This is a genomic window from Pseudomonas sp. ZT5P21, assembly GCF_054897785.1.
In genome coordinates, this window is the sequence record NZ_CM142705.1 from 5043082 (window position 1) to 5273767 (window position 230686).

The window sequence follows — 230686 nt, forward strand, 5'->3', positions numbered from 1 at the left end:
CACAGACTGGCGGCATCGATCGTCACGTTGGGCCGGGATTCGTAAATGATCCCGATCACGCCCAGCGGCACGCGCATCTTGCCGACCTGAATCCCCGACGGACGGAAGCTCATGTCGCGAATGGCGCCGACCGGGTCCGGCAACGCTGCAACCTGACGCAGACCGACGATCATGCCGTCAATGCGCTCAGAGGTCAGTGCGAGGCGTTCGAGCAGTGCAGGCTCAAGACCATTGGCGCGGCCAGCGGCCAAATCCAGTTCATTGGCAGCTGCCAGCTCGGCGCGAGCGGCGTCCAGCGCATTGGCTGCAGCCTGCAAGGCGCGGTTTTTCTGCGCGGTGCTGGCACGGCCGATGAAGCGAGAAGCTTCGCGGGCTGCGCGACCCAAACGGGTCATGTAATCAAGAACGGACTCAGTCATCGTCTGCTGTGGTCTTGGTAAAGAGGAAAGCGGCAGATTATAGCTGTCACGTCCCTCGACTAACAGCGGTGACGGGCGGATGGTCGAAATGGAGGGCAATTTGCCGACGTTCAGCCGTGATTAAGCTGCAAATTGTTATCATCACGACTCAATCAGCTTTGATAAATGCCGTTCATCATGTCCAACCTGACTGTTCGTGCGACCGCTGCGGGCCCGCCCACCGGGCTACCGGACGCGTTTTTCGACCGGGATGCGCAAACGCTGGCCCGGGATTTACTCACTAAAGTCATCCGTCATCGAGTTGGTGAGCTGTGGCTCAGCGCCCGAATCATTGAGACCGAAGCCTATTACTTTGAAGAAAAAGGCAGCCATGCCTCTCTTGGCTACACAGAAAAGCGCAAGGCTTTGTTTCTTGATGGTGGCCATATCTATATGTATTACGCCCGTGGCGGCGATTCCCTGAACTTCAGCGCTCAAGGTCCGGGCAATGCGGTACTGATCAAATCCGGCTATCCATGGGTTGATGAACTCAGCGGGCCAGCGAGCCTGGCACAGATGCTGTTGAATAACCCGGATGCCCGGGGCCGGCCTCGCCCGCCTCAAAAACTTTGCGCCGGGCAAACACTACTGTGCAAGGCGCTGGGCCTGAAGGTGCCGGTCTGGGACGCCAAGCGCTTCGATCACGAGGTATTGCTCGTGGAAGATGTGGGCCCGGCGCCTGGCCATATCATTCAAACCACGCGGCTAGGTATCCCCCATGGGCGCGATGAGCATTTGATGTACCGCTTTGTCGATGCGGCTTACGCGCCGTTTTGCACACGGAACCCGCTGCGGAGGGGGCAGGTCGAAGGGCGGGATTATTTTTTGCTGACATAAGGTTGATTCAACGCGAATCAACTGTGGGAGCGGGCTTGCTCGCGAAAGCGGAGTGTCAGGCGACATCCACTTCGACTGTCAGTCCGCTTTCGCGAGCAAGCCCGCTCCCACAAGGGGACTGCGGTGTTTTATAGAATGTGTTCGTCCCTGGCGGCGATTATAAAAATTCAATGGAGTTGTTTTTATGGGCCCATGGCTCGATAGCGTGACCGGATGGCTGGCGGCGAATCCGCAGTGGCTGGCCGCGGCAGTATTCGTTGTGGCCTTCGTGGAATGCCTGGCGATTGCCGGACTGATCGTACCCGGCACGGTGTTGCTGTTTGCGGTTGCGGTGCTGGCCGGTAGCGGTGCGCTGTCGTTGAGCGAAACATTGCTGCTGGGATTCGTCGCCGGCGTGCTGGGCGATATCGTTTCCTACTTTGTGGGGCGACATTTCCATCAGAACATCCGGCGTCTGCCCGGCCTGCGCCATCACCCGGAATGGATCGCCAGCGCCGAGGCTTACTTCCAGCGCTATGGCATTGCCAGCCTGCTGGTCGGACGGTTCATCGGGCCATTGCGGCCGATGCTGCCGATGGTCGCCGGGATGTTCGACATGCCCTTCCCGCGTTTCGTCGCTGTCAGCCTCCTGGCCACAGCCGGTTGGAGCGTCGCGTATCTGCTGCCCGGCTGGGCCACCGGAGCGGCGATTCGCTTGCCGTTGCCGGAAGGTTTCTGGCCTGAGGCCGGGATCGTCGCCGGCAGTATCGCACTGATGGTGGGCTTGAGCGTGACCAGCAGCCTGCGCCGCCATCGCAAAGCGACAATACTGATCGCCAGCATGAGTTTTCTGATCCTGGGGGGCCTGTTTATCGGTTACCCCCACCTGACCGCGCTCGATCAGGGCGTGATGACGCTGGTGCAGGAACACCGCAGCTTGACGCTCGATGAAATCGCCGTCACCTTCACGCTGATCGGCGAATTTCGCAACATGCTGCTGTTCAGCGCCCTGCTGACCGGCTTGCTGCTGCTTACCCGGCAATGGCGACAGGCGATTTTCGCGGGTAGCACCCTACTCTTCACCGCACTCGGCAACACGTTCACAAAACAGTTTTTCGCCCGCGTGCGCCCGGAAGTGTTAAGTGATCCACTGGTGACTTACAGCATGCCAAGCGGCCACGCGTCCGGCTCCTTCGCGCTGTTTCTGACCCTCGCCGTTCTTGCCGGCCGTGGACAACCGCCGCGGATGCGACTGACCTGGCTGCTGCTGGGTTGCCTGCCGGCGCTGGCGATTGCGTTGTCACGCGTGTACCTGGGCGCGCATTGGCCAACGGATGTGCTGGCCGGCGCCATGCTGGCGGCGTGTGTCTGTGCGGCGAGCCTGGGGTTGATTCAACGTCAGACACCGCTCAACGCCATGCCACCCAAGATCTGGTGGCTGGTGTTGCCAGCGCTGGTGGCACTGTTCAGCTTCTTTGCGTTGCGGCATTTGCCGCTCGCGATGGTGAGATACGCCTATTAGTCAGTGGAAGATCGCAGCCTGCGATCTTTTAGCGCGCATCAGGCAAACAACTCACCCTGCAACTCATCCAACAATGCCTGGATCGCATCCAGTCGCTGCTGCGGATCATCGAGTTGCAGCAGGTCGATCTTGTCCAATTCGGCGAACGGCAACAGGTACGCCAGCTGATTGGCCAGTGATTGTTGACCGGTGGCCTCGGTGCCCATGTTCAACGCTTCGACCATCGGGTGCTCGGCCAGGGCCTTGAGCAGTGCGACGAGGTCGGCGTCTTCGTCCTGCAACGGTTGCTCGGGCTCGTCTTCCAGCCACTCGATTTCGGCGACGGTCAACTGATCGCGCTGGACTTCGGTGCGCAGCACGTGAAAACGCCGTCCGCCCTGAACCCGAATGCCCAGCAGGCCGTTGTCCTGCTGCTTGAAATCAGTGATCAGCGCTTCACAGCCGACCAGCGCATAGCCCGCCGGCGCGATGCCGACTTCTTCGCCCTCGAGGATGCACACCACGCCGAAGCCGCCACCTTGTTTCATGCAGCGGCTGATCATGTCCAGGTAACGCGCCTCGAAAATCTGCAAGTCGAGGATGCAGCCAGGAAACAGCACCGTGTTCAGCGGGAAAAGCGGCAAGCTCATAGACATTTCCTTACACCACCATCGACACTGCCAACGGCAGGAATACCGCCGTGGCCACACCCATCAGACTCATTGCCAGCGCCGCGAAGGCGCCGCATTCTTCACTTTCCTGCATGGCCACCGCCGTGCCGACCGCATGGGCGGTCATGCCCAGCGCCATGCCGCGCGCCTCGGGGCTGTGGACGCCGAGCCGATTCAGCAGGCTCGGCCCAAAGATCGCCCCGATCACGCCGGTGATCAACACAAACACCGCCGCCAGCGCCGCGACGCCACCGATCTGTTCGGCCACCAGCATGGCAATCGGCGACGTCACCGACTTCGGCGCCATAGTCATCAGGATCATGTGTTCGGCACCGAACGACCAGCCCAGCAGCACGCCCATGCCGGTGGCGACCACTCCGCCTATCACCAGCGTAGTAAAAATCGGCCAGAACAACTGCCGGATCCGCCGCAGATTGAGGTAAAGCGGCACGGCCAGCGCGACCGTTGCAGGGCCGAGCAAAATACTGAGGATCTCGGTGCTTTTGCGGTACTCGGCGTACGTCAGGCCGCAGCCCACCAATACGCCAATCACCAACAACATGGAGACCAGCACTGGCTGCAGAAAGATCCAGCGGGTTTTCTCGAACGCCGCCAATACAAGCTGATAAGCGCCGAGGGTGATGCCGATGCCGAACAACGGATGATGAATCACCGACGCCCAGGCGCCTTGCCAGTCGAAGATCATTGCGAGTCCTCGCGGTACGCATGGCGCTTGATCATGCGCTGCATCAGCACCCCGGCGAAGGCCATGGATAACAACAGCGACAACACCAGCGCGCCAACGATGGCCCAGAAATCCGCGGCAATGTCCTTGGCGTAAACCATCACGCCCACCGCCGGCGGCACCAGCAGCAACGGCAGGTAACGCAGCAGGCTGCTGGCCGCCAGGTTCAGCGGTTCGCCCACCTGGCCACGGCCGATCAGGTACACCAGCAGAAGCAACAGGCCAATGATCGGCCCCGGCAGCACCGGCAAAAACAAATGGTTGATGGCTGTGCCCAGCAATTGGAACAACACCAGCCAGGTCAGGCCACGTAACAACATCCGTCCTCTCCCCTGAAAATTCGCGCCCGGCATTATAAGCACGCCAACGCTATGGGCCGGCATTCGCCGAAAGCATGGTCGGTTGACCGGAGCAATTTGCCATGTTGATCTAAAGTGGTAATTCGGGAGGTCAAATCCCCCCACCTCAAAACTATAAAACCGATGAACCGAAGGAGAGTCTCAATGCCCTATGTTTCCACTGCAGAGCTCAAAGATTATGTCGGCAAGGAACTGGGACGTTCCGAATGGCTTACCATCGATCAGGACCGCATCAACCTGTTCGCCGAAGCCACGGGGGACTATCAGTTCATCCACGTCGATCCGGTCAAAGCCGCGCAAACGCCATTTGGCAGCACCATTGCCCACGGTTTCCTGTCGCTGTCGCTGATCCCCAAACTGATGGAAGGCATTCTCGTTCTTCCTGAAGGCTTGAAGATGGTGGTCAACTACGGCCTCGACAGCGTGCGGTTCATTCAGCCGGTCAAGGTCGATTCGAAAGTGCGACTCAAGGTCGATCTGACCGAAGTCACCGAGAAGAAACCCGGCCAATGGCTGCTCAAAGTCACCGCCACGCTCGAGATTGAAGGTTCGGACAAACCGGCCTACATCGCCGAGCCGTTGTCACTCTGCTTCGTGTAAGCCCTCCCGGATGCGAAGCAGCTCATGCTGTTTCGCGACCTCTCTGTGTTTCTCTCTCTATATAAGGTCTTAGAGCTGCGGCATACTCGATCGCCTAATTGCCCGGATCCCGCTATGCGCCCACTTGCACTTCTCGCCTTGACCCTATTGCTCACCGCGTGCGGTGACGGCGAATCGCTGTTGCCCCCCGACGCCCGCCTGCCGGACGGTGGACGCTATCGTGGTGATCTGGTCAACGGATTGCTGCAAGGCCAGGGCCGCGTCGATTACCCGAACGGTAGCTGGTACGCCGGCAGTTTCGACAGGGGCCAATGGCATGGCCAGGGCGAATGGCACGGCAGCAACGGCGAAGTGTATCGCGGCAATTTCAATCTGGGGCTGTTCGACGGCCAAGGCACGCTGACCACCAGCGGTAGCCGCTACACCGGCGGCTTCAAGGCGGGCCGACGCGAAGGCGAAGGCACCCTCAAAGAAAACGGCATGTCCTACCGTGGCGAATTCAAGGCCGATCAGTATTCAGGGCTCGGTCGCCTGGAGCTCGATGACGGCAGTTCGTATCAAGGTCAGTTCGCCCATGGCAAGCCCAACGGCGAAGGCCAGCGCGGCGACGCCAGCGGCAATCAGTTCACCGGGCACTTCAAGGACGGTCAGCTGGAAGGCAACGGGACGTTCAACAGCGCTGATGGCGATATTTACGTCGGCGGTTTCAAGAACAACCAACTGCACGGCAAGGGCCGCTACGAGAATGCCGACGGCGATGTCTGGCTCGGTCAGTTCAAGGAAGGCTCACTGAACGGCAAGGGCGAGTTGATCGGCACCGACGGCAGCCACTACATCGGTCAGTTCAGCGACTGGCGCTTCACCGGCCAGGGCCGGTTGAACCTGCCCGACGGCAGCTTCTACATCGGCCAGTTCGACGGCGATAGTTATCAAGGCCACGGCACGCTGGTACTGACCGATGGCACCGTGCAGAGCGGCACATGGGTCAATGGCCAGCGAGTACGCGATGCCGATGGCAAGCTGCTGCCCGACAGCCTCGAACTCGGCTTGCTGGCCCAGGGGCGCTTGCTCGAAAACGCACTGGCCAATGTGCCGGCCTCGACCCCTGCGATCGAGCTGTACAGCCTGACCGTCGGCGGTGACGGCAAGCAAAGCGTGTTCCTGCGCGAATCCGACTACGTCAGCAACATGCTCACCAGCCGCTTCGGTGCGTTTGGCCAGATCCGCCTGGTAAACCATCGCGACCACCTCGTCGATCGGCCGATGGCCACCCGGGAAAGCCTGCGCCGTGCCGCGCTGACACTGGCCGAACGCAGCGGCCCGGAGGATTTGATCTTTATCTACCTGACCAGCCACGGCACCAGCGAACACGAACTCGTGCTCGACCAGCCGCGCATGGAACTGTCCGACCTGCCGGCCGACGAACTCTCTGCCGTGCTCGCGCCGCTGAAAAACCGCGACAAGATCGTCGTGATTTCGTCTTGCTACTCGGGTGGTTTCATCCCTGGCCTCAAGGACGAACGCACGTTGATCATGACGGCCTCGCGCGCCGATCGCGTGTCTTTCGGGTGCTCGGAAGAAGCCAATTTCACGTATTTCGGCGACGCGCTGTTCGCTCAGGCCCTGAACCAGACCGACGACCTGGAACAAGCCTTCAAGCTGGCCAAGGCCACCGTGGCCGAGCGGGAACTGGCAGACAGCTTCGAAGCCTCTGAACCGCAGATCTGGGCACCGAAAACCGTTCTCTCCCACTGGCAGCTTCTACGCAAACAGCAGGCACGAAAAGCGCTACAAAGTGTCTCCGTCAGCAGCAAGGATGCAAAGAACAACTAAGCTGAACAGTATCAAGGGGGAAACACTATGTACCTGACGCCTCAGCATGTATTGCTTGCCGGAGCTACCGGGTTAACCGGTGAACATTTGCTTGATCGCCTGCTCAACGAGCCTACGATTACGCGCGTATTGGCCCCCTCACGCCGGCCGCTGGCCGAGCATCCGCACCTGGAAAACCCGGTCGGTGACCCGGCGGTGTTTCTGCCGCAACTGAACGGTCGCGTCGACATCGCCTACTGCTGTCTCGGCACCACGATCAAACAGGCCGGCTCGGAAGCGGCATTCCGCGCGGTTGACCTGGACATGGTGGTGGCCTTCGCCAAACGCGCACGGGAAATGGGCGCGCGGCACTTGATCGTGATCAGCGCCCTGGGGGCCGATCGCAGATCCTCGATTTTCTACAACCGGGTCAAAGGCGAGATGGAATACGCATTGCGCGCGCAGGATTGGCCGCAGTTGACCATTTGTCGACCTTCGATTTTGCTGGGCGATCGTCTTGAACCGCGCTCAGCCGAGCAATTCGTCGGGCCGTTGTCCCGCTTGATCCCCGGCAAATACCGCGGCATAGAAGCCTGCCAACTGGCCCGGGCGATGTGGCGACTGGCGCTGGAGGAGCAGGATGGGTTGCGGATTGTTGAGTCGGATGAGTTGCGCAAACTCGGCAAATAACTCTGCGGCGTCTGGCAGGACGCCATCGCGAGCAAGCTCGCTCCCACATTGGATCTGTGTCGTTCACAGATCCAATGTGGGAGCGAGCTTGCTCGCGATAGAGTGCGAAGCGCTCTCTTACAACCCGCCGGTCGCTTGAAAACTCACGCCTATCACTGTAAGCACCGACAACGGCAACAATAGCGTGTCGAGCAACGCACTGGCCGGCAGATCAACACCAGGATAGCTCGGCGCCTGCGCACCAAAACGATCCATCGCGCAGCAACCACCGTTCAAGGCATACAAATCCAGCCGTGTCCCCGCGTACACCACCGGCGCGCCCGGCTTGGCGGCATCGAGCGTGCGCACCGTGGCGCAACCCGCCAGTTGCAACCCCAGCACGATCATCAACAGCTTATTCATCGCTGGTCAGATGGTGTTCGCCCCAACGCGGCAGCATGTCTTGTGGAATGTTCAGCAGGTTGAGAATCCGCGCCACGACGAAGTCGATCAGGTCATCGATGGTTTGCGGCTGATGATAGAAGCCCGGCGACGCTGGCAGGATTGTCACGCCCATGTTCGACAACTTGAGCATGTGCTCCAGATGAATGCTCGAATACGGCGCTTCGCGCGGCACCAGGATCAGCTGGCGACGCTCCTTCAGCGTGACATCGGCGGCCCGTTCGATCAGGTTGTTACAGGCACCGGTCGCGATAGCCGACAGCGTCCCGGTAGAACACGGCACCACCACCATCGCTGCCGGCGCGCCTGAGCCCGAGGCCACCGGCGACATCCAGTCTTCCTTGCCGTACACCCGAATCTGCCCGGCGGCAGCGCCGGTGTATTCGGTGAGGAAAGCCTGCATCATCTGGGTTTTCGGCGGCAACGTAACGTCAGTCTCGGTGGCCATCACCAGCTGCGCAGCCTTGGAAATCAGGAAGTGCACCTCGCGGTCTTCGCGGATCAGGCAGTCCAGCAGGCGCAAACCGTACTGGGCGCCCGAAGCGCCGGTCATCGCCAGCGTGATGCGTTCCGGACCGTTATTCATTGCAGCGCCTCGGCGAGTTTACCGTGCAGGCCGCCGAAGCCGCCGTTGCTCATGATCACCACGTGAGTACCGGGCTGCGCCTGACTCTTCACGCGTTCGATAATGCCTTCCAGGGAATCGCTGACAATCGACGGTACGGTGCACAACGCGGCAGTCGCGCCCAAGTCCCAGCCGAGGTTGGCCGGTGCGTACCAGATCACCTGATCGGCATCGACCACGCTTTCCGGCAAACCATCGCGGTGAGCGCCGAGTTTCATGGAGTTCGAACGTGGCTCGATGATGGCGATCAACGGCGCGTCGCCGATGCGTTTGCGCAAACCGTCGAGCGTCGTGGCGATGGCCGTCGGGTGATGGGCGAAATCGTCATAGATGGTGATGCCCCGCACTTCCGCGACTTTCTCCATCCGGCGTTTCACGCTTTTGAACGCTCTCAATGCAGCGATGCCCATGGACGGCACAACACCGACATGACGCGCGGCAGCCAAGGTGGCCAGGGCGTTGGCGACGTTGTGCAGACCGGTCATGTCCCACTCGACCACACCTTGCGTGACGCCTTCGAACATCACTTCGAATGTCGAACCGTCTTCGCTCAGCAGTTTGACCTGCCACTGGCCACCCGCGCCGGTGGTTTGCACTGGGGTCCAGCAGCCCATGTCGATCACGCGCTGCAGCGCCGGTTCGGTGGTCGGATGGATCACCAGGCCTTCACTTGGAATAGTCCGTACCAAATGGTGGAACTGCCGCTCGATGGCGGGCAGATCGGGGAAGATGTCAGCGTGATCGAATTCCAGGTTGTTCAGGATCGCCGTGCGCGGGCGGTAATGAACGAACTTGGAGCGCTTGTCGAAGAATGCACTGTCGTATTCGTCGGCTTCGATCACGAAGAACGGCGTGCCGCCCAGTCGCGCCGACACCGAGAAATTCTGTGGCACCCCGCCGATCAGGAAACCGGGGCTCATGCCCGCATGCTCCAGCACCCAGGCGAGCATGCTGCTGGTGGTGGTTTTGCCGTGCGTACCAGCGACGGCCAGCACCCAGCGACCTTGCAGCACGTGGTCCGCCAGCCATTGCGGGCCGGAAACGTACGGCAGGCCTTTGTTCAGCACATATTCAACGGCCGGGTTACCACGCGACATGGCGTTGCCGATCACCACCAGATCCGGGGCCGGATCGAGTTGCGCCGGGTCGTAGCCTTGGGTCAGCTGAATGCCCTGAGCCTCAAGCTGAGTGCTCATCGGCGGATAGACGTTGGCATCGGAGCCGGTCACGTGATGGCCCAGCTCTTTGGCCAGAACCGCCATCGAACCCATGAAAGTGCCGCAGATACCAAGAATATGAATGTGCATAGTCGACCTCGTAAAACATGGCCGCAGGTTAGCGTAGGGAAGGGAAAATCGCACCTTGTGTTTCGGACTTGAGGACCCCTTCGCGAGCAAGCCCGCTCCCACATTGGGCTCTCCAGTGATCACAAATCCGTGAACACCGGCGATCCAATGTGGGAGCGGGCTTGCTCGCGAAGGGCTGCGACACGGTTTATCGGGCGATCCCGTGTTTACGCAATTTTCGATAAAGAGTGTTACGGCTGACGCCCAGTTGCTCCGCCGTGTGGGTCATGTGCCAACGGGTTTGCTCCAGCGCATTCAGCAAAGCCAGTCGCTCGGCATCATCCAGGGGATGCTCGCAAGGCTGTTCAACGGCAACAACCACCGGCATCGGTCGCGTCTGACGAATCATCGCCGGTAAATCCTCCAGCCCTACCCGCCCGCCGTCGCACAAAGCCGCCAGCGTACGCAGCACATTACGCAACTGCCGCACATTCCCGGGCCAGGCAAAACCCAACAACGCCTGGCGTGCCGGCTCATCAATCAGCACCGTCTCCCCGCCCGCCTCTTGCTCCAGCAAAAAGTCGAGCAAGCGGGATTTGTCACTGCGCTCGCGTAACGCTGGCAGTGCGATCTCAAGACCGTTGAGCCGATAGTACAAATCCTCGCGAAAACTGCCGTCCTGCACCCGCTCCAGCAAGTTACGGTGCGTCGCGCTGATGATCCGAACGTTGACCGACTCCGGCTCGCCCCCGATCGGCACCACTTGCCGATCCTCAAGCACTCTTAACAGCCGGGTCTGCAACGCCAGCGGCATGTCGCCGATTTCATCAAGGAACAAGGTCCCGCCATCCGCCTGCTGCAACTTGCCGCGCATGCCGTCCTTGCGCGCACCGGTGAAGCTGCCGCCGCGATAACCAAACAGTTCACTCTCGATCAGGCTTTCGGGGATGGCCGCGCAATTGAGCGCGACGAAGGCTTTTTCTGCCCGCTGGCTGGCCTGATGCACCGCTTTGGCGAAAGCCTCTTTGCCGGACCCGGTTTCACCGTTGATCAACAGCGGCACGTCCCGTTCGAAGACGCGCAGGGCCTTGCGGAAATCTTCCTGCAGCCCTGCGTCGCCAAGACAAATGCCCGACAAGCGCGTCGGCTCGGCAATCACTGGAGCTGTCGCCACAGGCATCGGAATACTACGCGGCCGGCCACGCAACACAGCAAACAGGCTTCGCCCGTCACGGGTGCGCAGCGGCCAACTGGCGCTGGCATTTACACTCGCGCGGCCCAGCAACTCATCCAGCGAGCAGTCGAAAAACGCTTCGACCGGTTGGCCCAGCAGTCCGCCGCGAACATGCCCCAGCAGGTTGAGCGCACTCTGGTTGACGGCACAGATCCGCCCTTCCCCGTCGAACGCTAGCATCCCTTCGCTGAACAGCCCGACGGATTCGGCCTGCAGGTGAAAACGCAGCAACCACTGATTGTCGAAATAACGCAGGAAATAGCAGCTCTCGATCATCTTCGCCGACAGATTGACCAGGGCCATGGTGTGGAACTGGCTTTGCCGCGAGACTTCGTGACGCGCCGAGGACACGTCGAGCACCGCCAGCAGTTCGCCATGTGGGTCGAACACCGGACTCGCTGAGCAGGTCAGCCCGGTGTGGCGGCCGCGAAAGTGTTCGTCTTGGTGAATGGTCAGCGACTGACGTTCGACCAGGCAAGTGCCGATACCGTTGGTGCCTTCGCAGGCTTCGCTCCAGTCGGCACCGAGCCAGAGGCCGGCGCGCTCGAAAATCTTGCGCTCGGCGGGCGCGGTCACGCAGTTGAGGATCACCCCGCGCGCATCGGTCAGCAGCACCGCATGGCCGGCGCCGGAAAGCTGCTGATGCAGGCTGCTCATTTCAGTGCCGGCGATGCGCAGCACTTGCTGCAGGCGCTCGCGGCTTTCGAGGACCCGGCCATGTTCCAACACCGTCGGCGCCATGGTCAGGGCCGGGTCGAGGTGATAGTCCTCAAGACAACGCAGCCAGGAACGGGCAATGGACGGATCGCTACCGGGACCGTGCAGGTGGGATTTGCCCTGGGTCACGGTCAGCACTTGCTGGGCATGGCGACTTAAATGGTTGTCGTGCATTTCTTATTATTCTCCCCGGGGCTCGGCGACCCTTGCTTCAGGTGACGCCCAGCATCCTCCAGCCATCGGCGCATTGCAACGCTTGCAAGACTGCCCAGTCACAGGCCGTACCACTAACGGTACAAAGTGTCACGACAGCTGTACCGAAACCGTCACAGGCGCCGTCCGCCCGTCCGACAAAAATCGCGCAAGGCCTTGATTTACCTGACCTGCAAGGCAGTGGCCCGACCTTTGCTCTACGCTTATATCAAGCGCACATGCGCTCTCCCTTATAAGCACAAAAGCCAAGGAGAAATCACCATGCGTTACGCTCACCCCGGTACTGAAGGCGCTATCGTTTCGTTCAAGAGCAAATACGGTAACTACATCGGCGGCGAATTCGTCGCGCCTGTCAAAGGTCAGTACTTCACCAATACCTCGCCAGTGAATGGCCAACCGATTGCCGAATTCCCACGCTCCACGGCCGAAGACATCGACAAGGCCCTGGACGCTGCCCACGCCGCTGCCGATGCCTGGGGCGCCACGTCCGCTCAGGCTCGCTCGCTGGTGCTGCTGAAAATCGCCGACCGCATCGAGCAGAACCTGGAACTGCTGGCAATCACCGAATCCTGGGACAACGGCAAAGCTGTTCGCGAAACCCTCAACGCCGACATTCCGTTGGCTGCTGACCACTTCCGCTACTTTGCCGGTTGCATCCGCGCGCAGGAAGGCAGCGCTGCCGAGATCGATGGCAACACCGTGGCCTATCACATCCATGAACCCCTGGGCGTGGTCGGGCAGATCATTCCGTGGAACTTCCCGATCCTGATGGCCGCGTGGAAACTCGCCCCGGCCCTGGCCGCCGGTAACTGCGTGGTGCTCAAACCTGCCGAGCAAACCCCGCTGGGCGTTACCGTGCTGATGGAGCTGATCGGCGACCTGCTGCCACCGGGCGTGCTGAACGTGGTGCAAGGCTTCGGCAAAGAAGCCGGTGAAGCCCTGGCCACCAGCAAACGCATCGCCAAAATCGCCTTCACCGGCTCGACCCCGGTCGGCTCGCACATCATGAAATGCGCCGCCGAAAACATCATTCCGTCCACCGTGGAGCTGGGTGGCAAGTCACCGAACATCTTCTTCGCCGACATCATGCAAGCCGAAGAAACCTTCATCGAAAAAGCCGCCGAAGGCCTGGTGCTGGCGTTCTTCAACCAGGGCGAAGTCTGCACCTGCCCTTCCCGCGCATTGGTGCAAGAGTCGATCTACGACGATTTCATGAAAGTGGTGATGAAAAAAGTCCTGCAAATCAAACGTGGCGACCCACTGGACACCGACACCATGGTCGGCGCCCAGGCGTCCGAGCAGCAATTCGACAAAATCCTTTCGTATCTGGAAATCGCCAAGGGCGAAGGTGCCGAACTGCTGACCGGCGGCAAGATAGAAAAACTCGAGGGCAGCCTCGCGACTGGTTATTACATCCAGCCGACCCTGCTCAAGGGCACCAACAAAATGCGCGTGTTCCAGGAAGAAATCTTTGGCCCGGTGGTGAGCATCACTACCTTCAAGGATGAAGCCGAAGCCCTCGCCATCGCCAACGACACCGAGTTTGGCCTGGGTGCCGGCCTCTGGACCCGCGACATCAACCGCGCCTACCGCATGGGCCGCGCCATCAAGGCCGGTCGCGTGTGGACCAACTGCTACCACCTGTACCCGGCGCATGCCGCGTTCGGCGGGTACAAAAAGTCTGGCGTCGGTCGTGAAACCCACAAAATGATGCTCGATCATTATCAGCAGACCAAAAACCTGCTGGTGAGCTACGACATCAATCCGTTGGGGTTCTTCTAACCCGGCGCGATTCCGCGTAACGGTTATCGCGAGCAAGCTCGGCTCCTACAAGATTGCGTCGTACCTGTAGGAGCATGGCTTGCCAGCGAAGGCGTCCTCAAACACACCGCAGATCATCGCCCTGCCGCTCTGGCACGGGCTTTGCGTGTTCGCTTCAAAGAAAACGCCGTTCCCGAAAGTCCAACAGATCAAACAATAAAAAAGACAGCGAGGACTTATGACTTCTTCCACACAGCTCAAACCCACACTCGGTACCCTGCATTTATGGGGCATTGCCGTCGGCCTGGTGATTTCCGGCGAATACTTTGGCTGGAGTTACGGCTGGGGCACCGCAGGAACCCTGGGCTTTCTCGTCACCGCGCTGATGGTGGCGACGATGTACACCTGCTTCATCTTCAGCTTCACTGAATTGACCACCGCCATTCCCCACGCTGGCGGGCCGTTTGCCTACAGCCGTCGGGCCTTCGGCGAGAAAGGCGGACTGATCGCCGGCATCGCCACCCTGATCGAATTCGTCTTCGCGCCACCGGCGATTGCCATGGCCATCGGCGCTTACCTGAACGTTCAGTACCCGGAGCTTGATCCCAAGATCGCAGCCGTTGGCGCCTATTTCGTGTTCATGACCCTGAATATCCTGGGCGTCAGCATTGCTGCGACTTTCGAACTGGTGGTCACCGTGCTGGCCGTCGCCGAGCTGCTGGTGTTCATGGGCGTGGTCGCGCCGGGGTTCAGTTTCAGTAACTTCGCACTTAATGGCTGGTCGGGTTCCAACGAATTCACCCTCGCATCGATCCCCGGCATCTTTGCGGCGATCCCTTTTGCGATCTGGTTTTTCCTCGCCATTGAAGGCGCGGCGATGGCGGCTGAAGAAGCCAAGGACCCGAAACGCACGATTCCCAGGGCGTACGTCAGCGGCATTCTGACGTTGGTGTTCCTCGCAATCGGCGTGATGGTGATGGCGGGCGGCGTGGGCGACTGGCGCCAGCTGTCGAACATCAACGACCCGCTGCCTCAGGCGATGAAAGCCGTGGTCGGCAGCAATTCGACCTGGATGCACATGCTGGTCTGGATCGGCCTGTTCGGGCTGGTAGCGAGTTTCCACGGGATCATTCTCGGCTACTCGCGTCAGTTCTTCGCCCTGGCCCGGGCTGGTTACCTGCCGCGGTCGCTGGCCAAACTGTCGCGCTTCCAGACCCCGCACCGCGCCATTCTGGCCGGCGGCGTGATCGGCATCGCGGCGATCTACAGCGACGGCCTGGTCAACCTGCAAGGCATGACGCTGACGGCAGCGATGATCACCATGTCGGTATTCGGTGCCATCGTGATGTACATCATCAGTATGCTGAGCCTGTTCAAACTGCGTAAAACCGAGCCGAACCTGGAACGCACCTTCCGCGCGCCGGGTTACCCCATCGTGCCGGGAATCGCACTGTTTCTGGCGGTGGTGTGCCTGGTGGCGATGGCGTGGTTCAACCCGCTGATCGGCTGTGTATTCCTTGGCTTCATGGCGGCCGGTTATTTGTATTTCCAACTGACCGCCAAACAGCGCTTCGAAGCGCCAGCGGATGCGCTGCTGGAAGGCGTGTGAGTTATAACAGTGCACGCGGCCCCCTGTAGGAGCCGAGCTTGCTCGCGAAGGTGGCGGCACATTCAAAACTTTTATTGCATGACGCACCGCTTTCGCGAGCAAGCTCGGCTTTTACAGGGTTAGGCGGTGCTGTTGAGTGATTGACTGAATCAGGAGGACACCGTGGCCACATTTGCCCATTCCATCGGCGCCCAGACCTACCGCTTCGCCAGCCTCAAAGAGGTCATGGCCAAGGCCAGTCCAGCGCGTTCCGGGGACTTTCTGGCGGGCGTCGCCGCCCTCAACGATGGCGAGCGCGTGGCCGCGCAAATGACCCTGGCTGATATCCCGCTGACTCATTTCCTGCAGGAAGTGCTGATTCCCTATGAGGCCGATGAAGTTACCCGACTGATCATCGACACTCACGACAACCAAGCCTTCGCCGTGGTCAGCCATCTCACGGTCGGCGGCTTCCGCGACTGGCTGCTCAGCGATGCCGCCGACGAACAGAGCCTGCGCGCCCTCGCCCCCGGACTGACGCCGGAAATGGCCGCGGCCGTGTCGAAAATCATGCGCGTGCAGGACCTGGTGCTGGTCGCGCAGAAAATCCGCGTGGTCACGCACTTTCGCGGCACCATGGGCCTGCGTGGACGCTTATCCACACGCCTTCAGCCCAACCATCCCACCGACGAACCGGCGGGCATTGCCGCGAGCATTCTCGACGGTCTGTTGTACGGCAACGGCGACGCGATGATCGGCATCAACCCGGCCACCGACAGCATTGCCTCGATTTGCGCGATGCTGGAAATGCTCGATGCGATCATCCAGCGCTACGAAATTCCTACACAAGCCTGCGTGTTAACCCACGTCACCACGTCCATCGAAGCGATCAATCGCGGCGTTCCGCTGGACCTCGTGTTCCAGTCGATCGCCGGCACCGAAGCGGCCAATGCCAGCTTCGGCATCAATCTCAACGTTTTGCGGGAAGGTTACGACGCCGGTTTGAGCCTGAATCGCGGCACGCTGGGGCAAAATCTGATGTATTTCGAAACCGGTCAGGGCAGCGCCCTGTCGGCCAACGCCCACCATGGCCTCGATCAACAGACCTGCGAAACCCGCGCCTACGCGGTTGCGCGACATTTCAAACCGTTCCTGGTGAACACAGTCGTAGGATTCATCGGCCCGGAGTACCTCTACAACGGGAAACAGATCATCCGTGCCGGTCTGGAAGACCATTTCTGCGGCAAATTACTGGGCGTGCCGATGGGCTGCGACATCTGTTACACCAACCACGCCGAAGCCGATCAGGACGACATGGACACCCTGCTAACCCTGCTGGGCGTGGCCGGAATCAACTTCATCATGGGCATCCCCGGTTCCGACGACATCATGCTCAATTATCAGACCACCTCGTTCCACGACGCGCTCTATGCCCGACAAACATTGGGCCTAAAGCCGGCGCCGGAGTTCGAGCAGTGGCTGGCAAAAACGGGCATCTTCACCCAGGCAGACGGCAAGATTCATTTCGGCGACAGCCTGCCGCCAGCCTTCCGCCAAGCGATGGGGCAACTGGGATGACTGTCGAGATGGATAGACCGTCTGTTGATTCAGACAATCCATTGCTGGAACTGCGACGCCTGACCCCGGCGCGAATTGCTCTGGGCCGCACCGGCACCAGCATGCCCACCCGAGCGCAGCTGGACTTCCAGTACGCCCACGCCCAGGCACGCGACGCGGTGCACCTGCCCTTCGACCCTGCCGGGCTCAGCGCGCAATTGGCCGAACGCGGGCGCCAAAGTTTGCTGCTGCACAGCGCCGCTACGAACCGGGACAGCTATTTGCAGCGCCCCGATCTGGGGCGCAAGTTGAGCGACGCGTCGGCGCAAACCCTGCGCGACTACGCCTCGACCCATCCGGGTGGCGTCGATCTGGCGATTGTCGTCGCCGATGGCTTGTCAGCACTGGCTGTGCATCGCCACACCGCGCCCTTCCTTGCGCGCATGGAAGAGCGGATCGAGGCCGAAGGCTGGTCCGTTTCACCGGTGATTCTGGTCAAACAAGGCCGGGTCGCGGTGGCCGATGAAATCGGTGAGCGGCTGGGCGCAAAAATGGTGGTCATCCTCATCGGCGAACGCCCTGGCCTCAGCTCACCAGACAGCCTGGGATTGTATTTCACCTACAATCCAAAGGTCGGCCTGACGGATGCTTACCGCAACTGCATCTCCAATGTGCGACTGGAAGGCTTGAGTTATGGCATGGCGGTACACCGCCTGCTGTATCTGATGCGTGAAGCCTGTCGGCGGCAGTTGTCGGGGGTTAACCTGAAGGACGAAGCGCAGCTTCAGACGCTGGAGTCGGACGCAGGTGCGGAAATGAACGGTAATTTCCTACTGAATTCGTCGCATGCCTGAACCGTTTCCGCATTGCGTTTATGCCCGGATTTCAGGCAGGATCGAAACACGGCTGCCCGAGTGAGAACCGTTCGCCGTCAGAGCACGTGAAGACAGCCACTTGAAGACGAGACCTATCGATGCGGATTATTCAAGCGACCCTCGAACATCTGGACCTGCTGACCCCGTTGTTCGTCAAATATCGCGAGTTTTATGGTTCCCTGCCGTATCCGGACTCGTCCCGGGCGTTCCTCGAGAAGCGCCTGCGTCGCAAGGAGTCGGTGATCTACCTGGCCCTGGCCGATGACGACAACAACAAACTGATGGGTTTCTGTCAGTTGTACCCAAGCTTTTCGTCGCTTTCACTTAAACGCGTGTGGATCCTCAACGACATCTACGTCGCCGAAGACGCCCGTCGCCAGTTGGTGGCCGACAACCTGATCCGCACCGCGAAAAAAATGGCTAAGGAAACCAATGCCGTGCGCATGCGCGTTTCCACCAGCAGCAATAACGAAGTCGCGCAGAAAACCTACGAATCCATCGGGTTCAAGGAAGACACCGAGTTCAAAAACTACGTGCTGCCGATCAGCGACGGACTCTGACGCCGCTACGCTGTGGCGAGCTCCTGTGGCGAGGGAGCTTGTCGGATCGCCGCACCGTCCCGCTCGGCTGCGCAGCAGTCGTAGAATCGGCCAATCTAATTCGCCTGACCTACCGCGAACTCAGGCGTTGGGAGTGCTTCGCCCTCCAGCGGGAGCAAGCTCCCTCGCCACAACGAATCGCGTAGTGGGCCAACTCTCGCGACATCCCCCGCTACAAACTCGACGCGCTTTTCACTATTCAGCCCGTATAATGCCGACCTTTCCGCTTGTAAGAAAAACTACACTCATCTGTAGCCTTAAGCGAATTCATCCGCGCAGGCCTGCTGAGTCCGGCCGTCACCACAGGTGCCCCCATGGATTTCAACCCGCTCGACCTTATCCTGCATCTCGATGTTTACCTCGACTTGCTGGTGAACAACTACGGGCCATGGATCTACGCCATTCTGTTTCTGGTGATCTTCTGCGAAACCGGCCTGGTGGTGATGCCTTTCCTGCCGGGTGATTCCTTGCTGTTTATCGCGGGTGCCGTGGCGGCGGGTGGCGGCATGGACCCCGTGTTGCTGGGTGGCCTGCTGATGCTGGCGGCGATTCTCGGTGACAGCACCAACTACATCATCGGACGAACAGCGGGTGAGCGTCTGTTCAGCAACCCGAACTCGAAAATCTTCCGTCGCGATTACCTGCAACAAACCCACGATTTCTACGACAAACACGGTGGCAAGACCGTGACTCTGGCGCGTTTTCTGCCGATCATCCGCACCTTTGCACCGTTCGTCGCCGGCGTGGCGAAAATGCCTTATCCGCGTTTCTTTGCCTTCAGCGTCCTCGGCACCATCCTCTGGGTGGGCGGCCTGGTGACCCTCGGTTACTTCTTCGGCAACGTACCGTTCATCAAGAAAAACCTGTCGCTGCTGGTGGTGGGCATCATCCTGCTGTCGCTGGTGCCGATGATCATTGGTGTGGTGCGCAGCCGCTTCGGTAGCTCTGCGTCCAAAGCCGAACCACGCTGAGCGATGTGGTCGCTCAGCGCCTGGCGGCGCCGGCGCATCCTGGCCAGACATCCGATTGCCAACGATATGTGGCAGCGGGTCCGTCATCACCTTAGTTTTCTCGACGGCATCAGCGCGGCTGAAGACCAGTGGCTGCGCGAAGCCAGTGTGCTGTTTCTCGAAGACAAACACCTGACCGCCCTGCCCGGCGTCGAACTCCATCAGGAACAACGCTTGCTGCTCGCCGCCCAGGCGCAATTACCCTTGCTGAACCTGGGCGATCTGAACTGGTATCAGGGTTTTCACGAAATCGTCCTCTATCCCGACGACTTCCTCAGCCCGCAGCGACATCGTGACGCCAGTGGCGTCGAGCACGAGTGGGACGGCGAACACAGCGGTGAGGCCTGGCAGCAAGGTCCGATCATCCTCGCCTGGCCCGGCGTGATGGCCAGCGGCGGCTGGGAAGGCTACAACCTGGTCATCCATGAACTCGCACACAAGCTGGACATGCTCAATGGCGACGCCAACGGCCTGCCGCCGCTGCACGCCGACATGCGCGTCAGCGACTGGGCCAGGGTCATGCAAGAGGCCTACGACGACCTCGACCGGCAACTGGAACGCAACCCGGAGGCCGAAACCGCTCTCGACCCCTACGCCGCGGAAAACCCCGCGGAGTTTTTTGCGGTCACCAGCGAATACTTCTTCAGCGCACCGGATTTGCTGCATGAGGCGTATCCTCAGGTCTATGAGCAACTGAAGCTGTTTTACCGTCAGGACCCACTTGAAAGGCTGAAGCAACTTCAAACTCATAACCCGGTCTATCAAGCACACGACTAAGGTCTCTACGACCCTTGGTACGTGGCATCATCGGCGGAATATGCCTATAATCGCCGCCACTTTTTGGTCAATCCGGCCAAGTGTTTTTGGTCAACTAACGGGGGCACCGCCCAATGAGCTACAGCAAGATTCCGGCTGGCAAAGACCTGCCGAACGACATCTACGTCGCGATCGAGATTCCGGCCAACCACGCGCCGATCAAATACGAAATCGACAAAGACAGCGATTGCCTGTTCGTTGACCGTTTCATGGCCACCCCGATGTTCTACCCGGCCAACTACGGTTTCATCCCGAACACCCTGGCTGACGACGGTGATCCCCTCGACGTGCTGGTCGTGACCCCTTACCCGGTTGCCCCAGGCTCCGTGATCCGCGCACGCCCGGTCGGCATCCTGAACATGACCGACGACGGCGGCGGCGATGCCAAAGTCATCGCAGTCCCACACGACAAGCTTTCCCAGCTGTACGTCGATGTGAAGGAATACACCGATCTGCCACCGCTGCTGCTGGAACAGATCAAGCACTTCTTCGAAAACTACAAAGACCTCGAAAAAGGCAAATGGGTGAAGATCGAAGGTTGGGGCGACGCAGAAGCTGCCCGCGCCGAGATCATGAAGTCGGTTGCTGCTTATAAAGGCTGATCGTCGCTCCTCACGCACGGCTTTAACAGAGAACCCCGGTTGATCCGGGGTTTTTTGTGCGCGTTCGACTGTCGGTGCAAACAGCACGTTTAACTGGCGGACGCAGCGGTTTTTTCTTGTTTAATTCTTACCAAAGACGTCTTACATCAGGACTTAAATTTCACGCCATATTTGAACGTTTTGTTGAATCAAAGCCTTATGCCGCGCGGCTAGACTCGTGTTTATGAAAAAGAACGAAACCTGCGGTCCACGATTCAGAATGCTCCTGAAAGAGGTCCAAATCACGACAACGAGATTTGCCGAATTCCTGGGCATTTCCGACCCTCAAACTGTCCATAACTGGTATAGCCGCGGCGTGCCCGACTACCGCATGGAAGATGTCGCCAGAAGACTGTCCGTGAACAGCGAATGGCTGAAAACCGGCGAAGGACCGAAAGACGCCAGGGACTTACGTCTGATCGACGAATCCGGCAACGCTTTCGACGCCCAGTCGATCCGCGGCACCTATCGGGTCATCGAGCCAGTCGATATCGAGCTGCCCTTTTACAAGGAAACGGCAATTACCCCCGGTTCCGACAAAACCCATGTCATCAAAGACCCCAGCGAATCGATCCGACTGCCGCGCAGCGATCTCGACTCCCTGGAAATCAACCACGCCGATGCCATCTGTGCCCGCATGGTCGGCAACAGCATGGCCGAAAAAATTGAAGACGGCTCCATCGTCGCCATCGACCGTGGGCTCACGCAAATTGTCGACGGAGAGATTTACGCTATCGAACATGACGGCATGTTGCGCATCAAATACCTGAGCCGGGTACCGGGTAACGCGATTCGCATGCGCAGCCATAACAGCGCCGAATACCCGGATGAGGTCTTCAGGCCTCCGCAGATTGAAGAGGAAAACATAAGAGTACTGGGGTGGGTGTTCTGGTGGTCGACCCTGAAAAAACGCAGGCCGCCGGTGCCGTTCTTGTAACACTTTGACGGGTATGTCCACTCCACCAGGCGTACACATTCCCTGTGGGTGCGGGCTTACCCGCGAAGGCGGCAAAACATTCACCCTCAATACCAAGGTCGGTCACCTTGCCCCAAACTTACCGACAGCTCTATCTCAAACACCAAACTGGGAATTCCCAAAAAAAATCAGTATGCTGCGCCCCACATTTGCGCATCACCCCGCCCCGCGGCTCTGATCGCACCGACAAGGCAGATGATTTTCTGACCAAGTCCCACAGCCGGACGCAAGATCCGGGTGTACGTTTTGAAGGCTGGCGCGGTTTACCAAAAATGAACCAAGCCAGTCCCCGAGAAGCCGGCCACAAGCCGGCTTTTTAATGTCTGCGTTTTGACTCAAGGCGCCCTTCATGCAATTGGGCAGCGACCTGCTGCCCAATTTAATAATCTCAATACTGCTGAGACTATTTCCCTCACGGATAACTAAACCCCTTAACCAACGTCAACTCCCCCACCGCCCGCATCGGCACCAGAAAAGTCTCCATCTTCTCGTTCGGCGTCCCTTCCTCGGTTATTACCGTCACCTGCGCTGTGGTCAGTGGCTGAACCGCATCCTCCTGTCCCTCCTCATCACTCCGGTACCCGCCCCCGAAGTAGTTCACATACACCAGATACTGCCCTTTGATCGGCGCCGGCATGGCGAAGATTTCCGGGCCATATCCAGTGGTCACGTCAACATCCAGCGCAGCGCCATTGGGCACCACACGGTCGCCGTACCAGATGTGTGCGCCATCAGGGGTAATCAGGTGTAAATCCAGATCCGTACCATCGCTGTCCCAGGCCAACAACACCCGTAATTTCGCTGGGGTGGCGCCGCCGCTGGCATTGAGGAACTGTGTGCGATGGCGCTGTTGGCCATCGGGGCTGCGCACTTCAACGCTGTTGCTGCCGTTGGGAAACGAGAACGGTCGATCAAAGCGGCCCGCGGGATCGACCTTCAGCGGCATGCTGACGCCGTTGACGATCAGCAGCCCCGGTTCAGCGGGCTTGGGCGTGGCGTTGATCTGGCCGGTGATGCGTGCGGTGTTGGCTTGGCCGACCGGTGTGTTCACCGACGAAGCCGGGTAGTTGACGGTCTGGCGGAAGTTTTCACCTTCGCCCTCGACCGCACCCGTGCGCCAGCCACCGACGGGGGTGTCGAGTTTGACGGTGCTTTCAGCAGCAGAAGCCGTCGGCAACACGCTAATTAAACAAAGGAACAGGAAGACCTGTGGATAACGGAGTTTCATGGCCTATTCCAGCAAGAGATGGCGGGCGAGCCCTTCGATGTAGGTTTCATCCTGGCCGTTGGGGTGTGCTTCGAAGGCCAGGTGCAGGTATTCGTGGGTCAGGTCGAGGCGATCTTGCAGCGACTGCACACCGCGCACGTAGATGCGCTGGCGTTCGCGGTCGACAAAAGGACGGCCGAAAGCCAGGCGGCAGACGGCGAAGGTGCTGACTTCGTTGTAGCCGGTTTCGCTTTCGAGGCGTTGGCGCCAGCCGCGACGTTGGGTTTGCAGCCAGTCTTGGGCGGCGGGAAGCGCTTCGCAGGAAGCGACGGGGTTGTCCCAGCGGCTGAGGCTAGCGCGCGGGTAGGCGTGCAGCAGGATGGCGTCGTAGCGTTGGCCGGCATTGGCTTGTTCGACGGCTTGCTGCCAGGAGAGTTTGTCCGGGCCGGGCTGGTCGGAGTGGTAGGTGACGGCGCTACCGGCCAACACCAGATCGCTGGTCCACGCGGCGATGTTGCGCGACCCGGCAGTGGCCGGGCGTGGAGCGACGCGTTGGCGGCTGCTGCTGTCGTCGATGCTCAGGCAATCGCCGTTGCGGGTGGCGTTTTGCAGCAGGTAAGTACGGATGGCGACGGCCAGGGCTTTGGCGGCTTCAGCAGGTTCGGATTTGGCTTCGCGCTGGAGGACGCGGGCGACGTATTCTTCGCGGTCCAGGCGGGCGACAAGCTTGTCGTTGATCAAAAACAGTTCGCCGTCGCTGTGAATATCCAGTTGGTTGCCGGAAACGAATTCAACGCGAAAGTCGCCCTGCAAGGGCCCGGAAGTAACAACACGATCCCCCGCCAATACGCGACCAATCGGATACCGTGAAAACAGCCCCACTTCGACACAGCGTCCCGCATCCAAGGGCCAATCAACCGGCAACACCGAAGATAACGCCTGACCGTAATTGCGCAAAACCATCTGACTGGTCCCGCGCCCACCCGCCCAGATCGGCGCTCCATCCGCCATCCAACCGGCAAACCCACCCTGACGCGACGATGGATCCTGATCCCCCAACCAGCTCCAGGTTTTCACCCGCAACCGGCCACCGAACTCGCCCACGACATTACCGTCAGCCGCATTCAACACGACATCCAATAACACCCGCCGAGCCTGTTCCTGCGCCGGCATCACGGCCAACATCCCCAGCAACTCAGCCACTGGAACTCGCGTGGATGGCTGCAATGAAGGCAAGTCAAGCAACCACTGCGGCGCCTTCCGCGCTTGCCAATATGTTCGCCAATCTGCGTCCGCAATGCCCAACCGCGCAGGTTCAAAATACAACCCGCAGGACTTCACCAACGCCTGATCACGCTCAATCCTGCCGCCCGCCGTGCAGCAATACACTTCTTCTTTCGATTGTCCGCGACATTCGTAAACCGGTTCCTGAGCACCGGTATCCACCAGCCAGCCATAAACAAATAATTTCCAAAGACTGCCCAACGGCGCCTGCAAATCAGCCGGCATTGGCTCGCGCGAAATCACCTGAGTGCGGCTCAACGAAAGCAGTTCACCTTTAAAGCCCAGACGCAGCGGCTCGTCCTGCGCTGTCGCCAGCGCGGGAATCAACCACAGCAGCCACCAGAGCAAACGCCGGGTCATGTCAGTTGACCGTGACCTGACCAAGTGCCGGTTTCTGTTCCTGCGCCTGATGCTGTGGCGCGTAGACCTGAGTGAAACGCACCGGCGGCAGGTTGAACTGGCCCTTCTGCGAAAAGCGCACCAGATGACGCAAGCGCAATTCGCCGCTCAAGGCATCCACCGGTATTGCGTAAGCCATCTGACCCGGTTCGAAGCGCGCCTTCTCCAGCGCCGTCGGTTCAGTGCCGGCCTTGCCCATCAACTTGATGCCCCAGGTGGTGCGCTCGACATCCGCTCCCGGCGGCAGCGGCACTTCGATCATCCCGTAACGCAGCGGCTTCGCGGCTTTGCTGGTGATGATCACTTCGTCCAGATACAGACTGTCGCTGGACAACGGCTTGGTGCCGACCGCTTCGACTTTGAACGTGAAGGCTTCGTCGCCCGGCACCAATCGCGACAGGCGACGGGTAATGGTCACCGTCATCGGCTCAACGGGCGGTTGCCGAGTCTGAAAGCTCAACGCTGCCCGCAACGGACGCTCTTGTGTCCCGGTCAGCGACAAGACCGCGGGCACTGGCGCAGCACCCTGCCACGTCCAATACACCTCACCGGTAACACCCTGTTGTTTCTTCCAGCCTTCGCCCGGTGCCAGCGCGATGGTCGGCGAGCCCAGCTCAATGCTGCGTTGCAACCAGGTCAGTGCCAATGCGCGTTCCAGCGTCGATTGTTGTGGCAGCAACCGTTGCAACAACGCTTGCGCGTGAGCCTGATCGAAGGCTTGCAGCGACAGGTTCAACGCTTCGGCAAATGGCTGCGAGCTGACGGCCAGACGTTGCTGCGCATCCGGCAATTGACGATTGAAGGCGTCCGGCAAAACCACTTTGGACTGACGCGCCAGCGATGCCGTCAACGCACGCGCCGCCGCCAACCCCAGCGCCGAATCCGGATTGCTCATGACAATACTGTCCTCGCCATCCTCCATCAGGTTCGCGGCATTGCCTTCGCCCGCTTGCGCCAGGTCATCCATCAAACCGCTGAGCAGCGTGTTCACCGGCAATTGCATCTGTTTGGCAAACGACAGGATCAACGCCCGCTGCAACAACGGCGTGTTTTTAGCCTGCTTCAAATAAACGTCCAGGACTCGCTGCCAATGCTCCGGCGGCAGGTTCAGATCCAGCGCTTTGCTGGCGTGCCAGTCGGCGTAGTAAGCGTACGCGGTGAGGAACGCGTCCGGCTCACCGTCCATGCCCCACCAGGTGAAGCTCGCCGACGGCCCGGCCATTTGCACCAGTCGCAGACGGCTGTTCTGCATGATCAGCCGCAAGCGATCGCGGATCTGCGGATTCGACGACAAGGTTGGATACGCAATGCTCAACGGCAGCAAACGACTGGCCGTTTGCTCGACGCCGCCGTACGGATAGCTCAGCAAATCATCGAGCGCCGAACGGAACAGCGCTTGCGGACTGTCATCCAGACGCAGGCGAATATCGGTTGCGTCAACCGGCAGGGTCAGCGGTGTATCGCCGCTGGCCACGTCCAGACTCTGGCTTTGCGTGACCTGCCAGCCTTCGCCGGTCGCCTTCAGGCTGACAGCCAAGGCATCTGCGGTTTTGCCGTCCTGTACCAGCTCGGCGGTCCACTCGCCCGTGGCCAAAGCAAACCCCGGCAATGCGATGTAGTTGATGCCGTTGTTCAGCGTCACCGGCACGCGTTGCTCGGCGCCACCGTAATGGATCACCAGCTCAGCCTTGACCGGCATTTCGGCCTGACTGAAGGCGAACACACCGAGATCCGGTTTGTCGCCCGTGCGGAATTTCGTCGGGCCGCTCCACTTCAGGTACAGCGGTTTTTCCGAGCGCACGAACTGCTTCTTCTGCCCGACCTGACCGTCATCGGCAATGGCTCGCGCGGTGATGCGCCAGCGGGTCAGCGAGTCCGGCATTTTGAACGTGAAGCGGGTTTTGCCATGGGCGTCGGTGATCAATTCCGGCTGCCACGCGGCAGTGTCGACGTCTTCGCGACGCGGCCGCTCAAGTACTTTCACGCCGCGTTCGCTGCGGTTGGCTTTGCCCGGCGCGCCAGGGCTGCCCGGCAATGCGACGTCGTAGCTGATGAACGACAAACTGGCGCTGGTGCGCACGTTGTTGCGGCGCGGGTGATAGAAGAACTGGTCGATGGTCGGCGCGACTTCCGGTTGCAGCGCGTAGACCATTTCGTCGACCACGCTGACCGTCAAGTGTGCCGGAATCGGCTTGCCGGCAAACTGGGTGGTGAGGTCGACGGATACGGTATCGCCCGGCTGATACGCCTCTTTGTCCGTGGCGATGACCACGTCGATCTGCGGCGCAATCACCTTGATCCCGGCGTTCTGGAAGCTGTATTGACCGCCCTTGGTGTACAGCACGGAGAAGGTCAGGTTCGGCGCGAAATTGTCCTTCACCGGGATGCGTGCGCGGTATTGAGTGTCGCTGAGTTTTTCTATCTTCAGCCAGTCGCCGCCCTTGGACAGCAGCGCCGTGGTTTCAACCTTGTCGCGCTCCAATGACAACAAGGCATCGCTGACAGGCTCCGGGAAAGTGATCAGCGCGAGGGCTTCATCACCGGCCTTGTACTCGGGTTTATCAAGGACGATTTCCACGGTGCCGGGCACGGCTTTGATGCCATCGCCGGTGACCGAATGCCCGGTAGCGCCAATGACTCGGCCATGCTCATCCTTCAACGTCAGGTTGTAGGTGCCTGGACGGTCGAAGGCCAATGTAAAACCTTTATCGCTCGCAGCCAGTTTGCCTTCGCCAGCGGACTGATCTTCCAGACGCACCCAGTGGTAGCCGCTCGGCGTGACCGCTTTGCTCTGCTCGCTGCCACCCTCGTTCAGATAGCTGAATGCAACCTTGTCACCCACCGCACTGAACCGTTGCGGCGCGCTCAGGCGGAAACTGGCCGCGCCCCGGTCGATGAGGATTTCCTTGGTGGTCTTGACCCGATACGCCGCGCCATCGCTGGCAAAAACGGTGAGCATGTAACGGCTCGGTTTCTCGGCGGCGGGCAGATCCAGGGTCGCGTTGCCCTTGGAATCGGTGGTCAGTTCGGTGCTGGTCAGTTCCACCGGGAATTGCCCGAGGTATTGCAGTTCGTTGTCGACCATCGACAGTTGCTGGGCGCGCAGGCTCAGGGTCAACTTGGCATCGGCCACCGGTTTACCGTCCGGGTACAGCAGCACCAGGCTGCCTCTTACCGGTTCGCCGGTGCGGTAATCCTGCTTGGCCAGATTCAGCGAGATTTCGAAGTGCGGCTTGATGTATTCGGCAACGCGGAAGGCGCTGCTGTAGACCTGATCCCTGTAGCTGAAGCGCAATTCATAACCGCCCGCCACCGCGTTGTCGGGCAACTGGAAACGGCCTTGAGTACCGGCCTTGGAATCGAGTTTCAACGCCAGCGATTGCAGCGCCGTGCCGGTGGCATCGAGCACCGTCACGTTGACGTCAGCGGCCGTGGGCAATACCGAATCACGCGCATTCTTGAACTCACGACCAACAATTTTCAGCGACACCCAATCCCCCGGTCGATACAGCGGCCGGTCGGTGAAGGCATAGAGTTTGGTGTCGTAGATTTCGCTGTCGTAATAGAAGTTTTCGGAGACAAATACCCCGCCCTCTTCGTCCTCGCCGATCACGAACGAACGCTCGGGGCTGACGTGTTTCAGGCGCAGCAAACCATCGGCATCGGTGGCGCCGCTGCTCATCACGCCTAGGCCATCGGTCCACAGCACATTGACCTTCGGCACTGAACTGCCTTCGTGTTTGCGTGCGGCCCAGACCACCAGTTCATCACCGGCAATCTTGCTCACGGCCACGGTGTTGGAGACAAAAACCATAGTGGTCGCGCGATACTTGCCGACCAATGCTTCCACCAGGTACAGACCGGGTTTCAGGTTGCCCAGCGGGATGTACACATTGCCCGGCGCGACAGTGACGAACTCGCTGGAAGAACCGGCGAGGTTTACACCTGTAGGCGGCTGGATCGGTTTGGCTTGCCACAGCGGGTAGCGGAATTGACTGACCACCGGCAGGCCAGGAATCAGTGCGAATTGCGGCTGTGCGTCGTAAGGCGTTGGCGCAGCAATCGCAGCGCCCATTTTCAGTTCCGGCACTTCCTCGGTGACTTGTTTACGCGACTCGTAGGAAAACGCTCGCTGCATCACGCGACGGGATTTTCGGTACCAGTTGTCCCACAGGTACGCGAGGGTGTTCGACAAACCTTCGCCCTTGAACTGGCCGTTGCTGACCACGCGGTGCAGGTTCTTCTGGCGCTTGAGGAAATCCAGCGGTTTTTCGATGCGGTACACGCGAATGTCCGCGCCGCCGTAAGGCTCCATGCGGAACCGCCGATAGTCGCGGCCCGGTGCTTCAAGACGGACCATCGCCTGTTCGTCGCTGGCAAAACTGCTGTCGGCCAGCAGGAAAAAACTTTCACCGGCCACCGGCGTGTAGCCGCTCGGTTCGACGGTGTCTTCGGCATTCACCGCCGCACAAGGCAGTACCAATACCAACAGTAGAGACAAAAAGCGCAGCATGCGGGCACCGGTCATTGGGAGAGAAAGTTCAGTCGATAGACGCCGATGAAGTTGGGGTTGGCTGCGTCGGGTATCCATCGGGTGTCCTTCCATGTCATGAGTTGTTGCAGGCTCGCGGAGCGCATGCCGTTATCAGTGGGGGTCGTGGTGCCGGTGTGATAGGCGATGTAGCGGCCCATCCAGATCATCAGGTGCTGGTCGTCGCCCTGATCGAAAAACATCAAGTCGCCAGGCCGGGCTTGCGTCAGGTCGCGGCCAACCAGATGGCTGTTGAACTGAATCAGTTTGATCGCGTTGACGTACGGCCCGACCTTGCCGCCGCCCTGTTGCCATTGCTGGGCGAGGCCGCGCTGGGCCTCGCTCAGTTGCAGTTCCGGCGGCAGGTAGCGGTTGGACAGGCCATTGCTGCGCAGCCATTTGTCATCATGGACTTTCAGCGCTTCGTTGGCGGCGAAACGCACGAGCCCGGCGCAGTCCTGCTGATACCAGCGCGGGCTCGGGCCTTGGGTCAGTTGCTCCTGGGCGATGCGCACGAACCAGGCGCGGAACACCTGGGATTGCTGCGGATCGAGCGGCGCGGCGTCGCTGGCAAAGGCGCGACTGCCCAGCAACATCACCAGCAAAACGAGGCCTCGGATAAGTGCGGTCACAGCGCTTTCCATTCCAGCGGCAGCCACTGCCAATGACCGTCGGGCTCGCTGCCTTCGGGCAGGGTCAGCGCGTATTTGCCGTAGTTGCCGAGCTTGCGCAGTTTCGGAATCAGGTAGGTCTGCGCGGCGTTGTAGAACACTGGCTCCATGTCCTGCGGCAGGCTGTCGAGGGTTTCCTGTTGCATCAGTTGCGCCATGGAGTCCGGGCCGAAGTAAACCGGCATCAGCAGGTCTTTCGGCACCACGTCGGCCATCGGCGGGAAACGTTTGTCGAGGGTGCCGAGGGCTTTGTCCACGAGCTTGTCGTCGAGGGAAAACAGCAGCGTCGAACCGTGGCGGGCCAGGCTGACTTTCATGAACGCCTTGCCGGTGATCGCGTCCGGGTTCTCGGCGTCCTTGGCTTTGTAAGGGCCGAAGTTGGAGCTGACCTGACGCTGCCACTGGTGATTATCACCTTCCTGTTTCTCGATCACCGGGAAGGCATGCTCTTCAACGTTACCTTCATGAGCGCCGACCATCGAGCCGAACAGATTACCCAGATCACCATCGAGTCTGGCGCTGTCATTGTCGTTCAGACTGGCCACCAGCAGCGGCGTGTACAGCCGCGAATCGGCGTACCAGCATAGGCCGGCGGCACCGGCCATGTGTTCGGTCAGCGACTGGGCCACGGTTTCTTCGGCACCGAGTTTCACCAGCAACGGCTTCTGTTGTTCGGCGGCGAGCGGCAGTGCTACGCAAGCACTCGCGCCCATCGGCATGGCTTGCCAGATCGGTTTGAAATCGAAGTCCGGCTGGTTCTCCAGTTCGTCCATGGCGAGGAAGCTGTGCCAGCCCTTGTCGTCCATATCGAAGCGCAGGCCGGCGAAGTTCGGGATAAAACGCTGGTAACCCATGGCCAGGACGCTGGAATTGACCGACAGGCGTTGTTTCACTTCCGGCGCGCGGGCTGGCAGGCCGAAGGCTTCGGGAAAAAGTTTCTGGCCGCTGAGCAACGCTTCCAACGCTTGGGTCGAGACCATTCCGCGCTCGTCGGTCGGACCGTGGCCGATGTCGTACAGTTTCGAAGGATTCGACAGCACCACCAGCTTGTCGCCATGGGACGCGAACACCAGCGATTTGCTGTTGTTGTAGGTGATCTGATACAGCGGCACCGCATCACCGGCGACCTTGATTTCACCCAGCTGGGTCAGCTGCGAATCATCCAGCGCCACTTTGGCCAGCGGCTCCAGCACCTTGACCAGACCACCGCGATCCATCACCAGCAGGAAATCCTTGAGCCGCCCATCCGCCCCGCGCCAAAGCGCCACGTCTGCCGGTTGATCGAAAAGCTGCTCGATCAGGCTGTCCTGCAATTTCAGATCATGTTCGTAAATGATCCGCCGCAGACTGCCAATCAATCCGAGGCGATCGGCATGGGTTTCGTAATAGAAGACGAAATCTTCGGTCAGGGTGTCCTTGAGGAACGGCACCGCGAGCAAGTCCTTGGGCAATTGGCGCAGGGAATGGGTTTCGAGCAGGCCGTCCGGCCGGCTCATGCCGAGCTTGTCGCTGGCCAACTCCGCCGGTGGCGCCTTGGGTTTGTGCATGAACCAGCCCAACCCGCCCGCCACGCCAGCCACCAAGACCAGCCCGACCAGCAGCAACGGCCAACGCTGGGAAGGTTTGGCAGCAGGTGCGTCGGCGGCCGGGGATACAGTGTTATCGCTCATGTTCACAAAGCCCAATTCATCCGTGGTGCGGGATGCTTAATAGTTGAAAGTCTTGACCAGCAGCAGGTCACCGATCGCGCGCAAGGGCACGATGAAGGTCTCGCGTTTTTCGTCGACGGTGTTTTCGTTGAGCACCAGGTTGATCTGCGAGGTGATCACCTCGTTCTGGTTGCTGGTCTCCTCGAAGTTATAGCCGCCGCTGCCGAAGTTGCCCCAATAGTTCACGTAAACCAGATAGGTGCCATGCAGCGGCGCGGTCATGGTGAACATTTCCGGACCGGGACCGTCGACGCCGTCCGGGTCCAGGCCGCCGCCGTTGCTCATCGCCGGGCGAGCCCAGAACGCGTGTTGACCGTCGGGCGTAATGATGTGCAAGTCGAGTTCGGCTTTCGGGTCGTCCCAACCCAGCACCACGCGAATGCGCGCCGGGGTGCGCAGGTTGTTGGCTTCATAGAACTGAACGCGCTTGAGCGACTGACCTTCGGCACTGCGCACTTCGACGCTGTTGGAACCGGCGCCGAAGGCATACGGCCGGGCGAAACGTCCCTGGTCGTCGGCGTACAGGTTCAGGGGATTGCCGTTGACCGCCAGCGTGTGCGGCCCGCGTTGAGTACCGATGTCCTTGAGCTGGCCTTCGATCATCGTGCGATTGCGTTGCACGCCCCGGTCGATGGGCGGAGTGGGATAGGCGACTCGAGGGTGTTCACTGCGATCCAGCAGGCCGTTGTAGCGCCAGCCGCCCACCGGTTCCGACAGCTCGGCCGTTGGATCGGCCCAGGCAGCGGTCGCGCAGACCCACCCCAACAGCACTGGAAGAAATGAACGCATGTGACGCCTCCTGCCATGCATAACGAAACCTTGCGCCCGATCCTCGGCGCGTTACAGATCCAAAAACTGCGTTTCGTCAGAAAGACCCGTGACTGATGGGTCGTAGAAGGTGCGAAGGTTAGCCATTTGGTGGGTTTTTAACAATCGGATACATCTTAAGTTGCGGGGGAAATCGCGCTGATTGTTGGCCGTGAGCCGAATAGCGGCCTTATTCGGCTCACCAAATGAGCCGAATAATCCTCGTCACTGCAGTAATGCTGTCACCTGAGAAAGCAGTTCGCGGAATGGTCCTGCGAATGTACCCGGCACCCTTGTGGGAGCGGGCTTGCTCGCGAAGGCCGCGTGTCAGGTACATATCCATTTCCGGGGTAACGGCAGATATTGGTTCCGCCCTTACGGCGGGTTACTTGGAAAAACGGAATGCCGCCCAGCGCCAAGTAACCAAGCGCCCGCGCCCCTGACGTACGGTGCCTCGCTAAGGCTCGGCATTCCGACGGGGCAGATCAAGATCAACAGCAGTATCAAAAGCCAAAGCAAGATCAACGGCCAAAGCCAGAGCGGCGTTGAACCTGTGGGAGCCTGCTCGCGAAAAGCCTCCAGACACCGCGTACATTCAGACAGCAATCGTTATCGTTGAAGTCCTTCGCGAGCAAGCTCGCTCCTACAGTGGGAATGCGCACGATCAAAGAGACAGGCCGGCCGGTAGGCCGCCTCGCGGTGCTGTTGCGGTACCCGCCCCCTCGAGAGGCCGAGTGGAGGTTCTGCGCAGTGGGCTAACCCGGCATGGATGCCGGGTTAGCCGCGCACGGCCAGGGATGGCCGATCGCGGCGGGCCCACGGAGCAGGACCGGAGCGAGGGCATGCCGAGCACTAGCGAGGCACCGAACGAAAGGGGCAAAAGCGCTTGGTTACTTGGCGCTCTTCCAAGTGACCCGCCGTAAGGGCGGAACCAATAGCCGCCGTTACCGACGAAACGGATATGACACCAATCAAATGAACACCCACCCCAAGCGAACAGCGCAGGCTGCGTTTCCCCCTCATGATCAGGGCTACCCAATGGCCCCTGATTTGCCCATACCCCCCATGTCTGCTAGTGTCGCGCCGGTTTAACGTCAACCGGAAACTGCCGCCATGGCCCGCAAAAAAGCTGCACTGGATTTCGAACAATCCCTCGCTGACCTGCAAACGCTGGTGGAGCGACTGGAGAACGGCGAATTGTCGCTGGAAGACTCGCTGACGGCTTTCGAGCAAGGCATCGGTCTGACCCGCGATTGCCAGGCAGCGCTGGCCCACGCCGAGCAGAAGGTTCAAGTGCTGCTCGAGCGTGATGGCGAGTTGGCCGAGGAACCCTTCGACGCGGATCAGCCAGAATGATTGCAGCGTATTCGGCGACCAGCCAGGCCCGTGTCAATGCGGCACTGGATACCTTGTTCAACGCCCCAAGCCCTGAACTGGCGCGTCTGTACGAAGCCATGCGCTACAGCGTGATGAATGGTGGCAAACGCGTGCGCCCTCTCCTGGCCTACGCGGCGTGCGAAGCGCTGGGCGGCAAGGCTGAGCAAGCCAACGGCGCGGCCTGCGCAGTGGAGCTGATCCACGCTTATTCGCTGGTTCACGACGATCTGCCGGCCATGGACGACGACGACCTGCGTCGCGGCCAGCCGACCACCCACAAGAAATTCGATGAAGCCTGCGCGATCCTGGCCGGCGACGGCTTGCAAAGCCTGGCCTTCAGCGCCCTGCTCGACCCGCGCCTGAGTTCGTCCGAAGCTGAAATCCGTCTGCAGATGGTCAGCGCGTTGGCGCTGGCGGCAGGCCCGGCCGGCATGGTCGGCGGTCAAGCCATCGACCTCGGCTCAGTAGGTTTGAAGCTTGATCAGAAAGCCCTCGAATACATGCATCGGCACAAGACCGGCGCGCTGATCGAGGTCAGTGTCAAACTCGGCGCCCTCGCCAGCGGCCGCGCCGAAAAGGACGAGTTGAAGTCCTTGCAGACTTACGCACAGGCCATCGGCCTGGCATTCCAGGTCCAGGACGACATTCTCGACGTCGAAAGTGATACCGAAACCCTCGGCAAGCGCCAGGGCGCCGACATCGCTCGCGACAAGCCGACCTACCCGGCCCTGCTTGGCCTCGATACCGCCAAGGCCTACGCCCTGGAGCTGCGCGACCAGGCGCTGCACGCGTTGCGACCGTTTGACGCGGCCGCCGAGCCGTTGCGCGATCTGGCCCGCTATATCGTCGATCGCCGCAGCTGACGGCGTATCTGCCAAAAAGGACCAACGCGTGGGCAGGGGGCGATGCATCAGGTAAACTGCCGCATCTTTTATACCTATAACGATTCGCCTGATGCCCACGACGTTTCATGAGATTCCCCGCAAGCGCCCGACCACGCCCCTGCTCGACCGTGCCAACACGCCGGACGGCCTGCGCCGGTTAGGCGAAGCCGAGCTCGAAACCCTGGCCGATGAGTTGCGCCTGGAATTGCTCTACACGGTCGGCCAGACCGGCGGGCATTTCGGTGCCGGCCTGGGCGTCATCGAGCTGACCATCGCGTTGCATTACGTCTTCGACACCCCGGACGACCGGCTGGTGTGGGACGTGGGTCATCAGGCCTATCCGCACAAGATCCTCACCGGCCGTCGCGAGCGCATGGGCACGCTGCGTCAGAAGGACGGTGTCGCGGCCTTCCCGCGTCGTTCCGAGAGCGAGTACGACACTTTCGGCGTCGGCCACTCCAGCACCTCGATCAGCGCAGCGCTGGGCATGGCCATTGCCGCCCGCCTGCAGAACAGCGATCGCAAGGCGATTGCCGTGATCGGCGACGGCGCACTGACCGCCGGCATGGCTTTCGAGGCGCTGAACCATGCGCCTGAAGTAAACGCCAACATGCTGGTGATCTTGAACGACAACGACATGTCGATCTCGCGCAACGTCGGTGGCTTGTCGAATTATCTGGCGAAAATCCTTTCCAGCCGCACCTACGCAAGCATGCGTGAGGGCAGCAAAAAGGTCCTGTCGCGCCTGCCCGGCGCTTGGGAAATCGCCCGCCGCACCGAAGAATACGCCAAAGGCATGCTGGTCCCCGGCACGCTGTTTGAAGAGCTGGGCTGGAACTACATCGGTCCGATCGATGGCCACGACCTGCCTACCCTGATTGCCACCTTGCGCAACATGCGCGATCTGAACGGTCCGCAATTCCTGCACGTCGTTACCAAGAAAGGCAAAGGCTTCGCGCCGGCGGAAGTTGACCCGATTGGTTACCACGCAATCACCAAACTCGAACCCGTCGATGCACCGGCCGCTGCGCCGAAAAAGGCCGGCGGGCCGAAGTATTCCGGCGTGTTCGGCGAATGGCTGTGCGACATGGCTGCTGCTGACCCGCGCCTGGTCGGGATCACTCCGGCGATGAAAGAAGGCTCAGACCTGGTGGCGTTCAGCGAGCGTTTCCCGCTGCGTTATTTCGACGTGGCAATTGCCGAGCAACACGCCGTCACCTTTGCGGCTGGTATGGCCTGCGAAGGCGCGAAACCGGTGGTGGCGATCTATTCGACGTTCCTGCAACGCGGCTACGATCAGCTTGTTCACGATGTGGCGGTGCAAAACCTCGACGTCTTGTTCGCCATCGACCGTGCCGGTCTGGTAGGCGAAGACGGCCCGACGCACGCGGGCAGCTTCGACCTGTCGTTCCTGCGCTGCATCCCCGGCATGCTGGTGATGACCCCGAGCGACGAGAACGAACTGCGCAAAATGCTCACCACCGGCCACCTGTACAACGGCCCGGCGGCGGTGCGTTACCCACGCGGCAATGGCCCGAACGCGACCATCGAGAAAGACCTGCAACCGATTGAAATCGGCAAAGGCGTGATTCGCCGTCAGGGCAGCAAAGTCGCCCTGCTGGTGTTCGGTGTGCAATTGGCCGAGGCGCTGAAAGTCGCCGAGACGCTGGATGCCACCGTGGTCGACATGCGTTTCGTCAAACCGCTTGATGAGGAACTGGTTCGCGAAATTGCCGGTAGCCATGAGTTGCTGGTGACCATCGAAGAGAACGCGATCATGGGCGGTGCCGGTGGCGCCGTCAGCGAATTCCTCGCCCGGGAAAACATCCTCAAGTCGATGCTGCATCTCGGCTTGCCGGACAGCTATGTCGAGCACGCCAAGCCTGCGCAGATGCTGGCCGAGTGTGGGTTGGACGAGGTCGGGATCGAAGCTTCAATTCGTGAACGCCTGCAACTTCTGAATATCTCAATGTAGCCTGTGGGAGCGAGCTTGCTCGCGATGGCGTGTGTCAGTCGAATTCAATGTCGACTGACACACCGCCATCGCGAGCAAGCTCGCTCCCACAGTGATTTGTGTACCTCTCAAAATATCGTTCGCTTCAAAGCGCCAATGGACTGCCCGTGAATTTCTCGCGCTTCGCCCTGCCCCTCTTCCTTCTGCCCACCGCCAACACCTTCGCCGACACCTTCGAACGCGACCAGGCCCTGAAGCTGCCCGACATGCTGATCAGCGCCAACCGCCAGGTTGAAGCGCGAAACGACAGCAGCGCCGCCAACACCGTGTTCACCCGCGAAGACATTGACCGCCTGCAACCAAGCAGCGTCACCGACTTGCTGCGTCGTGTGCCGGGCGTACAAGTCGGGCAAACCGGCGGGCGCGGTAGCCTGCCGGGGATTTACATTCGAGGCACCAAGTCGGCGCAGAGCCTGGTACTGGTGGACGGCCAACGCATCGGCAACTCGACTTCCGGCGACAGCAATCTGCAACACATCAACATCGAACAGGTCGAGCGCGTGGAAGTCCTGCGCGGCTCCCGTTCGGTGATTTACGGCAGCGATGCGATTGGCGGGGTGATCCAGATTTTCACCCGTCGTGGCGCAGAACAAGGCCTGCAAGCGCGTCTACACGCGGGTTTCGGCAGCAAGCAGACCTGGGAGCGCAGCCTGGGCGTGTCCGGGGGCGATGAGCAAACCCGCTTCAACCTCGGCGCCAGCCTCGATGAAACCGCCGGGATCAATCGCACCCACGCGTCGTACCCAAGCGATGGCGATCGCGACGAGTATCGCAACAAGTCGTTGAGTCTGAGCCTGAGTCACGCCCTCACCGATGACATCGAAATCGGCGCCAACCTGCTGGATAACCGTGGCAAAAGCGCGTTCGACAACCCGTTCGGCCGCTTCGATACCACCACCTTCGAATCGGTCCAGCAACAGCCTTACAACGCGTTCACGGTGAGCAGTCTTAGCAGTTACGTCGATGCGCGCATCAACGACCTGTGGAAAACCCGCGTCGAATTCGGCCACAGTGAAAACCGCGAGAAGTCCTTCGATAAGCTCAGCGACGAACGCAGCGTGTTCAACACCTACCGCGACTCGGTGAACTGGCAGAACGACCTGGCGCTCGACGCACGCAACAGCCTGATCCTCGGCGGTGACTGGTACGAAGACCGCATCAACAGCAGCACCGCGTTCGACGAGGACAGCCGCTGGAACCGCGCGGCGTTTATCCAGCATCGCTATCAGGCGGACAGTTTCTCCACGGAACTGGGCCTGCGCCGCGACCAGAATCAGCAGTTCGGCAGTCAGAACAGCTGGAGCGGTACGTTCACCCTGCCGTTGGACCCGGACAACGATGTACTGCTGACCTATAGCGAAGGCTTTCGTGCTCCGACGTTCAATGACTTGTATTACCCGGATTTCAGCAACCCGGACCTCAAGCCTGAAACGTCGAAAAGCTATGAGCTGCAATGGCGCAGTCAACTGACCGATACCAGCCGTCTCGAAGCCTCGCTGTATCGCACAGATCTCAAAGACGCGATTATCTTCGGCAGCAACGACCGCCCGCGGAACGTCGCCTCGGCACGGATCAATGGGTTTGAAGCGGCATTGAAGCAGGAACTGTTCGGCTGGCAGGGCAATTTTGGCGTGGCGATCATCGACCCGCGCGATCGCGACAGCGGCCACACCTTGGCGCGTCGAGCACGGCGGACCTTGAGCCTGGATCTGGATCGGCAGTTCGATCGACTGGGTCTCGGCGCCAGTTGGCAAGCGGTGAGCAGCAGTTATGACGATGAGAACAATCAGCAGCCGTTAGGCGGGTATGCGCTGCTGGGATTGCGCAGCAGTTGGGCGCTGAATCGTGAGATCAAGCTTGAGCTGAAGGTCGATAACCTCCTGGACAAAGGTTACAGCAGGGCGTTGTACAGTCATGACGGCAGTCAGTTCGGGTATCGCGAAGAAGGTCGGGCGTGGATGTTTGGGGTGACCTGGACGCCGGAGATTTGATCCGAGGTTTGCGGTGTTTGAGCTGGCCCCATCGCGAGCAAGCTCGCTCCCACATTGGATCTTTGGGCGACACAAATACCCTGTGGGAGCGAGCTTGCTCGCGATGGCCGCACCTCGGTCTCAACGGTCGGGCGCAATCAATTGGCAAAGCTTGGCCGTCGCCTCGATCATCTGCCCACTCGCCCGCTCCAGCCCCTTGTCCGTCACCAACCGCAATTGCCCCCGCGCCACGGCCGTTACTTGCGGCCAGGCCTTCCACGCATCGAGTTGCGCCTGATCACCGGCCAGAATCACCTCGGGATTGCGCTGTAAAACCGCCTCGACGCTGACCTGCGGCGCGGGCAGCGTCAGATCTGCAAACACATTGCGCGCACCGCACACCTCAAGCGCATCGCTGATGATTTGCCCGCCGCCGACGGTGTACAGCGGTCGATCCCAGACCTGATAAAACACCCGCAACGGTTCGTCCCGTCGATAACGTTGGCGCAGTGAAACCAGGCGCTCACGCAAGTCGGCGGCCAGGGAAATGCCACGGTCGGGCCGGCCAAGCCGCGTGGCGATCGCCTCGATCTGCACGGTCAGTTGTTCAAGGTTGTGGGGGTCGGCGACGTAGGTGGGAATGTTCAATCGCTTGAGCTGTTCGCGCTGGGCCGGACCGACACTGCCGGGCCAGAGCAGCAGCAAATCAGGTTTAAGACTGAGCAGACGCTCCATGTCCAATTGACCGTAACGGCCAACGGAAGGCAGGCCTTCGAGTTCGGCAGGACGATCGCCAGCATCGAGCACACCGACCAGAAGATCAGCCGAACCCAGTTCAACCATGATTTCAGAAAGCGACGGCGCGAGACTGACGACGCGCTCGACAGCAGAGGCCACGCCGCTGACGGCCAGCAGCAAAACCGCCAGGCCGATGCGGCGCATCAACCGAGTTGACGCGGGATACGGTAGAGGTAGAACAGCACCGTTGTCGACAGCGCCAACAGCACCAACGGCACCGCTTCGAGTCCGACGAACACCGCCAGAGCGCCGATCCAGGCGGGCAGGCCGGCCACGAGAAACGCTGCACGGCGCTTTGCGGCGAGGGTGATCCAGGCGGCAGGCTCTTCAGGGGTATCGAGCGCTTTCTGGGTGGCGATCAGCGCGTGTTTGTAGCCACCGAAAAACTTCAGGCTGACAAACATCGAAGCCACACCGGCGATGAACATCGGCATCGCCAACACCGGCAGAAGCACCTCGTTCTGGCCGAATACGCCATTGATCACGAACAGCGGCAACAAGGCCAACGCCAGGTATTGCCACCAGTTGACGGACAGTCGCCGCCGCACTTGACCGCGCGTCACGCCCGGTCTACCTCGCCCTGGTGCTCGTTGCCCATCATGTGGTCGAGCTTGCTGGCCTTGGTGGCCAGATAGAGTTTGTTGTGCGGATTGTGGCCGGTGTGCAGTGGCACGCGCTCGGCAACCACGATGCCCATGTCGGTCAGGGCTTTTACCTTGCGCGGATTGTTGGTCATCAGACGCAGGGATTTCACGCCCAGGTGCTCCAGCATCGGCAGGCACATGGCGTAGTCGCGCTGATCGGCAGCGAAGCCCAGACGCTCGTTGGCTTCGACGGTGTCGGCGCCGCCGTCCTGCAATTCATAGGCGCGGATCTTGTTCAGCAGGCCAATGCCACGGCCTTCCTGACGCAAGTACAGCAACACGCCACGGCCTTCGCGGGCGATGGCCTGCAACGCGGCTTCGAGCTGCGAACCGCAGTCGCAGCGCTGGCTGAACAAGGCATCGCCGGTTAGGCATTCGGAGTGCAAGCGGCCGAGTACCGGGGCACCGTCGTCGAACTCACCCAAGCTCAGCACGACGTGCTCGCGCCCGTTTTCTTCATCGAGAAAGCCGTGCATGGTGAATTGCGCAAAAGGCGTTGGCAGCTTGGAAGCGGCGACAAAAACGACAGGCACCGGTGTGCTCCTGATCAATAAGTACTGGAGATTCGCAGACGCGGCATTGTAACAGCACGTTCCTGGAGACGCTTAGGCTGAATTATCGGGCATAACGATCTAAAAGATTGATCTCGGCCGTGCGTTCAACCCTGTGGGAGCCAACCGCAAGAGTTGGATCAGTTCCGCCACTCAGGCGAAGATCCATACCAGCCCCTGCATCGCTAACCACGCGAACACGCCGGCCAATACGTCGTCGAGCATGATCCCGACACCCCCGTGCACATGCCGGTCAATCCAGTGAATCGGCCAGGGCTTGAGAATGTCGAAGAATCGGAACACCACGAAACCCGCGAGCAACCAGTACCAGCCTTCCGGAACCAGCCACAGGGTGATCCACATCCCGACCATTTCGTCCCAGACGATGCCTTCGTGATCGTGCACCCGCAAATCGTCGGCCACTTTACCGCAGAGCCAGAAGCCGAACAGCATGGTGATGCCCAGCATCAGCCAGTAACCCCAGTCGGGTAGCATCTGCCACAGCGGAATAAAGGGCAGCGCAACCAGCGAACCCCAAGTGCCTGGTGCCTTTGGCAAGGTGCCCGAACCGAAGCCGAACGCCAGAAAATGCCATGGATTGCGCCAGACTGATGGCGGTACGAATTCCGCGGGGACCTGTTTGGGATGATCTGTCACGGTGTCTCCCGAAAATGTTGATAGCCCCGTGTTTGTGGGGTGATGTCTTGTCCGGCGGCATCCAGTAGCACGACACCCCGCCCCGTCACCACACGCCCGACCACATGAATCGGCCAGCCATCTGCAACCATCCTCGGCCACTCGACGGGCGGCAAGGTGAAGGCCAGCACATAATCGTCACCGCCGCTCAGGGCTGCGTTTTCGGCGTCGCGTTGACCGAGCAAGGCCACTAAAGCCTTCGACAGCGGCAGTCGGTCCCGTTCAACTTGAATGCCGACCTTCGACGCGAGCGCAAGGTGCCCACAGTCGGCGAGTAGGCCGTCAGAGATGTCCAGCGCCGATGTGGCTTTGCCACGCAATGCCTGACCCAACGCGAGTTGCGGCTGTGGCGACCAGTAGTGCGCCAGCAGCGGATCGGCGACGGCCGCTTCAGCCGTGCGCTGACCGAGCACCAACGGCAACGCACCGGCGGCGTTACCCAGCTCACCTCCGACACACAGCAGGTCGCCTGGCTGCGCGCCGCTACGGGTCAACGCCAAACCACTTGGCACACGCCCGAACACAGTCATGGTCAGGCTCAACGGCCCACGGGTGGTATCGCCGCCCACCAGCGCCACGCCACAGCCCTGCGCCATGAGATTCAAACCACGGGAGAAACTGTCCAGCCAATCGGCGGTCGCCGTCGGCAAGGTCAGGGCAAGGGTAAAGGCAACGGGGGTGGCGCCCATGGCAGCCAGGTCACTGACCGCCACGGCCAGCGAGCGCTGACCGAGCAGAAACGGGTCGCAAGGGTCTGCGAAATGCACACCGGCAACCAGTGTGTCGGTGGAAATCGCTAACTGCTCCCCGGCGGGAACAGCCAGCAAGGCGCAGTCATCGCCGATCCCCAGGGCAACGCCTTCGCCGCCCTGCGCGCAAGACGCGGCGGCGAAGAAATTGCGGATCAGCTCAAACTCACCCATCGGGCAACTGTTCAAGCGCCGATCAGCGCTTGAACGCCTTCACTTCAGCTTCACGCAGACGCGGGGCCAGCTTGTCGAGTACACCGTTGACGAACTTGTGGCCGTCGGTGGAACCGAAGACTTTTGCCAGCTCGATACCTTCGTTGATCACAACGCGGTACGGCACGTCGACGCGCTCCAGCAGTTCCCAGGTGGACAGGCGCAATACCGCCAGTTCAACCGGGTCCAACTCTTCGATGGTCAGGTCCAGGCAAGGCTTGAGCGCCGCGTCGATCTTGTCCTTCTGCGCGGGAACCCCATGCAGGATTTCACGGAAGTAGGCGCCGTCGACATCGCTGAAATCGTTATCGACCCGGAACTGCGCTTCGATCTCGTTCAGCGATTGCTTGGCCATGTGCCACTGGTACAGCGCTTGAGTTGCGAGCTGACGAGCTTCGCGACGCTTGACGCTTTTCGATGGCTTGCCGGCATCCGCAGGCTTTGGATCGCGCGGGTTGAAACGATCGCTATCGTCGCTAATCACTTGGCCTCCAACTGCGCCAGCAGGCTGACCATTTCCAGAGCGGACAGGGCAGCTTCGGCACCTTTGTTACCGGCCTTGGTGCCGGAACGTTCGATGGCTTGCTCGATGGAATCAACGGTCAGCACACCGAAGGCAACCGGTACGCCGAATTCCATGGACACCTGAGCCAGGCCCTTGGTGCATTCGCCCGCCACGTATTCGAAGTGCGGAGTACCGCCACGAATGACCGCGCCCAGAGCGATGATTGCAGCGAACTCGCCCTTCTGAGCGACTTTCTGCGCAACCAGCGGGATTTCGAAGGCGCCAGGCGCACGGATGATGGTGATGTCGCTTTCGCTCACGCCATGGCGAACCAGGGCATCAACTGCACCGCTGACCAGGCTTTCAACGACGAAGCTGTTGAAACGGCCCACTACCAGAGCGTAGCGGCCTTTAGGGGCGATGAAGGTACCTTCGATGGTCTTCAGGGTCATTCGTTAGTTCTCTTAAAGAGCCGGGACGCGTCTTCTACGGGTCCCTCGGTGATATTTGAACCGCGAATACAGGGCCGGAAACAACCAGCCATTATTCGGAGGGCACGTATTCTACAACTTCCAGATCGAAACCGGATATCGCATTAAATTTCATCGGCGCACTCATGAGGCGCATTTTGCGCACGCCCAGGTCCCGAAGGATCTGCGAACCGGCACCGACGATGCTGTAGGTGGTCGGTTTTTTCGCGGGTGTGTGGTCGGCGGTTTCGCGGATATGCGCAAGCAACACGTCGCCATCGAGCGGGTGACCGAGCAACAGCACCACGCCACTGCCGGCCTCGGCAACCGCGGCCATGGCGGCACGCAGGCTCCAGCGGCCAGGCTGCTTGACCATCAACAGGTCGCGCAGCGGGTCCATGTTATGTACGCGAACCAGGGTCGGTTCTTCGGCGCACACGGTGCCCAAGGTCAGGGCCATGTGCACGTCGCCTTCCACGGAATCACGATAGGTCACCAGGTTGAATTGGCCCAGTTCGCTGTCCAGCGGCTGCTCGGCAATCCGCTGAACGGTACGTTCGTGGATCATCCGGTAGTGAATCAGGTCGGCGATGGTGCCGATCTTGATGTTGTGCTCGGCAGCAAAGGCTTCCAGTTCAGCGCGACGAGACATGGTGCCGTCGTCGTTCATCACTTCGCAGATCACGCCGCTCGGCTCGAAACCGGCCATGCGCGCGAGGTCGCAGGCGGCTTCCGTGTGGCCAGCGCGGGCCAGGGTGCCGCCGGCCTGGGCCATCAGCGGGAAGATGTGGCCGGGGCTGACGATGTCTTCAGCCTTGGCGTCTTTCGCGGCGGCGGCCTGCACGGTGCGCGCACGGTCGGCGGCGGAAATGCCAGTGGTCACGCCGGTCGCGGCTTCGATGGACACGGTGAACTTGGTGCCGAAACCGGAACCGTTGCGGGGCGCCATCAACGGCAGCTTCAGCAGTTCGCAGCGCTCGCGGCTCATCGGCATGCAGATCAGGCCGCGAGCGTGCTTGGCCATGAAGTTGATGTGTTCGGCCTGGCAGCACTCGGCGGCCATGATCAGGTCGCCTTCGTTCTCGCGGTCTTCGTCATCCATGAGGATGACCATCTTGCCTTGGCGGATGTCTTCAACCAGTTCTTCGATGCTATTGAGCGCCACAAGGCACCCCCTTGGGTCAGGATTTGAGGTAGCCATTGGCGGCCAGAAAGCTTTCGGTGATGGTGCTGCCGGTTGTTGACTCAGCGGCCTTGTCGCCCAGCAACAGGCGCTCCAGATAACGCGCCAGCAGGTCGACTTCCAGATTCACCCGGCGACCCGGCTGATACGACGCCATGATGGTTTCGCTCAGGGTATGCGGAATGATCGTCAGCAGGAACTCAGCACCGTCCACCGCGTTCACCGTCAGGCTGGTGCCGTCGACGGTGATCGAGCCTTTATGGGCGATGTACTTGGCCAGTTCTTTCGGTGCACGGATGCGAAATTCCACGGCACGCGCATTCTCGGTGCGGGCGACCACTTCGCCCACGCCATCGACGTGGCCGCTGACCAGATGCCCGCCGAGGCGAGTGGTCGGAGTCAGGGCTTTTTCCAGGTTGACCGGGCTGCCGCTTTTCAAGTCGTTCATCGCGGTGCAGTCGAGGGTTTCGCGACTGACGTCCGCGGCAAAGCCGTTGCCTGGCAGCTCAACGGCAGTCAGGCACACGCCGTTGACCGCAATGCTGTCGCCCAGTTTGACGTCGCTCAAATCGAGCTTGCCGGTTTCTACGTGTACCCGCACATCGCCGCCTTTTGGGGTCAATGCACGAATGCTGCCGATGGATTCGATGATGCCGGTAAACATGGAGTCCTCCTCGAGAACAGGGCCGTCGCGTGGCGCAGGCCGGGAATTATACGCTCGCGGTTGGCGCAGGAATGGCGATGACTCGCCAGTCATCGCCAACCGCGCGGATTTCGGTGATTTTGAGCTCGGGAGCGTCTTTCATCTGCGCCAGCGGCCAGTCCAGTAAAGGTCGGGCCGAGGAACCGAGGAACTTGCCGGCGATGAAGATCTGGAACTCGTCCACCAGCCCTTGCTGGGCAAAGGCACCCGCCAGACGCGGACCCGCTTCAACCAGCACTTCGTTGACCCCGCGATTGGCCAGTTCGACCAGCAACTTGCGCAGGTCGACCAAGCCATCATCGCCGGCCACGATCAGGCATTCCGGGCCATTGGCGTATTGCTCTTCGATCGCCATACAGGTGGCAACCAGCGCCGGGCCGGCCTTGAAGAACGGCGCATCCAACGGCACGCGCAGACGACCGTCGATTAAAACGCGCAACGGCGGACGGCTCATCGCCAAAGCGGTTTGCTCGGCATCCAGCCCCAACTCATCGGCACGTACGGTCAAACGGGCGTTGTCCGCCAGCACCGTGTCGGCGCCGGTCAGTACCACGCTGGCCTGGGCGCGCAGGCGTTGTACCGCCGAACGAGCCGCCGGGCCGGTGATCCATTGGCTTTCGCCGCTTTCCATTGCCGTGCGACCGTCGAGGCTCATGGCCAACTTGACCCGCACGAACGGCAAGCCGTGTTCCATGCGTTTGAGGAAGCCTTGGTTGAGCTTGCGCGCCTCGCCTTCCAGCACGCCGCTTTCGATAGCGATGCCGGCCTGAGCCAGACGTTGCATGCCTCGACCGGCAACCGACGGATTCGGGTCCTGCATCGCCGCGACCACGCGGGCGACACCGGCGGTCACCAGCGCATCGGCGCAGGGCGGCGTGCGGCCGTGGTGGCTGCACGGTTCGAGGGTCACGTAAGCGGTGGCGCCGCGGGCCTTGTCACCAGCGGCGCGCAGGGCGTGGACTTCGGCGTGGGGTTCGCCGGTGCGCACATGCCAGCCTTCGCCGACGATCTGCCCGTCACGCACGATCACGCAGCCAACCCGTGGGTTGGGGTGTGTTGAGTAATGACCTTTGCGCGCCAGTTCCAGCGCGCGGGCCATGTAATGGGCGTCGAGGATGGCCTGTTCCGGGGAAGTCGTCATTCTTTCACCGGCTCACGGGCCAGGCGATCGATCTCTTCGCGGAACTCGTTGAGGTCCTGGAAGCGCCGATACACCGAGGCGAAGCGAATGTAGGCGACTTCGTCGAGCTTTTGCAGCTCGGCCATCACCAGTTCACCGACCACGAGGGACTTGACCTCACGCTCGCCGGTGGCGCGCAGCTTGTGTTTGATGTGCACTAACGACGATTCGAGGCGCTCGACACTCACCGGGCGCTTCTCCAGCGCACGCTGCATGCCGGCGCGGAGTTTTTCTTCGTCGAACGGCTGGCGGCTGCCGTCGGTTTTGATCAGGCGCGGCAACACCAGTTCAGCGGTTTCGAACGTCGTGAAACGCTCGCCGCAGGCCAGGCATTCGCGCCGGCGGCGCACCTGTTCGCCCTCGGCGACCAGACGCGAGTCGATGACCTTGGTGTCGTTGGCACCGCAGAAGGGACAGTGCATGGTGGCAGGCAACAAAAAAAGGGAGGGCCATGGTAGCGCATCCCCGTGGCAAGACAAGCCATAGGGTTTGCGGTATACAGACTGGCTATATAGACCGATCCATGGATTTCACCTTGCTGGAGCCGCCAATGTCCCTAAGACCGCTCGTATTGCTCAGCCTTTTCAGCCTACTGGTGGCGTGCAGCAGCGATGCGCCCAAGCCCCAGCCGCCGACGCCAGGGCCCGCTCCGCAGGCGGCGCAGAAGAAAGCCAAAGAGTCCGCCAACCTCGGCCCGCTGCCCGCTTATCAGCGTGAATTGAGTGGCACCCTGCAAGGCGTGCCGGCCGGCGCCGAAGTCGAACTGGCCCTGCTGGTGATCGATGACAAGGATCGCCCGCAACAATTGCTCGCCAGTTCCAGCCTGATCGGCACCAATCAGATTCTGCCGTTTCACCTGCGCTTCAACCCGGAATCCTTCCCGGCCGGCGCCCGCGTGGAACTGCGGGGCCGCGCCAGTCAGTCCGGCCAGCTGATTTTGCATCTGCCGTCGCAAGTCATTACGCAACCGACGACTCAGGCAATGGGTCAGCTGCAATTCGTCAAAGCGCCATGATGGCACCGCTCGACCTGCAACAGGCGCTGGGTGAATTGCTCGGTGATGCGCAGCTTGTCCCTGTCGAATTGCCCGATACCGAGCTGAAACTCTGGCTGATCGACGGCGACAACATGGATCGCGCGTTCAGCCCGGAAGAAACGCGACGGATTCTGCATGAGCCGCCGTACTGGAGCTTTTGCTGGGCCAGTGGACTCGCGGTGGCACGCTATCTTGCCGAGTTCCCTGAGTGGGTCAAAGGCAAACGGGTGCTGGATTTCGGTGCCGGTTCCGGGGTGGCGGGGATTGCCGCCGTGAAGGCCGGGGCGCAGGAAGTTGTGGCCTGTGACCTCGACCCGCTGGCGATCGCCGCGTGTCGGGCAAATGCCGCACTCAATGAAGTGGAAATGAACTACTCGACGGACTTTTTTGCCGAGGCGGATCGCTTTGATCTGATTCTGGTGGCCGACGTGTTGTATGACCAGGCGAATCTGCCGTTGCTCGATGGATTCCTCAGTCGCGGGCGCGAAGCGCTGGTGGCGGATTCGCGGGTGAGGGATTTTCGTCATCCGCTTTATCAGCGCATCGAGATGCTGGAAGCGATGACCCTGCCGGATCTGGCCGAGCCCGAAGAGTTTCGGCATGTGAGCCTCTACCACGCGCGCCGAACCTAAAAGCTTCGCGAGCAAGCCCGCTCCCACAGGGTTTACTGTTGTTCGCAAAGATTGCATTCACAGAAGTTCCTTGTGGGAGCGGGCTTGCTCGCGAAGGCGTCCTGTCAGGCAACGCACCTCTCAACGGCCACTCCGCTTCCGGCCACCCCCCACCAAGCCGTATAGTTGCCCCATCCACGCTTTCACGAGATCCCCCATGAGTCAGGAAACGCCGTACATCTTCGACGCCACGACCGCCGATTTCGACCAGTCGGTGATCGAGAATTCTTTCCACAAACCGGTGCTGGTGGATTTCTGGGCCGAATGGTGTGCGCCCTGCAAAGTGCTGATGCCGATGCTGCAGACCATCGCCGAGAGCTATCAGGGTGAATTGCTGCTGGCCAAGGTCAACTGCGATCTCGAACAGGACATCGTCGCCCGCTTCGGCATTCGCAGCCTGCCGACCGTGGTGTTGTTCAAGGATGGCCAGCCGGTGGACGGTTTTGCCGGTGCACAACCGGAGTCCGCCGTGCGCGCGATGCTGGAGCCTCACGTGCAAATGCCACCACCGGCAGCGGCCGATCCGTTCGAACAGGCTCAGGCGCTGTTCGACGAAAGCCGTTTCGCAGACGCCGAAGCCGTGCTCACCGTGTTGCTGGGCGAAGACAACACCAACGCCAAAGCGCTGATTCTCTACGCCCGTTGCCTGACTGAACGCGGCGAACTGGGTGAAGCGCAAACCGTGCTCGACGCGGTGAAAAGCGATGAATACAAAGCCGCGCTGGCCGGCGCGAAAGCGCAGATCCAGTTTCTCGGCCAGGCCAAGGACTTGCCGGATGCCGCCGACCTGAAGGCGCGTCTGGCGAAGAATCCGCAGGACGATGAAGCGGTGTATCAACTGGCGATCCAGCAGTTGGCGCGCCAGCAGTACGAGGCGGCGCTGGATGCGTTGCTCAAGTTGTTCATCCGCAACCGCAGCTACAGCGAAGGCCTGCCACATAAGACCTTGCTGCAAGTGTTCGAACTGCTGGGCAATGATCACCCGCTGGTGACCACCTATCGTCGCAAGTTGTTTGCTGCGCTGTATTGACCGCGACCTTGTAGGAGCACGGCTTGCCGGCGAAGGCGTCCTTGAGATCGACTTCGCCGGCAAGCCGTGCTCCTACAGTTTAAGGTCGACCCAGCTGTAGAGCGGCGTATCCCCGCCGCTCGACACTTTGACCTCTGCGCTATGTCGCAAGCGCACCAACAAACGTTTGCCCGACGCCGCGCTGCCGGTCAGTCCTTCCAGTTGCTCAAGCAAATCCGGCCCGCTCAATTGCCTGGCCTTGCGCAGCAAATCCTTTGCGATCTGCCACTGCGCATCGTCCTGATTCACCGATTTGGTCACCGCCGCGCCGGCTTCGGGCTTGACCACCTGCAACTGCGCGCCGAGCCGTGCCCAGTCACCGTCGTCCATCTCCAGGGTCAAATCCACCGGCCAGTCGCCGATGCTTCCGCGTATTCGCAACATAAGTCTGCTCCTGCACATTTCTGACTCACATGCTCCCATGGGACTTGTGCAACGCCAAGCAGGCGGTCAAACTCTCGGCACTTACGTTATAAGATTACATAACAATCCTTTCACTTTACTTCCGGAGATCCGCCATGCGTCGTCTGCTGCTCGCTTTGCCGTTTGCCCTGTTGCCGCTGGTTGTCGCCCACGCCGCTGAAGAACATGACCATGGGCACGGCAGCCTAGGCGCTCACGAACATGGCGTCGCTCGCCTGAATGCAGCGCTGGACGGTCAGACCCTAGAGCTGGAGCTGGAAAGCCCGGCGATGAACCTGGTGGGTTTCGAACACGGCGCCACTACCGACGCCGACAAAGCCAAAGTCGCTGCCGTCCGTGCACAGCTGGAAAAACCGCTGACCCTGTTCAACCTGCCGAAAGCCGCTGGTTGTGTGGTGGCGGCCCAAGAACTGGAAAGCCCGCTGTTTGGTGACAAACCGGATGACGATGATGTTCACGATGCCAAGGACGAGCATCACCATGATCACAGCGAAATCCACGCTCATTACCAGTTCACCTGCACAGCCCCGGGTGCGCTGAAAACCCTGGATCTGGCGAATCTGTTCAACACCTTCCCGGCGACCCAGAAAATTCAGGTACAACTGATCAGCCCGAGCGGGCAACAAGGGGTTGAAGTGACGGCCAAGGCGGCTGCCCTTAAATTCTGATCGACCGAAGATCCAATGTGGGAACGGGCTTGCTCGCTCCCACAGGGTTCACCACCTTTCTAACCGGTTTCACATGACCCAAGCACTCATCGAACTGTCCGACCTGGGCTTCAGCTGGCCCGGTCACCCGCCGCTGCTGGACATCCCGGCGTTTCGTCTGGAACCGGGTGAAACCCTGTTCCTCAAAGGCCCGAGCGGAAGCGGCAAGACCACCCTGCTCGGCCTGCTCGGTGGTGTGCAAAAGCCCGATCGCGGCAGCATTCGCCTGCTCGGCCAGGAACTGACCGAACTCGGCGCCGGCGCGCGTGATCGTTTCCGGGTCGATCACACTGGCTACATCTTCCAGCAGTTCAACCTGCTGCCGTTTCTCTCGGTGCGCGAGAACGTCGAATTGCCCTGCCACTTCTCCAGACTGCGCGCCGAACGGGCAATCCAGCGCCACGGCAGCGTCGATCAAGCCGCTGCCACCTTGCTCGCTCACTTGGGCCTGAAGGATGACAGTATCCTCAGCCGCCGCGCCGATTCGCTGTCCATCGGTCAGCAACAACGGGTGGCCGCCGCGCGCGCCTTGATCGGTCAGCCGGAACTGGTGATCGCCGACGAACCGACCTCGGCCCTGGATTACGACGCTCGCGAAAACTTCATTCGCCTGCTGTTCGCCGAATGCCGCGAAGCCGGGTCGAGCCTGTTGTTTGTCAGCCATGACCAGAGCCTCGCGCCGCTGTTCGATCGTCACCTGTCGCTGGCCGATCTCAATCGCGCCGCCACGTCTGCAGAGGTCTGAGATGTATTTGTTTCGTCTAGCCATGGCCAGCCTGGCTAACCGCCGCTTCACCGCGATCCTCACTGCATTCGCCATCGCCCTGTCGGTCTGCCTGCTACTGGCCGTGGAGCGAGTGCGCACCGAAGCCAAGGCCAGTTTCGCCAGCACCATCAGCGGCACTGACCTGATCGTCGGCGCGCGTTCGGGATCGGTGAACCTGTTGCTGTACTCGGTGTTTCGCATCGGCAACGCCACCAACAACATTCGTTGGGACAGTTTCGAGCATTTCGCCAACAACCCGAAAGTGAAGTGGGCGATCCCGATGTCGCTCGGCGATTCTCATCGCGGTTATCGGGTGATGGGCACCACCGAGGCATACTTCGAGCATTACCAGTATGGGCGGCAACAACACCTGGAGTTGTCCGATGGTCGCGCCTTCGCCACCGATCCATTTGAAGTGGTGCTGGGCGCCGAAGTCGCCGATGCACTGCACTACAAACTCGGCGACAAGCTGGTGCTGGCCCACGGCGTGGCGGTGATCAGCCTGGTCAAACACGACGACAAACCGTTCACCGTCGTCGGCATTCTCAAACGCACCGGCACCCCGGTGGACCGCACGCTGCACATCAGCCTTGGCGGTATGGAAGCGATCCACGTCGATTGGCACAACGGCGTGCCGGCACGCGGCAACGGTCGCATCAGCGCCGATCAAGCGCGCAACATGGACCTGACGCCACAAGCGATCACCGCGTTCATGCTCGGTCTCAACAGCAAGATTTCAACCTTTGCCTTGCAACGTGAGATCAACGAATTCCGCGGCGAACCGATGCTGGCGATCCTGCCGGGCGTCGCGCTGCAAGAGCTGTGGAGTTTGATGAGTACGGCGGAAAAAGCGCTGTTTGTGGTTTCGCTGTTCGTGGTGCTGACCGGGTTGATCGGCATGCTCACGGCGATTCTCACCAGCCTGAATGAACGCCGGCGCGAGATGGCGATTCTGCGCTCGGTGGGCGCTCGTCCGTGGCACATCGCAACGTTGCTGGTGCTGGAGGCGTTCGCGCTGGCGTTGTCGGGGGTGATTGCCGGCGTGGTGCTGCTTTACGTGTGCATCGCTGCCGCTCAGGGTTATGTGCAGGCCAATTACGGTTTATATCTGCCGCTGGCCTGGCCCAGTGAATATGAATGGACGCTGCTCGGTGGCATTCTGATCGCCGCGCTGCTGATGGGCAGCGTGCCGGCCTGGCGCGCGTATCGCCAATCTCTGGCCGACGGTTTGTCGATCCGACTATGAGGACGTTAATGATGCCCCGCGCTCTGCTTGCGCTGTTGATGCTGGTTGCCCTGCCGCTGTGGGCGGCCGAGCCGAAAGAGCTGACCTGGTCGGAAATGATCCCGCCGGACGCCATGCCGGAAGTGCCGAACATGACACCACTGCACGACATGTCGCAAATGAGCAGCACGTTGTCTGCGGAGTCGGCACCCGCGGCCAAACAGGACATGCCGAACGCGCCAGTGGTGAAAAACCTCGACGGTCAGAACATTCGCCTGCCGGGCTACATCGTACCCCTGGAAGTGAGCGAAGAAGGTCGCACTACGGAGTTTCTGCTGGTGCCGTATTTCGGCGCCTGCATCCATGTGCCGCCACCGCCGTCGAACCAGATCGTGCATGTAAAAAGCGAAGTCGGCGTGAAGCTGGATGAGTTGTATCAGCCGTACTGGATCGAGGGTGCATTGCAGGTCAAGGCGTCGACCAGCGAATTGGCGGATGCGGGGTATCAGATGGAGGCGGACAAGATTTATGTGTATGAACTGCCGGAGTGAATCCGATAGTTGTGTGTTGTTTGGCCGACAGCTATCGCGAGCAAGCTCGCTCCCACATTGGATCTGCACATCGACACAAATCCCCTGTGGGAGCGAGCTTGCTCGCGATGGGGTCCTCAAAGGTTCCGCAAAAAACCGCCCCATCACTGTTTCATTGAGCTGAGTCAAAAGACCGGACCAGACGGCTCCGTACCATTGGACATCAAACATTTTTAACGTCCTTTGGAGCCCCCATGCACAAGTCATTGCTCAGCGCTTCGCTGTTTGCCCTCGCGCTCGCAGCCCCTCTCGCCAATGCGCACGAAGCCGGCGACATCCTCGTTCGTGCCGGTGCAATCACCGTCAACCCGAAAGCCGACAGCTCCAGCGTCAAGGTCGATCAAGGCCCGCTGAAAGGCGCCGATCTGGGTGGCAAAGCCACCATGAGCAGTGACACGCAACTGGGTCTGAACTTCGCTTACATGATCGACAGCCACTGGGGGATCGAGTTGCTCGCCGCCTCGCCATTCGAGCACGACGTGAAGCTCAAAGGCACCGCCCTGGGCGCGGCCAACGGCAAGCTCGGCACCCTGAAACATCTGCCGCCAACCCTGAGCGTGGTGTACTACCCACTGGATGCGAAATCCGTGTTCCAGCCCTATGTCGGCGCCGGTATCAACTACACCTGGATTTACGACGAACACGTCGGCAGCGAAGCCCAGGCCAACGGCTTCAGCAACTTCAAGGCAGATAGCTCGTGGGGCATGGCGTTTCAGGTCGGTGCCGACTACATGATCACCGACAACATCCTGCTCAACGCCCAAGTGCGCTACATCGACATCGATACCACCGCGACCGTTGAAAACAACGCCGTTGCACCGGGCACTCGGGCCAAGGTCGACGTGGATGTTGATCCGTTCATCTACATGGTGGGTCTGGGTTACAAGTTCTAAATATCGTTCACGTGGTGGGAACGAGCTGCAAAAAAAGGCGCCTTCAAAAAAGGCGCCTTTTCTATTACCGCGAAAAACTCAGCGGCCCAACAACCGTGCCAGGCCGACACTCATCGGCGTCTGCTTCGGGCGCGCAAAACGCTCCAGCAACCGCTGGTTGTTCGCTCGTGAATGGCGGATATCACCGGAGCGCGCCGGACCATAAGTCACGAGCGGCAATTCACCGACCACCACTTTCAGCGCTTCAAGCATTTGCCTGAGGCTGGTGGCCTGGTTCCAGCCAACATTGACTGCGCCGTCTTCAACCTGCGGTTTCTCGATGGCTTGCACCAGCACCTCGACCAGATCCTCGACGTACACAAAATCCCGCGTCTGCTCGCCGTCGCCGAACACGGTGATCGGCAGGCCGTTCTGCGCCCGCTCGCTGAAAATGCTGATCACCCCGGAGTACGGCGAGGATGGATCCTGGCGTGGGCCAAAGATGTTGAAGAAACGGAAAATCACCGGTTCCAGCCCATGCTGGCGACGGTAGAAATCGAAGTAATATTCGCTGGCCAACTTGTCTGAAGCGTACGGTGTCAACGGTGCCTTGGGCGTGTCTTCATTGATCGACTCGCCTTCACCATTGTTGCCGTAGACCGCCGCGCTGGACGCAAACAGCACGCGCTTGACGCCGGTCTCGCGCATGGCTTCGCAAACATTCAGCGAGCCGATGAAATTGCTCTGGTGCGTCCTCACCGGATCGTCCACCGAGGCCTGCACCGAAGCCACCGCTGCCAGATGCGCAACCGCACTGCAACCTGCCATCGCCTTGGCGACCAGCGCCGCATCGGCGACGTCGCCGACCATCAGCTCGACGCCAGGGTTATCCAGCGGCAGGTTGCTGCGCTTGCCAGTGGAAAGGTCATCGAGTATCCGCACCGAGTAGCCCTTGGCGAGCAAGGCGTCGGTCAGGTGCGAGCCGATGAAACCGGCACCGCCGGTGATTAATACAGGGCCGTCAGCCATGGCGATAGAACCTGTCCAGCAAGGCCGGGAGTGCCGCACGCCAGGCGCGGGGCTTGATCCCGAAGGTGTGAAGGATTTTTTTGCAGGCCAGCACCGCGTGTTGTGGCTCTTCGGCAGCGTCCGGTCGCGCGGCGTGCGCCTGGGCGGTCGGCGCTTCGATGGCCAGTTCGTGAAGGCTGCGTGCTTCGGTGAGGATCGCCTGCCCCAGCGCCAGCGGCGTGGTCGCCTCGTGGCCGGCGTAGTGGTAGGTGCCCCACAGCGGCGCCGCGCAATCGAGTTGCTTGAGCACGGAAATGATCACCCGAGCCGCGTCGTCCACCGGTGTCGGATTGCCCCGACGGTCGTCGGCCATCAACAGTTCTTCCGGTTTCTCGGCACGGGACAGGAAACGCCCAAGGGTGCCGTCGGGGCTGTCATCGAGCAGCCAGCCGAACCGCAGCAACACATGTTGCGGGCAGGTCGCGCGCACGCTTTGCTCGATCCGCCACAAGGCCTGACCGCGCAGGCCCAAAGGCACCGGCTCGTCTTTTTCGCTGTAGGCCGTCGCCCGGGAGCCGTCGAATACGCGATAGCTCGAGGGTTGCAGCAGAACGATGTTGTGGTGCTGGCACAGTTCGGCCAGGCGCTCTACGGCGCGCTCCTGCCCGGCCAGACGTTGCTCGCTGACCGTCTCCGCCTGGAACCAGTCGAAGTAGTAGGCGAGGTTGATCAGCGCGTCCGGGCGCGTGTCGTCGAGCAGTTGCGTCAGGCTCGCGGCATCCCAGCCGTCTTGCGGTGGGCGGGGGGCGAGGAAGCCGATGTCTTCCTCCGCACCGAGGCGAATCAGCGCCTGCCCAAGGGCATTTCCCCCGCCCAATAACATAAGGCGCATTCGCATAGAGTCAGCAGGCCCAGTCTGATTGGAACAATGGCTTAATCGACATCGCTCGCGGCGATGCCGTCGATAGATGCCGGAATCGTTGCATTTTGCGGGTTTAGTGTGCAACCGTCATCCGTAAAGTGTAGATCCCGGGTATTTGTGGTGCTGCAAATGGCCCCATCGCGAACAAGCTCGCTCCCACATTGGATTTGTGTGCGCCGCAAATCCCCTGTGGGAGCGAGCTTACTCGCGATGGAGCCCTCAGCATCGGCGAAGGTTTTGAGCGGTACTTGCATCTTCCCCACCCCGCCCGCATAAATTGCTTCATGAACCTGCCCATCCCCGCAGACAGTGCCCTGAACGGCTTTCACCCCGCCGTCAGCGCCTGGTTCAGCAACACCTTTGCGACGGTTACCGCCGCCCAGGCCCGGGCGTGGCCGCTGATCCGTCAGCACCGTTCGACGTTGGTCGCCGCGCCCACCGGCTCCGGCAAGACCCTCACCGCGTTTCTCGCCGTCATCGACGATCTGGTTCATCGTGGGTTGGAAACCGCAGGCGGTTTACCTGACGAAACGCTGGTGGTCTACGTCTCGCCGCTCAAAGCCTTGTCCAACGACATCCAGATCAACCTGCAAAACCCGCTGGCCGGCATCACGGAACAGTTACGTGCGATGGGTTTGCCCGAGCTGCAGATCAATACCGCTGTACGCACCGGCGACACGCCACAAAAAGACCGCTCGGCAATGCGCAAAACCGCACCGCACATTCTGGTCACCACCCCGGAATCCCTTTACGTGCTGCTCGGCTCCGACTCCGGCCGGCAAATGCTCAACACCACGCGCACGGTAATCGTCGACGAAATCCACGCCATCGCCGCCAGCAAACGCGGCAGTCATTTGGCCCTGAGCCTGGAACGTTTGCAGGCGTTGTGCACAGCACCGTTGATGCGCATCGGCCTGTCCGCCACACAAAAACCGATTGAAGCGGTTTCACGCTTTTTGGTGGGACGTGACCGCGAATGCGAAATCATCGACATCGGTCACGCCCGTCCCCGGGATCTGGGCATCGAAGTACCACTGGTGCCGCTGTCGGCGGTGATGGCCAACGACGTTTGGGAACTGGTCTACGATCGCCTCGCCGTCCTTGCTCGGGAACACCGCACCACACTGATTTTCGTCAACACCCGGCGTTTGGCCGAACGCCTGAGCCGGCATTTGAGCGAGCGCCTCGGCAAGGAAGCGGTCGCCGCCCACCACGGCAGCCTGGCCAAGGAGTTCCGACTCGACGCCGAACAGCGGCTCAAGCGCGGCGACCTGCAAGTGCTGATCGCCACGGCGTCGCTGGAACTGGGGATCGACATTGGCGATGTCGACCTGGTCTGCCAGATCGCTTCGCCGCGCTCGATTGCCGGTTTTCTGCAACGGGTCGGCCGCTCGGGCCACCAGGTCGGCGGCATGCCGAAGGGCCGCTTGTTCGCCACCACCCGCGACGATCTGATCGAATGCACCGCCCTGCTCGACTGCGTGCGCCGCGGTGAACTCGACACGCTGCAGATCCCTGAAGCCCCGCTGGACGTGCTGGCCCAACAGATCATCGCCGAGGTCAGTTGCCAGGAATGGCAAGAGCAAGCGCTGCTGGGGATGTTCCGCAAAGCCTCGCCCTACGCCAACCTCGACGAAAAACATTATCAGGCACTGCTGCAGATGCTCGCCGAAGGCTACCACGGGCGTCAGGGCATCCGCGGCGCGTACCTTCACCGCGACGCCGTGACTCGCACGTTGCGCGGTCGCCGGGGCAGTAAACTGACCGCCGTGACCAGCGGCGGCACCATCCCCGACAACGCTGACTACAGCGTGCTGCTGGAACCGCAAGGGCTGAACATCGGCAGCGTCAACGAAGACTTCGCCGTGGAAAGCATCGCTGGCGATATCTTTCAGTTGGGCAATACCTCGTACCGAATCCTGCGGGTGGACACCGGCAAGGTCCGGGTCGAGGACGCTCACGGCCAGCCGCCGACCATCCCGTTCTGGCTCGGTGAAGCACCGGGGCGCAGTGCAGAACTGTCCTTCGCCGTAGCGCGTCTGCAAGCCCGACTCGACGACCTGCTTGGCGCCACGCCCGGCAACTTGCAGCCCGCCCTCGACTGGCTGACCGACACCCTCGATCTGAACCTCGCCAGCGCCGAACAACTGGTGGATTACCTCGCCCGGGCACGCCTGACATTAGGCGCTCTACCCTCGCAGGACACGCTGCTGATGGAGCGTTTTTTCGACGAGTCAGGCGGCACACAACTGATCATCCACACGCCGTTCGGCAGCCGTATCAATCGCGCGTGGGGCCTGGCCTTGCGCAAGCGATTCTGCCGCACCTTCAATTTCGAATTACAGGCCGCCGCCAGCGAGGACGCCATCGTCCTGTCGCTGTCCACCAGCCACAGCTTCGATCTCGATGACGTCTGGCGCTACCTGCACAGCAACAGCGCCGAGCACCTGCTGATTCAAGCGGTGCTCGATGCACCGCTGTTTGGCGTGCGCTGGCGCTGGAATGCCGGGGTCGCGCTGGCGCTGCCGCGTTACACCGGCGGTCGCAAAGTCGCGCCGCAGATTCAACGGATGAAAAGCGAAGACCTGATCGCCAGCGTGTTTCCCGACCAGATCGCCTGCGTGGAAAACCTCGCTGGCGAACGCGAGATTCCCGAGCACCCACTGGTGGAACAGACCCTCGACGACTGTCTCCACGAAGCCATGGATTGCGAAGGTTGGCTGGCGTTGCTGCGGCGCATGGAAAGCGGCGACGTTCGCCTGATCAGCCGCGACCTGCCGGCGCCCTCGCCGTTGGCCGCCGAAATTCTCAGCGCCCGGCCTTACACCTTTCTCGACGACGCGCCACTCGAAGAGCGCCGCACCCAAGCCGTGCTCAACCGTCGCTGGACCGATCCGCAATCCACCGACGACCTCGGTGCGCTGGATACTGAAGCGATTCAAGCGGTGCGCGATGAGGCCTGGCCGACGCCGACCGGCATTGATGAAATGCATGAGGCACTGATGAGTCTCTCGTGCATCAGCGATGCCGAGGCGCAGGCCAGTCCGCAGTGGCTCGACTGGCTGAAAGCACTTGCCGAAGGCGGTCGCGCCAGTCGCTTGCAGGTCGATGCAGAGCGATCACTGTGGCTGGCGCTTGAACGACTGACTTGCCTGCGGGCTATTTATCCACAGGGGAAATTGTTGCCACCGCTGGTGGCGCTGCCGGGATTCGACGAAGTGTGGGAGCCTGACGAGGCGGTGCTGGAAGTCATCCGCGCGCGGCTCAGCGCTTTTGGTCCGTTGCCGCTGAGCGCGATTGCCGAACCTCTGGGATTACCTCTGACACAAATCACCCAGGCGCTGGCGCAACTCGAAGGCGAAGGTTATGTGTTGCGCGGACAATTCACTCCCGACGCCGATCAGCAGGAATGGTGCGAACGGCATCTGCTGGCGCGGATTCATCGCTACACGGTCAAGCGCCTGCGGCGGGAAATCGAGCCGGTGGCGTTGCAGGATTTCATGCGTTTTCTGTTCGACTGGCAGCATCTTTCTGCGGCGACTCAGGGCCAGGGCAGCGCCGTGTTGCCGGCGATTGTCGGTCAACTCGAAGGCTACCCCGCCGCGGCCTCCGCCTGGGACAGCGACATTCTGCCGATGCGAATCAAAGGTTATTCGGCCAGTTGGCTGGATGACCTGTGCCGCAGCGGCAAACTGGTCTGGACGCGCCTGACTGCGCGCAACAAAAGCGCCAGCACCGCGTTGCGCAGCACGCCCATTGTGTTGCTGCCGCGCAGTCAGGTCGGGTTGTGGAGCGCACTGACCGAGCAGACACCGGTCAGCGAACTGACGCCGAAAACGCAAAAGGCTTACGAAGCCCTCAGCCAGCACGGTGCGTTGTTTTTCGATGAGTTGATTCATGAGGCTCATCTGCTGCGCGCGGAGCTGGAAATTGCCTTGCAGGAACTGGTCGGCGCCGGACTGGTGAACGCTGACAGCTTTGCCGGTTTGCGGGCGTTGATCACGCCGGCGAGTAAACGCCAGGCCCGCAGCAGTCGACGCGGACGAGGAGCGTTTATCGGCGGCATGGACGATGCCGGGCGCTGGGCCTTGCTCCGACGCGGGCCACCCGCGCCGGGGGTGGATAACAAACGTCCGGCACCGACGCCGAACGGGACTCTGGAACACATCGCGATGACACTGCTTCGGCGCTACGGCGTGGTGTTCTGGCGCCTGCTGGAGCGCGAAGCGGATTGGTTGCCGAGCTGGCGCGAATTGCTGCGCACGTTCCATCGGCTGGAGGCGCGAGGCGAGATTCGCGGTGGGCGGTTTGTCAGTGGTCTCGCCGGTGAGCAATTTGCCTTGCCTGAGGCGATTCCGTTGCTGCGGGAAGTGCGGCGACGGGCACATGACGGGAGTCTGATCGCCGTGTGCGGGGTTGATCCGTTGAACCTGGCGGGCACGCTATTACCCGGCGCGAAAGTACCGGCGCTGGCGAGTAATCGATTGGTGTATCGCGATGGCTTGCCGGTCGCTGCCGAGATCGCCGGCAAGCCGGTGTTCTGGGTGGAATCGACGATCGAAATACAACATAAACTGACCCGGCATTGATGGTGTCTGGGCCGGCTTCTTCGCGAGCAAGCCCGCTCCCACAGTAGATCCCAGTCGTGCACAAATGCTGTGTTCGCTGAAGATTTACTGTGGGTGCTGGCTTGCTCGCGAAGAGGCCATCACTGCCGATAAAAATCATTGAGCACTCGACTGATCCGGCAGCAACACCGACGAATGCTCCTGCTGCGCCCCGTCATCCACCCGCTCATCCACCCCCCGCTTCGGTAGCAAAACCTGCTGTGGATAAGTCTGCGCGAAATGCACACACGGGCTGTTATCCACAAGCTTTTTCAAGCGCTGGTTGAATGCCCGACTCACCGCATACTGCCCACCCGATACGGTGCGGAACTGCGCCGTCAACACCACCCCATTGAGGTCCATTTTGTCGACGCCGAATACGTCCAGTGGCCCTTGCAGGTTGTACTTGAGAAACGCGTCGTCACGGATAGAATCTCCCGCCTCACGAATCAACTCGATGGCCTTGTCCACGTCGGTGTCATAGGTGAACTGCACCGAGAAGAACGCATACGCGAATTGGCGCGACTGGTTGGTAACGGCCTTGATCTGGCCGAACGGCACCGAGTGCACAAACCCCTTGCCGTCGCGCAGGCGCAACGTACGGATGGTCAGGCCTTCGACGGTGCCGGCATGCCCGGAGTCGAGCACCACCCAGTCGCCGATCGACAGCGTGTCCTCAATGATAATGAACAGGCCGGTGATCACGTCCTGCACCAGTTGCTGCGAGCCAAAACCGATGGCCAGACCGACCACACCTGCACCGGCCAGCAATGGCGCGACGTTGATCCCGAGGTTGGCCATAGTGGTGATCGCGCATATCACCACGAGGATGATTTTGATCGCGTTGCGCAACAGCGGCAGGATGGTTTTGACCCGCGTACTGGGCTGCGTCGTGCGTTTATTGATCGGCGGTTTCAAAGCTTCCTGAATCGCCGTGTCGAGCACCACCCACAGCAACCAGGTCACCAGAAAGATCAAGCCCATGCTACTCAGCGACTCACTGATCGCCCGGCCCACTGAGTTGCGCTCGGCGAACTCGAACAGCGACACGCCCCAGATCCGCCCTAGAATTTCGATAAACGCCACAGCCGTGACGATTCGCAACAGCGCGTGCAGCAAACTGAGAAACCGTTCCTTGTAAGCACTGCTTCGCCGGTTCGCGTTGGCTTTCAGGGATCTGAACAGGTGCTGGAAAATCGTGCTGAGGAACACCGTGGCGATCAGCAGAATGGTCGTAAACAAAGCGCAGCGCAGGGCTTTCTGATTGTCCTCGCCGACGCCGATCAGGTTGATCGCCGAGACCATCACCATCAGCAGAATCGGCCAGTACCAGAGCCCGGAAAAGATCCGCAGGGATTCCTGCAACGAAGGCTGTTTCAAGCGCTGCGCCAGCGGCCGGTTGCGGATCAGGTGCGCCACCGGACGCCTCAGGCGAATCACCAGTAGTCCAAAAATGATCGAAGCAAACAGACCGGTAAATACCGCGATGCTGCTGGTAATGTTGCCGCCCAGTTGCCGGGCGATCTGCGGGCTGGTCAGTGCGTCGCTGAGCGCCGCGAGGAAACCGATCAGAAACAGCGGCTTGGGGCAGTAATCACGGATGATCTGCACCGCGCGGCGCTTGTGGCCGGTGTTGAACATGACGATCACGCACAAGAATATCGAGGTGGAGAAAATACCGCTGCTGGTGGCGTAGGCGAAACACAGGGCCAATGCACGGCCCACCGAGTTCGGCAGAAAATGGCTAACGTATAAAGTCAGTGGCAGGCAGATCAACGCTGGAATCGTGTACGGCAGCAGGTAGCCAAGCAGGTCTTGATTGCGTTGTCGCTTTCGAAAAAAACGCCCTTCACTCAACCGTTTATCCAGCAGTCCGCCGAGCACCGTGAGCAAGGCAAAAACACCGAGCCAGACGGCGGACAACAACAGAAAATCGCCGACCACACTCATGGGTGAACGAGACGAGGGCTGATTCACCAGTTTGTCGACTTCATCCGCTGCCCGATCCGCCCGCAGGCGCCAGGCGTCGACCAGGTTTTCGTCGAGGTCGAGTTTGTCCTGCACGTCGTCGATGCTTGAGCTGATCGCCCCGAGCAGGCCGCCCTGGACCAGTGGTTCAGGTTTTGCCTGTTCCGCGGCTGCGGCAGGAACACCCGGCAGCGTGGCAGCTTCCAGCTCGTTGCTGCCTGAAATCAGCAACACCCCCAGCAGTATCGCGGTCTTGAACTTGAGCAAAACGGGAAGCTCCTTGAAAAGGGTCTGTAAGGAACTGATTGGCAAACGCCCGGCAAGTTCGGTTTTCACCGCGAGATAACAGGTGACACAGTTCGCATTCGGGTGCGGGCTTGCTCGCGAAGGCGGTATTTCAGACAAATCGATGTTGAATGTGCCGTCGCTTTCGCGAGCAAGCCCGCTCCCACATTAGTCAGCGGTGTTCTTTTGAGCGTGTGCCGTCCGTAGTCCCGTGGAAACTTTCTCGCTTGCCCCGCAGTCATCAAAAGACGGGTGCAACCGAGGACCAGCAGACAGGAGGCGACATGGCGGCGATTCACATTGGTATTTCAGGCTGGCGCTACACACCCTGGCGGGGGGATTTCTACCCGAAGGGGCTGACCCAGAGACGCGAATTGCAATTCGCGTCCCGGGCGGTCAACAGCATCGAAATCAATGGATCGTTTTACGCCCTGCAACGGCCCGAACGTTACACCGAGTGGTACGCCGAAACCCCGGCGGACTTCATCTTCAGCCTCAAAGCCCCACGGTTCATCACCCACATCAAACGACTGCGAGATATCCACACTCCCCTGGCAAATTTCTTTGCCTCCGGGGTCCTGGAGCTCAAAGAAAAACTCGGCCCGATCCTCTGGCAATTTCCGCCGAACTTCAAATTCGACGTCGAGCTGTTCGAAAACTTCCTCGAACAATTGCCCCGGAACACCCAGCAGGCCGCCGCCCTCGCCCGCCAGCATGACTCGCACCTACACGGGCACGCCAGCGTGAAGGCGTACAAGAAAAAGCCCTTGCGTCATGCCGTCGAGATCAGGAACGAAACCTTTATCGACCCGGCGTTTGTCCGCCTGCTAAAACGCTACAACGTCGCTCTGGTCATCGCCGACACCGCCGGCAAATGGCCGTACCGCGAAGACCTCACCAGCGACTTCGTCTACTTGCGCCTGCACGGTGCCGAAGAACTCTATGCCAGCGGTTACACCCCCGAAGCGCTGGACCGCTGGGGCGACCGGATCGAAGCCTGGAACCATGGCCGGCAACCGCCAGACCCGCAACTGATCGCACCGCGGCAAAAGCCCAAGGCGCTTAAATCCCGCGAAGTGTTCTGCTATTTCGACAACGACATCAAGGTTCGCGCGCCCTACGATGCGCGCCGCTTGCTTGAGCATTTCCATCTCGACAAAGACCTCACCACGGCACCCGGCGAGCCTGCTGCCGAAGGAGTGCTCGCATGAATGGGCCCGAGCCGCTGCGCGCCACCGATGATCAGCCACATACCATGATCGCCGTGCGCCGCTTCACCGTGCTGACGGTCAATACGCACAAAGGGTTTACCGCGCTCAATCGGCGTTTCATCCTGCCTGAACTGCGTGAAGCGGTGCGCAGCGTGTCCGCCGATGTGGTGTTTTTGCAGGAAGTCCACGGCACGCACGAGCATCATCCCAGCCGCTACAGCAACTGGCCGGCGATTCCACAGTACGAATTCCTCGCCGACACGCTGTGGCCGCAATTCGCCTACGGGCGCAACGCGGTCTACCCGGCGGGCGACCACGGCAATGCGCTGCTGTCGAAATTCCAGATCATTCGTCACGACAACCTCGACGTGTCCATCAGTGGCCACGAGAACCGCGGCATCCTGCATTGCGTGTTGCGCCTGCCCGGCGACGGCCCGGAAGTGCACGCGATCTGCGTCCATCTGGGGTTGCGCGAAACCCATCGCAATGAACAGCTGAAGCTGCTCGCCCAGCGTCTCGAAGAATTGCCGAGCGATGCGCCGGTGATTGTCGCTGGCGACTTCAACGACTGGCGCCAGCGCGCCGATGCGCTGCTCAAGCCCTGTGGTTTGCGCGAGGTCTTCGCCGAACACCACGGCAAACCGGCGCGCAGTTTTCCGGCACGAATGCCAGCCTTGCGCCTGGACCGCATCTACGTGCGCAACCTCAAGGCCAGCCGACCGAAAGTTCTGGCGGCACGACCCTGGTCACACCTTTCCGACCACGCACCGCTATCGGTGGAGATCGAACTATGAGCAGCGCACCGATGGAAAAAACCACCGTGGAACATGTACCCACCAACCCACCGATTCGTGAGCCCGGCGTGGCCGACGCTGAATACGGTTGGCAGGGCAACAACCTGGTGGAATTGCTGGAAAATGGCGAAGAGTATTTCCCGCGGGTATTCGACGCCATGCGCCAGGCCAAGACTGAAATCCTTCTGGAAACGTTCATTGTGTTCGAGGACAAGGTCGGCAATGAGCTGCAGCAAGTGCTGATCGATGCGGCGCGACGGGGCGTGCGTGTTACCGCCAGCTTCGACGGGTTTGGCTGTGGCGAGTTGGGCACCGAGTATCTCTCAGCGTTGAGCGAGGCCGGCGTGCGCCTGCAAATTTTTGACCCGGCACCGAAGCGGCTGGGCATCCGCACCAACTGGTTCCGACGCCTGCACCGCAAGATCGTGGTGGTCGACGGCACGATTGCGTTCGTCGGAGGGATCAACTTTTCCGCCGACCATCTGGCTGACTTCGGCCCTGAGGCCAAGCAGGATTACTCGGTTGAAGTGCAAGGCCCGGCGGTGGCCGACATTCATCATTTCGCGCTGCTGCAAAGCGGTCGCCCGGCCCGCGCGAAATACTGGTGGCAACGCCGCCGGCAGCGGCGCTCGGAACTGGCCTTCAGCGACCACGATGGCCAGGTTCGTCTGGTGTACCGCGACAACGGTGATCACAAGACCGACATCGAAGAGGTTTATCGACAAGTACTGCGCAGTGCCCAGCGCCGCGTGGTCATCGCCAATGCCTACTTCTTCCCGGGCTATCGCCTGCTGCGCGAGATTCGCAACGCCGCTCGCCGTGGTGTCGATGTACGGCTGATTCTGCAAGGGCAGCCGGACATGATGGTGGCCAAACTGGCGGCGCGCATGACCTATGACTACCTGCTCAAGGCCGGCGTGCAGATTCACGAATATTGCGAGCGCCCGCTGCACGGCAAAGTCGCGCTGGTGGACGAAGACTGGAGCACCGTCGGTTCGAGCAACCTCGACCCGCTAAGCCTGTCGATGAACCTGGAAGCCAACGTGCTGATCCGAGATCGCGCCTTCAACCGCGATTTGTTCGAACGCCTCGAAATGCTGAGCAACAACCATTGCAAAGCCATGTCTGCGGACAAATCCCCCCGCGGACGGGTTTGGCACATGACTGTCGGTTTTCTGGTGTTTCACTTCCTGCGACATTTCCCGGCCTGGGCCGGCTGGCTACCGGCGCACAAGCCGCGCCTGAAACCCTTCACCCATCCTGCGGGGAGCGATCATGATGAGCCGCGCTGAAATCCATTCGGCGCCTCACGCCGACAACCCGACACCCGCCTCGATAAAAAGAACACGCTGGAGTCGCTGGAAAAAACCGCTGACGATGCTGTTTTTCTTCGCGCTAATCGTCCTGTTCACGATGCTCGCCCAGCGCATCGAATGGAACGAGGTGTTCGACACCCTCGCCAATTTCAAAGTGCGCACGCTGATCATTGCATCCGGGCTGACGATGGTGAGTTTTCTGGTGTACGCCTGCTTCGATCTGATCGGCCGCACCTACATTCGTCAGGACCTGACCTGGAAGCAGATCCTGCCGGTGGGCATCATCAGCTACGCATTCAACCTCAACCTCAGCGCTTGGGTAGGCGGCGTCGCCATGCGCTATCGCCTTTATTCACGACTAGGGGTGAGCAAAAGCAACATCGCGAAAATCCTCGGCCTGAGCCTGGCGACGAACTGGTTCGGGTACATGGTGATTGCCGGTGCTGTGTTCAGCAGCGGTCTGGTGCGCATGCCGCCGGGATGGAAACTCAGCAGTGGCGCGTTGCAGGGTGTGGGGATTTTGTTGTTGCTGGTCAGCGCAGGATACCTGGCGGCGTGCCGGTTTTCCGCACGACGAGAGTGGTCGATTCGTGGCGTGGAAATCAACCTGCCTTCCTTGCGCATGGCGATGTTGCAATTGGCACTGGGGGCGCTGAACTGGTCGTTGATGGCCGCGGTGATTTTTACCTTGTTGCCGAGCAAACTGGATTATCCACTGGTGCTGGGGGTGCTGCTGATCAGTGCGATCGCCGGGGTCATCACGCACATTCCGGCGGGACTTGGTGTGCTGGAAGCGGTGTTTGTGGCGTTGTTGCAGCATGAGGCATCGCGAGGCAGTCTGGTGGCCGGGTTGCTGGCGTATCGGGCGATTTACTTCATCTTGCCGTTGTTGATTACCTTGGTGATGTATTTGATCGTCGAAGCGAAAGCCAAGTCGCTGCGGATCTCGAAAAAACCCAAGTGATAGCTGCACTTGTGGCGAGGGAGCAAGCTCCCTCGCCACAGATCATTTGGATTGAATGATGCTCAACCGCTCACCCACCACCATTTCGGTAATCCAGTCCACCAGAATCGAGGTGTACGCCTGTTGCGAAACCGGCTCGCTCAACGCGTGATCGGCGCCGTCGATAATCCGGTGGGTCAGCGAATGTGTCTGCTGGCATGCGGCGCGGTAGCTCATGATCGTCGCGTGTGGCACGTATTCGTCGGACTCAGACTCGACCAACAGCACATCGCCGGTAAATTGCGAACAGGCATGCAGCGCACGATTGGTGTCGGCGCGAACCAGCGTACGGCGGTAATCACGCAAATCCATCTTGTCCAGATCGCGTTTGGGCGTATGCCATTGCTCGTCGCGATACAGCGCCGGCACTCGCAGCGCCAGCCAGCGTACGGGTCGCAATGACGTCAGGATCGACGCCAGGTAACCGCCATAACTGGTACCGACCACGGCAATCGCCGAAGTATCCAGGGCCGGATGCGCGAGTAATCGGTCGTACGCTGCCAGCAGGTCGCGCAGGTTGTCTTCGCGGGTGACCCGCGTGAGAGAAATGCCGGTGCCGCCAGTGTGCCCGCGCAAATCGAACGTCAGGCAAACGCAGCCCAGACCCGCGATGCCTTTGGCACGCTCAAGGTCGCGCTCCTGACTGCCACCCCAGCCGTGCACGAAGAGCACACCGGGGACCTTCGACTTGGGGCTGAGAAACGTCCCGCTCATCTGTTCATCGTCGATGTCGATCTGAATGGTTTCGCTTCTAGCCGTCATAGGGTTGGACCGTTACGTACTTGAGAAGAAATTCACTGTTTTGCGCCGGCCCGCGGTACACCTCGATGGCGTCCGTCGGCAGTGCCTGATCGATGTAGGTTTCCACCGAAGACACGCGGATTGCGCGTATACCCGGGTCGTTGACGAAACTCTGCAACGCCGCCACTTCCGCGCTGCTGGCGCCACCCATGCGCCAGGATTGCTCAAGCACGCCACTGCGCGGCTGGCCTTCACTGTCCAGGCCTTGCGCAATGTCGTAGTTGCGCCGCGACGCGTAGAAACCGGGATAGGCCTCGTCCGCCGCGTTGTCGAACACCTGTGCTTGCCGGATCGCCAATCGCACATCATCCGGCAGGTCCAGTCCGAGCAGATCGTCGTAGCCACCCTGCACCACGAGCAGGTTCGACCCTCCATAAACTTGCTCGCCCTGACCGTCATTGGTCAAGTATTGATCACCGCAGTAGCTCAGCACTTTATCGCCGATGAAGCTTTGGCCGACGCTGTGGGTCACCACGTCGGTCAGGTCCTGTTCCAGCACCACGCCTTCGGTGAACAGCACGTCGGCGTCGTCTCTGGCGAGAACGGCATCGAACTGGTCGAGGCTTTGGATGACTTCCTGACCGCGCCCGGCGCACGCATGAATCGGTTTTAATCGAATCGGGCCGCTGTAGAGCAAATGCTCCGCCGCAGGACGCGCATCAGTAAGGGAAAACACGCTGAGGCCATCAAGCACCACGCTGCGCACCCGTTCGGAGAACAACGGCGACCACCCCTGGGGTGCATGGGCATTTTTGTTGCGCAGGCCGTGGCTGATGGCTTTGGTGCAGATGAAGTCATAGTCGACGTAGCCGCCCCATAAATCGTCCGGCCCTCTAACACCCAACTGTTGTGCGGCAGCGGCGCCGACCAGGGTTTGGGTCGGTAAAAGATAAAGGTCACGACCGCTGTGATGGTCGGGGTCGTAACTGCCGCCGTATTTGAGACCGAGGATATGCGCCAGCCAACGGGCCAGCGCGCGATTGGTTTCGACTTCGTGCTGTGGTGCATCGGGCCGCACCGAATGGGCGACCACCAGTTTCTTGCGGTTTGTCGGGGTCATGCGTCCCCCTTCAATCGGCTGAATGTAGTGGAACGGGTGCAGAGATCAGGCCAAGCGGGACTGGAGTGAAACGTTTCCAAAATCAGCCAGTTGCGGCGGGCGCGATGGCACTAAGCCTGTTTTATTCTGCACGACGATTCTTTCAACTCCGGCATTTTGCAAGATCACAGCCTTGCGCACGTCCTCTGTGGGAGCGAGCTTGCTCGCGATAGCGGCGTGTCAGTCATATCAATCTTAACTGTCCTACCGCCATCGCGAGCAAGCTCGCTCCCACAGGGATTTCGGGTGTTGCGCCTACCGGGTTCCGGCAGTCGGCGTCACTCCAAACCGCGCCCGATAATCACTCGGCGCCAACCCGGTTATCTTCTTGAACGTCGCGCGAAAGGCGCTCGGGTCCTGATAGCCCACGGTCCAGGCAATGTGATCGATAGTGCCGTTGGTGAACTCAAGCATTTCACGGGCTTTGCCGACCCGCAGGTGCTGGCAGTACTCGGTGGGTTTCAACCCGGTCGCCGCTCGGAATCGCCGCAGAAAGGTGCGCTCTTCCAGCCCTGCCCGTTCAGCCATCGCCGTCAAAGACACATCAGTCGCCCCGGTGCCTTGCAGCCAATGCTGAACCTTGAGAATCGAGGCGTCGCCATGGCTGAGAATCGGTGAAAAATTACTGCCGCATTCGCTCGCGCTGTCGCTGTGTTCGACTACCAGAAAACGCGCCGTGCCGGTGGCGATGCTCGGCCCCAGCAGCCGGTCCACCAGACGCAACCCCAGCTCGGACCAGGCCATCAACCCGGCGGTGGTAATCAGGTCGCCGTCGTCGACAATCGGTGTATCGGCCTTGAGTTTGATCGCCGGGTAACGCTCGACGAAGGCCTTGGCCGAGGTCCAGTGGGTAGTGGCGCTACGGCCGTCGAGCAGGCCGCTTTCGGCCAATAGAATCGAGCCCACGCAAACGCCGCCGAGAGTCGCTCCTTGTGCGTGTTGTTGACGAATCCAGCTCAGCAAGCCTTGCGGCGCCTGGCCTTCGGAAAAACCGCCAATCGACGGCGGGATCAACACCGCCACCAGCGCAACGTCTGTGGCGGGATGGCTGTCGTAGACGCGCCTGGGCGGCTGATCGCCATCGACTTGCCAATGGCTGACCCGCAGCAGCGGCAACTGCGCAGCCTGATACTCGGCGGCAATCCGGTTCGCCACCTCGAACAAGTCCGTCAGCCCGTGCACCGCCGCCATCTGCGCGCCCGGATAAATCAGCACGCCCAGCTCGGCGATTGCCCTTTGTGCGTCCATTGTCAGTTTTCCCCCTTCTATTGTCGGTGCGGCCAATCCTCGGACGGCCTGCCAGACCCGATACTTCATTCCACACCAACACACACTTCGAGGAAACAGCCATGGCCAAGCAAGCACTCATCGTAGTCGATATCCAAAACGACTACTTCCCTCAAGGAAAATGGCCGCTGGTCGGGGCCGACGCGGCTGCGGACAACGCCGTACGCCTGATCAAGACTTTTCGTGATGCTGGTGATTCAGTGGTGCACATCCGCCACGAATTCACTTCCGACGAAGCGCCTTTTTTCACCCCGGGCTCCGAAGGCGCGAAGCTGCACCCCAAAGTCCTCAACCGCGCCGATGAACCGGTGGTGCTCAAGCACTTCGTCAACTCGTTCCGCGAAACCGAACTGAAGTCGATCCTCGACGAGCAAGGCATCCAGGAACTGGTCGTGGTCGGTAGCATGAGCCACATGTGCGTTGATGGCATCACCCGCGCCGCCAATGACCTCGGTTACACCGTCACCGTGATCCACGACGCCTGTGCCTCCCGTGATCTGGAGTTCAACGGCCTCACCGTTCCGGCCGCCCACGTTCACGCGGCCTTCATGTCGGCCCTGGGTTTTGCGTACGCCAGTGTAGTATCGACCGACGAGTTCCTCGCCAACTAAAAGAGTACCTGTGGGAGCGGGCTTGCTCGCGAACGCGGTAGGTCAGTCAGCATTGATGCCGACTGATTAACCGATTTCGCGAGCAAGCCCGCTCCCACAATTTCGTCCTGCAAAAAATCTCACGCGTGAGCTATTGAGGGTCGCAGGAATTGCCTGTAGTGTTTCTCACGCGTGAGTTTTTTCACAACGAGGCCAGCATCATGAACAGCAGCTCTCCATCAGATCCGCCTTCCGGGTCTGTGACCGATTCAGCGAGCCGCAAGGGAGAGCGCTCGAAACCGACCGCGAAAAAACCGTCGAGCTTCTACATGAAGCAAATGCGCGCGGGGCTGGGTGCCGCTGGTTATGTGAAACACGAGACTTGGGTGCTTCCCGAAAATCGAAGCCTGCTCAAGCAGATGGAGAAACAGCTACGCCAACCGATTCTGGCTGGCTCATTCATGTCGGAGAATTACATGAGCGCAGGTAATAACTGGAACATCGATCGCCTCTACAGCGCCCTTCAAGCCCTGGACGAAGTGGCCTCGAACGACATCAACCTCTCCCTGATTCAAGGCTCCGAGTCCAGCATCAAGCTGGAAATGAACGACTTCGGTGGCTTGCCGATTTACATCGCGGTGGTGGGCGATCAGATCATCGTCGATACCGTACTGGTCGACGTCGAGTCGATCAAAGACGTGCCGGGGTTCAATGACGCTGTGCTGCGCAGCCGGGAGCTGTTCCCGCTGTCGTCGATCGGCATTGAGTCCATGCCTAACGGGCAGATTGTTTACAACATGTTCGGCGCACTGAGCTCCGACTCCAGCCTGACGAACATCGTGACAGAGGTTAAAACCCTCGTCGACAACGTCCAGCGCGCCAGCGAAGCCTTCGAACGTTTCTTCAACTAATTCTTCGGGAATATCCAATGACTCAGTCCGTCTGGAGCAAACTGTTCACCGCGCTGCGTGGCGGTGCCAACGAAGTCGGCGAATCAATCGCCGACCAACAGGCCCTGCGCATCCTCGACCAGGAAATCCGCGATGCCGACAGCGCACTGGCCAACGCCAAGCGTGAGCTGGTCACCATCATGGCCAAGCACAAACTATCGGCCGATCGCGTCAGCGAATACAACGCCAAGATCAAGGACCTGGAATCAAAGGCCATGGCCGCAATCCAGGCCAACCGTGAAGACCTGGCGCTGGAAGTGGCCGAAGCCATTTCGACCCTGACCAACGAACTGGATGTCGAGCAAAAGCAGGCCGCCGAATTCGGCGGTTACGCGGAGAACATGCGCAAAGACATCAGCAAGGCCGAAAGCCGCATCAAAAGCCTGCGCCAGCAAGTGGACATGGCCAAGGCACGTGACAGCGTACAGAAAGCCCAGGTCAGCGCGTCCATCGCCAGTGGCGGTGCCAATGGCAAACTGGAAACGGCGGTCGGTACGTTGAACCGTTTGCAGGCCAAGCAGCAGCAACGCGCCGCTGAACTGGAAGCTCACGATCAACTGGCCGATGCGTCGACCGGCACCGACCTGGAGCGCAAGCTTCGCGAAGCGGGCATCACGCCGGATACCGGCAGCGCCAACGCGATTCTTGAGCGTCTGAAGAAAAAAGCCGAGTAATTGAGCCACCCTACGCAACCTGTGGGAGCGGGCTTGCTCGCGATAGCGGAGTGTCAGGCGATTGTTACGCCTGACACTCCGCTATCGCGAGCAAGCCCGCTCCCACTAATGGATATGCGCTGCGGTTTTCATCGATAAGAGGTCACGGATGGATGCCCTGAAGGGTTTCAAGACAATCGCCGGCCTGGCCATTTTCATGGTGGCGCTGCAACTGCTCAATGTCGCGACCGGCTACAGCCTTATGGGTTTTGGCCTGATGCCAAGAACGCTCTACGGGCTGGGCGGCATCGTCACTTCGCCCTTTTTGCACGCGTCCTTTGCGCACCTGAGCGCCAACCTGATTCCGTTTTTGATTCTGGGTACGCTGGTCCTGATCGACGGGGTCAAACGGTTCATCGCCGTCAGCGCGATCATTGTTCTGCTGGGCGGCTCGCTGGTCTGGCTTTTCGGGTTTTCAGGCGTACACATCGGCGCCAGCGGCTGGATTTTCGGACTGTGGGCGTACCTGCTGTCCCGCGCCTGGCTCCACAGGAGCTGGGGCAACCTGATCATCGCCAGCATCGTGGCGCTGCTGTATGGCGGCCTGGTCTTTGGCTTTCTTCCACGTCAGGGTGTTTCCTTCGAAGGGCATCTGTTTGGCGCGTTCGCCGGATTTATTGCAGCCAAGGTACTTTTATCTACGCCGCGCAGCAGGTTTAATGCCGCCCGGTAGCCACATTTCGAAGATGCAGACGCCGGGGCGATTACGCCGCCAGGAATGAGCCAACACGGAGTCAGGGACGAAATGTCGATTTTCCTTTTACTGCGCATGTACGCCTCGTCCCTCTTCCACCGGTTCGGCTGGGCAGGACTGGTCATTGCGTTGACCGTCCACCTGACCACGGCCTGGATCGGCCTGGTTCTCCTGGGCGAACAACACCTCACCGCCGCCGCCACGTTTATCTATTTCTATCTCACCACCACGCTCACCGTCGGCTATGGCGATCTGTTGCCCCAGTCATCAGCGGGGCGAATTTTCGTGGCCACCTGGATCATGCTCGGGGGCATTGCACTGCTGACGGCAGCCATCGGAAAAACCACCAGCAGTGTCATCGACACATGGAGAAAAGGCATGAAGGGCAAAGGCGACTACACCGGCAAGGTCGGCCACACGGTGCTCATTGGCTGGGAAGGCGCGTCCAGCGAGCGGGTCATCGAACTGTTGCTTCAGGATGAAACCTCCAACGACAACCTGATCGTGATTTGCGATTGCACCCTGGAAGAAAACCCAATGCCGGGCAAAGCTTCCTTTATCAAGGGAGAAAGTCTTTCCTCTGTGGCATTACTACTGCGCGCTGGCATCCCCGGTGCCGAGCGCGTGCTGGTGCGAACCCATTCGGACGATCTGACCCTGGCCACCGTGCTGGCGGTCAATCAACTGAAGCCGGTCGGGCATGTGGTCGCTCACTTCAATGACAGTGAAATCGCCACGCTCGCCAGCGCCTACGCGCCCAGCCTGGAATGCACATCGAGTATGGCCATCGAAATGCTAGTGCGCGCGTCCCAGGACCCGGGGTCGTCCGTGGTCATCAATGAATTGCTGTGCGTGGGCCAGGGCTCGACGCAATACTTGATGAAACTGCCCGAGACTTTTCAGGCGACTTTCGGCGATCTGTATGCGCAGATGAAAGAACGTCACAACGCCACGCTCATCGGTTACCGCGCCAAGGGCGCCCGGCAACCTTCGATCAACCCGCTCAGCGCCACGCGCATTGAGGGCGGCGAGCTCTTCTACATCGCCTCCACTCGCCTCAAGGAAATCTCCAATGGGATGGTTTAAGCAGTTGATGGGGCTTGAGGCCCCGAAAGCGAATTCAGAATCGAAATGGACCGCCGACGAAACCCTGCCCGCCACCGGCCCGCTGGGCCTGGCATCGGGCAAGGGCGTAATCTTCGACACCACCCTGAAATTACTGCTCGACGAAAAAACCGCGGTGATCATTCCCGGTTCCCAGCAAATCTGGAGCAACGGCACCGTTGACCTCGGGCAATCGACCTGGCTGTCGCGTTATTACATGAATGACGAAGATTACTGGCTGCAAGTGCACACCACCGGCAACATCGCCGGGCAGGTCGAGTCGGTGATCCTGTTCAACTACCTCAGTTACGTCACCATCAGCAGTGAAGCGGAGCTACGTCGACTCGCCGGCCCGCAAAGTCTCATCGGTCTGCCGACCTATTCCCACAACGGCGTCGAATACACCCGCGAATGGGGCACCGAGGATGGTCAGACCGAACTGGTAGCGTTGAGCGAACAGCTGAAAAATCCGGATGCATCCTACATTATCGAACACCGTTCGATGCTATACGCCCGCGAAACCGGCCTGACCGATCGCCGTGAGTTCCTGCTGTTCTCCGTCGAAGAAGATGCCGAAGGCACCATCAGCCTGAGCACGTCGCTGGGCATTTCGCTGTACACCACCGACCTCAACACTTTTTAAACAAGGCAGAAGTCCATGCTCGAAGCGCTTTCCATCTCCCTGAACAAAGCCGCCGTGTTCGGCTTCGTTGCGTACATCCTCGGCGCCGCCGTGCTGTTCGCGCTGTTCCAGTTCATCTACACCCGAATCACCCCGCACAAAGAGTTCGAACTGATCCGGTCAGGCAACGTAGCCGCCGCGATCGCCCTCGGCGGTGCCTTGATTGGTTTCGCGATTCCGGCGAGCAATGTGATTGCCTACTCGATCAGCCTGCTCGACTTTGTCGTCTGGTCGCTGATCGCAGCCGTCGTGCAACTGCTGGCATTTTTGGTGACCAGCCTGGTCTTGAAAGGCACTTCGGAACGGATCAAGAAAGGTGAAATCGCAGCGGGTGTCTATGTCGCGGCCGTGGCCATCAGCGTCGGCATGTTGAACGCCGCCTGCATGACCCCTTCCCCGAACTGATCGCGCACGGAGCTCCCGATGAAACGAAGCAAGTACGTTCAGCTGTCACTGGCAGCATCGGTCGCGATGGCGATATCAGGCTGCGGACCGACAGAAAAAACCTACCCGATACAGAAGAAATTCAACTTCCAGTCGGTTCAGCAATGTGCCGATGAAAAACTCCCGGTGGACATCTGCTCTGACGCCTACATGAGCGCCATGACCGAGCATCGTCGCATTGCGCCGGTGTACGACAACCAGGCCGATTGTGACGCCGATTTCGTCGCTGACTGGTGCCAGCAGGATTCCGCCGGAAAATTCATCCCGAAGCTGGGTGGCTTCGAACTGAGCGCCGACGGCGAGGTGACGCAATCTCAGGTGGACGCGGCCAAGGCTCAATTGCCCCCGTCGGAAGCGAACAGTGGTGGCTCCGGGTTTTCTGGCACCAGCCTGCTGGCCGGGTTACTGATCGGCAACATGCTGAGCAACAACCGCAGCAGCTATTACTCGCAACCGGTGTATCGCTACCGTGATGACCGCGGCGGTTATTCTTCCTCGACGCTCAGCCAGCGGATTGCCAAGGGCTCGACCTTCACCAAGTCCAATCAGGCGCGATATGGCAGCAGCAACTACGCCGACTCGATTCGTTCCGCCAGCAAGCCAGTGTCGGTGGCCTCGTCCACTTCCCGTGGCGGTTTTGGCAGCAAGGCCAGCGCCCGCAGTGGCTGGGGCGGCGGCGGATCGAGCAGTTAAGGAAACCGGGCCATGAAAAAGATTCTCTGCGCAGAACGTCATGACTGGAAACAGACCGCCGACAGCCTCGGCTTTCTGTTTCACACCATCGACGACGAGCCCTATTGGGACGAGAGCGCGTACTACCAGTTCACGCTCAAGCAGATCGAAAACGATCTCGAAGACCCGACCACCGAGATTCATGAGATGTGCATGGACCTTGTGGCCCGGGTGGTTCAGAGCGAAGAGCTGCTGGAACGCCTGAGCATTCCCGCGCCGTTCTACGACATGATCCGGACGTCATGGCTCGAAGGCCACCCGCACTTGTACGGGCGCATGGACTTTTCCTACAACGGCAGCGGCCCGGCCAAACTGCTGGAGCTCAACTACGACACGCCGACCAGCTTGTATGAAGCGGCAGCGTTTCAGTGGGGCTGGCTGGAGCAATGCATCGAACGCGGTTTGTTGCCCAAACAGGCCGACCAGTTCAACAGCATCGACACCAAACTGCATCAGGCCTTCGCCCAGTTACAGCTCAAACAACCCTTCTATTTCGCCTCGATGAAAAATTCTGTCGAGGACAAGGGCACCACCGATTACCTGCGTCTGATCGCAGAGAAGGTCGGCATTGAATCCCGCCACATCGATCTCGAAGACATTGGCCTCACCAGTGACGGACGCTTCGTCGATCTTGAAGATCGCTGGATTCCTCACCTGTTCAAGCTGCATGCCTGGGAGTTCATTTTCCACGAGCCCTTCGGCGCAGCGATTGCCCAGAGTGACACGCAGTTTTTCGAACCGGCCTGGAAGTCCATCATTTCCAACAAAGGCATCCTGCCGCTCCTGTGGGAGTTCAACAAAGGTCACCCAAATCTGCTCGCCGCTCACCTGGATACCGATCCGAGTAAAACGGTGCCCAAAGGCTGGGTCCGCAAGCCATTTTTCTCGCGGGAAGGCGCCAACATCGAACTGCAAACCGCCGAGGGTCTGATCGTGAAAGAGGACGGTCCCTACACGGATGCGCCGTTTATCCTTCAGGAATTCGCACCGCTGCCGCAGTTTGGTGACAGCTACACGTTGATCGGCTCCTGGGTGATCGGCGATCAAGCGGCGGGGATTGGTGTGCGGGAAGACAACAGCCTGATCACCAAGGACTCGAGCCGGTTCTTGCCACATCTGATACTCGACTGAACCATTCATCGTTCATAAAAAAGCTCGGTGCCGTGCATCGGGCTTTAGGGGTGAAACAGGTGTAAACCTGTTCCAGGACCAGACGACCACAAGACTTACGGCCGAAAAGCCGGATAATGGCGGCCAAATCGTCTAGCCCGTTATTCTGGTAATCCCCCATGGAAATCAAGGTCAACTTTCTCGACAACCTTCGGCTTGAAGCCAAGTTCGATGACTTCACGGTGGTTGCCGATCAACCTATCCGCTATAAGGGCGATGGCTCGGCACCGGGTCCGTTCGACTATTTCCTCGCTTCGTCGGCGTTGTGTGCGGCTTACTTCGTAAAGTTGTACTGCAACACGCGCAACATCCCCACGGACAACATCCGCCTCTCGCAAAACAATATTGTTGACCCGGAAAACCGTTACAACCAGATTTTCAAGATCCAGGTCGAGTTGCCAGCGGACATCTCCGACAAGGACCGCCAGGGCATCCTGCGCTCCATCGACCGTTGCACCGTGAAAAAAGTGGTGCAGGCCGGGCCCGAGTTTGTGATCGAAGAGGTGGAAAACCTCGACGCCGATGCCCAAGCGTTATTGATGCCTGGTTCTAATTCAGAGGCAGGCACTTACATCGCCGGCAAGGATCTGCCGCTGGAGCAAACCATCGCCAATATGTCGGGCATTTTGGCGGACCTGGGCATGAAGATTGAAATCGCTTCGTGGCGCAATATCGTGCCCAATGTGTGGTCGCTGCATATCCGCGATGCGCACTCGCCGATGTGTTTCACCAACGGCAAGGGCGCGACCAAAGAAGGCGCGCTGGCGTCGGCGTTGGGCGAGTTTATCGAGCGACTCAACTGCAACTTCTTCTACAACGACCAGTTCTGGGGCGAAGACATCGCCAACGCCGCATTTGTGCACTACCCGGACGAGCGCTGGTTCAAACCTGGCCGTAAAGATGCACTGCCAGCTGAAATTCTCGACGAGTACTGCCTGAAGATTTACAACCGCGACGGCGAGCTGCGTGGCTCCCATCTGATCGATACCAACTCGGGCAATGAAGAGCGCGGCATCTGTTCGCTGCCGTACGTGCGACAGTCGGATGGCGAGGTGGTGTATTTCCCGTCGAACCTGATTGAAAACCTGTTTCTGAGCAACGGCATGAGTGCCGGTAACACGCTGGCCGAGGCCCAAGTGCAGTGCCTGTCGGAAATCTTCGAGCGCGCGGTCAAACGCGAAATCATCGAAGGTGAATTTGCACTGCCGGATGTGCCGGCCAATGTGCTGGCGAAGTACCCCGGGATACTGGCCGGCATTCAGGCGCTGGAAGAGCAAGGCTTCCCCGTGTTGGTGAAGGATGCGTCCCTGGGGGGTGAATTCCCGGTGATGTGCGTGACGCTGATGAACCCGCGTACCGGCGGTGTGTTCGCCTCGTTCGGCGCGCACCCGAGCCTGGAAGTGGCGCTGGAACGCAGCCTGACCGAACTGCTCCAGGGCCGCAGCTTCGAAGGCCTCAACGACTTGCCGCAGCCGACGTTTGAAGGTCATGCGGTGACCGAGCCGAACAACTTCGTCGAGCACTTTATCGACTCCAGCGGCGTGGTTTCGTGGCGTTTCTTCAGCGCCCAGTCGGATTACGATTTCGTGGAATGGGACTTTTCCGGCCAAGGTGAAAACTCGAACACCGAGGAAGCCGAGACCTTGTTCGGCATTCTCAAAGGCATGGGCAAGGAAGTCTACATGGCGGTCTACGAGCATATCGGCGCGACGGCCTGCCGCATCCTGGTGCCGGACTATTCGGAAATTTATCCGGTAGACGATCTGATCTGGGATAACACCAACAAAGCGCTGTTCTTCCGCGAAGACATCCTGAACCTGCATCGCCTGGACAAAGACGAACTGCAAGCGCTGGTTGAGCGTCTGGTGGAAAGTGAGCTGGACGACTACACCGACATCACCACCTTGATCGGCATCGAATTTGACGACAATACCGCCTGGGGTCAGTTAACGATTTTGGAGTTGAAGCTGCTGATTTATCTCGCCTTGCAGCAATTTGAAGAGGCGAAAGAGGCGGTGGAAATGTTCCTGCAGTACAACGACAACACGGTTGAGCGTGGCTTGTTCTACCAGGCCGTCAATGTGGTGTTGGAGATGAAACTGGACGAAGACCTTGAACTGGAAGACTACGAGGCCAACTTCCGCCGGATGTTTGGCAACGAACGGATGGACGCAGCGATCGGATCGGTAGACGCCAGCGTGCGGTTCCATGGCTTGACACCGACAAGCATGAAACTGGAGGGGCTCGATAGGCACCTGCGCCTGATCGACAGCTACAAGAAATTGCACACGGCGCGGGGCGGCGTAACCACTTCCCCCCGTTAACCGCAAGCCGGCGCCTACAAAATGGTGCGCAAAAGAAAACCCCCGACCAGTCAAGAGGACTGATCGGGGGTTTCGAGGCTGCACCCTAAATAGGTTCAAGCCGTATCTCTAGAACGGGATATCGTCATCAAAACTGTCGAAATCCGGAGCCGGCTGCGGAGCCGCCTGCTGTGGAGCCGGGCGCGACTGTTGCGGAGCCGATTGTTGCGGCGCCGGGCGCGGAGCCTGCTGGCGTGGAGCCGGAGCGGACTGCTGGTAGTTGTTGCCCCCGCCTTGTTGGTCGCCCTGTTGTGGACGGCCGCCTAACAGCTGCATGGTGCCTTGCATGTCGACCACGATTTCGGTGGTGTAACGCTTGATACCGTCTTTTTCCCACTCGCGGGTCTGCAGCTTGCCTTCGATGTAGACCTGCGAACCTTTACGCAGGTACTCGCCGGCGATTTCGGCCACTTTGCCGAACATCGACACACGGTGCCATTCAGTCTTTTCGACTTTCTGACCGGTTTGTTTGTCGGTCCACTGTTCGCTGGTCGCCAGACTCAGGTTGGTCACGGCGTTACCGTTAGGCAAGTAGCGAACTTCGGGATCCTGGCCGCAAGTGCCGACCAATATGACTTTGTTAACCCCACGGGCCATAACGTTCTCCTAGGCTACGCACGCCGCCCCGGCCGGGTTGTTCACCAGGCGCTCAAGGGTGGTGCGATCCAATAGTTCGGTGTCCAATTTTATGTAAATCGCCGCTTCATCCGCGACGATCACTGCATCTGTTACCCCTACGACGGCCTTCAGGCGCTCGACCAGACCCGCTTCACGGATCGCCTCGGGCGACAACGGCAAGCGCAGGCTCGTCACGTAAGGTGGTTCGCGCATGGTAACAGCAAAGGCCAGCCAGAGGGCAGCCAGGCCGGCGCATCCAAGGAACACAACCGACAAACCGCCGTGCTGGAACAGCCAGCCGCCAAGAATCCCGCCCAGTGCCGATCCGAGGAACTGGCTGGTGGAATAAACCCCCATCGCCGTGCCCTTGCCGCCGGCCGGTGAAACCTTGCTGATCAGCGATGGCAAGGAAGCTTCCAGCAAGTTGAACGCGGTAAAGAACACCACTGTCCCGATCACCAGAGCCCGCAAGCTATCGCCGAACTGCCAGAAGAATAGCTCAGTGAGCATCAGCGTCAGCACCGCGCCCAATAAAACTCGTTTCATTTTGCGTTTCTTCTCGCCGTAGATAATGAACGGGATCATGGCGAAGAAGGAGATCAGCAGCGCGGTCAGGTAGACCCACCAGTGCTGCTCTTTGGGCAACTCGGCTTTTTCAACCAGGACCAGCGGCAATGCAACGAAGCTCGACATCAACATCGCGTGCAACACAAAAATGCCCAAGTCAAGGCGCAGCAGATCCGGGTGCTTGAGCGTCGGCATCAGCGCCTGACGCGCAACGCCGGACTCGCGGTGCTGCAACGGCCCGGAGGAGCGCGGCACCATGAACATCACAATCACAATGCCGAACAGCGCCATGCCGCCCGTGGCGAGAAACAATCCGGACAGGCCAAAAGCGCGGGTCAGCAACGGCCCTACAACCATGGCGACAGCAAACGACAGACCAATCGTCATGCCGATCATGGCCATGGCTTTGGTCCGATGCTGTTCGCGGGTAAGGTCTGACAACAATGCCATGACCGCTGCGGAAATAGCCCCCGCGCCTTGGAGGATTCGTCCGGCGATAACGCCCCAGATCGAATCGGCATTGGCCGCCAGAACGCTGCCGAGGGCGAACACGATCAGCCCCAGATAAATCACCGGACGGCGCCCGATGCGGTCGGAAATGAAACCGAAAGGAATCTGAAAAATCGCCTGGGTCAGGCCATAAGCGCCAATCGCCAGCCCGATGAGGGCCGGGGTTGCTCCTGCCAGATCCATCCCATAGGTCGCCAATACCGGCAACACCATGAACATGCCAAGCATACGGAAGGCGAACACCAGGGCCAGACCGCTTGCTGCGCGGGTCTCACTGCCACTCATGCGTTCGCTGTGGGGATCGTGCATGGAAAAACCTCATGTGAACCGGCGGCGATTCTACCAGTCCCATCGATTGACAGGGTATATCGCGACGCTTTGACGCGCTCCGCTGACAGACTCTTCATGTACGACAGTCACCCGCTCGTTTGATAGTGTGCATCCATCCAGTATTTGGCCGTATACTCCTACGTTTTCGACGCCCGCCAAGCGAGGCCACTTTGGACAAGATCCTGATTCGTGGGGCCCGAACCCACAACCTGAAGAACATCGACCTGACCCTGCCACGGGACAAACTGATCGTCATCACCGGCCTGTCCGGATCCGGCAAATCGTCCCTGGCATTTGACACGTTGTACGCCGAAGGCCAGCGCCGCTATGTCGAATCGCTGTCGGCCTATGCCCGGCAGTTTTTGTCGATGATGGAAAAACCTGACGTCGACACCATCGAAGGTTTGTCGCCGGCCATTTCCATCGAGCAGAAGTCGACTTCGCACAATCCGCGTTCGACCGTCGGCACCATCACCGAAATCTACGACTACCTGCGTCTGCTGTATGCACGCGTGGGTATTCCGCGTTGCCCGGATCACGACATTCCGCTGGAAGCGCAGACAGTCAGCCAGATGGTTGATCTGGTCCTCGCGCAACCGGAGGGCAGCAAACTGATGTTGCTGGCGCCCGTGATTCGCGAGCGTAAAGGTGAACACCTTTCGGTCTTCGAGGAATTGCGTGCCCAGGGCTTTGTGCGGGCCCGGGTCAACGGCAGGATCTGCGAACTGGATGAGCTGCCGAAGCTGGATAAGCAAAAGAAGCACTCGATTGATGTAATCGTCGACCGCTTCAAGGTTCGCGCCGATTTGCAGCAGCGTCTGGCCGAGTCGTTCGAGACCGCGCTGAAACTGGCCGACGGCATTGCGCTGGTGGCGCCGATGGACGACGAGCCAGGCGAAGAAATCATCTTCTCTGCGCGTTTCGCCTGCCCGATTTGCGGCCACGCTATCAGCGAGCTGGAACCCAAGCTGTTCTCCTTCAACAACCCGGCCGGCGCCTGCCCGACGTGCGACGGTCTGGGCGTGAAGCAGTTCTTCGACATCAAGCGACTGGTCAATGGCGAACTGACCCTGGCCGAGGGCGCGATTCGTGGCTGGGACAGGCGCAACGTCTATTACTTCCAGATGCTCGGTTCGCTGGCGTCGCACTACAAGTTCAGCCTCGAAGTGCCGTTCAACGAACTGCCGACCGATCAGCAGAAATTCATCCTGCACGGCAGCGGTTCGCAGAACGTCGACTTCAAATACCTGAACGACCGTGGCGACATCGTCAAACGTTCGCACCCGTTCGAAGGCATCGTGCCGAACCTGGAACGTCGCTACCGCGAAACCGAGTCGGCTTCTGTCCGTGAAGAACTGGCCAAGTTCCTCAGCACCCAGCCCTGCCCGGATTGCCGTGGCACACGCCTGCGTCGCGAGGCGCGGCATGTCTGGGTGGGCGAAAAAACGCTGCCCGCGGTTACCAATCTGCCAATTGGCGATGCGTGCGAATACTTCGGCGTTCTGAAGTTGACTGGACGCCGCGGCGAAATTGCCGACAAGATTCTCAAGGAAATTCGTTTACGCCTGCAGTTCCTGGTCAACGTCGGCCTCGACTATCTGTCGCTGGATCGCAGTGCCGACACGTTGTCCGGTGGCGAGGCTCAGCGGATTCGTCTGGCCAGTCAGATCGGTGCCGGACTGGTTGGCGTTCTGTACATCCTCGATGAACCGTCAATTGGTCTGCACCAGCGCGACAACGATCGGTTGCTTGGCACGCTCAAACATCTACGAGATATCGGCAACACGGTGATCGTGGTCGAGCACGATGAAGATGCGATTCGTCTGGCTGACTATGTGGTGGATATCGGCCCGGGGGCTGGCGTGCATGGCGGCCATATCGTCGCCGAAGGCACACCGGCCGAGGTCATGGCTCACCCTGACTCGTTGACCGGCAAATATTTGTCGGGTCGGGTGAAGATCGCCGTACCGGCCAAACGCACACCGCGTAACAAGAAGTTGTCGCTGTCCCTGAAGGGTGCTCGCGGCAACAACTTGCGCAATGTCGATCTGGACATTCCGATTGGTCTGCTGACATGTGTCACGGGCGTGTCCGGTTCGGGCAAGTCGACGCTGATCAACAACACACTGTTTCCTTTAAGCGCTACGGCACTCAACGGTGCAACGACGCTGGAAGCGGCAGCCCACGACAGCATCAAAGGGCTGGAGCATCTAGACAAAGTCGTCGACATTGACCAGAGCCCGATCGGCCGTACGCCTCGCTCCAACCCGGCGACGTACACCGGGCTGTTCACGCCAATTCGCGAGCTGTTCGCCGGCGTGCCGGAATCTCGTTCGCGCGGTTACGGACCGGGGCGTTTCTCCTTCAATGTGAAGGGCGGACGCTGCGAGGCCTGTCAGGGAGACGGCTTGATCAAGGTTGAAATGCACTTTCTGCCGGACATCTATGTTCCGTGCGATGTCTGCAAGAGCAAACGCTACAATCGCGAAACGCTGGAGATCAAGTACAAGGGCAAGAGCATCCATGAAACCCTTGAGATGACCATCGAGGAGGCTCGGGTGTTCTTCGATGCGGTCCCTGCTTTGGCGCGAAAGCTTCAGACGTTGATGGATGTCGGCCTGTCGTACATCAAGCTGGGGCAATCGGCGACCACGCTGTCCGGTGGCGAAGCGCAACGGGTGAAGCTGTCCCGCGAGCTGTCCAAGCGTGATACCGGCAAGACGTTGTACATCCTCGATGAGCCGACGACTGGTTTGCACTTCGCGGATATCCAGCAACTGCTCGACGTGCTGCACCGACTGCGCGACCACGGCAACACCGTGGTGGTGATCGAGCACAACCTGGACGTGATCAAGACGGCCGATTGGTTGGTGGATCTCGGGCCCGAAGGTGGTTCCAAAGGCGGACAGATTATTGCGGTCGGTACGCCTGAAGAAGTCTGCGAGATGAAGCAGTCTCACACCGGTTTCTACCTCAAGCCATTGCTGGCTCGCGACAAGGCCTGAATCAGGCCCATGAAAAAGCCCCTGTCACTTTGTTGGTGACAGGGGCTTTTTTGTACATGGAAAATCAGAACTGCGATTGCAGGTAATTCTCCAGACCGATCAACTTGATCAGACCCAACTGCTTCTCCAGCCAGTAGGTGTGATCTTCTTCGGTGTCGTTCAGTTGAATGCGCAGGATCTCGCGGCTGACGTAGTCCTTGTGCTGCTCACAGAGTTCGATGCCCTTGCAGAGTGCAGCGCGGACTTTGTATTCCAGGCGCAGGTCGGCAGCGAGCATATCCGGTACCGTGGTGCCGACATCCAGATCATCCGGACGCATGCGCGGCGTGCCTTCGAGCATCAGGATACGGCGCATCAGGGCGTCAGCGTGCTGCGCCTCTTCTTCCATTTCGTGGTTGATACGTTCGTAGAGCTCGGTGAAACCCCAGTCCTCATACATCCGCGAATGGATGAAATATTGATCACGCGCCGCCAGTTCGCCGGTCAGCAACGTGTTGAGGTAATCGATTACGTCTGGGTGGCCTTGCATCGCCCTACATCTCCCTGCTTCAAAGTCAGTAGTTTGAACCACAGCGACTGTTTGGTCACTTTGTTTGCGCGACAAAAGCGAAGATATTCTGAGAAAAGAGGTTTAAATAGCGCAAAAACCGCCCAAATGAGGGCGGTTCTGCTTCTCGTTTAGACTTCGTTAAGCTGTACGTTGAGCGCCTTGGCGATCGCTTCTCCATACGCCGGATCGGCCTTGAAGAAATGCTGCAATTGCCGATCAACCACATCGCTTGAAACGCCAGTCATCGCCCCGGCAATGTTGTTGACCAACAGCACCTTCTGCTCATCACTCATGAGTCGAAACAGCGCACCGGCATGACTGTAGTAGTCGGTGTCTTCGCGATGATCGTAACGATCAGCCGCGCCGCTCAACGCAAGAGCAGGCTCAGCATAACGAGGCGCTTGTTTCGGCGACTCGACATAGCTGTTGGGCTCGTAGTTTGGTGCTGCACCGCCATTGCTGCCAAACGCCATGGAGCCGTCACGCTGGTAGCTGTTGACCGGGCTACGAGGCGCGTTTACCGGCAGTTGCTGGTGATTGGTGCCTACACGGTAGCGGTGCGCATCTGCGTAAGCGAACACGCGACCTTGCAGCATGCGGTCCGGTGACAGACCGACACCCGGCACCATGTTGCTCGGACCAAACGCCGCCTGCTCGACTTCAGCGAAGTAGTTCAGCGGATTGCGGTTGAGCTCCAGCTCGCCTACTTCAATCAATGGAAACTCTTTCTGCGACCAGGTTTTGGTCACGTCGAAAGGGTTCTCGTAGTGCGCCGCAGCCTGGGCCTCGGTCATGATCTGAATGCACACTCGCCATTTCGGGAAATCACCGCGCTCAATTGCGCCGAACAAGTCGCGTTGTGCGTAATCCGGATCGGTACCGGCCAGCCGTGCAGCGTCTGCCGGCGAGAGATTCTTGATCCCTTGCTGGGTCTTGTAGTGCCACTTCACCCAGTGACGCTCACCGCTGGCGTTGATCAGGCTGTAGGTGTGGCTGCCGAAGCCGTGCATGTGACGGTAGCCGTCAGGGATGCCACGGTCCGAAAACAGGATGGTGACCTGGTGCAGCGCCTCAGGCGAGTGCGACCAGAGGTCCCACATCATTTGCGCGCTTTTCAAGTTGCTTTGCGGCAGGCGTTTTTGGGTGTGAATAAAGTCCGGGAATTTGAGCGGATCGCGAATAAAGAACACCGGGGTGTTGTTGCCGACGATATCCCAGTTGCCTTCCTCGGTGTAGAACTTCAGGGCGAAGCCACGTGGATCGCGCTCGGTGTCGGCCGAACCGCGCTCACCGCCCACAGTGGAAAAGCGCAGGAAAGTTGGAGTTTGCTTGCCGACGGATTCAAACAGTTTGGCGCTGGTGTACTCGGTGATGTCACTCGTTACGGTGAACGTACCATAAGCACCCGAACCTTTGGCGTGCACACGGCGCTCCGGGATGTTTTCACGGTTGAAATGGGCAAGCTTCTCGATCAGGTGAAAGTCGTCGAGGAGCAATGGGCCACGAGGGCCGGCGGAGCGGGAATTCTGGTTGTCGGCGACAGGAGCGCCACTGGCGGTGGTGAGTGTTTTATTTTGGCTCATGCAATCTCTTCCTCTGTCGGTCTGCCGGCTAATCGGCTGAGAGTGAGTATTGATCACACAGGTTACACCTACTAATTCATTAACCTGCAAGCGCCGATAGAAAAATACTAACGAGGAGTCATGCGAGCAAAACTTTTCAATCGCCCACAAAAAACCGGGCACCAGGCCCGGTTTTCCGTTTCAGACTGACGTCTTACTCAGCGGATACAGCTTCACCGCCGACAGGACGATCAACCAACTCGACGTACGCCATAGGCGCGTTGTCGCCAGTGCGGAAACCGCACTTGAGGATGCGCAGGTAGCCACCCTCACGGGTAGCGTAGCGCTTGCCCAGGTCGTTGAAGAGCTTACCAACGATAGCTTTCGAACGAGTACGGTCGAAAGCCAGACGGCGGTTAGCCAGGCTGTCTGTCTTGGCCAAAGTGATCAGCGGCTCAGCAACGCGACGCAGTTCTTTAGCTTTTGGCAGTGTAGTTTTGATCAGCTCGTGCTCGAACAGCGACACCGCCATGTTTTGAAACATGGCCTTGCGGTGTGAGCTGGTGCGGCTCAGGTGACGACCACTTTTACGATGACGCATGGTTCATTCCTTACCAAACACAACGTTCGGTGATTACGACGATCAGGCAGTCGCCTTGTCGTCCTTCTTAAGACTTGCAGGCGGCCAGTTGTCGAGGCGCATGCCGAGGGACAGACCGCGGGAGGCCAGAACGTCCTTGATTTCAGTCAAGGATTTCTTGCCAAGGTTCGGAGTCTTCAACAGCTCTACTTCGGTACGCTGAATCAGGTCACCGATGTAGTAGATGTTTTCCGCCTTAAGGCAGTTAGCCGAACGTACAGTCAGTTCCAGATCGTCAACCGGGCGAAGCAGGATCGGATCGATCTCGTCTTCCTGCTCGACAACCACTGGCTCACTGTCACCTTTGAGGTCGACGAACGCAGCCAACTGCTGTTGCAGAATGGTTGCAGCGCGGCGGATAGCCTCTTCAGGATCCAGGGTACCGTTGGTTTCCAGATCAATAACCAGCTTGTCCAGGTTAGTACGCTGCTCGACACGGGCGTTTTCCACCACGTATGCGATACGGCGAACCGGGCTGAACGAAGAGTCAAGCTGCAAGCGACCGATGCTGCGGCTTTCGTCTTCATCGCTCTGACGCGAGTCTGCCGGTTCATAACCACGACCACGAGCTACGGTGAGCTTCATGTTCAGGGCGCCGTTAGACGCCAGGTTAGCGATTACGTGATCGGGGTTAACGATCTCGACATCATGATCCAGCTGAATATCGGCAGCGGTAACCACCCCCGAACCCTTCTTCGACAAGGTCAGCGTAACTTCGTCACGACCGTGCAGCTTGATAGCCAGACCTTTAAGGTTCAACAGGATTTCAATTACGTCTTCCTGTACGCCTTCGATGGCGCTGTACTCATGGAGTACACCGTCAATCTCGGCCTCGACTACTGCACAGCCGGGCATTGAGGACAACAGGATGCGGCGCAGCGCGTTGCCCAGGGTGTGGCCGAAACCACGCTCGAGAGGCTCGAGAGTGATCTTGGCGCGGGTTGGACTGACAACCTGCACATCAATATGGCGCGGTGTCAGGAACTCATTTACCGAAATCTGCATGGATGCACCTATTTTCTAGCCCTTACTTGGAGTAGAGCTCGACAATCAGGCTTTCGTTGATGTCGGCGGACAGATCACTGCGAGCTGGAACGTTCTTGAAAACGCCCGACTTCTTCTCAGTGTCTACTTCTACCCATTCTACGCGGCCACGTTGGGCACACAGATCGAGAGCTTGGACAATGCGAAGTTGGTTCTTTGCTTTCTCGCGAATCGCGACTACGTCACCAGCACGAACCTGGTAAGACGGCACGTTTACGGTCTGACCGTTAACGCTGACGGATTTGTGCGATACCAGCTGACGGGATTCGGCACGAGTAGAGCCAAAACCCATACGGTATACAACGTTGTCCAGACGGCATTCGAGCAGTTGCAGCAGGTTTTCACCCGTTGCACCTTTCTTGCCGGCAGCTTCTTTGTAGTAGCCGCTGAACTGACGCTCGAGAACGCCGTAGATACGACGGACCTTCTGCTTTTCACGCAGTTGGGTGCCGTAATCGGACTGGCGACCGCGGCGTTGGCCGTGGATACCAGGTGCTGCTTCAATGTTGCACTTCGATTCGATCGCGCGCACGCCGCTCTTCAGAAAGAGATCGGTGCCTTCGCGACGAGCGAGTTTGCATTTTGGACCAATGTAACGAGCCATTCTTTACAATCTCCTGGATTACACGCGGCGCTTCTTCGGCGGACGGCACCCGTTGTGCGGGATTGGCGTCACGTCGGTGATGCTGGCGATCTTGTAGCCACAGCCGTTCAAAGCGCGGACTGCAGATTCACGACCTGGGCCTGGACCTTTGACGTTAACGTCGAGGTTTTTCAGACCGTATTCCAGCGCAGCTTGACCAGCACGTTCAGCAGCTACTTGAGCAGCAAACGGGGTGGACTTGCGGGAACCGCGGAAACCCGAACCACCGGAGGTAGCCCAGGAAAGAGCGTTGCCTTGACGGTCGGTGATGGTCACGATTGTGTTGTTAAAAGAAGCGTGGATGTGGGCGATGCCATCAACCACTGTCTTTTTAACTTTTTTACGAGGACGAGCAGCAGGTTTAGCCATGATTAATTTCCTGTCGATTCGCTGGGGCGATTACTTGCGGATCGGCTTACGCGGACCTTTACGGGTACGCGCGTTAGTCTTGGTACGCTGACCGCGCACTGGAAGACCACGACGATGACGCAGACCGCGATAGCAACCGAGGTCCATCAAACGCTTGATTTTCATGTTGATTTCGCGACGCAGGTCACCTTCAGTGGTGAACTTCGCCACTTCGCCACGCAGCTGTTCAATCTGCTCGTCGCTCAGATCCTTGATCTTTGCGGCTGGGTTTACCCCAGTCACTGCACAGATCTTCTGTGCAGTAGTGCGACCAACACCATAGATGTAGGTCAGCGAGATAACAGTATGCTTGTTATCTGGAATGTTAACGCCTGCAATACGGGCCATTCAGTGGGACTCCAATTGACAGCTACCTACGCCCCGGAAGCCAAGAAATAGGGCGCGAGATAATATCGCTGTAATAACAAATAATCAACCCGGTAGCGCACTAGCTACCGGGCTTGAAGCACAATCACACTCAGCCTTGGCGCTGTTTGTGACGCGGTTCCGCGCTGCAAATTACTCGAACAACACCTTCGCGGCGAATAATCTTGCAGTTACGGCACAGCTTTTTCACCGATGCACGAACTTTCATCACCAACTCCTCGAACCTTATGGGTACTCAGCGCAACATGCCGCTGCCGTAACCCTTCAGGTTGGCTTTCTTCATCAGGGATTCGTACTGGTGCGAAACGAGGTGCGATTGTACTTGGGACATGAAGTCCATCACAACCACGACGACGATCAGCAACGAGGTCCCGCCAAGGTAGAACGGAACGTTTGCTGCAACCACCAGAAACTGGGGCAACAGGCACACGGCCGTCATATATAGAGCACCGAACAGGGTCAAACGAGTCAGAACGCCATCAATGTAGCGCGCAGACTGCTCACCTGGACGGATGCCCGGAATAAAGGCACCGGACTTCTTCAGGTTTTCCGCTACGTCTTTCGGATTGAACATCAACGCCGTATAGAAGAAGCAGAAGAAAATAATCCCTGCACTAAACAGCAGAATATTCAACGGCTGACCAGGAGCGATCGACTGCGAGATGTCCTGCAACCAGCCCATACCCTCGGACTGACCAAACCAGGTACCCAACGAAGCCGGAAACAGCAAGATGCTGCTCGCGAAAATGGCCGGAATAACACCCGCCATGTTCACTTTCAACGGCAAGTGGCTGGTCTGCGCAGCAAAGACCTTGCGGCCCTGCTGACGCTTGGCGTAATGCACAGCAATACGACGCTGGCCACGCTCAATGAACACCACAAAACCGATAATCGCTACTGCCAACAAACCGATGGCAACCAAGGCGAATATGTTGATATCACCCTGACGCGCAGACTCGAAAGACTGCCCGATCGCCCTCGGAAGACCGGCGACGATACCTGCGAAAATCAACATCGAGATACCGTTGCCAACACCACGCTCAGTAATCTGCTCACCCAACCACATCATGAACATCGCACCAGCCACAAAAGTGGATACCGCGACGAAATGGAAGCCAAAGTCACCAGTGAACGAAACGCCCTGCCCCGCCAGACCAATGGACATGCCAATTGCCTGAACGAGAGCGAGGACGACAGTGCCGTAGCGGGTGTACTGGGCAATCTTGCGACGCCCAGCTTCACCTTCCTTCTTCAACTGCTCCAGCTGCGGGCTGACGGCGGTCATCAGCTGCATGATGATCGATGCCGAGATGTACGGCATGATCCCCAGTGCAAAGATGCTCATCCGTTCCAGCGCGCCGCCGGAAAACATGTTGAACAAGCTAAGAATGGTCCCCTCATTCTGTCGAAACAGGTCCGCGAGTCGGTCCGGGTTGATACCTGGAACCGGGATGTGTGCGCCTATTCGGTAGACGATAATCGCCAGGAACAGAAAACGCAGACGAGCCCAAAGTTCAGACATACCGCCTTTGCCGAGCGCAGAGAGAGCACCTTGCTTAGCCATTTATTCCTCGAACTTGCCGCCAGCTGCTTCGATAGCCGCACGCGCACCTTTGGTGGCGCCGATTCCCTTTCCGATGGTAACAGCGCGAGTCACTTCGCCGGACAGCATGATTTTCACACGCTGTACGTTGACGTTGATCACGTTGGCATCTTTCAGGGACTGCACGGTGACGATGTCGCCTTCCACTTTAGCCAGTTCGGACAAACGCACTTCTGCGCGATCCATGGCTTTCAGGGAAACGAAACCGAACTTCGGCAGGCGACGATGCAGCGGCTGTTGGCCGCCTTCAAAGCCTGGAGCAATGGTGCCACCGGAGCGGGAGGACTGACCTTTGTGGCCACGGCCACCGGTCTTGCCCAAACCACTACCGATACCACGGCCCGGACGATGCTTTTCGCGACGGGAACCCGGCGCTGGACTCAGATCATTGAGTTTCATCGATTAACCCTCGACACGCAGCATGTAGTAAGCCTTGTTGATCATCCCGCGATTCTCGGGAGTATCAAGTACTTCTACAGTGTGACCGATGCGACGCAGACCCAGACCCTTAACGCACAGTTTGTGGTTAGGGATGCGGCCGGTCATGCTTTTGATCAGCGTAACTTTAACGGTAGCCATGATCAGAAGATCTCCTTGACGCTTTTGCCACGCTTGGCGGCAATGGATTCAGGAGACTGCATAGCTTTCAAACCTTTGAAAGTGGCGTGAACCACGTTTACCGGGTTAGTCGAGCCGTAGCACTTGGCCAGAACGTTCTGAACACCAGCAACTTCGAGGACAGCACGCATAGCGCCGCCAGCGATGATACCGGTACCTTCAGAAGCAGGCTGCATGTACACCTTCGAAGCGCCGTGAGCGGACTTCATTGCGTACTGCAGAGTGGTGCCGTTCAGATCAACTTGGATCATGTTGCGGCGAGCAGCTTCCATTGCCTTCTGGATCGCAGCAGGCACTTCACGCGACTTGCCACGGCCGAAGCCAACACGCCCTTTACCATCACCCACCACGGTCAACGCGGTGAAAGTGAAGATACGGCCGCCTTTAACGGTTTTGGCTACGCGGTTAACTTGAACCAGCTTCTCGATGTAGCCTTCGTCGCGCTTTTGGTCGTTATTTGACATAACTTAGAACTCCAGCCCAGCTTCACGAGCAGCATCAGCCAGCGCTTTAACGCGGCCGTGGTACTTGAAGCCAGAGCGGTCGAAAGCCACTTGCGAGACGCCAGCGGCCTTAGCACGCGTAGCGACCAGCTGGCCAACCTTAGTGGCCGCGTCGATGTTGCCAGTGGCGCCATCACGCAGTTCTTTATCCAAAGTCGAGGCAGATGCCAGAACTTTGTTGCCGTCGGCCGAAATGACCTGGGCGTAGATGTGCTGCGACGAGCGGAACACGCAGAGACGCACGACTTCGAGTTCGTGCATTTTCAGGCGTGCTTTGCGAGCGCGACGCAGTCGAGTAACTTTTTTGTCGGTCATTTGCTATGCCCTACTTCTTCTTGGCTTCTTTACGACGGACGACTTCGTCCGCGTAGCGCACACCTTTGCCTTTGTACGGCTCTGGTGGACGGAAGTCGCGGATCTCGGCGGCCACTTGACCTACCAGCTGCTTGTCGATGCCCTTGATCAGGATATCGGTCTGGCTAGGAGTCTCAGCGGTGATGCCTTCCGGCAGTTCATAATCCACTGGGTGCGAGAAGCCAAGAGCCAGGTTCAGCACTGTGCCTTTTGCTTGCGCTTTGTAACCAACACCGACCAGCTGGAGCTTGCGCTCGAAGCCTTGGCTTACGCCTTGGACCATGTTGTTTACCAACGCACGAGTGGTACCAGCCATTGCGCGAGTTTGTTGATCGCCATTGCGAGCAGCGAAACGCAGCTCACCAGCTTCTTCAACAATCTCAACGGACGAATGGATGTTCAGTTCAAGAGTGCCCTTGGCACCCTTCACCGAAAGCTGTTGGCCTGCGAATTTGACTTCGACACCGGCTGGCAGCTTAACGGGGTTCTTAGCGACGCGTGACATGCTTATCCCCCCTTAGAACACAGTGCAAAGAACTTCGCCGCCGACACCGGCAGCGCGCGCAGCACGATCCGTCATCACACCTTTGTTGGTGGAGACGATAGACACACCGAGACCGCCACGAACTTTTGGCAGATCATCGACGGACTTGTACTGACGCAGGCCTGGACGGCTAACGCGCTTCACTTCCTCGATGACCGGACGGCCTTCGAAGTACTTCAGCTCGATGGACAGCAGTGGTTTGATTTCGCTGCTGATCTGATAACCCGCAATGTAACCTTCGTCCTTCAGGACTTTGGCAACAGCTACCTTCAAAGTAGAAGATGGCATGCTTACGACGGACTTTTCAGCCATCTGGGCATTACGGATACGAGTTAGCATGTCCGCTAACGGGTCCTGCATACTCATGGGCTAGACGCTCCTAATACAAAAAAATTAGCCTTGCGGCTATTACGTGTCGCCGAGCACATCCATGCGAAAAAAGCACGGGCTCAGGCGAGCCGGGTATTCTAGACACACCCCACAAATGAATCAAGCCCCAAAAGGGGCTTGATTCATGTTCAAGGTCACCGGTGGTCAGGATCTTGCGATCCCGCACACCGAGACTTTGACAGTGCTTACCAGCTGGCTTTAACCAGACCAGGTACGTCACCACGCATTGCAGCTTCACGCAGTTTGTTACGGCCGAGGCCGAACTTGCGGTAAACGCCGTGTGGACGACCGGTCAGGCGGCAGCGGTTACGCATGCGCGAAGCGCTTGCGTCACGTGGCTGCTTCTGCAGAGCTACTGTAGCTTCCCAACGCGCTTCTGGACTTGCGTTCAGATCAACGATGATAGCTTTCAGTGCTGCACGCTTTTTGGCGTACTTGGCAACCGTGAGCTGACGCTTCAGCTCGCGGTTTTTCATGCTCATCTTGGCCATTTTCCTACTCCAATCAGTTGCGGAACGGGAATTTGAAAGCACGCAACAGGGCGCGACCTTCATCATCGTTCTTGGCAGTGGTGGTCAGGGTAATGTCCAGACCGCGGAGAGCATCGATCTTGTCGTAGTCGATTTCCGGGAAGATGATCTGCTCTTTAACGCCCATGCTGTAGTTACCACGACCATCGAAGGACTTGGCATTCAGGCCGCGGAAGTCGCGGACCCGAGGCAGGGAGATCGACAGCAGACGATCCAGGAATTCGTACATACGCTCACGGCGCAGGGTCACTTTGACGCCGATCGGCCAACCTTCACGGACTTTAAAGCCAGCGATGGATTTCCGAGCGTAGGTCACAACGACTTTCTGGCCGGTGATCTTTTCCAGGTCAGCAACAGCGTGCTCGATGACTTTTTTGTCGCCGATCGCTTCGCCCAGACCCATGTTCAGGGTGATTTTGGTAACGCGCGGAACTTCCATCACGTTCGAAAGCTTAAGTTCTTCCTTAAGTTTCGGAGCGATTTCCTTCCGGTAAATCTCTTTTAGTCGTGCCATGGTCTCATCTACCTAGCAGTGTTCAAGCATCAACCGCTTTTTGGGTCGACTTGAAGACACGAATTTTCTTGCCGTCTTCTACTTTGAAACCAACGCGGTCAGCCTTGTTGGTTTCGCCGTTGAAAATGGCGACGTTAGAAGCATCCAGTGGAGCTTCTTTTTCGACGATACCGCCCTGCACGCCCGACATCGGGTTAGGCTTGGTATGACGCTTAACCAGGTTCAGACCACCAATAACCAAACGGTTATTAGCGAGAACCTTAAGCACCTTACCGCGCTTACCTTTGTCTTTGCCGGCGATCACGATGATCTCGTCGTCACGACGAATCTTTTGCATGTCGGATCTCCTTACAGCACTTCTGGGGCGAGCGAGACGATCTTCATGAACTTCTCAGTACGAAGTTCACGGGTCACTGGCCCAAAGATACGGGTGCCGATCGGCTCTTGCTTGTTGTTCAGAAGAACAGCAGCGTTGCCATCAAAGCGGATAATGGAGCCATCAGCACGACGTACGCCGTGACGAGTGCGGACTACAACAGCAGTCATCACTTGGCCTTTTTTCACTTTACCGCGAGGAATCGCTTCCTTGACGGTAACTTTGATGATGTCACCGATACCAGCGTAACGACGATGGGAGCCACCCAGCACCTTGATGCACATAACGCGGCGAGCGCCGCTGTTATCGGCCACATCGAGCATGGATTGAGTCTGAATCATATAATTTCTCCGACCCCTAGTCCTTAGACTTCCACAGCGCGTTCGAGAACATCAACCAGCGCCCAAGACTTGGTCTTGGCCAAAGGACGAGTTTCACGAATAGTGACTTTGTCGCCGATGTGGCACTGATTGGTTTCGTCGTGCGCGTGCAGCTTAGTCGAACGCTTAACGTATTTACCGTAGATCGGGTGCTTTACGCGACGCTCGATCAGAACGGTGATGGTCTTGTCCATTTTGTCGCTGACAACACGGCCAGTCAGCGTACGGACGGTTTTTTCGGCTTCAGCCATGATTACTTACCTGCCTGCTGTTTGAGCACAGTCTTCACGCGAGCGATGTCACGCTTAACTTGCCGGAGCAGGTGAGACTGCCCCAACTGGCCAGTTGCTTTCTGCATACGCAGATTGAACTGGTCGCGCAGCAGGCCGAGCAGTTGCTCGTTAAGCTGCGGCGCGTCTTTTTCACGAAGTTCATTCGCTTTCATCACATCACCGTCCGTTTAACAAAAGCGGTGGCGAGCGGCAGCTTTGCAGCAGCCAAGGCAAAAGCCTCACGCGCCAGCTCTTCAGTTACACCCTCGATTTCATACAGGACTTTGCCTGGCTGAATCTGGGCAACCCAATACTCCACGTTACCCTTACCTTTACCCATACGAACTTCGAGGGGCTTTTTGGAGATAGGCTTGTCCGGGAATACACGGATCCAGATCTTGCCGCCACGTTTAACGTGACGGGTCAGTGCACGACGCGCTGACTCGATCTGACGAGCGGTGAGACGACCACGAGCTACAGACTTCAGCGCGTATTCGCCGAAGCTGACTTTGCTACCGCGCAATGCCAGGCCACGGTTGTGACCAGTCATTTGCTTGCGGAACTTCGTACGCTTTGGTTGCAACATTTGGCGTACCCCTTACTTAGCAGCTTTTTTACGAGGCGCTGGTGCTTGTGGTTTCAGCTCTTCTTGGCGACCACCGATTACTTCGCCTTTGAAGATCCAAACCTTTACACCGATCACACCATAAGTGGTGTGAGCTTCGTAGTTGGCATAGTCGATGTCGGCACGCAGGGTGTGCAGTGGCACACGACCTTCGCGATACCATTCAGTACGTGCGATTTCAGCACCGCCGAGACGACCGCTCACTTGGATTTTGATGCCCTTGGCACCAATGCGCATGGCGTTCTGTACAGCGCGCTTCATAGCGCGACGGAACATTACGCGACGCTCCAGCTGCTGAGCTACGCTCTGCGCAACCAACATACCGTCGAGTTCCGGCTTGCGGATTTCTTCGATATTGATGTGCACAGGCACACCCATTTGCTTGGTCAGGTCCTGACGCAGTTTCTCAACATCTTCACCTTTCTTCCCGATAACGATACCTGGACGAGCGGTGTGGATGGTGATACGTGCTGTTTGAGCCGGACGATGGATATCGATACGGCTTACGGACGCGCTTTTTAGTTTGTCTTGGAGATACTCACGCACCTTCAGATCAGCGAACAAATAGTCCGCATAAGTCCGACCGTCTGCGTACCAGACGGAGGTGTGCTCCTTGACGATTCCCAGGCGAATGCCAATGGGATGTACTTTCTGACCCATCTCTTCGACTCCGTTACTTGTCAGCAACCTTGACAGTGATATGGCAAGACCGCTTGACGATGCGATCAGCACGGCCTTTGGCACGTGGCATGATTCGCTTCAGCGAACGCCCTTCGTTGACGAAAACGGTGCTGACTTTAAGGTCATCAACGTCTGCGCCTTCGTTATGCTCGGCGTTGGCTACGGCCGACTCCAGCACTTTCTTCATGATCTCGGCGGCTTTCTTACTGCTGAAAGCCAACAGGTTGAGCGCTTCGCCCACCTTCTTCCCGCGGATCTGGTCGGCGACCAAGCGGGCTTTCTGGGCGGAGATTCGAGCGCCCGACAACTTAGCGGCTACTTCCATCGTTCCTTACCCCTTAACGCTTGGCTTTCTTGTCTGCCACGTGCCCACGATATGTGCGGGTACCGGCAAACTCGCCTAGTTTGTGGCCGACCATGTCTTCGTTCACGAGAACTGGAACATGTTGACGACCGTTATGGACTGCAATGGTCAGACCGACCATTTGTGGCAGGATCATCGAACGACGCGACCAGGTTTTAACTGGTTTGCGATCGTTCTTTTCCGCCGCCACTTCGATCTTCTTCAGTAGGTGAAGATCAATAAAAGGACCTTTTTTCAGAGAACGTGGCACTGTCGTATCCCTCTATTTACTTGCGACGACGGACGATCATTTTGTCGGTACGCTTATTACCACGAGTCTTCGCGCCCTTAGTCGGGAAGCCCCATGGCGATACCGGATGACGACCACCAGAGGTACGACCTTCACCACCACCATGTGGGTGGTCAACCGGGTTCATGGCAACACCACGAACGGTTGGGCGAACGCCACGCCAGCGTTTGGCACCAGCTTTACCCAGCGAACGCAGGCTATGCTCGGAGTTCGAGACTTCACCCAGGGTCGCGCGGCATTCAGCCAGCACTTTACGCATCTCACCAGAACGCAGACGCAGGGTCACGTAGACACCTTCACGAGCGATCAACTGAGCCGAAGCACCAGCGGAACGAGCGATTTGCGCGCCTTTACCTGGCTTCAATTCGATGCCGTGTACGGTGCTACCAACTGGAATGTTACGCAGTTGTAGAGCGTTGCCCGGCTTGATCGGCGCCAAAGCACCTGCGATCAGCTGGTCGCCAGCACTCACGCCTTTAGGCGCGATGATGTAGCGACGCTCGCCATCTGCGTACAGCAGCAGAGCGATGTGAGCAGTACGGTTTGGATCGTATTCGATACGCTCGACAGTGGCAGAGATGCCATCTTTGTCGTTGCGACGGAAATCGACCAGACGATAATGCTGCTTATGGCCACCACCGATGTGACGAGTGGTAATGCGACCATTGTTGTTACGACCACCAGTCTTCGATTTTTTCTCGAGCAGCGGTGCGTGAGGAGCGCCTTTATGCAGCTCCTGGTTGACCACCTTGACCACAAAACGGCGGCCAGGGGAAGTCGGTTTGCATTTAACGATTGCCATGATGCACCCCTTCCTTACTCAGCACTGCTGCTGAAATCGAGATCTTGGCCTGGCTGAAGGGAGATAACTGCCTTCTTCCAGTCATTACGCTTGCCCAGACCGCGAGCAGTGCGCTTGCTCTTACCCAGAACATTCAGGGTAGTAACACGCTCTACTTTCACGCTGAACAGGCTTTCGACGGCCTTCTTGATTTCCAGCTTGGTTGCATCAGTTGCAACCTTGAAAACGAACTGGCCTTTCTTGTCAGCCAGAACCGTAGCCTTCTCGGAAACGTGCGGGCCAAGCAGAACTTTAAATACGCGTTCCTGGTTCATCCCAGCAGCTCCTCGAATTTCTTCACGGCCGACACGGTGATCAACACCTTGTCGTATGCGATCAGACTGACTGGATCAGAACCTTGCACGTCACGTACATCAACGTGTGGCAGGTTGCGAGCAGCCAGGTACAGGTTCTGATCAACGACTTCAGACACGATCAAGACGTCAGTCAGGCCCATGCCGGTCAGTTTGTTCAGCAGATCTTTGGTCTTCGGTGCATCAACAGCGAAGTCCTGAACCACAACCAGACGATCAGTACGCACCAGCTCAGCAAGGATGGAACGCATTGCTGCGCGATACATCTTCTTGTTCAGCTTCTGGGTGTGATCCTGAGGACGAGCTGCGAAAGTGGTACCGCCGCCACGCCAGATTGGGCTACGGATAGTACCGGCACGAGCACGGCCAGTACCTTTCTGACGCCATGGGCGCTTACCGCCACCACGAACGTCGGAACGGGTCTTTTGCTGCTTGCTACCTTGACGGCCGCCGGCCATGTAGGCCACGACTGCTTGGTGAACCAGCGTCTCGTTGAATTCGCCGCCAAATGTCAGTTCGGAAACTTCGATCGCTTGAGCGTCATTTACATTTAATTGCATGTCAGCTTCCCCTTAACCGCGAGCCTTGGCTGCTGGACGTACAACCAAGTTGCCGCCAGTAGCGCCAGGAACAGCGCCCTTGACCAACAACAGATTGCGTTCAGCGTCCACGCGCACTACTTCGAGGGACTGCACGGTCACGCGCTCAGCGCCCATATGACCGGACATTTTTTTGCCCTTGAATACACGACCAGGAGTCTGGCACTGGCCGATAGAGCCTGGAACGCGGTGGGACACGGAGTTACCGTGGGTATTATCTTGCCCGCGGAAGTTCCAACGCTTGATCGTACCCTGGAAGCCTTTACCCTTGGACTGACCGGTTACATCAACCAGTTGACCAGCAGCGAAGATTTCAGCGTTGATCAGATCGCCGGCCTGGTACTCGCCTTCTTCAAGGCGGAATTCCATTACGGTACGACCAGCGGCAACGTTCGCTTTAGCGAAGTGGCCAGCCTGAGCAGCTGTAACACGCGAAGCACGACGCTCGCCTACAGTGACTTGCACTGCACGATAGCCATCGGTCTCTTCAGTTTTGAACTGGGTGACGCGATTCGGCTCGATCTCAATGACCGTGACCGGAATGGAGACACCTTCTTCGGTGAAAATACGGGTCATACCGCATTTACGACCGACTACACCAATAGTCATGTTGTAAACCTCATGAGTGTACGGGGCTTTCACCCGCTATGGCCGCCCATTTCAGAGCGTTACACGACTAAGACCGAGTCTTAGCCGAGGCTGATCTGCACTTCCACACCGGCCGCAAGATCAAGCTTCATAAGAGCATCAACGGTTTTATCCGTTGGCTGGACGATGTCCAGAACGCGCTTATGAGTACGGATCTCGTACTGGTCACGCGCGTCTTTGTTGACGTGCGGGGAGACCAGAACGGTGAACCGCTCTTTACGGGTAGGCAGTGGAATTGGACCACGCACTTGAGCACCAGTACGTTTCGCGGTTTCCACGATTTCCTGGGTGGATTGGTCGATCAGGCGATGGTCAAAAGCCTTCAACCTGATACGGATTTGCTGATTTTGCATTGGATTTCAGACTCCGGCTGCTATTCCCACCGAGCGCAATACGCCCGTTAAAAGGAGGCGCAATTCTATAGACGCCCCAGATAGGTGTCAACCCAATAAAAAAGCCCCCGCTAGGCGGGGGCTTTTTCAAGTCATCGCTAATTAAGCGATGATTTTGGCTACGACGCCAGCGCCGACGGTACGACCGCCTTCACGAATAGCGAAACGCAGACCATCTTCCATTGCGATGGTTTTGATCAGGGTGACAACCATTTTGATGTTGTCGCCTGGCATTACCATTTCAACGCCTTCCGGCAGTTCGCAGTTACCGGTCACGTCAGTGGTCCGGAAGTAGAACTGTGGACGGTAGCCTTTGAAGAACGGAGTGTGACGACCGCCTTCTTCTTTGCTCAACACGTACACTTCAGCTTCGAAGGTAGTGTGCGGCTTAACCGAACCTGGCTTGACCAGAACCTGGCCACGCTCAACGTCGTCACGCTTGGTGCCACGCAGCAGCACGCCGCAGTTCTCGCCAGCACGACCTTCGTCGAGCAGCTTACGGAACATTTCAACACCGGTGCAGGTGGTGACAGTAGTGTCACGCAGACCAACGATTTCCAGTGGATCCTGAACCTTGACGATACCGCGCTCGATACGGCCAGTTACAACAGTACCGCGACCGGAGATCGAGAATACGTCTTCGATTGGCATCAGGAACGGCTTGTCGATAACACGGACCGGATCCGGGATGTAGCTGTCCAGAGTCTCAACCAGTTTACGAACGGCAGTGGTGCCCATTTCGTTGTCGTCTTGGCCGTTCAGAGCCATCAGAGCCGAACCGATGATGATCGGAGTGTCGTCACCCGGGAAGTCGTAAGTGCTCAGCAGATCGCGCACTTCCATCTCAACCAGTTCCAGCAACTCAGCGTCGTCAACCATGTCAGCCTTGTTCAGGAAGACAACGATGTACGGAACGCCAACCTGACGGGACAGCAGGATGTGCTCACGGGTTTGTGGCATCGGACCATCAGCGGCCGAGCAAACCAGGATAGCGCCATCCATCTGAGCAGCACCGGTGATCATGTTCTTCACATAGTCAGCGTGACCTGGGCAGTCAACGTGAGCGTAGTGACGGATCAGCGAGTTGTATTCAACGTGCGCGGTGTTGATGGTGATACCACGAGCTTTCTCTTCCGGAGCGCTGTCGATCTTGTCGAAAGCAACAACGGCCGAACCGAAAACTTCGGAGCAGACGCGAGTCAGAGCAGCGGTCAGCGTGGTTTTACCGTGGTCGACGTGACCGATGGTGCCAACGTTGACGTGCGGGAGGGTACGGTCAAATTTTTCTTTAGCCACGACAATTAACTCCTAGCCTAAAGGGGCTGAATCAGCCTTGTTTTTTGGTAACGGTTTCGACGATGTGCGACGGAGCCGTATTGTATTTTTTGAATTCCATAGAGTAGCTTGCGCGACCTTGGGACATGGAGCGAACGTCGGTTGCGTAACCGAACATCTCACCCAACGGAACCTCGGCGCGAATCACTTTGCCGGAAACCGTATCTTCCATACCCAGGATCATGCCGCGACGACGGTTAAGGTCGCCCATCACGTCACCCATATAGTCTTCAGGTGTAACAACTTCTACCGCCATGATCGGCTCAAGCAACTCACCACCGCCCTTCTGGGCCAGTTGCTTGGTCGCCATGGAGGCAGCCACCTTAAACGCCATCTCGTTGGAGTCGACGTCGTGGTAGGAACCATCAAACACGGTAGCCTTCAGGCCGATCAGCGGATAGCCGGCAACGACGCCGTTCTTCATCTGCTCTTCGATACCCTTCTGGATAGCCGGGATGTATTCCTTAGGAACCACACCACCCACTACTTCGTTCACGAATTGCAGACCTTCCTGACCTTCGTCAGCAGGAGCAAAACGGATCCAGCAATGGCCGAACTGACCACGACCGCCGGATTGACGAACGAACTTACCTTCGATTTCACAGTTCTTCGTGATGCGCTCACGATAGGAAACCTGAGGCTTACCGATGTTGGCTTCGACGTTGAACTCACGGCGCATCCGGTCAACCAGGATGTCCAGGTGCAACTCGCCCATGCCGGAGATGATCGTTTGACCAGTCTCTTCATCAGTCTTGACGCGGAAAGACGGGTCTTCCTGAGCAAGCTTGCCCAGAGCGATACCCATTTTTTCCTGGTCGTCCTTGGTCTTAGGCTCTACGGCAACCGAAATAACCGGCTCCGGGAAGTCCATGCGAACCAGGATGATTGGCTTGTCAGCGTTGCACAAAGTCTCACCAGTGGTGACGTCCTTCATGCCGATCAAGGCCGCGATGTCACCAGCGCGTACTTCCTTGATTTCTTCACGGGCGTTTGCGTGCATTTGCACCATACGACCCACGCGCTCTTTCTTGCCTTTAACCGAGTTGATCACGCCGTCGCCGGAGGCCAACACGCCCGAGTAAACCCGAACAAAGGTCAAGGTACCCACGAATGGGTCCGTAGCGATCTTGAACGCCAGAGCCGAGAACGGCTCGCTGTCGTCCGCGTGACGCTCCATTTCCTTGGTCTCGTCATCCGGGTCAGTACCCTTGATGGCAGGAATGTCGGTAGGAGCAGGCAGGTAGTCGATAACGGCGTCGAGAACCAGGGGAACACCCTTGTTCTTGAAGGAAGAACCGCAAACAGCCAGGACGATCTCACCAGCGATAGTACGCTGACGCAGAGCAGCCTTGATTTCCGCGTTGGTGAGCTCTTCACCTTCGAGGTACTTGTTCATCAGCTCTTCGCTGGCTTCGGCCGCAGCTTCAATCATATTGCTGCGCCACTCGTCAGCCAGTTCCTGCAACTCAGCAGGGATAGGCTCGCGACGTGGAGTCATGCCTTTGTCAGCATCGTTCCAGTAAACAGCTTCCATTGCCATCAGATCGATCTGACCCTGGAAGTTGTCTTCGGAACCGATAGCCAACTGGATTGGCACCGGGGTGTGACCCAGACGCTGTTTGATCTGACCGATCACGCGCAGGAAGTTCGCACCAGCACGGTCCATCTTGTTTACGTAAACAAGACGTGGAACGCCGTATTTGTTGGCTTGACGCCATACGGTTTCCGACTGAGGCTCAACACCCGAAGTGCCGCAGAACACAACAACCGCGCCGTCGAGAACACGCAGGGAACGCTCAACTTCAATAGTGAAGTCAACGTGGCCCGGGGTGTCGATGACGTTGAAGCGGTATTGGTCCTTGTGCTGCTTCTCGGAACCCTGCCAGAAGGCGGTAATGGCAGCAGAAGTAATGGTAATACCACGCTCCTGCTCCTGAACCATCCAGTCTGTGGTCGCGGCGCCGTCATGCACCTCGCCCATTTTGTGACTTTTGCCAGTGTAAAAAAGGACGCGCTCGGTGGTGGTGGTTTTACCAGCATCCACGTGAGCAACGATACCAATGTTACGGTAGCGATTAATCGGTGTTGTACGAGCCATAAAGCCCTCGCAAAATTAGTGACGCTAAAATTAGAAGCGGTAGTGCGAGAAAGCCTTGTTGGCCTCAGCCATACGGTGCACGTCTTCACGCTTCTTAACTGCAGCACCTTTACCTTCAGCGGCGTCCAACAGTTCGCCAGCCAAACGCAGGGCCATAGACTTCTCGCCGCGCTTGCGGGCGAAGTCTACCAACCAGCGCATTGCCAGAGCGTTACGACGGGACGGACGAACTTCGACCGGAACCTGGTAAGTAGCACCGCCTACACGGCGCGACTTTACTTCGACCAGCGGAGCGATGGCGTCGAGAGCTTTCTCGAAGATTTCCAGGGGGTCGCTGTTCTTGCGTTCTTTAACCTTTTCCAGCGCGCCATAAACGATACGCTCGGCAACGGCTTTCTTGCCGCTTTCCATCACGTGGTTCATGAACTTGGCCAGGATCTGGCTGCCGTATTTTGGATCGTCAAGCACTTCGCGCTTGGCTGCTACGCGTCTTCTTGGCATGGATAAGCCCTCAAACGGTCTTCAGGTTCGCTCGGAATCGGTGCCCTTTCGGGACGCCTCCGACCTTACTCTTATCGACTCAGAAAAATAGATGATTCAGTTTTTACAAAAAGCCGCTACTACTTAGGCTTCTTGGTACCGTACTTCGAACGACCCTGGTTACGACCTTTAACGCCGGAAGTATCCAAAGAACCGCGAACGGTGTGGTAACGAACACCTGGCAAGTCTTTTACACGGCCGCCACGGATCAGTACGACGCTGTGCTCTTGCAGGTTGTGGCCTTCACCGCCGATGTACGAGGAAACCTCGAAACCGTTGGTCAGACGCACACGGCATACTTTACGCAGTGCCGAGTTAGGTTTTTTCGGCGTGGTGGTATACACACGGGTGCATACGCCACGACGTTGCGGGCAGTTCTGCAGCGCAGGCACGTCGGATTTCTCGACGATACGCTTACGCGGCTGACGTACCAGCTGGTTGATAGTTGCCATCTACTAGCTCCACTGTTGTCTTGCGACGCTATTGTCTTGCAAGAAAAGCAAAATGGCAGGAACGAATTCCCGCCAAATTTAGGGGTACAAGAGTCTAAAGAGGATCTTGTCCCCAGTCAAGGAAAGGCCCCGACCTTCCCGCTCATCCAACCTCGACAAATTGTCTCGATTCGATGAACGGAACGATCGGGGCCTTACGCTCATTTATCGCAGAACTCAGTTACCGCTAGAGTTCAGCGCTTCGGTCAGTGCAGCTTCCACTTCACTGGCGCTTACGCGCAACGGTTTGTCAGCATCACGGCGGCGTTTACGCTCGCTGTGATATGCCAGACCGGTACCGGCCGGGATCAGACGACCCACGACTACGTTTTCTTTCAGGCCGCGCAGATAATCGCGCTTGCCGGTTACCGCCGCTTCGGTCAGCACGCGAGTGGTTTCCTGGAAGGAAGCCGCCGAGATGAACGATTCGGTGGACAACGACGCCTTGGTGATACCCAGCAATACGCGAGTGAACTTGGAAACGAATTTCTCGTCGCCAGCCAGACGCTCGTTCTCTACCAGAACGTGAGTCAATTCCATCTGGTCGCCCTTGATGAAACTGGAATCGCCGGATTCAGCGATTTCAACTTTACGCAGCATCTGACGCAGGATGGTCTCGATGTGCTTGTCGTTGATCTTCACGCCTTGCAGACGGTAAACGTCCTGGATCTCGTTCACGATGTACTTGGCCAGCGCACTCACACCCAACAGACGCAGGATGTCGTGTGGATCGCTCGGGCCGTCGGAGATAACTTCGCCGCGGTTTACCTGTTCGCCTTCGAAGACGTTCAGGTGACGCCACTTCGGAATCAGCTCTTCGTACGGATCGCTACCGTCGTTCGGGGTAATAACCAGACGGCGCTTGCCTTTGGTCTCTTTACCGAACGCGATGGTGCCGCTGACTTCAGCCAAAATCGAGGCTTCTTTCGGACGACGGGCTTCGAACAAGTCGGCAACACGCGGCAGACCACCGGTGATGTCACGGGTTTTCGAAGTCTCTTGCGGAATACGAGCGATAACATCACCGATCGCGATTTTCGCACCGTCCGCTACACCGACCAAGGCGTTGGCTGGCAGGAAGTACTGAGCAATTACGTCGGTACCCGGCAGCAATAGATCCTTGCCGTTGTCATCAACCATCTTCACAGCAGGACGGATATCTTTACCGGCAGCTGGACGGTCTTTGGCGTCGAGTACTTCAATGTTGGTCATACCGGTCAATTCGTCAGTCTGACGCTTGATCGTGATGCCTTCTTCCATGCCCACGTAGGTCACGGTACCTTTCATTTCGGTAACGATTGGGTGAGTGTGCGGATCCCACTTGGCCACGATTGCGCCAGCGTCGACCTTGTCACCTTCTTTAACCGAAATCACAGCACCGTACGGCAGCTTGTAACGCTCGCGCTCACGACCGAAGTCATCAGCGATCGCCAGCTCACCGGAACGGGACACGGCAACCAGGCAGCCATCCACTCGCTCAACGTGCTTCAGGTTGTGCAGACGGACGGTACCGCCATTCTTCACCTGAACGCTGTCGGCTGCGGAGGTCCGGCTAGCCGCACCACCGATGTGGAACGTACGCATGGTCAGCTGGGTACCCGGCTCACCGATGGACTGGGCAGCAATAACGCCGACCGCTTCACCGATGTTCACCTGGTGACCACGAGCCAGGTCACGGCCGTAGCACTTGGCGCAGATGCCGTAGCGGGTTTCGCAGCTGATCGGCGAACGCACGATCACTTCGTCGATGCTGTTCAGCTCGATGAACTCGACCCACTTCTCGTCTACCAAGGTGCCGGCAGGAACGATAACTTCCTCGGTACCTGGCTTGAATACGTCACGAGCAATGACACGACCCAATACGCGCTCACCCAACGGCTCAACAACGTCACCGCCTTCAATGTGCGGAGTCATTACCAGGCCATGTTCGGTGCCGCAATCGATCTCGGTCACGACCAGATCCTGCGCCACGTCTACCAGACGACGAGTCAGGTAACCGGAGTTCGCGGTTTTCAACGCGGTATCCGCCAGACCTTTACGAGCACCGTGAGTGGAGATGAAGTACTGAAGTACGCTCAAACCTTCACGGAAGTTCGCAGTAATCGGCGTTTCGATGATGGAACCGTCCGGCTTGGCCATCAGGCCACGCATACCGGCGAGCTGACGGATCTGCGCAGCAGAACCCCGTGCGCCCGAGTCGGCCATCATGTACATCGAGTTGAAGGACTCTTGGTCGACTTCGACGCCATGACGATCGATGACTTTCTCTTTCGAGAGGTTGGCCATCATCGCCTTGGAAACTTCGTCGTTCGCCTTGGACCAAAGGTCGATCACTTTGTTGTACTTCTCGCCCTGGGTTACCAGGCCGGAGGCGTACTGACTTTCGATCTCTTTCACTTCGTCGGTAGCAGCACCGATGATGCGGGCTTTTTCATCCGGGATAACGAAGTCGTTAACACCGATGGAAACGCCGGAAATGGTCGAATAGGCAAAACCGGTGTACATCAACTGGTCAGCGAAGATCACGGTCTCTTTCAAACCAACCACGCGGTAGCACTGGTTGATCAGCTTGGAGATCGCCTTTTTCTTCATCGGCTGGTTGACGACGTCGTACGACAGGCCAGGTGGAACAACCTGGAACAACAGCGCACGGCCGACAGTGGTGTCGACGATACGGGTGTTCTTGACGCTGCCACCATCACGATCGTTGACAGTTTCGTTGATCCGCACTTTGACTTTAGCGTGCAGTGCGGCTTCGCCGGCACGGAACACACGGTCAACTTCCTGCAGATCCGCAAACACACGACCTTCGCCCTTGGCGTTGATCGCTTCACGAGTCATGTAGTACAGACCCAATACAACGTCCTGCGAAGGAACGATGATTGGCTCACCGTTGGCTGGCGACAGAATGTTGTTGGTCGACATCATCAACGCACGCGCTTCCAACTGGGCTTCCAGTGTCAGCGGTACGTGCACGGCCATTTGGTCGCCGTCGAAGTCGGCGTTGTACGCAGCACAGACCAGAGGGTGCAGCTGGATAGCCTTACCCTCGATCAGTACCGGTTCAAACGCCTGGATACCCAGACGGTGAAGGGTCGGTGCACGGTTGAGGAGAACCGGGTGTTCGCGAATCACTTCAGCGAGAACGTCCCAGACTTCCGGCAGCTCGCGCTCGACCATTTTCTTGGCAGCTTTGATGGTGGTCGCGAGACCACGCATTTCCAGCTTGCCGAAAATGAACGGTTTGAACAGCTCGAGAGCCATCTTCTTCGGCAGACCGCACTGGTGCAGACGCAGGGTCGGACCTACGGTAATTACCGAACGACCCGAGTAGTCAACACGCTTACCGAGCAAGTTCTGACGGAAACGACCCTGCTTACCCTTGATCATGTCAGCCAGGGATTTCAGAGGACGCTTGTTGGAACCAGTGATAGCGCGGCCACGACGACCGTTGTCGAGCAATGCATCGACAGCTTCCTGCAACATACGCTTTTCGTTGCGCACGATGATGTCCGGAGCGGACAGATCGAGCAGACGCTTCAAGCGGTTGTTACGGTTGATCACTCGACGATACAGATCGTTGAGGTCGGAAGTCGCGAAGCGACCGCCATCCAGCGGGACCAGTGGACGCAGATCTGGCGGAAGAACCGGCAGAACGGTCAGTACCATCCATTCTGGAAGGTTGCCGGAACCCTGGAAGGCTTCCATCAACTTCAGACGCTTGGACAGCTTCTTGATTTTAGTTTCGGAGTTGGTTTGCGGAATTTCTTCACGCAGACGGCCAATCTCGTGTTCCAGGTCGATAGCGTGCAGCAGTTCACGGACAGCTTCGGCACCCATGCGGGCATCGAAATCGTCGCCGAACTCTTCCAGCGCTTCGAAGTACTGCTCGTCGTTCAGCAGCTGACCTTTTTCAAGGGTGGTCATGCCCGGGTCGATAACGACATAGCTCTCGAAGTAGAGAACGCGTTCGATATCACGCAGGGTCATGTCCATCAGCAAGCCGATACGGGACGGCAGCGATTTCAGGAACCAGATGTGGGCAACTGGCGAGGCCAGTTCGATGTGCGCCATGCGCTCACGACGAACTTTAGCCAGCGCGACTTCAACGCCGCACTTCTCGCAGATGACGCCACGGTGCTTCAAGCGCTTGTACTTACCGCACAGGCACTCGTAATCCTTTACCGGGCCAAAGATCTTGGCGCAGAACAGGCCGTCACGCTCAGGTTTGAACGTACGGTAGTTGATGGTTTCCGGCTTTTTAACTTCACCGAACGACCACGAACGGATCATCTCAGGCGATGCCAATCCGATACGGATGGCGTCGAACTCTTCGACTTGACCCTGGTTTTTCAGCAAATTCAGTAGGTCTTTCAAGGCCTTTCCTCCTGGCGGAGCAGAGAGCGGGCAATCCTGCCCCGCTCTCGATTCGCGTCACGTGTTATTCGGTTTCCAGATCGATATCGATGCCGAGGGAACGAATTTCCTTGATCAACACGTTGAAGGACTCGGGCATGCCCGGCTCCATACGGTGATCGCCATCCACGATGTTTTTGTACATCTTGGTACGGCCGTTCACATCGTCCGACTTCACTGTGAGCATTTCTTGCAGAGTGTAAGCAGCACCGTATGCTTCCAGTGCCCAGACCTCCATCTCCCCGAAACGCTGACCACCGAACTGCGCCTTACCACCCAGCGGCTGCTGGGTAACCAGGCTGTACGAACCGGTAGAACGAGCGTGCATCTTGTCGTCTACCAAGTGGTTCAGCTTCAGCATGTACATGTAGCCAACAGTAACCGGGCGCTCGAACTTGTTGCCGGTACGGCCGTCGGTCAGCTGCATCTGGCCGCTTTCTGGCAGGTCCGCCAGTTTCAGCATGGCCTTGATTTCGCTTTCCTTGGCACCGTCGAACACTGGAGTGGCCATTGGAACGCCGCCACGCAGGTTCTTCGCCAGATCCAGGATTTCCTGGTCGGAGAAGCTATCCAGATCTTCGTTACGACCGCCGATCTCGTTGTAGATCTCGTGCAGGAACTTGCGAAGCTCGGCGACTTTGCGCTGCTCTTCGATCATCCGGTTGATCTTCTCGCCCAGACCTTTGGCCGCGAGGCCGAGGTGGGTTTCAAGGATCTGACCAACGTTCATACGCGAAGGTACGCCCAACGGGTTGAGGACGACGTCGACCGGGGTGCCATTGGCATCGTGCGGCATGTCTTCAACCGGCATGATCACGGAGACCACACCTTTGTTACCGTGACGACCGGCCATCTTGTCGCCCGGCTGGATGCGACGACGGATTGCCAGGTAAACCTTGACGATTTTCAGCACGCCTGGAGCCAGGTCATCGCCCTGCTGCAGTTTGCGCTTCTTGTCTTCGAACTTGTCGTCCAGCAGACGGCGGCGATCAACGATGTAGGCCTGAGCCTTCTCGAGCTGCTCGTTCAGAGCATCTTCAGCCATGCGCAGTTTGAACCACTGACCATGCTCAAGACCGTCGAGAACTTCGTCGGTGATTTCCTGACCTTTCTTCAGACCCGCGCCGCCTTCGGCTTTATGGCCGACCAGAGCGGAACGCAGACGTTCGAAAGTGGCGCCTTCAACGATACGGAACTCTTCGTTCAAATCCTTGCGGATCTCGTCGAGCTGGGTCTTCTCGATCGACAGCGCACGAGCATCACGCTCAACGCCGTCGCGGGTGAAGACCTGTACGTCGATGACAGTACCTTTGGTGCCGGTAGGCACGCGCAGGGAGGTGTCTTTAACGTCGCTGGCTTTTTCACCGAAGATCGCACGCAACAGTTTTTCTTCCGGAGTCAGCTGGGTCTCGCCTTTCGGAGTGACCTTGCCCACCAGAATGTCGCCTGCGCCAACTTCAGCACCTACGTAAACGATACCGGCTTCGTCCAGCTTGTTCAGTGCAGCTTCACCCACGTTCGGGATGTCTGCAGTGATTTCCTCTGGCCCAAGCTTGGTGTCACGCGCCACACAGGTCAGTTCCTGAATGTGGATCGTGGTGAAGCGATCTTCCTGAACCACACGCTCGGACAGGCAGATGGAGTCTTCGAAGTTGAAGCCGTTCCATGCCATGAACGCGATGCGCATGTTCTGACCCAGAGCCAGTTCACCCATGTCGGTGGACGGGCCGTCGGCCATGATGTCGCTACGCTGAACCCGATCACCTTTACGCACCAGCGGACGCTGGTTGATGCAGGTGTTCTGGTTGGAGCGGGTGTACTTGGTCAGGTTGTAGATGTCGACACCAGCTTCGCCGGTTTCAACTTCGTCATCAGCAACACGAACCACGATACGGCTGGCGTCGACGGAATCGATAACGCCACCACGACGAGCCACGACGCAAACGCCGGAGTCACGAGCTACGTTACGCTCCATGCCGGTACCTACCAGCGGCTTGTCAGCGCGCAGGGTGGGTACAGCTTGACGCTGCATGTTAGAACCCATCAACGCACGGTTGGCGTCATCGTGCTCGAGGAACGGGATCAACGACGCTGCAACCGAAACTACCTGCTTCGGCGATACGTCCATCAAGGTGACGTCTTCCGGCGCCTTGACGGTGAACTCGTTCAAGTGACGAACAGCTACCAGTTCGTCGATCAGAACTTTCTTGTCGTTCATCGTGGCCGAAGCCTGAGCGATCACATGATCAGCTTCTTCGATGGCGGACAGGAACACGATCTCGTCAGTAACCAGAGCGTCCTTCACCACACGGTACGGGCTCTCGAGGAAGCCGTACTGATTGGTGCGCGCATAAGCGGCCAGGGAGTTGATCAGACCAATGTTCGGACCTTCCGGCGTTTCGATCGGGCAAACACGACCGTAGTGCGTCGGGTGTACGTCACGAACTTCAAAGCCAGCACGCTCACGAGTCAAACCGCCAGGGCCGAGTGCAGACACACGACGTTTGTGGGTGATCTCGGACAGCGGGTTGTTCTGGTCCATGAACTGGGAAAGCTGGCTGGAACCGAAGAATTCTTTCACCGCCGCAGCCACTGGCTTGGCGTTGATCAGATCTTGCGGCATCAGGCCTTCGCTTTCGGCCATCGACAGACGCTCTTTGACCGCACGTTCAACACGCACCAGGCCAACGCGGAACTGGTTTTCAGCCATTTCGCCTACGCAGCGAACACGACGGTTACCCAGGTGGTCGATATCATCGACGATGCCTTTACCGTTACGGATGTCGACCAGAGTCTTCAGTACCGCGACGATGTCTTCCTTGCACAACACGCCCGAACCTTCGATCTCGGTACGACCGATACGACGGTTGAACTTCATCCGGCCGACCGCAGACAGGTCATAGCGCTCAGGGCTGAAGAACAGGTTGTTGAACAAAGTTTCGGCGGCGTCTTTGGTTGGCGGCTCGCCTGGACGCATCATGCGATAGATCTCGACCAGCGCTTCCAATTGGTTGCTGGTGGAGTCGATCTTCAACGTGTCAGAAACGAACGGACCGCAGTCGATGTCGTTGGTGTACAGAGTCTCGATGCGAACAACCTGGGACTTGGCGATTTTTGCCAGGATTTCGGTGTTCAGCTCGGTATTGCACTCTGCCAGGATTTCGCCGGTTGCCGGATGCACGATGACCTTGGCGGTAGTGCGACCCAGGACGTAGTCCAGAGGCACTTGCAGCTCTTTGATTCCGGCTTTTTCCAGCTGGTTGATATGGCGAGCAGTGATACGACGACCTTGCTCGACAATAACCTTGCCTTTGTCATCCAGGATATCCAGGACAGCAATTTCACCACGCAGGCGCTGAGGCACCAGTTCCAGGCTGAGGTTTTCACCCTGCACATGGAAGACGTTGGTGGTGTAGAACGCGTCGAGCACTTCTTCAGTGGTATAGCCGAGCGCACGCAGCAATACCGATGCAGGCAGCTTGCGACGACGGTCGATACGGACGAACACGCAGTCTTTCGGGTCGAACTCGAAGTCCAGCCACGAACCGCGGTAAGGAATGATGCGCGCGGAGTACAGCAGTTTGCCGGAGCTGTGCGTCTTGCCACGGTCGTGGTCGAAGAACACGCCCGGGGAACGGTGCAGCTGGGAAACGATTACACGCTCGGTACCGTTGATTACGAAGGTACCGTTCTCAGTCATCAGGGGGATTTCACCCATGTAGACTTCTTGCTCTTTGATGTCCTTGATCGCTTTGTTCGACGATTCTTTGTCGAAAATGATCAGGCGCACTTTTACCCGCAAAGGTACGGCGTAAGTTACACCGCGCAATACGCATTCTTTGACATCAAATGCCGGTTCGCCCAGGCGATAACCGACGTACTCCAGCGCAGCATTGCCGGAGTAGCTGATGATCGGGAAAACGGATTTGAAGGCCGCATGCAGGCCCACGTCGCGGAACTGATCTTTAGTCGCTCCCGCTTGCAAGAATTCACGATACGAATCCAGCTGGATGGCCAGGAGGTACGGCACATCCATGACGTCCGGCAACTTGCTAAAGTCCTTGCGGATACGTTTTTTCTCAGTATATGAGTAAGCCATCAGCGTTCCCCAGCTTGGTCACCTGCTTGTTTGGCCCCTCCCGACGGGAGCAGCCAGAAAATCGTGCAAACCCCATGGTTTGCGCCACCGCATCGGGTGGTTACAGCTCGTTACCAGCACCGACCCAGTCGGTTGCCAATAACGGAAAAAGGCCGGTGGCAAGAGCCACCAGCCATCAGCCTTTCGCTTTACGCTTGGGCTGGAGGTGCAAAGTCGATGCTTACTTCAGCTCGACTTTAGCGCCTGCTTCTTCCAGAGTGGCTTTTGCTTTGTCAGCTGCGTCTTTCGAAACAGCTTCCAGAACGATGCCAGGAGCGCCGTCAACTACTGCCTTGGCTTCTTTCAGGCCCAGACCGGTCAGTTCACGTACTGCCTTGATCACGTTAACTTTCTTCTCGCCAGCTTCGGTCAGCATGACGTTGAATTCAGTTTGTTCTTCAACAACGGCAGCAACAGCAGCTGGACCAGCGGAAGCAGCGGCAGCGGAAACGCCGAACTTCTCTTCCATGGCCTTGATCAGCTCAACGATTTCCAGAACGGATTTTTCGCCGATTGCTTCGATGATTTGGTCGTTAGTCAGAGACATGACTATAAATTCCTGTATTGGGGTGACAGCCTACGCGGCCATCGAAATAAACAATAAACGCTGAAAGGAGTCGCTCAGCCTTAGGCTGCGGCAGCTTCTTTCTGGTCGCGAAGGGCCGCCAGAGTACGAGCCAATTTGCTGGTTGCGCCTTGAATCACGCTCATCAGCTGAGAAATTGCTTCGTCACGGGTCGGCAGACTTGCCAGTACGTCGATCTGATTAGCTGCGAGGAACTTGCCCTCGAACGCAGCTGCCTTGATCTCGAACTTATCCTGACCTTTTGCGAATTCCTTGAAGATACGAGCAGCGGCGCCCGGATGTTCTTTGGAAAATGCAATCAAGGTCGGGCCAGTGAACACGTCGTTGAGCACGTCATATTGAGTGCCAGCAACGGCGCGCTTGAGCAGGGTGTTACGTACAACACGTACGTAAACGCCAGCTTCACGAGCCTCTTTACGGAGTCCGGTCATAGCGCCAACTGTCACGCCGCGGGCATCAGCCACAACAGCAGACAGGGCAACATTGGCAGCCTCGTTGACTTCAGCGACGATGGCCTTCTTGTCTTCGAGTTTAATTGCCACGGGTTTAACTCCTGCTTGTTACCGTTTCATCCAACCGAAGCCGGATGTCGTTTTGGTGTCTGATTCGGTAAGGAACCGGGAGCACCATCTGCGTAGGCTTGAGGTTTAAGACTTGCGTCGCCTACGGTCTTGGATAGCCCCCGCCAGGCAGGGACCCCAATCTTTCAATTGGCGCAATCGCTTGCGCCAACCTGTGTCTTACGCGTCGAGCGAGCTTTGGTCGATGACCAGACCTGGGCCCATGGTGGTGCTCAGGGTAACGCGCTTGACGTAAATGCCTTTCGAGGAAGCTGGTTTGATACGCTTCAGATCAGCGATCAGGGCTTCAACGTTTTCCTTCAGCTTGACGGCGTCGAAGCCGATCTTGCCAACGGAAGTGTGGATGATGCCGTTTTTGTCGGTGCGATAACGAACCTGACCAGCCTTGGCGTTTTTAACCGCGGTAGCTACGTCTGGAGTCACGGTGCCGACTTTAGGGTTAGGCATCAGACCACGTGGACCGAGGATCTGACCCAATTGACCTACAACGCGCATGGCATCCGGGGATGCGATAACTACGTCATAGTTCAAGTCACCGCCTTTCATTTCGGCAGCCAGGTCGTCCATGCCTACACGGTCAGCGCCGGCAGCCAGAGCGGCCTCAGCAGCTGGACCCTGGGTAAACACAGCTACGCGAACAGTCTTGCCAGTGCCGTGTGGCAGCACAGTAGCGCTACGAACGACCTGGTCGGATTTACGCGGGTCAACACCCAGGTTCACAGCAACGTCGAACGACTCGCTGAACTTTACAGTCGACAGCTCAGCCAGCAGAGCAGCAGCGTCTACAAAGTTGTAGGACTTGCCTGCTTCGATTTTGCCGGCGATAGCCTTTTGACGCTTGGTCAACTTAGCCATTACACACCCTCCACGTTAAGGCCCATGCTACGAGCAGAACCGGCGATGGTACGCACGGCTGCTTCCATATCAGCTGCAGTCAGATCCGCGTTTTTTACTTTCGCGATTTCTTCCAGCTGAGCACGAGTCACGGTGCCAACCTTAACGGTGTTCGGACGAGCGGAACCGCTAGTCAGACCGGCCGCCTTCTTCAGCAGAACCGAAGCAGGGGTGGATTTGGTTTCGAAAGTGAAGCTACGGTCGCTGTAGACAGTGATGATCACTGGAGTCGGCAGACCTGGCTCAATACCCTGAGTACGGGCGTTGAAAGCCTTGCAGAATTCCATGATGTTCACGCCGTGCTGACCCAGAGCAGGACCAACAGGTGGGCTTGGGTTAGCCTGAGCGGCCTTCACTTGCAGCTTGATGTAAGCGGTAATCTTCTTGGCCATGAGGCACTCCAATTACGGGTTCGAACGCCTCGAAAGGCTCCCCGGTTACTTGCGCGTTTATCCCAGTGACGACAAAACCCCACAGCCTAGGGCTGCGGGGTTGGGATGCTTGCTCAGCTAGACTTTTTCGACCTGGCTGAACTCTAGCTCTACCGGAGTAGAGCGACCGAAAATGAGCACTGCCACTTGGATCCGGCTCTTTTCGTAGTTAACTTCTTCAACCGTGCCGGTAAAATCGGCAAACGGTCCGTCGTTGACACGTACCGACTCGCCCGGCTCGAACAACGTCTTCGGCTTCGGCTTGTCGCTACCATCAGCAACACGACGCAGAATCGCTTCTGCCTCTTTATCTGTGATTGGCGCAGGTTTATCAGCGGTACCGCCGATGAAGCCCATCACCCGAGGAGTATCCTTGACCAAGTGCCAAGTACCCTCGTTCATATCCATCTGTACCAGCACATAACCTGGGAAGAACTTGCGCTCGCTTTTGCGTTTCTGGCCATTACGCATTTCAACCACTTCTTCAGTGGGAACCAGAATTTCGCCGAAGCCATCTTCCATGCCAGCCAGCTTTACGCGCTCTACCAACGAGCGCATGACATGCTTCTCGTAACCGGAGTAAGCATGCACAACGTACCAACGCTTAGCCACGGGACACCCTTAGCCGACAATCAAGGAAACAAGCCAGCCGAGCAGGGAATCAAGCCCCCACAACAGCAACGCCATAACCAGAACAACAGCCACAACAATCAACGTGGTCTGCGTGGTTTCTTGGCGAGTTGGCCATACGACTTTACGAATCTCGGTGCGAGCTTCCTTGACCAGTACAAAGAAAGACTTGCCCTTGACCGTCTGCAGGCCTACAAAGGCAGCTACAGCAGCAATAACAAGCAATGCTAGTACGCGGTACAGGATCGGCGAAGCAGAGTAATACTGATTGCCAACAACGCCAACGACCACCAAAGCGACTACTACTAGCCACTTGAGCAGATCGAAGCGAGAGCCTTGAGCTTCAGCTTTAGGAGTCATCTATGAAGATCCTGTGAAAAGAAAGCCAGACACACCAAGTGAATCTGGCAGGTCAGGAGGGAATCGAACCCCCAACCTACGGTTTTGGAGACCGTCGCTCTGCCAATTGAGCTACTGACCTAAAACAAAATCAGGCCGACCATTATGCCGGCCCGAAAAAGACATTACAACAATTTACTCGATGACTTTGGCTACGACACCAGCGCCGACGGTACGACCGCCTTCACGGATTGCAAAACGCAGACCATCTTCCATTGCGATGGTTTTGATCAGGGTAACGGTCATTTGAACGTTATCCCCAGGCATTACCATTTCAACACCTTCTGGCAGCTCGCAGTTACCAGTCACATCAGTTGTACGGAAGTAGAACTGTGGACGGTACCCCTTAAAGAATGGCGTATGACGACCACCCTCTTCCTTGCTCAGAACGTAAACCTCAGCAGTGAACTTGGTATGCGGCTTGACGGTGCCAGGCTTGACCAGAACCTGGCCACGCTCAACATCATCACGCTTGGTACCACGCAGCAGAACGCCGCAGTTCTCGCCCGCACGACCTTCGTCGAGCAGCTTGCGGAACATCTCAACACCAGTGCAAGTAGTTTTGACTGTGTCGCGAAGACCAACAATCTCAACCTCTTCCTGAATGCGGACGATGCCACGCTCAACACGACCAGTCACAACAGTACCGCGACCGGAGATCGAGAACACGTCCTCGATCGGCATCAGGAACGGCTTGTCGATAGCGCGCTCAGGCTGCGGAATGTAACTATCCAGAGTCTCAACCAACTTCTTGACGGCCGTAGTGCCCATCTCGTTGTCGTCTTGACCGTTCAACGCCATCAGCGCGGAACCTATGATGATCGGAGTGTCATCACCTGGGAAATCGTAAGTGCTCAGCAGATCGCGCACTTCCATCTCAACCAACTCCAGCAGCTCAGCGTCGTCAACCATGTCAGCCTTGTTCAGGAAGACCACGATGTACGGAACGCCAACCTGACGGGACAGCAGGATGTGCTCACGGGTTTGCGGCATCGGACCATCAGCGGCCGAGCAAACCAGAATCGCACCATCCATCTGAGCCGCACCGGTGATCATGTTTTTTACGTAGTCGGCGTGACCAGGGCAGTCAACGTGTGCGTAGTGACGCACGGCCGAATCGTATTCAACGTGAGCGGTGTTGATGGTGATACCACGTGCTTTTTCTTCAGGGGCGCTATCGATCTTGTCGAAGTCAACCTTTGCCGAACCGAAGACTTCGGAGCAGACACGGGTCAAAGCGGCAGTCAAAGTAGTTTTACCGTGGTCGACGTGACCAATGGTGCCAACGTTGACATGCGGCTTATTACGTTCGAACTTTTCCTTAGCCATCAAAATCACCCCTAGGAGAAGAATTGAGCAAGTCAAACTAGCCATTAAAACAAAGGCAGATATTTTCATATCTGCCTTGTTATATGGAGCTCTTGAGCGGATTTGAACCGCTGACCTCACCCTTACCAAGGGTGTGCTCTACCAACTGAGCTACAAGAGCGTAACACCGCGCATGACCTGCAAACTTGGAGCGGGTAGCGGGAATCGAACCCGCATCATCAGCTTGGAAGGCTGAGGTTCTACCACTAAACTATACCCGCGAGCTTGCAGCTCTCGCTAAAAATGGTGGAGGGGGAAGGATTCGAACCTTCGAAGTCGTAGACGTCAGATTTACAGTCTGATCCCTTTGGCCGCTCGGGAACCCCTCCTAAGCGAGCCGGCATTCTATATCATGCCAGCCTTCTGTCAAGCATTTTCTCATTAAAAACCTGAGGTTAGCTGCGTTGACCTCGCTTTGCACCGTTGACCCTTAAAGGCCTTCACTGCGAAGCGGGCGCCATTCTATGCAAACTATTCAGCGGGTGCAACCCCCTCGCACGGCATTATTTTATGTTTTAACTCATTGAATTCTCTGGAAAGGTTTTGCAGCTGCACATCATCCAGCCAGCGCCGGCTTTCTGGGGCCACGCGCACCCAGTAACCCGCAAACTCGGGAAGATCCTTTGGCAGGGACTGATATTTGATTTCCATGCCATTCAAGCGCCGCTCAACAGCCTGAGCAGCTTCTGGACGAACAAAACCACCCAAATACAAACAGCTATTGTCCGACTGAGCAGCTTTTCCTTTATCCCGGGATGCGTCAGTCCTCTCGCTTAGCAAGCGAATATCCTGCTGAGCCCCCCGATATAAACTCAAAGGAGTGACATCCTTCGCGCGCAGAGGAGCCTCTTGTTGGTGCCAGATGTAATAGAACACGTTGAGAACAAGCAGCAGCAGGAACAACCAACGCATATGAACCTCAGGACAAAGGGCATGCCATAGCCAAACCTACAAATACCAGATCTGGAACCACTCTGGCCTCAGGCACGATCTCGGAAACCAGCCCCGCATCCCCACCAGTGAGGAATACGGAAAAATCTGCCCCCCAGTAGCTACGCGCGAGCTCTAACTGGGTCAGAACAAACCCCCTGAGCATCAGCGAGCAACCCCGCTCAACCGCTTCGACGGTTGTCCGACCCGGGACGAGACTTTCCAGAGCGCGCTCGGCAGCGAGATCTCCATAACGAATTTTACGGGTATGGGTACGCAACTGATTCCGCATCAACGGCATACCCGGACAAATAAATCCTCCGAGATGCTCACCATCACCAGAGACGTAATCCGCAGTGACAGCAGTGCCGAAATCCAGCACCAGGCAAGCACGCGATGCCAAGTGGAATCCTCCTAGCATCGCCAGCCAGCGATCTAGCCCCAGGCGCTCGAACTCCTCGTAACCATTGCGAACCCCAGACATTTCGCGAGCAGGGGCCGCGCAAGCTACCGACACTTCAAAAGTCTCTGTCAACAGAGAAACCAACGCACCGGTTTCCTCGACCGTTCTGACACTGACCAACCGACAAAACTTGAGAGCAAGCCCCTTGAGCGCATTCAAACTCTCCAGCAAAGCGAGATTCGAATCGACGACCCCTTCACTGACCGTCTGGCGCGTATCCGTGCCAAGTACTCGCCACTTGATGAAACTGTTTCCGCAGTCGAGCTCAAGAATCATCACGCAACCTCAAGGTGAGCTCACCACCACTAAAGACTTTTTCCACACCACTCACCTTCAAGCGCAGAGCACCCTGAATATCAATACCCAGCACTTCGCCATCTATTTGGTTAACACCAGCGATCAACGACACCGCCCGTCCCTGCCATAGATGATTTTGCTCCCACTCAGCCTGGATAGCAGGAAATCCGTCAACCTGATGCCGACCCAAATATACCTGGAGCATCTGACCCAACCGCGCGACCAATTGATTGCGATCGAATGCCCGCCCCGACTCAAGCCGCATGGATGTCCACTGCTGGTCAACCTCATCGGTCATCTGCATATTCACATTAATTCCAACACCCAGCACCACGTGACACACGTCAGCAGGATCTCCGACCAACTCGAGCAATATTCCCGCGATTTTTTTCTGACCAACCAGAACATCGTTCGGCCACTTCAAGCCCGCTTCTGAAACACCCAGCCCTCTCAGGGTTTGCATGACGGCAAGCCCGACAACAAGGCTCAGGCCTTCCAGCTGGCGCATGCCACCATCAATACGCAGCACCAGACTGTAATAGATATTTTCCGCAAAAGGGCTCGCCCACTTACGCCCACGGCGCCCACGACCAGACGTCTGCCGCTCGGCGAGCACAAGAAATGGCGATTCTTGGCCACGATCAATTGCACGCAGCGCTTCAGCATTCGTGGAGTCAATTGAATCGAAAATCAGAATGGGCCAATCACAAGAAGGCGCCTGCTCTGCTATCGAGACAGAATCAAGCAGAGTCAACGGCGAAGCCAGTTGATAACCGCGCCCTCGCACTTTGTGGATGGACAAACCAAGTTCAGCTTCTAAAAGCTGAAGCTGTTTCCATACAGCGCTACGACTGACACCCAAAGCGGCGCCCAAGGCCTGACCTGAATGGAATCGGCCATCCGTAAGAAGCTTTAACAATGTCAGCATGCAAGTCTCGCCTCACAATGAGGCCCGCATGATAGCCACGCCTTGACCTGTTGCATAGAAACCGTACTGGGCAGGTTTTCCTGCGAGCAAAACAAAACCCCAACTGCTTTCGCAATTAGGGTTTCGGAATTTAATCTTGACGATGACCTACTCTCACATGGGGAAACCCCACACTACCATCGGCGATGCATCGTTTCACTGCTGAGTTCGGGATGGGATCAGGTGGTTCCAATGCTCTATGGTCGTCAAGAAATTCGGTAGCCAGGTCGTGGGCCTTTGCAGGTTCACGCTCCAGCGAATGGGTATGCGATAGTTTGGTGTTTTGCGAGTCTCTCGAACTTTCGGTTCGTGTCGTCTTCACACACCGCAATCTGGCCTCTTTCGAGTTCACAAATTGCTTGGGTGTTATATGGTCAAGCCTCACGGGCAATTAGTATTGGTTAGCTCAACGCCTCACAGCGCTTACACACCCAACCTATCAACGTCGTAGTCTTCGACGGCCCTTCAGGGGACTCAAGGTCCCAGTGAGATCTCATCTTGAGGCTAGTTTCCCGCTTAGATGCTTTCAGCGGTTATCTATTCCGAACATAGCTACCCGGCAATGCCACTGGCGTGACAACCGGAACACCAGAGGTTCGTCCACTCCGGTCCTCTCGTACTAGGAGCAGCCCCTCTCAAATCTCAAACGTCCACGGCAGATAGGGACCGAACTGTCTCACGACGTTCTAAACCCAGCTCGCGTACCACTTTAAATGGCGAACAGCCATACCCTTGGGACCGGCTTCAGCCCCAGGATGTGATGAGCCGACATCGAGGTGCCAAACACCGCCGTCGATATGAACTCTTGGGCGGTATCAGCCTGTTATCCCCGGAGTACCTTTTATCCGTTGAGCGATGGCCCTTCCATACAGAACCACCGGATCACTAAGACCTACTTTCGTACCTGCTCGACGTGTCTGTCTCGCAGTCAAGCGCGCTTTTGCCTTTATACTCTACGACCGATTTCCGACCGGTCTGAGCGCACCTTCGTACTCCTCCGTTACTCTTTAGGAGGAGACCGCCCCAGTCAAACTACCCACCATACACTGTCCTCGATCCGGATAACGGACCTGAGTTAGAACCTCAAAGTTGCCAGGGTGGTATTTCAAGGTTGGCTCCACGCGAACTGGCGTCCACGCTTCAAAGCCTCCCACCTATCCTACACAAGCAAATTCAAAGTCCAGTGCAAAGCTATAGTAAAGGTTCACGGGGTCTTTCCGTCTAGCCGCGGATACACTGCATCTTCACAGCGATTTCAATTTCACTGAGTCTCGGGTGGAGACAGCGCCGCCATCGTTACGCCATTCGTGCAGGTCGGAACTTACCCGACAAGGAATTTCGCTACCTTAGGACCGTTATAGTTACGGCCGCCGTTTACCGGGGCTTCGATCAAGAGCTTCGCGTTAGCTAACCCCATCAATTAACCTTCCGGCACCGGGCAGGCGTCACACCCTATACGTCCACTTTCGTGTTTGCAGAGTGCTGTGTTTTTAATAAACAGTCGCAGCGGCCTGGTATCTTCGACCGGCATGGGCTTACGCAGTAAATGCTTCACCCTCACCGGCGCACCTTCTCCCGAAGTTACGGTGCCATTTTGCCTAGTTCCTTCACCCGAGTTCTCTCAAGCGCCTTGGTATTCTCTACCCAACCACCTGTGTCGGTTTGGGGTACGGTTCCTGGTTACCTGAAGCTTAGAAGCTTTTCTTGGAAGCATGGCATCAACCACTTCGTCACCCAAAGGGTAACTCGTCATCAGCTCTCGGCCTTAGACCCCCGGATTTACCTAAGAGTCCAGCCTACCACCTTAAACTTGGACAACCAACGCCAAGCTGGCCTAGCCTTCTCCGTCCCTCCATCGCAATAACCAGAAGTACAGGAATATTAACCTGTTTTCCATCGACTACGCTTTTCAGCCTCGCCTTAGGGACCGACTAACCCTGCGTCGATTAACGTTGCGCAGGAAACCTTGGTCTTTCGGCGTGGGTGTTTTTCACACCCATTGTCGTTACTCATGTCAGCATTCGCACTTCTGATACCTCCAGCAAGCTTCTCAACTCACCTTCACAGGCTTACAGAACGCTCCTCTACCGCATCACCTAAGTGATACCCGTAGCTTCGGTGTATGGTTTGAGCCCCGTTACATCTTCCGCGCAGGCCGACTCGACTAGTGAGCTATTACGCTTTCTTTAAAGGGTGGCTGCTTCTAAGCCAACCTCCTAGCTGTCTAAGCCTTCCCACATCGTTTCCCACTTAACCATAACTTTGGGACCTTAGCTGACGGTCTGGGTTGTTTCCCTTTTCACGACGGACGTTAGCACCCGCCGTGTGTCTCCCATGCTCGGCACTTGTAGGTATTCGGAGTTTGCATCGGTTTGGTAAGTCGGGATGACCCCCTAGCCGAAACAGTGCTCTACCCCCTACAGTGATACATGAGGCGCTACCTAAATAGCTTTCGAGGAGAACCAGCTATCTCCGAGCTTGATTAGCCTTTCACTCCGATCCACAGGTCATCCGCTAACTTTTCAACGGTAGTCGGTTCGGTCCTCCAGTTAGTGTTACCCAACCTTCAACCTGCCCATGGATAGATCGCCCGGTTTCGGGTCTATTCCCAGCGACTAGACGCCCTATTAAGACTCGCTTTCGCTACGCCTCCCCTATTCGGTTAAGCTCGCCACTGAAAATAAGTCGCTGACCCATTATACAAAAGGTACGCAGTCACCCAACAAAGTGGGCTCCCACTGCTTGTACGCATACGGTTTCAGGATCTATTTCACTCCCCTCTCCGGGGTTCTTTTCGCCTTTCCCTCACGGTACTAGTTCACTATCGGTCAGTCAGTAGTATTTAGCCTTGGAGGATGGTCCCCCCATATTCAGACAAAGTTTCTCGTGCTCCGTCCTACTCGATTTCATGACCAAGAGATTTTCGCGTACAGGGCTATCACCCACTATGGCCGCACTTTCCAGAGCGTTCCGCTAATCTCAAAGCCACTTAAGGGCTAGTCCCCGTTCGCTCGCCACTACTAAGGGAATCTCGGTTGATTTCTTTTCCTCAGGGTACTTAGATGTTTCAGTTCCCCTGGTTCGCTTCTTAAGCCTATGTATTCAGCTTAAGATACCTAACTTGTGTTAGGTGGGTTCCCCCATTCAGACATCTCCGGATCAAAGTCTGTTTGCCGACTCCCCGAAGCTTTTCGCAGGCTACCACGTCTTTCATCGCCTCTGACTGCCAAGGCATCCACCGTATGCGCTTCTTCACTTGACCATATAACCCCAAGCAATCTGGTTATACTGTGAAGACGACATTCGCCGAAAATTCGCGATTAAACTCACAAATTTTACCTTAGCCTGATCCGTTACCAGTGAAAGTAACGTCCAGTCTATCTTTCTATCACATACCCAAATTTTTAAAGAACGATCTAGCCAAAGACTAGAAATCAACATTCACCATCATCACAATGGAATGCTCATTTCTAAGCTTTCAACAAACAGAAGCAGTAGTGGTGGAGCCAAACGGGATCGAACCGTTGACCTCCTGCGTGCAAGGCAGGCGCTCTCCCAGCTGAGCTATGGCCCCGTATTGCTACAGGTTCCCACACAAAAATTGGTGGGTCTGGGCAGATTCGAACTGCCGACCTCACCCTTATCAGGGGTGCGCTCTAACCAACTGAGCTACAGACCCAATTTCGGGCTGCTTCTTATCGTCTTCTTCAATGAATCAAGCAATTCGTGTGGGAACTTATGGAGCAGCTGATGTCGTCGATTAAGGAGGTGATCCAGCCGCAGGTTCCCCTACGGCTACCTTGTTACGACTTCACCCCAGTCATGAATCACACCGTGGTAACCGTCCTCCCGAAGGTTAGACTAGCTACTTCTGGTGCAACCCACTCCCATGGTGTGACGGGCGGTGTGTACAAGGCCCGGGAACGTATTCACCGCGACATTCTGATTCGCGATTACTAGCGATTCCGACTTCACGCAGTCGAGTTGCAGACTGCGATCCGGACTACGATCGGTTTTCTGGGATTAGCTCCACCTCGCGGCTTGGCAACCCTCTGTACCGACCATTGTAGCACGTGTGTAGCCCAGGCCGTAAGGGCCATGATGACTTGACGTCATCCCCACCTTCCTCCGGTTTGTCACCGGCAGTCTCCTTAGAGTGCCCACCATCACGTGCTGGTAACTAAGGACAAGGGTTGCGCTCGTTACGGGACTTAACCCAACATCTCACGACACGAGCTGACGACAGCCATGCAGCACCTGTCTCAATGTTCCCGAAGGCACCCATCCATCTCTGGAAAGTTCATTGGATGTCAAGGCCTGGTAAGGTTCTTCGCGTTGCTTCGAATTAAACCACATGCTCCACCGCTTGTGCGGGCCCCCGTCAATTCATTTGAGTTTTAACCTTGCGGCCGTACTCCCCAGGCGGTCAACTTAATGCGTTAGCTGCGCCACTAAGAGCTCAAGGCTCCCAACGGCTAGTTGACATCGTTTACGGCGTGGACTACCAGGGTATCTAATCCTGTTTGCTCCCCACGCTTTCGCACCTCAGTGTCAGTATTAGTCCAGGTGGTCGCCTTCGCCACTGGTGTTCCTTCCTATATCTACGCATTTCACCGCTACACAGGAAATTCCACCACCCTCTACCATACTCTAGCTCGTCAGTTTTGAATGCAGTTCCCAGGTTGAGCCCGGGGATTTCACATCCAACTTAACGAACCACCTACGCGCGCTTTACGCCCAGTAATTCCGATTAACGCTTGCACCCTCTGTATTACCGCGGCTGCTGGCACAGAGTTAGCCGGTGCTTATTCTGTCGGTAACGTCAAAACAGCAAAGTATTAATTTACTGCCCTTCCTCCCAACTTAAAGTGCTTTACAATCCGAAGACCTTCTTCACACACGCGGCATGGCTGGATCAGGCTTTCGCCCATTGTCCAATATTCCCCACTGCTGCCTCCCGTAGGAGTCTGGACCGTGTCTCAGTTCCAGTGTGACTGATCATCCTCTCAGACCAGTTACGGATCGTCGCCTTGGTGAGCCATTACCTCACCAACTAGCTAATCCGACCTAGGCTCATCTGATAGCGCAAGGCCCGAAGGTCCCCTGCTTTCTCCCGTAGGACGTATGCGGTATTAGCGTCCGTTTCCGAGCGTTATCCCCCACTACCAGGCAGATTCCTAGGCATTACTCACCCGTCCGCCGCTCTCAAGAGAAGCAAGCTTCTCTCTACCGCTCGACTTGCATGTGTTAGGCCTGCCGCCAGCGTTCAATCTGAGCCATGATCAAACTCTTCAGTTCAAACATCTTTGGGTTTTTAAGAAACCCTAAACTTGGCTCAGCAATCGTTGGTTACATCTTTGATTTCTCGCGGAGTAACTTGTGATGCTGATAATCTTGTTGACTATCAGTCTGACTCCACAAGCACCCACACGAATTGCTTGATTCAGTTGTTAAAGAGCGGTTGGTTAAGATCTTTCGTCTCAACCGAGGCGCGCATTCTACAGCGTCCTCTGTATCTGTCAAGCGGTTATTTTCAGAAGTTTTCAAAGTTTCCTTTGCAACTTCAACCACTTGCGCTTCCGATCTCTCGTTAGCGGGAGGCGAATTCTACAGCGTTGTTCGCTGCTGTCAACACCTCTTTTTCTCCGCTTTCGACCGAGGGGATCGAAACGTCAATAAGGCGAAAACACACTGCCTTACCAACTCCTTCTGGGCTTCGATGAGCTGAAGCAACTCGCTGCCGAAAACTGCGTAACTCTTTGTTTACCAAGGAGTTTTCCGTTTCGACTGCGCCGGAAGTGGGGCGAATTATAGACTTCCAGAATCTGCCGTCAACCCCTGATTTCAGCTTTATTCGGATTTAAGCGAAATACGCGCAAATGCCTTCTTTCCAGCCTGGCAAACATGGATCGCTCCCAGTACATATATAAAGGTGCGATCGACAACCTCACCATCTATACGAACACCGCCAGAATTCAGGAGATCACGCGCTACCGCCGAGTTCTTCACGAGACCAGCCTTATTAAGGACGGCAGCGATCGGCATATCTTCGGTAGCGGTCAGTTCGATTTCCGGCAAATCGTCAGGCAGCTCGCCTTCCTTCATGCGGTTACCTGCGGCACGATGAGCATTTGCCGCCGCCTCTTCACCATGGAAGCGCGCAACAATCTCTTCAGCCAGCTTGATCTTGATGTCACGCGGATTGGCCCCCGCCTCTACATCAGCACGGAACGCATTGATCTCGCCCATCGAACGGAAGCTGAGCAATTCGAAGTAGCGCCACATCAGCGCATCCGGAATGGAAACCAGCTTGCTGTACATCACACCCGGCGCTTCCTGAATGCCGACGTAGTTGCCCAATGACTTGGACATCTTCTTCACGCCATCCAGACCTTCGAGCAACGGCATGGTCAGAATGCACTGAGGATCCTGACCATAACCGCGCTGCAGCTCGCGCCCCATCAGCAAATTGAACTTCTGATCAGTACCGCCCAACTCGATATCCGCGCGCAAGGCTACCGAGTCGTAACCCTGAACCAGCGGATAGAGGAACTCGTGAATGGCAATTGGCTGATTGGTTGTGTAGCGCTTGTCGAAATCGTCACGCTCGAGCATGCGAGCAACGGTGTACTGCGATGTCAGGCGAATGAAGTCGGCCGGACCCATCTGATCCATCCAGGTGGAGTTGAACGCCACTTCGGTTTTCGCCGGATCAAGAATCTTGAACACTTGAGTTTTGTAGGTCTCGGCATTCTCGAGAACCTGCTCGCGGGTAAGCGGTGGACGCGTTGCGCTCTTGCCGCTCGGGTCGCCGATCATCCCGGTGAAGTCACCTATAAGGAAGATGACCTGATGCCCCAGCTCCTGAAACTGGCGCAGCTTATTAATAAGCACGGTGTGGCCCAGGTGCAAATCCGGCGCGGTCGGATCGAAGCCTGCCTTAATACGTAGCGGCTGGCCACGCTTGAGCTTTTCGATCAGCTCGGACTCGACCAACAGTTCTTCCGCACCACGTTTGATCAGCGCTAGCTGCTCTTCAACCGACTTCATAACAGACCCGCAAGGCTCGAATTTAAAGGAACCAACCATACAAGATCACGCGCCAAATACAAAATTTGGCCGGCGCAATGACGCCAATCCGCTGGCAGAGTAACCACGGACTTGCTTCAGAGATGATTTGGTTATATTTTATACAGTTATTTCATCTTCATCATGTCATTCATCTTTTCCAATTCATCTTTTTTCAAAGTCAAAATTACCTATGACCAAAGAATCGTCTAAAGCGCCACCGCTTTACCCGAAGACCCACCTGCTCGCAGCAAGCGGCATCGCCGCCCTTCTGAGCCTGGCGCTTCTGGTATTCCCTTCCAGTGATGTTGAAGCCAAAAAGACGACTCTGAGTCTTGAACTGGAAAGCCCTGCTGAACAACTGACACAAGATCAAGACGCCGCCGACACGGTTCAAGCCACAAATGAGCCGGCAACTTCCCCTTTCGCGCAGATCGAAAACAGCGCCGAAGAGCCGCAGGAAACTGCCCAGGCCGCACCAGCGCCGGTTGTCGAAGAAAAGAAGGGGCCTAATCACAGGGAAGTGACAGTCGCCAAAGGCGATACGCTCTCCACGCTGTTCGAGAAAGTCGGTCTTCCCGCCACTTCGGTGCATGAAGTACTGGCCAGCGACAAGCAGGCCAAGCAATTCAGCCAGCTCAAGCATGGCCAGAAACTCGAATTCGAATTGACCCCTGAAGGCCAATTGACCAATTTGCATAGCAAGGTCAGCGACCTCGAAAGCATCACCCTGACCAAGAATGACAAAGGCTATGTATTCAACAAAATCACTGCCAAGCCCACTGTGCGCTCTGCCTACGTTCATGGCGTGATCAACAGCTCACTGTCGCAGTCCGCCGCTCGCGCCGGACTGTCTCATAGTCTGACCATGGACATGGCCAGCGTGTTTGGCTACGACATCGACTTCGCCCAGGATATTCGCCAAGGTGACGAGTTCGACGTGATCTATGAACAGAAGGTCGTTAACGGCAAGGCCGTCGGCAACGGGCCGATCCTGTCAGCGCGCTTCACCAACCGCGGCAAGACCTACACTGCCGTGCGTTACATCAACAAACAAGGCAACAGCAGCTACTACACCGCTGACGGCAACAGCATGCGCAAGGCGTTTATCCGCACGCCGGTAGACTTCGCCCGCATCAGCTCGAAATTTTCCATGGGTCGCAAACACCCGATCCTGAACAAGATCCGCGCTCACAAAGGTGTCGACTACGCCGCTCCGCGCGGCACGCCAATCAAGGCGGCCGGTGACGGCAAAGTGCTGCTGGCCGGCCGTCGCGGCGGTTATGGCAACACCGTGATCATTCAGCACGGAAACACTTACCGTACGTTGTATGGCCACATGCAGGGATTTGCCAAGGGCGTCCAGACCGGTAGCTCTGTCAAGCAGGGTCAAGTGATTGGTTACATCGGCACAACCGGCCTGTCCACTGGCCCGCACCTGCACTACGAATTCCAGGTCAATGGCGTGCACGTCGATCCGTTGGGGCAAAAAGTCGCGATGGCTGATCCGATCTCCAAAGCAGAACGCGCTCGCTTCCTCGCGCAGAGTCAGCCGCTCATGGCGCGCATGGACCAAGAGAAAGCCACCCAACTGGCTTCAAGCAAGCGCTAAGCCATGACGCTCTATATAGGTGTGATGTCCGGGACCAGCCTCGATGGCCTGGACATCGCACTGGTCGAGTTGACTCCGGCGATCAAGCTGATCGCCACGCATTACATTCCCATGCCCGATTCCCTGCGCGCAGAGCTGCTTGGCTTGTGCGCCAGCGGGCCGGACGAGATTGCACGCTCAGCCATTGCCCAGCAGAACTGGGTGAAGCTGGCGGCCCAGGGCATTAACACTCTTCTTGCTCAACAAAACCTGAAACCCGAAGACATACGCGCGATTGGCAGCCACGGTCAGACCATTCGCCACGAACCGGCACGCGGCTTCACCGTGCAAATTGGCAACCCTGCCCTGCTGACCGAATTGACCGGCATCACCGTGGTCAGTGACTTTCGCAGCCGCGATGTAGCCGCCGGAGGCCAAGGCGCCCCACTGGTTCCCGCCTTCCATGAAGCCTTGTTTGAAGAGCAGGCTGGCAATCGTGCGGTGCTGAATGTTGGCGGATTCAGCAACCTCAGCCTGATCGAGCCCGGCAAACCCGTTGCGGGCTTCGACTGCGGCCCGGGGAACGTATTGCTGGACGCCTGGATTCATCAGCAACGGGGTGACAACTTTGATCGCGACGGCCAATGGGCTGCCAGCGGCAAGGTCGAACCCGTACTGCTGCAAGCGCTACTCGGCGATCCATTCTTCGTGACCAAAGGCCCGAAAAGTACCGGTCGCGAAGTGTTCAATCTGCATTGGCTAACACAGCATCTTTCAAAACTGCCGAGCTTCGCCGCCGCAAACGTGCAGGCAACGCTGCTGGAACTCACCGCGCTGACCATTACCGAATCACTGCAAAGCGCTCAATCGGAAACGCGGGAGTTGCTGGTCTGCGGTGGCGGCGCGCACAACGCCGCACTGATGAACCGCCTGGCCAGCCTGGTGCCTAACGCGAAAGTCAGCAGCACGGCCACCCACGGTGTTGACCCGGACTGGGTTGAAGCCATGGCTTTCGCGTGGCTGGCCCACTGCTGCCTCGAAGGCATCGCCGCCAACCGCCCAAGCGTCACAGGTGCCCGCGGCTTACGCGTACTTGGCGCCATCTACCCCGCCTGACTATCCCAACCGCACCCCAGACAGCAAAACGCCGCAGAGCCCTGAGGCCACGCGGCGTTTGATAATGCGGTAAAGCGATCAGATCGAGAACGAAGAGCCGCAGCCACACGTAGTGCTGGCGTTCGGATTCTTGATGACGAAGCGCGAACCTTCCAGACCTTCCTGATAATCCACCTCGGCGCCTGCCAGGTACTGGAAGCTCATCGGATCGACGACCAGACTCACGCCCTCGCGCTCGACGATGGTGTCGTCATCGGCCACTTCTTCATCGAAGGTAAAGCCGTACTGAAAACCTGAACAACCGCCGCCCGTAACAAATACGCGCAGCTTCAAGCGATCATTCCCCTCTTCATCGACCAGGCTCTTCACCTTGTGCGCGGCACCGTGGGTGAATTGCAAAGCCGTGGGGGTGAAGGATTCGACGCTCATGCTAACTATCTCCCGGCGTTACGCCGCCATAATGCGTGATGACGCGCATTATCCGCTTCTCCTAGAAAAGCGGTCAACTATTGTTACGGTATATCAATAAACCCGATTGCCGGCAGGAAATGCAAAAAAGGCCCGTTTGACGGGCCTTTTTGCTGAGCGGGATAAAACCTTACGGCAGCATGCCGGCGTGGGACAGACCCAGACGCTCATCCAGCCCAAACAGGATGTTCAGGTTCTGCACTGCCTGACCCGACGCACCTTTGACCAGGTTATCGATCACCGACAACACCACCACCAGATCACCGTCCTGCGGACGATGCACGGCGATACGGCAGACGTTGGCGCCGCGCACGCTGCGGGTTTCCGGGTGACTACCTGCCGGCATCACATCAACGAACGGTTCGTTGGCATAGCGTTTTTCAAACAGCGCCTGCAGATCCACCGAGCGATCCACGACCGTCGCGTAGAGCGTCGAGTGAATGCCGCGAATCATCGGGGTCAGGTGCGGAACGAAGGTCAGCCCGACGTCCTTGCCCGCTGCGCGACGCAGCCCCTGGCGAATTTCCGGCAAGTGACGGTGACCTTTGACGGCGTAGGCCTTCATGCTTTCCGACGTCTCGGAGTACAGCGAACCGACGGAAGCGCCACGACCGGCACCGCTGACGCCGGATTTGCAGTCAGCGATCAAGCGCGTGGTATCGGCCAGACCGGCTTCGAGCAATGGCAGGAAACCCAACTGTGTGGCGGTCGGGTAGCAACCTGGTACGGCGATCAGACGCGCTTGCTTGATCTGCTCGCGATTGACTTCCGGCAAGCCATAGACCGCTTCTTCCAGCAGCTGCGGCGCACCGTGTGGCTGACCGTACCACTTGGCCCACTCATCAGCGTCTTGCAGACGGAAGTCCGCCGACAGGTCGATGACCTTGGTCCCGGCCGCCAGCAGTTCACCGGCCAGCGCGTGGGCAACACCGTGAGGCGTGGCGAAGAACACCACGTCGCAGGCGCCCAGGGTTTTGATGTCCGGAACGCTGAACGCCAGGCCATCGTAATGACCGCGCAGGTTCGGGTACATATCAGCCACGGCCAGACCGGCCTCGGATCGGGAAGTGATCACGACCACTTCTGCCTGCGGATGCTGTGCCAACAGACGCAGCAGTTCGACACCGGTGTAACCCGTGCCGCCGACGATACCGACCTTGACCATAAACCTGCCCTCAACGAACCCACTGGAAAGCCGTCGATAATAGGGCCCGCATCGTCCTGCGACAACCGTCAAGGTGACGTGCGGACGCTCTAGCCTCTACTATCTGCGCTACCGTGAACCTGGGAATAACTAAAAATGCTTTATCTGTGGCTTAAAGCGCTTCACATCATCAGCATGGTCTGCTGGTTTGCCGGCCTGTTCTATCTGCCTCGCCTGTTCGTCTATCACGCCCAAAGCGAAGATACCGTCAGCAAGGAACGCTTCAGCCTCATGGAGCGCAAGCTGTATCGCGGCATCATGGGTCCGGCGATGATCGCCACGTTGATTTTCGGCATCGCCCTGATCGCGTTGAACCCCAGCATATTCAGTCAAGGTGCCTGGATTCATGCGAAGTTGACGCTGGTAGCGATTCTGATCGGCTACCACCACATGTGCGGGGCGCAGGTGAAACGTTTTGCCCGTGGCGAGAACACCCGCAGCCATGTCTTTTTTCGCTGGTTCAATGAAGTGCCGGTTCTGATATTGCTGGCTATCGTAATTCTGGTCGTTGTCCGGCCGTTCTAACTCCAGTAAACACAACTCACCGGGGTACTCCCAATGTCGCTGCCCGCTTTGCTCGAACAACGTTTGCGTTTGCCTGTCGTGGCGGCGCCGATGTTTCTGATTTCCAATCCACAATTGGTGCTCGCCTGCTGCCGTAATGGCGTGGTGGGCAGCTTCCCCGCGCTGAACCAGCGCGAGAGCAGCGGCTTCAAGGCCTGGCTGGAAGAAATCGAATCTGGCCTGGCGACACTGGACAACCCCGCGCCTTATGCCGTGAACCTGATCGTCCACAAGAGTAACCCGCGGCTGCAGGCGGACCTGGACATCTGCATCGAGCACAAGGTGCCGATCGTAATTACCAGCCTCGGTGCCGTGAAGGAACTGGTCGATGCCGTTCACAGTTATGGCGGCCTGGTGTTCCATGATGTAACCACTCGCCGCCACGCAGAGAAAGCAGCGGAGGCTGGCGTGGATGGCCTGATCGCCGTGGCCGCCGGCGCCGGTGGACACGCGGGGACCTGGAGCCCGTTCTCGTTGATTGCCGAGATCCGGCAGTTCTTCGACAAGACCTTGCTGCTGGCCGGTTGCCTGAACCACGGTCACGAGATTCTCGCGGCACAATTACTCGGTGCGGATCTGGCCTACTTCGGTACGCGATTTATCGGCACCACTGAAAGTCATGCACCTGACGCCTATAAAGAGATGCTACTGACTTCCAGAGCGGCGGACATCATCCATACTCCAGCGGTGTCGGGCGTGCCAGCGAGCTTTATGCGCCAAAGCCTGGAAGCTGCCGGTTTCGACATGGCGGCGTTGCAAGGCAAGGGCGAAGTCAATTTCGGGTCCAAGCTCAAGCCCTTGAGCGATGAAGCCAAGGCCTGGAAAACGGTGTGGTCCGCAGGCCAGGGTGTCGGGGAGATCGATGATTTACCGAGCGTGGATCAACTGGTCGCCCGGCTGGATGCTGAATACCGCAAGGCGCTGGAACTGGCTGCAGAGCTACCGAAACGCTGGCCGCGCTGACAGGAAAATTGGACCAGCCACCCTCGGCGGGCCTTACACTCCGGCTCGCAACACTCTATCTATTCAAACACTCGCGACAAGGATGCCTCGCAATGAGCGACAACCGTTTCAAGATCGTATTCGACGGCGCTCTGCTGCCGGGCGTTGACGTCACCACGGCGAAACTCAATCTCGCCGAATTGTTCAAAAGCGACGTGGCGGCCATTGAACGTTTGTTCAGTGGCCGGCCAGTTTCGCTTAAACGTGACCTGTCTCACACCGACGCCCGGATGTATCTCCAGGCGCTGAGCAAAACGGGTATCGATGCCCGGATCGAAAGCGAACCGTCCATTGAACTGAATATGTCCGACGTTCACGAGCCCTCCTCTGCACCTAACCAATGGGCGTCGTCAGACGCGCAATCACCTTATGCACCACCGCGCGCGCCAGTCGGCGAGGCGCTCCCGGAGTTCGGCACACTAAAGGCGTTCACCTTCGCAGGACGCATCGGCCGTTTGCGCTATCTGGCGTGGACGATGGCCTTGATGTTGGTGCTGATGGGCGCCTGCGGCGTGTTCATTTCCATCGGCTTGTCGCTCATTGCACTGACCTCGACGGTCGGCCTGGTGATCGGTGGGTTGGTTGGCACCGCCCTGTTCATCGCGTTCTTTGTCGTCAGCATTCAGATCTGCGTTCAACGCCTGCATGACCTGGGCTGGTCTGGCTGGTTGTATCTGTTGACTCTGGTGCCATTCGTGGGCGGGCTTTTCCCGATTTTACTGGCGGTACTGCCGGGTAATACCGCAGCCAACCAATACGGCGCACCACCACCGGCCAACACCACCGCCGTAAAAGTGCTTTGCGCGCTTTGGCTGGTATTTGTCACAGTTGTCTTCATAGGCGCACTCACCGGCGGAATCGGTGCGCTTCAAGATCAATACGAAAGCACCACCGAAAGCAGCTACGAAAGTGGTTCAGTCACGACCGATGAAGTCGAAGTCGAGCCCGCTGCAGAGCCTCAACAACTGCCGGATTCGACAGACGATGAAGCCGAAGAAGCCCCGGCCCCTGTAGACTCTGCGAAAGAATGAACAGCGCTCCCCGCCCGTGACAACTGCGTCGCCGGCGCGGAGCTGTTGCGATGGAGAACTGCATGACCCGTTACGCTCTGATCACCGGCGCTTCCAGCGGCATCGGCCTGGCGATGGCCGAAGCGCTGGCCCGCCGGGGCCGCAGCCTGATTCTGGTGGCCCGACAACGTGATCAGCTGGAAAGTATTGCGATTGAACTCACCCAACGGTTTGGCGTGGAAGTGTTGTTCCGCGCCTGCGACCTGGGCGAACCGCTGCGGCTGTCCGGGTTTCTGCTGGAATTGGAGGAAGGGGACCGGCAGATCGACTTGCTGGTGAACTGCGCCGGCATCGGCACCTGCGGCCCCTTCCTGGCGCAGGACTGGATGACCGAACAAGACCTGATTGAAGTGAATATCCTCGCACTCACTCGCCTGTGCCACGCTATCGGTAACAGCATGGCGTTGCAGGGTGGCGGGCAGATCTTGAATGTCGCGTCGGTCGCGGCGTTCCATCCCGGCCCCTGGATGAGCACGTACTACGCCAGCAAGGCTTATGTGCTGCACTTTTCCGAAGGGTTGCGCGTTGAGTTGAAGAAATGCGCGGTCAAGGTATCGGTGCTTTGCCCCGGTCCGACCCGGACAGCGTTTTTCCGCACCGCACAATTGGACACAGACAAGCTGGTCGACAGCAAATTGCTGATGAACCCCGAAGAAGTTGCGCTCTATACCGTGCGGGCGCTGGAGAAAAACCAGGCGATCATTATTCCCGGGCGGCGCAACCGCTGGTTCGCCTTCATGCCGCGGCTCGGCTCACGCTGGCTGAACCGGACAATCGCGGGCATGGTCAACAAGGCTTACTGCCCGCGCTGAACTGTCCTACAGTAAAACACTGGGCTGGTGCATCCTCCATGGGTACACTCTGGCCAGCCCAAACAACGGAGAAAACGCTGTGGATACTCTGTTCACCAAGATCATCAACCGGGAAATCCCGGCGAAGATCATTTACGAAGACGACCAGGTACTGGCCTTCCACGACATCATTCCACAGGCACCGGTGCACTTTCTGGTTATTCCGAAAAAGCCGATTCGAACCCTGAATGACCTCACCGAAGACGACAAAGCCTTGGCAGGACATATCCTGTTCACCGCCCAGCGCCTTGCACTGGAACAGGGCTGCGAGGAAGGTTTCCGTGTGGTCATGAACTGCAATCCACTGGGTGGGCAGACCGTCTATCACATTCATATGCATGTACTGGGTCAGCGCCAGATGCACTGGCCGCCGGGCTGATTCATACCCAGTCCTGTAGGAGCTGGCTTGCTGGCGATTGCTTGCCGAAGATCACCTCAACATCGCTAACCGCCAACGCCAGCAAGCCGGCTCCTACAGATCAAGCCTGCGTCGCAATGACCCAGCGCAAACCTTCCCCGGCCGATTGGGTTAAACTGGCCGCCGAGATTATTCCCGGAGGTCAGCATGACTACCCAACGTCACTACTCGCCGATTGACCGTCTTCTGCTGCAAGCCGATGCCGCGATGCGTACCCTGCTGCCTTTCAGTGGCCAGCCGTACCGTCCGTCCCCCGCGATCGTGCAGCCAGAAGCGCAAATGAGCGACGAAGACACCCGGCACGTTGCCGGTCTGATGCGCATCAACCACACCGGCGAAGTCTGCGCCCAGGCGCTGTATCAGGGCCAGGCCCTGACCGCCAAGCTGCCGCAAGTACGCGCCGCCATGGAACATGCCGCTGAAGAAGAAATCGACCATCTGGTCTGGTGCGAACAACGCATCAAACAGTTGGGCAGCCATACCAGTATTCTCAATCCGCTGTTTTACGGCATGTCGTTCGGCATTGGCGCGGTGGCCGGATTGATCAGCGACAAAGTCAGCCTGGGGTTCGTTGCGGCTACGGAGCACCAGGTGTGCAAACACCTGAATGAACACCTTGAGCAGTTGCCGGCGGAGGACGAAAAGTCCCGGGCGATTCTTGAGCAAATGCGTATTGATGAAGAGCACCATGCCGAAAGTGCGCTGGAGGCTGGGGGCTTTCGTTTTCCGGCGCCGGTGAAGTTTGGAATGAGTTTGATGGCCAAAGTGATGACCAAGAGTACTTATCGGATCTGACCTGTGGGAGCGGGCTCTGCGCTCCAAGCATGAAAAAGGCGACTGCCGTGAGGGAGTCGCCTTTTTTGTGCCCGAAAAATCTTAGCTCGGCATGTTGCGCGCGTAGAAGATTTCGAGCATTTCGTGTTTCACACGGTCCGTCACCTGGGCACGCTGCTCAGTGGACAGGTTGTTGGTCGCGTCGCCGAACAGGTAGTTATCCAGCTCGAAGTTCTTCAACAGCATTTTAGTGTGGAACAGGTTTTCCTGGTACACGTTCACGTCGGTCATCTGATACGCGTCGCGGGTGTCGTCGGAAAGGTAGTTCTGAATCGAGTTGATCTCGTGATCGATGAAGTGCTTGTTGCCTTCGACGTCACGGGTAAAGCCGCGCACACGATAATCCACGGTCACGATGTCCGAATCGAACTGGTGAATCAGGAAGTTGAGCGCTTTAAGCGGTGAAATGACGCCACAGGTCGACACGTCAATGTCTACACGGAAAGTCGCAATGCCGTCGTCCGGATGGATTTCCGGATAGGTGTGCACCGTGATGTGGCTCTTGTCGAGGTGGGCCAGGATGATCTCGGGCAATGGGCCCGGGGACTCTTCGATCTGGCTGTCGGTCGGGGTTACCGGCTCTTCCGAGATCAGAATCGTGACGCTGGCGCCTTGTGGGTCGTAGTCCTGACTGGCGATGTTCAGGATGTTGGCACCAATGATATCGACAACTTCTGTGAGGATCTGCGTCAGGCGCTTCGCGTTGTACTCTTCATTGATGTACTCGACGTAAGCCTGCTGGTCTTGCGGGGTTTCCGCATAGCAGATGTCATAGATGTTGAAGCTCAAGGTCTTTGTCAGGTTATTGAACCCGTGGAGCTTGAGTTTGCTTTTCACCGTTAAAAACTCTCTATGTATGGCGGCCCGGGCCGCGTGATCAAGCATGCCCGTCAGATGCGAACGACGCACCTGCGTAGGACGGTTAACACCTCTTCGCGATGGCGATTTTGGTTGTCTGTCCGGATGAGCGACCTGTCGGTTGACGGGACACTACCCTGAAAAAAGTGGCGCATTATGCAGACGTCAGCTTGGGATCGCCAGAGTCTGCACTGCTTTTATGATAGTTGAATGTCGATTCAACCGAGTTCGATGATTTCGTAGTCATGGGTAATCGCGACACCGGCGGCGCCGAGCATGATCGACGCCGAGCAATACTTCTCGGCAGACAGCTCGATGGCGCGTTTGACCTGCGCTTCTTTGAGCCCGCGGCCTTTGACCACGAAGTGCATGTGGATCTTGGTGAAGACCTTCGGGTCCTCGGTCGCTCGCTCGGCTTCGAGGAAGGCTTCGCAGCTTTCAACGGCCTGACGGGACTTCTTGAGGATGCTGACCACATCGAAATTGCTGCAACCGCCGACACCCAACAGGAGCATTTCCATCGGCCGGACACCCAGGTTACGACCACCGGCATCGGGTGGACCGTCCATGACCACGACATGACCGCTGCCGGATTCGCCGAGGAACATGGCTTCGCCAGCCCATTGGATGCGTGCCTTCATCGCCAAGACTCCACTGTCTAAAAAAGGGTCGCCAGCTTAGCACAGGGCCCTGGATTGGCAGCGCTCGCCTTCCTAGGACATAACCACCTGCTTCGTAGGTAAATGCTCGAATAATGTAGGAAGTGTCTGTTAAGCTGGCGTCAATTCGCTGGCGCATGGCCAGCTTTGCAAGCAACTTCAGCGCCTCATAAAAAAACCAAACATACCGTGCAGTCTTTTCGGGATACAACCATGGTTGCTATTGCCCCCACACTCAAAATCAAAAACGTCGACAAGCTGCTGATGCATTGCCAGCGCCGTCGTTATGCAGCCAAAAGCAACATCATTTGCGCCGGCGACCGCTCGGAGACGCTGTTCTTCATCATCAAAGGCTCGGTCACCATTCTCATCGAGGATGACGACGGCCGTGAAATGATCATTGCCTACCTGAACGCCGGGGACTTTTTCGGTGAATTGGGCCTGTTTGAACAAGCCGGCCTGGAGCAGGAACGCAGCGCCTGGGTGCGCGCCAAGATCGAGTGCGAAGTCGCGGAAATCAGTTACGCGAAATTCCGCGAGTTGTCCCAGCAAGACCCAGACATTCTTTACGTACTCAGCGGACAAATCGCACAGCGCCTGCGAAACACCACTCGCAAGGTCGGCGACCTCGCATTCTTCGACGTGACTGGCCGCGTTGCGCGCTGCCTGTTGGAACTGTGCAAACAGCCAGACGCCATGACTCACCCCGATGGCATGCAGATCAAGGTGACGCGTCAGGAAATCGGGCGGATTGTCGGTTGTTCCCGGGAGATGGTTGGCCGCGTCCTCAAGGACTTGGAGGAACGCAACCTGGTCGACGTTAAAGGCAAGACCATGGTGGTCTTCGGTACGCGCTAATTCTTGAACAAGTCTGCCAGCAACTGGCGATAGAGCGCATCAAGCCGCTCCAGCGCATCGGGCGCCGCAAACTTTTCATGCAAGGCGATGTGGCTCTCGGCGCGAACCCGCTGGTCCAGACCGCACGCCTCGTTGAAGCGATTGACCGCCGCGACCATCGATTCACGCTCGTTGTCGAGCAACAAAGCACCGTGCACCAACCCGACCGGACGTGAACCACCCTGGCTCTGGCGCCAGCGCTGAGCGGTGCCGACCATTTTGCGACCGTCGAGGTTGACGTTGAAACGGCCATCGCAGAATGCGCCGTCGACTTCGCCCAAGGACGAAACGCCGCCCAATTCATCCAGCAACTGACAGATCGGGTCACAGAGTCGGCGATAAGCGGTTTCAATACGGTTGTGGTCGCCCTCGCTGCGAGGCGGTGCATAGACCAGCGCAATGTTGATGGTTGATGCCGATTGCGGCACTGGCTCGCCGCCGGTTTCACGCAAGAGGACTGGCCAACCTCCTGAAGCCGATACTTCGCAGGCGGATTCGAAGTTGGGCAGGCGATTCAAGCGGCGTGGCATGACCAACGCGCGATCACTGGGTTGCCAGAACAGCAGGCCGAACTCAGCGTCGCCGGTGCAAACCGAAGCCAGCAGATCCTGTTCGGCTTGCAGGCCTGATTCGATGGCCAGAGAGACTGGCTGGGGCATAGACGACTCCGTAAGACCTGAAGTCTTTGGGGTGTTTGACGGCCTCTTCGCGGGCAAGCCCGCTCCCACAGGGAATCGGGTTGCCTGCGAAAATGTGTTCAGTCGAGTGTAGAGCCACTCACCGCCGTACCGCGCTCAGGGAAAAACAGACGCTGCAGCTCGGTGCCCGGGCTTTCCGCGCGCATGAACGCTTCCCCAACCAGGAACGCATACACGTCGCTGATTTCCATCAGCTCGACATCGGCCCGATTGAGAATGCCGCTCTCAGTGATTACCAATCGATCGCGCGGAATACGTGGCAACAGGTCAAGGGTAGTTTCCAGGCTGACGTCGAAGGTGTGCAGATTGCGGTTGTTCACGCCGACCAGCGGCGTGTCGAGGGTTTTCAAAGCCCGCTCCAACTCGTCGCCATCGTGGACTTCCACCAACACATCAAGGCCAACGCTTTTGGCCACCGCCGCCAGCTCGGCCATTTTCACGTCATCCATTGCGGAGACGATCAAAAGCACGCAGTCAGCCCCCAATGCACGGGCTTCGACTATCTGGTACGGATCGATCATGAAATCCTTGCGGATCACCGGCAGGTTGCACGCTGTCCGGGCCTGTTGCAGATACGCATCGGCGCCCTGGAAGTAATCGATATCGGTGAGCACCGACAGGCAGGTCGCCCCGCCCTTTTCGTAACTCCTGGCAATGTCCGCGGGAACGAAGTTCTCACGAATCACGCCCTTGCTTGGCGAAGCTTTCTTTATTTCAGCAATGACCGCTGGGTGCTTGAGCTTGGCCTGAGCGATCAGGGCCTTGGCAAAACCACGGGGTGCATCGGCCGCCTTGGCCAGACTTTCCAGCTCCGCCAGACTCACACGAGCGCTACGCTCGGCGACTTCCTGGACTTTGCGCGCCAGAATGTTTTCCAGAACCGTCGGTACACTCATCCCTCATTCTCCACTTTGAATACCGCGGTAAATGCACCCAACTCCTCAAGTTTTTCCCGAGCGAGGCCTGTGTGCAGTGCATCGTGCGCCAGGGCAACGCCTTCTTTCAAACTGGTCGCATGGTCGGCGGCGTACAGCGCGGCGCCGGCATTGAGGACGATCATCTCGGCGGCTTTCTGACCGCTTTCGGTCTTGCGCTTGCCGAGAGCATCGCGAATCAGCTCGAGCGAAGCGGCCGGGCTTTCCACCGCCAGGCCGTGCAGGCTCTGACTCTTCATGCCCAAATCTTCCGGTTCGACCCAATACTCGGTGATCTGATCATTCCTAAGTTCGGCCACAAAAGTCGGCGCCGCCAGACTGAACTCGTCCAGGCCGTCCTTCGAATGCACTACTAGCACATGCTTGCTGCCCAAGCGCTGCAAGACTTCAGCCAACGGCCGGCAGAGCGCCTGGCTGAACACGCCCACCACCTGATGCTTCACTCCGGCCGGATTCGTAAGCGGGCCAAGCATGTTGAACAAGGTGCGCAGCCCCAAATCGCGGCGCGGGCCGGCGGCGTGCTTCATGGCGCTGTGATGAGTCTGGGCAAACATGAAACCGATGCCGACGTTATCGATGCAGCGCGCCACCTGAACCGGCGTCAGGTTCAGGTAGATGCCCGCCGCTTCCAGCAGATCGGCGCTGCCGCTTTTACCCGACACCGCACGGTTACCGTGCTTGGCCACGGTGCAACCGGCCGCAGCCACCACGAAGGAAGACGCCGTTGATACGTTGAAAATGTTTGCACCGTCGCCGCCAGTGCCGACGACATCGACCACGCCATCGAGGGTTTTGAGTTCGACCTTGTCCGCCAGCTCGCGCATAACTGACACGGCGCCGACAATCTCGTCGATGCTTTCGCTCTTCATGCGCATGGCCATCATGAACGCACCGATCTGCGCGTCCGTGCATTGCCCGGTCATGATCTCGCGCATCACATCGCGCATTTCTTCGGTGCTGAGGTCGAGTTGATCGACGATACGGCTCAGGGCTGTCTTGATATTCATGGAAAGTCCTTAGCGCGTGCCGCCGGTTTGTTTGAGGAAGTTGGCGAACAACTCGTGGCCCTGTTCAGTCAGGATAGACTCAGGGTGGAACTGCACACCTTCGATATTCAAAGTCTTGTGGCGCAGGCCCATGATCTCGTCGACCGAGCCGTCTTCAAGCTGCGTCCAGGCGGTCAGCTCCAGACAATCCGGCAGCGTCTCGCGCTTGACGATCAACGAGTGATAGCGCGTAACCGTCAGCGGATGATTCAGGCCTTCAAATACGCCTTTGTCTTCGTGGAACACCGGGCTGGTCTTGCCGTGCATCACCTGGCGAGCGCGCACCACGTCGCCGCCAAATGCCTGGCCGATGGACTGGTGCCCCAGGCAAACGCCCATAATCGGCAATTTACCGCCAAAATGCTTGATGACATCAATCGAGACGCCTGCTTCGGTCGGGGTGCAAGGACCGGGAGACACAACGATGCGCTCAGGGTGGAGCGCTTCGATTTCGGCGATGGTGAGTTCATCGTTGCGCACGACTTTGACCTGGGCACCTAGCTCGCCCAGATATTGCACAACGTTGTAGGTAAAAGAGTCGTAGTTATCGATCATCAGCAACATGGCTTGAGAACCTCTTGAATTCACTGACTTTAAAGACTGCCTTCGAATGAATGACCCGCAGCGTCCAGCGCTTTGTCAGGCAAAGCGACATGGCATACGGGTCACGTTCTTCGGTCAGCTTTCCGGGGTTTGTTCAGCCAGGGCGACTGCACGGAACATTGCGCGACGCTTGTTCAGGGTTTCTTCCCATTCCAGCGCCGGCACCGAGTCGGCAACGATGCCGCCACCTGCCTGCACGTGCAGTTCGCCGTTCTTGATCACCGCGGTGCGAATGGCAATCGCGGTGTCCATGTTGCCGTTCCAGGCAAAGTAACCGACCGCGCCACCGTAGACGCCACGCTTGACCGGCTCCAGTTCGTCGATGATTTCCATCGCGCGAATCTTCGGTGCCCCGGATAAGGTGCCCGCCGGCAGAATCGCCCGCAGTGCGTCCATCGCCGTCAGCCCCGCCTTCAATTGCCCAGTGACGTTGGACACGATGTGCATCACGTTGGAATAACGCTCGATGACCATCTTCTCGGTGAGTTTCACCGAGCCGATTTCCGAGACGCGACCGGTATCGTTACGACCCAGGTCGATCAGCATCAGGTGCTCGGCAATTTCCTTGTCATCGGACAGCAGGTCTTTTTCCAGCGCCAGATCAGCTTCTTCGTTGGCCCCGCGAGGACGGGTGCCGGCGATCGGGCGCACGGTGATCAGGTTGTCTTCGACCCGCACCAGCACTTCCGGCGAACTGCCGACGACATGGAAGTCGCCGAAGTTGAAGAAGTACATGTAAGGCGTCGGGTTGAAGCAGCGCAGCGCGCGATACAAATCAATCGGTGCAGCCTTGAAGTCGATCGACATGCGCTGGGAAGGCACGACCTGCATGCAGTCACCGGCCAGGATGTATTCCTTGATGGTGTCGACGGCTTTTTCGTAATCGTCCTGGGTGAAACTGGAGCGGAACACGGGATCAGCGGATTGCTGCTTGCTGAAATCCAGGCCACGGCGCGGCGTGATGGGCTGACGGAGTTTTTCCAGCAGCTCTTCCAGGCGCGCCTGACCTTGCTCGAAAGCGTCTTCCTGCGCCGGGTCGGCCAGGACAATCGCGTGCATCTTGCCGGCGAGGTTGTCGAACACCACCACCGCGTCGGACACCATCAGCAAGATGTCCGGCACGCCCACCGGATCCGGGTTCGGGCATTTGCCCAGGCGCTTTTCCACATAGCGTACGCAGTCGTAACCGAAGTAACCCACCAGACCGCCGTTGAAACGCGGCAGGCCCGGGATGGTCGGTACGTTGTAGCGAGCTTTGAAAGCTTCGACGAACGCCAGCGGATCTTCCGCTTCATGGCTTTCGATCTCGACGCCGTCATGGGTCACGCTGACGTGATGGTCATGAACCCGCAGCACGGTGCGGCACGGCAGGCCGATGATCGAGTAACGGCCCCACTTCTCCCCGCCCTGCACCGACTCGAGCAGGTAGGAATTGGGCTCGTCAGCCAGTTTCAGGTAGATCGACAGCGGCGTGTCGAAGTCGGCCAGGGTTTCGCAGGCAAGCGGGATGCGGTTGTAGCCGGCAGCGGCCAAACGCAGGAATTCTTCGCGGATCATGGAGTAGCCTCGTGGCTTGAGGTGCTAACAGTCAGGTATGCAAACGCGCCGGCGTACCGGCCAGGAACAAGTCAGGCGCGCCAACGCCAGCGGGCCAGGGCCTTGATGACTTTCATCCAGAGTTTGCGAGTGACCACCACGATGGCGTTTCCAGAAGGGGGTTGAATAGCGTCGGCCAACGTTATCTCAGCGGCCGGATCCAGGCAACCGGGAATTAGCTTGCGCAGGTCGTCGATGACCAGCGCCGGCGACTCTTCGGCAATCGGCCGACCATGGTTGTAGCCATAACTGAGGGCCACACATTTTACCCCCGCCGCTTTCGCCGCCAGCACATCGCTGCGTGAATCGCCAACGAACAACGACTGCGACGCTGGAATGTTGGCCATTTTCATCACGAAAAACAGCGCGGCCGGGTCGGGTTTCTTTTGCGGCAGGGTGTCGCCGCCGATGATCCATTTGAAGTAACGGCCGATCTTCATCTGATCCAGCAGCGGCGCGACAAAGCGTTCCGGCTTGTTAGTGATCAGCGCCATTTCCACGCCTTGTCTGTTCAGCCACTTAAGGGTGTCACGCACACCGGGATAAACCACCGTCAGGTCGTGACCGTCCTCATAAAAGCCGTTGAACAATTCCAGGGCGCGTTCGGCTTCGACCTCGTCGACACCCTCGGCGTCGAAGTGGTTGGCCAGGGCCCGACGTACCAGCATGTGCACGCCGTTGCCGACCCAGTCCCGCACCGATTCGATGCCGACAGGTTGGCGCCCGAGTTTGAGCAGCGTGTTATCCACCGCCGAAGCGAGGTCAGGGACCGAATCGACCAGCGTGCCGTCCAGATCGAACATCACCAGCCGAGGCAGACTCCCCGGGAACAGCTGCTCAAAGCCGCTCATGGGCGGGCCAGGGCCAGTTCGGAACGCATCTTCTCGATCACTTCCTGATAGTTCGGCGCATTGAAGATCGCCGAACCCGCCACGAAAGTATCGGCGCCAGCGGCAGCGATTTCACGGATGTTGTTCACGTTCACGCCGCCGTCGATCTCCAGGCGGATGTCACGCCCGGACGCATCGATCAACGCACGCGCTTCACGCAGCTTGTCGAGGGTGCCGGGGATGAACTTCTGCCCGCCGAAACCCGGGTTGACGCTCATCAGCAGGATCATGTCGACCTTGTCCAGCACGTACTTGAGCACGTCCAGCGGGGTCGCCGGATTGAACACCAGGCCCGACTTGCAGCCGCCTTCGCGGATCAGTTGCAGGGAACGGTCGACGTGCTGTGTGGCTTCCGGGTGGAAGGTGATGTAGGTCGCACCGGCCTCGATGAAGTCACCGACGATGCGGTCCACCGGGCTGACCATCAGGTGCGCGTCGATCGGCGCGGTCACGCCGTACTTGCGCAGCGCGGCGCAGACCATCGGGCCGATGGTCAGGTTCGGCACGTAGTGATTGTCCATGACATCGAAGTGCACGAAGTCGGCGCCGGCGGCCAGAACGTTGTCCACTTCTTCACCCAGGCGGGCGAAGTCGGCGGAGAGAATCGACGGAGCAATTACGAAGGGCTGCATGACGCACCTTTTCTGAGCAGAATCACGATGGCGCGCATTGTATACCTCATGCTTTGACGCGCGCACCGTGACTGCGATGATCAGTAAGCCGCGCGATAGATTTTCTCGATATCAATCGCGCTCAATTTGCGCGGATTGTTGCGCATCAGACGCTCGATACCCGCCGCTTCCACAGCCATGGCCGGGATCGCGTCTTCGGGAACGCCGAAGCTGCGCAGTCCCGGGGGAATTTCCACCGCTGCGCACAACGCCGTCATCGCTTCGACGGCTTTGTCCGCGGCGTCACTGGCACTCAAATGAGCGGTCTTCACGCCCATGGCTTCGGCAATATCCTGCATGCGCTCGACGCAGGCCATCTTGTTCCAGGTCATGACATACGGCAGCAACAAGGCATTACTGACGCCGTGGGCAATGTTGAACCGTCCGCCCAGCGGGTACGCCAGCGCATGCACCGCGCCGACGCCGGCATTGCCGAATGCCATGCCGGCCATCAGGCTGGCGGTGGCCATGTCTTCGCGTGCCTGCAGATTGGAGGGATTAGCGTAGGCCTTGGGTAACGCTTTGGTGATCAGCTTGATGGCACCGATGGCCAGCGCATCGGTAATCGCTGAAGCATTGAGGGACAAATAAGACTCGATGGCGTGCACCAGCGCATCGACCCCACTCGCGGCGGTGACGCTGCGCGGGCACGTCAGGGTCATTTGCGGGCTGACCAGTGCCACGTCCGGCAGTAGATAGTCGCTGACAATGCCCTTTTTGAGCTGCGCGACCTTGTCGGAGAGGATCGCGACGTTGGTCACTTCCGAGCCCGTGCCGGCGGTGGTCGGGATGGCGATCAGTGGCGGACCTTTGCGTGGCACCTGGTCGGTGCCGAACAGATCTTCCAGCGCACCGTGGTAACCGGCGTAGGCCGCGACGCTTTTGGCAATGTCGATCGCGCTGCCACCGCCCAGACCGATCAGCCCGTCGTGCCCGCCTTCGCGGTAGACGCGCATGCAGTCTTCGACGATGGCGATTTCCGGATCTGGCAGCACACGGTCAAAAATCTCGTAGCTGCGATCCCCCAGCTGCGCGAGCGCCAGCTCTACCGTACCGGATTTGACCAGCGCGGCGTCGGTGACGATCAGCGGGTTGTCTATGTCCAGGCGCGTGAGTTCGGCGGCCAGCTGCTCGATGGCACCTGCGCCGGTGATCAGTTTGTGAGCGATTTTGAAAGAGGAAAGACTCATCGTGCACGGCCTCTTATAGATAGGGGAGCTGGGCACAATAGTAGCTGGGGATTGGGGTTTGTCTGCTATTCAGCGTGTGAATGACCGACGATCCCGAAAGCCACACAAAACACCTGTAGGAGCGAGCTTGCTCGCGAAAACCTGAGAGCACTGCGGGGTGTCAGGCTTCTCGCGTTATCGTTGGCGACCATCGCGAGCAAGCTCGCTCCTACAGTTGATTGGTGTGTGGCTTCAGACCTGGGCGGTACGCAGTTTTTCGCTGCGGCCGCGCAGCCATTCCAGGGTTAGCAGCAGGATCACCGAGAAGGCAATCAGCAGCGTTGCCGCGGCGGCAATCGTCGGGCTGAGGTTTTCACGAATGCCGCTGAACATCTGCCGTGGCAACGTCGCTTGCTCGGGACCTGCAAGGAACAGCGTCACCACCACTTCATCAAATGATGTCGCGAAGGCAAACAGCGCACCGGAAATCACGCCAGGAGCAATGAGCGGCAAGGTCACCCGACGGAACGCGGTCAGCGGCGAAGCACCTAGACTGGCAGCCGCACGCACCAGATTTTGGTTAAACCCCTGCAACGTCGCCGATACCGTAATGATGACGAACGGCACGCCCAGCACCGCATGCACCACGATCAGCGAAAAGAAGCTGTTGCCCAGACCCAGCGGGGCGAAGAACAGATAACTCGCGACACCAATGATCACCACCGGCACCACCATCGGCGAAATCACCAGGGCCATCACCAGCGCCTTGCCAGGGAAGTCGCCACGGGTCAGGCCAATCGCCGCCAGCGTGCCGAAGATCATCGCCAGCACGGTCGCCGCCGGGGCGACGATGATGCTGTTCTTCAAGGCGCGCATCCATTCCGCCGAGGCGAAAAAGTCGTGGTACCACTGCAATGAGAAGCCCTGCAGCGGATACACCAGGAAACTGCCCGAGTTGAACGACAGCGGAATGATCACCAGCACCGGCAGAATCAGGAACAACAGAATCAAGCCGCAGAGAATCCGCAAACTGTAAAACCACACCCGCTCGACGGGCGACATATAAGGACTCAGCATTTCATTCTCCCCTTAGCTCAGGCGCAGGCGACTGGCGCCCACCAGCCAGCTGTAAATCAGATAAAGCACCACGGTCGCCAATAGCAGCAGTCCGCCAAGTGCAGTCGCCATGCCCCAGTTGATACTGGTGTTGGTGTAGAAGGCGACGAAATAACTGACCATCTGATCGTTCGGGCTGCCCAGCAACGCCGGGGTGATGTAGTAACCAATGGCGAGGATGAACACCAACAGGCAACCGGCGCCGACGCCCGCGTAGGTTTGCGGGAAGTACACCCGCCAGAAGCTGGCGAACGGATGGCAGCCGAGGGAAATCGCGGCGCGCATGTAGGTCGGCGAGATGCCTTTCATCACGCTGTAGATCGGCAGAATCATGAACGGCAGCAGGATGTGCACCATCGAGATGTAAACCCCGGTGCGGTTGAACACCAGTTCCAGCGGCTTATCGATGATGCCCATGGCCATCAGGCCGCTGTTGATCAAACCACCTGATTGCAGCAACACGATCCACGCGGCGACTCGGACCAGGATCGACGTCCAGAACGGCAACAGCACCAGAATCATCAGCAGGTTGCTTTGGCGCGATGGCAAGTTTGCGAGCAAGTAGGCCAACGGATACGCCAGCACCAGGCAGATCGCGGTGATGATCAGACCCATCCAGAACGTGCGGGCGAAGATGTCGAGGTAGATCGCCTGGTCGGGCGTGGCCGGGGCCAGTTCACCGAGGTCATCAATGCGGTGATCGACGGCGGCCAGCAAGTAGTACGGGGTAATGCTGCTGGTGTTGCGGCGTACGGCTTGCCAATAGGCCGGGTCGCCCCAGCGCTCGTCGAGACCTTCGAGCGCTTCTTTATATGAGGCTGGCTCGGTGGCGAACGGCAGGGCGCGAGCGGTTTTGGTCAGCAGGCTGCGGTAGCCGGCCAACTCCATGTTCAAGCGCTTGGACAGGTCGCCCAGGGTCTGATTCTTGCGGGCCTCGGCGAGGTCTTCGCTGGCCGCTTTGTAAACCGGTTCAGCGGGCAGGCCGCGGCCGTCCCAACTGGCGATGGCTGCCACGGTGCGCGGCATGCCGCCGACCACTTCCGGATTACCCACGCTTTTGTAGAGCAGCGCCACGATCGGCACCAGGAACACCAGCAACAGGAACAGCACCAGCGGCGCGATCAAGGCCTGTGCCTTCCAGCGATTGATCCGCTCGGCGTGCTTGAGCCGCTGCTTCAAGGTGGGATCAGTGCCCGCGTTCAGGGGAATGGCGGTGGCCATGGCGTACTCCGGAAATCTTTGATCAATCGTTGAAGTGGGAGCGAACCTGTGGCGAGCGAGCTTGCTCGCGCTGGGCTGCGGAGCAGCCCCAAAATTCTGTTAACAACATCCAATTTTGAGAGTGCTGCGCACTCAAGCGGGAGCAAGCTCCCTCGCCACAAAAGCTCGCCCTCACAGGAGGGCGAGCCCTCTGCTTACTTCGCAGCCCAGGAATTGAAGCGCTGTTCCAGTTGCTCGCCGTTGTCAGCCCAGAAGCTGACGTCGATCTGCACCTGGTTGGCGATGTTTTCCGGGGTGGTCGGCATGTCTTTCAGGACATCCTTGGACAACAACGGAACGGCTTGGGTATTGGCCGGGCCGTAGGCGATGTTTTCCGAGTAGGTCTTTTGTTGCTGCGGCATCACCGAGAACGCGATGAACTTCTTCGCCGCTTCAGCACGTGCCTTGTCCAGACCTTTTGGAATCGCCCAGGCGTCGAAGTCGTAGATGCCGCCGTTCCACACGACTTTCAGGTTGCTTTCTTTCTGCACGGCAGCGATCCGGCCGTTGTAGGCCGAGCTCATGACCACGTCACCCGAAGCGAGGTATTGCGGCGGTTGTGCTCCGGCTTCCCACCACTGAATGCTTGGTTTCAGCTCATCAAGCTTCTTGAACGCGCGGTCCTGACCGTCTTTGCCGGCCAGCACTTTGTAGACGTCTTTCGGCGCAACGCCGTCGGCCATCAGTGCGAATTCCAGGGTGTACTTGGCGCCTTTGCGCAGGCCGCGCTTGCCCGGGAATTTCTTGGTGTCCCAGAAATCCACCCAACTGGTCGGCGCGGAGGCCAGTTTGTCGGCGTTGTAGGCCAACACGGTCGACCACACGAAGAAACCTACGCCGCAAGGCTGGATGGCCCCTTTGACGTAGTCTTCGGTCTTGCCGAACAGCGCAGGGTCGAGTTGCTCGAACATGTCTTCATCGCAGCCGCGGGACAGTTCCGGCGATTCGACTTCCACCAGGTCCCAGGACACGCTCTTGGTGTCGACCATGGCTTTGACCTTGGCCATCTCGCCGTTGTACTCGCCAGCGACAATCTTGCCGTTACCCGCCGCTTCCCACGGCGCGTAGAAGGCCTTGACCTGCGCAGCCTTGTTCGCCCCGCCAAAGGACACAACGGTCAGGTCCGGGCCCGCCGCCATCGCGTGCGCCGCACCCATCATGCCCATGACCAGGGCGGTGAATTTCAGGGATCTCAACATTTATTGTTCTCTCCACGTGCAGGGTTGGTTGAAGCAGGGGGCGATCAGTTCGCCTCTAGAAGTGGGTCGAGCGCGCGAACGTGTTCGACCTGCCAGCCAAGCGGTACCACGTCGCCGACGGCGAGCGCAGGATCGAGCTCGGCAATCGGCTGTTTCACGAAGAAGTCGGTCTTGCCGCAGACTTCCAGACGAACCCGGACGTGGTCGCCCAGATAGATGAATTCCGCCACCCTCCCTGAGAAGCGGTTGACGCAGGACTCGCTCGAACCATTGAGGCTCACGCGTTCCGGGCGAATCGACAGCGTGACGGGCTCGCCGGTCTTGCCGACGTTGACCGCCAGGGCTTCAACCTTTTCACCACGACCGAGCTCGACCACGCAGCGATCGCCAGTGTGGCTGTGCAAACGGCCATTGAGACGGTTGTTCTCGCCGATGAAGTTGGCGACGAAGGTGTTTTTTGGCTCCTCATACAGGCTGCGCGGCGGAGCGATCTGCTGGATTTCACCCTGATGGAACACCGCCACGCGGTCGGACATGGTCAGGGCTTCGCCCTGATCGTGAGTCACGTAGACCACGGTCACGCCGAGGCGCTGGTGCAGGTGTTTGATTTCCATCTGCATGTGTTCGCGCAGTTGTTTGTCGAGTGCGCCAAGAGGCTCGTCCATCAACACCAGTTGCGGTTCGAACACCAACGCGCGGGCCAGCGCCACACGCTGCTGCTGGCCGCCGGACAACTGCGCCGGATAGCGCTGGGCGAAGGTGTCGAGCTGAACCATGCTCAGGACACGTTTGACCCGGTCACTGACATCGCTTTTGTTCAAGCCACGTACGGTCAGCGGGAACGCGAGGTTCTCGGCCACCGTCATGTGCGGGAACAACGCGTAGTTCTGGAACACCATGCCGATGTCGCGCTTGTGCGGCGGCACGTTATTGATGGCACGCCCGGCCAGGAGGATTTCGCCGGCGGTCGGGGTTTCGAAACCGGCGAGCATCATCAGGCTGGTGGTCTTGCCCGAGCCGGACGGCCCCAGCAAGGTGAGGAATTCGCCTTTGCGAATGTCCAGGTTGAGGTCTTTGACGATCAGGTTCTCGCCGTCGTAGCTCTTCTGCACTCCACGAAAGCTGACCAGAATGTCACTGGCCCCTGCGTTTGATTCGACCTGGCTCATACCCACACCTTTGTTATTGATGACTGCTGTGAACTAAGCCTAGTGGACGCTGGGGAGCACGCAAATCGGGGCGCAGGAGAGAATCACCTCAGCCGGATGGAAGGTTGGGTGTAGGGATTGCCCTACAAGGATGGCGGGATTGGATAGGGTCAGCGGGAAGTTTCTGACTGCAAGCCGCAAGACCGGGCAAAAGCGATGATTGGGCCTGTCGCAAATGGACATGTCGCCGTAATCCTGTGGGAGCGAGCTTGCTCGAGATGACGGTGGACCATTCAAAAACCATGTCGACTGAAAGACCGCCTATCGCGAGCAAGCTCGCTCCCACAGGGGATTGCAGTGAGTCAGCGGAGGTGCGTACATCAGAGGAGTTTGTGCTCCATCGCGTATTTCACCAGTTCGGCCAGGGAGGTGATGTTGAGTTTCTGCATCAGCCGCGCCTTGTGGGTGCTGATGGTCTTGCTGCTCAAGGCCAGTTGCTGGGCGATGTCGTTGACGTTGGCGCCCTGAGCCAGGCGTTCGAACACTGAGAACTCACGCTCTGACAGCAATGAATGCAGCGGCCGCGAATCAGTCAGGCCTACTTCGAAGACCATGCGGTCGGCCAGATCCGGGTCAATGTAACGCCCGCCCGCCGCGACTTTGCGGATTGCCGTCAACAGCAGCGCCGGGTCGCTGTCCTTGGTCGCATAGCCTGCAGCGCCGACCTTCAATGCCCGTGCGGCCATTTGCGCTTCGTCGTGCATCGACAACACCAGAATGGCAGGCGGATTGTTCAACGCACGGATCCGCGGAATCGCTTCCAGGCCATTCACGCCCGGCATCGAGATGTCCAGAAGCACGACTTCGCAGGGAACATGGCGCAACGTCTCGAGCAACTGCTCGCCATTGCTCGCTTCCCCCACCACCAGTAAATCCTTGGCCAGGCCAATCAATTGCTTGATGCCTTCGCGAACGATGGTGTGGTCTTCGGCTACCAGTACACGGATCACTTACTTCTCCTCATCCAAAGGCACTCGCACCGTCAGGGTCGTACCCTCGCCCGGTTCACTTTCAAGCGACAACTGCCCGCCCATGATCAACACCCGCTCGCGCATGCCAACAATCCCAAAGGATGTCGGCCTGCCTGTGGCGGCGACAAATCCTACGCCATCATCGCTGACTGTCAGACACAATTCGTCACCCTCAAGGGTCAGTGTCAGTTCAACAGTATGCGCCTGAGCATGCCGCATGACATTGGTCAGCGCCTCCTGAAGGATTCGGAACAAGCCTATCGCCTTGGCATCACTGAGCACCGGCAAGTTGTCCGGCACTTGCACGAGGCATGGAATCTGCGTACGCGCCTCGAAGCGCCGGGCCTGCCATTCGATGGCCGAGGCGATCCCGGCATCGAGAATCGGCGGGCGCAACGCCGTGGCGACATCCCGTACTAACTGGAAAAGCTGAGCGATCAGGCGTTTCATGCTGTTCAATCGTTCGTTCAGGCCAGGGTCGAGCTGGGCGTAGGCCAATTCGCACATGGACGTTTCCAGCTTCAACACGGTCAACATCTGACCCAACTCGTCATGAACTTCCCGGGCGATACGGGCCTTTTCCTCTTCCCGCACGCTCTCCAGATGCGCCGACAACTCACGCAATTGCTCACGGGAGCTGGCCAGTTCCAGCTCGATGCGCTTGCTCTCGCTGATGTCCCAGACAATGCCGTCCCAGACATAGGCGCCATCTTCAAGACGTCGAGTGATGGCTTTGATTTCGGCCCAGCGCTGTTCGCCCTGACGCGTGAGAATCCGTCCCTGCCACGACCAGTCGCTGTCGGTATCAAGCGCATGATCCTGCGTCTGGTGGTAACTGACCTTGTCGTCCGGATGGACCAGGCTGCGCAGGCCTCTGTCACGATGGGCGAGGGTCGCCGGGGAGTAACCCACCAGGCTCTCGCTACCCTCGCTGATGTAGGCAAAGTCGATCTGCCCCGTCACCGGTGCCCGTTCCAGGCGAAAGACCAATCCCGGCACGTTGGCGGCAATCCCTTGCAGACGCGCCTCGCTTTCCTGCAACGCGGCCAGCGCGCGACGGCGTTCGGTGACGTCATTGAGATAAACCACCAGGTATTCACCCTCACGGAACCGCAAGAAGCTCAACGAAACATCCGCTGGCAGAACGCTGCCATCGGCCCGCAGGCAATTGGTTTCAAAGCTGAGCGGCCCTTCTTCGCTGGCACGTGCGCGTTTCCACAGGTTCAGCCAGCGGTCCATGTGCAGACCGGGCTCGAAGTCGATCAGCGGCCGTTCGATGATGCCGCCCGCTGGATAGCCGAGCATGGTTTCGGCGGCGCGGTTGGCGTAGCGCACGTGGCTGTCCCAGTTGACCCAGAGGATGCCGACGGTGCTCTGGTCAATGGAAAACTGGGTGAGGCGCAACGCTTCTTCGCTGGCGGCTCGCAAGGCAATGTCTTCGCGAGCCGCTGTGAGACGTTGTTCCAGGCTGTGTTGCTGCCGACGCTGCCAGAACACGATCGCCATGCAGCTCAGCATCAACACCGCCAACAGCAGGCTGAGGTTCTGCCAGAAACCCGGGGACTCCGTCAGACGCGGGTATTTGGGTTGCAGCCATTGATTGTGCAATTGCTCCAGATCCTTGGCCGGGATCGCCCGCAGCGCGCTTTCGACGATGCCGGCGAGTTCCGGCCGGTCCCGACGCGTGGCCACACGCAGCAGTTGCGGCAGACCGATATCGCCTACCACCACCAACCCGGCAAACTCCGGCTCGACAGACAAACGCCCCAACTGCGCTTCGTCGACCACGGCGTAACTGGCCTGCTGACTCAACAACAGTTGCAATGCCTGGCGCTCGATCGGTACGCCCTGGAGGTTCAGGTGCGGATAATTACTGCGCAGGTAATCGGCGGTGGCGCTGGGCATGCGCACGGCAACGCGGGTCTGGCTGTCGAGTTTCTCCAGCTCTACCACGCCGGCGGCTTTCTGATCGCTGACCACCAGTTGCGGCACCCGCATGTACGGATCGGAAAATTGCCACAGGCGCAGGCCACCAGGGGTTTGCGCCAGACCCGGCGCGAGGTCGATTTCACCTTCGCGCGCGGCAGCCTCAAGTTGCGCGAGGTCGGGAAAGTTGCGCCAGCTCAGCTCGACCTTGAGCGACTTCGCCAGCCATTTCATCAACTCGACGTTGACCCCGGACAGCCGCTGCAAGCGGCGATCGTACTGCGCATAGGGCACTTGCAACACCAGTCCGACGCGCAATTCTCCCTGCTGCGCCAGCCATTCCTGCTGACTTGCGGACAATTGTGCGACGTGCGTCGGTGGCGCAGGCGCCGCCCAGCCCATCAAGGGAAACCACAAACAGCCGATAACCCACAGGCAGCGAAAACGCATCATCGAAATCTCACACACTGACAAATACTGACCAACCCATTAGGCTGCCGGAATAATTTCTGGCCTGGAATATCCGATGCCCACTGTCTACCGCCTGGCACTGCCAGCATTGTGCCTGTCGCTGATCCTGCCCTGCGCTTTTTCCGTCGAGGCCGCTGACCCGGCACCCGCTGCCGCGGAAAAATCCGCAGACGAAAAACCGGTCGAACGTCAGCCGCTGCTTGAGCGTAGTCAGGAAGAAGCGACAGCACTTGAACGAAAAATCCCTGCGCAGGAACAGCAACAACTGCAAGCGGGCAGCGATACGTTTCTGGCCTTGTGGAAACCTGCCAACACCGCAGATCCCAAAGGTGCGGTGATTATCATCCCGGGGGCCGGTGAAACCGTTGACTGGCCGCAAGCAATCGGCCCCCTGCGCCGCAAACTGCCGGACGCCGAGTGGAGCAGCCTGAGTATCACCTTGCCCGACCTGCAAAGCGATGCCATTGCGCCACGTGTCGTCGAAGTGGTCCCAACGCCCACGGCGCCTGACGCTGGCAGCAAGGACTCAACCACCGCCGCCCCCATTGAACAGGCGGCGGGCGGTGAAGCGGAAGTCGCCGACAAGGCCATCACGGAAAGCAGCGACGAGCAGGCCAAAGCCGATGCCGAGCGAATCTTCGCACGCATCGATGCAGCCATTGCCTACGCCGAACAGCAAAGCACTCGCCGCATTGTGGTGCTGGGTCATGGCACCGGCGCTTACTGGGCCGCGCGTTACCTCAGTGAGAGGCAGCCCTCGCAAGTCGAGAAATTCGTGATGGTCGCTGCCCGGACGCCCGTTGCGGCGAAGCCTGAACTGGCCGAACTGACACCGTCATTGAAACTGCCGACGGCCGACATCTTCTATATGGACAAGCCGCTGGACCGTAATGCGGCGCTGGAACGGTTGCAGGCCAGCAAGCGCTTGAAGGCTTCGGCGTTCAGTCAGGTATCGCTCAAGGCACTGCCGGGCAATAGCGAGGCCGAGCAAGAGCAGTTGGTACGCCGGGTGCGGGGCTGGTTGAACCCTCAGCCGGCGAAGAACCTATAGACCGAGTTGTTCCCTTCGCGGGCAAGCCTCGCTGCTACAGGGTTTATGTCGATCACAAAAATTGCGTACGGCATAAAACCTGTGGGAGCGGGCTTGCTCGCGAAGGCGTCATCACGGGCGACACATCATTACCGGCTACCTGAAATCCCGCCGCTGACGAATCAACGTATAGGCGCTATGCAATTCGCGCGTCTTGTCCGTCGCCTCGCGAACCTGCAACGCCGTCGCACCGCTGCCGGCAATCTTGTCCGGATGATGACGGCTCAACAGGCGCCGATAGGCACGCTTGATCTGCGCCGGATCGGTGGTGGCATTCACGCCCAAAAGCAGCAATGCGTCCTGATAAGTGATGACACTGCTGACGGTCGTTGGTTTGTGCGGCTCATAGTCAGCGGCCAATGCCTGCACTCGATACGACCTCCAGCCCAACCACTTGCCCCATTGAGCAATGAGCTCGCGCTCGGCGTGACCGGCGCGACCATCGGCCCAGATCATCCGCCAGCAGGCGCGCAACACGCCTTCCGCCGCATGGGGTTGAGCGCTCAAGCGTCGCAGATAACCGCGCAACCGGTCATGCCCCGACTTGCCACGGTTGAACGCCGCGATCGCCCGACGTTTTGCCGCATCGGTCATTTCCAGCGCCTGCATTTCCTGACGCGCCTGCTGGATATGGCCATCCACCACTTGCCCGTCGCACTTGGCCAGCCGCCCCAGCAACACGAACAGCAGTTCATCGTTGCGCAGCAGCGGACGACCACCAAGCGCTTCACGCAAATGCCCCCAGCTTTGCAGGTGCAGGTGCCGATCCAGCGCCTGCCCTAGCAAAGCGCCAAGCATGGCCCCCGGAATGCTGGCGATGGCAAAGCCCGCTCCGGCTCCAATCAGAGTCCCTGGCCACAACATGTCAGCGACTCGCTTCAATCAGCGTTTCGACTTCAGCCAGACGCTCGTGAGTGCCGACATCCACCCAACGACCGTTCAACCGCTCCCCCGTCACCTGTCCGTCAGCCATGGCTTTACGCAGCAGAGGTGCAAGCTTGAAAGCCCCGGCCGAGCAACCGCCGAACAACTGTGGATGCAACACCGCGATGCCGCTGTAAGTCAGGGTCGGCGTATCAGGCTGGCCATCGTGCACTTGCCCGTCGACCAGCGTGAAATCGCCCGCCGGATGGTGGTTCGGGTTATCCGCCAGCACCAGATGAGCCAGACCGTTGATAGGCTGATGCAAGACACTGAAGTCGTAGTCGGTCCAGATATCACCGTTGACCACCACAAACGCCTCATCACCCAACAACGGCAACGCGCGGAAAATTCCGCCTCCGGTTTCCAACGGCTCACCTTCCGGCGAATACCGAATGCTCACGCCATACAGCGAGCCATCACCCAGCCAGTCTTCGATCTGCTGACCCAGCCACGCATGGTTGATCACGATGTCGGTAAACCCGGCGGCGGCCAGCGCCCGCAGGTGATACTCGATCAACGGCACGCCGCCGGCACGAACCAGCGGTTTTGGCGTAGTCAGGGTCAGCGGACGCATGCGCTCGCCCTTGCCCGCCGCCAGAATCATTGCCTTCATGCAGTCGCTCCAACACGCAGACTCAGCAGTAATACATCCAGCTCGGCCAGTTCTGGGCGGCGAGCAATCACGGCTTCCATATAAGCGAAGAAACGCGGCACGTCGGCGAGGTAACGCGGTTTGCCGTCGCGGTGACAGATGCGCGCGAAGATGCCGATGACTTTCAGGTGACGCTGCACCCCCATCAGGTCGCTGGCGCGCAGGAAGTCTTCGAAGTCGGGCTGAACCGGAATGTCCAGGGCGCCCGCTTGCTGCCAGTAATCTTCCAGCCAACCGCGCACACGTTCCTCGGGCCAGCTCAGGAAAGCGTCCTTGAACAAGCAAGTCACATCGTAGGTCACCGGGCCGTAGACCGCGTCCTGGAAATCCAGCACGCCGGGATTCGGCTCGCTGAGCATCAGGTTGCGCGGCATGTAGTCGCGATGTACCAACACTTTCGGCTGCGCCAACGCGCTGTCAATCAACAGCTCCGTCACGTTCTGCCAGAGCATTTGCTGCGCAGCGTCGAACTCGACGCCCAACTCACGCTTCACGTACCACTCAGGGAACAATTCCAGCTCGCGACGCAGCAACGCCACGTCGTAACTCGGCAGCGGTGCAACCATTGGCAATTGCTGAAAAGCGAGCAGTGCCTGCAAAGCATCCTTGAACAAATCGTCGGCATTTGCGCTGTCGATAACGTCCAGATACGTCTTGTTGCCCAAGTCATTAAGCAAAAGAAAACCGCGCTCAAGGTCTTCGGCATAAATTTTCGGCACATTTATTCCGGATTTCGCCAGCAAAAAAGCGATGTCCACGAAGGGTTTGCAGTTTTCCTGGGGCGGTGGCGCGTCCATGACGACGAAACTTCGGCCGGCGCCTTCCCAGCGGAAATAGCGCCGAAAACTCGCATCACTGCTGGCCGCGGTCAACGTGGCTGGGGGTACGACGCCCCAACCATGCTCCGCAAAGAGGGTCGCCAACTGCTCATCGAGCCAAACTTTCAGGTGTTGCAAACGTACATCTTGGTCAGGCATTGCAAGGGTCTCCGACGGCGCTAGCCGTCAAGCGGGTCATGCTTTATTATCCAGCATCTTTTTCAGACCATCGAGAGGCGTGCGGCCCACACCGCGGGCAGATGGCACGCAGGAAGCCCGGACTAATAAGATGGCATTGAAATCCCCCGCGTTTCGTAAAAAATTTCCGTTGTTGGTTACCGGCAGTCTGCTGGCCCTGCAACCTCTAGCCACTTCGTTCGTGGTCGCCGCGGAACAGTATGACTGCTCAGTCTCTGCTTCGGGTGCCTGGGATTGTGCGCCGAAATCTCCAGCCGCTGCGCTGCCACCTCGCCCCGTCCATGACGGCAGCGCTGTGAGCGCGAGCGGCGAGACTCCGGCCGACAGCAGTTCCAGTCAGGACACCGGCGCCAAAACTGTACTGGTAACCGAGTCCAAAGGCCGCGGTCTCAAGTCACGTAGCGAAGACTACAGCCATCTCGACTGGGTTCCACGCGAGAAGCTCACTGCAGCACAATTGGCCGAAACCGGTCCTTATTGCTCTGGTTCCTATATCGAACCGATTCGTCCTGGCATGAATGACAAGACGAATAAAAGTGACGCTCCGACCTTCGTCGGCGCCAAGGCCTCCCGCTACAAGCAGGATGAGCAGATCGCAACCCTGGCGGGTGACGTGGTCCTGCGTCAGGGCAGCATGCAGGCTGAAGCCGACGAAGCGAACCTCTATCAGGCCGAGAGCCGTGGTGAGCTGGACGGCAACGTGCGCATTCGCGACAACGGCGCGCTGATCGTCGGCGACCACGCCGAAGTGCAGCTCGACACTGGTGAAGCCAAGGTCGACAACGCCGAATACGTGATGCACAAATCCCGTATTCGCGGTAACGCGCTGTACGCCAAACGTGCCGAGAACGCGATCATCCGCCTCAAGGATGGTACGTACACCACGTGCGAACCGAACAGCAACGCCTGGCAACTCAAGGGCAACAACATCACGTTGAATCCGGCCACAGGTTTCGGTACCGCGACCAACGTGACGCTGCGGGTCAAGGACATTCCGGTTCTGTACACGCCGTACATCTACTTCCCGATCGATGACCGGCGCCAGTCCGGCTTCCTGCCGCCGACCATCGGCACCGGCAGCGATACCGGCTTCCTGCTGGTCACTCCGTACTACTTCAACCTGGCACCGAATTACGATGCCACGTTATACCCGCGCTACATGAGCAAGCGCGGCATGTTGGTGGAAGGCGAATTCCGTTACCTGACCAAGGCCAGCGAAGGTCAGTTCGGCGCCGCGTACCTCAACGATGACAACACCGATCGCAGCCAGCAGTCTGACTACGAAAAAACCCGCTACATGTACAACTGGCAGCACAAGGGTGGTCTCGATTCTCGCGTCTTGACGCAAGTCGATTACACCAAGATCAGCGATCCGTATTACTTCCAGGATCTGCAGACCGATCAGATTGGTATAAAGAGCGACGATTACGTCAATCAGCAAGGTTCCGTCACTTACCGGGGCGACAGCTATACCGCTCGCTTGAACGCCCACGCGTATCAGCTCGCAACCGTTTCGAACATCACTCCGTATGATCGTTTGCCGCAGATCACATTTAATGGTCAGTTGCCGACGCGCCCGTATGGTCTGAACTTCGGCTACGAGACAGAAGCCGTGCGATTTGATCGCGACCTGAAAACGGGTCAGTTCTCTGATGAAAATGGTGCTCTCTCGCCTCGCCTGGACACCAACGTGTTCGGCCTCGCCCGTGCCAACGGTGACCGTCTGAACGTCAAGCCAGGTGTCAGCCTGCCGCTTAACTGGACGTACGGTTTCCTGAAGCCATCGCTCAAGTATCAGTACACCCAATATCAGCTGGATCTCGACGGTCAGGGCAAATCCGACATTGCGAGTCAAGGCGCTGAAGGCGACCGCCTCAACGGTACGTTCAGCAGCAATCAGAACCGTGGTGTGCCGATCGCAAGCATCGACAGCGGCTTGTATTTCGATCGCAACACCACCTGGTTCGGCAAAAATTATCGCCAAACCCTGGAACCTCGCCTGTTCTACCTTTATGTACCTGAGGAAGACCAGTCCGACATTCCAGTGTTTGACACCGGCGAATACACCTTCAACTACGGTTCACTGTTCCGCGAAAACCGCTTCTCCGGTTCCGACCGTGTCGGCGACGAGAACAAACTGTCGCTGGGCGTGACCAACCGCTGGATCGAAGAAGACGGCTTTGAGCGTCAACGCATCAGCGTCGGCCAGGCCTTGTATTTCAAGGACCGCAAAGTCCAGTTGCCGGGTATCGATGCGAATACCCGCAAGGATGCGCAGTCTGACGTTTCGCCTTACGCGCTGGAATACGAATACCGCTGGAACCGCGATTGGCGCACGACCGCCGATTACAACTGGGACCCGGACAGCCGCAGCCCTCGCTCGGGCAGCGCGATGTTCCACTACCAGCCTGAAGACAACCCGAACAAGGTCATCAACGCCGGCTATCGCTATCGTAATGACCAGGTCCGTTATGACCAGAACACCGGTCAATGGTCGGTAGGCGGTGGTGACTACGGCACGCCGGGCACCCCGGGCTACGTGAAGGACTATTACAAGATCCAGCAGCACGACTTCTCGGTGATCTGGCCGATCGTGCCGCAATGGAACGCCATCAGCCGCTGGCAGTATGACTACAACCGTAACCGTACCCTGGAAGCCTTCGGTGGTTTCGAGTACGACAACTGCTGCTGGAAACTGCGCCTGATCAACCGTTACTGGGTCGACTACGACGAAACCAGTCAAGACGCTCCGGAAAACGAAAAAGGCGACCATGGCATCTTCCTACAGATCGTTCTGAAAGGTCTCGGCGGCCTCACCGGCGCCAAAGTAGAGAGCTTCCTCGACAAAGGCATCCAAGGTTATCGTGAACGTGAAGACCAAGCTTTCTGATTGTCTGCGCCCGCTAGTGCTGGGCGCGCTGTTCCTGGGTACTGCGGCGAATGCCGCAGTGCAGTCCATCGATAAAGTGGTGGCCATTGTCGATAACGATGTGGTCATGCAGAGCCAACTGGACCAGCGTGTTCATGAAGTTCAGCAAACCATCGCCAAACGCGGGTCTGCTGCGCCGCCGGCGGGTGTGCTGGACCAGCAGGTGCTCGAGCGTCTGATCGTCGAAAACCTGCAACTGCAGATCGGTGAACGCTCCGGCATCCGCATCACCGATGAAGAGCTGAACCAGGCTGTCGGCACCATTGCCCAACGCAATAACATGTCGATTGAACAATTCCGCAGCGCCCTGACTCGCGACGGTCTGTCTTACGACGACGCCCGTGAACAGATTCGCCGTGAAATGATCATCAGCCGTGTTCGTCAGCGCCGTGTGGCCGAGCGCATCCAGGTGTCCGAACAGGAAGTGAAGAACTTTCTCGCCTCCGACCTTGGCAAAATGCAGCTGTCCGAAGAATTCCGTCTGGCCAACATTCTGATTCCTACGCCGGAAAGCGCTAACTCCGACGCGATTCAGAATGCAGCCAAACAGGCAGACGCGGTTTACCAGCAACTCAAGCAAGGCGCTGACTTCGGTCAGTTGGCAATTGCCAAATCCGCCAGCGAAACCGCACTGGAAGGCGGCGACATGGGCTGGCGTAAAGCCGCTCAATTGCCACCTCCGTTCGATCGCATGCTGAGCACCATGACGGTTGGCGATGTAACCCAGCCAATGCGCACGCCGGGCGGCTTCATCATCCTGAAGATCCTCGACAAGCGTGGCGGCGAAACCCAGACGCGTGACGAAGTGCACGTGCGTCACATCCTGGTCAAACCGAGCCCGATCCGCGACGAAGCAAAAACCAAGGCTCTGGCTCAATCGCTCTACACGCGAATCGAAGCGGGTGAAGATTTCGGCGAACTGGCAAAAAGCTTCTCGGAAGATCCGGGTTCTGCCCTCAATGGTGGCGACCTGAACTGGATCGACCCGAATGCGCTGGTACCTGAATTCCGCGAAGTGATGGCCAAGACCCCGCAAGGTCAGCTGTCCAAGCCGTTCCAGACTCAGTATGGCTGGCACGTTCTGGAAGTCCTCGGCCGTCGCGCCACTGACAGCACCACCCAGGCCCGTGAGCAGCAAGCGATGACCGTACTGCGCAACCGCAAATACGACGAAGAGCTGCAAACCTGGCTGCGTCAGATCCGCGACGAAGCGTACGTAGAGATCAAACTCCCTGGTGCAGACCAGGCAGCGCAGTGAAACCCAAGCGTTTCGCGCTGACACCCGGCGAACCGGCCGGCATAGGTCCCGACCTGTGCCTGCTGCTCGCCTCGCAAGCCCAGCCACATCCCCTGATCGCCATTACCAGCCGCGACTTGCTCATTGAGCGGGCTGCGCAGCTGGGTGTGGCGGTCAACTTGCTGCCAGTCACCCCTGATGCCTGGCCGGACGTACCCGCTCCCGCCAACAGCCTGTATGTCTGGGATACGCCGCTCTGTGCGCCGGTGACTGCTGGTCAACTCGACAAAGCCAATGCTGCTTTTGTTCTGGAAACTTTGACCCGTGCGGGTCAGGGCTGCCTTGACGGGCATTTCGCCGGCATGATCACCGCCCCTGTGCACAAGGGTGTGATCAATGAATCGGGCATCGTCTTTTCCGGGCACACGGAATTTCTGGCGGACCTGACGCATACCGCGCAAGTGGTGATGATGCTCGCCACCCGCGGATTGCGCGTCGCGCTGGTCACCACTCACCTGCCTCTTCGCGAGATTGCCGATGCCATCACGCCGGAGCGTCTGGAACGAGTCACGCGGATTCTGCACGCGGACCTGCAACTAAAATTCGGCATCGCCCAGCCACGCATCCTGGTTTGCGGGCTCAACCCCCATGCCGGTGAAGGCGGACACCTGGGCCATGAAGAAATCGACATCATTGAACCTACATTAGAGCGCCTGCGCGGCGAGGGCATGGACCTTCGCGGCCCCCTGCCCGCCGACACTCTGTTTACCCCCAAATATCTGGAGCACTGCGACGCGGTGCTGGCGATGTACCACGACCAGGGCCTGCCCGTGCTGAAGTACAAAGGCTTCGGCGCAGCAGTCAACGTGACCCTCGGCTTGCCGATCATCCGCACCTCGGTCGACCACGGCACTGCCCTGGACCTGGCCGGCAGCGGCAACATCGACACCGGCAGCCTGCAAGTCGCCCTGGAAACCGCCTACCAGATGGCCGAGACCCGTTTATGACCGAACATTACCAACACCGGGCGCGCAAGCGTTTCGGCCAGAACTTCCTGCACGACGCCGGTGTAATCGACCGCATCCTGCGCTCCATCCATGCCAAACCTGAAGACCGCCTGCTGGAAATCGGCCCGGGCCAGGGTGCGCTCACCCAAGGACTGCTGAACAGCGGTGCCCAGTTGGACGTGGTGGAGCTGGACAAGGACCTGATCCCGATCCTCAACCAACAGTTCGCCGGCAAGAGCAATTTCAACCTGCACCAGGGGGATGCGCTGAAGTTCGACTTCAACAGCCTGAACGCTGCACCGAACAGCCTGCGAGTGGTTGGCAACCTGCCGTATAACATCTCTACGCCGTTGATTTTTCACCTGCTGAACAACGCTGGCATCATTCGCGACATGCACTTCATGCTGCAGAAAGAAGTGGTCGAACGCCTGGCGGCAGGTCCTGGTGGTGGAGACTGGGGTCGCTTGTCGATCATGGTTCAGTACCACTGTCGTGTAGAGCACCTGTTCAACGTCGGACCGGGCGCGTTCAATCCGCCACCGAAAGTCGACTCGGCCATCGTGCGTCTGGTGCCACACGCTGTACTGCCTCACCCGGCCAAGGATCACCGGTTGCTGGAGCGCGTCGTCCGCGAAGCCTTCAACCAGCGGCGCAAGACCCTGCGCAACACCCTCAAACTGCTGTTGAGCAACGATGAAATCACCGCCGCCGGCGTCGACGGCAGCTTGCGTCCAGAGCAGCTCGACCTGGCCGCCTTTGTGCGCCTGGCCGACAAGCTCAGCGAACAAGTCCTACAGAACCCCGCCACCGACTGACAGGCAACAAGCGATATCGGGTAGGACACCAGCGCCCATGTCTGGTTTACTACCCGATACTTGGCCTAGACTGAGTTCCACCAGCTACGCCCCGCGTCCCGCTTCGTTTTTAAGGCCTCTTGCATGTCCGATCCTCGTTATCAGGTCGACGTCAGCGTCGTCACCCGCTATCTGGCAGAACAATCGCAACCCGAGCAAAACCGCTTTGCCTTCGCTTACACGATCACAGTGCACAACAATGGCGAATTGCCGGCCAAATTGTTGTCGCGGCACTGGGTGATCACCGATGGTGACGGGCATGTCGAGGAGGTGCGCGGTGCCGGCGTCGTGGGTTTGCAGCCGTTGATCCAGGCCGGCGACATCCACACCTACAGCAGTGGCACGGTGATGACGACCAAAGTTGGCACCATGCAGGGCACGTATCAAATGATTGCTGACGACGGCAAACACTTCGACGCCATCATCGCCCCATTCCGCCTGGCGGTGCCCGGAGCCCTGCACTGATGGCGACTTACGCCGTCGGTGACCTGCAAGGTTGCCTCGAACCCCTGAAATGCCTGCTCGAGCAAGTCGCCTTCGACCCCGCCCGGGACAAACTGTGGCTAGTCGGCGATCTGGTCAACCGTGGACCACAGTCGCTGGAAACCTTGCGCTTCCTCTATAGCCTGCGCGAATCACTGGTGTGCGTACTCGGCAACCACGACCTGCACTTGCTGGCCGCTGGGCGTAACATCGAACGCCTGAAGAAAGCCGACACCTTGCGCGAGATTCTCGAAGCACCGGATCGCGCGGAACTGCTGGAGTGGGTGCGTCAGCAAAAGCTCATGCATTACGACGAACAGCGCAATATTGCCCTGGTCCACGCCGGTATTCCGCCTCAATGGTCGCTGCGCAAAGCCTTGAAGTGCGCCGCCGAGGTCGAAGAGGCCCTGCGCGACGACAACCGTTTCGCGCCCTACCTCGACGGGATGTACGGCAACGAACCGCTGAAATGGGACAATGACCTCACAGGCGTGACCCGCCTGCGTGTTATCACTAACTATTTCACCCGCATGCGGTTCTGCACCATTGAAGGCAAACTAGACCTCAAGGGCAAGGAAGGCGCCGACACAGCACCGCCGGGTTACGCGCCGTGGTTCACCTACAAGGAGCGCAAGTCCAAGGGCATGAAGATCATCTTCGGCCACTGGGCAGCGCTTGAAGGCCAGTGTGACGAGCCGGGGATTTTCGCCCTCGACACGGGTTGTGTCTGGGGCGGGTCGATGACCTTGATGAATGTCGATACCCTTGAACGCCTTGAGTGCAAATGCGACGACCATGGCCGCACCCTACCGCCAGTCACCCCCTCTTTATCCGAACAAACGCCAGCCGGTGCCCAGCGCTAAACTGCGTTTTCAGCCGAGCCACAGGAGCCCGCCATGAGCGAATTCAAACGCATCCCCCCAGAACAGGCCCAGAACTTGCGCGAACAAGGCGCAGTGGTGGTCGATGTTCGAGACCCCGCAACGTTTGCCGCGCTGCACATCAGTGGCTCGAAGCATCTGGACAACCATTCCCTGCATGCCTTTATTCAAAGCGCGGACCTGGACGCACCGACGGTAGTCGTCTGCTATCACGGCAATTCCAGCCAGGGCGCGGCGGCCTATCTGATAAGTCAGGGCTTCTCCGACGTGTACAGCATGGATGGCGGTTTTGAGCTGTGGCGTACGACTTATCCTTCGGAAACAGCGCAGGGCACTTCCGAATAATTTTTTTGTAACGCGCAAGCCCCGGCTCCCGCGGGCTAACGCGGTGGCAGACGAACGGTCTGCCACACATAATTACGTATCTCGCCTTTACCTCCCGAATAAGCAACTATCCTTAAGCGCAGGCCATCCAAAACAGGGGAGAGCCGGTACACCGGCGCGCGGATCATCGGGAGTAGCTTTCGGAGCAGTAGCTCCGAAAGAGTTCTGGGGGGTAAACAGCAACTGCCTGTTCGGTTGCTGCCAGCATCGACTGAGTGATCCGGCGTCGGCTCCACGTATCGAGCGAGGTGACGTCATGAGTATCTTTAGCCACTTCCAACAACGCTTCGAGTCCACACGGCAGGAAGAACTCTCACTGCAAGAGTATCTTGAACTGTGCAAAAAGGACCGCAGCGCCTACGTTTCCGCCGCCGAGCGTCTCTTGCTGGCCATCGGAGAACCGGAGCTGCTCGACACCTCGACCAACTCGAGGCTTTCGCGAATCTTTTCCAACAAGGTGATCCGCCGCTATCCGGCCTTTGAAGACTTCCACGGGATGGAAGAATGCATCGACCAGATCGTGTCGTACTTCCGCCACGCCGCTCAGGGCCTGGAGGAGAAGAAACAGATCCTCTACCTGCTTGGCCCTGTCGGCGGCGGTAAATCGTCCCTCGCCGAAAAGCTGAAACAACTTATCGAGAAGGTGCCTTTCTACGCGATCAAAGGTTCGCCGGTTTTCGAATCGCCCCTGGGTCTGTTCAACGCCACTGAAGATGGCGCGATCCTCGAAGAAGACTTCGGCATTCCGCGGCGCTATCTCAACACCATCATGTCGCCATGGGCCACCAAACGACTGGCCGAGTTCGGCGGCGACATCAGCCAGTTCCGCGTGGTGAAGCTTTATCCGTCGATCCTCAACCAGATCGCCGTGGCCAAAACCGAGCCGGGAGATGAAAACAACCAGGACATCTCGGCACTGGTGGGCAAGGTCGATATCCGCAAACTGGAGGAGTTCCCGCAAAACGATGCCGACGCCTACAGCTATTCGGGCGCACTGTGCCGGTCCAACCAGGGCCTGATGGAATTCGTCGAAATGTTCAAGGCGCCGATCAAGGTGCTGCACCCATTACTGACCGCCACTCAGGAAGGCAACTACAACAGTACCGAAGGTCTGGGGGCGATTCCGTTTACCGGGATCCTGCTGGCTCACTCCAACGAATCGGAATGGCACACCTTCCGCAACAACAAGAACAACGAAGCCTTCATCGACCGGATCTACATCGTCAAAGTCCCGTACTGCCTGCGGGTCAGCGACGAAGTGAAGATCTACGACAAGCTCCTGTTCAACAGCTCGCTGGCCAAGGCCCATTGCGCGCCCGACACCCTGAAGATGCTCGCCCAGTTCACCGTGCTTTCACGCCTCAAGGAGCCGGAAAACTCCAACATCTACTCCAAGATGCGGGTGTATGACGGCGAAAACCTCAAGGACACCGATCCAAAGGCCAAGTCGATCCAGGAATACCGCGACAACGCTGGTGTTGACGAAGGCATGAACGGCCTGTCCACCCGTTTCGCGTTCAAGATTCTGTCGAAAGTCTTCAACTTCGACCCGCACGAAATCGCCGCGAACCCGGTGCACTTGCTGTACGTGCTGGAACAACAGATCGAACAGGAGCAATTCCAGGCCGAGACCCGTGAACGCTATCTGCGCTTTCTCAAGGAGTATCTGGCACCGCGCTATATCGAATTCATCGGCAAGGAGATCCAGACGGCCTACCTCGAGTCTTACAGCGAGTACGGCCAGAACATCTTCGATCGCTACGTGCTGTACGCCGACTTCTGGATCCAGGACCAGGAATATCGCGACCCGGAAACCGGGGAGATTCTCAACCGCGTAGCGTTGAACGAAGAGCTGGAAAAAATCGAAAAACCAGCCGGCATCAGCAATCCGAAGGATTTCCGCAACGAAATCGTCAACTTCGTGCTGCGCGCCCGAGCCAACAACAACGGCAAGAACCCGACCTGGCTCAGCTACGAGAAACTGCGGGTGGTCATCGAGAAGAAAATGTTCTCCAACACCGAGGACCTTCTGCCGGTCATCAGCTTCAACGCCAAGGCCAGCAAAGAGGACCAGCAGAAGCACAACGACTTTGTCACACGGATGGTCGAACGGGGTTACACCGACAAACAGGTGCGGCTGCTGTCCGAGTGGTATTTACGCGTTAGAAAGTCCCAGTAAGGGAGCTGCAAGCGGCAAACGACAACTTCTCGCCACTAGCGCGCGGTTTGCGTAGTAATTGTGGCCATATGTCGCGCGCCGCTTGTTTCTGAAGCTTCTGTCTTGCAGCTTGAAGCTTATGACTCGAAGCTCCCCGGAGGGCCTATGAGCTATGTGATCGACCGACGTCTCAATGGCAAGAACAAGAGCACGGTGAACCGTCAGCGATTTCTGCGGCGTTACCGTGATCACATCAAAAAGGCTGTCGAAGAGGCGGTCAGCCGGCGCTCCATTACCGATATGGAGCACGGCGAACAGATCAGCATTCCCGGCCGCGACATCGACGAGCCGGTGCTTCACCACGGTCGCGGGGGCAAACAGACGGTGGTGCACCCGGGCAACAAGGAATTCACCAGTGGCGAGCACATTGCTCGTCCGCCCGGAGGCGGCGGCGGCAGAGGCCCGGGCAAGGCCGGCAATTCCGGCGAAGGCATGGACGAATTCGTCTTCCAGATCACCCAGGAAGAATTCCTCGAGTTCATGTTCGAAGACCTTGAGCTGCCAAATCTGGTCAAGCGCAACCTGACCGGCACCGACACCTTCAAGACCGTACGCGCAGGGATCAGTAACGAAGGCAACCCGTCGCGGATCAACATCATCCGCACCTTGCGTTCGGCCCATGCGCGGCGGATCGCCCTGTCCGGCAGCAGCCGGGCGAAATTGCGCGAAGCCAAAGAAGAATTGCTGCGACTCAAGCTGGAAGAACCGGACAACTTCGGCGATATTCAGGAACTCGAGGCCGAAATCGAAAAGCTCAGCGCGCGCATACACCGCGTTCCGTTTCTCGACACATTCGACCTCAAGTACAACCTGCTGATCAAACAACCGAACCCCAGTTCCAAGGCCGTGATGTTCTGCCTGATGGACGTATCCGGTTCAATGACCCAGGCAACCAAGGACATCGCCAAGCGCTTCTTTATCCTGCTGTACCTTTTCCTCAAGCGTAACTACGAAAAGATCGATGTCGTCTTTATCCGCCACCACACCAGCGCCCGGGAGGTGGATGAAGAAGAGTTTTTCTACTCCCGCGAAACCGGCGGCACCATCGTTTCCAGCGCGTTGAAACTGATGCAGGAGATCATGGCCGAACGCTATTCGAGCAACGAGTGGAACATCTATGCCGCTCAGGCTTCCGACGGTGACAACTGGAATGATGACTCGCCAATCTGCCGCGATATTCTGATCAACCAGATCATGCCGTTCGTGCAGTACTACACTTACGTTGAGATCACCCCGCGCGAACACCAGGCCTTGTGGTTCGAATACGAACGCATCGCCGAAGCCTTTTCTGACACTTTTGCCCAGCAACAACTGGTCTCGGCCGGGGATATCTATCCGGTCTTCCGTGAACTCTTCCAGCGCAGGTTAGTGACATGACCGCCAAAGAGCAGAAGCGCCAACCCATTTCCACCGGCTCTGAATGGACGTTCGAGCTGATACAGGCCTACGACCGCGAAATCAGCCGTATCGCGGCTCGTTACGCGCTCGATACCTACCCCAACCAGATCGAAGTGATCACCGCCGAGCAGATGATGGACGCCTATGCCTCCGTCGGCATGCCGCTGGGGTATCACCATTGGTCCTACGGCAAACATTTCCTCAGCACCGAGAAATCCTACTCTCGCGGCCAAATGGGGCTGGCCTACGAGATCGTGATCAATTCGGACCCTTGCATTGCCTATCTGATGGAAGAAAACACCATCTGCATGCAGGCCCTGGTAGTGGCGCACGCCTGCTACGGGCACAACAGCTTCTTCAAAGGCAATTACCTGTTCCGCACCTGGACCGACGCGAGTTCGATCATCGATTATCTGGTGTTCGCCAAGCAGTACATCATGCAGTGCGAAGAGCGCCACGGGATCGACGCGGTCGAGGACCTTCTGGACTCCTGCCATGCGCTGATGAACTACGGCGTAGACCGCTACAAACGCCCTTACCCGATTTCCGCCGAGGAAGAACGTCGTCGGCAAAAGGACCGGGAGGAGCATCTGCAGAAGCAGATCAACGATCTGTGGCGCACCATTCCAAAGGGCGCGGACAAATATAGCGACAAGGACAACGCGCGCTTCCCCGCCGAACCTCAGGAAAACATCCTGTATTTCATCGAAAAACATGCGCCGCTGCTGGAGCCCTGGCAGCGGGAAATCGTGCGCATCGTGCGCAAGATCGCGCAGTATTTCTATCCACAACGCCAGACTCAGGTGATGAATGAAGGCTGGGCAACGTTTTGGCATTACACGTTGATGAACGACCTGTACGACGAAGGCCTGGTCACCGACGGTTTCATGATGGAGTTCCTGACGTCCCACACCAGCGTGGTCTTTCAGCCGGGCTTCGACAGCCCGTATTACAACGGCATCAACCCCTACACCCTGGGGTTTGCCATGTACCGGGATATCCGGCGCATGTGTGAAAACCCGACCGAAGAGGACTACCGCTGGTTCCCGGAAATCGCAGGGACCGACTGGCTGTCGACCATCAAGTTCGCCATGAGCAGCTTCAAGGATGAAAGTTTCATCCTGCAGTACCTCTCGCCGAAGGTCATCCGCGACCTGAAGTTGTTCAGCATTCTCGATGACGACCAGAAGGACGACCTGCTGGTGCCGGCCATTCACGATGAAGAGGGCTATCGCACCATCCGTGAAACCCTGGCAGCGCAGTACAACCTGGGCAATCGCGAACCCAACATCCAGATCTATAGCATCGATCGACGCGGCGACCGCTCACTGACCTTGCGACACCAGCAACACGACCGCAAGCCGCTGGGTGAGTCCACCGAGGAAGTGCTCAAGCACCTGCACCGCCTCTGGGGCTTCGACATTCACCTGGAAACTCTGCAAGGGGATCAAGTGATGAAAACCCACCATGTTCCGCCCAGAAGCGAGCACAGCGAAGGTGATTATGGCCGGCTGGACCTGGCCGTCATCCATCTTTGATCCTGTTTCTGCCTCCGGAAGTTTGACGCAACGGTTATTCTGTCGAGCTAACGGAGATTTTTTATGCAGATTTATAAAGTCGGCGGCGCGGTTCGTGATCGACTGCTGGGCAAGCCTGTTACCGATATCGACTGGGTGGTGGTCGGGGCCACCACCGAAGAAATGCTCGCCAAGGGCTTTCGCCCGGTGGGCACGGATTTCCCCGTGTTTCTTCATCCCAAAAGCGGTGAGGAATACGCCCTTGCCCGGACCGAACGCAAAAGCGGACGTGGCTATGGCGGCTTCACCTTTCACGCCAGTCCCGAAGTGACGCTCGAAGAAGACCTGATCCGTCGTGACCTGACGATCAACGCCATGGCCGAAGACGATCAGCAGAACCTGACCGACCCCTACCATGGCCAACGTGATCTCCAGGCTCGCTTGCTTCGTCACGTTTCCCCTGCGTTCGCCGAAGATCCACTCCGTGTTCTGCGTGTAGCGCGCTTTGCCGCACGATATGCCGAACTCGGCTTTACCGTTGCACCTGAAACGCTGGAACTGATGCGTGAGCTCAGCGAGTCAGGAGAACTCGAAGCGCTAACGGCGGAACGTAGCTGGAAAGAAATTTCCCGTGCACTGATGGAAGATCAGCCACAGGTTTTCATTCAGGTGCTGCGCGACAGCGACGCGCTGAAGGTGTTGATGCCGGAAGTCGATGCATTATTCGGCGTCCCGCAACCTGAAGCTCACCACCCGGAAGTCGACACGGGCGCGCATACCTTGAGCGTGCTCGAACAAGCCGCACTGCACAAGCAACCGCTGACTGTGCGCTGGGCCTGCCTGCTGCACGACTTGGGCAAAGGACTGACCCCGGAAGCAGAATGGCCCCGGCACATTGCCCACGAACACAAGGGCCTGAAGCTGATCAAAGCGGTCAATGAACGCTTCAAGGCGCCGAAGGACTGCCAGGAATTGGCGCTGTTGGTGGGCCGGTATCACACCCATGGTCATCGCGCTCTGGAGCTCAAGCCTTCGACTTTGCTGGAGTTGCTGCAGAGTTTCGATGTTTACCGTCGACCGCAGCGATTCGAGGAGTTTATTGCGGCGTGTGAAATGGATGCGCGGGGGCGCAAAGGGTTGGAGCAGAGAAGTTATCCACAGGCGGATTATTTGCGCGGGGCGGCGATTGCGGCGCGCAGCGTGCCGGTTCAGCCGTTGCTGGAGAAGGGATTCAAGGGGCCGGAGTTGGGTGAGGCGATCACGCGTGTACGGCTGAAAGCGTTAAAGGCCTACAAAGAGGCGGCGTCTGCCTAAAAGCTTCGTCGGATCGCCGCCCGGAACAAGCCCGCTCCCCCGTTTGATTGGTGTAAGACGCGGATCAAAATGTGGGAGCGGGCTTGCTCGCGAAGACGTCATCCGCCTCACAGCAAATTCGAGGGAGTCAGCGGTTCGCCGCGCCACTCAAACGCCACTGGCGCCAACACCTGATCAATCTGCGATTCGGCCCACAACGTCGCAAAGCTCTTGCCCACACCCGGATGCACACGATCAGGCGCAATCAGCGACAGTGGCCACAAAACGAAGGCATTTTTCAGAATCTCGGCACGCGGCAGAATCAAACCATCAAAGTTACCCACCAGATCACCGAACAGCAGCACGTCGATATCCAGCGGCAAACCCTTGCGATCCGGGGCATAGCGACCATTGTCCGCTTCGATAAATTTCAGCCGGCGGTCCAGTTCCATCAGTGATAAATCGGTGCACCCCGAGACCACGAAATTGAAGAACGGCCCGCTTTTGATCCCCACAGGCTGGCTTTCGAACACCGCCGAGCAGCGTATATCCACCAGAAAACCCGCCAGGGCTTCCAGGCCAGCCTGCAAATGGGTTTCGCGCTCGATATTGCTCCCGAGCCCGAGGTAAACCTGAGTCAGCGACATCCGCGCTCGATCTCCACGCCCACACCACCGGTGGCCGCCGGGACGGCGCCTGGCTTGGTCAGTTTGAGGCGCATCCAGGAGATGTTGAATTCGCTCATCAGCACTTCAACCAGACGTTCGGCAAAAGTCTCGACCAGTTGAAACTGCGCCTGTTCGGCAAAGGCCTGGATGCGTGACGAAACGCTCGCGTAATCGAGCGCCAGGGTCAGGTCGTCACCGGCGGCGGCCGGGCGATTATCCCAGGCGAAGCTCAGATCAAGACGCAGACACTGTCGGATGCCTCGCTCCCAGTCGTAGGCACCGATGACAGTGTCGACTTCCAGGCCCTCGATAAACACTCTGTCCAAGCACTTTTCTCCGCTGCACGACAAGGGCGCAATGCGCCGTTAGAATCAGGGCGTCCTCGCCCGGAATAGTTAGCATGTTTTGGTTACTGGCGACCTTCGCCTACCTGCTCGGCTCTCTGTCCTTCGCCATTTTGCTCAGCCGCCTGACCGGTAACCCCGATCCGCGAATGAGTGGCTCGGGCAATGCCGGCGCCACCAACATGTTGCGCCTGGCCGGCAAGAAACTCGCCATCCTGACCTTGGTCGGCGACCTCTGCAAAGGCCTGCTGCCGGTGCTGATCGCCGGCGTTGCGGGCCTTTCGCTGCAAGAACAGGCCTGGATTGGCGTTTGCGCCGTCATCGGTCACCTGTTCCCTCTGTACTTTCGCTTTCGCGGCGGCAAGGGTGTTGCCACCGCCGCTGGAATGTTGCTGGGCCTTTACCCGCCGGCGGCCCTGCTGGCGGTCTGCGCGTGGCTGTTGACGTTCTTCCTGACCCGCACCAGCTCACTCGCCGCCCTGATCGCCACACCGCTGACCCTGCCGCTCCTGGCCTGGCAAGAACCGGCGGCGTTGCTGCCCATGAGCGCGCTCACGGGGCTGATCGTCTGGCGTCATCGCGGCAATCTACGCGACCTGTTTGCCGGGCGCGAACGGCATTTTTAAATACCGGACGTGAGCGCCGCTCATCACAGCCCCGACAATTGCTCCATCGGCCAGCGCGCCTGCACGCTGATCGCCAGGCTTTCACGCTGTCCGGCCTGCAGTCGCTGGCAGCCGGCGAACGCGATCATCGCGCCATTATCGGTGCAGAACTCCGGTCGGGCATAAAACACATCGCCTTTCAGGTCGCCGAGCATTTTCTCCAACGAAGACCGCAACGCCTTGTTCGCGCTGACGCCGCCAGCGATCACCAGACGCTTCATGCCCGCCTGTTTCAGGGCACGCTTGCACTTGATAGTCAAAGTCTCCACCACGGCCTGTTGGAACGCCAGCGCGATGTCGCAACGGGCTTGCTCGCTGTCGTCCCCTGCGCTGACGCTCTGCTGCCAGGTGTTCAGGGCAAATGTCTTTAGACCGCTGAAGCTGAAAGCCAGGCCCGGTCGATCACACATCGGACGCGGGAAAGTGAAACGTCCTGCAACGCCCTGCTCCGCCAGACGAGCGATTTCCGGACCGCCCGGATAATTCAGTCCCATCATCTTCGCCGTCTTGTCGAACGCTTCACCGGCAGCATCGTCCAGTGTCTCACCCAGGAGCGTGTATTGGCCGATCCCGTCGACCTGAACCAGCTGCGTATGACCGCCGGACACCAACAAAGCGACGAACGGGAATTCTGGTGGTTTCGACTCCAGCATCGGCGCCAGCAAGTGGCCTTCCATGTGATGCACGCCAAGGGCCGGAATGCCCCAGGCAAAGGCCAGCGCCTGAGCGCAGGAAGCGCCGACCAGCAGCGCCCCCACCAGCCCGGGGCCCGCGGTGTAAGCGATCGCATCTATCTCGGTCGGCACACAACCGGCCTCGGCCAACACCTGACGAATCAAGGGCAGCATGCGTTTGACGTGATCACGCGAGGCCAGCTCCGGCACCACACCGCCATAGGCGCGGTGCAGGTCGATCTGGCTGAACAGCGCGTCGGCCAGCAGGCCACGTTCACTGTCGTATAAGGCGACACCGGTTTCGTCGCAGGAGGTTTCTAATCCCAGTACTAGCATGGGTTTGCGCCTTGTTTAGGCTGAATTCGAAGGCGCGCATAATAGTCGCCATGCGATGCCCCGACTAGCGGTTTTCGATCAGAGGCTTTGCATTCCGAGCGATGAGGGGTTAACATCCGCAACCCTTAAAAACCGACGTCTTCAAGTGCTCTTTTGCCGCGAGGATGTTGACCCCGGTAATGAATGAAGGTAGCTCTGGATGCCAGCCGTCAAAGTAAAAGAGAACGAACCCTTCGACGTAGCTCTGCGTCGTTTCAAGCGCTCCTGCGAAAAAGCCGGTGTACTGGCTGAAGTTCGTAGCCGCGAATTTTACGAGAAGCCAACTTCTGAGCGTAAGCGCAAAGCAGCAGCCGCTGTTAAGCGTCACGCCAAGAAAGTTCAGCGCGAACAGCGCCGCGCCGTTCGTCTGTACTAATACACAGACGATCGTAGCAAGCTTCTGCCAAGCCCGGCCCTCAGCCGGGCTAATGGCATTTGCGGAAAACGCTTGATGCTTCACCGTCAAAGCCGCACACGCGACCTAGACAAACCTGCTTCACAGCGTCAGACCTGGCTCTTTTGCCAGCGGTGCACGTCTTTTCTGACGAGCCTTCCAAGGCTACTGACGAGCACACCCACTGATTCCTCTCACGACGATCAGCCCAAGGCACCTTCTTGCGTGCCCGCTTATGAGCTATCCGGGGCCTTCGACTGGCCACAGCGGATTCAGCGAAACACTTTCAAATAGTCGAATACTGATTGGTATTAACGTCAGTGGATTTTCGGCAGATACACTTCCCGACAGCGATTACGCAGACGACACTGGTCGAGCCGCACATTTTGCGCGCCTCAAACAACGACCCGCGTTTGGCCGCCCTTCGTTTTGGGTCAATTTCAGCGCAGATGACGAGAACGCCATGGCCGGGCTAATTCCCCAGAGCTTCATTGACGACCTTCTGAACCGCACCGACATCGTCGATGTGGTCAGCTCGCGCCTGCAACTGAAAAAGGCCGGCAAGAACTACACGGCCTGCTGCCCGTTTCACAAAGAGAAAACCCCCTCCTTCAGCGTCAGCCCCGACAAGCAGTTCTATTACTGCTTTGGCTGCGGCGCTGGCGGAAACGCTCTCGGCTTCATGATGGACCACGACAATCTGGACTTCATCCAGGCTGTCGAAGAACTGGCCAAAGCCGCCGGTATGGAAATCCCCCGCGAAGAAAGTGGCCGGCCGCACAAACCGCGACAACCAACCGATTCGCCGCTATACCCGCTGCTCACTGCCGCTGCCGACTTTTACCGCCAGGCATTGAAAAGCCATCCGTCGCGCAAAGCCGCAGTGGACTACTTGAAGGGGCGCGGGCTGACCGGCGAGATTGCCCGGGATTTCGGCCTCGGTTTCGCCCCACCCGGCTGGGACAATCTGTTCAAACACTTGAGCAGCGACGCCCTGCAGCAGAAAGCCATGGTCGATGCCGGCTTGCTGATCGAAAACGCCGAAACAGGCAAACGCTATGACCGATTCCGCGATCGTGTGATGTTTCCAATCCGCGACAGCCGCGGACGCATCATCGCTTTTGGTGGCCGGGTATTGGGCGACGACAAACCGAAATACCTCAACTCACCGGAAACCCCGGTATTCCATAAGGGCCAGGAACTCTACGGCCTTTATGAAGCACGCAAGAACAACCGCAACCTCGACGAAATCATCGTCGTCGAAGGCTACATGGACGTCATCGCCCTCGCCCAGCAAGGCCTGCGCAATGCCGTCGCCACGCTGGGCACCGCCACCAGCGAAGAACACTTGAAACGACTGTTTCGCGTCGTGCCCAACGTGCTGTTCTGCTTTGACGGCGACCAGGCCGGCCGTAACGCCGCGTGGCGAGCGCTGGAAGCCACTCTGCCTTGCCTGCAAGACGGGCGTCGGGCCCGCTTCCTGTTCCTCCCAGAGGGCGAGGACCCGGATACGCTGGTCCGCTCTGAAGGCACAGACGCTTTCCGCGCGCGAATCAACCAGCATGCGCAACCGCTGGCGGATTATTTCTTCCAGCAACTGACCGAGGAATCCGATCCGCGCTCGCTTGAAGGCAAGGCCCACATGGCCACCCTCGCCGCACCGCTGATCGACAAAGTCCCGGGGGCGAACCTGCGCATCCTGATGCGCCAGCGCCTGACCGAAATCACCGGACTCAGCGGTGAAGCCGTGAGCCAACTGGTGCAAAGTGCGCCGCAGGAAGCGCCACCGGCCTACGATCCGGGCGTCGATTACGACGCCATGCCGGATTACAGCGACTACCATCAGCCGCAGGCACAAGAGATGTACGTGCCGCAGCAGGAATGGACGCCGAAGAAACCCGGCGCCGGCGGCAAGAAATGGGACAAGAAACCCTGGGACAAGAATGGCAAACGAGGCGGTGGTCGTGATCCACAGAGCGCTCCCCGCACACCGATTGCCGTGGAAGCCCCAACTCTAATCGCGCTTCGCACGCTCATTCATCACCCGGAACTGGCTGGCAAGGTGGAAACCGCCGATCACTTCGCGAATGAGAGCAACACCTACGCGCAACTGCTGGTAGCCCTGATCGAGGCTGTGCAAAAAAATCCTAGGCTAAACTCAATTCAGTTGATGGCCCGCTGGCACGGGACAGAGCAGGGGCGTCTTCTCAAAGCTTTGGCGGAAAAGGAGTGGCTGATTGAAGGCGGCAACCTTGAACAACAGTTTTTAGACACCATTACTAGGCTATCAACCGGTCAACAGACCGATAGCCTGGAAGCACTTATCAGGAAAGCAAGGCAGCCTGGATTGACCCCAGAGGAAGCAAATCAGATCGCAAATCAGATGCGCGACCTATTAAATCGCAATAAGGCTGTACCAAACCCGACCTCAACTGGCGCGTGAGGTCATAGCTCAGGTATAATCCTCGGCTTGTTTTTTGCCCGCCAAGACCTTCAGTGGATAGGGTGTTATGTCCGGAAAAGCGCAACAGCAGTCTCGTATCAAAGAGTTGATCACACTTGGTCGTGAGCAGGGCTACCTGACTTACGCGGAGGTCAACGACCACCTGCCGGAGGATATTTCAGATCCGGAACAGGTGGAAGACATCATCCGCATGATCAATGACATGGGGATCAACGTATTCGAGGTTGCGCCAGATAAGGATTCCCTTATGCTGGCCGACGCCGATACCGACGAAGCCGCGGCCGAAGAGGCAGCAGCAGCGTTGGCAGCGGTCGAGACCGACATTGGTCGCACCACCGACCCAGTGCGCATGTACATGCGTGAAATGGGTACGGTAGAGCTCCTCACACGTGAAGGCGAAATCGAAATCGCCAAACGTATTGAAGAGGGCATCCGCGAAGTGATGGGCGCAATTGCGCACTTCCCTGGCACGGTTGACCATATTCTCTCCGAGTACACTCGCGTCACCACCGAAGGTGGCCGCCTGTCCGACGTCCTGAGCGGTTATATCGACCCGGACGACGGCATTGCGCCGCCTGCTGCAGAAGTGCCGCCGCCCGTCGATCCGAAAGCCGTGAAAGCGGACGACGACACCGACGACGATGACGCCGAAGCAACGGATGACGAAGAAGAAGCCGAAAGCGGTCCGGATCCGGTCATCGCAGCACAGCGTTTTGGCGCTGTCTCCGATCAGATGGAAATCACCCGCAAGGCGCTGAAAAAGCACGGTCGTGGCAACAAGCTGGCAATCGCCGAACTGTTGGTCCTGGCTGAGCTGTTCATGCCGATCAAACTGGTGCCGAAGCAATTCGAAGGCCTGGTCGAGCGTGTTCGCAGTGCCCTGGATCGTCTGCGTCAGCAAGAGCGCGCGATCATGCAGCTGTGCGTTCGTGATGCCCGGATGCCGCGTGCCGATTTCCTGCGCCAGTTCCCGGGCAATGAAGTCGACGAAAGCTGGACCGACGCGCTGGCCAAAGGCAAAAGCAAATACGCTGAAGCCATTGGTCGCCTGCAGCCGGACATTGTTCGTTGCCAGCAGAAGCTCACCGCGCTGGAAACCGAAACCGGTTTGACGATCGCCGAGATCAAGGACATCAACCGTCGCATGTCGATCGGTGAGGCAAAGGCCCGCCGCGCGAAGAAAGAGATGGTTGAAGCGAACTTGCGTCTGGTGATCTCCATCGCCAAGAAGTACACCAACCGTGGCCTGCAGTTCCTCGATCTGATCCAGGAAGGCAACATCGGTCTGATGAAAGCGGTAGACAAGTTTGAATACCGTCGCGGCTACAAATTCTCGACTTATGCCACCTGGTGGATCCGTCAGGCGATCACTCGCTCGATCGCCGACCAGGCCCGCACCATCCGTATTCCGGTGCACATGATCGAGACGATCAACAAGCTCAACCGTATTTCCCGGCAGATGTTGCAGGAAATGGGCCGTGAACCGACCCCGGAAGAGCTGGGCGAACGCATGGAAATGCCTGAGGACAAGATCCGCAAGGTATTGAAGATCGCTAAAGAGCCGATCTCCATGGAAACTCCGATCGGTGATGACGAAGACTCCCATCTGGGTGACTTCATCGAAGACTCGACCATGCAGTCGCCAATCGATGTTGCTACCGTTGAGAGCCTTAAAGAAGCGACTCGCGAAGTCCTGTCCGGCCTCACTGCCCGTGAAGCCAAGGTTCTGCGCATGCGCTTCGGTATCGACATGAATACCGACCACACCCTCGAGGAGGTTGGTAAGCAGTTCGACGTGACCCGTGAACGGATTCGTCAGATCGAAGCCAAGGCGCTGCGCAAGCTGCGCCACCCGACGAGAAGCGAGCATTTGCGCTCTTTCCTCGACGAGTGATCACAAAACCCCCGGCCCAGGCCGGGGGGTTTTGCTTTATGCGGATTAAATCCCCCGCACTTCCCTCCCGCGCCGATTAGCCCGTCTACACTCGAAACATTCCCCCGAGCCATAACGAGACCGTTATGCCCAGACTGCCGACCGTGCTTTTTTTGCTGTCGCTGATGACCTGGACCGCAACGGCTGGCGCGCTGACTCTGACCGACGAAGAACGTAGCTGGCTGGCGGCACACCCGGACTTGCGCCTGGGAGTCGATGCGTCATGGCCACCCTTCGAGTTTCGCGATGACCAGGGCCGCTACCAGGGCCTTGCGGCAGACTACATCGACCTGATCCGTCAACGCCTGGCCATCAAGCTCACGCCCATCGAACCCGTAAGCTGGACGGTTGTGCTCGAACAGGCCAAACAAGCCAAACTGGACTTGTTACCGGGCATCATGTCGACCCCGGAACGCCAGAATTACCTGTCGTTTACGCGCCCTTATCTGGACTTTCCAATTGTCATTCTTGCCCACGTCGGCGGCGCTCAACCGCGCAATATCGAAGACTTGTACGGCCTCAAAATCGCTGTGGTGGAAAATTATGCGCCCCATGAATTGCTGCGTACCCAACATCCCGACCTGAATCTGGTGGGGTTGCCCAACGTCAGCTCAGCCTTGCAGGCACTGGCGACCGATGAAGTGGACGCGGTGGTCGGCGACCTCGCCTCTAGCGTCTGGAGCCTGCGTCAGCTCAAACTCGACGGACTGTATGTCAGCGGTGAGACGCCCTATCGCTATCAATTGGCCATGGGCGTGCCTCGGGACAAGAAGATCCTGGTCGGCATTTTGGACAAAGTCCTGGCGGACATGACTCCGGCGGAAATCAGCGCCATCCAGGAACATTGGGTCGGTAACGTTCTCGATCATCGAACGTTCTGGTCCGATCTGCTCATATACGGCCTGCCGGGATTGCTGCTACTGATCACGGTGCTGGCGGTCGTCATTCGAATCAACCGCCGTCTGAGCTCGGAAATTGCCCGCCGCATCGACCTGGAACAGGAACTGCGCAGCAGCGAATACCATTACCGCGGGCTGGTGGAGAGTCTGTCGGCGATTGCCTGGGAAGCGCGGATCACCGATTTCACCTACAGCTACGTGTCGCCCCACGCCGAAGAATTGCTTGGCTACCCCCTGGCCCATTGGCTGATTCCCGGCTTCTGGCGCAACATCATCCATCCCGCCGACCTGACCCGTGCCCAGACATTCTGCGATCACGAAGTCCTCGCCGGGCGCGATCACAGCCTCGATTACCGGGTAATCACCGCCGATGGACGCTGCATATGGGTGCGCGATATCGTCAGTCTGATCGAGCACGGTCATGAACCGGTGATGCGTGGCCTGATGATCGATATCAGCGAGGCCAAGCGCACCGAAGAGGCGTTGCGCCTGTCGGAACAGAAGTTCGCCTCGGTATTCCAGCAATGCCCGGACATCCTGGTCATCGCGCGACTCTCTGACGGCTGTCTGCTGGAGGTCAACGAAGCATTCGAAGAACAGATCGGGCTCAAGGCAGAAGACGTCATCGGCCAGACAGCCACTGACCTGAACATCTGGGGCATCCCCGGCGTCGGGCCGGGCTTGCTGCAGCGTTTGCAGGCCGGCAGCATCCGTAACCTGGAGATGCCCTTTCGCCGCAACAATGGCCAGGTATTTACCGGCCTGATCTCCGCCGAACCCTTCGACCTCGACACTACCCCGGCGTTGGTGGTGGTCGTGCGGGATATCAGTCAACTCAAGGAAACCCAGCAACAGCTGCAAACCTCCGAAGAAAAATTCGCAAAGGCCTTCCATGCTTCGCCCGACGGTTTGTTGCTGTCCCGGCAGAGCGACGGTTTGCTGCTGGAAGTCAACGAGGGTTTCAGCCGCATTACCGGTTTCAACAGTGCAATGTCCGTAGACCGCTCGGCATTGGAGTTGGGGATCTGGGTCAATCTCAATGAACGCAAACAGATGCTCGATCTGCTGCAACGCGACGGTTTCGTCCGCGACTTCAGTTGCCATATCCGCCGCAGCGACGGGCAGATCCGCCTCTGCGAGGTGTCGAGCCGTCCGCTGCCGATCGGCGATGAAGACTGCATGCTGACCATCGCCAGAGACATCACAGAACGCCACTTGATGCAGGAAAAACTGCAACAGGCGGCGACCGTGTTCGAGAGTACTGCCGAGGGCGTGTTGATCACCGACACCCAGCAGCACATCAGCGCAGTCAATCGCGCCTTTACTGAAATTACCGGCTATAGCGAAAGCGAAGCACTGGGCCACACCCCTCGCCTGCTCGCCTCGGGCCTCCACGACAGCGCTTTCTACGCGGCCATGTGGCATCAACTGACGGCAGAAGGGCATTGGCAGGGCGAGATTTCCAACCGGCGCAAAAACGGAGAACTCTATCCGAGCTGGCTGACCATCAGCGCCGTGCGCAACCGCGACAAGTTCATCACCCACTTTGTCGCCGTATTCGCGGATATTTCCAGCCTTAAGCACGCGCAGGCCAAACTCGACTACCAGGCGCACCACGACCCGCTGACTGGCTTGCCAAACCGCACGCTGTTCGAGAGCCGACTGCTGTCCGCACTCAACAGCCAGCAGGAAAACGGTGGCCAGGGCGCGGTGTTGTTCCTCGATCTCGACCGCTTCAAACACATCAACGACAGCCTTGGCCACCCCGTCGGCGACCTGCTGCTCAAGGGCATCGCCGTGCGCCTCAAGGAGCAGTTGCGCGACATCGACACCGTTGCACGCCTGGGCGGTGACGAATTCATCATCCTGTTGCCGGGCCTGCAACAGTCCAGCGATGCCGACAACATTGCCACCAAGCTGCTCAACTGCTTCTCCGCACCGTTCCAGGCCGGCGAGCACGAGTTCTTCATCAGCGCCAGCATTGGCACCAGCCTGTACCCCAAGGACGGCTGTGACGTCGCCACACTGGTCAAGAACGCCGACGCGGCGATGTACCGCTCCAAGGCCAAGGGGCGCAACCGGGTCGAAAGCTATACCCGCGACTTGACCGCGCAGGCCAGCGAGAGGGTCGCACTGGAACATGAACTGCGCCGCGCCATCGAGCGTAATGAACTGTTGCTGCACTACCAGCCGAAAATCAGCCTGGAGGACAACCGCCTGGTGGGAGCTGAAGCCCTCATCCGCTGGCATCACCCGACCTTTGGTACCGTGCCGCCCGAGCATTTCATTCCCTTGGCCGAAGAGAACGGGATGATTTTGCAAATCGGCGACTGGGTGCTCGAGACCGCGTGCCGGCAGATGTACGAATGGAGCCTGACTTATGAATGCCTCGGCCCATTGTCGGTCAACCTCGCCGGCGCGCAACTGCGCCAGCCCAACCTGCTCGGCCGGATCGAACAACTGCTCAAGGACAACGGTCTTCAGCCCGGATTATTGCAACTGGAAATTACCGAAAACTTCATCATGAGTCAGGCCGAAGAAGCGCTGGCAGTGCTGCATCAACTCAAACACCTGGGCGTACAACTGGCCATCGATGACTTCGGCACTGGCTACTCTTCCCTGAGTTACCTCAAACGTCTGCCGCTGGATATTCTCAAGATTGACCAGTCTTTCGTCCGCGGCCTGCCTGATGATCCCCATGACGCGGCCATTGTTCGCGCGATCATCGCGCTGGGCCGCAGCATGCAATTCACGGTGATTGCCGAAGGCGTTGAAACCTTGGCGCAGCAACAATTTCTCGCCGAAGAAGGCTGCGAACAGATTCAGGGCTACATCGTCAGCCTGCCCTTGCCGGCAGATGAATTCGCCGCGACGTTTCTTCGTATGGCCGTATCGGATTTTTCGGATAGCACAGCAGAGAAACCGTCGCTATAATCCGCGACCTACTGAGGGCCTATAGCTCAGTTGGTTAGAGCAGAGGACTCATAATCCTTTGGTCCACGGTTCAAGTCCGTGTGGGCCCACCAAACAAGAAAGCCGCGCTGAATGCGCGGCTTTTTCGTGTCTGAGTGGCTGGTTTTTTGTAGCACTGATTTTTGAGTCGCTCAGTTCGCAAAGTTTTCGATCTTTACCTGTCCCTCAGGAAAGGTCGCGATGATTTCCAGCTCACCACCCATTGCGCGTATGTAGGTTCGCAATGTGCTGATGTACATATCGGAGCGTCGCTCCATCCGAGAAATCGCCGCCTGATTGACATGCAGCGTCTTGGCCAGCGTTTCCTGGCTCAATGCCTGAGCCTGGCGCATCTCGTGCAACGGCATTTCCGCTCGCAGTTTTCGAACCAGCGCGTCGACACTCTCTTGAAACTCAGGAGAGCGCCGTGCGATCAAATCAGCGAATTTTTTAGCCATTCTCATAGCCCTTTCTTCATTGTTTCCAAATGCTCGTCGTACAACCGTTCGGCCAGCGGCATATGCTCCAGATACCAACGACCACGGCCGGTTTTATCATCGTTCGAGATTTGCTGACCACCACGAATGCCAATGAGTTGTTAACAATGATTTCTGCAGCCCGTTGAGCTTCTCTTCAATCGCTGAAGAGAAGTACAGCGAGGTAGGCCCCATACGCCTCATTGACTGTAAAATCGCTCGCCGAGCCTGCTTTGTTTACTACTGGTGTTGGAATATCGGATGACGCCCGCAGACCTTGTAGGCAAACTCCGAATCGTGCGTCTTGCGCACTTTGATGCCTTGCTGCGCTTTTCTTCGACGAGATAGTCTCGTGACGTCGCTGACCATTCAGCGATCGGGCTTGGAAACCCGTCGAAATTAATCGCAACAGCCCGCTTCAGGATTGACGCTTTATAGCCTGCACTCCTGGTTTATGGCGGCTGTGCGCGGGACGTCTTCGGACGTGCCGGTTTCCTCGCCTGGACCGCGCATTACCTGACGGCGATGAGCAAAGCTGTGATCGACGATGTGGCGAAAGTGCTGAACAGGGAGCGTCATCAGACCGCTTCGAACGAGTAGCGGCGGAAAAGCCGTGGAATGAGACCGGAGAACTCGGGGCTTTCAAAATATGGCGGCCGTGAGCTATTTATGCCCGAGGACTCAACACTGGAATACCCCGCAGCAGCGGCAACCGCTCAAGCATCTCACGTGTACAAACGACCTCATACGTATCCGCCGCTCTCCCCCACTGTTCCACGATGAACATACGGCCGACCAGCGCCAAAGCCAGTTCGGAGATCGTATCGGCCAGATCCTCAACGAGTTTTTGAGTCCGATCCCACACGCGATCAGTAATCGCTTTCAGCTCAGCAGTAACAAGCTCGGCCGACGCGGGATCCGTATCGGGACAAGTGATATTGCGCAGCAAGTTCTGTAACTCTTTGACTTTCGCGTAATCCTGCTCGGCCCCTAACGCTCCTTTCAGGACGGCAATGGCTTTCGTCTTATCGACGCGTTTGCCGGACGAACGTGTTGGCGGTAATGTCTGCGCCATAGCGCCAGCCAAGAGGACAATCATCCGATTCTCCAAGTGTGTCTTCAACGCTTCCAGCGAATGAATGGGCCGCGCCAATGTGATGGAAGCCCCCCCTTGATGCCGCAAGTCCATGGTCACGGACAAGGTGACGCCACCGGTTTCGAACCCCAACGCGCGAGCCACTACGTAGTGACCCATTTCGTGATGGGCAATCTGCACCGCACGGTCGCGCACAACGGTCGGCATGTTCGTCGTCATTTCATCGCCCCCCGATTCCTAGACTTTGCCTGCCAGTTCTCAGCCCCACATTAACGGTACTGAGCCTAGATCAAGCATCCACTGTGCAGGATGTGCCTGTAACATATTGAACCATTGATCTGTCCCGCTGGAGCCAACCTTGCCTGAAATCCGCCCGCCCGTTCTTGACGAAATCGACCGCCAGTTAATCGCAGCCCTGCAGATCAATGCTCGCGAAAGCGTGGCCATGCTCGCCCGGCAACTGGGCATTGCTCGCACCACTGTGACTTCGCGGTTAGCACGGCTGGAAAAGGCCAGAGTCATCACCGGTTACGGCGTGCGTTTGGGTCAACGGGTCGTGGACGGCGGATTGCAGGCTTACGTCGGGATCACGGTGCAGCCACGTTCCGGCAAGGAAGTGTTGCGGCGGTTGGGGGCGATGGCACAGGTGCAGCAGTTGTGTGCGGTCAGTGGCGAATTTGATTATGTGGCGTGGCTGAGAACTGATTCGCCGGAGCAGTTGGACCAGTTGCTGGATCAGATTGGCAGTGTGGATGGGGTGGAGAAGACGACCACTTCGATCATCTTGAGTAGCAAGATCGATCGCGGCCAGCCGGTTTAAACACGATCGTAATGTGTGAGCGGGCTTGCTCGCGAAAGCGGTGTGCCATTGAAAAATGAGGTGACTGACACACCGCTTTCGCGAGCAAGTCGAATCGTCGCACCGCCGCTCCCACAGTTAACAGTGTGTATCTATAGATCGTCATTCTGATCAATTAATTAGCAAAACGACGACACATTGCGTCTTATTAACGTGTTCTACGCTCTCTAGAATGGCTGCCATCTTTTCCTATACTCAGACGCGCATCCCGCGTCCGGTCGCCAGCAAGGTCAACCATGAACAAGAACAATCGCCATCCTGCAGACGGTAAAAAACCAGTCACCATTTTCGGCCCGGACTTTCCATTCGGCTTCGATGACTGGATCGAACACCCGGCAGGTCTGGGCAGTATTCCGGCGCACAACCACGGGGCCGAAGTGGCGATCGTTGGCGCGGGCATCGCCGGCTTGGTGGCCGCGTATGAATTGATGAAGCTGGGCCTCAAGCCCGTCGTTTACGAAGCCTCCAAACTGGGCGGCCGTCTGCGCTCGCAGGCGTTCAACGGGACCGATGGCATCGTCGCCGAACTGGGTGGCATGCGCTTCCCGGTATCGTCCACGGCGTTCTACCACTATGTCGACAAGCTCGGTCTCGAGACCAAACCCTTCCCCAACCCGCTGACACCTGCCTCTGGCAGCACCGTGATCGACCTGGAAGGCAAAACCCATTACGCACAGAAACTGGCGGATCTTCCTGCACTGTTCCAGGAAGTGGCTGACGCCTGGGCGGACGCACTGGAGGCCGGCTCGCAGTTCTCCGATATCCAGCAAGCGATCCGCGACCGTGACGTGCCGCGCCTCAAAGAGCTCTGGAACACGTTGGTTCCGCTGTGGGACGACCGCACCTTCTACGACTTCGTCGCCACTTCCGAGGCATTCGCCAAGCTCTCGTTCCATCACCGCGAAGTGTTCGGTCAGGTCGGCTTCGGCACCGGCGGCTGGGACTCGGACTTCCCGAACTCAATGCTCGAAATCTTCCGCGTGGTGATGACCAACTGCGACGATCACCAACACCTGGTCGTTGGCGGCGTCGAACAAGTGCCGCAAGGCATCTGGCGCCATGTGCCGGAACGTTGCGTGCACTGGCCCGAAGGCACCAGCCTCAAGTCGCTGCACAGAGGCGCTCCGCGCTCCGGGGTCAAGAAAATCGCTCACGCTCCGGACGGCCGTTTTGCGGTCACCGATAACAACGGCGACACTCGCGAATACGCCGCCGTATTGACCACCTGCCAGAGCTGGCTGCTGACTACCCAGATCGAATGCGATGAAACCCTGTTCTCGCAAAAAATGTGGATGGCCCTCGACCGCACCCGCTATATGCAATCGTCGAAAACCTTCGTGATGGTCGACCGCCCGTTCTGGAAGGACAAGGATCCGGAAACCGGGCGCGATCTGATGAGCATGACCCTCACCGATCGCCTGACCCGCGGCACCTACCTGTTCGACAACGGCGACGACAAGCCGGGCGTGATTTGCCTGTCGTATTCGTGGATGAGCGACGCGCTGAAGATGCTCCCGCACCCGGTGGAAAAACGCGTGGAACTGGCGTTGAACGCGCTGAAAAAGATCTACCCGAAAGTGGACATCGCCGCGCGGATCATTGGTGATCCGATCACCGTGTCGTGGGAAGCCGACCCGCATTTCCTCGGGGCTTTCAAAGGCGCCCTTCCAGGTCACTATCGCTACAACCAGCGCATGTACGCGCACTTCATGCAAGCCGACATGCCAGCCGAGCAGCGCGGGATTTTCATCGCCGGCGACGACGTTTCATGGACGCCGGCGTGGGTTGAAGGTGCGGTACAGACGTCGCTCAATGCGGTGTGGGGCATCATGAAACACTTCGGCGGTGAAACTCACGCCGAGAACCCGGGTCCAGGAGATGTGTTCAACGAGATCGGTCCGATCGCCCTGCCCGAGTAAGAGGAATTCCGAATGCGCGTAGCCCTTTATCAATGTCCGCCGCTGCCCCTGGACGTCGCCGGCAATCTGCAACGCCTGCATCAACTGGCGTTGGAGGCGAAAGGCGCCGATTTGCTGGTGCTACCGGAGATGTTTCTGACCGGCTACAACATTGGGGTCGATGCCGTGAGCGTGCTGGCGGAGGTCTACAACGGTGAATCGGCGCAGCAGATCGCACGCATTGCCAAGACGGCGGGGATTGCCATTTTGTATGGCTACCCCGAGCGCACTGAGGACGGGCAGATATACAACGCCGTGCAATTGATCGACGCCAGTGGCGAGCGCCTGTGCAACTACCGAAAGACTCATCTGTACGGCGACCTTGATCATTCGATGTTCAGCGCCGGGCATGATGATTTTCCGCTGGTGGAGCTCAATGGCTGGAAACTCGGTTTTCTGATCTGCTATGACGTTGAGTTTCCGGAAAACGCGCGACGTCTGGCCTTGGCCGGCGCCGAGCTGATTCTGGTGCCGACAGCGAACATGATTCCCTACGACTTCGTCGCCGATGTCACCGTCCGCGCCCGGGCTTTCGAAAACCAGTGTTACGTGGCGTACGCCAATTACTGCGGCAGCGAGGGTGAAATCCACTACTGCGGCCAGAGCAGCATCGCCGCACCGGATGGCAGCCGCATCGCCCAGGCCGGCCTGGATGAAGCGTTGATTGTCGGTGAACTGGATCGTCAGTTGATGGTCGATTCCCGCGCTGCCAATCGCTACTTTATCGATCGCCGCCCCGAGCTTTACGGCGAGCTGAACAAGCGCTGATCTATCGTTATCCGCTAGCATGAGCGCTTCTCTGTTCTGGAAGTGCTCATGCCTGCGTTGAATCCTTCTCGCCCCCACACTGAAACCCTGGCCAACGGCCTGCGGGTAACGCTGCGTCATGCACCGAATTTGAAGCGTTGTGCTGCGGCGTTACGGGTTGCTGCGGGCAGTCACGACGTGCCGCTGGCATGGCCGGGACTGGCGCATTTCTTCGAACACCTACTGTTTTTGGGCACTGAACGTTTTCCCACAGAACAAGGGTTGATGGCCTACGTTCAAGGTCATGGCGGGCAGGTGAATGCACGCACCAGCGAACGCACCACGGACTTCTTTTTTGAGTTGCCAACTCAGGCATTCAGCGGTGGGCTGGAGCGTCTGTCAGACATGCTCGCTCATCCGCGTATGAATACGGACGATCAGCAGCGGGAACGGGAAGTGTTGCAGGCAGAGTTTGTCGCCTGGTCGCAGGACGCGACGGCGCAACAGCGGCTGGCGCTGTTCGATGGACTTTCGCCGACTCATCCGCTGCGCGGGTTTCATGCCGGCAACCGCGACAGCCTGCCGGTGGCGCAAGCGGATTTTCAGCAAGCGCTGAAGGATTTCCATCAGCGGTTTTATCGGACCGGGCAGATGACGTTGAGCCTGGCCGGCCCGCAAAGTATCGAAGAACTGAAGAAAATGGCGCTGAGTTTCGACGCGGCGATCCCCATCGGAGAAAACGTCCCGCAACAGGCTCCTGTGCCGCTGACGGAATCTTTGGACGCCAGTTATCAACAGGTGAGCGAGCGTCGACTCGACCTGCTGTTTACCTTCGAATCACTGCCTCCTTCGTCGACCGAAGCATTGGCGTTTCTGTGCCATTGGTTGAACGCCGCGAAACCCGGCGGGCTACTGGCTGAGTTGCGCGCGTGCGGTTTGACTGAGCATTTGAAAGCCGAAACGTTGTATCAGTTTGCCGGGCAAGCGTTACTGCACATCGCATTCACAACGACCGCACCGGCGAGCGACCTGCGCGAGAAGCTGCTGGATTGGTTGAGCTTTTTTGCCGCGCAGCAAGATTGGGCCCGTCTGCGTGACGAGTTCGCCACCCTGCTCCAGCGCCAGCAACAAGTCAGCGGTGCACTGCAACTGGCCCGACTCGACAGCGAACAGCTTGAAACCGGCTTGTCCGGGCAAGGCGTTGTAGCGCTCAAGGACATCCTTAAAAAAATCGGCGCTGTGGATAACTTCAGCGGTGAATGGCAACTGCCGGCGCCGAATCCGTTCTTGCGCGACGAAGCGCCGCTCCAAAATGCCGGACTGATTCGTGGGCAAACCAGCAAGCACCGTGGCCTGCGAACGTTTGCCCAGGATCGTTCGCGCAGCCGTCGCGAGCATTCTCCAATGCAATTCAGCCAGGCCTTACCGGATAACACCGCTGAAGGCGCGATTTATTTGCGCTGGCGACTCGAGGCCGAACCTCACCCGCGCCTTCAGCAGCGCCTGGAAAAAAGCCTGCAGCCACTGCGCGAGGATGCGCGTCAGGCGGGCGTCGACTTTTCCTTCAGCGCATCGGGAAATGAATGGCTGCTGATGGTTACGGGACTGCAGGAGCCGATGCCAACCATTCTCGAACATGCGCTGAAAGAGCTGACAAAACCTGCCAACGGTTTCTCACAGGAGGAACTGAAACGCCCCGCGCTGATCCCGATTAAACAACTGCTCAAAGCGTTGCCCGATCATTGCCTTGAGCACACCGGTGTCTGTTATGACTTGCAGCAGCTATGGTCGAGTGCGCGCTGGGAAGGCCTGGCCATCGGCCTGTCGGCGCAGACTCAAGCGGCGATGGGTTTGGCCCTCAGCCGCGTGCCTGGCGTGGCGGACACCCAACCGTCTTCGCCGTCCTCGATCAACTCACAGCGCCTGTGGACAACGCTCGACACCGAATCCAGCGAACATGCGTTGTTGCTGTTCTGTCCGACAGCCACCCGGGAGATCTGCGACGAAGCCGCCTGGCGCTTGCTGGCGCACGTCGGTCAGACGCCGTTCTACCAGCGCCTGCGGGTTGAGTTGCAACTGGGCTATGCGGTGTTCAGTGCACTGCGCCAGATCCATGGGCAGACCGGGATGTTATTCGGCGTGCAATCTCCGAGTACCGCACCCTTGAGTTTGCTGGAACACATCGAACACTTCCTGAGCGAATTGCCTGGAATGATCGAATGCATCGACGAGGCTGCTTTTATTGACCAGCGCCAAGCACTGGCCGGTCAATTCGATCTGGCCTCGCTGCCCACCACACAGGCTGCCGAATTGCTCTGGCAGGGCAAGCTGGCTGGCCGCTCGTCGGATTATCTGACGCAACTGACCTTGTCGATTCTGGCCATAGACCGCTCCGCCCTGATTGCCGCCGCCCATCGACTGAACAACGCCGAAGGTGGCTGGCGCTGCCTGGCCAGCAGTTCGGTACCGATAGCGCCTTGGCAAGTGACAAAATGATCATTACCGCTGGTGCAATTAGCTTTTTCCGAGAATGCAGGCCTTTCGCGCTGTAATTTTAAGTAACATAGCCACCTAACTATCTGAACATCTCCGGCTGGGGGTGGACTATATGTATAGAACTCAACTGTCCCATCACCTGAAGGAGCGCTCCCATGTCTTGGTCCAAACCTGCTTACACCGACCTGCGTATCGGCTTTGAAGTCACTATGTACTTCGCGAGCCGCTAAGTTTGTCCCGCCGTCCAGCGCCTCGGTTTGCCGAGGCGTTTTTATTTTCAGCGTTGAAATGATGGAGCACTCATGTTTGTCCAGATTCTAGGTTCCGCCGCCGGCGGCGGTTTCCCCCAGTGGAACTGCAACTGCGTGAACTGCGCAGGTTTTCGCGACGGTAGCCTGAATGCCAAGGCGCGGACCCAGTCATCCATCGCGATTTCCGATGACGGCGTGAACTGGGTGCTGTGCAACGCCTCGCCGGACATCCGTGCCCAACTCCAGAGTTTCACTCCAATGCAACCGGGTCGCGCCCTTCGCGATACCGGCATCAGCGCGATCATCCTGATGGACAGCCAGATCGACCATACCACCGGGCTACTCAGCCTGCGCGAGGGTTGCCCGCACGATGTCTGGTGCACCGACATGGTCCATGAAGATTTGAGTACGGGTTTCCCGCTGTTCACCATGTTGACTCACTGGAACGGCGGGTTGAACTGGAACCGCATCGACCTCGACCACAGTTTCACCATCCCGACCTGCCCAAACCTGCGCTTCACCCCGCTGCCGCTGCGCAGCGCTGCGCCGCCGTACTCGCCGCACCGCTTCGACCCGCATCCGGGTGACAATATCGGGCTGATCGTCGAAGACCTGAACACCGGCGGCAAGCTGTTCTACGCGCCGGGCCTCGGCAAGGTCGACGCACCGCTGTTGAAAATCATGGCCGGCTGCGACTGCCTGCTGGTGGACGGCACTATGTGGGACGACGACGAAATGCAGCGCCGTGGTGTCGGCACCCGCACCGGTCGGGAAATGGGCCACCTGGCGCAAAACGGCCACGGCGGCATGCTGGACGTGCTGGAGCAACTGCCCAAACAACGCAAGGTGCTCATCCATATCAACAACACCAACCCGATTCTCAATGAGGATTCGCCGGAGCGTGCCGAGCTGGTTCGGCGTGATGTTGAAGTGGCGTATGACGGCATGAGTATTGTGTTGTAAGAAAGCCGAGACCGCTGCGCGGTCTATCGCGAGCAAGCTCGCTCCCACAGGGTTCCGCGTGGTAACCCGATCCAATGTGGGAGCGAGCTTGCTCGCGATGAGGCCAGATCAGGCACCAAAGAACCCACCGGTTGTTCCCGGAGAACCGAAATGACTGACACCGCCATGTCCCCCGCTGAATTCGAGGCCGCCCTGCGCGCCAAAGGCGCCTACTACCACATCCATCACCCGTACCACGTGGCGATGTATGAAGGCCGGGCGACCCGCGAGCAGATCCAGGGCTGGGTTGCCAACCGCTTCTACTACCAGGTGAACATTCCCCTGAAAGACGCCGCTATTCTGGCCAACTGCCCGGACCGCGAGATCCGTCGCGAGTGGATCCAACGCCTGCTGGACCATGACGGTGCCCCTGGCGAAGACGGCGGCATCGAAGCCTGGCTGCGTCTCGGGCAAGCGGTCGGCCTCGACCCGGACCAACTGCGCTCTCAGGAACTAGTGTTGCCCGGCGTGCGTTTCGCCGTGGACGCCTACGTCAACTTCGCCCGCCGGGCCAGTTGGCAGGAAGCCGCCAGCAGCTCGCTGACCGAACTGTTCGCGCCGCAGATCCATCAATCGCGCCTGGACAGCTGGCCGCAGCATTACCCGTGGATTGACCCGACCGGCTACGCGTATTTCCGCACCCGTCTGAGCCAGGCGCGACGCGATGTGGAACACGGTCTGGCGATCACGCTGCAGCACTACACGACGCGGGAAGGCCAGGAGCGCATGCTGGAAATTCTCCAGTTCAAACTGGACATACTTTGGAGCATGCTCGATGCCATGAGCATGGCCTACGAACTGAAACGCCCGCCGTATCACAGCGTGACCGAGCAACGGGTCTGGCATAAAGGAATCACCTTATGAGTTTCGATCGCAGCAAGACCCCGACCTGGCGTCCCGGCTACCGTTTCCAGTACGAACCGGCGCAGAAAGGCCATGTGCTGCTCTACCCGGAAGGCATGATCAAACTTAACGAAAGCGCCGCGCTGATCGGCGGTCTGATCGACGGCGAGCGTGATGTTGGGGCGATCATCACCGAACTGAACGCGCAGTTCCCCGGCGTGCCGGAGCTCGGTGATGACATCGAGCAATTCATGGAGGTCGCCCGTGCTCAGCACTGGATCGAACTTGCCTGATTGCGTGTCAGGCAAGTTACCGCTCAAGCCTGAAATCGGTCTGCCTCTGTGGTTGCTGGCCGAACTGACTTACCGCTGCCCGCTGCAATGCCCCTACTGCTCCAATCCACTGGATTTTGCCGAGCAAGGCAAAGAGCTGAGCACCGAGCAGTGGATCAAGGTGTTTCGCGAGGCGCGGGAAATGGGCGCGGCGCAGCTGGGCTTTTCCGGCGGTGAGCCGCTGGTTCGCCAGGACCTCGCCGAGCTGATTGCCGAGGCGCGCAAGCTGGGTTTCTACACCAACCTGATTACTTCCGGCATTGGCCTCACCGAGCAGAAAATCAGCGATTTCAAGAAAGCGGGCCTGGACCACATCCAGATCAGCTTTCAGGCCAGCGACGAGCAGGTGAACAACTTGCTGGCCGGCTCGAAAAAAGCCTTCGCGCAGAAGCTGGAAATGGCTCGCGCGGTAAAGGCTCATGGCTATCCGATGGTGCTGAATTTCGTCACCCATCGGCACAATATCGACAATATCGACCGGATCATCGAGTTGTGCATCGCCCTTGAAGCGGACTTCGTCGAGCTCGCCACTTGCCAGTTCTACGGTTGGGCGCTGCTCAATCGGGTCGGTCTGTTGCCGACCAAAGAGCAGTTGGTCCGCGCCGAACGCGTTACCAATGAATACCGCGCCAAACTGGAAGCCGAAGGGCATCCGTGCAAGCTGATTTTCGTCACCCCGGACTACTACGAAGAACGCCCGAAAGCCTGCATGAATGGCTGGGGCAGTATTTTTCTTACAGTGACTCCGGACGGAACCGCCCTGCCCTGTCACGGCGCCCGACAGATGCCAGTGCAGTTTCCCAATGTGCGCGACCACAGCATGCAGTACATCTGGTATGACTCGTTCGGCTTCAACCGCTTCCGCGGTTACGACTGGATGCCCGAGCCGTGCCGTTCCTGCGACGAGAAAGAAAAGGACTTCGGTGGCTGCCGTTGCCAGGCGTTCATGCTCACGGGTGACGCGAGCAATGCCGACCCGGTGTGCAGCAAGTCGCCACATCACGGCGTAATCCTCAAGGCCCGCGAAGAAGCCGGGCACGCGACCCAAACCATCGAACAATTGGCCTTTCGCAATGAACGAAACTCACGACTCATCGCCAAGAGCTGAACCTTTCAGCGCCGCCAAGGCCGTCGCTGCCGGTGTCGACTTTGCCGAATTGCAGGTTGGCCTGCATGGCCTGTTCTGGAACGAGTATCGTCCCGAGGACGCTGCCTGTCGGATCTGGCATTGGCGTGACGGCCAGGCACATTGCCTGACGCCAGCGGGTTTCAGTGTGCGTAGTCGAGTGTACGAATATGGAGGTGGGGCGTTTTGTCTGACCGATGATGGTTTAGTTTTCGTCAACGAGGCGGATCAGCAGCTGTATCACCAATCGCTGAAAGACGAAACGCCCGAGCCGCTGACATCCGGCGAATGCCGCTATGGCGACCTGCAGTTTGCAAATGGGCAGGTGCTGGCGGTTGAAGAGCATCGGGAACGGCATCGGCTGGTGGCCATCCATCTGGCGGACGGGGGACGTCAGCTACTGGCCGAGGGTGCGGACTTTTATGCCGCGCCGACGTTGAGCCCTAACGCTCAACGGTTAGCCTGGATCGAGTGGAGCCGCCCGGATCAGCCATGGACCGCGACTCGCCTGATGGTTGCAGACCGCCAGGGGGGAAGCCGTTTCACTCAGGCTCGCTGTGTGGCGGGCGATGGTGTCGAGGAGTCGCTGCAGCAGCCGCGATTCGATGACAATGGTCGTCTGTATTGTCTGACGGATCGTGACGGCTACTGGCAGCCGTGGATGGAATGTTCAGAAGGCCTGAGTCCTTTACCAAGCGCCGCGGCGGACCATGGGCCAGCGCCCTGGCAGTTGGGTGGTTGCACTTGGCTGCCCCTCGGCGAGAACACTTACCTGGCGAGCTGGACGGAAGGCGGATTCGGCCGACTGGGACTTTGCAGTGACACCCCTGAAGATTTCACCGGGGACTACAGCCGTTTCCGACATCTCGCACTGGATAAACAATTCATCTACAGCATCGCCGCCTCGCCAGTCAGTTCGCCCGCCGTGATCTCCATCGACCGCAAAACCCGACAGGTCAAGGTGTTGGCCGGGGGAGTAGCGCCGTTGCCCGCCGAGCAAATCAGCGTCCCGCAAACCCTGCGCTACCCGAGCGGTGCGGGCGAGGCTCACGGTTTCTTCTATCCGCCGATGACTGGCGACGCGAAACCGCCACTGGTGGTGTTCATCCACGGCGGCCCGACATCGGCGTGTTACCCGATGCTCGATCCGCGCATCCAGTACTGGGCGCAACGCGGCTTTGCCGTGGCCGACCTCAACTACCGGGGCAGCAGCGGCTATGGCCGGGCCTACCGCCAGGCGCTGCATTTGAGTTGGGGGGAAGTGGATGTGGAAGATGCCTGCGCGGTGGTCACCCACCTCGCCGAACGCGGTTTAATCGATGGCGACAAGGCGTTTATTCGCGGCGGCAGTGCCGGCGGCTACACCACGCTGTGCGCGTTGGCGTTCAAGAAGGTCTTCCGCGCCGGCGCCAGCCTTTACGGCGTCAGCGATCCCGTTGCCCTGGGCCGCGCGACACACAAGTTCGAAGGCGATTATCTGGAATGGCTGATTGGCGATCCTGTCAAAGACGCCCGGCGCTACGCCGCACGCACGCCCCTGCTGCATGCGAGCAACATCAGCGTGCCGGTGATTTTCTTTCAGGGTGAACTGGACGCCGTGGTCGTACCGCAGCAGACCCGCGACATGGTCGAGGCGCTGCAGGAAAACGGCATTCTGGTTGAAGCGCATTACTACGCGGACGAACGTCACGGCTTTCGCAAGGCCGGCAATCAGGCCCATGCGCTGGAGCAGGAATGGTTGTTTTATCGGCGGGTGATGGCGCCGGCGGAATGAAGTCGGCGCTCAGATCAAAATGGTGGCGCCTCTTTCGCCCGCTCCCACATTTAAACTTTAGTATTCACAGCTTGTGTGTGAACTGAAGATCCAATGTGTATGCGGGCTTGCTCCGGGAGCGATCTACCTGACGCTGCAACTTTCAGCGCTTGGCGATGATGTACACCGCATGCACGATCCCCGGGATGTAACCGCACAGCGTCAGCAGAATGTTCAGCCAGAAAGCGCCGGCAAAACCGACTTGCAGAAACACACCCAATGGTGGCAACAGAATAGCGATGATGATGCGAATGATATCCATGGGGCAGCTCCTGATTGGAAGTGGACTCGTGCGAGCCTTACTGCTAATCGACCAGCGCCGTTCGTCAGGGTTCAGTGCGGTCGTTCGGATATTTGCGTTGGGCAATTTTGAGGGCGCAGCTCGAAAACCTGGATGGGGTGAGCTGATTACTTTTCTGCGGACAAAAGAAAACCCCGCCGAAGCGGGGCTTTGCAGACTGTTTCCCTGACATCCATTTCACTCCGCCGTCCTGGCAGAATCCTACGTGTCCGTGTTGTTGCTTTGCGCTTCCTGCGCGACGTCCATGAGAAGTAGATTAGCTGTGGATCCAATCTTCATCTATGGTAGAAGAGCAGCACGTCATGTAAGACAATGCTTACAGGACGTTGCATTGTCAGAACTGCGCTGCGTCCAGCAGAAACAGCGATTCGCTACCGGCCTTCACCGACGCGCTCAACGAATGAATGCGCGGCAGCAGGCGTGCGAAATAGAACCGCGCGGTGCCCAGTTTGCTCGCGTAGAAATCGTCCTGCGCTTCTTTGCCCAAGGCCGCCTTGGCCATCAGCGCCCACATGTAGGCGTAAGCCACATATCCGAAGGTTTGCAGGTACTCGACCGAGGCCGCACCGATTTCGTTCGGGTTGTTTTTCGCCCGGTCCAGCAACCATGCGGTCAATTCATCAAGGGTCGTCACGGCATCGTTCAGCGGCTTGGTGAACTCGGCCAGATCAGCGCTGGCGGTCGCGGTGAAATGACGGATCTCGTCGGCGAACAGGTTGTAGAACGCCCCGCCGCTGCCGACGATCTTGCGCCCTACAAGGTCCAGCGCCTGAATGCCGTTGGTGCCTTCGTAGATCTGGGTGATACGCACGTCGCGCACCAGCTGCTCCTGGCCCCACTCACGGATGTAACCGTGACCGCCGAACACCTGCTGACCGTGAACCGTGGTTTCCAGGCCGAGGTCTGTCAGAAACGCCTTCGCCACCGGAGTCAGCAAGGCCACCAGGTCTTCCGCGCGTTTGCGGGTCGTGGCGTCTTCACTGAATTTAGCGGTGTCCAGTTGCATGGCCACATAAGTAGAGAACGCACGGCCGCCTTCGTTCGAGGCTTTCATGGTCAGCAGCATGCGACGCACGTCCGGGTGAACGATGATTGGGTCAGCCACTTTGTCTTTGTTCTGCGCGCCGGTCGGCGAGCGGCTTTGCAGGCGGTCGCGAGCGTATTCAACGGCGTTCTGGTACGAGCGCTCGCCGGTGGCCAGGCCCTGGATACCCACGCCCAGACGTTCGTAGTTCATCATAGTGAACATTGCCGCCAGGCCTTTGTTCGGCTCGCCAACCAAATAACCCACCGCCTCGTCGAAGTTCATCACGCAGGTCGCGGACGCCTGAATGCCCATCTTGTGTTCGATCGAACCGCAAGTCGCCGGGTTACGCGCGCCCAAGCTGCCATCGGCATTGACCATGAACTTCGGCACCAGGAACAACGAGATGCCTTTCGGGCCTGCGGGGGCATCGGGCAGTTTGGCCAGCACCAGGTGGATGATGTTTTCGGTCAGGTCATGTTCACCACCGGTGATGAAGATCTTGGTGCCGCTGACCTTGTAGGAACCGTCGGCCTGAGGTTCGGCCTTGGTGCGGATGATCCCCAGGTCCGTGCCGGCGTGCGGCTCGGTCAGGCACATCGAACCGGCCCACACGCCGGCGTACATGTTCGGCAGGTAAGCGGCTTTCAGTTCTTCGCTAGCGTGGGCATTGATCGACAGGCAAGCACCGGCGGTCAGCATCGGGTAAAGCCCAAACGACAGGCTCGCGGAGTTGACCATTTCTTCGACCTGAGCCGACACCGCCTTGGGCATGCCCATGCCGCCGTAGGTTGGATCGCCACCGACGCCGACCCAACCGCCTTCGGCGTATGTCTGATAAGCCTGTGGGAACCCTGTCGGCGTGCTGACAGCACCGTCCGCCCAATGGCAACCTTCTTCGTCAGCTGAACGACTTAGGGGCGCGATGCTTTTGCTGGTGACCTTGCCGGCTTCTTCAAGAATGGCTTCTACGGTTTCCGCATCAACGGTATCGGCCAGTGCAGGCAACTCGGCCCAGAGTTTAGCGACTTCGAACACTTCATTGAGGACGAAGCGCATATCGCGCAGGGGCGCTTTGTAGTCAGCCATGGCAAACCTCGCAGGATCTTTACAGGTGATTCGTAGGAAGAAAGTTTCGTTGGGCCGAGTGTAACCCAAGAACTTTTGAGACACATAGGGTCAGGCTGTGACCGTTTTGTAAATTTTGGTCATTTGATTTTTATGTCTGCCAGAACGCCTTCGCGGGCAAGCCACGCTCCCACAGGTCATGCGCCAAATTTAAAATGACGCAAATCCTGTAGGAGCGAGCGATGCGGCGACCCGACTTGCCCGCGAAGCTTTTCACACGCAACCGTTACAGCGCGAACAACTCTGCCGGCAGCTGCATCAAGCAATCGCTACCCGCTTCGATGGCCGCGCGATGAGCGGCGGTGCGCGGCAGCAATCGCTTGAAGTAAAACTCGCTGGTCGCCAGTTTGCCCCGGCAATAATCGGCATCACCGGTGCCCGTATCCACTTGCGCCTGAGCCACCAAAGCCATGCGCAGCCACAGATAGCCAAGGATGATGTAACCGCTGTACATCAGGTAATCCACTGACGCCGCGCCAACTTCGTCCGGATTCTTCATCGCGGCCATGCCGACCTTGGTAGTCAATTCGCCCCACTGCCGATTCAACTCGTTGAGTTGCGCCACATAACTGGCGAGTTGCGGATGCCCGGCGTTCGCCGCGCAGAACGTGTGAACGATTTTGGTAAAGCTCCGCAGCAGTTTGCCCTGGCTGCCGAGCACTTTGCGCCCCAGTAAATCCAGCGCCTGAATGCCGTTGGTGCCTTCGTAGATCGGTGCGATCCGGCAATCGCGAACCAATTGCTCCATGCCCCACTCACGAATGAAACCGTGACCACCAAATACCTGCATGCCGTGGTTGGTCACTTCCAGCCCGGTGTCGGTCATGAAGGCTTTGCAGATCGGCGTCAGGAACGCCAACAGGTCTTCGGCGCCCTGACGCGCCGTTTCATCCGGGCTCAGATGTGCGACATCGAGTAACTGCGCCGTGAAGTAGGTGAGCGCACGATTACCTTCGTTGAAGGCTTTCATGGTCAGCAACATCCGGCGCACATCAGGATGAACGATGATCGGGTCGGCGGCTTTTTCCGGCGCTTTCGGGCCGGTCAACGAGCGCATCTGCAGTCGCTCGTTGGCGTATTTAATCGCGCCCTGGAAGCTCGCCTCACCCAGACACAAACCCTGCATCCCGGTGCCGAGACGCGCATGGTTCATCATGGTGAACATGCAGTTCAGGCCCTTGTTCGGCTCTCCGATCAGGAAGCCCTTGGCCCCGTCGAAGTTCAACACGCAGGTGGCCGAGGCCTTGATGCCCATTTTGTGTTCGATCGAGCCGCAGGAAACGCCGTTGCGTTCTCCCGCTTCACCGTCGGCATCGGGTAGGAATTTTGGAACGATGAACAGCGAAATACCCTTGGTGCCTGCAGGCGCATCCGGCAGTTTCGCCAGCACGAGGTGAATGATGTTGTCGCTCATGTCGTGCTCGCCGGCGGAGATGAAAATTTTGCTGCCGGAAATCGCGTAACTGCCGTCCGCTGCAGGCACGGCGCGGGTCTTGATGATGCCCAGATCGGTGCCGCAATGGGCTTCGGTCAGGCACATGGTGCCGGTCCATTGGCCCGCGGTGAGTTTGCTCAGGTAGGTCTGCTTCTGCTCCTCGGTACCGTGGGCATGGATAGCTGACATAGCCCCATGCGTCAGGCCGGGGTACATGCCCCAGGAGGTGTTGCTGGAACCGATCATCTCGCTGAGGACCAGCCCCAGCGAACTTGGCAAACCCTGACCGCCATAGGTCGGATCGGCCGCCAGACCATGCCAGCCGCCTTCAACGTATTGTGCGAAAGCCTGCTTGAAGCCTGCAGGCGTTGTCACCACGCCATTGTCGAAATGGCAGCCTTCTTCGTCGCCGCTGCGATTGAGCGGTGCGAGCACGTTCTCGCAGAATTTTGCACCTTCTTCGAGTATCGCATTGACCATGTCCGGGCTGGCCTCGGTGGCGCCCAGCGCTGCGTAGTGGCTGTGAAAATCGAAGACGTGGTCGATCAGAAAGCGCATGTCGCGCAGGGGAGCTTTGTACTCGGGCATGGTCATTTCTCCGGCAGCAGATACCTTAAACCTACTGCCGTCGACCACGCCTCACAATCACAGTCCAGACGCTGAATGCGCGATCATCACTCAACCCGCAGCGGCGCCCATGCGCACCGCGCCACGGCGATTCTGACCGTAAGCCACCACGCAGTTTCGTCCGGCCCCCTTGGCGGCGTAGAGCGCTTCGTCGGCGGACTTGAGCACTTTTTCGGGATTCCTCTGCTCCACTCGCTCCGCGACGCCAATGCTGACGGTGACCGACACACTCGAGGCGCCTGATCCGGAACGACGCTGACGACCTTGCTGGTCGTCCTGAGGACGGCTGTCCTGGTTACGCAGTTGAATGTTGTAGGTCGCAATGGATTCGCGGATGACTTCCAGGTGCGGCATGCACTCTTCGAGCGTCTTGCCCGCGAACACCAAGGCAAATTCCTCACCGCCGTAGCGATAGGCCCTACCGCCGCCGCCGATTTTCGACAGCTTGCTGGCAACCAGGCGCAGCACCTGATCACCGACATCGTGGCCGTGAGTGTCGTTAAATTTCTTGAAGTGGTCGACGTCGCTCATGGCCAATACGTAATTGCGCCCCAGGCGTTGCATGCGCTCGTTCAAGGCGCGGCGCCCCGGCAGCCCGGTGAGCTCATCGCGAAAAGCCATCTGATAGGCTTCATGGGCAACCGCGGCGGCGATCATCAACATCACCTGACTGCACATGATGTTAAGGGTGAACGGCAGGATGAAGGTTTTCGGCAACGCCCAGAACAGTCCGAGCAAACCCACCAGTTGTGCGGCGTGCAAGGGCCTCGGGTTACGCCAGTATTGCCAGCTCAGCAGCAGGAACGAAGCGATGAACACCGGATAGGACAGCTGGATCAGGCTCATCCAGGCGCCATGCAGGGCGGGCCAACGGATTTCCGACAACCACATCAGCAACGCCTGTGGGTAACTTTGCTCCAGACCCAACGCCACACTGCCGACAGCCAGCAACACCGCGAAGCGCGCGACCATGTCCTGGAATAAATGGGTGCGCTCCTGCCATGCCGCAAATACACCAAACAGCAGCGGCAGCAGCAAACAGCACAGGTGAAAGACCACGGCAGCGTCTTCGCGCACCTTGCCGTTGTCGCGGTAATAGTCGGTCTGCGTGTCGAGCAGGTAGTAAGCGATGTACACCGTGACCATCAGAAACAGCTCACGCTGACGTCGGTAAACCGCACAATAAGCACCACCGAGCAACAACACGAGGGTTGGCAACACGTTGAACAGCGACGTGAAGAAGACGTTCAGATCCTTGACGTAGGCAGCCGCCAGCCCCGCAATCAAAAGCAGAAGTGACGGTAGAAAATGACTGAGACGTACAGCGGAAGAACGCGGCAAGGGTAAAGCTCCGACCCGGGAAACTGAGATGGCATTGTGCCTCCTCATCGAACGACATGTCACATCGCCATCCTCTTTAACGGCAGCAAAGTCGTTCTTCTTAGCGTTTTAGTCAGGAATATTTACGCGCGGAAATCGTGTACAAAAAAGCCGCTGTTTCGGAAGGAAACAGCGGCTTCATGAAGTGACAGCTCGGGACTTAGTAGCCCAGTGCGAAGTCTTCTTCTTTCATGTCCATCAGGTTGTTGGCGCCCGATAGCATGGTTGCAACGTGAGTGCGGGTACGCGGCAGGATGCGCTGGAAGTAGAAACGCGCGGTCTGCAGCTTGGCGGTGTAGAACGCCGTTTCGGTGGTGCCGGCCGCCAGTTTCTCGGCTGCCAGGCGCGCCATGTCAGCCCAGAAGTAGGCCAGGCAGGCGTAACCGGAGTACATCAGGTAGTCCACCGAGGCCGCGCCAACTTCTTCACGGTCTTTCATGGCCGCCATACCGACCTTCATGGTCAGCTCGCCCCATTCTTTGTTCAGTGCAGCCAGCGGTGCGACGAATTCTTGAACGGCCTCGTTGCCTTCGTTGGTCTGGCAGAACTTGTGGACGATCTTGGTGAAGCCTTTCAGGGCCTCGCCTTGAGTCATCAGCACTTTACGGCCCAGCAGGTCGAGTGCCTGAATGCCGGTGGTGCCTTCGTACAGCATCGAAATGCGGCTGTCGCGAACGTTCTGCTCCATGCCCCACTCGGCGATGAAGCCGTGGCCGCCGTAGATTTGCACGCCGTGGTTGGCGGATTCAAAACCGACTTCGGTCATGAAGGCTTTGGCGATTGGCGTCATGAACGCCAACAGTGCGTCGGCTTTCTTCTTCTCTTCTTCGTCCACGCCGTACTTGACGATGTCGACTTGCTTGGCGGTGAAGTAAACCATCGCGCGGTTGCCTTCGGCGAACGCTTTCATGGTCAACAGCATGCGGCGTACGTCAGGGTGCACGATGATCGGGTCAGCGGCTTTTTCCGGCGCTTTCGGGCCAGTCAGGGAGCGCATTTGCAGACGATCGCGAGCGTATTTCAGGCCGCCCTGGAAGCCGATCTCGGCGTGGGCCAGACCTTGCAGCGCGGTGCCCAGACGTGCGGTGTTCATGAAGGTGAACATGCAGTTCAAGCCCTTGTTCGCCGGGCCGATCAAGAAGCCGGTGGCCGCGTCGAAGTTCATCACGCAGGTGGCGTTACCGTGGATGCCCATCTTGTGTTCCAGGGAACCACAGGACACGGCGTTGCGCGCACCGACCGAACCGTCTTCGTTCGGCATGAACTTTGGAACGATGAACAGCGAGATGCCTTTGGTGCCAGCCGGCGCATCCGGCAGGCGGGCCAGCACGATGTGGACGATGTTGTCGGCCATGTCGTGTTCACCGGCCGAGATGAAGATCTTGGTGCCGGTGACTTTGTAGGAACCGTCGGCCTGAGGTTCGGCCTTGGTGCGCAGCATGCCCAGGTCGGTGCCGCAGTGCGGTTCGGTCAGGCACATGGTACCGGTCCACTCGCCGGAGACCAGTTTGGTCAGGTAGGCGTGTTGTTGCTCAGGCGTGCCGTGCTCGGAGATGGTGTTCATCGCGCCGTGGGAAAGGCCCGGGTACATGCCCCACGACCAGTTGGCCTCGCCAACCATCTCGCTGACTGCCAGACCCAGCGACTCCGGCAGGCCCTGGCCGCCATGTTCTGCGTTGTGGGCCAGGCTTGGCCAGCCGCCTTCGACGAATTGCTTGTATGCCTCTTTGAAGCCGGTCGGGGTTTTAACGCCAGACTCGCTCCAGGTGCAGCCTTCGGTGTCACCCACGCGGTTCAGCGGAGCCAACACCTGCTCACAAAACTTGGCGCCTTCTTCGAGAATGGCGTCAACCATGTCAGGAGTTGCGTCTGCACAAGCCGGAAGGCTTTGATAGTGCGCTTCGTAGCCGAGCAGTTCGTCACGAACGAAGCGAATATCACGCAAGGGGGCCTTGTAGTCAGGCATAGCGATAAACCTCTGCTGATGTAACCGGGAATGAACGACCGCGTTGATTTGTTGTGACGGTCAAACAGTTGTTTGAAACATACGTTTACGCCCAAATCTTGTCAAGCGTCGATCTTTTGCCGTTCGTCATCGCACCGCGCAAATGCCAGACGTACGGCAACACTGCGCCGTTGTCCTGGCAACACGCGGTATAAGAAAGTTTAGTTAGGTGAGAAGGACTTACGAACAAAAACGCCGCGAAAGAACGCGGCGTTGGAAGTTCTGATTCAGCGGATGATCAGGCGAAGGTGTCGATCAGAGTGCCGAGCATTTCATCGGAAGCCTTGGCAACTTTGACGCCCGCCTCGACCTGAAACTTGCCCTGCGCCATCTCGACCATGTTACTGCTCAGGTCCGACTGCTGACTGCGATCGACCGAACGCAGACGATCGACCTGAACCTCGGAGGACTGGCTGGTCACCGAGCGTTCGATTGTATTGTTGGCGATCTGGCCAGAAGCCTGATCGACACGGTTCTGTCCTGTCTGAATAGTGCTCAGACCGGCGTAAAAAGCGGTACTTCCTGAGATTTCCATGGGAGAACTCGTCCGACGAAGGATCAACAGCGGCCATTGAAGCAGACGCACGCACAAAACACCCGACAAAAACACTAATGGCACAGTGCCTTGTCATAGGTAAAACCATTGCCTGAAACTTCAGTCCAGCAAATCCAGCTGAAGATGCTCTGCGACCGCCTCCGCCGTCACCAGCTTGAGTTTCGGCACCCGCCCCAGACACGGTGCCGGGATCCGTTCGGCAAGCGTGGCTAGGTTTTCCTCAAGACGTGCAGTCTTTGCATCGATGATGTTGGCCACCCAACCCGCCAGCTGCAGACCGTCCTGGGCAATTGCCTCGGCGGTCAGCAACGCATGGTTGATGCAACCCAACCGCACGCCGACCACCAGAATCACCGGCAGATCCAGCGCCATGGCCAGATCCGACAGGTTGTCCTGATCCGCCAACGGCACGCGCCAGCCGCCAGCACCTTCGATCAAGGTGAAATCTGCCCGCATATCCAGAATCTGCCGCATCGGCGCCAACAGGGATTGCACCGTCAACGCCACGCCAGCTTCGCGCGCCGCCAGATGCGGTGCGATGGCCGGCTCGAACGCCACCGGATTGACCTGTGCATACGTCAGCGAAACCGAGCATTCCGCGAGCAGCGCCAATGCGTCAGCGTTACGCAAGCCCTTGGGCGTCAAATCGCACCCCGAAGCAACCGGTTTTCCCGCCGCCGTACTCAGTCCCGCCGACCGGGCGGCATGCAGCAAACCCGCAGCCACGGTGGTTTTACCGACATCGGTGTCAGTGCCGGTGATGAAATACGCTGCGCTCATAAGGGTTTCTCCAAAACGGCGTACAGCACTTGATAAGTCGCCGGCAGGCCTTCAGCCTGACGAAACTGCTCATAAGCCTCGACCAGGCCGAGAATCCGCGCCCGACCAGTCAACCCGCCCGGACGACCGGGGTTAAGGTTATGCGCGCCCAATGCCTTGAGTTCGTGGGTCAGGCTGCGCACATCCGGGTAATGCAGCACATGAGGGCGGGTTTGCAGACTCGCGACCTTCAAACCGCTGGCCGCGCACAGCTGTTGATAAACCTCGAACTCGCGGAAGCGGTTGACGTGCACCATGCCATCCACCTGCCGCCAGCTTTTGCGCAGCTCAAACAGCGTGCCCACGCACAGACTAGCAAATGCGAACATTCCGCCAGGTTTCAGCACACGATTGGCTTCGCTGAGCACCGAAGCGAAGTCCGCACACCACTGCACCGCCAGGCTGGAGAAGATCAGATCACAGGTCGAATCCTGCAATGGCAGTCGTTCCGCATCTCCGGCGATAAAATGCGTGGCGCCACCCAACGGGCGCGCGTGATTGAGCATCCCTTCGGCGATGTCCAGCGCCACGCCGTGACCAACAGGAAAACGCTCACTCAGCACACGACTGAAATATCCGGTGCCACAGCCTAGATCCAGCCATCGACCCGGCGAGAAATCGCCCGGCAAACAGCGCAACAACTGGCTGCCGACATCACGCTGCAATTCAGCCACGCTGTCATAACTGGCCGCTGCGCGGGAGAAGGATGCTGCCACCTGGCGCTTGTCGGGCAAGTCGCCGGGTAGTTTGGGGAAGGATAAATCAGTCATCACCGAACTCATGCAAAAAAGCCTGGATCGCCCCCGCCACACCGTGAGGGTCCTCCAGAAGAAACGCGTGGCTGGACTGTTCGATCAGGCCGATTTCGACATCTGGCAGCAATGTCACCAGCTCCCCGGCAGCCTCGGCCGGAACCAACCCGTCAAGACCGGCAAACAGATGCAATTGCGGCCCCTGAAAATCCAGCAAAGCCTGACGTGTACTCATTCCACGCAGCAACTCCAGGCCACCTAACAGCGTCTCGACCGAGGTTTTGGGGGCTGCGGCCAACAACAGCCGGGCAAGCGACCGCGGGTCGGCAGATCCCTGCGCGCAAAGCAGGCTGAAGCGCTTCAACGTTGCGCCGGGATCAAGACGACAGCCGTTCAGGAAGGCATTGAAATCGTCCTCATGCATCGCATGGGTCCAACCAGCCCAAGCCACGAAACAGGGATTGCTAGCGAGGGTGATCAAGCCGCAGCAGCGATCACCGCGTCGCGCCGCCAACTCGGACGCAAGCATGCCGCCGAGAGACCAGCCGCCAAGCCAGACATCCTGAGGCACTATCGAATCCAGCTCGTCTAGCCATTCTTCAAAGTCGCCGGACTCCAGTTCCGGTAACGGCTCGATTTCCACGCGCAAGTGTTCGTCCAGCCCTTGCAAAGCGGCGGCCAATGGCTCCAGCGGTGAAATCCCGAGGCCCCAGCCAGGTAGCAGAATCAGACGATCACGCATGGCTTGGCTCCGGTCCCAGTTGTGCAAAACAATCGGCCAATCCATTTAACAATAGCTGTACCTGCGCTCCGCTGTGCGCAGCGGTCAGGGTCACCCGCAGGCGTGCGCTGCCGGCGGGCACTGTGGGCGGACGGATCGCCGTCACCATCAAACCGCGTTCGCGTAGCATCCGCGACAGTCGCATCGCGCGTCCGGCATCGCCGATCATGATCGGCTGGATCGGCGTGAAACTGTCCATCAGCTCCAGGCCGATCTGCTCGGCGCCTTGGCGGAACTGCCGGATCAGGGTCTGCAGATGTTCACGACGCCAATGCTCGGTGCGCAGCAGTTCCAGGCTTTTCAGCGTTGCACAGGCCAGGGCCGGCGGTTGGCTGGTGGTGTAAATGTAGGGGCGCGCGAACTGGATCAGGCTCTCGATCAACTCTTCGCTGCCGGCAACAAAGGCGCCAGCAGTGCCGAAAGCCTTACCGAGCGTGCCGACCAGCACCGGCACGTCTTCCTGGCTCAGGCCGAAATGCTCGACGATCCCGCCACCGCGGGCGCCCAGCGGACCAAAACCGTGCGCGTCATCGACCATCAGCCACGCGCCTTTGGCCTTGGCTTCCCGAGCGAGTGCCGGCAGGTCGGCGATATCGCCGTCCATGCTGAACACGCCGTCGGTGACCACCAGCGTATTGCCGGTGGCCTTCTCGAGCCGATTGGCCAGACTCTTCGCGTCGTTGTGCAGGTAACGATTGAAGCGCGCGCCGGACAACAGACCGGCATCCAGCAATGAGGCGTGATTAAGGCGGTCTTCGAGCACCGTATCGCCCTGCCCCACCAGCGCAGTCACCGCGCCGAGGTTGGCCATGTAGCCGGTGGTGAACAGCAACGCACGCGGGCGGCCGGTCAGATCGGCCAACGCCTCTTCCAGCTCGTGATGTGGCGTGCTGTGGCCAATGACCAGATGCGAAGCCCCGCCACCGACGCCCCATCGAGACGCCCCGGCACGCCAGGCTTCGATCACTTGCGGGTGGTTGGCAAGCCCCAGGTAGTCGTTGTTGCAGAACGCCAGCAATGGCTGACCGTCGACCACCACTTCCGGGCCTTGGGGGCTTTCGAGCAGTGGGCGTTGGCGGTAGAGGTTTTCGGCACGACGGGCGGCAAGGCGTGCGGCGAGATCGAAAGACATGCAGGCCTCGTGGGTCAATTCACAAATATGGGCAACGCGACTATCCCAACGTGGGAGCGGGCTTGCTCGCGAATGCGGGGGGACATTCAACAATGATGTCGACTGAACTGACGCATTCGCGAGCAAGCCCGCTCCCACCTTCGATTGTTTGTCGGATCAAACAGCCGCGTTGTAGAACATCTCGCTGCTCTTCTGCTCAACCAGCGCCTGCTCGATAGCCGCCTGATGCACTTCGTCGGCGTGCTCTTCGCGCGCTTCCGGCAGGATGCCCAAGCGCCCGAACAGTTGCATGTCCTTGTCAGCCTGCGGGTTGGCGGTGGTCAGCAGTTTGTCGCCGTAGAAAATCGAGTTCGCACCGGCGAAGAACGCCAGAGCTTGCATCTGCTCGTTCATGGCTTCGCGGCCGGCGGACAGGCGCACGTGGGATTGCGGCATCAGGATGCGCGCGACAGCGAGCATGCGGATGAAGTCGAACGGGTCGATTTCTTCGGCGTTTTCCAGTGGCGTACCGGCGACTTTCACCAGCATGTTGATCGGCACCGATTCCGGATGCTCCGGCAGGTTGGCCAGCTGGATCAGCAGGTTGGCGCGGTCATCGAGTGACTCGCCCATGCCGAGGATGCCGCCGGAGCAGATCTTCATCCCCGAATCACGCACGTAGGCCAGGGTTTGCAGGCGCTCGCTGTACGTGCGGGTGGTGATGATGCTGCCGTAGAACTCAGGCGAAGTGTCAAGGTTGTGGTTGTAGTAATCGAGGCCTGCCTTGGCCAGCGCTTCAGTCTGGTCCTGATCCAGACGGCCCAGGGTCATGCAGGTTTCCAGACCCATGGCTTTCACGCCCTTGACCATCTCCAGCACGTACGGCATGTCTTTGGCCGACGGGTGTTTCCACGCCGCGCCCATGCAGAAACGGGTCGAACCAATGGCCTTGGCACGAGCGGCCTCTTCGAGGACCTTCTGCACTTCCATCAGTTTTTCTTTTTCCAGGCCGGTGTTGTAGTGACCGGACTGCGGACAATATTTGCAATCTTCCGGGCATGCGCCGGTCTTGATCGAGAGCAGCGTGGAAACCTGGACGCGGTTGGCGTCGAAATGCGCGCGGTGCACCGTTTGCGCCTGGAACAGCAGGTCGTTGAATGGCTGAACGAAGAGTGCTTTGACTTCGGCCAAAGACCAGTCATGACGCAGGGTTGCAGAGGTGCTGGCGCTCATGGGTGTTTCCTTGATTATGCTTGGCAGGCGACTGGGGTATGGAATACCCACAGACGCAACACGGATGTTCGGCATATTTAAGGAAGAGCGATGCGCTGTCAACCACGATACAAAGGACCGGTTTACATCTGGTTAAAAAACAATCAAACCTGTTTGCTCTGCGGCGAGACCGCCGATGTAGCTCCGCCGCTCTGCATGGCGTGTGAAACCGATCTGCCCTGGCTCGGTGATCACTGCCAGACCTGCGCCCTGCCCTTGCCCGCGGCAGACATGACGTGCGGCCAATGTTTGAAGGCGCCGCCATCTTTCGAACAGGTGATCGCCCCCTGGACCTACAACTTTCCGATCGACAGCCTGATCACTCGTTTCAAGCACAGTGCGAAGTGGCCGTTTGGCCGCCTGCTTGCCGAACTTCTCGCGCAGTCCCTGCAACATCGCTTCGATGAAGAACTGGAGCGCCCGGACGCGTTGGTCCCGGTTCCGCTCGCTACCAGACGTCTGCGTCAACGGGGTTTCAACCAGGCCGCCATGCTGGCCCGCTGGTTGGGCGCCAGCCTGGATATCCCCTGCGACGAACTGCTGCTCAAGAGAATTCAGGACACCAGCGCGCAACAGGACCTGAAGGCCGAGGCCCGCAAAAAGAACCTGCGCAACGCCTTCGCCCTGATGCCCGATGCGCTGATCAAGGGCCGTCACCTGGCGCTGGTGGACGACGTACTGACCACCGGCGCAACCGCCCAGGCTCTTGCGCGCCTGTTGATGGACGCCGGCGCCGTGCGGGTCGACGTCTATTGCCTGGCCAGAACCCCCAAACCCGGCGACATCACCTGACTTAAGCCAAACACAAAACCTGTGGGAGCGGGCTTGCTCGCGAATACGGTAAGTCATTCAGCATTTGTGTGACTGACACACCGCAATCGCGAGCAAGCCCGCTCCCACACGGATTGCGTTGAACTGGACGGTATTACGACTGACTTGACTCCCGCAGCCCGAGCCGCCAACGTCCTAACCATCATCACCCGCCAAAGCGTCCCGCCATGTCACTGCCAACATTGTTGTCCCAGCACATCGCTCGTCGCCCGCAGCGCATCGCGTTGCTGCAACACATCGCCGAACAGGGCTCGATCACTCGCGCCGCGAAAAGTGCGGGGTTGAGTTACAAAGCGGCGTGGGACGCCATCGACGAGTTGAATAACCTCGCGCAGAAACCGCTGGTGGAGCGCAGTGTCGGCGGCAAGGGCGGTGGTGGCGCGAAACTGTCCAGCGAAGGCGAACGCGTATTGCGCCTGTATCAAAAGCTGCAAACGTTGCAGGCTCAGGTGTTGGAAGCCGCCGAAGACGCCAGCGACCTGGATCTGCTCGGCCGCCTGATGCTCAGAACCAGCGCGCGCAATCAATTGCACGGCAAGGTCATGGCGATTGTCGCTCAGGGGCGCAACGACCTGATTCGTCTTCAACTCGCCGAAGGCCTGGCCCTCGATGCGCAGATCACCCACGACAGCACGGTGCGCCTGGAGCTGGAGCCCGGCATAGAAGTCGTCGCCCTGATCAAGGCCGGTTGGCTCGACCTGCTGGCCATCGAAGACACTGCAACACCCGGACACAATGACCTGACCGGCATCATCGAGGAAATCCTCTACGCCGCAGACAGCCCCTGTGAAGTGCGCATCGGCCTGCCCAATGGCCAGACGTTGTGCGCGCTGGCCGAGCCGCTGCACCTGGAAACCCTCGGCCTCATCACCGATAAACCGGTGCGGGTGCAATTTGCGCCATCCAACGTTTTGCTCGGTACACAGCTCTGACACATAAGCTTCACTAACGCTCTTTAAGGTGACTCAAAAACCTGCAGGGAGCCTGATGTGAGCCTATTAGAAGACAACCAATCCACCGACCTCGAAAAGATGGTCGGCCTCAGCCGTCGCGGCTTCATCAGCGCGGGCGCCCTGTGCGGCGCAGCGATGTTCCTCGGCGGCAACCTGCTGAGCCGCAGCGTGCTCGCGGCCAGTGTCAGCGCAGGCACCAGCAAACTGTTGGGTTTTGATAGCATTCCTGCTGCCACCAGCGACGCCATTACCCTGCCGCCCGGCTACAAGTCTTCGGTGCTGATCAGTTGGGGCCAGCCCCTGCAAAAGGACGGTCCGGCGTTCGACCCGAGCGGTAACGGCAGCGCCGAGCAGCAGGAAGTCCAGTTCGGCGACAACAACGACGGCATGAGCCTGTTCGAGTTTCCCGGCGAGAAAGACCGGGCGCTGATGGCGATCAACAACGAATACACCAACTACCGCTACCTCTATCCCCACGGCGGCATGCCGCAATCGAATGAAGACGTGCGCAAGGCACTGGCCTGCGAAGGCGTGTCGGTGATCGAAGTACAGCGCACGAACGGCCAGTGGCAGTTCGTCCAGGGCTCGCGCTACAACCGTCGTATTCACGGCAATTCCCCGATCAGCCTGAGCGGTCCCGCTGCCGGCCATGACCTGCTGAAAACCAGCGCTGACCCGCACGGCAAGAACGTCCTCGGCACCTTCCAGAACTGCGCCAATGGCAAGACGCCGTGGGGCACGTACCTGACGTGTGAAGAGAACTTCACTGACTGCTTCGGCAGCAGCAATGCCGAGCAGAAATTTGACGCGGCGCAAAAACGCTACGGTGTAGTGGTCGCCAGTAAGGAGAACAACTGGCACCCGCACGACGAACGTTTCGACGTGGCAAAGAACCCCAACGAGCTCAACCGTCACGGCTGGATTGTGGAAATCGACCCGTTTGATCCGGAATCGACACCGGTCAAACGCACGGCCCTGGGCCGTTTCAAACACGAAAACGCGGCCCTGGCCGAAACCCATGACGGCCACGCCGTGGTGTACATGGGCGACGATGAGCGCGGTGAATTCATCTACAAGTTCGTCAGCCGCGACAAGATCAACCACCAAAACCCGAAAGCCAATCGCGACCTGCTGGACCACGGCACCTTGTACGTGGCGCGCTTCGACGCGGGTGATGGCAACGCCGATCACCCGAAAGGCCAGGGCGAGTGGATCGAACTGACCCACGGCAAAAACGGCATCGACGCCAGCAGCGGCTTTGCCAATCAGGCCGAAGTGCTGATTCACGCACGACTCGCGGCCACGGTGGTGAAAGCCACGCGCATGGACCGTCCGGAGTGGATCGTCGTCAGTCCCAAGGACGGACAGGTTTATTGCACGCTGACCAACAACGCCAAGCGCGGTGAAGACGGTCAACCGGTGGGCGGGCCGAACCCGCGCGAGAAGAATGTCTACGGGCAGATTCTGCGCTGGCGCACCGACCGTGATGATCACGGATCGAACAGCTTTGCCTGGGATCTGTTTGTGGTCGCCGGCAACCCGGGCATCCACGCTGGCACGCCGAAGGGTGGTTCGTCGAACATCACGCCACAGAACATGTTCAACAGCCCGGACGGCCTGGCATTCGATGACGCCGGTCGGTTGTGGATTCAGACCGATGGCGACTCGAGTAACGCCGGTGATTTTGCCGGCATGGGCAATAACCAGATGCTGTGCGCCGATCCGGGAACCGGGGAGATCCGCCGCTTCATGGTCGGGCCGATTGGCTGCGAAGTGACGGGGATCAGCTTTTCGCCGGATCAGAAGACGTTGTTTGTCGGGATTCAGCATCCGGGCGACAGCGGTACTTCGACGTTCCCCGAGCATTTGCCGAACGGCAAGCCGCGGTCTTCGGTGATAGCGATTTCCCGTGAGGATGGCGGGATCGTCGGCGCCTGATCGGCCCTCATCGCGAGCAAGCTCGTTCCCACATTGGATTTGTGAACACATAACCCTGTGGGAGCGAGCTTGCTCGCGATGGCGTACGCATGAACAACACTCATCTCAACCCCAGCCACTAAAGACAGCCCGTCTGCGCTACCATGCTTGGCCGGACGCGGCAGCCTGCTGCGCGCAGGAGTCAGCATGGCCCACCCGTTTGCAACCCTCACCCCAGACCTCGTGCTCGATGCCGTCGAAAGCATCGGCTTTCTCAGCGACGCGCGCATTCTGGCGCTCAACAGCTACGAGAACCGTGTCTATCAGGTCGGCATCGAAGACTCCGAGCCGCTGATCGCCAAGTTCTACCGCCCGCAGCGCTGGACCAACGAAGCGATTCTCGAAGAGCACCAGTTCACCTTCGAACTCGCCGAATGCGACGTGCCGGTGGTGGCGCCGATGATTCACAACGGTGCCAGCCTGCACGAACACAACGGCTTCCGTTTCACCCTGTTCCCCCGCCGCGGTGGACGCGCGCCGGAGCCGGGCAATCTCGATCAGCTGTATCGCCTCGGCCAACTGCTCGGACGCTTGCACGCCGTTGGCGCAACAAAACCGTTCGAGCATCGTGAAGCGCTGGGCGTGAAGAACTTCGGTCACGATTCGCTGACGACCTTGCTCGAAGGCAATTTCATCCCGAAAAGCTTGCTGCCGGCCTACGAGTCCGTCGCTCGCGACCTGCTCAAGCGGGTAGAAGAGGTTTACAAAGCCACACCGCACCAGAACATCCGCATGCACGGCGATTGCCACCCCGGCAACATGATGTGCCGCGACGAGATGTTCCACATCGTCGACCTCGACGACTGCCGCATGGGCCCGGCGGTGCAGGACATCTGGATGATGCTCGCCGGTGACCGTCAGGAATGCCTGGGTCAGCTGTCGGAATTGATGGACGGCTACAACGAGTTTCACGACTTCGACCCGCGGGAACTGGCGTTGATCGAGCCGCTGCGCGCATTGCGCCTGATGCACTACAGCGCCTGGCTGGCACGCCGCTGGGATGACCCGGCGTTCCCGCACAGTTTTCCCTGGTTCGGCACGGAGCGCTATTGGGGCGATCAGGTGTTGGCGTTGCGCGAGCAGTTGGCTGCGCTCAATGAAGAACCTCTAAAACTCTTCTGATTCACATGGCCACTGTGGGAGCGAGCTTGCTCGCGATAGCGGCAGATCAGTCAAAAATGCAGCAACTGACAGATTGCTATCGCGAGCAAGCTCGCTCCCACAGTTGTTCGTGTTCACAATTGGCCAACCTATTCAGGTACGACATTCGCCGGCAAATCTCCTTACAATCCCCTCTTTGTTAGCTGCCTAAGCAAGGATTCTGCATGCAAGCCGCCAACCCGCGTCGCGGATACATCCTGGGCCTGAGTGCCTACATCATCTGGGGCCTGTTCCCGCTCTACTTCAAAGCCATCGCCAGCGTGCCCGCCGTGGAGATCATCATCCACCGAGTGCTCTGGTCCGCGCTGTTCGGTGCCTTGCTGCTGATGGTGTGGAAGCATCCCGGCTGGTGGCGCGAGCTGCGTGACAACCCTAATCGACTGGCGATCCTCGCGCTGAGCGGCACGCTGATCGCCGCCAACTGGCTGACCTATGTCTGGTCGGTGAATAACGGGCGCATGCTCGAAGCCAGCCTGGGTTACTACATCAATCCGCTGGTGAACGTGCTGTTGGGCATGTTGATTCTGGGGGAGCGGCTGCGGCGCATGCAGTGGATCGCAGTGGGTCTGGCCGCGATTGGCGTGGCGCAACAAGTATGGCAAGTCGGGAGTCTGCCGTGGGTGTCACTGGTGCTGGCGCTGACGTTCGGGTTCTACGGTTTGATCCGCAAGCAGGCGCCGGTCAAAGCCCTGCCCGGCCTGGTGGTGGAAACCTGGATGCTGGTGCCGATTGCCATTGCCTGGCTGCTATTCAATCAGACGGCCACAAGCGCTCAGCCCGAGTTCTGGACGACCTCCGAAGCCTGGTGGCTGGTCGCTGCAGGGCCGGTGACGCTGGTGCCACTGGTGTGTTTCAACGCCGCCGCACGGCATTTGCCCTACACCACGCTGGGATTCCTCCAGTATCTGGCGCCGACGCTGGTTTTGCTGCAAGCCGTTTTGCTGTTTGGCGAACACTTGTCGTCCATCACCTTGGTGGCGTTCATCTTTATCTGGGCAGGACTGGCGGTTTACAGCGTCGATGCGTGGATAAGTTTGCGCCGTCGCAACTGATCAAAAATCGCGCAAACCTCCACAGGCCGCGTATTTCGTGGCCTGCAGCGATCCTTCCCAAGGTTATCCACAGCGTGATCCCCGGCGTTTGTGCGCAACTTGTTGAATCTGATGGTTTTTTGACCAGCTCATGGAGAAGCCCGGCCGGCGTGGGCTGGCGGGCTGTCTCTACAGGTTATCCACAGGCAGGTGCACGTGTAACTTGGATAACCCTGTCAGGGTTCGCTGCGCAGGACCAATTCAACCATCAAATCGTCCGCCAGGGTTTCAAGGCGCGATTGCAGCACGTCCAGCGACAACGTCAGCGGAACGGCAAGGATCGCTTCGGCGTGGAACAACGGCTCGCTGCTCATCGGCGCCGGGCGCACTTCGGTGACCAGTCGTTCCAGATTCACCCCTTGCTCACTCAACAGGCGCGTGATGTCGCGCACGATCCCAGGGCGATCATTGCCCACCAGTTCCATGGCAATCGGTTTCCAGGTGCAGGATTGCTCGATGCCGCTTTCGGCAATCAATACGCGAATGCCGTGCGCCGACAAAGCCTGTAGGGCATCGACCAATTCGTCGTAGGCTTCGGCCGGCACGCCCACCCGAAGAATCCCGGCAAACTGCCCGGCCATGCGTGACATGCGGCTTTCCAGCCAGTTGCCACCGTGCTCGGCAATGCACTGGGCGATGCGCTCGACCTGCCCAGGCTTGTCCGGCGCGAAAACAGTGAGTACGAGGTGGTCCATGGCGCAGCCCTCTGATCATGACTTTTGTTATGGAAAAGCAAGTATAGGCAAGGGTTGACGGGTGCTTTGGGCGGATCCGGAATCGCTGGTGTTTTGACTGGCCTCTTCGCGGGCAAGCCCGCTCCAACAGGAGCATGCGCAATCCCTGTGGGAGCGGGCTTGCTCGCGAATGAAGGCGCCGCCAATCCCACTGAAAAAACAAATCGTGTACAACTTCTTATATTTAGCTGGAACAATCCAATACTTTTTTGAGAACATCCACATCCCCGACGTGACCGCAATGCGTCATCGGGTCGCAGAACGACGTATTTAGTCTGATTTTCACAACCGCAATTCATCATGTAGTATGCCGCAGCGCGCACTACATCGCGCACTACATAACGTGGATCGATGTCTGCCACAGGCGCGGTCGCAGCCCTGAAAGCCCTATCAGCAAGGCTTCAAAGCCGTTGATCGGTTCCATCCCAGCCGCCCGAAATGGCATGTACTGGTGGAAGGGGTTTGTGGTTTAAATAGCCAGAGGCTTCATTGTCAATTTGAAGAGCTGAAAAGCGAAATAGCTGAGCAGAGTGAGGCAAGCAATGACTGAACACGTTCAAGTCGGTGGCCTGCAGGTCGCCAAAGTCCTGTTCGACTTCGTGAACAACGAAGCCATTCCCGGAACCGGCCTCACCGCCGACAAATTCTGGGCCGGTGCCGACAAGGTCATTCACGACCTGGCGCCGAAGAACAAAGCCCTACTCGCCAAACGCGATGATTTCCAGGCTCGTATCGACGGCTGGCACCAAGCGCGTGCCGGTCAGGCGCACGACGCCGTGGCTTATAAAGCCTTCCTGCAAGACATCGGTTATCTGCTGCCAGAAGCGGCTGATTTCCAGGCAACGACGCAAAACGTCGATGACGAAATCGCCCGCATGGCCGGCCCACAGCTCGTAGTACCGGTGATGAATGCCCGCTTCGCGCTCAACGCCTCGAACGCCCGTTGGGGTTCGTTGTACGACGCGCTCTACGGCACCGACGCCATCAGCGAAGCTGACGGCGCGGAAAAAGGCAAAGGCTACAACAAGGTTCGCGGCGACAAGGTCATCGCCTTCGCCCGCGCCTTCCTCGACGAAGCGGCACCATTGGCCGCCGGCTCTCACGTCGATTCCACCGGCTACAAGATCGTTGACGGCAAACTCGTCGTCGCCCTTAAAGGTGGCAGCAACAGCGGCCTGCGCAACGACGCGCAACTGATCGGCTTCCACGGCGATGCCGCTGCACCGACCGCGATCCTGCTGAAAAATAATGGCCTGCATTTCGAAATCCAGGTCGACGCCACCACCCCGGTCGGCCAGACCGACGCGGCCGGCGTCAAAGACATCCTGATGGAAGCCGCGCTGACTACCATCATGGACTGCGAAGACTCGGTCGCCGCCGTCGATGCAGATGACAAAGTGGTGATTTACCGCAACTGGCTCGGCCTGATGAAGGGCGATCTGTCGGAAGAAGTCGCCAAGGGCGGCAAGACCTTTACCCGCACCATGAATGCCGACCGCACCTACACCGGCGTCGATGGCAAGGAACTGAGCCTGCACGGTCGTTCGCTGTTGTTTGTGCGCAACGTTGGTCACCTGATGACCATCGATGCGATCCTCGACAATGATGGCAATGAAGTACCGGAAGGCATTCTCGACGGCCTGGTGACCAGCCTCGCAGCGATCCACAGCCTCAACGGCAACAGCTCGCGCAAGAACAGCCGCACGGGCTCGGTCTACATCGTCAAGCCGAAGATGCACGGCCCGGAAGAAGCCGCGTTCACCAACGAGTTGTTCGGCCGTATCGAAGATGCCCTCGACCTGCCGCGCAACACGCTGAAAGTCGGGATCATGGACGAGGAGCGCCGCACCACGGTCAACCTCAAGGCGTGCATCAAGGCGGCCAGCGAGCGTGTGGTGTTCATCAACACCGGTTTCCTCGACCGCACGGGCGATGAAATCCACACCTCCATGGAAGCCGGCCCGATGGTGCGCAAGGCGGACATGAAGGCTGAAAAGTGGATCGGCGCTTACGAGAACTGGAACGTCGATATCGGTTTGAGCACCGGCCTGCAAGGCCGCGCGCAGATCGGTAAAGGCATGTGGGCCATGCCCGACCTGATGGCGGCGATGCTCGAACAGAAAATCGCTCACCCTCTGGCCGGCGCGAACACCGCCTGGGTTCCATCGCCTACGGCGGCTGCGCTGCACGCTTTGCACTACCACAAGGTCGATGTGTTCGCCCGTCAGGCCGAACTGGCCAAACGTGCGCGCGCGTCGGTGGACGATATCCTGACCCTCCCGCTGGCCGTGAATCCGAGCTGGACCGCGGAACAGATCAAGAACGAACTGGACAACAACGCCCAGGGCATTCTCGGTTACGTGGTGCGTTGGATCGACCAAGGTGTTGGCTGCTCGAAAGTGCCGGACATCAACGACGTCGGCCTGATGGAAGACCGTGCCACGCTGCGGATTTCCAGCCAGCACATCGCCAACTGGCTGCGCCACGGCATCGTCACCGAAGAGCAAGTGATGGAAAGCCTCAAGCGCATGGCGCCGGTGGTTGACCGTCAGAACGCCAATGACGCGCTGTACCGCCCACTGGCACCGAACTTCGACAGCAACATCGCCTTCCAGGCGGCGGTCGAACTGGTGCTTGAAGGCACCAAACAGCCGAACGGCTACACCGAACCAGTTCTGCACCGTCGTCGTCGCGAGTTCAAGGCTGCGAATGGCCTGTAACTGAGCGTTGATGCTGGACAAAAAAAGGCCCTGATCTTCGGATCAGGGCCTTTTTTGTTTACGAATGCGATCACTTGTGGCGAGGGGATTTATCCCCGTTGGGTCGCGAAGTGACCCCTTGAATTTCTCCAGACCAATCGCATTCGCCGATTTTACGACTGCTTCGCAGCCGAACGGGGATAAATCCCCTCGCCACAAACAGCAATCAGCAATCAGCAATCAGCCAGCGCTACGGCGCCATCCCCAACTCATGCTTGACCAGTTCCAGCAGTCTGCCGGTATCAATGGGCTTGAGCAGAAAGTCCACCACGCTCAAATGCATGGCGGCGATCGCGTCCTTCACGTCGGCATCGCCGGTAACGATGATGATCGGCATGGCGGCCCGTACGGATTCACGCACTTTGCGGATCAACTCCAGGCCGTCAATGTGCCCCATCCGCAGATCTGTGATCACCAGACCGATCGAGGGTTTTTCGTTCAGCATCTTGAGGGCGGTTTCACCGCTGGCCGCAGTCATGCAACGAATACCATCCAGACCAAGAATTTCCGACAGCAGCTCACGCGCATCTTTATCGTCATCGACGATCAGCACCCGTTGCGGCGGCAGATCGGGTTCCAGCATGACGGCACTGAGCGCCTCGCGCTCGGCGTCACTTAAAATATCGTGGTCGGACATGGCTTTCTCTAAGTGTTCAATTCATTCCCTAGCACAGTGGTGAGACATCGCCAAGAAGACCTTCAATGTGCACTTTGTCGGATTTATTTACTGTAGGGGAAAAGATAGGTTCTTCCCAAGATTGCGTAAGGTATTTCCGAAATTTCATCTCTGAGAGGGCCGACCTAGACTTACGTCCAATGGGCACCCCGCGCGCGGGGGTCGACCATGGCTGAGTCATCCGACGACAACAATTCGAAAAAAAGACTGCGGTAATGGTTATGAGTAAAGCGGACGCTTTCACACAGGCAGGGAAAACCGCGGTGTTGCAGAACATCCAGGGCACTTTGCAATTCCTTCAACGTTTCCCGCCCTTCAATCAAATGGAACACGCACACCTGGCGTACCTGGTCGAACAATGCCAGCTCCGTTTTTATGCGCCTGGCGAAAACATCATCAAGCCCGCCGATGGCCCGGTTGAGCATTTTTACATCGTCAAACAAGGCCGCGTCGTGGGTGAACGTCCCCACACGGCCAAGGGCGGCACCGAAACCACCTTCGAAATCACCACCGGCGAATGCTTCCCCCTCGCCGCGCTGCTGGGTGAACGTGCAACGCGCACCGAACATCTGGCGGCCGAAGACACCTTTTGCCTACAGCTGAACAAGCTGGCGTTCATCAAATTGTTCGCGCTTTCCACTGCGTTTCGCGACTTTGCCCTACGTGGTGTCAGCAGCCTGCTGGATCAGGTCAACCAGCAAGTCCAGCAAAAAGCCGTGGAAACCCTTGGCACTCAGTATTCCCTCAACACCCGACTGGGTGAGTTGGCGATGCGTCATCCGGTGACGTGCAGCCCGATCACGCCGCTGCGAGAAGCGGTGACGCTGATGCATGAGCAACAGGTCGGCAGCATCGTGGTGGTCGATGAACACAAGGCGCCGCTGGGCATTTTCACCCTGCGCGACCTGCGCCATGTGGTGGCCGAAGGCACCAACGATTTCAATGAAGCCATCGAACGGCACATGACCCGGTCGCCGTTTTTCCTGACGCCGGATCACAGCGCCTTCGATGCAGCGATTGCCATGACCGAGCGGCATATCGCCCACGTTTGCCTGGTCAAGGATCAGCGTCTGTGCGGCGTGGTCTCGGAGCGTGACCTGTTTTCCCTGCAACGGGTTGATCTGGTGCATCTGGCGCGCACCATCCGCAGCGCCCAGCGCGTGGAAAACCTGGTGGCACTGCGCGGCGAAATCGGTCAATTGGTGGAGCGCATGCTGGCCCACGGCGCGTCTTCTACCCAGATCACCCACATCATCACCCTGCTCAACGATCACACCGTATGTCGGGTGATCGAACTGACCCTCGCTGAAAAAGGCGACCCCGGCGTGCCTTTCAGCTGGCTGTGTTTCGGCAGCGAAGGCCGCCGCGAGCAAACGCTGCACACCGATCAGGACAACGGCATTCTGTTCGAAGCCCGGGACGCGGCGCACGCCGCCGAGATTCGCGGCAAGCTGCTGCCCATCGCTCAACAGATCAACCAGAGCCTGGCGCTCTGCGGTTTTACCCTGTGCAAGGGCAACATCATGGCCGGCAACCCCGAGCTGTGTTTGTCCCGGGCCGAATGGGCGCGGCGTTTTTCGGCGTTTATCCGTGAAGCGACGCCGGAAAACCTGCTGGGTTCAAGCATTTATTTCGACCTGCGCGTGGTCTGGGGCGACGAACAAAGCTGCGATCAGGTGCGTCGGGGGATACTCGATCAAGTCGCCGACAACCGACTGTTCCAGCGAATGATGGCCGAAAACGCCTTGCGCAACCGTCCGCCCGTAGGGCGTTTCCGCGAGTTCGTGCTAGCACGCAAGAATGGCGAGAAGGCGACGCTGGATCTGAAAGTCCAAGGCCTGACGCCCTTTGTCGACGGCGCCCGATTGCTGGCGCTGGCCCACGGCATCGAGGCCAACAATACGCTGGAGCGCTTTCGCCAACTGGTCGAAAAAGCGGTCATCGAGCGGCTGGACGGCGCGGCCTATGAAGAGGCGTATCACTTCATTCAGCAAACGCGCATGCAGCAACATCAGCTACAGACTCGAGAGAATTTGCCCTACTCCAACCGGGTCGATCCCGACAGCCTTAATCATCTGGACCGACGGATCCTGCGTGAATCCCTGCGCCAGGCGCAACGCCTGCAAAGCAGCCTGAGCCTGCGGTATCAGCTATGAGCCTGTTTTCATGGCTGCGCCCGGTGGGTCCGATGTTATCCGGCGATTTGCAGCAACGTCTGATAGCCTTGCCGGCGGGCGCCGAGCTGAGTGACTGCAGCCTGCGCGAACAGCGTTGGGTGGTGCTGGACCTGGAAACCACCGGCTTGAATCTGAACAAGGATCGGGTGTTGTCCATCGGCGCGGTGGTCATTGAAGACGGCGCGATCGACTTCAGTCAGCAGTTCGAACGTACCCTGCAATGTACCGATATGAAAGTGGCGCCCAGCGTGTTGATTCACGGATTGGGCCCTAGCGCGATTGCTGCCGGCAGTGATCCGGTGCAGGCCCTGGTCGAGTTCATGGAGTTTGTCGGCGATAGCCCGGTGCTGGCGTTTCATGCGCCGTTCGATCAGCACATGCTCGGGCGCGCATTGAAAGATCATCTGGGCTACAAGCTGCAACATCCGTTTCTGGATGTGGCGGATCTCGCCCCGCTGCTGTGTCCTCAGGCGCACATTCGCGAGGCGGGGCTGGATGAGTGGATCAACTGGTTCAAGCTCGAAGTGTTCGAGCGTCATAACGCCAGCGCCGATGCGCTGGCGACCGCGGAACTGGCGTTGATCCTGTTCAGTCGGGCGCGGCAGCAGCAGATTCATAGTCCGTTGAATTTGCAGCAGCGGTTGAGTCAGTGGAAGCGTAGACAGCGCGCGCCGTCCTTCTAACAATCCTGGCCCACTGTAGGAGCGAGCTTGCTCGCGAAAAACGCCAACGATAACGCGTTCATTCTGGATGAACGTGCCGCCCTTCAAGTTCTTCGCGAGCAAGCTCGCTCCCACAGGGTCCTTCGCGGTTTCCCACCTGACCAGTGGCCAATTGCTTACCTCCCCCGCCTCTGCCACAATCGCGAACAATTCTCGTTAGTTAACACTTCCCAATCGGTGATACTGCGTGTCGTCAGTCCAAAGCCCCCACAGTGAGCTCGTCGGTGCGTTATATCGCGACCACCGCAGTTGGCTATTGGCCTGGCTTCGACGCAATGTAGCCTGTCCGCAACGGGCCGAAGACCTGAGTCATGACACCTTCGTGCGGTTGCTGGGTCGTGATCAATTGAACGAACCGCGCGAACCCCGGGCGTTTCTGGTGGCGATTGCCAAGGGCCTGCTGTACGACTATTTCCGCCGCGCCGCGCTGGAGCAGGCCTACCTCACTGAACTGATGCTGATTCCCGAAGGCGAGCAACCGTCGGTCGAAGACCAGCAAATGATCCTCGAAGACCTGAAAAACATCGATCGCCTGCTCGGCAAGCTTTCGAGCAAAGCCCGGGCGGCCTTTCTCTACAACCGGCTCGACGGCCTCGGTCACGCGGCCATCGCCGAGCGCCTGGGCGTGTCCGTGCCGCGAGTACGCCAGTACCTGGCTCAGGGCATTCGTCAGTGCTACATCGCTTTGTACGGTGAGCCCGTATGAACCCGATCAGTTCCAAACCGGTCTCGGCGCAGGTGCTGGACGCGGCGATTGCCTGGCAATTGTCGCTGGATTCCGGGAACCCGGTGGAGCGCGAAGAGTTCGCCAAATGGCACGCTGCCCACGAAGAGCACGCCCGCGCCTGGCGCCAGTTAAGCATGCTCGACCAGCGTTTCAGTGTAGCCAGCGGCCCGGCTCGCACCGCGTTGCTGCAATCGCGTGAAAGCATTCGCCGACGGGTGCGCAAACTAGGCAGTGGCGTGGCGAGCATCGTAGCGGTGATTGGCCTGGCGCTGTTCGCCGGCGAGCGTTATCTGCCGGTCGACTATTGGCTGGCCGATCAGCGCACCGCCACCGGCGAGCAACGCACCTTGCGCCTGAGCGACGGCACCGTAATCAACCTCAACACCCACAGTGCCGTGGACGTGCGTTTTGATGAGAAGCAGCGTCGGGTGATTCTTCAGGACGGAGAAATCCTCGTCGAAACCGGTCACGGCGATGCCCGCCCGTTTATCGTCGAAACCCGCGAAGGCAGCCTGCGCGCACTGGGCACGCGATTCCTGGTCAAGCGCGAGGAAAACGGCACGCGCCTGAGTGTGTTGAAGTCCGCGGTGGCCGCCCATCCCGAGTCGGGCACTGAAGAACAGATTCTGCGCGAGGGCCAGCAGGTGCTGATGCGCAACAATGGCCTCGGACCCATCCTTGGGCTCAACCACGGCGCCGATGCCTGGATCCGCGGCATGCTGGTGGTGGACAACACGCGGCTGGAGGACCTGGTTCACGAGCTTGGACGCTATCGCCGCGGACATCTGGGCGTTGCGCCAGAGATCGCCGACTTGCGGATTACCGGCAGCTTTCCGTTGCACGATATCGATCTGGCATTGAGTGCGCTGTTGCCGACACTGCCGGTGCAGATCGAGCGGCACACGGCATGGTGGGTAAGGGTGGCAAAGGCTGATACCAAGCCCTGATGTTTTCGGTGTCTGACACAACGCCTGCCTCACCGCAAATCGTGAATCTAAATTATTTTCATCCAGCCCTATCACTTTTGGTTTTTCGTTCGGCACCTAGGCAATTGAGAAGTATTCCCTTTCAGGAGCCGCTGTATGTCCCGTTCGCTAGACACCTTGTTGCGCCCCAGTTTGCTGGCGGTCGCCATTGCCCTTTGCTCCCCTCTGGCCAGCAGCCAACTGATCGCCGCTGAACAGGCATCTAGCGTGCTCGCTTACAACTTGCCGGCTGCGCCCTTGGCCAGCACCTTGAACCAGATCGCCAGCCAGTCAGGCCTCGCGCTGTCGCTGAATCCGTCGCTGGCGGCGGGCAAGACGTCGGCACCGGTCAACGGCCAGTACGATGCGGCCGGCGCCTTGCGGGCCGCGTTGCGCGGCACCGGCCTGCAACTGGAACAGAGCAACACCGGCACCTACAGCCTGGTGGCCGTGCCTGAAGGCGTGATGGCTTTGCCGGAAACCGCTGTTATCGGCGTGGAAAACACTGAAAGTGCCTGGGGTCCGGTCGAAGGTTACGTGGCCACGCGTACCGCCGCCGGCACCAAGACTGATACCGCGCTGGTCGAAGCGCCGCGTTCGATCTCAGTCGCTACGCGCCAGCAAATGGAAGATCGCGGTGTACAAAACCTCGATGACGCCGTGCGTTACATGCCCGGCATCGTCGCCAGCAGCTACGGCAGCGACACCCGCGCCGACTGGCTCCGCGTGCGCGGTTTCGAACCGACTCAGTTTCTCGATGGCTTGCCGCTGCCAAAAGGCTCCTACGCCAACCCGAAACAGGAAACCTGGAACCTCGATCGCCTCGCTCTACTGCGCGGCCCGGCCTCGTCGGTGTATGGCCAGACCCCGCCGGGCGGCTTGCTGGACATGGTCAGCCGCCGTCCCAGTGCTGAATCGAGCAGCGAAATCCAGCTGCAATACGGCAGCGACAATTACCGCCAGATCAACTTCGCCAGCACCGGCAAGATCGATGACGAAGGCCGGTTTCTCTACGGTCTGAGCGGTGTCGTGCGCGACGCCGGCACCCAGATCGATCACGTCGACAACAAGCGCTACAACATCGCACCCAGCCTGACGTGGAACATCGACGAAGACACCAAATTCACCCTGCTCACGCAATTCACCCGCGACGATACCGGCATCACAAGTCAGTTCCTGCCGGTGCAGGGCACCAAAATCGACATGCCTTTTGGTGATGTTTCCCACCATAAAAACCTCGGCGATCCGAACTGGGAATATTACGACCGCACTTACTACGCGTTGGGCTATGCGTTCGAGCATCGCTTGAACGATGTCTGGCAGTTCAAACAGAACTTGCGTTATACAAAATCAGACCTGTCCTTCCAGGCACTCACTGTCGGTTCGTACCCGTTTACCCAGGTTGACGATCAGGGCAACGTTGGCCGTTCCAGCACCAGCGTCGACGAAGACATCAGCCAGTTCGCCGTGGACAACAACTTCCAGGCCGATTTCGCCACTGGCGACATCCGCCACACCCTGCTGCTCGGCCTCGACCACCAGCGCATCAACACCAATTACACCTCGATCTTCGGCAACGGCCTGACCACCAACGTCAACAACCCGATCTATGGCCAGCCAATCGTTCGCCCGCCACGCTCCGCCGCCTTCTACGATTACAACCAGAAGACCTACCAGACCGGCCTGTACCTGCAGGATCAAATGTCCCTCGACAACTGGCGCCTGACGCTCGGTGGGCGTGAGGACTGGGTACACACCGGCACCCAATTCTTCAACAGGAACGACGCCACCAACACCGAACGCAGCAAGAATTTCAGTGGCAATGCGGCGCTCAGCTATGTCTTCGACTCGGGCTTCGTGCCGTACCTGTCCTACGCCGAATCCTTCCAGCCCACCACTGGCGCAACAGCCTCTACGACCGAAACGTTCAAACCCACCGAGGGCAAACAGTGGGAACTGGGCATCAAGTACCAGCCACCGGGCAGCAACACGCTGCTCAGCGCGGCGGTGTATGACTTGACCCAGAAAAACGTGTCGGCCACGACCACCGTGGGTGCCGTGTCGGTCACCAGCCAGACCGGCGAAGTGAAAGTCAAAGGCCTCGAATTGGAAGCCGTTTCCGACGTCACCGACAACCTGAAGATCATCGCCGCCTACACCCTGGCAAAATCCGAGGTGCAGAAAGGCGATTTCAAAGGCAATCGTCTGCAACTGATGCCGAACCAACAGGCTTCGCTGTGGGCCGATTACACCTGGCACAACGGCGTCCTGGATGGCTTCGGCATCGGCGCCGGCGCGCGTTATACCGGCAACACCTACGGCGATCAGGGCAACACCTGGCTGGGCAAGGCTGACGCCTACACCCTATTCGACGCGGCGGTTCACTACGACCTGGGCCGTCTGGACAACAGCTTGAAAGGCGCCTCGGTGGCGCTGAACGCGACCAACCTGCTGAACAAGGATTACATCTCCACCTGTGACGGCTTTTACTGCTACTACGGCGACCTGCGCAGTGTCGTCGCCAGTGCAACGTACAAGTGGTAATCGCTTGATTGATACGCGCTGTGATCAGGCCGTCCTTCGTGGACGGCTTTGGTATTTGTGAAGGCTATGAAATGAAAAGCAAAACGATTCGCCGCTGGTCCTTCGTCCACACCTGGACCAGCCTGATCTGCACCGTGTTCCTGCTGATGCTGGCACTCACCGGCCTGCCGTTGATCTTCCACCACGAGATCGACCATCTGCTGGGCGATGCCGCCGAGCTCAAGCAAATGCCCGCCGACACGCCGCAGCTGAATTTGCAGCAATTGGTGCAGGCGGCTGAAAAACATCGTCCGGGCGAGGTCGTGCAATATTTTGGCTACGAGGATGATGAGCCCAACGGCGTGGTCGCGATCATGGCGCCCACCGCTGGCACCGAACCCAACTCGTCCCACACCTTCATGCTTGACGCCCGCACCGGCGAAGCGCTGGAAATGCCGTCGGCCAACGGCGGCTTCATGATGGTCATGCTGCGCCTGCACGTGGACATGTTTGCCGGCCTGCCGGGCAAGCTGCTGTTGGCGTTCATGGGCATATTGTTCGTGGTGGCCATCGTGTCCGGGACGGTGTTGTACCTGCCGTTCATGCGTCGCCTGAAATTCGCCACCGTGCGCCAGGACAAGTCCGCCCGTCTGCGCTGGCTCGACCTGCACAACCTGATCGGCGTGGTCACCTTGACCTGGGCGCTGGTGGTCGGCCTCACCGGCGTCATCAGTGCTTGCGCCGACCTGCTGATCGCCGCGTGGCGCAACGACAGCCTGAGCGCGATGGTCGCGCCGTACAGCGATGCACCGCCGCTGACGCACCTGGCGCCGGCGACCCGCTTGCTCGACATCGCCAAAGAAGTCGCGCTCGACATGCAGCCGGACTTCATAGCGTTCCCTGGCACGCGGTTTTCCAGCGAACACCATTACGCCGTGTTCATGAAGGGCAGCTCGCATCTGACGTCGCACTTGCTGACGCCGGTGCTGATCGACGCCAGCACCCTGCAAGTCACCGCCGTGGCTGAAAGACCGTGGTACATGGATGCCATGGGTATGTCGCAGCCTTTGCACTTCGGCGATTACGGCGGCATGCCGATGAAAATCCTTTGGGCGGCGCTGGATGTGCTGACCATCATCGTGCTCGGCAGCGGGGTCTATCTGTGGGTGGTGCGGCGCAAGGCAGCCAATCCGGTGCTGGAACCTGCCGGGGCGATAACATGAGGCCGAGGCAGTCGAACTTCTGGAAGGTCTTCGCCACGCCTACGGTCATCGCGCTGCTCAGTGCGGCCGGGCTATTTGCCGCATTGCTCGGAAACGGTGTGTGGGATGCCCTGAGCTGGCTGGGTCTGGGCGTTCCGGCCGTCCTGGCCTTGCGCGGAATGCTCCAGCGCCGCAAATCCCTGTAGGCGGCGGATCAACGCGCTATGCTCCGGACACTGTCCACCGACCGAGATGCTGCCATGTCCGCCCCCAGCATGACCCTCTACCACAACCCGTTGTCGCCCTTCGTTCGTAAAGTCATGGTGTTGCTGCACGAAACCGGTCAGCAAGACCGCGTCGCTCTGCAAAACTGTGTGCTGACCCCGATCGCTCCGGACCTGACCCTTATCGACGACAATCCACTGAGCAAGATACCGGCCCTGCGCCTTGCCGACGGCACCGTCATTCACGACAGCCGTGTAATCCTCGAATACCTCGACCACCAACACGTCGGTAATCCGCTGATCCCCCGAGAAGGCTCGGCCCGCTGGCGCCGTCTGACGCTGGCCTCAATGGCCGACGGGATCATGGACGCGGCGGTGCTGATTCGCTACGAAGTCGCCCTGCGCGCTCCGGAAAAACACTGGGACGAGTGGCTCGACGGCCAACGCGACAAGATTCGCCGCGCTTTGGCGTTGCTGGAAAAAGAGGCGATTGCCGAGCTGACCAGTCATTTCGATGTGGCGGCGATCAGTGTTGCGTGTGCGCTGGGTTACCTGGATTTGCGCCATCCGGATCTGGCATGGCGCGAGGTGAATCCACAGCTGGCTGGCTGGTATTTTGAAGTCAGTCAGCGGCCTTCGATGCTGGCGACGATGCCGAAGATCTAGATTTTCGCTGAATGTGCCGGCCTCATCGCGAGCAAGCTCGCTCCCACACTTGATCGATGGTTTTCACATATTTTGTGTTCAAAATAGATCCTTTGTGGGAGCGAGCTTGCTCGCGATGGCGCCACACCGGATCAACCGGAAACAACCCAAAAATCAGCGTCGCCAACACCTCCCCTTCCCGCTGATCCTCGCGCA

General features: G+C 58.7%; 213 protein-coding genes, 7 tRNA genes, 3 rRNA genes and 1 pseudogene (2 of these 224 running past the window's edge). 94 read left to right on the forward strand and 130 right to left on the reverse strand.

Going from position 1 to position 230686, the window contains the following annotated elements:
- On the reverse strand, positions 1 to 419 hold the 5' end (the start) of the coding sequence (locus tag ACYZT9_RS23470) for a glutamate-5-semialdehyde dehydrogenase (RefSeq protein ID WP_462007634.1). The gene continues 853 nt to the left of window position 1, outside the view; 419 of the gene's 1272 nt are visible here — the first part of the coding sequence; its start codon is at positions 417 to 419; the stop codon falls past the left edge of the window.
- A 177-nt stretch (positions 420 to 596) separates the two neighbouring features.
- On the opposite strand from ACYZT9_RS23470, the gene ACYZT9_RS23475 reads away from it, so the two are divergent.
- Entirely contained in the window at positions 597 to 1295 is a 699-nt protein-coding gene (locus ACYZT9_RS23475) for a DNA-3-methyladenine glycosylase (RefSeq protein WP_462007635.1), read from the forward strand.
- Between the two features lie 184 nt (positions 1296 to 1479).
- Positions 1480 to 2796, forward strand: coding sequence for a bifunctional DedA family/phosphatase PAP2 family protein (locus tag ACYZT9_RS23480; protein ID WP_462007636.1), 1317 nt, complete (start codon positions 1480 to 1482; stop codon positions 2794 to 2796).
- A 38-nt stretch (positions 2797 to 2834) separates the two neighbouring features.
- Here the strand turns inward: ACYZT9_RS23480 and ACYZT9_RS23485 are convergent, their stop codons facing one another.
- The 3 genes from ACYZT9_RS23485 to ACYZT9_RS23495 are packed head-to-tail and all read right to left on the reverse strand — an operon-like array spanning position 2835 to position 4511.
- On the reverse strand, positions 2835 to 3425 hold the full coding sequence (locus ACYZT9_RS23485; RefSeq protein ID WP_462007637.1) for an LON peptidase substrate-binding domain-containing protein: 591 nt from the start codon (positions 3423 to 3425) through the stop codon (positions 2835 to 2837).
- 10 nt (positions 3426 to 3435) lie between these two features.
- A complete protein-coding gene (locus tag ACYZT9_RS23490; RefSeq protein ID WP_084319699.1) occupies positions 3436 to 4152 on the reverse strand; it encodes an LrgB family protein in 717 nt (238 codons plus the stop codon).
- Complete coding sequence (locus ACYZT9_RS23495; RefSeq protein WP_462007638.1) at positions 4149 to 4511, reverse strand: CidA/LrgA family protein; 363 nt, start codon at positions 4509 to 4511, stop codon at positions 4149 to 4151. Before ACYZT9_RS23495 ends, ACYZT9_RS23490 begins: the two co-directional genes overlap by 4 nt.
- 183 nt (positions 4512 to 4694) lie before the next feature.
- Here ACYZT9_RS23495 and ACYZT9_RS23500 point away from each other — a divergent pair, with 183 nt between their 5' ends.
- The 3 genes from ACYZT9_RS23500 (at position 4695) to ACYZT9_RS23510 (ending at position 7652) form a co-directional block, all read left to right on the forward strand.
- Positions 4695 to 5150, forward strand: coding sequence for a MaoC family dehydratase (locus ACYZT9_RS23500; RefSeq protein ID WP_462007639.1), 456 nt, complete (start codon positions 4695 to 4697; stop codon positions 5148 to 5150).
- A gap of 114 nt (positions 5151 to 5264) precedes the next feature.
- Positions 5265 to 6983 (forward strand): C13 family peptidase, encoded by a 1719-nt coding sequence (locus ACYZT9_RS23505; RefSeq protein ID WP_462007640.1) that lies wholly within the window; start codon positions 5265 to 5267, stop codon positions 6981 to 6983.
- Positions 6984 to 7010: 27 nt separating this feature from the next.
- Complete coding sequence (locus tag ACYZT9_RS23510) at positions 7011 to 7652, forward strand: oxidoreductase (RefSeq protein WP_462007641.1); 642 nt, start codon at positions 7011 to 7013, stop codon at positions 7650 to 7652.
- Positions 7653 to 7769: 117 nt separating this feature from the next.
- Here ACYZT9_RS23510 and ACYZT9_RS23515 read toward each other — a convergent pair whose 3' ends face one another.
- The 4 genes from ACYZT9_RS23515 to ACYZT9_RS23530 all read right to left on the reverse strand — a co-directional run bounded on the left by ACYZT9_RS23515 (position 7770) and on the right by ACYZT9_RS23530 (position 12129).
- Positions 7770 to 8054, reverse strand: coding sequence for a YceK/YidQ family lipoprotein (locus ACYZT9_RS23515; protein ID WP_462007642.1), 285 nt, complete (start codon positions 8052 to 8054; stop codon positions 7770 to 7772).
- On the reverse strand, positions 8047 to 8679 hold the full coding sequence (gene ubiX, locus ACYZT9_RS23520; RefSeq protein ID WP_128871424.1) for a flavin prenyltransferase UbiX: 633 nt from the start codon (positions 8677 to 8679) through the stop codon (positions 8047 to 8049). The genes ACYZT9_RS23515 and ubiX overlap by 8 nt, the downstream gene beginning before the upstream one ends.
- The gene (mpl, locus tag ACYZT9_RS23525) at positions 8676 to 10025 is read right to left on the reverse strand and encodes a UDP-N-acetylmuramate:L-alanyl-gamma-D-glutamyl-meso-diaminopimelate ligase (protein ID WP_462007643.1); all 1350 of its coding nucleotides are present in this window, start codon (positions 10023 to 10025) and stop codon (positions 8676 to 8678) included. Before mpl ends, ubiX begins: the two co-directional genes overlap by 4 nt.
- A 187-nt stretch (positions 10026 to 10212) precedes the next feature.
- Positions 10213 to 12129, reverse strand: a complete 1917-nt coding sequence (locus ACYZT9_RS23530) for a sigma-54-dependent Fis family transcriptional regulator (protein ID WP_462007644.1) — start codon at positions 12127 to 12129, stop codon at positions 10213 to 10215.
- Positions 12130 to 12429: 300 nt separating this feature from the next.
- On the opposite strand from ACYZT9_RS23530, the gene exaC reads away from it, so the two are divergent.
- The 9 genes from exaC (at position 12430) to ACYZT9_RS23575 (ending at position 21952) form a co-directional block, all read left to right on the forward strand.
- On the forward strand, positions 12430 to 13950 hold the full coding sequence (gene exaC, locus ACYZT9_RS23535; protein WP_462007645.1) for an acetaldehyde dehydrogenase ExaC: 1521 nt from the start codon (positions 12430 to 12432) through the stop codon (positions 13948 to 13950).
- 217 nt (positions 13951 to 14167) lie between these two features.
- Positions 14168 to 15538 carry an ethanolamine permease gene (eat, locus tag ACYZT9_RS23540; protein ID WP_462007646.1) on the forward strand — a complete coding sequence of 457 codons (1371 nt, stop codon included), beginning with the start codon at positions 14168 to 14170 and terminating at the stop codon, positions 15536 to 15538.
- Between the two features lie 162 nt (positions 15539 to 15700).
- The gene (locus ACYZT9_RS23545; RefSeq protein ID WP_462007647.1) at positions 15701 to 17095 is read left to right on the forward strand and encodes an ethanolamine ammonia-lyase subunit EutB; all 1395 of its coding nucleotides are present in this window, start codon (positions 15701 to 15703) and stop codon (positions 17093 to 17095) included.
- A gap of 8 nt (positions 17096 to 17103) precedes the next feature.
- Positions 17104 to 17928, forward strand: a complete 825-nt coding sequence (gene eutC / locus ACYZT9_RS23550) for an ethanolamine ammonia-lyase subunit EutC (RefSeq protein ID WP_462007648.1) — start codon at positions 17104 to 17106, stop codon at positions 17926 to 17928.
- 119 nt (positions 17929 to 18047) lie between these two features.
- Positions 18048 to 18509 (forward strand): GNAT family N-acetyltransferase, encoded by a 462-nt coding sequence (locus tag ACYZT9_RS23555; protein ID WP_030129561.1) that lies wholly within the window; start codon positions 18048 to 18050, stop codon positions 18507 to 18509.
- A gap of 353 nt (positions 18510 to 18862) precedes the next feature.
- The gene (locus tag ACYZT9_RS23560; protein WP_462007649.1) at positions 18863 to 19519 is read left to right on the forward strand and encodes a DedA family protein; all 657 of its coding nucleotides are present in this window, start codon (positions 18863 to 18865) and stop codon (positions 19517 to 19519) included.
- Between the two features lie 3 nt (positions 19520 to 19522).
- Complete coding sequence (locus ACYZT9_RS23565) at positions 19523 to 20335, forward strand: M90 family metallopeptidase (RefSeq protein WP_462007650.1); 813 nt, start codon at positions 19523 to 19525, stop codon at positions 20333 to 20335.
- Positions 20336 to 20448: 113 nt separating this feature from the next.
- The gene (ppa, locus tag ACYZT9_RS23570) at positions 20449 to 20976 is read left to right on the forward strand and encodes an inorganic diphosphatase (RefSeq protein WP_162439598.1); all 528 of its coding nucleotides are present in this window, start codon (positions 20449 to 20451) and stop codon (positions 20974 to 20976) included.
- Between the two features lie 223 nt (positions 20977 to 21199).
- Positions 21200 to 21952, forward strand: a complete 753-nt coding sequence (locus tag ACYZT9_RS23575) for a S24 family peptidase (RefSeq protein ID WP_462007651.1) — start codon at positions 21200 to 21202, stop codon at positions 21950 to 21952.
- 451 nt (positions 21953 to 22403) lie between these two features.
- On the opposite strand, the gene ACYZT9_RS23580 is transcribed toward ACYZT9_RS23575, so the two are convergent.
- Genes ACYZT9_RS23580 through ACYZT9_RS23605 form a run of 6 tightly spaced genes read right to left on the reverse strand, consistent with a single transcriptional unit; the run spans position 22404 to position 32581 of the window.
- Positions 22404 to 23219, reverse strand: coding sequence for a YfaP family protein (locus tag ACYZT9_RS23580; RefSeq protein WP_462007652.1), 816 nt, complete (start codon positions 23217 to 23219; stop codon positions 22404 to 22406).
- Positions 23220 to 23222: 3 nt separating this feature from the next.
- A complete protein-coding gene (locus ACYZT9_RS23585) occupies positions 23223 to 24842 on the reverse strand; it encodes a DUF2300 domain-containing protein (RefSeq protein WP_462007653.1) in 1620 nt (539 codons plus the stop codon).
- Between the two features lies 1 nt (position 24843).
- The gene (locus tag ACYZT9_RS23590; protein ID WP_462010280.1) at positions 24844 to 29409 is read right to left on the reverse strand and encodes an alpha-2-macroglobulin family protein; all 4566 of its coding nucleotides are present in this window, start codon (positions 29407 to 29409) and stop codon (positions 24844 to 24846) included.
- A complete protein-coding gene (locus ACYZT9_RS23595; protein ID WP_462010281.1) occupies positions 29406 to 30008 on the reverse strand; it encodes a DUF1175 domain-containing protein in 603 nt (200 codons plus the stop codon). Before ACYZT9_RS23595 ends, ACYZT9_RS23590 begins: the two co-directional genes overlap by 4 nt.
- Positions 30009 to 30040: 32 nt before the next feature.
- Positions 30041 to 31753 carry a DUF2138 domain-containing protein gene (locus ACYZT9_RS23600; protein WP_462007654.1) on the reverse strand — a complete coding sequence of 571 codons (1713 nt, stop codon included), beginning with the start codon at positions 31751 to 31753 and terminating at the stop codon, positions 30041 to 30043.
- A 36-nt stretch (positions 31754 to 31789) separates the two neighbouring features.
- On the reverse strand, positions 31790 to 32581 hold the full coding sequence (locus tag ACYZT9_RS23605) for a YfaP family protein (protein WP_462007655.1): 792 nt from the start codon (positions 32579 to 32581) through the stop codon (positions 31790 to 31792).
- Positions 32582 to 33712: 1131 nt separating this feature from the next.
- On the opposite strand from ACYZT9_RS23605, the gene ACYZT9_RS23610 reads away from it, so the two are divergent.
- The 4 genes from ACYZT9_RS23610 (at position 33713) to ACYZT9_RS23625 (ending at position 38865) form a co-directional block, all read left to right on the forward strand.
- Positions 33713 to 33955, forward strand: coding sequence for an exodeoxyribonuclease VII small subunit (locus ACYZT9_RS23610; protein ID WP_462007656.1), 243 nt, complete (start codon positions 33713 to 33715; stop codon positions 33953 to 33955).
- Positions 33952 to 34839 (forward strand): (2E,6E)-farnesyl diphosphate synthase, encoded by an 888-nt coding sequence (ispA, locus tag ACYZT9_RS23615; protein WP_462007657.1) that lies wholly within the window; start codon positions 33952 to 33954, stop codon positions 34837 to 34839. The genes ACYZT9_RS23610 and ispA overlap by 4 nt, the downstream gene beginning before the upstream one ends.
- A 91-nt stretch (positions 34840 to 34930) precedes the next feature.
- Positions 34931 to 36835, forward strand: coding sequence for a 1-deoxy-D-xylulose-5-phosphate synthase (gene dxs / locus ACYZT9_RS23620; RefSeq protein WP_462007658.1), 1905 nt, complete (start codon positions 34931 to 34933; stop codon positions 36833 to 36835).
- Between the two features lie 146 nt (positions 36836 to 36981).
- A complete protein-coding gene (locus ACYZT9_RS23625; protein WP_462007659.1) occupies positions 36982 to 38865 on the forward strand; it encodes a TonB-dependent receptor domain-containing protein in 1884 nt (627 codons plus the stop codon).
- Positions 38866 to 38985: 120 nt separating this feature from the next.
- On the opposite strand, the gene ACYZT9_RS23630 is transcribed toward ACYZT9_RS23625, so the two are convergent.
- The 11 genes from ACYZT9_RS23630 to nrdR all read right to left on the reverse strand — a co-directional run bounded on the left by ACYZT9_RS23630 (position 38986) and on the right by nrdR (position 46958).
- Complete coding sequence (locus ACYZT9_RS23630; protein WP_462007660.1) at positions 38986 to 39786, reverse strand: cobalamin-binding protein; 801 nt, start codon at positions 39784 to 39786, stop codon at positions 38986 to 38988.
- Complete coding sequence (locus tag ACYZT9_RS23635) at positions 39786 to 40205, reverse strand: MFS transporter (protein WP_462007661.1); 420 nt, start codon at positions 40203 to 40205, stop codon at positions 39786 to 39788. The genes ACYZT9_RS23630 and ACYZT9_RS23635 overlap by 1 nt, the downstream gene beginning before the upstream one ends.
- Positions 40202 to 40819, reverse strand: a complete 618-nt coding sequence (ribA, locus tag ACYZT9_RS23640) for a GTP cyclohydrolase II (protein WP_008033730.1) — start codon at positions 40817 to 40819, stop codon at positions 40202 to 40204. The genes ACYZT9_RS23635 and ribA overlap by 4 nt, the downstream gene beginning before the upstream one ends.
- Positions 40820 to 40990: 171 nt before the next feature.
- A complete protein-coding gene (locus ACYZT9_RS23645; RefSeq protein ID WP_131062001.1) occupies positions 40991 to 41494 on the reverse strand; it encodes a phosphatidylglycerophosphatase A family protein in 504 nt (167 codons plus the stop codon).
- Complete coding sequence (gene thiL, locus ACYZT9_RS23650; protein WP_462007662.1) at positions 41491 to 42456, reverse strand: thiamine-phosphate kinase; 966 nt, start codon at positions 42454 to 42456, stop codon at positions 41491 to 41493. The genes ACYZT9_RS23645 and thiL overlap by 4 nt, the downstream gene beginning before the upstream one ends.
- Positions 42457 to 42478: 22 nt before the next feature.
- A complete protein-coding gene (gene nusB / locus ACYZT9_RS23655; protein ID WP_214379096.1) occupies positions 42479 to 42979 on the reverse strand; it encodes a transcription antitermination factor NusB in 501 nt (166 codons plus the stop codon).
- Positions 42976 to 43452 carry a 6,7-dimethyl-8-ribityllumazine synthase gene (ribH, locus tag ACYZT9_RS23660; protein ID WP_003228649.1) on the reverse strand — a complete coding sequence of 159 codons (477 nt, stop codon included), beginning with the start codon at positions 43450 to 43452 and terminating at the stop codon, positions 42976 to 42978. The genes nusB and ribH overlap by 4 nt, the downstream gene beginning before the upstream one ends.
- Positions 43453 to 43543: 91 nt before the next feature.
- Entirely contained in the window at positions 43544 to 44635 is a 1092-nt protein-coding gene (ribBA, locus tag ACYZT9_RS23665) for a bifunctional 3,4-dihydroxy-2-butanone-4-phosphate synthase/GTP cyclohydrolase II (protein ID WP_462007663.1), read from the reverse strand.
- 16 nt (positions 44636 to 44651) lie between these two features.
- Positions 44652 to 45317 carry a riboflavin synthase gene (locus ACYZT9_RS23670; protein WP_462007664.1) on the reverse strand — a complete coding sequence of 222 codons (666 nt, stop codon included), beginning with the start codon at positions 45315 to 45317 and terminating at the stop codon, positions 44652 to 44654.
- Positions 45318 to 45363: 46 nt separating this feature from the next.
- On the reverse strand, positions 45364 to 46497 hold the full coding sequence (gene ribD / locus ACYZT9_RS23675; RefSeq protein ID WP_462007665.1) for a bifunctional diaminohydroxyphosphoribosylaminopyrimidine deaminase/5-amino-6-(5-phosphoribosylamino)uracil reductase RibD: 1134 nt from the start codon (positions 46495 to 46497) through the stop codon (positions 45364 to 45366).
- Complete coding sequence (nrdR, locus tag ACYZT9_RS23680) at positions 46494 to 46958, reverse strand: transcriptional regulator NrdR (protein WP_003228656.1); 465 nt, start codon at positions 46956 to 46958, stop codon at positions 46494 to 46496. The genes ribD and nrdR overlap by 4 nt, the downstream gene beginning before the upstream one ends.
- 128 nt (positions 46959 to 47086) lie before the next feature.
- Here nrdR and ACYZT9_RS23685 point away from each other — a divergent pair, with 128 nt between their 5' ends.
- The 3 genes from ACYZT9_RS23685 (at position 47087) to trxA (ending at position 49273) form a co-directional block, all read left to right on the forward strand.
- Positions 47087 to 47551 (forward strand): YbaY family lipoprotein, encoded by a 465-nt coding sequence (locus ACYZT9_RS23685; RefSeq protein ID WP_462007666.1) that lies wholly within the window; start codon positions 47087 to 47089, stop codon positions 47549 to 47551.
- A complete protein-coding gene (locus ACYZT9_RS23690; protein WP_462007667.1) occupies positions 47548 to 48204 on the forward strand; it encodes a class I SAM-dependent methyltransferase in 657 nt (218 codons plus the stop codon). The genes ACYZT9_RS23685 and ACYZT9_RS23690 overlap by 4 nt, the downstream gene beginning before the upstream one ends.
- Before the next feature lie 196 nt (positions 48205 to 48400).
- The gene (trxA, locus tag ACYZT9_RS23695) at positions 48401 to 49273 is read left to right on the forward strand and encodes a thioredoxin (RefSeq protein ID WP_462007668.1); all 873 of its coding nucleotides are present in this window, start codon (positions 48401 to 48403) and stop codon (positions 49271 to 49273) included.
- A 72-nt stretch (positions 49274 to 49345) separates the two neighbouring features.
- On the opposite strand, the gene ACYZT9_RS23700 is transcribed toward trxA, so the two are convergent.
- The gene (locus ACYZT9_RS23700; protein WP_462007669.1) at positions 49346 to 49696 is read right to left on the reverse strand and encodes a hypothetical protein; all 351 of its coding nucleotides are present in this window, start codon (positions 49694 to 49696) and stop codon (positions 49346 to 49348) included.
- A 134-nt stretch (positions 49697 to 49830) separates the two neighbouring features.
- Here ACYZT9_RS23700 and ACYZT9_RS23705 point away from each other — a divergent pair, with 134 nt between their 5' ends.
- The 5 genes from ACYZT9_RS23705 (at position 49831) to ACYZT9_RS23725 (ending at position 53916) form a co-directional block, all read left to right on the forward strand.
- Positions 49831 to 50403 (forward strand): DUF2796 domain-containing protein, encoded by a 573-nt coding sequence (locus tag ACYZT9_RS23705; protein WP_462007670.1) that lies wholly within the window; start codon positions 49831 to 49833, stop codon positions 50401 to 50403.
- A gap of 73 nt (positions 50404 to 50476) precedes the next feature.
- Positions 50477 to 51187 (forward strand): ABC transporter ATP-binding protein, encoded by a 711-nt coding sequence (locus ACYZT9_RS23710; RefSeq protein WP_462007671.1) that lies wholly within the window; start codon positions 50477 to 50479, stop codon positions 51185 to 51187.
- Position 51188: 1 nt separating this feature from the next.
- Positions 51189 to 52454, forward strand: a complete 1266-nt coding sequence (locus ACYZT9_RS23715) for an ABC transporter permease (RefSeq protein WP_462007672.1) — start codon at positions 51189 to 51191, stop codon at positions 52452 to 52454.
- 11 nt (positions 52455 to 52465) lie between these two features.
- Positions 52466 to 52984 (forward strand): DUF3299 domain-containing protein, encoded by a 519-nt coding sequence (locus ACYZT9_RS23720; protein WP_462007673.1) that lies wholly within the window; start codon positions 52466 to 52468, stop codon positions 52982 to 52984.
- Positions 52985 to 53217: 233 nt separating this feature from the next.
- Positions 53218 to 53916, forward strand: coding sequence for an OmpW/AlkL family protein (locus ACYZT9_RS23725; RefSeq protein ID WP_462007674.1), 699 nt, complete (start codon positions 53218 to 53220; stop codon positions 53914 to 53916).
- 78 nt (positions 53917 to 53994) lie between these two features.
- On the opposite strand, the gene ACYZT9_RS23730 is transcribed toward ACYZT9_RS23725, so the two are convergent.
- Complete coding sequence (locus ACYZT9_RS23730) at positions 53995 to 54924, reverse strand: NAD-dependent epimerase/dehydratase family protein (protein WP_462007675.1); 930 nt, start codon at positions 54922 to 54924, stop codon at positions 53995 to 53997.
- Entirely contained in the window at positions 54917 to 55801 is an 885-nt protein-coding gene (locus ACYZT9_RS23735) for a sugar nucleotide-binding protein (protein ID WP_462007676.1), read from the reverse strand. The genes ACYZT9_RS23730 and ACYZT9_RS23735 overlap by 8 nt, the downstream gene beginning before the upstream one ends.
- A 308-nt stretch (positions 55802 to 56109) precedes the next feature.
- On the opposite strand from ACYZT9_RS23735, the gene ACYZT9_RS23740 reads away from it, so the two are divergent.
- On the forward strand, positions 56110 to 60414 hold the full coding sequence (locus ACYZT9_RS23740) for a DEAD/DEAH box helicase (protein WP_462007677.1): 4305 nt from the start codon (positions 56110 to 56112) through the stop codon (positions 60412 to 60414).
- Between the two features lie 135 nt (positions 60415 to 60549).
- On the opposite strand, the gene ACYZT9_RS23745 is transcribed toward ACYZT9_RS23740, so the two are convergent.
- A complete protein-coding gene (locus tag ACYZT9_RS23745; RefSeq protein WP_462007678.1) occupies positions 60550 to 62667 on the reverse strand; it encodes a mechanosensitive ion channel family protein in 2118 nt (705 codons plus the stop codon).
- 302 nt (positions 62668 to 62969) lie between these two features.
- Here ACYZT9_RS23745 and ACYZT9_RS23750 point away from each other — a divergent pair, with 302 nt between their 5' ends.
- Genes ACYZT9_RS23750 through ACYZT9_RS23765 form a run of 4 tightly spaced genes read left to right on the forward strand, consistent with a single transcriptional unit; the run spans position 62970 to position 66970 of the window.
- Complete coding sequence (locus tag ACYZT9_RS23750) at positions 62970 to 63896, forward strand: DUF72 domain-containing protein (protein ID WP_462007679.1); 927 nt, start codon at positions 62970 to 62972, stop codon at positions 63894 to 63896.
- Positions 63893 to 64690, forward strand: coding sequence for an endonuclease/exonuclease/phosphatase family protein (locus tag ACYZT9_RS23755; protein WP_462007680.1), 798 nt, complete (start codon positions 63893 to 63895; stop codon positions 64688 to 64690). Before ACYZT9_RS23750 ends, ACYZT9_RS23755 begins: the two co-directional genes overlap by 4 nt.
- Complete coding sequence (clsB, locus tag ACYZT9_RS23760; protein ID WP_462007681.1) at positions 64687 to 65982, forward strand: cardiolipin synthase ClsB; 1296 nt, start codon at positions 64687 to 64689, stop codon at positions 65980 to 65982. Before ACYZT9_RS23755 ends, clsB begins: the two co-directional genes overlap by 4 nt.
- Positions 65969 to 66970 carry a lysylphosphatidylglycerol synthase domain-containing protein gene (locus ACYZT9_RS23765; protein ID WP_462007682.1) on the forward strand — a complete coding sequence of 334 codons (1002 nt, stop codon included), beginning with the start codon at positions 65969 to 65971 and terminating at the stop codon, positions 66968 to 66970. Before clsB ends, ACYZT9_RS23765 begins: the two co-directional genes overlap by 14 nt.
- 42 nt (positions 66971 to 67012) lie before the next feature.
- On the opposite strand, the gene ACYZT9_RS23770 is transcribed toward ACYZT9_RS23765, so the two are convergent.
- The 3 genes from ACYZT9_RS23770 to ACYZT9_RS23780 form a co-directional block, all read right to left on the reverse strand.
- Positions 67013 to 67771: an alpha/beta hydrolase family protein gene (locus ACYZT9_RS23770; RefSeq protein WP_462007683.1), complete on the reverse strand. Its 759-nt coding sequence runs from the start codon at positions 67769 to 67771 to the stop codon at positions 67013 to 67015.
- Entirely contained in the window at positions 67761 to 68870 is a 1110-nt protein-coding gene (locus tag ACYZT9_RS23775) for a DUF3182 family protein (RefSeq protein ID WP_462007684.1), read from the reverse strand. The genes ACYZT9_RS23770 and ACYZT9_RS23775 overlap by 11 nt, the downstream gene beginning before the upstream one ends.
- Before the next feature lie 294 nt (positions 68871 to 69164).
- The gene (locus ACYZT9_RS23780) at positions 69165 to 70157 is read right to left on the reverse strand and encodes a GlxA family transcriptional regulator (RefSeq protein ID WP_462007685.1); all 993 of its coding nucleotides are present in this window, start codon (positions 70155 to 70157) and stop codon (positions 69165 to 69167) included.
- 101 nt (positions 70158 to 70258) lie between these two features.
- On the opposite strand from ACYZT9_RS23780, the gene ACYZT9_RS23785 reads away from it, so the two are divergent.
- The 10 genes from ACYZT9_RS23785 to ACYZT9_RS23830 all read left to right on the forward strand — a co-directional run bounded on the left by ACYZT9_RS23785 (position 70259) and on the right by ACYZT9_RS23830 (position 79599).
- Positions 70259 to 70807 carry a cysteine hydrolase family protein gene (locus ACYZT9_RS23785; protein ID WP_462007686.1) on the forward strand — a complete coding sequence of 183 codons (549 nt, stop codon included), beginning with the start codon at positions 70259 to 70261 and terminating at the stop codon, positions 70805 to 70807.
- 308 nt (positions 70808 to 71115) lie between these two features.
- Positions 71116 to 71697 (forward strand): YjfI family protein, encoded by a 582-nt coding sequence (locus ACYZT9_RS23790; protein ID WP_462007687.1) that lies wholly within the window; start codon positions 71116 to 71118, stop codon positions 71695 to 71697.
- Positions 71698 to 71714: 17 nt separating this feature from the next.
- The gene (locus ACYZT9_RS23795; RefSeq protein WP_462007688.1) at positions 71715 to 72410 is read left to right on the forward strand and encodes a PspA/IM30 family protein; all 696 of its coding nucleotides are present in this window, start codon (positions 71715 to 71717) and stop codon (positions 72408 to 72410) included.
- 148 nt (positions 72411 to 72558) lie between these two features.
- On the forward strand, positions 72559 to 73122 hold the full coding sequence (locus tag ACYZT9_RS23800; RefSeq protein ID WP_462007689.1) for a rhomboid family intramembrane serine protease: 564 nt from the start codon (positions 72559 to 72561) through the stop codon (positions 73120 to 73122).
- A gap of 72 nt (positions 73123 to 73194) precedes the next feature.
- Complete coding sequence (locus tag ACYZT9_RS23805; RefSeq protein ID WP_462007690.1) at positions 73195 to 74229, forward strand: ion channel; 1035 nt, start codon at positions 73195 to 73197, stop codon at positions 74227 to 74229.
- The gene (locus tag ACYZT9_RS23810) at positions 74216 to 74890 is read left to right on the forward strand and encodes a DUF2491 family protein (protein ID WP_462007691.1); all 675 of its coding nucleotides are present in this window, start codon (positions 74216 to 74218) and stop codon (positions 74888 to 74890) included. The genes ACYZT9_RS23805 and ACYZT9_RS23810 overlap by 14 nt, the downstream gene beginning before the upstream one ends.
- Positions 74891 to 74905: 15 nt before the next feature.
- Positions 74906 to 75334: a DUF350 domain-containing protein gene (locus ACYZT9_RS23815; RefSeq protein WP_462007692.1), complete on the forward strand. Its 429-nt coding sequence runs from the start codon at positions 74906 to 74908 to the stop codon at positions 75332 to 75334.
- A gap of 18 nt (positions 75335 to 75352) precedes the next feature.
- A complete protein-coding gene (locus ACYZT9_RS23820; protein WP_462007693.1) occupies positions 75353 to 76066 on the forward strand; it encodes a DUF1190 domain-containing protein in 714 nt (237 codons plus the stop codon).
- Between the two features lie 12 nt (positions 76067 to 76078).
- Positions 76079 to 77236 (forward strand): glutathionylspermidine synthase family protein, encoded by a 1158-nt coding sequence (locus tag ACYZT9_RS23825; RefSeq protein ID WP_462007694.1) that lies wholly within the window; start codon positions 76079 to 76081, stop codon positions 77234 to 77236.
- Positions 77237 to 77394: 158 nt separating this feature from the next.
- A complete protein-coding gene (locus ACYZT9_RS23830; protein ID WP_462007695.1) occupies positions 77395 to 79599 on the forward strand; it encodes an OsmC domain/YcaO domain-containing protein in 2205 nt (734 codons plus the stop codon).
- A gap of 108 nt (positions 79600 to 79707) precedes the next feature.
- On the opposite strand, the gene ACYZT9_RS23835 is transcribed toward ACYZT9_RS23830, so the two are convergent.
- Together ACYZT9_RS23835 and ACYZT9_RS23840 are read right to left on the reverse strand one after the other, a co-directional pair.
- Complete coding sequence (locus ACYZT9_RS23835; RefSeq protein WP_462007696.1) at positions 79708 to 80235, reverse strand: single-stranded DNA-binding protein; 528 nt, start codon at positions 80233 to 80235, stop codon at positions 79708 to 79710.
- Between the two features lie 9 nt (positions 80236 to 80244).
- On the reverse strand, positions 80245 to 81642 hold the full coding sequence (locus ACYZT9_RS23840) for an MFS transporter (protein WP_462007697.1): 1398 nt from the start codon (positions 81640 to 81642) through the stop codon (positions 80245 to 80247).
- 191 nt (positions 81643 to 81833) lie between these two features.
- On the opposite strand from ACYZT9_RS23840, the gene uvrA reads away from it, so the two are divergent.
- Positions 81834 to 84668, forward strand: a complete 2835-nt coding sequence (uvrA, locus tag ACYZT9_RS23845) for an excinuclease ABC subunit UvrA (protein WP_462007698.1) — start codon at positions 81834 to 81836, stop codon at positions 84666 to 84668.
- A 64-nt stretch (positions 84669 to 84732) separates the two neighbouring features.
- On the opposite strand, the gene bfr is transcribed toward uvrA, so the two are convergent.
- From bfr to tyrS, 56 genes are all read right to left on the reverse strand, one after another.
- Entirely contained in the window at positions 84733 to 85197 is a 465-nt protein-coding gene (bfr, locus tag ACYZT9_RS23850; RefSeq protein WP_462007699.1) for a bacterioferritin, read from the reverse strand.
- A 149-nt stretch (positions 85198 to 85346) separates the two neighbouring features.
- Positions 85347 to 86801 carry a catalase gene (locus tag ACYZT9_RS23855; RefSeq protein WP_462007700.1) on the reverse strand — a complete coding sequence of 485 codons (1455 nt, stop codon included), beginning with the start codon at positions 86799 to 86801 and terminating at the stop codon, positions 85347 to 85349.
- Between the two features lie 193 nt (positions 86802 to 86994).
- Positions 86995 to 87381 carry a 50S ribosomal protein L17 gene (rplQ, locus tag ACYZT9_RS23860; protein ID WP_007896790.1) on the reverse strand — a complete coding sequence of 129 codons (387 nt, stop codon included), beginning with the start codon at positions 87379 to 87381 and terminating at the stop codon, positions 86995 to 86997.
- Between the two features lie 42 nt (positions 87382 to 87423).
- Entirely contained in the window at positions 87424 to 88425 is a 1002-nt protein-coding gene (locus tag ACYZT9_RS23865) for a DNA-directed RNA polymerase subunit alpha (RefSeq protein ID WP_003186012.1), read from the reverse strand.
- 22 nt (positions 88426 to 88447) lie between these two features.
- Positions 88448 to 89068 carry a 30S ribosomal protein S4 gene (rpsD, locus tag ACYZT9_RS23870; RefSeq protein ID WP_003210056.1) on the reverse strand — a complete coding sequence of 207 codons (621 nt, stop codon included), beginning with the start codon at positions 89066 to 89068 and terminating at the stop codon, positions 88448 to 88450.
- An 18-nt stretch (positions 89069 to 89086) separates the two neighbouring features.
- Entirely contained in the window at positions 89087 to 89476 is a 390-nt protein-coding gene (rpsK, locus tag ACYZT9_RS23875) for a 30S ribosomal protein S11 (protein WP_002555466.1), read from the reverse strand.
- Positions 89477 to 89506: 30 nt separating this feature from the next.
- Entirely contained in the window at positions 89507 to 89863 is a 357-nt protein-coding gene (rpsM, locus tag ACYZT9_RS23880; RefSeq protein WP_003186020.1) for a 30S ribosomal protein S13, read from the reverse strand.
- Positions 89864 to 89993: 130 nt separating this feature from the next.
- Positions 89994 to 90110 (reverse strand): 50S ribosomal protein L36, encoded by a 117-nt coding sequence (gene rpmJ, locus ACYZT9_RS23885; RefSeq protein WP_002555468.1) that lies wholly within the window; start codon positions 90108 to 90110, stop codon positions 89994 to 89996.
- Between the two features lie 27 nt (positions 90111 to 90137).
- Entirely contained in the window at positions 90138 to 91466 is a 1329-nt protein-coding gene (secY, locus tag ACYZT9_RS23890) for a preprotein translocase subunit SecY (protein ID WP_008073883.1), read from the reverse strand.
- Positions 91467 to 91904 (reverse strand): 50S ribosomal protein L15, encoded by a 438-nt coding sequence (rplO, locus tag ACYZT9_RS23895; RefSeq protein WP_007896782.1) that lies wholly within the window; start codon positions 91902 to 91904, stop codon positions 91467 to 91469.
- Between the two features lie 3 nt (positions 91905 to 91907).
- A complete protein-coding gene (gene rpmD / locus ACYZT9_RS23900; RefSeq protein ID WP_003186033.1) occupies positions 91908 to 92084 on the reverse strand; it encodes a 50S ribosomal protein L30 in 177 nt (58 codons plus the stop codon).
- A 2-nt stretch (positions 92085 to 92086) separates the two neighbouring features.
- Positions 92087 to 92587, reverse strand: a complete 501-nt coding sequence (gene rpsE / locus ACYZT9_RS23905) for a 30S ribosomal protein S5 (RefSeq protein WP_003186035.1) — start codon at positions 92585 to 92587, stop codon at positions 92087 to 92089.
- 3 nt (positions 92588 to 92590) lie between these two features.
- Entirely contained in the window at positions 92591 to 92941 is a 351-nt protein-coding gene (gene rplR / locus ACYZT9_RS23910) for a 50S ribosomal protein L18 (protein ID WP_003186037.1), read from the reverse strand.
- 10 nt (positions 92942 to 92951) lie between these two features.
- Positions 92952 to 93485, reverse strand: coding sequence for a 50S ribosomal protein L6 (gene rplF, locus ACYZT9_RS23915; RefSeq protein ID WP_003176412.1), 534 nt, complete (start codon positions 93483 to 93485; stop codon positions 92952 to 92954).
- A gap of 12 nt (positions 93486 to 93497) precedes the next feature.
- On the reverse strand, positions 93498 to 93890 hold the full coding sequence (gene rpsH, locus ACYZT9_RS23920) for a 30S ribosomal protein S8 (RefSeq protein WP_003186040.1): 393 nt from the start codon (positions 93888 to 93890) through the stop codon (positions 93498 to 93500).
- A gap of 209 nt (positions 93891 to 94099) precedes the next feature.
- Positions 94100 to 94405: a 30S ribosomal protein S14 gene (gene rpsN / locus ACYZT9_RS23925; RefSeq protein ID WP_003176414.1), complete on the reverse strand. Its 306-nt coding sequence runs from the start codon at positions 94403 to 94405 to the stop codon at positions 94100 to 94102.
- A 13-nt stretch (positions 94406 to 94418) separates the two neighbouring features.
- Positions 94419 to 94958, reverse strand: a complete 540-nt coding sequence (gene rplE, locus ACYZT9_RS23930; RefSeq protein WP_003210069.1) for a 50S ribosomal protein L5 — start codon at positions 94956 to 94958, stop codon at positions 94419 to 94421.
- 22 nt (positions 94959 to 94980) lie between these two features.
- The gene (gene rplX, locus ACYZT9_RS23935; RefSeq protein WP_003176416.1) at positions 94981 to 95295 is read right to left on the reverse strand and encodes a 50S ribosomal protein L24; all 315 of its coding nucleotides are present in this window, start codon (positions 95293 to 95295) and stop codon (positions 94981 to 94983) included.
- Between the two features lie 11 nt (positions 95296 to 95306).
- The gene (gene rplN / locus ACYZT9_RS23940) at positions 95307 to 95675 is read right to left on the reverse strand and encodes a 50S ribosomal protein L14 (RefSeq protein ID WP_002555479.1); all 369 of its coding nucleotides are present in this window, start codon (positions 95673 to 95675) and stop codon (positions 95307 to 95309) included.
- Between the two features lie 23 nt (positions 95676 to 95698).
- Positions 95699 to 95965, reverse strand: coding sequence for a 30S ribosomal protein S17 (gene rpsQ / locus ACYZT9_RS23945; protein ID WP_003176419.1), 267 nt, complete (start codon positions 95963 to 95965; stop codon positions 95699 to 95701).
- Between the two features lie 2 nt (positions 95966 to 95967).
- On the reverse strand, positions 95968 to 96159 hold the full coding sequence (rpmC, locus tag ACYZT9_RS23950) for a 50S ribosomal protein L29 (protein WP_008030901.1): 192 nt from the start codon (positions 96157 to 96159) through the stop codon (positions 95968 to 95970).
- Positions 96159 to 96572 (reverse strand): 50S ribosomal protein L16, encoded by a 414-nt coding sequence (rplP, locus tag ACYZT9_RS23955; protein WP_261740739.1) that lies wholly within the window; start codon positions 96570 to 96572, stop codon positions 96159 to 96161. Before rplP ends, rpmC begins: the two co-directional genes overlap by 1 nt.
- 12 nt (positions 96573 to 96584) lie before the next feature.
- Positions 96585 to 97271 (reverse strand): 30S ribosomal protein S3, encoded by a 687-nt coding sequence (gene rpsC / locus ACYZT9_RS23960; protein ID WP_003176422.1) that lies wholly within the window; start codon positions 97269 to 97271, stop codon positions 96585 to 96587.
- A 13-nt stretch (positions 97272 to 97284) separates the two neighbouring features.
- A complete protein-coding gene (rplV, locus tag ACYZT9_RS23965; protein WP_003103908.1) occupies positions 97285 to 97617 on the reverse strand; it encodes a 50S ribosomal protein L22 in 333 nt (110 codons plus the stop codon).
- 13 nt (positions 97618 to 97630) lie between these two features.
- Positions 97631 to 97906 carry a 30S ribosomal protein S19 gene (gene rpsS, locus ACYZT9_RS23970; protein WP_002555486.1) on the reverse strand — a complete coding sequence of 92 codons (276 nt, stop codon included), beginning with the start codon at positions 97904 to 97906 and terminating at the stop codon, positions 97631 to 97633.
- 16 nt (positions 97907 to 97922) lie between these two features.
- Positions 97923 to 98747: a 50S ribosomal protein L2 gene (rplB, locus tag ACYZT9_RS23975; RefSeq protein WP_003176423.1), complete on the reverse strand. Its 825-nt coding sequence runs from the start codon at positions 98745 to 98747 to the stop codon at positions 97923 to 97925.
- Between the two features lie 14 nt (positions 98748 to 98761).
- Entirely contained in the window at positions 98762 to 99061 is a 300-nt protein-coding gene (gene rplW / locus ACYZT9_RS23980; protein WP_002555488.1) for a 50S ribosomal protein L23, read from the reverse strand.
- Positions 99058 to 99660, reverse strand: a complete 603-nt coding sequence (gene rplD / locus ACYZT9_RS23985) for a 50S ribosomal protein L4 (RefSeq protein WP_007896707.1) — start codon at positions 99658 to 99660, stop codon at positions 99058 to 99060. Before rplD ends, rplW begins: the two co-directional genes overlap by 4 nt.
- Positions 99661 to 99672: 12 nt before the next feature.
- Positions 99673 to 100308 (reverse strand): 50S ribosomal protein L3, encoded by a 636-nt coding sequence (gene rplC / locus ACYZT9_RS23990; protein WP_003186059.1) that lies wholly within the window; start codon positions 100306 to 100308, stop codon positions 99673 to 99675.
- Positions 100309 to 100388: 80 nt separating this feature from the next.
- Positions 100389 to 100700 carry a 30S ribosomal protein S10 gene (gene rpsJ, locus ACYZT9_RS23995; protein ID WP_003186070.1) on the reverse strand — a complete coding sequence of 104 codons (312 nt, stop codon included), beginning with the start codon at positions 100698 to 100700 and terminating at the stop codon, positions 100389 to 100391.
- 141 nt (positions 100701 to 100841) lie between these two features.
- On the reverse strand, positions 100842 to 102035 hold the full coding sequence (gene tuf, locus ACYZT9_RS24000) for an elongation factor Tu (protein ID WP_008145495.1): 1194 nt from the start codon (positions 102033 to 102035) through the stop codon (positions 100842 to 100844).
- 31 nt (positions 102036 to 102066) lie between these two features.
- Positions 102067 to 104172 (reverse strand): elongation factor G, encoded by a 2106-nt coding sequence (gene fusA / locus ACYZT9_RS24005; RefSeq protein ID WP_462007701.1) that lies wholly within the window; start codon positions 104170 to 104172, stop codon positions 102067 to 102069.
- A 30-nt stretch (positions 104173 to 104202) separates the two neighbouring features.
- Positions 104203 to 104673, reverse strand: a complete 471-nt coding sequence (rpsG, locus tag ACYZT9_RS24010) for a 30S ribosomal protein S7 (protein ID WP_002555493.1) — start codon at positions 104671 to 104673, stop codon at positions 104203 to 104205.
- 119 nt (positions 104674 to 104792) lie between these two features.
- Complete coding sequence (gene rpsL, locus ACYZT9_RS24015; protein WP_002555494.1) at positions 104793 to 105164, reverse strand: 30S ribosomal protein S12; 372 nt, start codon at positions 105162 to 105164, stop codon at positions 104793 to 104795.
- Between the two features lie 216 nt (positions 105165 to 105380).
- Positions 105381 to 109580: a DNA-directed RNA polymerase subunit beta' gene (rpoC, locus tag ACYZT9_RS24020; RefSeq protein ID WP_017341073.1), complete on the reverse strand. Its 4200-nt coding sequence runs from the start codon at positions 109578 to 109580 to the stop codon at positions 105381 to 105383.
- 64 nt (positions 109581 to 109644) lie between these two features.
- Positions 109645 to 113718 (reverse strand): DNA-directed RNA polymerase subunit beta, encoded by a 4074-nt coding sequence (rpoB, locus tag ACYZT9_RS24025; RefSeq protein ID WP_462007702.1) that lies wholly within the window; start codon positions 113716 to 113718, stop codon positions 109645 to 109647.
- A 220-nt stretch (positions 113719 to 113938) separates the two neighbouring features.
- Positions 113939 to 114304: a 50S ribosomal protein L7/L12 gene (rplL, locus tag ACYZT9_RS24030; protein WP_007896630.1), complete on the reverse strand. Its 366-nt coding sequence runs from the start codon at positions 114302 to 114304 to the stop codon at positions 113939 to 113941.
- 80 nt (positions 114305 to 114384) lie between these two features.
- Positions 114385 to 114885 (reverse strand): 50S ribosomal protein L10, encoded by a 501-nt coding sequence (rplJ, locus tag ACYZT9_RS24035; RefSeq protein ID WP_007896629.1) that lies wholly within the window; start codon positions 114883 to 114885, stop codon positions 114385 to 114387.
- A 198-nt stretch (positions 114886 to 115083) separates the two neighbouring features.
- Entirely contained in the window at positions 115084 to 115779 is a 696-nt protein-coding gene (gene rplA / locus ACYZT9_RS24040) for a 50S ribosomal protein L1 (RefSeq protein WP_008041297.1), read from the reverse strand.
- A complete protein-coding gene (rplK, locus tag ACYZT9_RS24045) occupies positions 115779 to 116210 on the reverse strand; it encodes a 50S ribosomal protein L11 (RefSeq protein ID WP_008030880.1) in 432 nt (143 codons plus the stop codon). The genes rplA and rplK overlap by 1 nt, the downstream gene beginning before the upstream one ends.
- A 117-nt stretch (positions 116211 to 116327) precedes the next feature.
- Positions 116328 to 116861 carry a transcription termination/antitermination protein NusG gene (nusG, locus tag ACYZT9_RS24050; RefSeq protein WP_007896622.1) on the reverse strand — a complete coding sequence of 178 codons (534 nt, stop codon included), beginning with the start codon at positions 116859 to 116861 and terminating at the stop codon, positions 116328 to 116330.
- Positions 116862 to 116870: 9 nt separating this feature from the next.
- Positions 116871 to 117239, reverse strand: coding sequence for a preprotein translocase subunit SecE (gene secE, locus ACYZT9_RS24055; RefSeq protein WP_007896620.1), 369 nt, complete (start codon positions 117237 to 117239; stop codon positions 116871 to 116873).
- 45 nt (positions 117240 to 117284) lie between these two features.
- A tRNA-Trp gene (locus tag ACYZT9_RS24060) sits at positions 117285 to 117360 on the reverse strand.
- Positions 117361 to 117413: 53 nt separating this feature from the next.
- Positions 117414 to 118607 (reverse strand): elongation factor Tu, encoded by a 1194-nt coding sequence (gene tuf, locus ACYZT9_RS24065; RefSeq protein ID WP_007896619.1) that lies wholly within the window; start codon positions 118605 to 118607, stop codon positions 117414 to 117416.
- Positions 118608 to 118691: 84 nt separating this feature from the next.
- A tRNA-Thr gene (locus ACYZT9_RS24070) sits at positions 118692 to 118767 on the reverse strand.
- Positions 118768 to 118793: 26 nt separating this feature from the next.
- Positions 118794 to 118867: transfer RNA gene (locus ACYZT9_RS24075), tRNA-Gly, on the reverse strand.
- A gap of 23 nt (positions 118868 to 118890) precedes the next feature.
- Positions 118891 to 118975: transfer RNA gene (locus tag ACYZT9_RS24080), tRNA-Tyr, on the reverse strand.
- Positions 118976 to 119117: 142 nt separating this feature from the next.
- Complete coding sequence (locus ACYZT9_RS24085) at positions 119118 to 119558, reverse strand: hypothetical protein (protein WP_462007703.1); 441 nt, start codon at positions 119556 to 119558, stop codon at positions 119118 to 119120.
- Between the two features lie 7 nt (positions 119559 to 119565).
- Entirely contained in the window at positions 119566 to 120315 is a 750-nt protein-coding gene (locus tag ACYZT9_RS24090) for a pantothenate kinase (protein ID WP_462007704.1), read from the reverse strand.
- A complete protein-coding gene (gene birA / locus ACYZT9_RS24095) occupies positions 120305 to 121264 on the reverse strand; it encodes a bifunctional biotin--[acetyl-CoA-carboxylase] ligase/biotin operon repressor BirA (RefSeq protein WP_462007705.1) in 960 nt (319 codons plus the stop codon). The genes ACYZT9_RS24090 and birA overlap by 11 nt, the downstream gene beginning before the upstream one ends.
- 134 nt (positions 121265 to 121398) lie before the next feature.
- Positions 121399 to 121514: ribosomal RNA gene (gene rrf, locus ACYZT9_RS24100) — 5S ribosomal RNA — on the reverse strand.
- Between the two features lie 159 nt (positions 121515 to 121673).
- Positions 121674 to 124565, reverse strand: a 23S ribosomal RNA gene (locus ACYZT9_RS24105).
- A 236-nt stretch (positions 124566 to 124801) separates the two neighbouring features.
- Positions 124802 to 124877, reverse strand: a tRNA-Ala gene (locus ACYZT9_RS24110).
- 28 nt (positions 124878 to 124905) lie between these two features.
- Positions 124906 to 124982, reverse strand: a tRNA-Ile gene (locus ACYZT9_RS24115).
- Positions 124983 to 125064: 82 nt separating this feature from the next.
- Positions 125065 to 126601, reverse strand: a 16S ribosomal RNA gene (locus ACYZT9_RS24120).
- The 16S, 23S and 5S rRNA genes sit together here with 2 tRNA genes alongside, the layout of an rRNA operon.
- Before the next feature lie 552 nt (positions 126602 to 127153).
- Positions 127154 to 128353, reverse strand: a complete 1200-nt coding sequence (tyrS, locus tag ACYZT9_RS24125; protein ID WP_462007706.1) for a tyrosine--tRNA ligase — start codon at positions 128351 to 128353, stop codon at positions 127154 to 127156.
- Positions 128354 to 128564: 211 nt separating this feature from the next.
- Here tyrS and ACYZT9_RS24130 point away from each other — a divergent pair, with 211 nt between their 5' ends.
- Together ACYZT9_RS24130 and ACYZT9_RS24135 are read left to right on the forward strand one after the other, a co-directional pair.
- The gene (locus tag ACYZT9_RS24130; protein WP_462007707.1) at positions 128565 to 129983 is read left to right on the forward strand and encodes a peptidoglycan DD-metalloendopeptidase family protein; all 1419 of its coding nucleotides are present in this window, start codon (positions 128565 to 128567) and stop codon (positions 129981 to 129983) included.
- 3 nt (positions 129984 to 129986) lie between these two features.
- A complete protein-coding gene (locus tag ACYZT9_RS24135; RefSeq protein WP_462007708.1) occupies positions 129987 to 131078 on the forward strand; it encodes an anhydro-N-acetylmuramic acid kinase in 1092 nt (363 codons plus the stop codon).
- Positions 131079 to 131156: 78 nt separating this feature from the next.
- Here the strand turns inward: ACYZT9_RS24135 and erpA are convergent, their stop codons facing one another.
- The gene (erpA, locus tag ACYZT9_RS24140; RefSeq protein WP_007947969.1) at positions 131157 to 131507 is read right to left on the reverse strand and encodes an iron-sulfur cluster insertion protein ErpA; all 351 of its coding nucleotides are present in this window, start codon (positions 131505 to 131507) and stop codon (positions 131157 to 131159) included.
- 169 nt (positions 131508 to 131676) lie between these two features.
- Entirely contained in the window at positions 131677 to 132711 is a 1035-nt protein-coding gene (gene argC / locus ACYZT9_RS24145; RefSeq protein WP_017341086.1) for an N-acetyl-gamma-glutamyl-phosphate reductase, read from the reverse strand.
- Positions 132712 to 132846: 135 nt separating this feature from the next.
- Between argC and hemJ the strand changes: the two genes are divergently transcribed.
- The 6 genes from hemJ to coq7 all read left to right on the forward strand — a co-directional run bounded on the left by hemJ (position 132847) and on the right by coq7 (position 137450).
- Positions 132847 to 133275, forward strand: coding sequence for a protoporphyrinogen oxidase HemJ (gene hemJ / locus ACYZT9_RS24150; protein ID WP_462007709.1), 429 nt, complete (start codon positions 132847 to 132849; stop codon positions 133273 to 133275).
- Positions 133276 to 133308: 33 nt separating this feature from the next.
- A complete protein-coding gene (locus ACYZT9_RS24155) occupies positions 133309 to 134277 on the forward strand; it encodes an NAD(P)H-dependent flavin oxidoreductase (protein WP_462007710.1) in 969 nt (322 codons plus the stop codon).
- 92 nt (positions 134278 to 134369) lie between these two features.
- A complete protein-coding gene (locus ACYZT9_RS24160; protein ID WP_462007711.1) occupies positions 134370 to 135347 on the forward strand; it encodes a DUF805 domain-containing protein in 978 nt (325 codons plus the stop codon).
- A 62-nt stretch (positions 135348 to 135409) separates the two neighbouring features.
- Positions 135410 to 136198 (forward strand): SDR family NAD(P)-dependent oxidoreductase, encoded by a 789-nt coding sequence (locus ACYZT9_RS24165; protein WP_462007712.1) that lies wholly within the window; start codon positions 135410 to 135412, stop codon positions 136196 to 136198.
- 79 nt (positions 136199 to 136277) lie between these two features.
- Positions 136278 to 136616: a histidine triad nucleotide-binding protein gene (locus ACYZT9_RS24170; protein WP_462007713.1), complete on the forward strand. Its 339-nt coding sequence runs from the start codon at positions 136278 to 136280 to the stop codon at positions 136614 to 136616.
- 186 nt (positions 136617 to 136802) lie between these two features.
- Positions 136803 to 137450, forward strand: a complete 648-nt coding sequence (gene coq7 / locus ACYZT9_RS24175; RefSeq protein WP_462007714.1) for a 2-polyprenyl-3-methyl-6-methoxy-1,4-benzoquinone monooxygenase — start codon at positions 136803 to 136805, stop codon at positions 137448 to 137450.
- Between the two features lie 81 nt (positions 137451 to 137531).
- Here the strand turns inward: coq7 and speD are convergent, their stop codons facing one another.
- Together speD and ACYZT9_RS24185 are read right to left on the reverse strand one after the other, a co-directional pair.
- Positions 137532 to 138326 (reverse strand): adenosylmethionine decarboxylase, encoded by a 795-nt coding sequence (gene speD / locus ACYZT9_RS24180; RefSeq protein WP_462007715.1) that lies wholly within the window; start codon positions 138324 to 138326, stop codon positions 137532 to 137534.
- Positions 138327 to 138565: 239 nt separating this feature from the next.
- Positions 138566 to 138988, reverse strand: coding sequence for an OsmC family protein (locus ACYZT9_RS24185; protein WP_007941657.1), 423 nt, complete (start codon positions 138986 to 138988; stop codon positions 138566 to 138568).
- A gap of 231 nt (positions 138989 to 139219) precedes the next feature.
- On the opposite strand from ACYZT9_RS24185, the gene crp reads away from it, so the two are divergent.
- Entirely contained in the window at positions 139220 to 139864 is a 645-nt protein-coding gene (gene crp / locus ACYZT9_RS24190; protein ID WP_462007716.1) for a cAMP-activated global transcriptional regulator CRP, read from the forward strand.
- On the opposite strand, the gene ACYZT9_RS24195 is transcribed toward crp, so the two are convergent.
- The 14 genes from ACYZT9_RS24195 to ACYZT9_RS24260 all read right to left on the reverse strand — a co-directional run bounded on the left by ACYZT9_RS24195 (position 139861) and on the right by ACYZT9_RS24260 (position 155644).
- Entirely contained in the window at positions 139861 to 140562 is a 702-nt protein-coding gene (locus ACYZT9_RS24195; RefSeq protein WP_462007717.1) for a lipoate--protein ligase family protein, read from the reverse strand. The two genes, crp and ACYZT9_RS24195, sit on opposite strands and share 4 nt — an antisense overlap.
- Positions 140563 to 140660: 98 nt before the next feature.
- Positions 140661 to 141497, reverse strand: coding sequence for an indole-3-glycerol phosphate synthase TrpC (gene trpC / locus ACYZT9_RS24200; protein ID WP_462007718.1), 837 nt, complete (start codon positions 141495 to 141497; stop codon positions 140661 to 140663).
- Positions 141494 to 142543 (reverse strand): anthranilate phosphoribosyltransferase, encoded by a 1050-nt coding sequence (gene trpD, locus ACYZT9_RS24205; RefSeq protein WP_462007719.1) that lies wholly within the window; start codon positions 142541 to 142543, stop codon positions 141494 to 141496. Before trpD ends, trpC begins: the two co-directional genes overlap by 4 nt.
- 9 nt (positions 142544 to 142552) lie before the next feature.
- On the reverse strand, positions 142553 to 143146 hold the full coding sequence (locus ACYZT9_RS24210) for an aminodeoxychorismate/anthranilate synthase component II (protein WP_462007720.1): 594 nt from the start codon (positions 143144 to 143146) through the stop codon (positions 142553 to 142555).
- Between the two features lie 114 nt (positions 143147 to 143260).
- Positions 143261 to 144742, reverse strand: a complete 1482-nt coding sequence (gene trpE / locus ACYZT9_RS24215; protein WP_462007721.1) for an anthranilate synthase component I — start codon at positions 144740 to 144742, stop codon at positions 143261 to 143263.
- A 71-nt stretch (positions 144743 to 144813) separates the two neighbouring features.
- The gene (locus tag ACYZT9_RS24220) at positions 144814 to 145632 is read right to left on the reverse strand and encodes a phosphoglycolate phosphatase (RefSeq protein ID WP_462007722.1); all 819 of its coding nucleotides are present in this window, start codon (positions 145630 to 145632) and stop codon (positions 144814 to 144816) included.
- Entirely contained in the window at positions 145629 to 146303 is a 675-nt protein-coding gene (rpe, locus tag ACYZT9_RS24225) for a ribulose-phosphate 3-epimerase (RefSeq protein ID WP_462007723.1), read from the reverse strand. The genes ACYZT9_RS24220 and rpe overlap by 4 nt, the downstream gene beginning before the upstream one ends.
- Before the next feature lie 80 nt (positions 146304 to 146383).
- Entirely contained in the window at positions 146384 to 147532 is a 1149-nt protein-coding gene (locus tag ACYZT9_RS24230; protein ID WP_462007724.1) for an iron-containing alcohol dehydrogenase, read from the reverse strand.
- Positions 147533 to 147763: 231 nt separating this feature from the next.
- The gene (locus ACYZT9_RS24235; protein WP_462007725.1) at positions 147764 to 148588 is read right to left on the reverse strand and encodes an ABC transporter permease; all 825 of its coding nucleotides are present in this window, start codon (positions 148586 to 148588) and stop codon (positions 147764 to 147766) included.
- Between the two features lie 12 nt (positions 148589 to 148600).
- Complete coding sequence (locus tag ACYZT9_RS24240) at positions 148601 to 149848, reverse strand: ABC transporter permease (RefSeq protein WP_462007726.1); 1248 nt, start codon at positions 149846 to 149848, stop codon at positions 148601 to 148603.
- Between the two features lie 194 nt (positions 149849 to 150042).
- A complete protein-coding gene (locus tag ACYZT9_RS24245; RefSeq protein ID WP_461952973.1) occupies positions 150043 to 151086 on the reverse strand; it encodes an ABC transporter substrate-binding protein in 1044 nt (347 codons plus the stop codon).
- 44 nt (positions 151087 to 151130) lie between these two features.
- Complete coding sequence (locus tag ACYZT9_RS24250; RefSeq protein WP_462007727.1) at positions 151131 to 152255, reverse strand: ABC transporter ATP-binding protein; 1125 nt, start codon at positions 152253 to 152255, stop codon at positions 151131 to 151133.
- A 359-nt stretch (positions 152256 to 152614) separates the two neighbouring features.
- Positions 152615 to 153244: a response regulator gene (locus ACYZT9_RS24255; RefSeq protein WP_003210977.1), complete on the reverse strand. Its 630-nt coding sequence runs from the start codon at positions 153242 to 153244 to the stop codon at positions 152615 to 152617.
- Positions 153245 to 155644 (reverse strand): PAS domain-containing sensor histidine kinase, encoded by a 2400-nt coding sequence (locus ACYZT9_RS24260; RefSeq protein WP_462007729.1) that lies wholly within the window; start codon positions 155642 to 155644, stop codon positions 153245 to 153247.
- 73 nt (positions 155645 to 155717) lie between these two features.
- Between ACYZT9_RS24260 and ACYZT9_RS24265 the strand changes: the two genes are divergently transcribed.
- On the forward strand, positions 155718 to 156713 hold the full coding sequence (locus ACYZT9_RS24265; protein ID WP_462007730.1) for an alpha/beta hydrolase family protein: 996 nt from the start codon (positions 155718 to 155720) through the stop codon (positions 156711 to 156713).
- A 135-nt stretch (positions 156714 to 156848) separates the two neighbouring features.
- Here the strand turns inward: ACYZT9_RS24265 and ACYZT9_RS24270 are convergent, their stop codons facing one another.
- From ACYZT9_RS24270 to ACYZT9_RS24280, 3 genes are read right to left on the reverse strand one after another with little or no spacing between them, the layout of a single operon-like run.
- On the reverse strand, positions 156849 to 157616 hold the full coding sequence (locus tag ACYZT9_RS24270) for a TerB family tellurite resistance protein (RefSeq protein WP_462007731.1): 768 nt from the start codon (positions 157614 to 157616) through the stop codon (positions 156849 to 156851).
- A 1-nt stretch (position 157617) separates the two neighbouring features.
- Entirely contained in the window at positions 157618 to 158289 is a 672-nt protein-coding gene (gene murU / locus ACYZT9_RS24275; protein ID WP_462007732.1) for an N-acetylmuramate alpha-1-phosphate uridylyltransferase MurU, read from the reverse strand.
- On the reverse strand, positions 158286 to 159305 hold the full coding sequence (locus tag ACYZT9_RS24280; protein WP_462007733.1) for an aminoglycoside phosphotransferase family protein: 1020 nt from the start codon (positions 159303 to 159305) through the stop codon (positions 158286 to 158288). The genes murU and ACYZT9_RS24280 overlap by 4 nt, the downstream gene beginning before the upstream one ends.
- A 130-nt stretch (positions 159306 to 159435) precedes the next feature.
- Between ACYZT9_RS24280 and ACYZT9_RS24285 the strand changes: the two genes are divergently transcribed.
- The 11 genes from ACYZT9_RS24285 to ACYZT9_RS24335 all read left to right on the forward strand — a co-directional run bounded on the left by ACYZT9_RS24285 (position 159436) and on the right by ACYZT9_RS24335 (position 173566).
- Complete coding sequence (locus ACYZT9_RS24285; protein ID WP_462007734.1) at positions 159436 to 162234, forward strand: LPS-assembly protein LptD; 2799 nt, start codon at positions 159436 to 159438, stop codon at positions 162232 to 162234.
- Positions 162215 to 163531: a peptidylprolyl isomerase SurA gene (gene surA, locus ACYZT9_RS24290; protein ID WP_462007735.1), complete on the forward strand. Its 1317-nt coding sequence runs from the start codon at positions 162215 to 162217 to the stop codon at positions 163529 to 163531. The genes ACYZT9_RS24285 and surA overlap by 20 nt, the downstream gene beginning before the upstream one ends.
- Complete coding sequence (gene pdxA, locus ACYZT9_RS24295; protein ID WP_462007736.1) at positions 163528 to 164517, forward strand: 4-hydroxythreonine-4-phosphate dehydrogenase PdxA; 990 nt, start codon at positions 163528 to 163530, stop codon at positions 164515 to 164517. Before surA ends, pdxA begins: the two co-directional genes overlap by 4 nt.
- Complete coding sequence (gene rsmA, locus ACYZT9_RS24300; RefSeq protein ID WP_462007737.1) at positions 164514 to 165332, forward strand: 16S rRNA (adenine(1518)-N(6)/adenine(1519)-N(6))-dimethyltransferase RsmA; 819 nt, start codon at positions 164514 to 164516, stop codon at positions 165330 to 165332. Before pdxA ends, rsmA begins: the two co-directional genes overlap by 4 nt.
- 123 nt (positions 165333 to 165455) lie before the next feature.
- On the forward strand, positions 165456 to 165836 hold the full coding sequence (gene apaG, locus ACYZT9_RS24305) for a Co2+/Mg2+ efflux protein ApaG (protein WP_461952962.1): 381 nt from the start codon (positions 165456 to 165458) through the stop codon (positions 165834 to 165836).
- Positions 165836 to 166717, forward strand: a complete 882-nt coding sequence (locus ACYZT9_RS24310) for a symmetrical bis(5'-nucleosyl)-tetraphosphatase (RefSeq protein ID WP_462007738.1) — start codon at positions 165836 to 165838, stop codon at positions 166715 to 166717. The genes apaG and ACYZT9_RS24310 overlap by 1 nt, the downstream gene beginning before the upstream one ends.
- Before the next feature lie 33 nt (positions 166718 to 166750).
- Positions 166751 to 167080, forward strand: coding sequence for a thiosulfate sulfurtransferase GlpE (gene glpE, locus ACYZT9_RS24315; RefSeq protein ID WP_462007739.1), 330 nt, complete (start codon positions 166751 to 166753; stop codon positions 167078 to 167080).
- A gap of 295 nt (positions 167081 to 167375) precedes the next feature.
- Positions 167376 to 169298: a PrkA family serine protein kinase gene (locus tag ACYZT9_RS24320; protein WP_214379233.1), complete on the forward strand. Its 1923-nt coding sequence runs from the start codon at positions 167376 to 167378 to the stop codon at positions 169296 to 169298.
- A 144-nt stretch (positions 169299 to 169442) separates the two neighbouring features.
- Positions 169443 to 170714 carry a YeaH/YhbH family protein gene (locus ACYZT9_RS24325; RefSeq protein WP_462007740.1) on the forward strand — a complete coding sequence of 424 codons (1272 nt, stop codon included), beginning with the start codon at positions 169443 to 169445 and terminating at the stop codon, positions 170712 to 170714.
- A complete protein-coding gene (locus tag ACYZT9_RS24330; RefSeq protein ID WP_462007741.1) occupies positions 170711 to 172273 on the forward strand; it encodes a SpoVR family protein in 1563 nt (520 codons plus the stop codon). Before ACYZT9_RS24325 ends, ACYZT9_RS24330 begins: the two co-directional genes overlap by 4 nt.
- A 63-nt stretch (positions 172274 to 172336) precedes the next feature.
- Positions 172337 to 173566 carry a multifunctional CCA addition/repair protein gene (locus ACYZT9_RS24335; RefSeq protein WP_462007742.1) on the forward strand — a complete coding sequence of 410 codons (1230 nt, stop codon included), beginning with the start codon at positions 172337 to 172339 and terminating at the stop codon, positions 173564 to 173566.
- 107 nt (positions 173567 to 173673) lie between these two features.
- On the opposite strand, the gene folK is transcribed toward ACYZT9_RS24335, so the two are convergent.
- Both folK and folB read right to left on the reverse strand, forming a co-directional pair.
- Complete coding sequence (folK, locus tag ACYZT9_RS24340; RefSeq protein WP_462007743.1) at positions 173674 to 174192, reverse strand: 2-amino-4-hydroxy-6-hydroxymethyldihydropteridine diphosphokinase; 519 nt, start codon at positions 174190 to 174192, stop codon at positions 173674 to 173676.
- Complete coding sequence (gene folB, locus ACYZT9_RS24345) at positions 174183 to 174539, reverse strand: dihydroneopterin aldolase (protein ID WP_462007744.1); 357 nt, start codon at positions 174537 to 174539, stop codon at positions 174183 to 174185. Before folB ends, folK begins: the two co-directional genes overlap by 10 nt.
- Before the next feature lie 74 nt (positions 174540 to 174613).
- Here folB and plsY point away from each other — a divergent pair, with 74 nt between their 5' ends.
- Complete coding sequence (gene plsY / locus ACYZT9_RS24350; RefSeq protein ID WP_462007745.1) at positions 174614 to 175183, forward strand: glycerol-3-phosphate 1-O-acyltransferase PlsY; 570 nt, start codon at positions 174614 to 174616, stop codon at positions 175181 to 175183.
- Between the two features lie 23 nt (positions 175184 to 175206).
- Here the strand turns inward: plsY and tsaD are convergent, their stop codons facing one another.
- Positions 175207 to 176232 (reverse strand): tRNA (adenosine(37)-N6)-threonylcarbamoyltransferase complex transferase subunit TsaD, encoded by a 1026-nt coding sequence (gene tsaD, locus ACYZT9_RS24355; RefSeq protein ID WP_462007746.1) that lies wholly within the window; start codon positions 176230 to 176232, stop codon positions 175207 to 175209.
- A 199-nt stretch (positions 176233 to 176431) separates the two neighbouring features.
- Here tsaD and rpsU point away from each other — a divergent pair, with 199 nt between their 5' ends.
- From rpsU to ACYZT9_RS24380, 5 genes are all read left to right on the forward strand, one after another.
- Positions 176432 to 176647 (forward strand): 30S ribosomal protein S21, encoded by a 216-nt coding sequence (gene rpsU / locus ACYZT9_RS24360; RefSeq protein ID WP_002551877.1) that lies wholly within the window; start codon positions 176432 to 176434, stop codon positions 176645 to 176647.
- Between the two features lie 481 nt (positions 176648 to 177128).
- Positions 177129 to 179108 carry a DNA primase gene (gene dnaG, locus ACYZT9_RS24365; RefSeq protein WP_462007747.1) on the forward strand — a complete coding sequence of 660 codons (1980 nt, stop codon included), beginning with the start codon at positions 177129 to 177131 and terminating at the stop codon, positions 179106 to 179108.
- Positions 179109 to 179175: 67 nt separating this feature from the next.
- Complete coding sequence (rpoD, locus tag ACYZT9_RS24370) at positions 179176 to 181023, forward strand: RNA polymerase sigma factor RpoD (protein ID WP_462007748.1); 1848 nt, start codon at positions 179176 to 179178, stop codon at positions 181021 to 181023.
- A gap of 125 nt (positions 181024 to 181148) precedes the next feature.
- A complete protein-coding gene (locus ACYZT9_RS24375) occupies positions 181149 to 184895 on the forward strand; it encodes a bifunctional diguanylate cyclase/phosphodiesterase (RefSeq protein ID WP_462007749.1) in 3747 nt (1248 codons plus the stop codon).
- Positions 184896 to 184910: 15 nt separating this feature from the next.
- Positions 184911 to 184987 (forward strand) — tRNA-Ile (locus ACYZT9_RS24380).
- 78 nt (positions 184988 to 185065) lie between these two features.
- On the opposite strand, the gene ACYZT9_RS24385 is transcribed toward ACYZT9_RS24380, so the two are convergent.
- On the reverse strand, positions 185066 to 185371 hold the full coding sequence (locus ACYZT9_RS24385) for a helix-turn-helix domain-containing protein (RefSeq protein WP_462007750.1): 306 nt from the start codon (positions 185369 to 185371) through the stop codon (positions 185066 to 185068).
- A 516-nt stretch (positions 185372 to 185887) separates the two neighbouring features.
- Here ACYZT9_RS24385 and ACYZT9_RS24390 point away from each other — a divergent pair.
- Positions 185888 to 185989, forward strand: a pseudogene (locus ACYZT9_RS24390) (DUF3077 domain-containing protein); the annotation flags it as partial.
- Between the two features lie 67 nt (positions 185990 to 186056).
- Here the strand turns inward: ACYZT9_RS24390 and ACYZT9_RS24395 are convergent.
- A complete protein-coding gene (locus tag ACYZT9_RS24395; protein WP_462007751.1) occupies positions 186057 to 186704 on the reverse strand; it encodes a peptidase M41 in 648 nt (215 codons plus the stop codon).
- A 139-nt stretch (positions 186705 to 186843) separates the two neighbouring features.
- Here ACYZT9_RS24395 and ACYZT9_RS24400 point away from each other — a divergent pair, with 139 nt between their 5' ends.
- From ACYZT9_RS24400 to ACYZT9_RS24445, 10 genes are all read left to right on the forward strand, one after another.
- Positions 186844 to 187305, forward strand: coding sequence for an Lrp/AsnC family transcriptional regulator (locus tag ACYZT9_RS24400; protein WP_462007752.1), 462 nt, complete (start codon positions 186844 to 186846; stop codon positions 187303 to 187305).
- 275 nt (positions 187306 to 187580) lie between these two features.
- Positions 187581 to 189263, forward strand: coding sequence for a flavin monoamine oxidase family protein (locus tag ACYZT9_RS24405; protein ID WP_462007753.1), 1683 nt, complete (start codon positions 187581 to 187583; stop codon positions 189261 to 189263).
- A gap of 12 nt (positions 189264 to 189275) precedes the next feature.
- Entirely contained in the window at positions 189276 to 190070 is a 795-nt protein-coding gene (locus ACYZT9_RS24410) for a carbon-nitrogen hydrolase family protein (RefSeq protein WP_462007754.1), read from the forward strand.
- A 48-nt stretch (positions 190071 to 190118) separates the two neighbouring features.
- Entirely contained in the window at positions 190119 to 192545 is a 2427-nt protein-coding gene (pqqF, locus tag ACYZT9_RS24415) for a pyrroloquinoline quinone biosynthesis protein PqqF (RefSeq protein ID WP_462007755.1), read from the forward strand.
- A 155-nt stretch (positions 192546 to 192700) separates the two neighbouring features.
- Complete coding sequence (gene pqqA / locus ACYZT9_RS24420; RefSeq protein WP_009045898.1) at positions 192701 to 192775, forward strand: pyrroloquinoline quinone precursor peptide PqqA; 75 nt, start codon at positions 192701 to 192703, stop codon at positions 192773 to 192775.
- Between the two features lie 72 nt (positions 192776 to 192847).
- Entirely contained in the window at positions 192848 to 193759 is a 912-nt protein-coding gene (pqqB, locus tag ACYZT9_RS24425; RefSeq protein ID WP_462007756.1) for a pyrroloquinoline quinone biosynthesis protein PqqB, read from the forward strand.
- A 150-nt stretch (positions 193760 to 193909) separates the two neighbouring features.
- Positions 193910 to 194662, forward strand: a complete 753-nt coding sequence (gene pqqC, locus ACYZT9_RS24430; protein WP_462007757.1) for a pyrroloquinoline-quinone synthase PqqC — start codon at positions 193910 to 193912, stop codon at positions 194660 to 194662.
- Positions 194659 to 194934 (forward strand): pyrroloquinoline quinone biosynthesis peptide chaperone PqqD, encoded by a 276-nt coding sequence (pqqD, locus tag ACYZT9_RS24435; RefSeq protein ID WP_462007758.1) that lies wholly within the window; start codon positions 194659 to 194661, stop codon positions 194932 to 194934. Before pqqC ends, pqqD begins: the two co-directional genes overlap by 4 nt.
- Positions 194906 to 196081, forward strand: a complete 1176-nt coding sequence (gene pqqE / locus ACYZT9_RS24440) for a pyrroloquinoline quinone biosynthesis protein PqqE (RefSeq protein ID WP_462007759.1) — start codon at positions 194906 to 194908, stop codon at positions 196079 to 196081. The genes pqqD and pqqE overlap by 29 nt, the downstream gene beginning before the upstream one ends.
- Positions 196047 to 197873, forward strand: coding sequence for a S9 family peptidase (locus tag ACYZT9_RS24445; protein ID WP_462007760.1), 1827 nt, complete (start codon positions 196047 to 196049; stop codon positions 197871 to 197873). The genes pqqE and ACYZT9_RS24445 overlap by 35 nt, the downstream gene beginning before the upstream one ends.
- A gap of 142 nt (positions 197874 to 198015) precedes the next feature.
- Here ACYZT9_RS24445 and ACYZT9_RS24450 read toward each other — a convergent pair whose 3' ends face one another.
- The 11 genes from ACYZT9_RS24450 to bioB form a co-directional block, all read right to left on the reverse strand.
- Positions 198016 to 198174, reverse strand: a complete 159-nt coding sequence (locus ACYZT9_RS24450; RefSeq protein WP_003211049.1) for a YqaE/Pmp3 family membrane protein — start codon at positions 198172 to 198174, stop codon at positions 198016 to 198018.
- Positions 198175 to 198547: 373 nt separating this feature from the next.
- Complete coding sequence (locus ACYZT9_RS24455; protein WP_462007761.1) at positions 198548 to 200326, reverse strand: acyl-CoA dehydrogenase C-terminal domain-containing protein; 1779 nt, start codon at positions 200324 to 200326, stop codon at positions 198548 to 198550.
- Between the two features lie 265 nt (positions 200327 to 200591).
- Positions 200592 to 202388, reverse strand: a complete 1797-nt coding sequence (locus ACYZT9_RS24460) for an acyl-CoA dehydrogenase C-terminal domain-containing protein (RefSeq protein WP_462007762.1) — start codon at positions 202386 to 202388, stop codon at positions 200592 to 200594.
- Positions 202389 to 202478: 90 nt separating this feature from the next.
- Positions 202479 to 203768, reverse strand: a complete 1290-nt coding sequence (locus ACYZT9_RS24465) for a GGDEF domain-containing protein (protein ID WP_462007763.1) — start codon at positions 203766 to 203768, stop codon at positions 202479 to 202481.
- A 199-nt stretch (positions 203769 to 203967) separates the two neighbouring features.
- Entirely contained in the window at positions 203968 to 205773 is a 1806-nt protein-coding gene (locus tag ACYZT9_RS24470; RefSeq protein WP_462007764.1) for a phenylacyl-CoA dehydrogenase, read from the reverse strand.
- A 277-nt stretch (positions 205774 to 206050) separates the two neighbouring features.
- Entirely contained in the window at positions 206051 to 206347 is a 297-nt protein-coding gene (locus ACYZT9_RS24475) for a pyrroloquinoline quinone biosynthesis protein PqqE (protein WP_462007765.1), read from the reverse strand.
- Between the two features lie 120 nt (positions 206348 to 206467).
- Positions 206468 to 207148, reverse strand: coding sequence for a dethiobiotin synthase (gene bioD, locus ACYZT9_RS24480; protein ID WP_462007766.1), 681 nt, complete (start codon positions 207146 to 207148; stop codon positions 206468 to 206470).
- Positions 207145 to 207957 (reverse strand): malonyl-ACP O-methyltransferase BioC, encoded by an 813-nt coding sequence (gene bioC / locus ACYZT9_RS24485; protein ID WP_462007767.1) that lies wholly within the window; start codon positions 207955 to 207957, stop codon positions 207145 to 207147. Before bioC ends, bioD begins: the two co-directional genes overlap by 4 nt.
- A complete protein-coding gene (locus ACYZT9_RS24490) occupies positions 207950 to 208681 on the reverse strand; it encodes an alpha/beta fold hydrolase (protein ID WP_462007768.1) in 732 nt (243 codons plus the stop codon). Before ACYZT9_RS24490 ends, bioC begins: the two co-directional genes overlap by 8 nt.
- Positions 208674 to 209852, reverse strand: a complete 1179-nt coding sequence (bioF, locus tag ACYZT9_RS24495; protein WP_462007769.1) for an 8-amino-7-oxononanoate synthase — start codon at positions 209850 to 209852, stop codon at positions 208674 to 208676. Before bioF ends, ACYZT9_RS24490 begins: the two co-directional genes overlap by 8 nt.
- Before the next feature lie 156 nt (positions 209853 to 210008).
- Positions 210009 to 211064 (reverse strand): biotin synthase BioB, encoded by a 1056-nt coding sequence (gene bioB, locus ACYZT9_RS24500; protein WP_462007770.1) that lies wholly within the window; start codon positions 211062 to 211064, stop codon positions 210009 to 210011.
- A gap of 90 nt (positions 211065 to 211154) precedes the next feature.
- On the opposite strand from bioB, the gene ACYZT9_RS24505 reads away from it, so the two are divergent.
- From ACYZT9_RS24505 to rarD, 5 genes are all read left to right on the forward strand, one after another.
- Positions 211155 to 211895, forward strand: a complete 741-nt coding sequence (locus ACYZT9_RS24505) for a double zinc ribbon domain-containing protein (protein WP_462007771.1) — start codon at positions 211155 to 211157, stop codon at positions 211893 to 211895.
- A 206-nt stretch (positions 211896 to 212101) separates the two neighbouring features.
- Positions 212102 to 212866, forward strand: coding sequence for a TOBE domain-containing protein (locus tag ACYZT9_RS24510; protein WP_462007772.1), 765 nt, complete (start codon positions 212102 to 212104; stop codon positions 212864 to 212866).
- Positions 212867 to 212923: 57 nt separating this feature from the next.
- Positions 212924 to 214825, forward strand: coding sequence for a PhoX family protein (locus ACYZT9_RS24515; protein WP_462007773.1), 1902 nt, complete (start codon positions 212924 to 212926; stop codon positions 214823 to 214825).
- A gap of 186 nt (positions 214826 to 215011) precedes the next feature.
- Positions 215012 to 215986, forward strand: coding sequence for a serine/threonine protein kinase (locus ACYZT9_RS24520; RefSeq protein ID WP_462007774.1), 975 nt, complete (start codon positions 215012 to 215014; stop codon positions 215984 to 215986).
- Between the two features lie 203 nt (positions 215987 to 216189).
- On the forward strand, positions 216190 to 217077 hold the full coding sequence (rarD, locus tag ACYZT9_RS24525; protein ID WP_462007775.1) for an EamA family transporter RarD: 888 nt from the start codon (positions 216190 to 216192) through the stop codon (positions 217075 to 217077).
- A 215-nt stretch (positions 217078 to 217292) separates the two neighbouring features.
- Here the strand turns inward: rarD and ACYZT9_RS24530 are convergent, their stop codons facing one another.
- Positions 217293 to 217811, reverse strand: a complete 519-nt coding sequence (locus ACYZT9_RS24530; RefSeq protein WP_007947710.1) for a glycine cleavage system transcriptional repressor — start codon at positions 217809 to 217811, stop codon at positions 217293 to 217295.
- A 581-nt stretch (positions 217812 to 218392) separates the two neighbouring features.
- On the opposite strand from ACYZT9_RS24530, the gene ACYZT9_RS24535 reads away from it, so the two are divergent.
- Positions 218393 to 220570: a malate synthase G gene (locus ACYZT9_RS24535; protein WP_462007776.1), complete on the forward strand. Its 2178-nt coding sequence runs from the start codon at positions 218393 to 218395 to the stop codon at positions 220568 to 220570.
- A gap of 229 nt (positions 220571 to 220799) precedes the next feature.
- Here the strand turns inward: ACYZT9_RS24535 and ACYZT9_RS24540 are convergent, their stop codons facing one another.
- A complete protein-coding gene (locus tag ACYZT9_RS24540; RefSeq protein WP_462007777.1) occupies positions 220800 to 221246 on the reverse strand; it encodes a response regulator in 447 nt (148 codons plus the stop codon).
- A 254-nt stretch (positions 221247 to 221500) separates the two neighbouring features.
- On the opposite strand from ACYZT9_RS24540, the gene ACYZT9_RS24545 reads away from it, so the two are divergent.
- The 8 genes from ACYZT9_RS24545 (at position 221501) to ACYZT9_RS24580 (ending at position 230491) form a co-directional block, all read left to right on the forward strand.
- Positions 221501 to 223441, forward strand: coding sequence for a putative nucleotidyltransferase substrate binding domain-containing protein (locus ACYZT9_RS24545; RefSeq protein WP_462007778.1), 1941 nt, complete (start codon positions 221501 to 221503; stop codon positions 223439 to 223441).
- Positions 223438 to 224145 carry a 3'-5' exonuclease gene (locus ACYZT9_RS24550; RefSeq protein WP_462007779.1) on the forward strand — a complete coding sequence of 236 codons (708 nt, stop codon included), beginning with the start codon at positions 223438 to 223440 and terminating at the stop codon, positions 224143 to 224145. The genes ACYZT9_RS24545 and ACYZT9_RS24550 overlap by 4 nt, the downstream gene beginning before the upstream one ends.
- 226 nt (positions 224146 to 224371) lie before the next feature.
- Entirely contained in the window at positions 224372 to 224890 is a 519-nt protein-coding gene (locus ACYZT9_RS24555) for an RNA polymerase sigma factor (RefSeq protein WP_462007780.1), read from the forward strand.
- Entirely contained in the window at positions 224887 to 225858 is a 972-nt protein-coding gene (locus ACYZT9_RS24560) for a FecR domain-containing protein (protein ID WP_462007781.1), read from the forward strand. The genes ACYZT9_RS24555 and ACYZT9_RS24560 overlap by 4 nt, the downstream gene beginning before the upstream one ends.
- 135 nt (positions 225859 to 225993) lie before the next feature.
- Positions 225994 to 228420: a TonB-dependent siderophore receptor gene (locus tag ACYZT9_RS24565; protein ID WP_462007782.1), complete on the forward strand. Its 2427-nt coding sequence runs from the start codon at positions 225994 to 225996 to the stop codon at positions 228418 to 228420.
- Positions 228421 to 228491: 71 nt separating this feature from the next.
- Positions 228492 to 229622 (forward strand): PepSY-associated TM helix domain-containing protein, encoded by a 1131-nt coding sequence (locus ACYZT9_RS24570; RefSeq protein ID WP_462007783.1) that lies wholly within the window; start codon positions 228492 to 228494, stop codon positions 229620 to 229622.
- The gene (locus tag ACYZT9_RS24575) at positions 229619 to 229807 is read left to right on the forward strand and encodes a hypothetical protein (RefSeq protein ID WP_462007784.1); all 189 of its coding nucleotides are present in this window, start codon (positions 229619 to 229621) and stop codon (positions 229805 to 229807) included. The genes ACYZT9_RS24570 and ACYZT9_RS24575 overlap by 4 nt, the downstream gene beginning before the upstream one ends.
- Before the next feature lie 54 nt (positions 229808 to 229861).
- A complete protein-coding gene (locus ACYZT9_RS24580; protein WP_462007785.1) occupies positions 229862 to 230491 on the forward strand; it encodes a glutathione S-transferase in 630 nt (209 codons plus the stop codon).
- 22 nt (positions 230492 to 230513) lie between these two features.
- On the opposite strand, the gene ACYZT9_RS24585 is transcribed toward ACYZT9_RS24580, so the two are convergent.
- Positions 230514 to 230686: the 3' portion of a hypothetical protein gene (locus ACYZT9_RS24585; RefSeq protein WP_462007786.1), read on the reverse strand. 19 nt of this gene lie beyond the right edge of the window; 173 of the gene's 192 nt are visible here — the last part of the coding sequence; its start codon lies off the right edge, out of view; it ends in the stop codon at positions 230514 to 230516.

What these genes read in the sequence shown, in the direction of transcription:
- ACYZT9_RS23475 (WP_462007635.1), top strand. Translation starts at nt 597, where the DNA reads ATGTCCAACCTGACTGTTCGTGCGACCGCTGCGGGCCCGCCCACCGGG.
- ACYZT9_RS23480 (WP_462007636.1), top strand. Translation starts at nt 1,480, where the DNA reads ATGGGCCCATGGCTCGATAGCGTGACCGGATGGCTGGCGGCGAATCCG.
- ACYZT9_RS23485 (WP_462007637.1), bottom strand. Translation starts at nt 3,425, where the DNA reads ATGAGCTTGCCGCTTTTCCCGCTGAACACGGTGCTGTTTCCTGGCTGC.
- ACYZT9_RS23490 (WP_084319699.1), bottom strand. Translation starts at nt 4,152, where the DNA reads ATGATCTTCGACTGGCAAGGCGCCTGGGCGTCGGTGATTCATCATCCG.
- ACYZT9_RS23495 (WP_462007638.1), bottom strand. Translation starts at nt 4,511, where the DNA reads ATGTTGTTACGTGGCCTGACCTGGCTGGTGTTGTTCCAATTGCTGGGC.
- ACYZT9_RS23500 (WP_462007639.1), top strand. Translation starts at nt 4,695, where the DNA reads ATGCCCTATGTTTCCACTGCAGAGCTCAAAGATTATGTCGGCAAGGAA.
- ACYZT9_RS23505 (WP_462007640.1), top strand. Translation starts at nt 5,265, where the DNA reads ATGCGCCCACTTGCACTTCTCGCCTTGACCCTATTGCTCACCGCGTGC.
- ACYZT9_RS23510 (WP_462007641.1), top strand. Translation starts at nt 7,011, where the DNA reads ATGTACCTGACGCCTCAGCATGTATTGCTTGCCGGAGCTACCGGGTTA.
- ACYZT9_RS23515 (WP_462007642.1), bottom strand. Translation starts at nt 8,054, where the DNA reads ATGAATAAGCTGTTGATGATCGTGCTGGGGTTGCAACTGGCGGGTTGC.
- ubiX (WP_128871424.1), bottom strand. Translation starts at nt 8,679, where the DNA reads ATGAATAACGGTCCGGAACGCATCACGCTGGCGATGACCGGCGCTTCG.
- mpl (WP_462007643.1), bottom strand. Translation starts at nt 10,025, where the DNA reads ATGCACATTCATATTCTTGGTATCTGCGGCACTTTCATGGGTTCGATG.
- ACYZT9_RS23530 (WP_462007644.1), bottom strand. Translation starts at nt 12,129, where the DNA reads ATGCACGACAACCATTTAAGTCGCCATGCCCAGCAAGTGCTGACCGTG.
- exaC (WP_462007645.1), top strand. Translation starts at nt 12,430, where the DNA reads ATGCGTTACGCTCACCCCGGTACTGAAGGCGCTATCGTTTCGTTCAAG.
- eat (WP_462007646.1), top strand. Translation starts at nt 14,168, where the DNA reads ATGACTTCTTCCACACAGCTCAAACCCACACTCGGTACCCTGCATTTA.
- eutC (WP_462007648.1), top strand. Translation starts at nt 17,104, where the DNA reads ATGGATAGACCGTCTGTTGATTCAGACAATCCATTGCTGGAACTGCGA.
- ACYZT9_RS23555 (WP_030129561.1), top strand. Translation starts at nt 18,048, where the DNA reads ATGCGGATTATTCAAGCGACCCTCGAACATCTGGACCTGCTGACCCCG.
- ACYZT9_RS23560 (WP_462007649.1), top strand. Translation starts at nt 18,863, where the DNA reads ATGGATTTCAACCCGCTCGACCTTATCCTGCATCTCGATGTTTACCTC.
- ACYZT9_RS23565 (WP_462007650.1), top strand. Translation starts at nt 19,523, where the DNA reads ATGTGGTCGCTCAGCGCCTGGCGGCGCCGGCGCATCCTGGCCAGACAT.
- ppa (WP_162439598.1), top strand. Translation starts at nt 20,449, where the DNA reads ATGAGCTACAGCAAGATTCCGGCTGGCAAAGACCTGCCGAACGACATC.
- ACYZT9_RS23575 (WP_462007651.1), top strand. Translation starts at nt 21,200, where the DNA reads ATGAAAAAGAACGAAACCTGCGGTCCACGATTCAGAATGCTCCTGAAA.
- ACYZT9_RS23580 (WP_462007652.1), bottom strand. Translation starts at nt 23,219, where the DNA reads ATGAAACTCCGTTATCCACAGGTCTTCCTGTTCCTTTGTTTAATTAGC.
- ACYZT9_RS23585 (WP_462007653.1), bottom strand. Translation starts at nt 24,842, where the DNA reads ATGACCCGGCGTTTGCTCTGGTGGCTGCTGTGGTTGATTCCCGCGCTG.
- ACYZT9_RS23590 (WP_462010280.1), bottom strand. Translation starts at nt 29,409, where the DNA reads ATGACCGGTGCCCGCATGCTGCGCTTTTTGTCTCTACTGTTGGTATTG.
- ACYZT9_RS23595 (WP_462010281.1), bottom strand. Translation starts at nt 30,008, where the DNA reads ATGTTGCTGGGCAGTCGCGCCTTTGCCAGCGACGCCGCGCCGCTCGAT.
- ACYZT9_RS23600 (WP_462007654.1), bottom strand. Translation starts at nt 31,753, where the DNA reads ATGAGCGATAACACTGTATCCCCGGCCGCCGACGCACCTGCTGCCAAA.
- ACYZT9_RS23605 (WP_462007655.1), bottom strand. Translation starts at nt 32,581, where the DNA reads ATGCGTTCATTTCTTCCAGTGCTGTTGGGGTGGGTCTGCGCGACCGCT.
- ACYZT9_RS23610 (WP_462007656.1), top strand. Translation starts at nt 33,713, where the DNA reads ATGGCCCGCAAAAAAGCTGCACTGGATTTCGAACAATCCCTCGCTGAC.
- ispA (WP_462007657.1), top strand. Translation starts at nt 33,952, where the DNA reads ATGATTGCAGCGTATTCGGCGACCAGCCAGGCCCGTGTCAATGCGGCA.
- dxs (WP_462007658.1), top strand. Translation starts at nt 34,931, where the DNA reads ATGCCCACGACGTTTCATGAGATTCCCCGCAAGCGCCCGACCACGCCC.
- ACYZT9_RS23630 (WP_462007660.1), bottom strand. Translation starts at nt 39,786, where the DNA reads ATGCGCCGCATCGGCCTGGCGGTTTTGCTGCTGGCCGTCAGCGGCGTG.
- thiL (WP_462007662.1), bottom strand. Translation starts at nt 42,456, where the DNA reads ATGGGTGAGTTTGAGCTGATCCGCAATTTCTTCGCCGCCGCGTCTTGC.
- ribH (WP_003228649.1), bottom strand. Translation starts at nt 43,452, where the DNA reads ATGACCCTGAAGACCATCGAAGGTACCTTCATCGCCCCTAAAGGCCGC.
- ACYZT9_RS23670 (WP_462007664.1), bottom strand. Translation starts at nt 45,317, where the DNA reads ATGTTTACCGGCATCATCGAATCCATCGGCAGCATTCGTGCATTGACC.
- ribD (WP_462007665.1), bottom strand. Translation starts at nt 46,497, where the DNA reads ATGACGACTTCCCCGGAACAGGCCATCCTCGACGCCCATTACATGGCC.
- nrdR (WP_003228656.1), bottom strand. Translation starts at nt 46,958, where the DNA reads ATGCACTGTCCCTTCTGCGGTGCCAACGACACCAAGGTCATCGACTCG.
- ACYZT9_RS23685 (WP_462007666.1), top strand. Translation starts at nt 47,087, where the DNA reads ATGTCCCTAAGACCGCTCGTATTGCTCAGCCTTTTCAGCCTACTGGTG.
- ACYZT9_RS23690 (WP_462007667.1), top strand. Translation starts at nt 47,548, where the DNA reads ATGATGGCACCGCTCGACCTGCAACAGGCGCTGGGTGAATTGCTCGGT.
- trxA (WP_462007668.1), top strand. Translation starts at nt 48,401, where the DNA reads ATGAGTCAGGAAACGCCGTACATCTTCGACGCCACGACCGCCGATTTC.
- ACYZT9_RS23700 (WP_462007669.1), bottom strand. Translation starts at nt 49,696, where the DNA reads ATGTTGCGAATACGCGGAAGCATCGGCGACTGGCCGGTGGATTTGACC.
- ACYZT9_RS23705 (WP_462007670.1), top strand. Translation starts at nt 49,831, where the DNA reads ATGCGTCGTCTGCTGCTCGCTTTGCCGTTTGCCCTGTTGCCGCTGGTT.
- ACYZT9_RS23710 (WP_462007671.1), top strand. Translation starts at nt 50,477, where the DNA reads ATGACCCAAGCACTCATCGAACTGTCCGACCTGGGCTTCAGCTGGCCC.
- ACYZT9_RS23715 (WP_462007672.1), top strand. Translation starts at nt 51,189, where the DNA reads ATGTATTTGTTTCGTCTAGCCATGGCCAGCCTGGCTAACCGCCGCTTC.
- ACYZT9_RS23720 (WP_462007673.1), top strand. Translation starts at nt 52,466, where the DNA reads ATGCCCCGCGCTCTGCTTGCGCTGTTGATGCTGGTTGCCCTGCCGCTG.
- ACYZT9_RS23725 (WP_462007674.1), top strand. Translation starts at nt 53,218, where the DNA reads ATGCACAAGTCATTGCTCAGCGCTTCGCTGTTTGCCCTCGCGCTCGCA.
- ACYZT9_RS23730 (WP_462007675.1), bottom strand. Translation starts at nt 54,924, where the DNA reads ATGGCTGACGGCCCTGTATTAATCACCGGCGGTGCCGGTTTCATCGGC.
- ACYZT9_RS23735 (WP_462007676.1), bottom strand. Translation starts at nt 55,801, where the DNA reads ATGCGAATGCGCCTTATGTTATTGGGCGGGGGAAATGCCCTTGGGCAG.
- ACYZT9_RS23740 (WP_462007677.1), top strand. Translation starts at nt 56,110, where the DNA reads ATGAACCTGCCCATCCCCGCAGACAGTGCCCTGAACGGCTTTCACCCC.
- ACYZT9_RS23750 (WP_462007679.1), top strand. Translation starts at nt 62,970, where the DNA reads ATGGCGGCGATTCACATTGGTATTTCAGGCTGGCGCTACACACCCTGG.
- ACYZT9_RS23755 (WP_462007680.1), top strand. Translation starts at nt 63,893, where the DNA reads ATGAATGGGCCCGAGCCGCTGCGCGCCACCGATGATCAGCCACATACC.
- clsB (WP_462007681.1), top strand. Translation starts at nt 64,687, where the DNA reads ATGAGCAGCGCACCGATGGAAAAAACCACCGTGGAACATGTACCCACC.
- ACYZT9_RS23765 (WP_462007682.1), top strand. Translation starts at nt 65,969, where the DNA reads ATGAGCCGCGCTGAAATCCATTCGGCGCCTCACGCCGACAACCCGACA.
- ACYZT9_RS23770 (WP_462007683.1), bottom strand. Translation starts at nt 67,771, where the DNA reads ATGACGGCTAGAAGCGAAACCATTCAGATCGACATCGACGATGAACAG.
- ACYZT9_RS23775 (WP_462007684.1), bottom strand. Translation starts at nt 68,870, where the DNA reads ATGACCCCGACAAACCGCAAGAAACTGGTGGTCGCCCATTCGGTGCGG.
- ACYZT9_RS23780 (WP_462007685.1), bottom strand. Translation starts at nt 70,157, where the DNA reads ATGGACGCACAAAGGGCAATCGCCGAGCTGGGCGTGCTGATTTATCCG.
- ACYZT9_RS23785 (WP_462007686.1), top strand. Translation starts at nt 70,259, where the DNA reads ATGGCCAAGCAAGCACTCATCGTAGTCGATATCCAAAACGACTACTTC.
- ACYZT9_RS23790 (WP_462007687.1), top strand. Translation starts at nt 71,116, where the DNA reads ATGAAGCAAATGCGCGCGGGGCTGGGTGCCGCTGGTTATGTGAAACAC.
- ACYZT9_RS23795 (WP_462007688.1), top strand. Translation starts at nt 71,715, where the DNA reads ATGACTCAGTCCGTCTGGAGCAAACTGTTCACCGCGCTGCGTGGCGGT.
- ACYZT9_RS23800 (WP_462007689.1), top strand. Translation starts at nt 72,559, where the DNA reads ATGGATGCCCTGAAGGGTTTCAAGACAATCGCCGGCCTGGCCATTTTC.
- ACYZT9_RS23805 (WP_462007690.1), top strand. Translation starts at nt 73,195, where the DNA reads ATGTCGATTTTCCTTTTACTGCGCATGTACGCCTCGTCCCTCTTCCAC.
- ACYZT9_RS23810 (WP_462007691.1), top strand. Translation starts at nt 74,216, where the DNA reads ATGGGATGGTTTAAGCAGTTGATGGGGCTTGAGGCCCCGAAAGCGAAT.
- ACYZT9_RS23815 (WP_462007692.1), top strand. Translation starts at nt 74,906, where the DNA reads ATGCTCGAAGCGCTTTCCATCTCCCTGAACAAAGCCGCCGTGTTCGGC.
- ACYZT9_RS23820 (WP_462007693.1), top strand. Translation starts at nt 75,353, where the DNA reads ATGAAACGAAGCAAGTACGTTCAGCTGTCACTGGCAGCATCGGTCGCG.
- ACYZT9_RS23825 (WP_462007694.1), top strand. Translation starts at nt 76,079, where the DNA reads ATGAAAAAGATTCTCTGCGCAGAACGTCATGACTGGAAACAGACCGCC.
- ACYZT9_RS23830 (WP_462007695.1), top strand. Translation starts at nt 77,395, where the DNA reads ATGGAAATCAAGGTCAACTTTCTCGACAACCTTCGGCTTGAAGCCAAG.
- ACYZT9_RS23835 (WP_462007696.1), bottom strand. Translation starts at nt 80,235, where the DNA reads ATGGCCCGTGGGGTTAACAAAGTCATATTGGTCGGCACTTGCGGCCAG.
- ACYZT9_RS23840 (WP_462007697.1), bottom strand. Translation starts at nt 81,642, where the DNA reads ATGCACGATCCCCACAGCGAACGCATGAGTGGCAGTGAGACCCGCGCA.
- bfr (WP_462007699.1), bottom strand. Translation starts at nt 85,197, where the DNA reads ATGCAAGGCCACCCAGACGTAATCGATTACCTCAACACGTTGCTGACC.
- ACYZT9_RS23855 (WP_462007700.1), bottom strand. Translation starts at nt 86,801, where the DNA reads ATGAGCCAAAATAAAACACTCACCACCGCCAGTGGCGCTCCTGTCGCC.
- rplQ (WP_007896790.1), bottom strand. Translation starts at nt 87,381, where the DNA reads ATGCGTCATCGTAAAAGTGGTCGTCACCTGAGCCGCACCAGCTCACAC.
- ACYZT9_RS23865 (WP_003186012.1), bottom strand. Translation starts at nt 88,425, where the DNA reads ATGCAGATTTCGGTAAATGAGTTCCTGACACCGCGCCATATTGATGTG.
- rpsD (WP_003210056.1), bottom strand. Translation starts at nt 89,068, where the DNA reads ATGGCTCGTTACATTGGTCCAAAATGCAAACTCGCTCGTCGCGAAGGC.
- rpsK (WP_002555466.1), bottom strand. Translation starts at nt 89,476, where the DNA reads ATGGCTAAACCTGCTGCTCGTCCTCGTAAAAAAGTTAAAAAGACAGTG.
- rpsM (WP_003186020.1), bottom strand. Translation starts at nt 89,863, where the DNA reads ATGGCCCGTATTGCAGGCGTTAACATTCCAGATAACAAGCATACTGTT.
- rpmJ (WP_002555468.1), bottom strand. Translation starts at nt 90,110, where the DNA reads ATGAAAGTTCGTGCATCGGTGAAAAAGCTGTGCCGTAACTGCAAGATT.
- secY (WP_008073883.1), bottom strand. Translation starts at nt 91,466, where the DNA reads ATGGCTAAGCAAGGTGCTCTCTCTGCGCTCGGCAAAGGCGGTATGTCT.
- rplO (WP_007896782.1), bottom strand. Translation starts at nt 91,904, where the DNA reads ATGAAACTCAATGATCTGAGTCCAGCGCCGGGTTCCCGTCGCGAAAAG.
- rpmD (WP_003186033.1), bottom strand. Translation starts at nt 92,084, where the DNA reads ATGGCTACCGTTAAAGTTACGCTGATCAAAAGCATGACCGGCCGCATC.
- rpsE (WP_003186035.1), bottom strand. Translation starts at nt 92,587, where the DNA reads ATGTCAAATAACGACCAAAAGCGCGACGAAGGCTACATCGAGAAGCTG.
- rplR (WP_003186037.1), bottom strand. Translation starts at nt 92,941, where the DNA reads ATGACCGACAAAAAAGTTACTCGACTGCGTCGCGCTCGCAAAGCACGC.
- rplF (WP_003176412.1), bottom strand. Translation starts at nt 93,485, where the DNA reads ATGTCACGCGTCGCTAAGAACCCCGTTAAGCTGCCAGCCGGTGTCGAA.
- rpsH (WP_003186040.1), bottom strand. Translation starts at nt 93,890, where the DNA reads ATGAGTATGCAGGACCCGTTAGCGGACATGCTAACTCGTATCCGTAAT.
- rpsN (WP_003176414.1), bottom strand. Translation starts at nt 94,405, where the DNA reads ATGGCCAAGATGAGCATGAAAAACCGCGAGCTGAAGCGTCAGCTCACG.
- rplE (WP_003210069.1), bottom strand. Translation starts at nt 94,958, where the DNA reads ATGGCACGACTAAAAGAGATTTACCGGAAGGAAATCGCTCCGAAACTT.
- rplX (WP_003176416.1), bottom strand. Translation starts at nt 95,295, where the DNA reads ATGCAAAAGATTCGTCGTGACGACGAGATCATCGTGATCGCCGGCAAA.
- rplN (WP_002555479.1), bottom strand. Translation starts at nt 95,675, where the DNA reads ATGATTCAGACTCAATCCATGCTCGATGTGGCCGATAACAGCGGCGCT.
- rpsQ (WP_003176419.1), bottom strand. Translation starts at nt 95,965, where the DNA reads ATGGCTGAAGCCGAAAAAACCGTCCGTACGCTGACTGGCCGTGTTGTC.
- rpmC (WP_008030901.1), bottom strand. Translation starts at nt 96,159, where the DNA reads ATGAAAGCGAATGAACTTCGTGAAAAAGACGCGCCGCAGCTTAACGAG.
- rplP (WP_261740739.1), bottom strand. Translation starts at nt 96,572, where the DNA reads ATGTTGCAACCAAAGCGTACGAAGTTCCGCAAGCAAATGACTGGTCAC.
- rpsC (WP_003176422.1), bottom strand. Translation starts at nt 97,271, where the DNA reads ATGGGTCAGAAAGTACATCCCATTGGCATTCGCCTGGGAATCGTCAAG.
- rplV (WP_003103908.1), bottom strand. Translation starts at nt 97,617, where the DNA reads ATGGAAGTAGCCGCTAAGTTGTCGGGCGCTCGAATCTCCGCCCAGAAA.
- rplB (WP_003176423.1), bottom strand. Translation starts at nt 98,747, where the DNA reads ATGGCAATCGTTAAATGCAAACCGACTTCCCCTGGCCGCCGTTTTGTG.
- rplW (WP_002555488.1), bottom strand. Translation starts at nt 99,061, where the DNA reads ATGAACCAGGAACGCGTATTTAAAGTTCTGCTTGGCCCGCACGTTTCC.
- rplD (WP_007896707.1), bottom strand. Translation starts at nt 99,660, where the DNA reads ATGCAATTAAATGTAAATGACGCTCAAGCGATCGAAGTTTCCGAACTG.
- rplC (WP_003186059.1), bottom strand. Translation starts at nt 100,308, where the DNA reads ATGACTATTGGTGTAGTCGGTCGTAAATGCGGTATGACCCGTATTTTC.
- rpsJ (WP_003186070.1), bottom strand. Translation starts at nt 100,700, where the DNA reads ATGCAAAATCAGCAAATCCGTATCAGGTTGAAGGCTTTTGACCATCGC.
- fusA (WP_462007701.1), bottom strand. Translation starts at nt 104,172, where the DNA reads ATGGCTCGTACAACACCGATTAATCGCTACCGTAACATTGGTATCGTT.
- rpsG (WP_002555493.1), bottom strand. Translation starts at nt 104,673, where the DNA reads ATGCCAAGAAGACGCGTAGCAGCCAAGCGCGAAGTGCTTGACGATCCA.
- rpsL (WP_002555494.1), bottom strand. Translation starts at nt 105,164, where the DNA reads ATGGCAACTATCAACCAGCTGGTACGTCAGCCGCGTAAGCGTATCGTC.
- rpoB (WP_462007702.1), bottom strand. Translation starts at nt 113,718, where the DNA reads ATGGCTTACTCATATACTGAGAAAAAACGTATCCGCAAGGACTTTAGC.
- rplL (WP_007896630.1), bottom strand. Translation starts at nt 114,304, where the DNA reads ATGTCTCTGACTAACGACCAAATCATCGAAGCAATCGGCGAAAAATCC.
- rplA (WP_008041297.1), bottom strand. Translation starts at nt 115,779, where the DNA reads ATGGCTAAGTTGACCAAGCGTCAAAAGGCTATCGCCGGCAAAATCGAA.
- rplK (WP_008030880.1), bottom strand. Translation starts at nt 116,210, where the DNA reads ATGGCCAAGAAGATTACCGCTTACATCAAGCTGCAAGTGAAGGCCGCT.
- secE (WP_007896620.1), bottom strand. Translation starts at nt 117,239, where the DNA reads ATGACTCCTAAAGCTGAAGCTCAAGGCTCTCGCTTCGATCTGCTCAAG.
- tuf (WP_007896619.1), bottom strand. Translation starts at nt 118,607, where the DNA reads ATGGCTAAGGAAAAGTTCGAACGTAATAAGCCGCATGTCAACGTTGGC.
- ACYZT9_RS24085 (WP_462007703.1), bottom strand. Translation starts at nt 119,558, where the DNA reads ATGCGTTGGTTGTTCCTGCTGCTGCTTGTTCTCAACGTGTTCTATTAC.
- ACYZT9_RS24090 (WP_462007704.1), bottom strand. Translation starts at nt 120,315, where the DNA reads ATGATTCTTGAGCTCGACTGCGGAAACAGTTTCATCAAGTGGCGAGTA.
- birA (WP_462007705.1), bottom strand. Translation starts at nt 121,264, where the DNA reads ATGCTGACATTGTTAAAGCTTCTTACGGATGGCCGATTCCATTCAGGT.
- tyrS (WP_462007706.1), bottom strand. Translation starts at nt 128,353, where the DNA reads ATGAAGTCGGTTGAAGAGCAGCTAGCGCTGATCAAACGTGGTGCGGAA.
- ACYZT9_RS24130 (WP_462007707.1), top strand. Translation starts at nt 128,565, where the DNA reads ATGACCAAAGAATCGTCTAAAGCGCCACCGCTTTACCCGAAGACCCAC.
- ACYZT9_RS24135 (WP_462007708.1), top strand. Translation starts at nt 129,987, where the DNA reads ATGACGCTCTATATAGGTGTGATGTCCGGGACCAGCCTCGATGGCCTG.
- erpA (WP_007947969.1), bottom strand. Translation starts at nt 131,507, where the DNA reads ATGAGCGTCGAATCCTTCACCCCCACGGCTTTGCAATTCACCCACGGT.
- argC (WP_017341086.1), bottom strand. Translation starts at nt 132,711, where the DNA reads ATGGTCAAGGTCGGTATCGTCGGCGGCACGGGTTACACCGGTGTCGAA.
- hemJ (WP_462007709.1), top strand. Translation starts at nt 132,847, where the DNA reads ATGCTTTATCTGTGGCTTAAAGCGCTTCACATCATCAGCATGGTCTGC.
- ACYZT9_RS24155 (WP_462007710.1), top strand. Translation starts at nt 133,309, where the DNA reads ATGTCGCTGCCCGCTTTGCTCGAACAACGTTTGCGTTTGCCTGTCGTG.
- ACYZT9_RS24160 (WP_462007711.1), top strand. Translation starts at nt 134,370, where the DNA reads ATGAGCGACAACCGTTTCAAGATCGTATTCGACGGCGCTCTGCTGCCG.
- ACYZT9_RS24165 (WP_462007712.1), top strand. Translation starts at nt 135,410, where the DNA reads ATGACCCGTTACGCTCTGATCACCGGCGCTTCCAGCGGCATCGGCCTG.
- coq7 (WP_462007714.1), top strand. Translation starts at nt 136,803, where the DNA reads ATGACTACCCAACGTCACTACTCGCCGATTGACCGTCTTCTGCTGCAA.
- ACYZT9_RS24185 (WP_007941657.1), bottom strand. Translation starts at nt 138,988, where the DNA reads ATGAAGGCACGCATCCAATGGGCTGGCGAAGCCATGTTCCTCGGCGAA.
- crp (WP_462007716.1), top strand. Translation starts at nt 139,220, where the DNA reads ATGGTTGCTATTGCCCCCACACTCAAAATCAAAAACGTCGACAAGCTG.
- ACYZT9_RS24195 (WP_462007717.1), bottom strand. Translation starts at nt 140,562, where the DNA reads ATGCCCCAGCCAGTCTCTCTGGCCATCGAATCAGGCCTGCAAGCCGAA.
- trpC (WP_462007718.1), bottom strand. Translation starts at nt 141,497, where the DNA reads ATGAGTGTACCGACGGTTCTGGAAAACATTCTGGCGCGCAAAGTCCAG.
- trpD (WP_462007719.1), bottom strand. Translation starts at nt 142,543, where the DNA reads ATGAATATCAAGACAGCCCTGAGCCGTATCGTCGATCAACTCGACCTC.
- ACYZT9_RS24210 (WP_462007720.1), bottom strand. Translation starts at nt 143,146, where the DNA reads ATGTTGCTGATGATCGATAACTACGACTCTTTTACCTACAACGTTGTG.
- trpE (WP_462007721.1), bottom strand. Translation starts at nt 144,742, where the DNA reads ATGATCCGCGAAGAATTCCTGCGTTTGGCCGCTGCCGGCTACAACCGC.
- ACYZT9_RS24220 (WP_462007722.1), bottom strand. Translation starts at nt 145,632, where the DNA reads ATGAGCGGCTTTGAGCAGCTGTTCCCGGGGAGTCTGCCTCGGCTGGTG.
- rpe (WP_462007723.1), bottom strand. Translation starts at nt 146,303, where the DNA reads ATGCAGCCCTTCGTAATTGCTCCGTCGATTCTCTCCGCCGACTTCGCC.
- ACYZT9_RS24230 (WP_462007724.1), bottom strand. Translation starts at nt 147,532, where the DNA reads ATGAGTCTTTCCTCTTTCAAAATCGCTCACAAACTGATCACCGGCGCA.
- ACYZT9_RS24235 (WP_462007725.1), bottom strand. Translation starts at nt 148,588, where the DNA reads ATGCTGAGTCCTTATATGTCGCCCGTCGAGCGGGTGTGGTTTTACAGT.
- ACYZT9_RS24240 (WP_462007726.1), bottom strand. Translation starts at nt 149,848, where the DNA reads ATGGCCACCGCCATTCCCCTGAACGCGGGCACTGATCCCACCTTGAAG.
- ACYZT9_RS24245 (WP_461952973.1), bottom strand. Translation starts at nt 151,086, where the DNA reads ATGTTGAGATCCCTGAAATTCACCGCCCTGGTCATGGGCATGATGGGT.
- ACYZT9_RS24250 (WP_462007727.1), bottom strand. Translation starts at nt 152,255, where the DNA reads ATGAGCCAGGTCGAATCAAACGCAGGGGCCAGTGACATTCTGGTCAGC.
- ACYZT9_RS24260 (WP_462007729.1), bottom strand. Translation starts at nt 155,644, where the DNA reads ATGATGCGTTTTCGCTGCCTGTGGGTTATCGGCTGTTTGTGGTTTCCC.
- ACYZT9_RS24265 (WP_462007730.1), top strand. Translation starts at nt 155,718, where the DNA reads ATGCCCACTGTCTACCGCCTGGCACTGCCAGCATTGTGCCTGTCGCTG.
- ACYZT9_RS24270 (WP_462007731.1), bottom strand. Translation starts at nt 157,616, where the DNA reads ATGTTGTGGCCAGGGACTCTGATTGGAGCCGGAGCGGGCTTTGCCATC.
- murU (WP_462007732.1), bottom strand. Translation starts at nt 158,289, where the DNA reads ATGAAGGCAATGATTCTGGCGGCGGGCAAGGGCGAGCGCATGCGTCCG.
- ACYZT9_RS24280 (WP_462007733.1), bottom strand. Translation starts at nt 159,305, where the DNA reads ATGCCTGACCAAGATGTACGTTTGCAACACCTGAAAGTTTGGCTCGAT.
- ACYZT9_RS24285 (WP_462007734.1), top strand. Translation starts at nt 159,436, where the DNA reads ATGGCATTGAAATCCCCCGCGTTTCGTAAAAAATTTCCGTTGTTGGTT.
- rsmA (WP_462007737.1), top strand. Translation starts at nt 164,514, where the DNA reads ATGACCGAACATTACCAACACCGGGCGCGCAAGCGTTTCGGCCAGAAC.
- apaG (WP_461952962.1), top strand. Translation starts at nt 165,456, where the DNA reads ATGTCCGATCCTCGTTATCAGGTCGACGTCAGCGTCGTCACCCGCTAT.
- ACYZT9_RS24310 (WP_462007738.1), top strand. Translation starts at nt 165,836, where the DNA reads ATGGCGACTTACGCCGTCGGTGACCTGCAAGGTTGCCTCGAACCCCTG.
- glpE (WP_462007739.1), top strand. Translation starts at nt 166,751, where the DNA reads ATGAGCGAATTCAAACGCATCCCCCCAGAACAGGCCCAGAACTTGCGC.
- ACYZT9_RS24320 (WP_214379233.1), top strand. Translation starts at nt 167,376, where the DNA reads ATGAGTATCTTTAGCCACTTCCAACAACGCTTCGAGTCCACACGGCAG.
- ACYZT9_RS24325 (WP_462007740.1), top strand. Translation starts at nt 169,443, where the DNA reads ATGAGCTATGTGATCGACCGACGTCTCAATGGCAAGAACAAGAGCACG.
- ACYZT9_RS24330 (WP_462007741.1), top strand. Translation starts at nt 170,711, where the DNA reads ATGACCGCCAAAGAGCAGAAGCGCCAACCCATTTCCACCGGCTCTGAA.
- ACYZT9_RS24335 (WP_462007742.1), top strand. Translation starts at nt 172,337, where the DNA reads ATGCAGATTTATAAAGTCGGCGGCGCGGTTCGTGATCGACTGCTGGGC.
- folK (WP_462007743.1), bottom strand. Translation starts at nt 174,192, where the DNA reads ATGTCGCTGACTCAGGTTTACCTCGGGCTCGGGAGCAATATCGAGCGC.
- plsY (WP_462007745.1), top strand. Translation starts at nt 174,614, where the DNA reads ATGTTTTGGTTACTGGCGACCTTCGCCTACCTGCTCGGCTCTCTGTCC.
- tsaD (WP_462007746.1), bottom strand. Translation starts at nt 176,232, where the DNA reads ATGCTAGTACTGGGATTAGAAACCTCCTGCGACGAAACCGGTGTCGCC.
- rpsU (WP_002551877.1), top strand. Translation starts at nt 176,432, where the DNA reads ATGCCAGCCGTCAAAGTAAAAGAGAACGAACCCTTCGACGTAGCTCTG.
- dnaG (WP_462007747.1), top strand. Translation starts at nt 177,129, where the DNA reads ATGGCCGGGCTAATTCCCCAGAGCTTCATTGACGACCTTCTGAACCGC.
- rpoD (WP_462007748.1), top strand. Translation starts at nt 179,176, where the DNA reads ATGTCCGGAAAAGCGCAACAGCAGTCTCGTATCAAAGAGTTGATCACA.
- ACYZT9_RS24375 (WP_462007749.1), top strand. Translation starts at nt 181,149, where the DNA reads ATGCCCAGACTGCCGACCGTGCTTTTTTTGCTGTCGCTGATGACCTGG.
- ACYZT9_RS24385 (WP_462007750.1), bottom strand. Translation starts at nt 185,371, where the DNA reads ATGGCTAAAAAATTCGCTGATTTGATCGCACGGCGCTCTCCTGAGTTT.
- ACYZT9_RS24395 (WP_462007751.1), bottom strand. Translation starts at nt 186,704, where the DNA reads ATGACGACGAACATGCCGACCGTTGTGCGCGACCGTGCGGTGCAGATT.
- ACYZT9_RS24405 (WP_462007753.1), top strand. Translation starts at nt 187,581, where the DNA reads ATGAACAAGAACAATCGCCATCCTGCAGACGGTAAAAAACCAGTCACC.
- ACYZT9_RS24410 (WP_462007754.1), top strand. Translation starts at nt 189,276, where the DNA reads ATGCGCGTAGCCCTTTATCAATGTCCGCCGCTGCCCCTGGACGTCGCC.
- pqqF (WP_462007755.1), top strand. Translation starts at nt 190,119, where the DNA reads ATGCCTGCGTTGAATCCTTCTCGCCCCCACACTGAAACCCTGGCCAAC.
- pqqB (WP_462007756.1), top strand. Translation starts at nt 192,848, where the DNA reads ATGTTTGTCCAGATTCTAGGTTCCGCCGCCGGCGGCGGTTTCCCCCAG.
- pqqC (WP_462007757.1), top strand. Translation starts at nt 193,910, where the DNA reads ATGACTGACACCGCCATGTCCCCCGCTGAATTCGAGGCCGCCCTGCGC.
- pqqD (WP_462007758.1), top strand. Translation starts at nt 194,659, where the DNA reads ATGAGTTTCGATCGCAGCAAGACCCCGACCTGGCGTCCCGGCTACCGT.
- ACYZT9_RS24445 (WP_462007760.1), top strand. Translation starts at nt 196,047, where the DNA reads ATGAACGAAACTCACGACTCATCGCCAAGAGCTGAACCTTTCAGCGCC.
- ACYZT9_RS24450 (WP_003211049.1), bottom strand. Translation starts at nt 198,174, where the DNA reads ATGGATATCATTCGCATCATCATCGCTATTCTGTTGCCACCATTGGGT.
- ACYZT9_RS24455 (WP_462007761.1), bottom strand. Translation starts at nt 200,326, where the DNA reads ATGGCTGACTACAAAGCGCCCCTGCGCGATATGCGCTTCGTCCTCAAT.
- ACYZT9_RS24460 (WP_462007762.1), bottom strand. Translation starts at nt 202,388, where the DNA reads ATGCCCGAGTACAAAGCTCCCCTGCGCGACATGCGCTTTCTGATCGAC.
- ACYZT9_RS24470 (WP_462007764.1), bottom strand. Translation starts at nt 205,773, where the DNA reads ATGCCTGACTACAAGGCCCCCTTGCGTGATATTCGCTTCGTTCGTGAC.
- ACYZT9_RS24475 (WP_462007765.1), bottom strand. Translation starts at nt 206,347, where the DNA reads ATGGAAATCTCAGGAAGTACCGCTTTTTACGCCGGTCTGAGCACTATT.
- bioD (WP_462007766.1), bottom strand. Translation starts at nt 207,148, where the DNA reads ATGAGCGCAGCGTATTTCATCACCGGCACTGACACCGATGTCGGTAAA.
- bioC (WP_462007767.1), bottom strand. Translation starts at nt 207,957, where the DNA reads ATGACTGATTTATCCTTCCCCAAACTACCCGGCGACTTGCCCGACAAG.
- ACYZT9_RS24490 (WP_462007768.1), bottom strand. Translation starts at nt 208,681, where the DNA reads ATGCGTGATCGTCTGATTCTGCTACCTGGCTGGGGCCTCGGGATTTCA.
- bioF (WP_462007769.1), bottom strand. Translation starts at nt 209,852, where the DNA reads ATGTCTTTCGATCTCGCCGCACGCCTTGCCGCCCGTCGTGCCGAAAAC.
- bioB (WP_462007770.1), bottom strand. Translation starts at nt 211,064, where the DNA reads ATGAGCGCCAGCACCTCTGCAACCCTGCGTCATGACTGGTCTTTGGCC.
- ACYZT9_RS24505 (WP_462007771.1), top strand. Translation starts at nt 211,155, where the DNA reads ATGCGCTGTCAACCACGATACAAAGGACCGGTTTACATCTGGTTAAAA.
- ACYZT9_RS24510 (WP_462007772.1), top strand. Translation starts at nt 212,102, where the DNA reads ATGTCACTGCCAACATTGTTGTCCCAGCACATCGCTCGTCGCCCGCAG.
- ACYZT9_RS24520 (WP_462007774.1), top strand. Translation starts at nt 215,012, where the DNA reads ATGGCCCACCCGTTTGCAACCCTCACCCCAGACCTCGTGCTCGATGCC.
- rarD (WP_462007775.1), top strand. Translation starts at nt 216,190, where the DNA reads ATGCAAGCCGCCAACCCGCGTCGCGGATACATCCTGGGCCTGAGTGCC.
- ACYZT9_RS24530 (WP_007947710.1), bottom strand. Translation starts at nt 217,811, where the DNA reads ATGGACCACCTCGTACTCACTGTTTTCGCGCCGGACAAGCCTGGGCAG.
- ACYZT9_RS24535 (WP_462007776.1), top strand. Translation starts at nt 218,393, where the DNA reads ATGACTGAACACGTTCAAGTCGGTGGCCTGCAGGTCGCCAAAGTCCTG.
- ACYZT9_RS24540 (WP_462007777.1), bottom strand. Translation starts at nt 221,246, where the DNA reads ATGTCCGACCACGATATTTTAAGTGACGCCGAGCGCGAGGCGCTCAGT.
- ACYZT9_RS24545 (WP_462007778.1), top strand. Translation starts at nt 221,501, where the DNA reads ATGGTTATGAGTAAAGCGGACGCTTTCACACAGGCAGGGAAAACCGCG.
- ACYZT9_RS24550 (WP_462007779.1), top strand. Translation starts at nt 223,438, where the DNA reads ATGAGCCTGTTTTCATGGCTGCGCCCGGTGGGTCCGATGTTATCCGGC.
- ACYZT9_RS24560 (WP_462007781.1), top strand. Translation starts at nt 224,887, where the DNA reads ATGAACCCGATCAGTTCCAAACCGGTCTCGGCGCAGGTGCTGGACGCG.
- ACYZT9_RS24565 (WP_462007782.1), top strand. Translation starts at nt 225,994, where the DNA reads ATGTCCCGTTCGCTAGACACCTTGTTGCGCCCCAGTTTGCTGGCGGTC.
- ACYZT9_RS24570 (WP_462007783.1), top strand. Translation starts at nt 228,492, where the DNA reads ATGAAAAGCAAAACGATTCGCCGCTGGTCCTTCGTCCACACCTGGACC.
- ACYZT9_RS24575 (WP_462007784.1), top strand. Translation starts at nt 229,619, where the DNA reads ATGAGGCCGAGGCAGTCGAACTTCTGGAAGGTCTTCGCCACGCCTACG.
- ACYZT9_RS24580 (WP_462007785.1), top strand. Translation starts at nt 229,862, where the DNA reads ATGTCCGCCCCCAGCATGACCCTCTACCACAACCCGTTGTCGCCCTTC.